Raw genomic sequence first — 230,686 nt, forward strand, 5'->3', positions numbered from 1 at the left:
GGACAAACACAAAAAAGAAGGCTTTCCCCATAGGGAGGAACCGGATCCGTCAACAAGATATTCAGCCCTGGCCTATCGGCGGGCCGAATACTTAGTTATTGTAAAACGTTTTTATTATGTCGGATTCAAACTCAGACTGCCATTTACAATTGTCCGCAGAATTTAAAGCGCTAGAAGGGGTTCCATCAAAATTTTGGTCGCCAATCGAAATAATGGAAAAACATCTACTTCCGCTTTATAAAGAAATGGAAAAAGAAGGTAAAATCCCTAGTCCAGATAATGTTGCAAATCATCTGTCCTTTCTAATTCTGTCATATCGAATTCAGCATATCGACCACTTTGGCTCTCCAAGCGAATTTTACGACTCTCTATCCGATTTATGTCAAAAATAAGAATCTCGTCATTTCGTAAATTTTTGAAAAATATTTCATCTCCAATTTGAGCTAAAGTAAAAACGGTTTTTGTTAATTCTTTTTCAGGCATTATGTTTATTATTTCATACTCTTTATTAAAACCTGTAAACAATGGGAATACCATTGCCCGTTTTTTTGATTTTAGAACCCATAAATTTGTCCCGAAAACATTACGCATTATTTTTTCATTTTCACTCATGAATATATTTTTTAATAAATACTAATTTAAATTGTTGTTTTGATTATAATAATAGGTGTCTTATTGTGTTATGTTTTCTTAGAAGTCTTAATGATTCTAGTAGGATGGTCGTTTATTTTAGAAGACTACATAAGTTATAAAATAGGAAACTCAGTATTTCGAGTAACGTTCCGAGATACTCTTTCAAGAATGTGGCAAGATAGTAAGTACCAACTATTCCTGCTGAGTATTGCCCTATTCTTATTAATCTTATCTCTCTTAATTCACTTTTTATTTCTGGCTTAAATCCACCATTAATATACTTTTCGATACCTTTGGGCAAACATTGAATTTTTTCAATATCTCCATTTTCATCATAGTCCTCCTTTATATACTCTTGATGCGCCATTACATCTAAAATCAATTCCGATTCCCAAGAGTGAAGACCAAAATCATCGCACAATTTTTCTTCTACTTTGTAAAAGTCCACTAAAGCTCCTTCTGAAACCCTATATTTAACACACATCTCAAGTATAGAATCCATAGCTTTTGCCTTGTCTATAGGGTTTATACTTTTTACGGAATATATCTTTTCGGTTTTCTTAAACCAATTTCTAATATTCATTATCAAATTTCTTTTCCACTTGATATTTTACTCCCCCTTGTTTCCATCCTATTTAGGCTAAAATGTTTTACAACAATTGGATATGATCATTGATCATATATCTTTTATAGGCCTAAGATAGTAAATCATCTATTTTCATGAAGGATTTTTCTGCTACATGGGTATAAATTTCCGTTGTCTTGGTAGAGTTATGTCCTAATAGCAGTTGAATGTGCCTTATGTCGGTGCCACTTTCCAAAAGATGTGTGGCGAAGCTATGTCTCAACATATGTGGGGTAACCCTTTTGAAAATACCGGCTCTTTTGGCCGCTGAAACGATAATGCTCAGGACACTCGAACTACTGTATCGATGCCCATTGGCCCCCTCAAAAAGATAGTTTTTCGGTCTGTATTCCAAATAATAACGTCTGAGGTCCTTTAAAGTGGTATCACTCAATATTGTATATCTATCCTTGTTTCCCTTCCCCTGTCCGACCTTTACCATCATTCGATCGCTTATAATATCATCTACTCTTAGGTTTAACAGTTCGTTCCTCCTTAGACCAGAGGAATATAGTAGGGACACAATGCATTTATGTTTAATATTATTGGTATTGGCAATGATTGCTTTTACCTCTTCTTTTGAGATAACTTTGGGTAATACAACTTTTTTTCTGGGACGTTCTATGGTATAAAATCTATTGGGCATACCGAGCACTTTTTCGTAAAAAAATTTAATACTGTTCAGGGCCTGGTTTACGTAAGAGTCTGACTTGCCTTCTTGGATGAGCTTTTGCAGATATGATCTAACTTCAAATTCATTTATGGTTAAAGGACTTATATCCGAATAAAAGTTGATAAAGGCTTCAAAACAGTTTACATATGCTTTTACTGTATTGTTCGAGTAGCGCATCAGTTCCAGTTTCAAAAGATATTCTTCAGGACAGGGATGATAACCTTTTGCCAAAGTACGCTTTCTGAACCAATCTACATTGAGCGGCCCATTGTCGTTATCCAATTTCTTCTCAAAGAAATAGTTTCCATTGATCCAGGCTTCGCCCCTGAAAACTTCGAAAATAAGTTCCAGGTTACTTTTGTCATTGGCCAGGTAGTACATGTTGAACGTATCGGACCAAGCAATACCCGGTAAGGATTTTAATAGGGCAAGGATAACCTTGTCGTTCGTGAATTGCAGGCCTATTTGCTTTACGCCATCTATCAAAAGATGTTTTAAAGTAATACTTCTTCCCTTGTACATGTTGGATTTTTATGGCAATTTCCCAATAAAAAATAATTTAAACGTATCTTAATCGAATAATGTTCGAATAAGCATTCGTTTAAATTTTAATTCGATGAGAATACAGCAAGAGTGTCTTTATTGTGGCATTAAACTGGTTGGTAGAACGGACAAGAAATTTTGCAATCTACATTGTAAAAGTGCTTATCAATACAAACGGTCCAAACAGGAGCCCGAACGTTTCTATAACAAAGTGGATAATCAACTGAAATTGAACCGTAGGTTGCTTAAGGAGTTTAATAAAGGAGGCAAGGTAACTGTAAGAAGCCGTGTTTTATTGGAATTGGGATTTAACCCTAAATTCTTCACCCATTATTGGAAGAACCAAAAAGGGGAGGTGTATTTCTTTGTGTATGAATACGGTTTCTTGAAAAAGACCGATTATGGAAAAGAGAAATATGTTTTGGTCATCTGGCAGGATTATATGGAAAGACCGGGACCGGGACATTGATTTAAACTTTTCCAATTCATGGGAACAACTACTCTAAAAGGTAGGAAACATATATTTTTTCAATTCCTTTTTTATCTATGTAAAAAGCTAATGTTGTTCATAGTTTTCTAGGCATAAAAAAAAAGAGCTTCAATCTCTTGAAGCCCTTGTCATTGCTTGTAGCGAGAGGGGGGCACGATCCCCCGACCTCCGGGTTATGAACTTTGACAAACCTGTATTGATATGGTTCTATATGGCTTATAATCAGTAGTTTATTGATGAGTTTTGAAATTATGAAATGTTGTAAAACCAAGTAAAAACATCAAATGTTGTACCTATGTTGTACCTAGATTTTGTATCTTGAAGTATCGAACTTCAAAATAATGGCAACAATACAGGCAGTTTTAAGGAGGAAACCAAACAAAGCGGGATTATTCCCTATCGCGATTCGTGTAACCATAGATAGAAAATCATCATTCTTGTTTACTGGACAATATATTGACGAGAAATTCTGGGATAGTAAATTCGACAGAGTAAGAAAATCACATCCGAACTCAAGCCGTTTAAATAAGTTGGTTGCAAAGAAACTATCAGAAGCAAATGACAGACTTATTGATAGTGATGGGGAAGGTAACGACCAATCTGCCAAGAAGATAAAAAATAAAATACTTGGTAAGTCCAAGGTAGATTTTTTTCTAGCCAGTGAATTATTTCTTGGGAACATACTAAGACGTAAAAAATTCGATCAACATTACAATCAAGAAAAGAGATTGAATATATTCAAAGATTTTTTGGGGCGCAAGGAGTTGCCGTTTATCGATTTGGATGTTAGTTTGTTAAGGCGGTTTGAAGCCTATCTACTTTATGAGCGAAAGGTAGCTCCAAGAACAGCTATTAATTATCTTATGCTAATTAGAACAGTTTATAATTTGGCACGAAAGGAATATCATGTGGACGATAGCAACTATCCATTTGGGAAAGGAAAAATTCAGATAAAATTCCCTGAAAGTGAGAAAATCGGATTGAATAAGGAAGAGATCATATTGCTTGAAACAGCAAGAGACTTGACAGTGGCTCAACAAAATACAGTTAATACGTGGCTAACAAGTTTTTATTTTGCGGGTATAAGGGTCGGTGATATTTTGAAATTGAAATGCTCGGATTTTAAAGATGATAGGCTTTATTATCGGATGGGGAAAAACCAAAAAATAGTTTCCCTAGCAGTGCCTGAGAAGGCAAAAAGATTACTATACCTGTATACGTCGGTTCAACAGCATAAAAATGATTTAGTTTTTCCTTATTTAAAAGGTACTAATTTAAATGACCAAAAGCAAGTGGTAACTCGGGTAAAGACGATAACTAGAAACTTAAATAGGCGATTGGAAATGGTAGCCGAAAAACTTGGTATTGAAAAGAAACTCAGTATGCACATTGCACGGCACAGCTTCGGTAATATTTCAGGCAATAAAATTCCAATTCAAATGCTTCAGAAATTATATCGGCATTCTTCTATTACAACCACCGTCAATTATCAGTCAAATTTCATGCACAAAGAAACGGATGATGCTTTAGAGAAGGTTCTAAACTTTGATTGAGATATTACCGTTTGACCATTCGATTGAAACTTAAACCTAATTAATTGGTAAAGAATGGACATAAGTCGTATATTATAGGATTAAAAATCACGAAGATGACCATACATTTAACTTTTAATATTTAATCCGATGCAGGTGGTATGTCTACAAGAAGAAGCTTTTTATGCTTTATTTGATAAGGTGGTAGAGCATTTGGAATCTAAACGCAGAGATAAGCCGGCTAAATGGATTGATGGTGAAGAAGCAATGTTATTGCTAAATATAAAATCTACAACCACTTTGCAGAAATTAAGGGATGAAGGAAAGATTAGATTTTCTCAACCGCAAAGGAAAATAATTCTCTATGATCGGGATTCAATTAACGAATATATTGAAAGGTATGCTCGTGAAACTTTTTAATTATGGAAGAAAATCTAAAAGTTGATAAGGATTACATAGAAGCATTCAATCTTGGCTATGAACTGGCTAAAGAATTGAAGTTAAGGACTCCAATGTTTAAAAACATTGAATCGGGTAATAGTCGCATGCAAGCTATGCAAACAGGAATGGAAGAATATAGTAAGGAAATTACGATAAATAAAAATCTTTCTTTAGATGGTAGCAAAATTATTCCCAAGAAACATAAAAATGGAGATAAAGAAAATGGGAATGAACTATCCATTTAAGTGGTATTGTAAAATGTTAGTCCATTAAAAGACACTATCCTGTTAACTGTGTAAGTTGAACAAACTAAGGTTTGACTTTTATTTAAAGTCTGACCTTTTTTTCATATATCCTAAGGAACTAATTTAAAATAATGCCCCAATTCCTGATGGGCAATGACCATTTCTTGGTCGCCTCCCTTGTTGCCAAATATACGGATTTCATTACCGTATCATCGGTAGGGAATTAAAGTTTGTTCTTGGTGTACTTTCTGATTTTTCCATTGAGGTTCTCTATAATATTGGTGGTATTGATAATCTTACGGATCTCCAAGCGAAACTCGAAGAATACGGTGAGTTCCTGCCAGTTGTCCCTCCAACTTTTTATTGCGTAGGAATTCAATAATCCATTAATTAGGACATCATGCCAGTGAACGAAAACAAGATTTAAAAGTTTAAATAAAGGATAATTTCTCTCTTCATTAAAATAAAGGTTAATCTCCTTTCTTATGCTTGTGAGGTTTTAGTGATGGCGTATTTTTAGGAGTCTCTTTATTATCTCGTTGACGCCTGTCTGGTTTTCCTGTTGAATCCGCAATTCTTTTTGGTCCTGGTTTAATTCCCATAATCTTCTATTTTATTAAATTTATATTCTGTAAGTTCACTAATTATTACCAAATATCACTCTAGAATGTCGCAAAATTTATTAACAATTAAGGGGTTTATGAAATAACTCCCGACCCACACTTATTTGTTTAATTTTAGAAAGAATATTTAGGAATAGATAAGTTCAATAAAAGGATCAATGAAAAACACCTTTCTCATACTATTTCTTTTGTATTTCTTAACGGGATGCAAAGAACAGAAATTAAGTCATAAAGAAACTGTCAGTAGATATTACAATGCTTTTGATTCAGGTGATTACAATGAAATAAAAGCTACAATAAATGATAGTGTTACAATGATTTCTGGAGATTACGTGATACCTTATAACCATGACAGTTTTTATGATTTTTTTAAATGGGATTCCATATTTAAACCATCCTATAAAATCGTTGAATTAGACGAAAAGAACAATGATATTATTGTGACTATTGCCCAAGATAATGTTCGCAATGAGTTTTTAAAGAACAATCCTTTGGTTTTTAAGGTCAAAGTATCTTTTACTTTAGAGAAAATTTCAAAGCTTGAGGAATTAGAATACATTGATGTAAATTGGGAAGTTTGGAACCAAGAGAAAGACTCGCTAGTTAGTTGGATAAAGAATAATCATCATGATTTAGATGGATTGGTAGAAGATATGACAAAGAAAGGTTCTAAAGATTATTTGAAGGCTATTGAACTATACGCTTCAAACAAATATAATTTACAATAAAGTTCAAATAAAGGATTTCATGAAATACCCATATCAGTTTTTAATATTGTTTTTATTTTTTGGTTTTTTTTGTTATTCTCAATACCGCATCAATGATGATGAATTAAGAGACTATTTCAGCGCTATTTTGTATTTATCTGACGAAGCTACAGAGACTATACAAATTAACGGGGAACAATATGAGGTCTTATATCGCAAACCATGGACCGAAAAAATCATTGAAAAAAAGGTTCCTTCGTTAGGGACAGGTTTTTTTCTAATCAGAGGTATCGATATTTATTTGGTTACCGCAGAACATGTTGCCAGGTTCTTAAAAGGTACAAGTAAAATTAAATATTTAGGTACTGATGGACAAAAAAAGGAAATCACAATTCAGGCACTAACAACAGTTAAGCATGATTTAAAAAAATTGAATTGGGTTAGACACCCTACCGCTGACATAGCTATTTTACATTTAGGAATATATGATAATGTAGTTAAAGATATAGCTATGTTTAATCACGAATATTTAGAAGAGTCTATTAAAGCACCAAATCGTTTTAATGACCTAACTATTATGGGTTATCCTTTAGGTTTAGGCGTTACTCCCTTATCAATCAGTCCAATTACTCGCAATACTCGTAGTGCAAGTGATATTGTATATTTTGATCGATTTGATAACAGTGTTCTTAATCCATTCATTATCACCGACGATCCAAGTATTGGGGGTTTTAGTGGTGGTCCCGTATTAGAAATTCATAAAACTGAAAAACCAATGAATATTCAAGGCGAGAAGGTAGGAATTGCTCCAAAAGTGATAGGTTTAGTTCACGGAAATTTGGCCTCAAATACCCCGGGGAATTTCGCCGCCATAGTACCTGCATATCAGATAGTTGAAACATTAGAATTGGCTCCAAAATTTAGTGGAAAATATACTTTTTATTATCCAAATGGCGGATTATGGTCAGAACGTATTTATAAGGATGGACTTCCTTGGACCGTATTATCGAATTATAATTCGAAAGGAAAAACTCAAGATAAAGGTACATTACATGAGGGTGAAGGATATCTTTATGCTTGGAATGAAAAGGGAACATTTGCAGAAGTAATTAGTTGTAGTAAAGGAAAATGCTCAGGAGGTTCTTATATGTATCGGAACGTTGATTTTTCAAAACAATTAAAACCTAAGTCTAATTAAACGATAAAAAATGATGAAGTTCATTGCCAGATTTAAAGCCGAATATCCGGGAATCGATGCCATCCAACATTCTTGCTTTACATGGCAACAAGATGGAGAAATTCCTGATAAAACAATAAGTACAAACCAAATTGCTCATACAACGGCTATTCATTTTTTCAGAATGTATGATGAAAATGTTGACCCAGATAAAATAATTGTACTTATAGACAAAATTGAGAAGTTCAAATAAACGAAAATTGGAATGATAATAATAAAAGTCAGACTGAATTAAAAACATGTTTATCACGCAGCCAAAAATATTTATTAGCAGTACCATTGCGGATTTGCCCAATGAGCGTTCCGCTGCCTTAAAAGCTGTTGAAAAAGTTGGTGGGTTTCCCTTAATGTCGGAATTTACAATGGAAGCTCAAAGCGCGGATTCCCTAACAGCATGTTTAAATAAAGTAAAAGAATCAGATATATATATTCTTATTTTAGGTGGTAGATATGGTTGGCAACCAGAAGAAAAGGAATCGATTACTGAGTTGGAATATCAAACCGCCCTTGCCGAGAAAAAGCCAATATTGGTCTTTAATACTACATACGCTAAAGAGCAATTACAAAAGAACTTTGAAGCAAAAGTAGAATCAGCATATTTTAGAAAAACCGTTCGGGATGCCTTTGAATTACAGGTTGAGATTGAAAAGTCATTGAAAAGAGAGATTGAAGAAAAGCAAAATGAATTTTTCAACAATACCGAACCAGTTTATTCTAATCTAGTAAAAATCAGCTTCCCCAAGCATGTATATAGAGCGGAATTGAAAATTGATAAGAATGCCATAAAGGCTGAAATGGAGGAGCGAGGCCTTAAGCTAAAATATCGTCCTGGACTTTTTGATTACGTTATTTCCGCATTAAGACTAAAAGATATAAGATTTCCTCATGATTGGATACTATGGGGGGATTCAATTCTTACTTTTCATGACCTACAAGACCCTTCCTTGCCATTAACAGAAATAATTGATTTAGGTACAGCGGAAAGATTCACATGCGAAGAGATTTATAATAATTCAAAAGATGATTTATCAACCTTTAAATTTCTTCTTAAAAAATGTTTGGAATCCAAACTTCACAAGTTAAAAATCAAATGGATCAGGGAAGAGGGACTTTTCGCTTTTATACCGACCCAAAAAGACGATTTGGAAAGATGGATTGATCGATCTGCAGAATGGGTAAAAGGATCAAAGAAGGCAACCAGAAAAGTTGTAGATATTAAAATGAATCTTAAAAATAAAGAAGAGATTTTCAATATGCGATGTAATGCATTTAGAACGCGATTTGAACTTTTTGATAAAGAATGGTTTCTTTCGATTAAACCTGAATGGGTATTTCTATGGCCAGATTTAAAGGTATCTGCTTTGGGCTTTAAGAATATTCAATGGCTAAAGAAAACCGAAAGAAATATGCATGTGTTCAATCATTTCAATTTTATATTGAGGTACCTACAACCATCGATAACAGAACCATTGTTTGATGAATATAGGGATTACCCTTATCTAAAGATTGGACGGATAGAAAAGTTCGATTTTGCCCCAATAGTACCTGACATGACTTGGGTTAAATTGGAATCAGCAGCAAGCGAAAAGAAACTAAAGGATAACTTGGGCAACGTAGATTTATTTGATATATGAAGGCTGACTATCTAAATGAGCCATACCTGTATTTTGGAGAAGGCAAAAGTATATGCCCAAGAGAAGGCATTGCAGGTCTTAAAGTTTACGATACCGTACAAGCTGCTAGAAAGGACCAATTACTTATCGGAATTGTGGGAATAGAGGAAGATGTAGAAAATTTAAAGGAGTGGTTAAAGCGATTTGAAAGTTTTATTCCAGCAAGTCCAAAAGGGAAGCAACCTGGGTTATTCAAATCATTTCCGGGCTTTAATCAAGATCAAGGGTTTTGTGCAAAATTTATTTATGACACAAATGTTGAAAGAATATTGTCACCCAACGAAATAACCAAAGTTCTTGATGCTGATTATCATGAAGACCAAGTGCTTAATGCGGTCGACTTAGTTTCTGAACATGTAAAATTCTTGTCCGATATAAAAAACTGCGATGTTATAATTTGTATTGTTCCGAAGGCGTTTGAAGGAAAAATTGTAAATGAAAATAAGGATGACCAACCAGTAGAGGAAAATGCCGAAGACGAAGAAGGTGTTGAGATGGAATTGAATTTCAGAAGGGCTTTAAAAGCAAGAACAATGCAGTATAATACTCCAATTCAATTAATTAGGGAATATGTATTGCATGATGACAACAAGTCTCAAGATGCAGCTACCAAAGCATGGAATTTTTGTACAGCTCTTTATTACAAGGGTTTGCAAACCATCCCTTGGAAATTGGAAGTGGATGAAAACCGACCTAACGTATGTTTTGTTGGTATAGGTTTTTATCGCAGTAGAGACCGTGAGACAGTCCAAACAAGTCTTGCGCAGATTTTCAATGAAAACGGTAAAGGAGTAATTTTAAGAGGAACACCAGTAATTGAAGACAAAGAAGATAGGAAACCCCATTTAACCTTTGAACAATCTTATTCCCTTTTAAAGGATGCTTTGTCAAAATATAAATTTGCTACGGGTACAATTCCAGCCCGTTTAGTACTTCATAAAACATCCAAATACTATGAAGACGAAGTAGATGGCTTTGAAAAAACAATGAATGAAATGGGAATTACTGAGTTCGATATCGTAACCGTGATGGAAACTGACCTGAGATTTTTCAGGAACAACTTATATCCTCCGGTCAGAGGATCTTTATTTACACTTACTGAGGAAAGATATGTTCTTTACACAAGGGGTTCGGTTCATCAATATCAAACCTACCCAGGCATGTATATACCTGCTCCGTTGGAAATAAGAATAGTAAAACGAGCTTCATCTGCAAAAACTGTTTGCAGGGAGATTCTTGGTCTTACAAAAATGAACTGGAATAATACTCAATTCGATAATAAGTATCCAATAACTATCGCATGTGCTAGAAAAGTTGGAGAAATAATGAAGTATTTGGGAGAAAATGAAATTCCGAAAGAATCTTATGCCTTCTATATGTGATTAAATAATTGAAAAGTTCAAAAAAAGGATAAAAAGATGCCAAAAAAACGATCAGAACATGTCATTTATGATTACAAAATGGAAATAGGGCCATTGCAACTTCAATTGATGTTTGGCTCAACTTGGAAAGAGGACATTGATATTGCCATAAATTCAATTTTCTGTGACTGTGGTACCTATCACAAGAATTTGATAAATATAAAAGTTATATAAATAATCTTAATGTTATAATTCTAAAGGGATGATGCAGTTCGTGTATAACCATTGCTGCACGCTATATCGAAACAGGGGAACGAAAGGGTATCGAGAAAATCGCTGGTAAAATTAGACATATAAACAAATTGTAAAACCAAAATAAAGGATGAAAAAAGAAGAAATAGAAAAAATTAATCCTATACTTAAGGAAACGTTTCAACCGTTGTTTGGAAAAGGGTTTATCACCAAAGAAGAATATGATGAAATTATTGCTTCTGAGATATCTAGTCCAGATACTTACTTGGTTAACTTATTCGGACAATCTAGAACAAACGAGATCGAAAAAGCAATGAAATTGGATTATTTAAAGTTTAAATAAAGGATTGAATTCTGAATATTTCGGGTATATACTGAGAATTAAAATGGTAATTTAAATATAGTCCCTAGTAATAACCGCCACTAGCACTGAACATACTGTTGACAACTTTACTGATACTTAAATCGAATTTTTTTTTTTTTTGACGCCAGTTTTCCAATATTTTTATAGCTTATCAAAACTAACCTATGATAGACAATATCAGGCGTTTATTCGAGCAAATGGATGCCCCTACCAGGGAAGTAGCATTGGCCTGCCTTAAGAAAGAGTTCAATGTCAAACACGGGAAATTGGTCAAGAACGAATGGATTATCGGTGGTAAAATTCCCGAAGCCTTCCAAGAAAGAACCGTGAAATTGTTTCAGAACCTAATAATGAAACAGGCAATTCTAATAGATAGATAAATTTCTCTAAGACCTTTAATCGATTTTAGATCATGGATGCCATTTTTCTTCCAAGCCTCATATTTTTAAATAAACCCCAATATTATTATCTTACTGAAAAGTTCCAATAAAGGATGAAAATTTTTCTTCTAAGTCCGATGAATAAATTTTGGATACCTTGAAAAAAGAACAATGTCCGTTGGAACTAATGAAGTCTTTTTGGACGTTTCCAAAAAGGCAAGCTGTATATTATCTTGTTGCCACGGTAGGGAGAAGGCCAGAATTGAAGATATGTACCCCAAATATTTTACAGAGTTCCTGTGGATTTTACTTTGATCAACTAGGGTTGTGACTTTAAATCGATTCAGGATTATTTGGGAGCATTCATCCATAAGCATACCAGTCAATAAACCAAGGTGGCCGGTTGAAGGTAATAAAAAACACTAGGATTGAAAGCTAGAACAATCGTGATGCCATCCAAAACCATGTAATGAAAAAGGAAATAATCACTTACTATGAATTTTTGGAAGCCCTATCCACCATAAGAAGATTCAAGAAACAAGTTCCTCTCCTTTATAAGGAAATGGAAGAGGAGGTCAACTTGATATCCAAATTTGTTAACGTTGACAAGAACACCAAGATTTGCCAATTGCCATTGTCCACCCGGGCATTGAACGTATTGAAAGCAATGGACCATATCGATATATGGGAAGGAACGACCCAGGACTTGGCCAAGCTCTCGATGAAGAAACTTTTGGGCACCAAGAATGCAGGAAGAAGAACTGTCGACGAGATAAAGGAACTATGTCTGTTCGCCAATCTCCAAATGAAGCCGTAGTAAAAAGAACCCGAATTAGCCATTTAATGGGCTAATTATTGGGAGTTATTAGAAGTTATTAACGCCTAAATAAATGTAAAATATTGATTTACAGTATTTTATGTATATTTTCGACTTAAATATACTATTTGTGATACTTTCAAACATTGTATCTTAGCTGTAGCTAGTAACAGAGCTATCTGGCTTGAAACACAAAAGATCGGAATTGAGGTCCGATCTTTTGATTATTAATGCTCCACAAAACAGTTGAGATATGGAATTTGCATTTCTGTATTTACTACTTTTCTATATGATTCTACGAGAATTGAGATAAGTAGTTAAACTTTAGAAGCCCTGTTTTATGACGGGGCTTTTTTTGTTCCGTACAAATGTAAATATAAATCTTCTTTTGTAGAAACTATATATAAATTTAGGAATTTCTCCCAATAACTGTTCTATTCATTTTGCAAGGGTATCGAACCCTCTCAAAACGATTCGGTTATTTCTTGTTTAATATGGCAGGTTCCAGCCTAAAAATTCATTTTTCATACTTATGCCGCAATTTAATCAAGCCGCATTTGCCCTGTCCATGTAGTATTTGAAAAAATGGGGTATCCCTCCTGTCGGGGGAGCCCACCACAATTTTTTAAAATCTCCACATGGACTTATCCGCACCGCTGCGCTCCTGTTGATTTTTTTCGCCGCATAATCTTAAAAACATACTATTATGAAAGACATTCGAATCGCAACCTTTAAAGATTTCGTTGGAGAGTTAACGGCCATTTACAGGAGAACAGAACTACCCACTTTTCAAATAACCTCTTCGAGTTCCGTGAGAGAGTTCATTTATCCATATTTTGACACTGTAATGGACGATCACGAAGAAGTGAAGGTCATACATTTGAACCGTAAAAATCAGGTGGTGAATATACACCATCTAACATCTGGCACCGATAACGGTTGTCTCATTTCGACAAAGGATGTACTGCGACAGGCAATCCTGATCAAAACAAGCTCCCTGATACTGGTCCACAACCATCCATCTGGTAATCTGAAACCTTCAGAAGCAGATAAACAGATCTCCAACAAATTGAGGGAAGCTTCAAAGTTGGTGGACATATCAACCCTTGACAGCATAATAATTACTAGGGAGGGATATTACTCCTTCGCAGATGAAGGGCTTTTTTAGGCCCTTTGTTTTGCTGTTACAATATTGCTGTAATTGTACGCTTTTGAGTACATTTGTAATAAATTCAAAAATTTATACCAGTATGGATTATAAGTTTGTACCCCTAAGAAATTGGTTATTGGAACGGGAAGCTCTCTCTATTAGGAAGTTGGAGGACAACTGTGAAATGCCCAGGGATACCCTACGCCATTTCCTGAATGAAAGAAGGAACTTTCCTGAAAAGCATTATGAATCTTTATTGAAAGAGTTGGTAAAGTATGGGTTTCATCGGGATTAAATCCTCTACTTAAGAATTTAAAGAAACAAAACCCTAAAGCCAGAGCCATGAGGCCACGCAGGGCAACAGGTGTTACACTAAAGGGTTTTTGTAAATTTATGGAAGTTTAATTAAATGAAGGTATAATTAGTGTTTTAATGATTGCCATACCTACGCTCTTAATATTTATCTTTATGCAAAGGTCTAAAACATGTTCTTATGAAATGAGCCATGAAAATTCTTGATATCAACCGAAATCGAAGATTCACGAACTCCAAAATTTAAAATAAAAACTCGTGAGTACATGATTATTGGCGAATTACACCCGCCTGAATGAAGTAGTCGGGCAGGTCTGACCTTTTAAAAACAAAAAAATAAACAGATGAAAATTATTACTAATGTTTTTCTCATTTTTTCTATTTTGATATTTTTTGCATGTAGTAATGATAATGATAATCTTTCAGAATCGGACAAGGCTCAAGCCTTACTGGGCCAATGGGAATATCAATCTATTATGACCGATAGGGCAGTGGATATCAATGGCGACGGCACCTCAAATATAGATTTGTTCAATACACAGGAAATCAAACAATGTATCAAAGATAATTTGACCTTTTTTGCTGAAAGGGGAGAAGGCGAGAAAGGTGTTTATAACATTAACGAGAACGGGCTTGCTTGTGATGGAAATCAAGCTTTTACTACAATAGAAACCGACACCTATCAACTCGTAAACAATAATCGTATCGTTTTTGAAACACGAAATGAAATGAAGATAATGGAGTTTACCAAAAATAAACTTGTGGTAGAGACCCAGGATAATCTTGGCGGCACCGATGTTTTGGTAACCATTATTCTCAAAAAAAGTTAATTCCTAAAATGGTTCTTATGTTACCTTTTCCTTTAGACTCTTATTATTGACCCCCTTACGGTATTACTCCATTGTCCATTGCTGTCCTGTACCCTAACCTCATAATCTTGGTCTAGATACTTAAGTCTATTCTCTCTGGGTTCTTCCTCTAGTTCAAAATAGCGTTCAACACCCGATCCTCTGGCGTCATTGTAATTGAATAACATTGTATCCCATCTTCTATCATCTATGTTGTAAATACGAACCTCCACTTGTTGTAAAGTGGCACCATTATAGGCTTCGGAACAATTTGCAGCAAAACAGGTATATATCCGAACCACGTAGTCACAGCCATTAAGACCACCACATCGTATATTATGCTTCTCTCCCTTGACAGCTGCAGTCGGCTTTTTAAGCATTAAAATCGATTCACTGGTGGTCTGTGATATGCCAGTTGAATTTTCGACACGAAAATTAATAGTAAAACTCTCGTCGATTTGTGGATAAAACTGCATCGCCACAGAACCGTACTCCAGGGGAATAACCTCACCTTCCCTATATATCTTTCCCCGATGGTTTATATAACCCCCATTCATATCGGCAAATTCAAATGTCATTTGGTAAATGACAGATGTATCGTGTCCAGATGTGGCATTCGTGACCACATTTAATAGGAAGGGTTGATTTTCATATTTATCTTGGGACGGCTGGCCGACGGTAAAATCGAAAAATTCTTCATACTTTTCAAAATTAATATTGACATCTGCTGTTTTTTCAACTTCTGAAGTTGACCGGACCGTAAATTCAATATTATGGTTGGATTCAGAAATGCCAGTATAACTTCCCTGGAAAGAGCCAACAGGAACGTTAAAACTTTCACCTGCCGCATAAGTATTGCCTTGATATTCAAAGCTACCGTTGCTGCTTCCCGATGAAAAATACATCACATAGCTATCACCTCCAATGCCCAATTCACTGATATTGAAATTAATATCAACAGTCTCTCCTGTATATACCTGTGATTGTGTCGCGTTTGCATTAAAATTATAATTCTTTGGTGTTACGTCGATGGATATAGTAACCGTTTTTTCAAGACCGGTATCGTTTTGAACATAAAAAGTCAAATTGATATTGCTCTCGTCGGTACCTTCCAGGCTCCAGTTGAAATTTCCTTTGGGAATATCATAAATATTTCCTGCACTCACTTCTGTGCCATTTTCATTTCTAATTAGGGCATTTCCGTTTAAGCTATATCTGATATTATATTCTGAAGAACCAATACTTTCCGAAATGTTGAAGTTAAGCGAGGTGATCTCCCCGACTGAAATATCTGTTTTTTGACTTCCACCTGTGAACAGAAAATCCACTTGGTTGTAGTTCACCATAGTATTCGCAGTATGCGTCACATTTGCACTTGACTCTACACTCAGAACTATATCATGCTGACCAGCTTGGGTACCAGTATAGACTACATTATTGTTATTTGGTACAAGTTGAAATTTTTCGCCTGGTCCGTATTCTATTCCGTTTACTCGAAGTGAACTATTTCTGCCGGATGAATAAAAGGCTTCATAAGTATCATTGGTTCCTTCAGGTATTTCATTGATGTCAATAATTATATCTACTGGTAAATTTGCAAACTCGGAAGTCTTTGACGGGGTCATACTCAATGTAAAATCGTTCTGTTTGGTTTCAAGGTCAATATTGACCGGCCCCACTTCCTGACCGTAATTGTCGGTTACAATAAATGAAATTTGGTGCGAACCTAAACTTTCTGGATAATAAAAAAGTGAAAAGTTACCAAGTTCCACTGGATAGCCTGTTGAGTTCTGTAGGGTGTTGCCATTTATCCCGGTCAGCCTTCCGTTGCCCTCCACAATTTCATAGGAAATATTGTAATCTATATTCTCTGTGTTGCCATTGGATTTAATATTAAAATTGAGTTGAGTACGCTCATTTAAAAAAACTGAATTGCTTTCCGAATTACCGGAAAAAGTAAATGGGATGTTCGCCACCTCGATTTCAACGCTGTCCTGTTTTATCTGTCCATTGGAATCCCTCACATCAAAGAATATTGTCCGTTTTCCCAGTTCAGTACTCGTAAAAGTGAAATTGTAGGAATTGGGAATTATAGGCCTATATTTACCTGGATCCATTACACCACCGTTCTGGTCGCGCACGGTACCTGCACCTTCGCTAGTAGTTGAAAAGGAATGGGTAATTTCATATGCTACGTCAGATTCTTCGTCTTGGGTCCTCAGATCTATGGCGACGGCCAAATTAGTATTCAATTCCACTTGGGTCGATGCAGCAGTGGCATTAATTGTAAAGCCGAGGTTAAGTACAGTAAGAAGAAGAACCTCGGTCAAGGTAGCACCATCAGGAGCTTTGGCCGTAACGATTAATTTATGTTCGCCCAAGGTATCTGGAAGGTATCCCATCTCTGAAATTCCTTTTGGTAAGTTAAATGGCTTTCCAGCGTCAAAGGCTTCTTCTTTCAAATAGAGTTTCCCGGTTCCATTTTCTATCTGATACGTTATTTCAAATTCCCCTTTATTATCGGGGTTTTCGGTTTCCTTATCCCTAAGTAGTGTAACGTTCACAGGATTCTTGGAATTGATGATAAAATCGTTGACCCCTTTGTTTAGCAAAAAGCTAAAACTGGCGTATTTGGCATAGTGCAATAGTTCCAATTTTTTCTCCCTGGCATTTGAATCCCAAGCAATGAAGTTAATTTTATGCATGCCAGTATCGATGGCTACATAATTATATGACCACTGCTTGTCTACAATGTTCAGCGTATCATTCTCAAGGATAGTATCGCCTAACATGTTCATGAAGTATCCTTTGCCATTCAAAGTCGTAAATCGCGCATAATAATGAACAGTACTTATTTCTTTTTCAGGAACAATTGAAAATAAAGTTTTGGCACTTTCAAAAACGAAACTGGTTTCAGGCTGTTCAATGGAGAAATCAAAATCAAAATCATCCAAAATTATATCCTCAAAATCCTTGCTACAAGCAATGATAAGCACTGATATTAAGGCGACAAGCCCCAGCACTACTTTAGTTACTCTTTTGTAGTTTTTCATCTTCAATGAGTTTAGAACAGAAAATAGCGAAGACCGATTCCGACATAAGGATAAAAATTTCCTATATCGCTATTGACGTGATAGTATTCGTTGGCCTTTAGTAAAAAGGAGAAATCATTGCTGAGGGTAATTTCCCCTTCCAGGCCCAAATAGGCTCCATATATAAATTGACTTTTAGCATCTATGATCGCTCCGTTCTCAAGCAAGTTGCTACCATTGTTAATGACCTCGTATCCGATAATTGCCCCACCACCAAAATTGAGGGCATACCGTTTAAAATTTTTCTGTTCCCAAATCTTGATAAAGTATCCGGGCTGTACAGTGAAAATATTATAAGGAATATCAAACGAACCTTTATCCTCTGCAATGGCGGCGAATATGCTTAATTGCACATAACGCTCTCTGTTTATGTGGTAATTGAACGTGGCCATTATACCATAGCCATCCTCCGCGTAACCCCCGCTTATTCCGACCGATGAGGCATAATTGCCGCTTTGCGTGTATGCCGTTGTCGTAATGAAAAGTGCCAAAACGGCTATAGAGTTCCTCATTTTTAAAAGTTTATGGGATTATTGATAATTTCATGGCCAATGCGCAATGAAAGATTGCGGTTGCCGGACTCCTCGTCCAATTCCACCAGAACCTCTTTTTTCTCATCCAAGGCAAACTTTTTAAATACCACAACAAAATGGTTCTCGCTTTTTCCTGCGATGGTTTTAGGTTGTTTGTAGACGAAAACCGGTTTGAGCTGCATTTTTTGGTTACTACTGCTATTTTTATAGTTGGTTGCAATTTGATGCTTTATAAAATTGATATCCATATCAAGGCCTTCCTTGTTTTCTATCCTATATTGAAAATAAAGCTCGTCCTCGTTATAGTAGACACCTTTTAGCCATAGGAAAACATTGTCCAATCTAGAAAAATACCGACTGATTTTAGGCTTGTCGAATTGCATATAATAACATCGAAGGCGATAATATTCCATGGGGTCGGATAGGTACAACTCCTTGGTAGCACTATCTTTTGAATTACCAGCAACTATTTTGTCGGAGTTTTTAATATGGGAAATTGTGTCCATTTTCTCCATTTCATTGTTAAGCTTCTCAGGTGTTGCTATCTTCCGCTGATTTTCATTCCTTTTTTCAATTGGTTTTCCCTCAATGTTGGCAACGGCCATTTCTTGAGTGATGTACCATGTCGTTTTTTCCGGAACCGCAACTAGTTCCAATACAAAATCGTAAACGTTTCCAGTATCAGTAATGACCAAATAGTTGGTTACATTTTCTTTTTCGATGGCGAGTTCATCGTAATAGAGTTTTATTATTCGGCCACTAAATTTGCCGCCTTCCGGTTTTGGTAAGTCCACAATAAAACCGAAATCGTTGCCGATACTACTTTCGGAAATGTTTTCAGGAAAAATAAGAATGGTCTTGAAGTCCTTTGATATTTGCAAGGTATCGCTAGAGGCTTGGCCAACCAACGCACACCCTGAAAATAGGACCGATATGAGCAATAGTCCCTTCATCATCACTATATTTTTTTTGGTTTTAGAATTACACGGTCTCCATTTACCAAAAGTATCTTGTCTTTCTGTTTGTATTTTTTCTTTTGGAAAAAATTGCCAAAGGAGCGTACCAGGTTTTGTGCCAATGGAATTTCTACTGTTTCGCCGACAGCCTCCGATAATTCGTTTACACTTTGTTGTTGAATATCGGCTGTGAATTCCTGCAACAATTGACCAGCTCGCTCATTGTGCAGTCCGACCATGCCATCTTCCTGATCAATTGCGGTCAATTCCATTGCTAAATTGTCAATATTGGTTATTTCCAATAAAACCCTTGATCCTTTCACGTTGGCTGTTGCGTATACAAATGTATTCCTAGGGAATCGCCTACCCTTGTAATAGATATCATCCTTTAAGATCAGGGTAACACGGTTACCCGGTAAAATAAACTGGTCACGATAAATTGCAGCATCGAATGCTATTGCATTTGTCTTTGAGTCGGTGGATGGTTCTGTATATGGAGCGGAATAATCCTGACTACGGGCAAGCCTTTGATCCCTTGCTTGCATCAATAGATTTCTGTATTCCAGTTTTTTTTGTGCATCCGTGGTTTTGGAAGTGTACTCGGGAATAATTGTTTCGGGATATGAAGTGTCCTTGAAACTCCTATTGCTACTGTTTTCCTTTTCATCCAAAGAAAAGTTATTGAGTTCCTCTAAAATACGTTCTAAGGAATCATTCTCATTCTTGGTTTCTAAAATGCTCTTGAAGAGTCCTTTTGACCTCAATTGATCTAGAGAATCTTGCTGTAACTTTTTGTAAATATCGTTAGGTTTCGTAGCATCTAGTTGTTTGTTATGGTCCGGCAAATTATTGTTGTACGCATCGTCATTGTTACTTTTTTGCTTGTCCTTGCCCATAGTACTGATACTGGTCATTACAAAGAATACTGCCAGAAGAACTATAATAGGGGCAAAGAAAGCGAACAGTCTATGCCGTTTTATCCAAAGATTGAATTGGTCAATTTTGCGATTCATAGGTTCGTAATTACAAATCTTGGTTGTTTAAAACGTCGAACTTTATAATCTTAAGTCCGTTCAAATTATTTGGAGTTGAGTTGGTCTCTACCAAGTACCCTTTGGTTATCATATTCCGATATTCCACATTGCCACTCTTTAAAATCCTTTGTTTTCCAACGAATCGAAATGGAAATGGATATTCGGAGTAATCCACGAAAATTGAATCCTTTTCTATCTCTATCGAATAGCCACTTTTGGCGATATCTTCGTAATAGTTTTGATCGATCAAACGATTGTACAGCCTTTGTACCGAATGATCGGCCATATACAGCGCCTTATCTTCGATATTTCTCTTGATATGGCGTAAATCGGGTTCCAACGCAAAAAACAATTCATGGAAATTGGCAATATGGCCTTCACATAAAATATCTATTGCCCGCTTGTAGTCCTTTATCCTGACGGCAGCCAGCTTCTGGCCGTTATCGAGCAGATAAAAATTGTTTTTGGCGCTCTCGTTCGTCTTGTAGGTATAAAAGATATTGAGGATAGTGGTTACGAACGTGAGAATTAAAGATACATATAGCACTTTATTACTCCTACTACCAATCTTGCTTAAATCGTTGAAAATCTTATAATTACCGTCCATCTGTTTTTTTGATATCGTTTAAAGTCAATTTTTATCGTTAAACCGCTTATTGTATTAAGGTTCTTACTCCCTTTGTAGCTCCTCCCGTGTTGGCATCAACTGTCGTTTGTGCTACTTTTTTCACATAGTGTTTTGCCTGATCCTTCAAATGGCCAGCACTAACGCTCATTCCCTGGACGATGAAGTTGGATAATATTGGGGCCTTTAGATAAACAAAAACGTTCATCAACATCAATAAACCACAGGTGAGCACTAAACCTAAGTTCGCATCTCTTTCTGATAGTAGTGAGTCTATGAGCTTATCCAACACGTGCAACATGAAGTTATCGATAAGGTGAAGCATGGGTATCCATAGGCAGACACTCATGAATTTTTGTAGCCATGCCTTCCACATGCCTGAAAATACAGGGATGAAGGATAACCCTATATTTAATGGCCCAAATATTATCAACACGAACAAATAGACTACGGACATTGCTTTTATTCCCACGAAAACAACGGCGGAAATAACGGATGCAATGGCAGTAACACCGGAAGTGAAAGCCCCGAGAACAAGTACTTGTATAGCCTCCGGATCTCCTTGTAGAAGTACCCAGGAAACACCAAAATCTACCATAGCTGTTGTCTGGGCCACCAAAATTTTAATATGGAGGACGTCCCATGAAATATCATTAGCCTTTAGGGACATTCCAATTCCTTGGTAGAATTCAAGAATGGCTCTTGTGAGGGCCCGATAATTAAAAAGGACAAAGGCCAATGGCATCCATTTGAGATGTTCGAAAATATCAGCTCGCTTATCCTTATTGAGAAACACTAGAATGGCAAAAACCGAGATACCAATACATGCGAAAACCTGACCGATTTCTATCATCGGGTCTACAATTTCGTAGGCATCCAAAATATATTGATCAAAAAGTTCATTGACCGATTCCCGTATTCCTTTGTCAGTGATGTTCATACCATGATTAGTTTTTATTCATATTGATCAGTGTGCGGCGAGATTCTCGGAGGGAATTGATTTGTGATAGTTTATGATTGTAAACAATTAGGTTGTCCAAAATGGTTTCCAGTTTGAGGTTAATGGCTTCGACCTTCTTTAGCCGTTCCTCGGGCAAAATGATGGCTTTGGTATTTATAATTTCATTGCATTGTTGAAATAGATTTTTAGTCTCCAAAAGAGCATTGGTGGCATAACCAATAAATTCATCGATTTCCTTTCGCTCCAAATATTCCAATTCTTGGACTGTCTGTTTGGAAGTTCTATATGCTTCGAGAATCTTAGTTTTTAGTTCTATGGCCAAGCTCACATCGGTCGATCCGGTCACATATTTGGGTGCCTGTTTCTTAGCTTCTAGCTCTTCCTTCAGAATTTCTCTGGATTTAGAGGTTTCATTATTGTTTTTCTCCATTAGATTAATCAACTGAGACAAGTTTTTGTTTACAGCTTTTAGCTCTATGTTGATATTCATTAGTTGGCTGTTGACCATCCCGATGCTAGTGTTGGTGGCAACATCTGTTACTGGAATCTGGGAAAAAAGCGCCAGGTGCAGCAATAGGCTCAGAATTACTGGAGTTAGTTTCATTTTTTTTTTGGTTTTATGGAGTATTGTCAAAGGCATATGCCTTAGCCGTCAACTCCCAATTTTTATGATTTTTAGTGTATAGTTGTTTGATCTTGGCACTTTCGGTGGGGTTGGTTTCATAAATACACTTTTCTTCCAAAGACGTTTCCACGCCATACACCTTTACCTTGTCCATCCAACAAAATGCAACCTCACGGAATTTCCTGTCTTTTGGTAGGTCTTTGTTGAGAGAAAGAATGAGTTGTTTCTGTTTTTCACCCAATCCCATTAAGGACTGTATTTTATCAAAGGATCGGGCAAAGTCGCGCATATCCAAAAACACTTTTATATGCGAATTGACCACAATAGCATTTTTGATGATTTCAGAGGATATAAAATCATCAACTTTTTGGGAAATGAAGATTGGCTGGCCGCCCAACTTTCTGGCCATTCTGGACTGGTTGTTAAAGTAGTGTACAAGTTCCGGTCTTACTAGAGCCTTCCAGGCTTCGTCGACGGCCAGTATTTTATTAATGGATAATTTTGTAGGGTCGTGCATCTTCTTGTTGAATATTTGCATAATCATCAAGGCGGTAATAGGAAATAGCAGTTCGTTATCAATCAATTTGCCCAATTTGAAATAAACAATCTTTTCATCACTTAGGCTGGAAATCCGATCGTCCAATTTGTTCAGTAAGCTTCCCCTAGTGCCATTGGCATAGTATTTTTCCAAAAGGAACATGAACACATCAGGATCGAACTTTTCCTTTGGGACTTTTTTAGTTTTAATATAGATTGCAATGTGGATTTTCCAGTATTCAAAAAAGGTATCGAACTTATAATTTTTGTCTCCATTTTTCCACATCCATTCGTAATAGTCGGTAATCAAAAATTCCAAAACGGTATTTGTTATTTCTGATCCGCCTATATTCCCATCCTGACCAGTAATCAATTTTAGAAGGGTTACAAGGTAGACTAGCTTTCCTTGAGCTAAAGTTTTGCCCTTGACGTCACTTTCAAGAGAATCATATTTGTCCAATAAAAAGGGGTTGAATGTAAACGGCTTTTCATCATCGTGCTGCAACGTTACACCGCCAAATACTTCAGTAAGTCTATCGTATGAGTTGCCATCTTCCATAATTATGGCCTCCGCGCCCTGTCTTAGTTCGGAAGCAAAATAATGATTAGCCAAATAAGACTTGCCACCACCTGATCCCGAGGCAATCAACATGCCCCGATTGAAGATCCAATCTTTTTTTTCCGGTTCCCTGTACACAGATACTGAAAGGGGTTGACCAGATATTCGGTCAACCAACCGCAATCCATCAACAGCCCTGGTTGCATCTTTATAACCACCTTCAAAATAGAGTAGGGCAGTGGCCATATCACTGGGCATGGGCATGTACATATCGGAAGATATCCCGATTGCGTTTCCGGCTACACCTGCAAAGAAAAGGTTCTTACGGTCTATGGTGTTGTGTTTGGCATTTATCCTTAGTTTTTTGAAAGCGCCTGTAATGGAGTTTTCCATTTGCTTGGGCTGATTCCCTACTTCATCAAAACCAAAAACATTGAGATGGTAAAAAACAGATTCCTTATGATTTTCCAAAATTTCTTTGGTATAATCATAAATCTGGTCCGCATAGATGGCATTGCTGTCATCTTTTTTGCCATTACCGAACCGTAGAAAGCTTTTGGCTTTTTTTCTTAAGCTTGTGAGGACTTTTTCTTGATTTGGAATATAGATATATTGGTTAATAATGTGCTCATGGGGAACTTTGAAACCTAAAGAAAAAAGATTGCCTATAGGAAACCGGTTTTCTCGGGTAGTGAACTTTCCATAAAATTCGTAGGTACCGATATGGTCCTTATTAAACTGGTCCAAGTTTTCAAGGGTAAAAAACTGTCCTTGTTTATTTCCCACATGTATGGTGTTGTTGTCAAAATCTACATCCACCAGATTTGTGTTATTTTCCTTAAGGCCAAAATATTTGGCGTAAAGTCCATTTTGGGAAAATAAGTCGTTGTATTCAAGAATATGCGATGCTATGAGTCCAGTGGAATTGATCAGATTGTTCACGTTCTGTACCTGAGCTTCAAAATCTGCTAGCAAACTACTATTGACGAATTCATCGGGAACGGTTTGGGTCAGATAGAAATCCCGGTTTTTCTCTAAAAAGGAGTTCGCCCGTTTGGAATTGTATTTGATATAGTTTTCTGGAACAACACTGATATATAAATAGTGCGTTCCAACTAAATAGGGACGACCTTGAAAATGTTTTTCGTTTGCCCTTTCCATCATATCGCCCTGCAGTCTTTCTGATATGGGCGTATAGTTTTCCTGGAGGAAGAAATCTTGCCTATGCAAGAGTCTATTTGGGCCTAAAATATTTATGATGTTCAAGAAAAGTTCTTGAAGGGTACCATAGTCTTTGGCGTCCAATGTGAACACTTCGGGTAGAATAAGCTGTAATGGAATTGTTAAACATCCCCTTTCTTTTGATATTAATGCCTGCCGTTCATATCCGTATATAGGGAATGCATCCCAAAGAGCTACCTGTTTTCCCATAACAATAGATTTTTATAGTCATTGCCTATTTTGATGGAATCAGGTTTGGAAGCATCTGCAAGTTTTTTGACAAAGCCATTGGCACCATAGGTCCTGGAGTAAAATAGCAAGATCATGAATACGACGACAATTGCTATACTAGTAATTAGCATGGCAAGCAACATAGAAATAAAGGTGGATAGAATAAGACCAGTTATAATGGCTGCTGTACCAAGGTATATACAGTAATAAATGTATTTTGCATTGAGACCTTTGTAATAGACATCTTTTTGCAGCCCTTTCTTTATAGGAATGTGGCAGTTTTCCATAATACGGGGAATTTAGATGTTAGCTATTTCCTCACCTATGGCGATCAGAGCAAAAAAAATGGCGATACCAATAATAATCTTGCCCAATTTATTGGCCAGGTCCGTCTGCTGATCTCGAATATAGAGATAGGTCAAACCGGTTATGGCAATGGCCACACCAGCAATAACCTTAATAATATCGACAATTTCCCTTGAGAGGTTTTTCGAATCGTTCTTGAAATCCTGTGCTTCCTGAAGCAGTTGATCGAATTGACCATAGGAGCACACGGTTATGGATAACAGAATTAAAAATAGAAGAAATGTTTCAATTTTCGGATTCTGGCGGTATTTCATTGGCCGTATCCTTGTTGCGGATGACTTTGAGTTTTTCATGCTTTTTGCGAGTTATGGAATTTGAATCATCTTCAAATGAACCCTCTCTAAAAGCTTCCAAAAGTTTAGAAGTGTCTTCTACTTCGTTTATCTGGTCGAGTACAGCGTTTAAATCGGTCTTATCATTATCTGATTTATATACAAATTTATCATTTAAACGCAAATAATCTAATTTTTTTGAATGTTTTTTTGTCTTTGTGCTTTTTTTTGATAATAGCACCCACATGATATACCCGTACCAAACAAGGGCAAGACCGAACAATATGTACCAGTAACTGCTCAAATTTCAGTTTTATTTTTGCTCAATGAGCGTAATTAATTTGTCATAATTTCTATTCGTAAAATCCAGCAAAACCTTTCGAATCAAATCGTTCCTTGAGGTCTTGACACCCATTTTATAGGAGATACCCATTGCCAGTTTTTCGTATTTCATTGCACAATCGCTGTTGATGGTCATAAAAAAGGTTTCTTTTTTATTTTTCAATTTATCGGTTTGCAATAACACATCCAACTGTTTTCCGATATTATGGTTATTTTCAAAAGGACTCCCTTCCTTCAGTTTACTATTTTTCTCCAACTTGTTGATAGCATCCTCCTTTCTAACGTTGAGGGAAGTGGTTTGTTGTTTTAGGCCCATACGATCTATTTTGAGCTGTTCTAGCGTGCTTGATGTCTCCTGGTTTTTATTTGCCATTTGCTCGAGCAGATCAAGTGTGGTGATTTTTTTCTGTTTTCCCATTGAAATCTAGTTTATAAATTTGATAACTTTTCTAATTCTTCGAGGAATTTTTTAATATCCATATCCCCTTCTTCCTTATTTTCTGGAATAGGGTAGAGGGTATTCCTGTATTGTTCCTTGTATATAGTCCTGTCCTTGACCACACTTCGCATTATGGGGATGCCGGCTTCTTCGAACTGTTGGCGGAGCAGTGAAAACTTGTTTTTCCTTACCAATTTATATTTGTTGAAAAATAAGTTGACACTTTTGAGTACCCGCTCCTCATTGTCCAGAAAGTTGTTTTTTAAGGTAAAATAGAAATTGGAGGTGCTGTCTATTTCCAATTCGTCGTGGGTAAATGGGATGAAAATATGTTCCACATATAACAGGCCCTTGACCATTTCTACGTTGAGACTCCCAGGGAGGTCCAGAATAATATAATCCATTAGACCGTAATATTTCATAATTGTGTCTTGGATAGATCCAACGCTTACCCGTTCGATGGTGTAAGGCTCCAATTCCTTAATTTCTGAAGCATCCAAAAAACTAAGTTCACGCTGTCTCTTTTTATAGATCGAATACTGTGGATTGTCCCCATCCAGGAGCACTACCTTTTTACCTTTGGCATAATGAAGGTTGGAGGCCAGGATAAGGTTTAAAGTGGTTTTTCCGATACCACCTTTTTCACCTACGATACTAATAATTTTTGTTTCCATAATCTAGATATTAATTTTGATATATACATATATTATTGAGCGGTTATAAGTATATATTGGAATATGAATATATATTAATAGAGATATATTGACATATAAACATATTTGAATATGCACCTATATTTATATTTAAATATATGTATATAATTAATTAATAATCAGGTTTTTACAATAAATAATTTAATGTAGGATCATATAAAACCATATCAAAACAGAGAGGTACAGTGGGAGGTTCCATATGGTTTTATGCATTGGTTTTTGCTGAGGGTTTTTGAACTTTTTACTAATCATGTAGAGGATATTATTACCACTTTTTACGCCTGGATAGAGTTTTGGTTTTTCTTTCATCACCTCAATATGGTTTATTAGTGAAACTCAATTTTGAGAAGTCAGTAAGACGCAATGAAAATTGAAAGTTGAACTAATCCCGCCATTTTCGGCGGGATCTAAGTTCAATGCCTTGACCCTGGGGTCGAGTCCTATTATGGGATTCAGGGCAAGCCCTAAGGTTTAATACCTTTTTATTAAGTTTTTGAAGGGACGGGAATTAATAAAATGCTGGTTTTTGTATATTTCCAAATCCCTCCGGAAGTCGAGCAACCCTTCCACTACAACCCTCCCCATGCGGACACGCTTCGCCGGTCCACTCGAGAAGTCTTTCCGTTCCTGTTTTCCTCGACACCCTCGGGACCGCACAAAAGTACAAGCGCCAAAAAAAGTCGTTTGACCTTTTTTCGCCCAACCCACAAAAAAAGTTGTATTTCGATGATTCTCCTCATTTCCAATACATCAAATAAGACCATATAATTCTTATGCCTGTACCCATTAATATCCATATGGTTTGATATGTATTTGAAGTGTAAAATACTGATTATTAAATTGTTGTAATCAATCTTATTCTGCTATATTTATCCGTGTAGACGGATAGCAAGTTATGTTTTAAGCATCTTAAAACGCCTACTTCTTACGAAGTGAAAAACGATAAAATCGATTCAAAAAATGGTTAGTAACAGAGGCGGGAGAAAACATTTGGGGGACAGGAAGCGAGAGCATGCCATAACGCTTAGGTTCAATCGCACGGAACTGGAAAAGGTAAAGGCCATCCTGCAATCCTATAATCTTGATTTTCGGAAACGGGGAACCGTCGGGCCTTTCCTAAGAAAGCTTATCCTAAACAGGGAAACCATAAAAGAGAAACGAGTTCCAGATGAAATATCGAACCTCAGTTACCAATTGAACAAAATAGGCACCAACATCAACCAACTCGTCAAGGTGGCCAACTACAAGAGTATGCGAAGCCCAAATGCTAGTCTAGAGAGGGAGATGCAAAAGGTCGGCGAACTGATGATAGAACTTATAGAAACGATCAACAACGGAAATTAAAATGATAGCAAGGATACTTTATCGGAATAATGTGCAGGGGATTATGAATTATGTATTGGGCAAGGCGGATAGCATTATACTGGGCTTCCAGAACACCTATTCGGAAACCGATACCAACACAGCATTTTTCGGTAGGGTCCTTTGCTATCTCGGCAATCGGCACGATTCTGAAAGACGATTTGTACATGCGACTATCAATCTTCCCCGAGGCGAACATTTGGAAGACATGGCCTTTTTTGAGCTGTCCAAAGCGTATATGGAGCACATGGGTTATGAAGAACAGCCCTATATGGTGGTACGCCACCACGATACTAAGCACGAGCATGTCCATATCGTCTCGACCACCATCAAGGAAGATTGTCTGCAGATAAATCTTTCCAATGATTTTAAAAGGAATGTAGCCACCCAAAAATACCTTGAAAAACAGTTCGGCCTTTCCCCGTCTCCTGATAAACGACAGGACAGGGAGCTACCAATTTATGGGACCCCCCAATTTAAGAATCAGGACATTAACGGGGTTAGGTTCTATATACAGGACATTACAAACAACATTCTACAGAAGTACAAGGTGCGAAGCTTTAAAGAATTGTCCGAAATATTGAGACCGCACCATATCCATTTAAGGACGGTAGACCACAATGGCAGGGATGGCGTATCTTTTGGGGTCGATGTAGAAAATGGCTACAGCTCAAGATTTATCAACGGCTCTACCGTACATCCTCAATTAAGCGGACCAAAACTGCAAAAGGTTTTTGAGCGGAACGTAAGTTCCAAGCTATTACCTATGGTCAAAAAGCGTTTGGAAAAGCAAATACTGACGACATATAAATTGTTCAAGAACATTCACATGGAAGACCTGCCGGATGTATTTAAATCCTATCAGAATCTGGATTGTGAATTGCTTTACGGAAGGAAAGGCCAACTAAGTGACATTATTATCTATGATAAATCAGGATTTATATGTAGAACTTCGGAAATAAGTTCGAAGATAAATTTTGCAAACCATCCACAGCTAAACAGTTCCGAGAATGGGCAAACCAGCATAGATGTCGATAGCAACCAGTTTGTTCTGGAATTACAAAAACTTATAAAAAACGCCTTTTACAAGGCCTATTTCGATGCCAATAAACGCGATATGCTGTTATCGGAATTTGTATCGCTCAAAAGTTTTAAGGAGGTGCTTCCCTTTTTGGCGAGTTCGGAACGATATGCATTTCTAAACCATTACATATCCGAAAATAATGGTAGTAACTTGTTGATTTCAGTACAAAAGGAATTGGACAGCATGCGCGATATGTTGGGTATAACGGAATCAAAGAAAGAACTCAAAATACTGGAAAATAGGGTTTCGATTATAAAAAAGGTTTTGGAAGCCAATGTATTCGATATTTCGGGGAGTAAAAGTACCTTATTTTATTTGTTACAAGGTTTGGGCCTCAAATATAGTAATAGCGCTATATCCTATATCAACTCTGATGTCCATTCGGTTAAGATGTTCCTGGACAATTATTATATACCAAATGAGAATGAAGCCTACATATCCTTTGGTTGTATCAATCAAAATGAAAGGGTATTGGAAATGTTAATGGAAGAAAAAGGAGCTAGGGCTGCCGATTTAAACGCTACCGCTTTTTTCCTTCCCATGCTACTGCCCCAACTATATAGCTCAATAACTCTGGATTATGGAAAGTGGTTTGAAGAACATAGCTTGAAGGCATATCTCCATAAAACGGAACGTCTCCATTTGTCATATGAAAAATCCGCAATCGATTATATAAAACTGTTCAACGCCAAGGGATTTAATTTTAAGCAAATAGGGAATGATATTTGCGTCTCCTCTATTTATTCAAAACATGGGGTCAGTATTCCGTTAGCATTAAAAACCCAGGCATATCTTAAATCGATCAAGAGTTTGGATCAAGTGTTGAGCGAGCAATCCAAAACAATATCCAACATATTGGACGAGGGTAGGGCAGAGCTCAAAAACTTATGGCTTTCCTATTTGATAGAAAAAGAATTATACGGTAAAGCTGCTTTTATGATGGTCTTCGATAAATTACGTCCAAATTTGGATAAGGACGTTATGGAATACCATTTAGAAAAAGGATTGAGGGAACAGCTACTTCAAGTATCCAAACGAAAGTTAAATGCACAACAGACAACTATTTTGCGTAGGAGTGCCTTTGTCTTCAGTACGTTTTTAGGAAATAGACCATATAAGGATGAAGAAGTATTTAATGGATTTAAGGACGAGCTTACAGATTATTCCAAACGTAAAGGAATTTACCTTTATTGATTAGTCAATTTAAATCATAATATAGGAAATTAATTGCGCAAGATTAGATTAATTAGTGTTGTGTACAAGAGTAGGTTTTACCTCTAATATCCAAACAAAGGTAATTTTTTGTTATATTTACCCTCGTTAATAAAACGCAAGTAATTATTACCCTCATTCAAAATGGCAGCATTTAATAGAAATACACCCTATAATAATTTACCGTTATTACCACCAAAGACGGCATTGGAAACCACCAAAGTCTTGCGAAAGACCATTGATGCCAGTAGGGCATTGGCACAGCTAAACGGTATGCTCACCAATTTACCAAACCCTACGCTGTTTTTGGATACCATACATCTACAAGAAGCAAAAGCGAGTTCAGAAATAGAGAACATTATTACCACCAATGATGATCTGTATAAATCTATAGTGGCGGATAAAAAGTTTGATAATCCTGCAACAAAAGAAGTGATAAGCTATAAAGAAGCCCTTTGGAATGGACTGCGCGATATAGAAAAACGCCCTTTTATAAGTACAAATTTGTGCATTGAAATTGTTCAAAGTATTAAAAAGAATACTGCTGGCATTAGAACAACGCCAGGAACTGCTTTAAAAAATCCAAAAGGTGAAACTATCTACACGCCACCTATAGGTGAAAATGTGATAAGAGAGAAATTGGCAAATCTAGAAACCTTTATTAATGGTGAAGATGCTATGGACCCATTAATAAAAATGGCATTAATGCATTATCAATTTGAAGCAATTCACCCCTTTAACGATGGTAATGGAAGAACAGGACGTATTTTATTGTTACTCTACTTAAAACTTGAAAAATTGTTGGATACACCTGCTATTTACTTAAGTGAGTATATTATAAAAAATAAGGCGGACTATTATAACAAATTACGTGAGGTTACCGAAAATAATGCATGGGAATCGTGGATAATATATATGCTCGATATGGTAGAATATACTGCTAAAAAGGGATTACAGCGTTTAAAGGACGTAACCGATTTAATGCAAATAATGACCACTGAGATTAAGGAAACCTTGCCAAAAGTATATACTAAAGAGCTTGTGGAAATATTATTTAGATTGCCATATACTAAAAGACAATTTTTAATCGATGCCAAATTAGGAACACCCAAAACTGTTGGCAATTATCTAATAGCCTTAGAGGAAGCTGGGTTTTTAATATCTGAAAAAGTAGGCAAAGAGAAATTATATCTCAACCATAGATTAATGGCTGTTTTAGAAGCATCATAAGTGACTATTATCGGTTAAAGAAAAGTATAGTTAAAATTTATTTGCTTTAATGAAACACTATGTTTTGAAGATTTGTTGCCTACAAGGAAACATCCACACTCGGTATTGGGAGATCTTGCACATAATGGGTTCATAGACACAAATGAAAATAGCCCAGATTCTTTACTTTCAACTGCTAGTTAACTTGGGAGGAGGTCATTAGCTATGTTTTCATAAATTCTTGCTAAGAAACTTGATTAAATTTATGCCTTTTTGTTTTTCAAGTTACATGGAAAAAATTGGATTTCTAAAAAAAAGCAATTCAACGGATATTACTGTACTTTACCGATTAAGCAAATATAAAAACTAATATTGGCTAACTTAGGAGGTTTATAGCAAACTTTTGGTTGTAGTATTCCCCCCTCTTTACACCAATGTAATTTCATATAATTAATAGGATTTATAGTAAACAAAGAATGTATTTATATGCCTTCTAGTTAACTTTTAGACTAGTTATATCATATGATAGTTTAGACGTACGTTATGCCAGCATTTAAAAAAAACCTATGAATTGGACAAATTGTTTTAGTAATAAAAGATTTGGAGTTGATGTTGAAACACGAGGTCCAAGAACTGAATATGAAAGAGACTATGATAGATTAATATTTTCATCTGCATTTCGCAGACTTCAAAACAAAACGCAAGTTTTCCCACTTCCCAGACACGTTTTCGTTCATAACCGATTAACCCATTCTCTGGAAGTAGCTAGCGTTGGAAAATCTTTAGGAAAAATAGTTGGAACAGAACTTTATCAAATCAAAGAAATTAAAGAAAATGATGACGCTAGAAAGTTTTATCGAAATCATTTAAAAAATGTTATCGCTGCTGCCTGTTTAGCTCATGATATGGGAAATCCTGCATTTGGACATTCAGGAGAAGATGCAATTTCAAAATATTTCATAGACAGAGAAAATGACGAAAAATTCCGCAAGCGATTTACAAAAGAACAATGGCAGGATTTAATAAATTTTGAAGGTAATGCCAATGCTCTAAGACTCTTAACTAAACAATTAAAACATCGATTACAAGGTGCATACAGACTCACTTATTCCACTCTTGTTAGTATTTTAAAATATCCATGTGAATCACTTGCTGTTGATGATACCAAAGGTAAACATAGAAGTAAATTTGGGTTCTTCGACGATGACAGAGACACGTTTGTACTTATAGCAAAAGAAACTAATCTAATAAAAGAGCAAGACCAACCATTAGTTTATGCTAGACATCCATTCGTATATCTCGTAGAAGCAGCAGATGATATCTGTTACAATATTATTGATTTTGAAGATGCCCATCGTCTAGGAATTTTAACGACAAAAGAGGTGAAAAAACAATTTCTAAAAATCATTAAACTTAATGAAGAGGAAGATTTTGCACATGTAAAAAATACTCTTAAAGAATTAGAAAATGACACTAACGAACAAATTGCATATTTACGAGCTAAAAGCATAAATACCCTGATTTTACAAGCATCCCAAGTCTTTATTGAAAAGAAAGACCTTATAATCAAGGGCAAATACAAAAACTCACTCATCAAAGACATAATCAAAGCAAGACCAATTTTGAAAGAAATTGAAGAAATTTCTGTTAAGAAATTATATAATCATTATTCAGTTGTGAAAATTGAGCTTGCTGGCTTTAATATAATGTCAGGACTTATAGAAGATTTTGTAGAGGCTTTATTAATACCAAAAAAAGCTAGAAAGAAAAGACATAAAAAAGTACTAAGCTTAATTCCAGTCCAATATACATTTGAAGAAACTGATAGTGAATACGCCAAAATAATGTGTGTTTTAGATTTTATGTCTGGAATGACGGATTTATTTGCCCTTCAATTATACAAAAACATCAAGGGAATTGAGATACCAGAAATATAAAACGTGGTATAATAACGACTATAACAAATAGGGTGTTAAGTCCTGAATAGATGCGCTTCATCGTGTTTGCAATATCCGCCCAAACTTTTTGGGTTAAGCAAGTAAAAAAAGAAAAATAATTAAAAAGGAAAAATATCACAATGAGAATACATCCAATTTTTTCTAAAAAATATATATTATGGTGGTTCATATTGGCTGCGGTTATTTCCTTAAAAATTACGCTATTAGGATTTAAGCCTAATAGTATTTCGACAATGGAGGCATATGAAAATAGTGGTATGTTAACATGGATTTTTGGAACCTTACTATCTGGTATAGTTTTTTCTACACCAATTTACTTGCTTTACCGAGTGTTTTTTAAAAAATGGGATAACAAAGTGTTTATGATTTTAATCTCATTGTTTGTCGGTCTTTTGTTAATTTTTGTTTTATAAATAATTATGTTAGAGCTGACTAAAGAAAACAGAAATATGATTGGTGTAATTATGGGAATTAGTTACACTCTTTATTTTAATTGGAGAATTGGTGAATATCAATTAATAGAAACTTTTGCTTATTCATTACCTTTTTTAGTTGTTTCTGCCATAATTGGATTGGGAATTTCAAAAATCAGAAAGGATAATAATTATGGGATTTATTTTGCTCTTATCACTTTAATATTTCTAGTTTATAAAATTTAAAAACTAAAAACATTTGAATATCCCTTATAAAAAAAGGGAAGTAATTAATGAAACTAAAGAATAACCATTAAAATAGCGGTCACTTATAACCTTAAAAATCAGTGCGTTGAAATCCGCTTATTTTGATAAGCAAGACATTAATTAACAATAATCGACAATGGCCAAACCGCGTAAAAAATTAAGGAATGAACAATAAGACTGGATATATTATTGGATTCGTTAGTGCTGCGATTTATACTTTTGTTATGCACGGAACGGATTTTACATTAATCAATTTTATAGCTTCTATAATTGGTGCACTATTAGTTCCAATTATTATTGCAATTCCCATTAACCTTTTATCAAAATCGAAAAATCTAGGTAAAATCTTTGGAATAACTTGCATAGTAGTTCACATACTAGCTGGAGTAGGTAATATTTCAAATTAAATGAATAAAAAGGTGAAATTATTAGTTTTAGGTGTAATTTTCATTGGCTTGTTTTTTCTAATAAAAAGCAGAAAGGTTTCAAAATCTGTTTTTGACCTAATGGTCCTAACCGAACAAGTAGAGGTTTTAGAAGCTTGCAAAAACAGATACGAGGCTAGACAAAAAGATAAGTCTATAAGCTTTGAAGATATTTCATACAATGATAAGTTGTTTTACAATTATCACATTGCCAAAAATGGTGAGGATATATGTTCAGACCATGAAAAACTTAAAAAAATGCTCACTAAATATTACAAGGATTACTATAGAAAGGAATGGAAATTCATATATTAAATAGACTTTTCTAATGCAAAAATGGACAATTCAATATGCAATCGTATACCTACTATTTATTAGCCAATTACCAGCGCAGATTCAAAAAGTAGGCATTAAACATTTTTTAGATAATACAATTTCACATAGAGACTATAACATTTCTATCTTAGAGAATACCATCAAAAATAGCCATGAAAAAAGCTTGTTACTAAATAAGGCGGTAAGATTTAAAATGTACATTGATGCCCAAGAATATGCCTCAAATATCTATTCAAAAAATTGCAATAGTAATTCAAGTCAGATTGGAATTACAAACCATTTAATTAACAATACCTTTTACCAAGGAATTGAAAATGCAAATTTTTTATTCAAAATTGCAGAAGCAACAGAACCACATTTTTCGGAAAAATACGCAGATATATTTGATCAACAAATAAACAAAATCAGCTCGTTGTTAAGATTTACAGACCAAGATTGTAGAACAGCATTAAACGAATTAGTCTTGCGTAAAGATGGAATATTCTATGATGACAATCTAGGAGACAATGTGTTATCATTTAATTACATTGCCAACCCGGTTGACGAGTTACTTGACGGCCATTATCAAGAATTTTCTTCTTTAGACAGCTCTAATGATAAATTTTTTATAACTCTTAAAATACCAAGTAGTTGGGGGGTAAATGATAAAAACAGCTTTAATTATAACTCAACTATGGGGATTTTTCAGCCGTATGAAAAATTTCTAAATGGTCTGGTTACTGTATCAATTTTTGAACACTCAATGGTAGCACGAGAAGATATGATATCACAAGGCATAACGGACAATGATATAGTTGATGAAATTTATTCCAATACAGACTTATTGACGTCTACTATATTAACTTTAACAAAAGATATAGCCAACCAGAAAGACGTGATGGCTACTGTCTACAACAATGGAAACAAAAAGCTTCTTTTTTATAATTCAAAAAATAATTTAAGTAAAATTACAGATAATGAGCTTTTTGACAAACAACAATTCCAGTCATGGAATGTTATTACTTTTCATAACGGTCAAATAATTAAAATAGACTTTTCCGCATACAACGAAATAGGGGAAATAAATTCATTTGATTATTATTCAAAGGTGTTTTTTAAAATAATTTCTTCCATTAAATTTAAGGACATCAATGAAAACATATTGTATTTAACAGATGAGCAAGGAATGAAATATATTAATGCCGATTTTAATGGGCTGGAATATAAATTTTTATTGGATACAGGTGCTTCTAGTGTTGTAATCAATAGACAAATACTAGAGGAACTTCTAACCAATGGAAGTACTAATAAAAAGAATATGATTGGTACATCCCGGGTTGAAATCGCGGATGGAACAGTTATAATTTGTGAAGACTGGTTAATTCCAGAAATTAAAGTTGGCGACAGATTTATTAGGGATGTAATTGTGAAAGTAATTGATTCACAAAACAGTCTGCCACTTTTCGGCATGGACGGTCTTAGCAAACTGAACGTGCAGCGATTAAATTTGAACGTCAATGAAATCATTTTAAAGCCTGAATAAATATGGTAGTGGTCGGAATAAGCCGAAAGCAAACCTCAAAGAGATATAAGCATAATTATCAAATACAAATTGAATGAAAGGTCTGAAGTTTAGAATCATCATAAAAACCCCAATACCAATAAAACATTTATTTTTTAGAACTAAATAGATACCTTTAATTTTAAATCCAAAACCAAGCATATCATTTTTTTCATGGCTAAAAATACAGTAAAGGCAGATATCGATTTTGAAAAGGAACTTTGGGACGCCGCAAACGAATTAAGAGGGGCCGTATCGGAGAATAACTATAAAAACTACATTCTACCATTAGTCTTTCTAAAACACCTTAGTGAGCGATACCAGATGGTGTATGAAGAACTAACCAAGGAACTGAAAGATCCAAAGTCCGATTACTACACCACCGACCAAGAGGAGATTAATTACGTCCTGGAAGACCAAGATGAGTATCGCTCAAGAAATACTTTTAAAATTCCAAAAAAAGCATCCTGGCAGTATCTTAAGGACAACGCAGAGCAAGATGCTATAAAAGTGATTGTGGATGATGCTTTTGACGTTATCCAAGAGCTGTTAACAGCTTACAATCCACAACTAAATAACCTTTTGCCACGTCTATTTGTGCGGAGCGAATTATCTCCCAAACAAACAGGGGGTATAATAAACTTGTTGTCACATCCTAAGTTTTCTGAAAAAGAGAACCCTGAAAGTGATATTTTGGGTCGTATCTATGAGTACTATATTGGACGATTTGCCATGGCTGAGGGTTCGGGTGCCGGGCAATTCTTTACTCCTGGCAGTATCGTTAGGCTTTTAGTAGAATTATTAGAGCCATACAAAGGCCGAATTTTTGATCCTGCATGCGGTAGTGGGGGTATGTTTGTACAGAGTTTAAAGTTCATTAAAGAACATGGTGGCGATAAGACGGACATTTCCATATATGGTCAGGAAATGACCGCCCAAACTCTGCGATTGTGCTTAATGAACCTTCTTCTACGCGACTTATCTTTTGACATAAAACTGGGCAACTCCCTTTTGGATGATAAATTCCCTGATTTAAAGGCCGACTTTATCCTTGCCAATCCTCCCTTTAATGTCAGTAACTGGCACCCTGAAGATTTACCAGATGGAGACCCTCGTCTTTTTGGCCCTAAAGAAGAATTCACCACTGATGGTTCTGCGAATTATATGTGGATGCAAACCTTTTGGCATCATTTATCGGATTCTGGTACTGCTGGAATTGTAATGGCTAATGGGGCAATGACCTCCAACAGCAAAGGCGAGAAAAATGTACGCCAATATATGGTAGACAATAGTATGATTGATTGTATTGTAAGAATGCCTGATAAGTTGTTCTTAACAACAGGCATTCCTGCATGTCTTTTTATTCTAAGTAAAAACCGTGATGGTAAAGATGGTGAGCACAGGGCACGAAGCAATGAAATATTGTTTTTGGATGCGGCAAAAATGGGAACCATGGCTAGTCGGAAACTTCGAGTGTTTTCTGATGAAGATGTAAGCCTAATTGCGGACACATACCACAATTGGCGCAGTACAGGAAAAACCTATGAAGATATTGATGGTTTTTGTAAAGCTACCAAATTGGAAGAAGTGCAAAAACAAGATTATAAATTGACACCAGGTATTTATGTGGGTACTGAAGCGGAAGATGATGATGGCATACCCTTTGAAGAAAAATTGGAGACCTTAAAGGGGCAACTTGTTGTACAGTTTGAAAAGGGGGAGGATTTAAAAAGGAGGATAATGAAAAATTTTGATTGGCTTTAACTCTATAAAATGACAGATTACGACTTTTCCACATTGAACTATTCAGATTTTGAAAAACTGGTCTGCGATTTATTGAACTGTCAGTATAGCAATAGTAAAAATGAGGCTTATTTCAGAAGCTTTAAAATAGGAAAGGACAAGGGTATAGATTTACTACATTCTACGACAAGTAGAGGTTACGATGCTGTTGTACAAGTAAAGCACTATGTCAAATCACCTATATCAAATTTATTTTATGATTTAGAGAACAAAGAAAAAACAAAGGTTGATGAACTTAAGCCCAACCACTATATTTTTGTTACATCACTCCCTCTTAACCCCAATGAAAAAGAAAAAATAAAGGAAATCTTCAATCCTCATATTAAAGAACTTGGGGATATCTTTGGTAGAAATGATTTAAACGACATATTAAGATTAAATCCCAGTGTTGAACAAAATCACTATAAATTATGGTTTTCAAGCACTATAGTATTAACAAAGATTCTGAACTACAAATATGAAGGTAGGAGAAATGAATTTACGGAAGATATACTAAAAAGGAAACTTAGGCTTTTTGTGGTAACTAAAGATTATTTTCTAGCTAAAGATACTTTGGAAAAAAACAAATATCTTATAATCTCTGGTAACCCAGGTGTAGGCAAAACAACATTGTCTGATATATTAATTTATGATTATATCAAAGAAGATTATGAACTGAACATTGTTTATGATAGTATAAAAGAAATTGAAGAAACTTTAAAAAATGATGAATCCAAACAAGTTTTTTATTTTGATGATTTCCTTGGGCATACTCAAGCAGAAATTAATAAAGCTAAATCAACAGATTCTATTCTTATTCGATTGTTAACTAGGATACAAAAACACTCCAATAAATATATAATATTAAACACAAGAAAATTTATATTAAGTCCTTATTTGGAAGAATCTGAAAGACTAAGAAATTTTAATCCATTAAAGGCGGAAACGCAAATAGAGTTGTACTCTTACTCTTATGGTATAAAAAGAAGAATCTTGGACAACCATATTTTGGAGTCGAATTTAAAAGAGGAACTCAAACAAGTATTAATAGGATTGGCCCCATTTATCTGTCAACATATAAATTTCACTCCTAGGATTATTGAATTTTTCACAGGATCCAAAGTAGAAAAATTTAGCCCAGGTAATTTCGAGAGTTTTATATTATCCAACTTAAAAAATCCTAAAGAAATTTGGAGCCATGCGTATACAAAACAAATAACTGATTTCGATAGATTTTTACTAAATACCCTTTATTCCTTAAATGATTGGGTGTCGTGTAAGGATTTAGAATTGGCCTATCACAGCAGATTGGATTATGAAGTGGCAGCAAATAATTACATGAAGCCACTCGACTCTTTTTTCACAAGTCTGAGAAATTTAAACAACGGATTTCTAAATATTGACTCAAATGTCGACAAGAATATTAGTTTAATCAACCCATCTCTAAGGGACTTTCTTGATTATTATCTCGTGGAGAATGTGCTAGAGAAAGAGAGGATTTTAAAATCAGCTCTTTACATAGAACAATGGTTTTTTTTCTATAAGCCATTTGAAGATTCCAAGAAAGTAATTACAGAAAACTTAAAGCAATGTTTTAGTAAGAACATAGATAATTTAGATTCTTTAAGAATTGACAATAAGGTATGTTCAACTGAAAAGGTATTTGAGGATAATATCTTTAGCAAATTAATTTTTCACTATTATTTTATGGATGGCAGCGAGGTCAATAAGACTGTTGCATTGTTAGAGGAAATTAATGATTGGTCATTCTTAGAGAACAATATATTCAATATATATTTAATGCAGAAGTTTATGACCAGAGCATCTAATATTAAAAAAATCAATAATCTTATTAATTCTTTAGACCATAATTTTTTTATGATCCTATTGAATAACCAAAATTCGATATGTGAACTGAAAGAAACTTATAATTTAATTCATAAACATTACGGGTTTAATTTTTTTGAAACATTTCGAAACTTGGCCCAAGATGTTAACAGCCAAGACAGTTACAATGAATTAAAAAATAGTGTAATTTCAATCTTTAACGAAGAAAAGGAGAGTGCATATAATCATTTAAAAGAAATTAATACGGAGAGGGATAATCATATAGAATACTTTCAAAATCTAGAGATTTCAAGAGACTTCATTGCTGATAATTTGTTCCCTGATTTAGAATTGAACTTTAACCTTTTAACAAGCATTGATTGGAATGATTATGCAGATAAAAATTTAATGGAAATAAAAGCTACCGATGCAAAAAATGATACTAATGATGATATTGAAAAATTCATAGAACAACAATATGAGTGGCACTATGAAGAAGATGATTATTATCTAGATTATGTGCACGAATTAAATATTGGCTCTAGTGAAAATGTTATTAATGATTATTTTACAGAAGACAATGAAGAACTACCATTTTAAGGAAACACAATCGCTGCCACACAATTGGAAATCATATAAGCTTTCGGAATTAACAAGCGTCATAACAAAGGGAACCACTCCATCGACCTATGGATTTGATTTTTTAGCTTCCGGTATTAATTACATTCGAGCTCAAAGTTTAAATTATAGTGGTTCAATTGATGAAGAATCTTTTTCTTATATTTCTCAAGAAGCACATGATAGACTTAAGCGGTCACAATTGAAGAAAAATGACATATTATTTTCTATGGCCGGTGCATATTTGGGTATGGTTGGAATGATTAAGGAATCACACTGTCCCGCAAATACAAATCAAGCCGTAGGAATAATTAGAATTTCCGTTGATTTTGTAGATGTCAAATTTGTTGAATATACTCTTAGAAATCCGAGTACGGTAGAATTTGTCAATTCTCAATCCGGACAATCTGCTCAACCGAACATAAACTTGGCAGAAATAGGTAATTTATCATTTAAATTTCCCCCTCTACAAGAACAAAAAGCCATCGCCTCCATCTTATCTGCACTTGACGATAAAATAGAAAACAACCTGGCCATGAACAAAACCTTGGAAGATATGGCTATGGCCCTATACAAGCATTGGTTTGTGGATTTTGGACCTTTTGCAGATGGCGAGTTTGTAGATTCCGAATTAGGGATGATTCCCAAAGGTTGGGAGGTAAAACAGCTAAAAGAAATTCTTGAAATAAAATATGGGAAAGACCATAAAAAGTTAGAAGAGGGTACAATTCCAGTCTATGGAACAGGAGGTATAATGCGATATGTAAACCAATCATTGTATGATCAAGAATCTATACTAATCCCTCGAAAAGGTTCATTGAATAACCTTTATTACTTGAATAGAAAATTCTGGACAGTAGACACTCTTTTTTATTCAAAAATTAAATTAACAGGGTTTGGCAAATATGCATTTCATTTCCTAAAAACATTGGATCTTGCTTCTATGGATGTGGGGTCCGCTATACCTAGTTTAACCACACAACTATTAAATAGAATTAATGTAGTAATACCTCCAAATCATGAAGTATTAAAATATGATAAAATTGTTACAATATGGTTTAATATGATACAATCAAATATTGAAGAAAACCAAACCCTAACTGAAATCCGAGATACGATGCTATCTAAACTAATCAGCGGAGAAGTACGTTTAAAAGAGTTTAAAGAAACCTTAGCAAACGCATTATGACCAACTTTACTGAAACTGCCGTTCAAAATGCTACCTTATCCTGGCTAAAAGAATTAGGTTATACCCATAAAATAGGCAACAGCCTAAATAGGAATCTTAAAAAGGTGGTTTTGGAAGACGAGCTTCGTAATTTCTTGGAACGTACATATAAAGACGTGCCTGTTACAGCCATTAACGAAGCGATGGCAAGCTTTACCCAACACCAAGGGATGGATACGGATAATCGTAATCGGGATTTTCACCGTAAATGTACCCAAGGCATTTCCATAAGTTGGAAAGATGCCCAGGGCAAAGAAAATGCCAAACACATTTACCCCATAGATTATAAAAATGCAGTAAACAATAGTTTTATATGTGCAGATGAAGTTACCGTTATAGGTAAAAATACCCGTCGTACAGATGTACTTATTTTTATTAACGGTTTGCCTTTGGTAGTGTTCGAGTTTAAAAATTTGTTTGACCATAATGTGGGTGTGGATAATGCCTACGGCCAAATACAACATTATAAGAAAGATATTCCGCAGTTATTTGATTACAATGCCATAACGGTAGTTTCGGATGGTTTGGAAGCTTTGCATGGCATGTATAGTTCGTCCATAAAATGGTTTGCTCCATGGAAAAGCCTGGATGGGGAGGAAACAAAACAAAATGATGATCTACAGTTAGAAACCTTAATTAAGGGACTGTTTCCTAAAGAAACACTGTTGAACTATATCCAAAACTTTATTTTCCACGAAGACCATAATGGTAAGATTATTAAAAAGGGTGCCAAGTATCACCAATATTGGGGCATTACCAAAGCAGTTTCCTCCACCATAGAAAATATAAAACCCAAAGGTGATGGTAGGTTAGGGGTTATATGGCATACCCAAGGTTCGGGAAAAAGTATTTCCATGGCCATTCTTACTGGAATTTTACGCCAACTACCAGAATTAAAAAACCCTGCCATTGTAATACAAGTAGATCGTAATGATCTGGACCAACAGCTATATGAGAATTTTGTACTATGTAAAGATTTGGTTGGCGATGTACAACATGCCAATACTACGGACGAATTAAGAAGTTTACTAATTACAGATGGTGGGGGTGTTATTTTTACCACCATAGAGAAGTTCCGCTTAAAAGAGGTAGAAGACGGTAAAGAAAAAACACATCCCGTACTCTCAGAACGCTATAACCTGATCGTTATGGCTGATGAAGCCCACCGTACCCAATACGGCTTTAAGGATGGCGGTTTCGCACAAAACATCCGCAAGGCAGTTCCCAATGCATCGTTTATAGGTTTTACGGGCACCCCGGTTGATGGTAAGGATGCTGATACGGAGCAAGTTTTTGGAAAAACGATACACACCTATGACATAAAACAAGCCGTAGAGGATGGTGCCACAGTACCCATTTATTACGAACCCAAAATGGTACCGCTCAATATCAAGGCAAAATACACCCAGGAATTGGAAGAAGTAGCTGAAGGTGAGGAAGACGCTTCCAATTCGGTATGGGCAGCTATTGAAGATGCCGCTGGCGCAGAAGATAGGGTACAACGTGTTGCCAAGGATATTTTAACTCATTTTAAAGCCCGTATAGAGACATTGGACGGCAAAGCTATGATAGTCTGTATGAGCCGCCGTAATTGCGTAAAAATGTATGATGCACTTATAAAGCTGGACAATTGTCCGGAGATAGCGGTTATCATGACTACCAACATTGGAAAGGACCCTGAATCCTGGAATCCCCATGTTCGTACCAAAGACAATATGGAAGCCGTTAAAAAGCGTTTCCGCACTCCAGAAGACCCATTAAAAATGGTTATCGTAAGGGATATGTGGCTTACTGGTTTTGATGCCCCTTGTGCGCATACCATGTACGTAGATAAAATAATGAAAGGCCATAACCTTATGCAGGCCATTGCAAGGGTAAACCGCGTCTTTCAGGACAAACCCAATGGCCTAGTAGTAGATTTTATAGGCATATCCGGCTATTTGGCAGAAGCCACAAAAAAATATACTGGGAGTGGGGGAGCAGGCAAGCCTACCATAGATTTAGATGCAGCGGTAGCAGTCTGTTTGGAACAGTTTGTTACCACAAAAGGACTAGTTGGAGATTTTGATCAGGCACAAATAGAAGCCATGCCGGAAACTGAATTGATACAATGGACCAATAAAACATTAAATAGCTTATTACAGTCAGATGTCATCACCGATGCTTTTCTAAAAGAAGAACGTAAACTAACAGAATTAATGGCCATGACCAATTCCGACCCCAAAATATGGGAGATCCAGGAAGAAGTTGCCATTATCCAAAAGTTTCGGGTGTTGATCCGAAAAATAAAATCACCACCAGGAGCCCAACGGGAAAAGAACGATCGTATCAAGGATTTAATTAGCAAGAGTCTAGCCTCACAAGAAATTGTAGACTTGGCCAAAATGTACAATCTGGATAAAATTGATATTTCCATAATAGACGATCGCTTTCAAGCAATTGTTAAGGAAAAAGGAGGAGAGAACATAAAGATAGAATTGCTGCGGAGGATTATCAATGATGAACTCAAAGTACGGATGGTAAAAAACATTCGTAAAATGACAAATCTTAGGGATGAGTTGGAAAAGGTATTAGGCAAGTACCATAAAAACAGCATGGATTCCATAGCAGCCATTAAGCACTTGTTGGACATTGCCCAGGAATTTCAGCAAGATGATGTCAGGACAAAACAATTAGGCCTTACAGAGGACGAATTGGCTTTTTATGATTTGCTGTCCGCCAACGAAAAATTATTGAATGTAAAGGGCCCTATTCAAGACCTGGTACATTCCGTAGTTGCATCAGTAAAGAAAAATCTACAACTGGATTGGACCAAGAAAGAAGACGCCAGGGCAGCAATACGCCTGGCGGTAAAAAAAGAGTTGCGAGGCAAGATACCTTTCTCCGAATTGGATAATCTTTTAAAGGAAGTTGTTGAACAGGCTGAAGGTCAATATAAAGATTGGCCGTTGATGGGGTAGTAAAATTAAAATAACAATTATAAATTATCTGTTGGCAATGAGACTATATATAACTCTTTGAAAGGAGTTGATAACTAAATTAGACCTATGATAGTCAAGCACAATATAATCTTTTTGGATACGAACATATTTGAAAGTGAAAACTTCACCGAAGGCAAAAAATTAAATCAATTATTACAACTAACTAAAGAAAATGGAATACAAATAAAAATAGTTGACATAGCATACCAAGAATGTCTAAAACGCATTGATGTTAATTTAATTAAAGCAAAGTCTACTTTCAAAAAGGCTAGTGCTTTACTAAATAATGAAGGCAGGGTGCTTAGGCAATTAATTCAGTATAAAAGTCACTACAACATACCTTCTAAAATTGATATAGAAGCAGATTTTCAGGCGTTAAAAAATCTATTTGATAACTTCTTAAAGGAAAATAGCATTGAAATAGTGCCGTCAGATATTGCTAACCATGAGGAGATTTTCAGTTTATATTTCGAAAAGAAAATACCTTTTGGGGAAAATCAAAAAAAGGATCAATTCCCTGATGCATTTATTTTAAATACCATTGAGCATTGGTGTAGACTAAACGGTATGGGCGCGTACCTAATTTCATCCGATAATGATATAGTTAATTTCAATTCTGGACGTTTTGAAATTGTAGCCGGTATTGTTAATATGCTGAATTTATTAGTCGAAGCGAGCGAGCTATACGATGCTGTGTATGAAATTTTAACAGATAAAATAGACATTGCTATTAAGGACTTAAAGAAATCAATTAATAACTATTCTGATGACTTTTCAATTTTATTATATAATAGATTGCTAACAGACCCTGATTATCTGGAGCTGGAGTACGATCCAGGTGAAATTTTGAAGGTAGAATTTCCTTCTTTATTAATTACCTCTCTTGAAAATAATCTAATACGTTTGGATTTAAAAGCATTTGTTGATATCCGGTTACCATTGACGTATAATGATTTGTCAATGGCCACATATGATAGGGAAGATGATAGGTATTGGAATGTTTTCCATGTAGAAGAGAATAGTATTTATCGCCTTGACCTATCATTTTCTGCTGATTTTGAATATGAAATAAAAGATAAGGAAGTCTTAAATTTTAGTTTAACTTCAATCGATGATTATAGCTTGTATGGATATGAAAAAATTGAAGAAAGTATACAAACACGTTCTGAATTTGCGGACTGATTAAATTAATTCCATTAATTTTTTAATGAAGCCTTTAATTTTCACTGTCACCTAATCTGTCACCCGCAAAAACAAAGCCCCGTAAACATCGATCTACAGGGCTTTTCAGCGTAGTGGTTATAGTAGGAAGGGTAACACTCCCCCGCACAATTGACCAATACATTTTTAAATCTTCTTCTTAAACTCTGTCAGCGCATTAACGATGGCAGATTCCAACTCCTTGTATTCCTCTTGAACATCGGTCTGGTAGACTATATTCTCCCCAATATTGTCCTTAGGAATAAACTCGTTGTCCTCTGTAAGAATCCATGCTGGATTATACCCTAGCGAGTAATAGTATAAAACCAATTTTATGGTGGTCAAGGATATGGCCCCGCGTTCTACATTGACCAAGGTATTATAGTCCATATCAAAACGTTCGGTTATCGATTTAATGGAAAACTCGCTGGAACGTTTATTGCCAGTATCCTTATCTATCAGCTCTTCGCGAATCATCCTTAAACGTTCGCTGATGTATGCGAAATCCTCGGTGGAGGCTCTCATCATCTCGTCAATATCTTTCATGTTTTTAATTTTAAATATAGATTATTCCTTGTACATTTCTATAGGATAGCTAGACAATAAGGTTTCCAAACTTTCCAAAGAATCAGTAAATACGTCTGTTTGGTTAACCGCCGAAACTTTCTCAAAAGTAGGTGATTCATATTGCCTACGAAAGGCATCTGCCAACTCCCTACTGGATTTACTGCGGTATTTCTTCATAAAATCTTTTGCAATGACCTCGTCCTTTTCCAAGGATGCGGCTATTTTATCGCCAATTTTGTGTTCGTCAAAAATAGCCAACTTTGGTTTATTTCCAGTACAATGAACGTATTCCCGTTCAACAAGCTCATTGATATCATTGATCACCTTCAGAAAATTAGCGTCCAGAATCCTATCTATTTCCTGGTCTATGTACATTCTATCTACCAATGAAGTAATATAAGGCTCTATATATGCCGTAGAACCGGAATCATCCTTTGTCAATTCCTCCAACTTTTGTAGATGGTCGAACAATTTTAGCTCATAGGCCAAAGGAACGAACTGCATCTGTTTTATATAATTTTCGTATTGATCTGCTGCAAACTTCTTAATGTAAGTCGTATAAAATTCCAAATAATTGGTTTGTCCAAAGTCAAGATTTCGCACAACATGAAAAAAGTCAAGGCTTTGTATAAGTCTCATCTTGGACTCCACCAATTCCTGATGATTTTCACTTTTAAATCTGGTATGCACAGGCATTTCGTATCTCCCTTGAATTTTTTTTGATTCCATATTGGGCTTAAGCAATCCAAAACACAATTTTTGTTCAATAGGGTTTTCAAAGGTGTCGGCTACAATGCCCCCGAAATGGCCTGTAGACATACTGGTAATCTTGCTTTTTGGCAACAATTCCGAAAGGATAGTACTGAAATTGACCGTGGTATCGTTATTGGATATTGCCCTGTTTTTTTTTCCTTGGTGGATGCGTCCAAATATCTCGCTGATCCTACGGGCTGTTTCCCCTTTTGCAGCTCCGCTGAACACATTGGAGCAGTTGTCAAAGATGACCTCTGCCAGTTCCCTGCCATAATCGGCTATCAATTGTGTAATGCTCTGTATGCCCAATACCGTGGCGACATAATGAGACCTTCCTGTATCTATTATCTTGCGCAGTCCCATAATGAAAACGGTTGGGAGTTCATCTAGGATCAGACCCAACGGCCTACAGCCAGGTTTATTTACCACTTGCAAAACTTTATTAATGTAGAGTCCTATTGGAGCGGCATAGATTTCAGAACGGTCGGGATTATTCTGAATACAGACTATCTTAGGTTTTTGTGGATTATTTATGTCCAATCGAAAATCGTTACCGGTCATAATATAATAGATTTCCTTGCTTGCCAGCATGGAAAGGGATATTTGGGCACTTGCGGTCTGACCGGCCAATTGCTGGCCCGCTTGCCTCTCCATGGCATCCTTGAAAGGGATCATCAGACTGCGGACTTCTACTTCCCTCATCATAATTTCCAACAAGTATTCAATGTTTATTGTAGATAACGTTATGACATGGGGCAAAGTGCAGATATTCTCACCCGTCTCCTCGGATTTTTTCTTCAAGTACCAGATCAGTCCCGAAACAAAACTAATGGCACTTTTTGAAAAGAAATCACTGCGCTTTATCCAATCTTTGTTCAGATTTTTCATGATGATTGTAGCAGCATCTGCGGCATCGGTCTGGTTGCGCATTAAATATGGGTCGATAGGGTTACAGCGATGCGATTTTTCTATATTGTCAAAACTCAAGGTATAAAACTCGGGTAGTTTGGATTTTTCCTGGACATCGTATGTGCGCTCCTTTTTTCTTCGCCAATAGTTGTAGGCAACCTTACTAAGCGTATCGAACTTAAAATCATAAATCAATAGCGTAAAGTTTTTTTCAATCATTTGCTCTATAATCTCTTCAATCAATGCAAAAGATTTTCCACTGCCTGGTGTGCCTATGACCAACAAGGCCCGAAATAGATTCACGAAATTTATCCACCCTTTTCGCAGTTGCCCTTGGTAATGGTATTCATAGGGAATGTTTACGGAATACTCTGTATCTATGCGTTCTTCCATCTGCTGAAATGTTTCGTTCCGATCGTTAAAAGGGTCATCCTCGGCATCATTGACAAAGTCCATCACCTGGAAAAGATGTACCGAACCAGAAACAGAAAACAGGAAACCGATATTATATAAAATCAAAGAGTACCAGAGCAAACTGATTTGGGAAGGTTTAAAATATCCTGTTATAAATAACAGTACACAGCCAATTCCAAAATACGTTAGGCCGGTCAAAAATGATTTGCCCTCTTTTTTTCTGGGATTATATAGCATTACCGAACCTAAAATGAACATCAATAACATTGTTCTTCCGGGTAAGGGCTCTTGCAAAGGCTTAAATCGAATAAGGAAATCATGTATGATTTGTGAAAGTTGTGAATCACATTCCAGATATTGCACGATCGGGTAATAGGAAATAAAGCCTATAATAGCAAAAAAGGTTACCGAAAGTAGCATGGCCGAGAATGCCAGATTCTTGTCGTTCATTATGAAATTGAGTGGTTATAATTTACTTAGCATAGATTGCCCTTTAATTCTTCTATTATGGAGCTCATGAGAATCATTCTATCGAGTTTTGTAAGTTATTGTTATTCTTTATTTCCCCTTTCATTTTTTCAGGAGTAAGGGGAGCATTTTTCTTTAAATGCGCCCTGATTTCCGAAAAGGGAATGGTATAGCTAAATTTCAATCCAAAATCGCATTCCACACTTTGGTTGTTTATGGCCTTTATGATGCCATGATTAGGACCGCCCTCAGGCCCTTTGGTTGTTTTCAATTCAATTTGATCCCCTATGCCCATAAAATCAGCGCTAACAGTCTCCATTTTGATATATTTGGCCTTCTTGGAGTCCCTAAGGTCATCATTCCAATCCTTGCCTTTTGATTTATGGATAGTTGCCTTAAACGGTAGATAAAGTTCGTTAATGGTCTCTAACAGGCTTTTGAAGAGATTTTTTTCTCCGTCGATCTGAATGGTATTAAAAACTTCTAGTAAGGAAAATTCCAATATAATCCTGTCCGTAGATCTTACCCATTTGATCGAATTCGACATAAGTTTATCCCATCCTAGAAGGGACGTTAATTTTTCCTCCAGCAAGGTGATATGATTGGTCAAATGATCCCCGACTTCTGAGGTGTTGTTAATGGTTAGGCTTACATTTCCGTGGCTATATGAACTTTCCATATATACATTGGGATTAAAACGGTTGATAAGGCTAGTAAATAACTTTAAGTCAAACTCGAAACCTTTGATATCATTGTCCATAATGGATACTAAAGACACAATAGTTGTTTTTAGGTAAGGTTCGGTTAACTGACCGAAGAACTCTATTTTTTTTTGATAGACATTGCCACTAAAGGATACATAAAAATTATCAGGACCACCATGTAGTTCGTGGTAGGAGAGGAGGTCTATACCACTTTCCCCGACTACAATTTTGGAAGGATTCTTGACGGGGTTGGAATAAAATAGGAAATGATCTTTTTGGTTCAGTACCAAGCGAAACTTTTTAATTTTATTATCCCTACTGCTTATATATGTTTTGTTGTAGAGGATATAATTTTGGGGATGGCCTTCCAAATCGTACTTTGGGAAAGCAATATTGGATATTTTATTGCCCTTATCCCGTATGGAATAGGCATTGAGCAGTCGCCCCTTAAATAATGGATCGTTAATTGTGGTCTTTGATATACAACGCTGCTGCCTTAGATAATTGGAGTTCCGCAATGGAACGATTTTGAAATTTTCCTCCAAGGATTTCCTTACGGCCTTGAAACTTCGAACTTCCATAGGTATATTTTCCATATAATCAAGCCCATTCACGATTTCGAGACCGGCCTGAACGGCCTTGTAAAAATTAGCGTTCCGCTTCATCAAGTACATAAAGAAAAACCCTTTGTCCTGGGAATCATTTCGGTTAAAATAGGTTACTGGTTTCCTGGCCATTTGCAGTACAATACGATCTTTGTCGTTCTTGAATTCCATAGAACCTGCACTTTTCTTTATCAATTTGTACCCATTTTGATGTAGGTGCATCGGAAAATTAGCCTCAGAATTGATTTTTGAAATCAATCTTTTATAATATTCAGGGTCATCTATGTAATTAGGACTTTGCATAGGAAGGATGTAAAATGGCCGACATGCTTGGAGTGTCGGCCATTTGCTTGAATTAGTATAAACTGAGTTACATGCTTATGGCGTTTTCAGGCTGTTTCTTTTTTTTTTCGCCGTCAATGGTTTTGTTCTCCTTGGCCTCTTTATCCAAAAAATTAGTTTTGTCCAAATTTTTGTAAAGAAAACGTTGGTTTTTAGCATTCCATCGAACCATATAGGTCAAAGGTCCTTTTTGTGTCTTTCGAATGGTGATCTTCACTTCTTCCCCTTTGTTCAAATTGTCTGCCTGTTGTTTGGTCAATATTTGGCCCAGAACATACATATTTGCAGACACAGCCGATTTTGTACGGATATCGTTCAGTTTTGGCTCGTAATAGGCCAGTTTTTGGAAGGTATCGCCGTTCAAGGATGTTCCTGTGAACTGAACGGTCTTGCCTTCTTGTACCATGGCATGGTATTCATCCTTGGTAAATTGATATTGAAAGGCATTGGCATCTTCAAGTTTAACCTGTTCCTTGCGTTTGATCTGTACATCCAATCGGGATCCGTAAGTGGAGTTATATAGCATTTGGACCATCTTGACCGTTTCCTTTAATTTGCCATCATTGATGTATGTTGTTTCGATCAACTGCTCCCTACCTTCTAGAATCGACTCTTGAATGTTGGGTTCCAACTTCTCAAAACTTATGTAAGCGCCTTCCAAACGTCTTTTTACATCGGCCTCGGCAAATTGTTGATCCTTGTTTTTTTGGACTTCCACATTTCTGCTGTCCTTCAACATTTCAAAGGATGGATTATTACCGGCTTTTATTTTGAAGGTTTTATCGTCCATAGATATCGCTTCAGCCTTTTGCCAAACTTGATTGACATTAACGAATACTTTTTGAATCGTGTTTTCTACTTGATTTTCCATTTTTGAGTGATTTTTAATTGTTACGGAATTTGAATTTGTTACTTTTGAATAACTTTCGAATCAGGAGTGATTTGTGAGTTACGGAATTTGAAGGAAAGAGGGCGGGAGCGCCCTTTTTCCATTTTATAGGGCAATCCTATATTCTTTCAATTGTACCTCCTTCCTTTCATTAACTTGATTTTGAGAATTTTCCCATTCAGTATACCAATTGTCAGACTTTGGCTTTAGAATATCTATCGTCTTGTTCAGATAGTTTTTGTAATACGACCAGACCAATAATTTAATGGCGTTGGATTCAATGGGTAAACGGACTTTAATGTCTTCATTATCCTTGGAAACCAGAATACTGTATTTGTTCAGCCTGTTTTGGTCGATGATTTTGTTGAAATTCAAAAAGCTTTGGGCCAAGTCTTGGTTAAAGCGTCTGGTATGGTCGTAAAAGCGGGAGAAGGATTTTTCCTTTCCCATGGGGAAGCGTAATAGCATATCCCTATCGGTCAAGGTCAAATTAAAATCGGAATCCTTTGTATATGATATAAAATGGAGATCCCGCAAATAGCCCTCTATTTTTTTATTTCCCGTGAAGCTTAAAAAGAGTTTGTCCACTTTCGTTAGCCTTTGTATCTGGAAAAGTATATCGGTCGTCTGGGAATTTATCGCTCCCAATGCCATGTATACTACATTTTTTAATTGGAATTTTTTATGGAATGCCAAAGCTTCCTTAGGATCTTTAAAAAGAAAAAGGCCCTCTATTCTCTTTGGAATATTGGAGTACCAAAGGGAGTGTTTTATAGCTGACTCTTTATAAGGAACTACTTCTTTGTCCGTATCTAGGAAATATCCGCAGACCTCGTTCTGCAGATTGAACAATGGAAATAGCGGACCACCTTCATGATTTTGGAAAACACGCCCCGAAAAGGGAATAGAGCTTTCCACACCATGATATAGGTCTTTGGTAGTATCTTGGAGTGGTGACCTGTAAGATAGAAAGTGATTATAATCCTTTGGTACTATTTTTAGAGTGGATTCCGGGTTATTGGATATTAGAAGGGTTATGGTTTCCAATACTTTGTTATATAGGCTATCTACCTTATCCCATATCAGTTCCTTGCCGATTCCTTCAACTTTTGATACATGCTCAGTAATTAGGTCGGAGGCGGATAGTTTTTCCTGTGGCCGTTGCACCTTATAATAAAAATATCCTTTTTCGGTATTTATGATCACATAGTGCTCACCACCGTTCTTATGTATAAGGTGGGTATTTTCGGATTGCACAACTCGGTACCCCAAATGTTCAAAGAGATTTGGAAGGTGTATTAGGTGGTCTTCTATAAGCCAGTTGTTCATCTTATTCTAAAAATTTGTTTATTTGTATATAAATAGTAATTTTGTTTATAAATACAAATATATGATTTTTTTTGAATCTACAATTTTTTGGAGGAAAAAAGTGGGTGTCACCAAACCAAAGTCAGCTAAAACCTTTGGAAAAAAAGAATTCGCCTATTTTCTTTTTTTAATCATTATGTGCCTGTCCTTTATAATATGGTACGGCTTTGGTATTTCAACTCAACGACTTGAGGATACCACGGTCACAATGGACCTTTATGAAGAACGGCTTAAAATGAATTTAGAATCAACGTTAACGGATTCGCACCTTGTAGAAAGGGAACGTAATAAGTTGCTAATGGCAATTGAAGAACGAATAGTTGCATTTTTATACCAAATTCCTGATTTTTCCTATATCGGTTCTTTAGAGACATACCTAAAATACCGACCTCAGTTGCTAGAGCAATTTCCATCTGCAGTTCCGTTGGAGAAAGGCAACTATTCCGTTACAAGCAACTATGGCATTCGTGTTCATCCAATTTCAGATAAAGAGAAAAAACATTATGGAATCGATTTGGCCACCGCGCGTGGAAAATATGTTTATTCAGCGGCATCAGGTACTATCCTGAATATCTTATTTTCCAAAAAAGGCTATGGTACACATATTATCATTAAACATCGCTTTGGTTTTGAAACATTGTATGGACACCTGAACAAGGTGCTTGTCCGAAAGGGGCAAACAGTAAAACAGCACGAAATGATTGGCGCGGTGGGTAGAACAGGAAGTTCCACAGGATACCATCTACACTATGAGATACTGAAGAATGGGAACAAAATAGATCCAATACTTTCATTCAATCTAAAGAAGAATATTTATAGCCATTTAATTAAATCAAACACCATCAAAGATGGAGTGGAGTAAAAGAAAGTGGTGGATTCAATATTCTAAAATTAAGTATAGTTATACACCTAAAAAAAAGTATTAAGGGGTCTACTCTTAAAATCTTATTTTTTGAATATAAAATAACAGATGTTAGAATCAGATATTACCTAGTGCCCAACTGGTTTTTTTGTAGATAGGGGAAAAACGACTGGATAGCTTCTAAGCAATTTTGAAAGGAGTGGCAAAGGGATTGATGTATGCCAAAAGTGATTTTATATACCACTGTTTATAATTTAAATAGGATATCTATGTTGACTGTTGCCAGCATCAGGAGCTCGATCCAAAAATATAAAATAACTAATTTTGGTTAGGGCTTAACCTAATTATTAGATTTCATCTCTATAATAAGTATTTTCATAAATATCTATAACATGAACACGAGAGCTTCTTAAAGCTATCGTGTTGGGAATCTAAATACCTTGAATAATCTTTAAACATTATAAAGTGCATCAGCCAATTCGGTTTTTTTGTTTCGGCTCAATGGTACCTGTGTTCCAGCTACTTGAACAATTTTACTGTTAAATTTTTCAATTTTTTCCAAATTCACGATATAGGATTTGTGTATCCTTAGGAATTTATCCCCTGGCAACTGTTTTTCAAAAGATTTCATAGTAGAAAGTATAACGATATTACCTTCATTGGTCACCAATTTAACATAATCACCAAGAGCTTCGATCCATTTAATATCGTTTAGTACTACCTTGCGTTTTTTTAGGTTACTTTTCACGAAGATATATTCTTCTTCTTCATTTGACTTATGAATCTGCTCGTATTTGGCCACAGCTCTTTTTACAGAGGCATCAAAACGGGATAAAGATATAGGTTTGTATAGGTAATCCGTTATGTCATAATCAAAAGCCTTAAGGGCATAATCAGGATTGCCTGTAATCAAAATTACCTGTGGAGGGTTGTCCAAGGATTCCAAAAGATCGAAACCACTGATGATCGGCATTTCTACATCTAGGAAAATAAGGTCGATGTCATTATTTTTTATACCGCTTTTTGCTTCAATGGCATTGCTGAACTCGGCTACCATAGCCAGGTTTGGATGATTGTTCACTAATCTTGCTACGGCGATTCGCTGCATAGAGGAATCGTCTACAATTATACATCTTAATTTCATGATAGGTATATTCGGGGTTTAAATCACGGCCAATTTACTTAAATAGCCATTTCAGCCCGTCAAAATGATGTGAACGGCACCTAAAATGTTGCGTAGATGCAGGTAGTGATTGTTTAGGAGTTTGGTCGAGTCCATTTATGATTAATTAATGCCCTTCATAACCTAAATTTGTGACTGTTCTTCAATTGCAATCCATAACCTCTTATTGGAGAGGTGACTTGTTAAGAACATATTGATTTCTTTGAATATGCTTTTTCCCTGTTAACTATTTTTATTATTAGATTTTAAAAATCTTGAACATTTTTGCTATTCTATTTGAAAAATAGTAGAATGGAACTGCAATTTTCAAATACCGTAGATGTCAGAAATAACCTATTTTCACATTACAACTTTGAATTTGTCACCATCTTAATGGTAATAGTGGACGACCGGGGAAGGAAATTGAATAGACTGGTAATTGCCAGATAATTACGTTCGTTTTGTAACTATGATAAATCAAGTAGCAATTACACCGAACTAGGTATTTAAAGGTTGTTAAAAATGGATGACTAAAACACCGGATAAAGAATAAAAAGAACAAAGTTCTGTTAGACGCACCTCATTTATGAAGCTTTCTTGTTACAGCGAGAATATGGACCTTTTGAACGTTTACCAGTTAGAATATATAATTAATTGATAATTCTTTCTCATATTTACAACTATTAAATTTCTCAAAAATGGAATTGAAAGTTTGCATTATAGATGACGACTTAGTGTCGCAATTCGCGTCAAGATATTGCATAGAACAATCAATTTCTAATTGCAGGACTATAGTTTGTGATACTGCGGAAGAAGTTTTGAACATGTTTGCCCCTCCTGTAATTGATAAAGAGGATGTGCCGGATTTAATATTTCTAGATTTGGTCATGAACGGCATGGACGGTTGGGAATTTCTTGATACAATAAAGATTGGCAGCAATGTTTTACAAAAAACGGACATCTATATTCTATCCGCCTTTTCAAATTCGAAAGACCGGACAAGGGCTAAGGAGCACCCCATGATAAAAGGGCATTTTGACAAACCACTTTCCAAAAGCATTATGGAAAAGATTCTTCATTCAAAAAAGTAATAAACGAATCGTTTTTCAAAACTGTACATTTGAGAATTGCAAGATCGTTATGCTCTTACATAGCAGTGTTCTTTCAATTCATTTCATCCAAAGTTTATTGTAATTTCATAGGCTTCCCTGAAAATGCATAAAATGCAGATATGAATTCGTTGAAGTGCCATAATTCTTGATGAATATTTATTTTTCTTCATTAAACCGTATTTATTGACATCTTGTAGAAAAAGAAAGTTCAAGGTAAATTACTGCGATACCTTTGCATCCAAACCCCTAAACAATTTAGTATGGAAACAATTTTACTTTTTAAAGAAATATATCTCAATGGATTTAAGCAGCTGGGAAGTTGGCTAGTAAAAAGCTATTTCAAAGCTTTTTCATGGTTCAGTTTTGCTATGTTCATAGTAGTCCTATATGCATTTGGGTACAGATTAATTACTGGATTCTCTTTTTGAATGATTTAATAGAATTAAGAATTACAAGATTTGATCCTTCCGTCTCTTTTCGGAAGGATTTTTTTATAAGTCGAATAATGGGGTCTTTTTTAATTAGGTGAAAAAATTATTTCTTCTTTTTCTAGTTTCCAAGATTAGTCGCTATACTGAGTATTTTAGGGGTGCAAAAAACCGTTTTTTTTTAGGGAACTATTTTTTCAATGTCAACAATCTGTAGTCGAAGTACCCCAATTACTACCTATTACTGCGGTCACTTTAAATATCCTTCCAGAGATATTTATAACAATAATATATTAAGCTCCACTAAGAGATAATCTTAAAGTTCTTCAATTTGGTCATACCGTGCAATCATGGAGACGAATATCGGCCTAAATAAAGATCCACCCTTGGGGACAGGTTTCTTCTAATATAATTTTCAGACCAATATTTACTTTTCCACCATTGCTTAAAACACGGTTACATTTAAGCTTAAGCCTTATGCTGGCTATAGAAACTTTTTGTACGCCAATCTGCAATTTTCCTATTTATTAGGTAATGGATTCAAATTATGGTGCTTTAGTAAAACCGGTATTTTTCCTATAATTCCAGCTTTGGAGCCTGTGGCATCAGAAAAAAATAAAAAATAAATCCAAACATAAAGGAGTCGATTTTGAGCATCTATTTTACGACACTGACCTTCATCCAGCATAATTTGGCATCATCCAAACATTTTCTGAACATAATAATCCCGACGATAAACTGAGGGTAGAACCAATTAACCATAAAAATGAGAGATAAAAGTGTAGTGCTAGGTATTTTGGAAGAGAATTTATGATTACGAAAGCAAAAACCTAAATGTTGTACCTATGTTGTACCTAACAAAAAATCCAGGAGCTTAAACTCCTGGATTACTTGATTTTACTGGTAGCGAGAGGGGGGCACGATCCCCCGACCTCCGGGTTATGAATCCGACGCTCTAACCAACTGAGCTACCTCGCCATGCCCTTTTTAGCGGCTGCAAATATAAAGTTTATTTTCTGTCCTATCCAAATTAGAGAGGTAAAAAATATTATCCCTGTTTTATTTTTTAATCCTTTATAAATATATATATTGTCCGCCATAAACACTATTCAGAATGAGCGATAAAATTAAATATGAAGTTGAATTTGTAATTCAATCCTCTCCACAACTATTATATCAATATATATCTACCCCATCAGGACTGTCCGAATGGTTCGCGGATAACGTAAATTCCAGAGGTGAAATGTTCAATTTTATTTGGGATGGCTCCGAAGAGCAGGCCAAATTGCTAAAGCGTAAGAGCGATGAGTTTGTAAAATTTACCTGGATGGCGGAAGAAGATGATAGTTTTTTTGAAATGCGTATCATCGTGGATGAAATAACCAAGGATGTGTCCCTGTTTATAACGGATTTTGCCTACGAGGATGAAGTGGACGAGTCTAAAATGCTATGGGAGAACCAAGTATCCAGTTTAAAACAGGTATTGGGTTCCGCCTAACCCGTTAATGGAATATAATGTATCTTTGGCCTTGATTTTTTCAAGGCTTTTTTTATGGTAAATTATAACGGAAACCTACTTTCCAAAAACTCATCTTACCTGAATCACGAAAATAGGGGACTGCGCTATGGCGATGCCCTGTTCGAGTCCATTAGGGTAGTCAACGGAAAAATATTCTTTTGGGAAGACCATTATCTTAGGCTTATGGCCTCTATGAGGATTTTGAGAATGGAAATCCCGATGGCCTTTACCATGGAGTTTCTGGAGGAACAGTTATTGGCCTGTTTGGAGGCCAACGGCCTATTGGAAGGTCCTGCACGGATACGGTTTACCGTATTTAGAAATAATGGCGGATTATACCTGCCACAAACCAATGATGTATCTTACATCATTGAAGCCAAGCTGTTGGATTCCCCCTTCTTTACCCTTAACAATGCGGCCTATGAGGTAGAACTTTTTAAGGATTTTTACGTTAATCCGGATATGCTTTCTACCTTAAAGACGAATAATAAGGTGATCAACGTGGTGGGCAGTATTTTTGCTTCCGAAAACGGTTATCAAAATTGTCTGTTGCTGAACACTGAAAAAAGGGTGGTGGAGGCCCTAAATGGCAACCTTTTTTTGGTAAAGGACGGATATATTAAAACTCCGTCCCTAAAGGACGGTTGCTTGAACGGTATTGTTCGAAAGAAGCTGATCGCTATATTGGGTTCTTTGGAGAAGTACCGTTTTGAAGAAGCCCCTATTTCTCCCTTTGAGCTGCAGAAAGCGGATGAACTGTTCATAACCAATGCGATCTCAGGGATCCAACCCATTACAAAATATAGGAAAAAGGAGTACAATACTTCTGTAGCGGCCGATTTATTGGGCAAGCTTAATGCTGCTGCACGGCTGCACTGAATATCCGGTTAATTTAGGTTGGGGTTTTCCGGGGCATTGGACCATATGAGGTAATTCCCGCCCAGTTCCATCATTTTTTCTTTCCAAAAAGCGTTGGCAGATTTTTGGATAATGGCACTTTCGTACACATTTTTTACCACGACCCATGATTTTGAACTTAATTCCTTATCCAATTGTAGGGAGGACCAACCGGAATAGCCCAAAAAGAAACGGATGTCGTTTTCAGAAATGACTTTATTATTGATCAGGTCCACAATAGATCCAAAATCTCCGCCCCAATAGATTCCGTCCGAAATTTCAATGCTATTCTCTATTAGGTCCGGAACCTTGTGGATAAAATAAAGGTTGTCCTGTTCTACCGGACCCCCGTTGTACACCTGAAAGGGGATGTCTATTTCGGTAACCAGATCATTGATACTATAGTCCAACGGCTTGTTCAGAATAAAGCCAACGGACCCCTCATGGTTGTGTTCCGCTAACAGGACTATAGACCTGTTAAAGGAAACATCACCAGTAAGAGTGGGTTCGGCAATAAGGAGCTTGCCTTTTTTTGGCTTTTCAGCGACCATATTATTTGTTCTAGTTTCCCTAAAATAAAACAATTCCGTTAATCTAAAAAGCCTTTTCTACAAAAAAAGCACTTCCTGATAGAGAAGTGCTTTCCATGTATAATAAAATTATGATTAGTTTACTGCACCGCTCAAATCGGCACCTGCCTTAAACTTCACTACATTTTTTGCTGCAATTTGGATAGTCTTTCCAGTTGATGGATTTCTACCTTCTCTTGCATTTCTTTTAGATACAGACCATGATCCGAAACCTACTAGAGATACTCTACCACCTTTTTTTAGAGAACCTTCAACGTTTCCTAAGAAAGATTCCAATGCCTTTTTAGCTGCTGCTTTAGTAATGCCAGCATCAGCTGCCATTGCATCGATTAATTCTGTTTTGTTCATAATTTCGATAAATTAAGTGTTATTAATTATAATTAAATACTTCAACAAATTTATACGGATTTGCCATTAACGCAAGTAAAATAGGGGGAAATCCGCATTTTTGTTGATAACTTGAAACGTTTGTTGATAAAGTAGGGTTTTTTTTACGTTTTCCCATACCCCCAATGAATATAGGGGTTTACCGAACATAGGCGTTTTTGGCTAATTTTAAACCGTTCAACACCTCTTTGGTGGTCATTTTTCTTTTCCCGGGAAGTTGAATTTCCAAGATATTGATAAAACCACCCTTTACGGCCACTTTCAGTTCGTTTTTGGTGGCAGCGATGGTCCCTGTCTTTAGTTGGTGCGGTTCCGGATCCATTTTGGCCGAGTATATCTTTAAGAACAGCTCTTCCTGTTCATTATGCATGGTGGTCCAGGCGGTGGGGTAGGGGCTTAATCCCCTAATAAAATTGTAGATGGTGGTAATATCCTGGTTCCAATCAATTGCACAGGTCTCCCTGTGAAGTTTGTGCGCCTCTTTTAAAGGCCCGTTCTGTTGCTGTTCGGAAGCTTTTATTGCTTTGTTTTCCAATTGATGTACGGTTTCCAACACCAGGTCCGCCCCCAAATGCATCAGCCTATCGTGCAGGGTGCCTGCGGTATCCTCTTCCGAGATATGGGTTTTTCTTTGAAGTAATATGGCACCGGTATCAATCTTATCATCAATAAAGAAAGTGCTTACTCCTGTTTCCTTCTCACCGTTTATAATGGCCCAATTAATAGGGGCCGCACCCCGATACTGGGGCAGGAGGGAAGCATGAAGGTTAAAAGTGCCCAACTTTGGCATTTGCCACACCACTTTGGGCAACATTCTAAATGCCACCACTATTTGAAGCTCTGGTAACAAACCTTCCAATTCCTGGATAAAATTGGGATCCTTTAAGTTGGTGGGCTGCATTAATTTTAAACCCTTTCCCATGGCATATATCTTCACGGCCGATTCATGCAATTTTCTTCCACGGCCTGCAGGCTTGTCCGGTGCGGTAATTACCCCAACAACATTACAATTACTTTTTACTAGCTTGTCCAAAATGGCCACCGCAAAATCCGGGGTACCCATAAATACTATTCTTGGTTTGCTCATCTTTCGATTATTTCGTACTGGTTAATGGAATTCACGCTTATTTTCCGCTCTTCCAACAATCTTTGTAAGGCCAAAATAATGGAACTTTCCCTATAGGTCAATAATTTTATCAGACCTCTGGAACTTTCTTTTTGTACCCTCAAAATTTGTAATATGTCCTGCTCTATTATTTTTAGAATGTCATTGTCAAAAGGAATCTTTTGAAGGCATACATCGCATTTCCCACAGTTGTCCCTGACCGTTTCGCCAAAGTAGTTTAGGATTTGCCGATTTCTACAAAGCTTGGAATCCTTGATGTAGGTCAACATACTTTCTACATTGTCCCTTTTTACCTTTTGAATCTGTTTTATTTTTTTAGCGAAGATATTGATGGTTCGTTCGTCCTCCCTAGGCACTAAAAAAGTAATTTCAAGATCGCTGTGCTGGGCATGGTATTCAATTATTTCATCTTTTTCCAATTTCGTAAGTACCGCTATTACCTCCTTTTCGTTTTTATTGGCTTTTTTTGCAATCAATAGGGTGTTGATTTTGGTGTCAAAATCAAAAACTCCCCCGTAGGTTCTTAGAATAGTCTGCACTATAGTTGCCGATGGCCCATTTTTTTCCAAGTAATCAAAGATTTGATGCTTGGAAGCTATCATACGGATAGTTGTTCTTTGGGAGAAGGCTTCCGTTAGTGATATCACGGAGTTTTGATCCAACAACCTTAAACCGTTATACGTTAATGTAGTATTTAGCCTATAGGTTTCGCAAAAGGCATTGAAGGGCAATTGAAAGGTTTCGCCGCTACCCTCACCAAAGGGAATCTGAAAATAGTTGGCCAATTTTCGGTACAATAATTTAAGGAAGTCAACATCGGGCAGGACCCCTAAAAACTGCTTGCGTACCTGGGCCTCGTCCGTAGGGTTCGTAATTAAAACAGCATTTGCTGGTTTCCCGTTCCTTCCGGCCCTTCCGGCCTCCTGAAAGTAGTTTTCCATACTGTCCGGAATTTGGTAATGTACCACAAGGCCAACATCCGGCTTATCTATCCCCATTCCAAAAGCATTGGTGGCCACCATGATCTTTATTTTGTTTTCCAACCATTGCTTCAATCTCGTATCCTTGTCCTTTTTGGAAATACCGCCGTGAAAAAAAGTGGCCGTATGCCCTTGTTGGGACAAGTAGTTGGCCAGTTCCATGGTCATTTTTCTACTGCGTACATATACTATGCTGCTCGTATTGGTCCGGGAGCATAGTTCTTTAAGACGGAATTTCTTGTCCTCTTCCCAGCAAACCCTAAAGGTAATATTGTTCCTTGAAAAGGAATCCTTTACCACCAATGGCCGTTCCAAATGTAAATTTTCGCAAATATCCCTTACTACCATGTCCGTTGCAGTAGCGGTCAGTGCTATAACAGGTACATTTGGTGCCAATTCCTTCAGGATATGGCATTCCAAGTAGGCAGGTCTAAAATCGTTGCCCCATTGACTAATACAATGGGCTTCGTCTATGGCAATAAGGTTAACGTTCATTTGCCGTATGCGTTCCTGCACCAATTCCTGTTGCAGTCTTTCCGGGGATAGGTATAGGAATTTATATTTTCCGTAAAGGCAATTGTCCAAGAGGTCGTTCATTTCATCGAACGGAATGCCCCCGGTAAGGGCAATGGCCCTTATGCCCAGTCTCTTTAAGGTGTCCACCTGGTTTCTGATCAGGGCTATTAAGGGAGATACTACAATACAAATCCCCTCACGGGCCAAAGCGGGGACCTGATAGCACAAGGATTTGCCACCTCCGGTAGGGAGCAACGCCAAAACATCCCGGCCACCCAATACCGCATCAATAATGTCTTCCTGAGAATTTTTAAAATCCGGAAAACCCCAAAATTTTTCCAATATATCCTTAGGGTGCCGATACACTATAGCTTTTTTAATGTATTGAGTATAAAGGTAACCCTTCCTGCAACGGTTTCCTTGGGAACATCTATAATTTTATATCCATATTTAGTGTAGGCCCTTTCCAAAAAGGTATGTATGCGCTCCGCCTCCTCAAAGTTTTCATAGCGCTCATTGTCGGACTCGTGTATTTCTTTCCATGGTGGCAGTAAGAATACGTGGTCGTATCTGTAATTATTACAGCTCTCTATAAAATGGTCGCCATATGCCTGTCCAAAACAATCCATATAGGCCGTTACGTCCGGAATACCGCGATCATAAAAAACAATGGGATTGTTCATCCCGTTGGCATCTTGGAATTGTCGGATCCTTCCCTGGATAATTTTTTCACTAAATAATAAAGGATCGGAAACGAACAACTGCGGAATTCCTTGTTGCCTAGCTTCAAGGGTAATCTCACGGGATATTTCACCAAAGCAAAAGTAGCCCTCCCTCTCAATTTTTTCTATGATTGATGTCTTTCCTGTACTGGGTCCCCCTGTGATAACAATTCTTTCTAATTTCAATTAGCGGCAATTAAAGTTCTGCAATTATATATATCAATTGAAGTTTAGTACATGACAAAAAATAGTTTTTCGTCATCGCGAGGTACGAAGCGATCTGTTGCCCATTGGGCAGATTGCTTCACTTTGTTCGCAATGACGGCCCGTCATTGTGAGCGCAGCGTGGCAGTCTGTCCATTCAAATGAACAGATTATTTCCTCGTTCCTCTTACCGTTGACACATTTTTTTATACTCTAATCGGTTTTTGTCATGTACTGTTAAATTGGAGTTGCAAAGTAATGAAATAGCCCTAAGATTAAAAAATTGACAATGATACTTTATATATTTGCAAAAACATTGGCATGGATCAGGATAAATCGGAGGAATTTTACAGTAGGTTAAAGGACCAATTGGCGGAAAGCAGCCAATGGCCATCCAATTATCTGTATAAGTTTATAGTGCCCACGGACACTGAAAAGATAAAGCAGATTCAGGATATTTTTGACAATACGGGCGCGGTAATCGAATCCAAACAATCCAAAAATGCAAAATATACCAGTTTGAGCATTACCGTGAACCTTAAGAATCCGGATGAAGTAATACGAAAATATAAGGAAGTAGGGCAGGTAAAAGGGGTAATATCTCTTTAAAATAGTATATGTAGCATAATTTTGTTAATTTGCAGTCGTTATTAGAGCACTTCCTTAATGAACTCATCTTGACTTTTTTGATTGAAGTGAAAATTAACTATTTTGAGTTTGATTGAGGGCATTTTTGAGTTGCATAGCAGGGCTACGGAATGAAAACCTGCCTGCCGGCAGGCAGGAATGGAGAAAAGCAGGCTCAAAAGAGCAATTCCTGCCCGGATCGGGCGGGTTTTAACCAATTGGAAAAAGTCAAGATAATTTCTAAATATAAATAGCAATAAATATTTTAATTTGAATTTAGTAGAAAACTTAGAATACAATACTGAGCGTCCAAAGCTCATTATACCCGAGTATGGACGCCATTTCCAGAAAATGGTGGACCATGCCATATCCATTGAGGACGATGCGGAACGCAACCGAGTGGCCCAGGCCATTATAAGCGTTATGGGCAATATTCAACCCCATTTGAGGGACGTACCGGATTTCCAACATAAATTATGGGACCAATTGTTTATCATGTCCGATTTTAAATTGAACGTGGACTCCCCATTTCCCATTACGTCCAAAGAGACCCTACAAAAACGTCCGGATCCATTGGAGTATCCCCAGAATTTTCCAAAATATAGGTTTTATGGCAACAACATAAAACGTATGATCGATGTGGCCATAAAGTGGGAGAAAGGCGATATGCGGGACGGATTGGAGTATGCCATAGCCAACCACATGAAAAAATGTTATCTAAATTGGAACAAGGACACGGTGGACGACAAGGCTATTTTTAAGCATCTTTACGAGTTGAGCGACGGAGCAATAGATCTGGCCAAAGAGGGGGAAAACTTGACGGAAAGTGGACAGTTCCTTAAAAATCGTGTGGCAAAAACGCCTAGGGTGGGCTCTACTAAAAAAACGCAAAGAAATCAAACCCGTGGTAAAAAGCGGTATTAATCTTCTCAAACTTTAATGGGAACATTTAAAATAGAAGGCGGTCATCAATTACATGGTGAAATTACACCGCAAGGTGCCAAGAACGAAGCATTACAAATACTCTGTGCCGTATTGCTTACCTCGGAAAAAGTGTCCATCACCAACATCCCCGACATTGTTGATGTAAACAAACTAATCTCCCTGTTGGAGGATTTGGGGGTCAAGATCCAAAAGAAGGGTCAAGGTTCATATACCTTTATGGCAGATGACGTTAATTTGGACTACCTGCAATCGGCCCAATTTAAAGAGGACGGTAGGGGCCTTAGGGGGTCCATTATGCTCGTAGGGCCATTGTTGGCACGTTTTGGCAAGGGATATATTCCCAAACCCGGCGGTGATAAAATAGGACGTAGGCGATTGGATACCCACTTTGAAGGGTTTATAAAATTAGGGGCCAAATTTAGATATAACAAAGAAGAACACTTTTACGGGGTCGAAGCCAAAAAATTGAAGGGTAGCTATATGCTCTTGGACGAGGCTTCGGTAACAGGAACGGCAAACATTGTGATGGCCGCTGTATTGGCAGAAGGTAAAACTACCATATACAATGCGGCCTGTGAACCTTATCTACAGCAATTGTGCAAAATGCTGAATCGGATGGGAGCCAAAATTACCGGTATAGGCTCCAATTTATTGGAAATTGAAGGGGTTGATATCCTAGGGGGTACAGATCACAGAATGCTACCGGATATGATAGAGATCGGTAGTTGGATCGGTCTGGCCGCCATGACGAGGAGCCATTTGACCATTAAAGATGTTAGTTGGGACGATTTGGGCCAAATCCCTACTGTTTTTAGAAAGTTGGGGATACAGTTGGAGCGTAAGGGAGACGATATTGTTATTCCGGAGCAGAAAGATGGCTATGAGATCCAAAATTATATAGATGGTTCTATTTTGACCGTTGCCGATGCACCATGGCCAGGACTTACGCCAGATTTGTTGAGCATTCTCCTGGTGATGGCCACCCAGGCCAAAGGAGAGGTACTGATCCATCAAAAGATGTTCGAAAGCCGTTTGTTCTTCGTAGATAAATTAATAGATATGGGGGCCAAGATCATTCTATGCGATCCACATAGGGCCACGGTTATAGGGCATAATTTTAAATCCAGTCTAAAGGCTACCACTATGGTGTCCCCGGACATTAGGGCTGGTGTTTCCTTGCTCATAGCCGCTTTGTCCGCCAAGGGTACCTCTACCATTCATAACATTGAACAAATAGATAGGGGCTACGAAAATATAGATACTAGATTGCGGGCCATTGGTGCCAAGATCACCAGGGTGTAATCATAAACATCACTTTTTTAAACAAGGACTTTCTGTTGGAAGGTCCTTGTTTAATTATATCCACTTTTTGTTCCAATTGGCCCCGACCCAAAAGACCATTCGGATTAAGAGGCCTTTGAAATAGGCCTATCAACCAATAACGCCACTTATTTTCTCGCCAATGCTTAAAAGATCGCCCACTTCTTCCTTGGTAAAATCATAAGGAACAGGTTTGGCAATTCCCAAGGTACCGTATAATTTCCCATTTAACATCATGGGAACCGCAATGGAGCCTTCAACTTTAGTTTCTTTGGCAGCAGGGCGCGCCACACCGGAATCATCGGTTTGTAGATTGCACATTTCTACAGGCTCACGGCGTTCGGCCGCTATTCCAGCCATTCCCTTACCAACGGGAATCTCTGAAAGCTTGGGTATTAGAAAGGGAGGGATGCCCTGATGGGCCCGGACCTTTAACAATCCCGATTTTTCATCTAAAAAATGTATGGTACCGGTAGTACAGTCAAATGTAGAAATTACTGTGGAAAGGACTTCCTGCCAATTAGTGGTCTCATTTTTAAGAAGGCCGTCTATTACAGTGTCCCGCTGTGCATTGTCCTTGTGCATATTCTTTAATTTTCATTCGTTATTATCCAAATTTACGAAATCCGGTTAAACTATTACTGCGGTTGTTTAATCTAAAAATTTTCCAATGTGCTGCTTCCAGCTGCTTCATTCGTGCTTGGCGTTATTTACCTCTATCCAATAGCCTTCCGGATCGGTGAGGTATATCTGCCTTACCCCATCCGAACGTAAGGTAACCGCTCCCTTTTTGCCGGGCCAATCCTCATATTCAACGTTGTTGTCTTCCAAATGCCCAATAAAGGCCTCCAAGTTGGGTGTTGATAAACAAAGGTGCATGGACTTATGTTTTTTCATGACCACCGTATCCTTGTAGATCAAATGTAGCTGGGTATTGCCCTGTACCTCAAACCAACGGAATCCGGGGGCCTTGTCCGGATGCGGAATTTCCTTCAGCCTTAGGATATTGGAGTAGAAATCTGCTGTGGTATCCAGCTTGTTTACGATCAAGGAAGAATGGTCTATCTGGAAATCAAAATCTTGGGCATGGATTTCCATGAAAAAAATACAGGGGAGCAAAAATAGTAGTCTGCGCATTCGGTGGTGGTTTTAATGATAGATAAGTTATACCGCCTTATAGGCCTAAGGTAAAATATTAGAGTTCGGAAAGGTACTTAAAAATGGACCAATTATTAAATTTCCAAGGAATTTGGGGCGAATTTTAAGGTTTAGTACATGACAAAAATTGTCTTAACAAGGTTTCTTGGAAAATCCGTTTTACCCCAAGCCCTAAAGGGAGCCTGATTTTCCTCGAGTTCTCCCTTTAGGGTCGGGGTCAAAAATCGGGGAAAATCTTACGGAATTGAATTTTGTCATATACTCAGTTTTTAAAGAATTCATATTTTTTTTGATGAGAACCCTCCTTTTCTAAATTTTCCTCCAGCCCACCAACACAGCGCTATGGGGAATTTTAAAGATCAAATAACGAAGACCGTTACGTTTGGGAATTGTATAGTTTTCTTTTTCTGACCACAATAACACAGAGGGCCAATTGGAGGACAACTGCAATAGCATTGGTAAGCCATAGGGCTACGGTATTAAAACGGATTCCGTAAAAGCACCAGAACAGATAAATAAACACCCAGCCAAAAATAAAACCGTTGGAAAGACTGCTGGGCCCCCTATAACGGTATTCCTTATAGACTTGTATGGCAATAACCAGACAGGCACTTAGTCCGGCTGCGATGCCTATACTTTCAAAAATGTTTTCCGGGATACTGTGTATGATGTTCATGCAATATGGGCTTATGGTTTTATGTATTGATTTTTATTGTTCACTTCTGTATTTTAACATGATGTCCCTGAACAGTTCGCTGGTAGCAGGGGGCGTATAGCTAATGGCATTGGCACCAGCCTCTATAGTTCTAAGAATGTCCTCCTCTATATGGCCTCCTGTGGCCAATATTGCGATCTCGTTGTCAATATCCCTTATTCGTCTCACAATGTCCGCAGTTTTACCGGCTCCAGAAACATTAAAAATATCTACCCCAGCGGCTATTCTCCCCTTTATATCATCTTTTTCGGAAACGATGGTGATGGTTACCGGAATATCAATTTTTTGCTTTAATCGAGCTATAAGTGCATTGGGAGTGGGCTTGTTCAAAACAACGCCTAGGGCCCCTTGAAACTCTGCATGCATAGCCAGTTCCAAAGACCTCTTACCTGTGGTGATGCCGCCCCCTACACCACAAAAAATAGGCTTGTCCGCTGCCAAAATCAAGGCATGGCTAATTGAGGGCTGGGGCGTAAAGGGGTAGACGGCAATAATGGCATTGGCATTGGTATTCCTAATAATAGCAACGTCCGTACTGAAAAGGAACGATTTTAACAATTGTCCAAATACCCGTATTCCGGAACAAGTGTTGATGACTTCCGGCACCTCCACGATATTTTTTCTTAAATTACTGCCAAAAGAAGGCACCTTTGTCATGGTGTATTAAAATTAGGTAGAAATTGCAATGGCAAGAAAGAGGACCATCATCACTTTGTGTTATCCATTTTAAAGATAGTATATTTTTTAATCGTTGTATACATATGTATTAAAGATATAGTTCTCCATGTTGTCAAGAGGCTGTCCATGTCTTTAACTTTTGGGGTTCAAATAAACTACCTCGGGGCAATCCCGATAGCTATCGGGATACAAGGCATTGAAAGGAAATTCAAGTTTAATTTCGACGCTCGCCTGAACGGAACGGGCAGGCCCGTCCGAACGATACGGGAGGGCAAGCCTCGGAGTACATGCCTGCGGCAGGCAGGTTTAAATCTCGATTATCGAGTAAAACGATAGGGCACCGGACGGACATTTCATAATCTGCGATTTCAATTGTTCGGTAGTGGCCATTTCCGGCTTTATCCAAGGTTTTTCTTTTGGATGGTACACTTCGGGCAAGGTCTTTACACATACGCCGGCGTGGATGCATTTTGTAGGTTTCCACACTACTGTAATCTCGCCATTGGTATATTCCTTTGAATTTTCTTTCTGTTCCATAGCTATGCAATATTAATTCCTTTTAAAACCAATTTTTTCCAATCAGGGTGTCTTTTTATATAGGAAGCTACAAATGGACACATGGGAATCAAGGTCAGTTCCTTCCTTTCTATATCTTCCAAAACATCTTTCACCAGGGCGGAAGCCACTCCTTGCCCTTCCAGTTCTTTGGGAACCTCAGTATGGGTAAGGTAAATTTTATCTTTGGCCCTTATGTATTCAATTTTGGCGATTACGCCATCAATATGATACTCGTATTGTTTTCCTTCGGTATTATCTATCAATTCATGTTTCATAGTTATCGTTATTTTATCCGGTTTAAGGTAATACACAAGTGTTATGTTAAGGATGTTATGTCATTAAATTTAGGTCTCTCCCGATAGCTATCGGGATCCGCTCGACCAGACAATCTATCGTCACTTCAAACATTCCAAGAAGTCATTTCACGGTTAACTTAACACTAGTAGCCCTTTATTCTTCCAAATAGCCAAATTTACCCAAATTGTAATCCCTGATGGCTTGGGCTATTTCTTCACGGGTATTCATTACAAATGGTCCTTGGGCGGCAATGGGTTCGTTTAGGGGCTCTCCACTTAAAATAAGAACAATTGCCTTTTTAGAGGCCTCTACACTAAAATGTTCCCCTTCATTTTCGAAGAGTACAAAATGATTTTCAGCTACGGTCTGCGTTCCGTTCACCTTTATTTCCCCTGCAACAACCAATAAGGCGGTATTATATGTGGCCGGAAAATTAAATCCTGCTTTGCCCCCTTCTTCAAGTCGGGCATTGAACATGTTAACGGGAGAAAATGTGGAGGCCGCACCAGTAACATTTTCATAATTCCCTGCTATGACTTCTACCACTCCTTTACCATCTTCCAACAGATATTTATTGATCTGCGAATTGGTTATTCCCTGATATTTGGGGGCGGACATTTTGTATTTGGCAGGAAGGTTTACCCATAATTGTACCATTTGAAAATAGCCCCCTTCCTTACTAAATTGCTCTTCGTGGTATTCCTTATGGAGAATTCCGGAGGCCGCGGTCATCCACTGTACATCCCCAACCCCGATTACACCGCTATTACCGGAACTATCGTGATGGGCCACTTTTCCCTGATAGGCTATGGTAACCGTTTCAAAACCTCTGTGAGGGTGTACACTCACTCCCCTTGGCCTATCGGTGGGAGGAAAATAAAATGGGGAATTATAGTCCATAAGGATAAAGGGATCCATTCTCTCCATATCCAACCTATATCCGCTCGGGATAAAATTATGTACCCTAAATCCGTCCCCCACATAGTGCGGCTCCCTAGGTGCTACCACTATTTCTATATTCTTTGTCTTCATCAATATCTATTTAATTATTATATCCCAATATTACAAGGGATTAGGGTCCTGTACATTGATGTATGATAAGAAAGACGCCCTAATTGGGCTTAAAGTTTTTATGGGCCAATTCTTTACGTACCCTGCTAAGACTTTCCGGGGTAATGCCCAAATAGGAAGCAATCATCCATTGCGGCACCCGTAGGGTTAGATCAGGGTATAATTTAATAAAATTCATGTATCTCCTCTCCGCACTTGCGCTCAATAAAAGATTAATTCGTTTTTGCTGATGTCGGATATGGTTCTGAAGTGCTATTTGATTATAGTTCCTAAAGGAGGAACTTATTTCACTTGCTTCATTTATGAAGTCCGAACTTATCAAAACTACCTGGGTATCCTCTATGGCATCGATGAACAGATCCGAAGGCTCATTAAAAAAGGCACTGCTCCGATCGGAAACGATCCAATTTTCAGAACCAAACTGAATGATATGCTCCTTACCGGCATCATCCACAGTATAGGACCTTAAGAGGCCATTTTCAACAAAGAAGGAATGTTTACAAATTTCTCCCGAACGCAAGAGTATTTCGCCCTTTTCAATACTTCTGAACGTTACTTTTTTAATTAGGAGTTGAAATTCAGGTTCCGCTATGTTCGACTTGGCCTTTAGATATTTAGTGAAATTTTGCATATAACTATTTAATGGGAATGTTTGTTTTTATTTTCTTTGGGTTCAAGGATCATACTATTATATTATTTTAATAAATAAATTGGCATCCTTAAGTTTATCTACACTCTTAATGGAGTTTAGAAAAGCGATAACGGATTTATTGTTCGGTTTGGTTTTGTTTTGTTTTCTGGCATCCCTTGTACATTGGCGTTATATAAATTTACTAAAAAAGAACTTAGTAGATGACAAAATTCAATTTACCAAGGTTCCCTACAATTTTTCGGCCGATTGGAAAAGTTTGAATCGCTTCGATAAGCAGTCTCCGGTCAAGCTCAAACCTACGGGTAGTTTAACGTGTCTCTTGAGCCGCTCCTACGTTGCAAAAATCCTTACTTAGCAACGGCTATGCTCGTTTTTTGCGCCTTGGCCCAACTCAAGATCCATCATTCCTTACCCGTCATTTATACATTAACTGGACACTAGTGGGGACAATACTACCGGCCCACTTTCAGATTAGGCTTTTAATACGTAATTTAGCGTAAACAATCTAAACACTTATCAACATGAAAAAAATGACACTTTTAGTATGTATGATGGCCCTATCTTTTGGGGTACGGTCACAGATCGCGACACCGGCGGCGAGTCCGTCCTCTACCTTGATCCAAAAAGTTGGATTGACGGACGTAACCGTTGAGTATTCCAGGCCTTCCATGCGTGGAAGAACTATTTTTGGGGATTTGGTACCTTATGGCAAATTGTGGAGGACAGGGGCCAACGCCAGGACAAAAGTAACCTTTAGTGATAATGTAATGATAGGGGATCAAGAACTTAAAGCTGGTTCCTATGCTATTTTTACGAAGCCTGGTGCTACTTCCTGGGAGGTTATCTTTTATACCGAAGCCGATGGAGGAGGAACACCTGCTACTTGGGACGAAAGCAAAGTTGCTGCCAAAACCACTGCCCAGGTCTATAAGATGGAAATGCCCGTAGAGACCTTTACCATGACCATTGATGACCTTTCGGACAACGCCGCTACCTTGGGCATGCTGTGGTCCGATATCTATGTGGGAGTGAAGTTTGATGTTCCTACAGACGCCGCGGTCACTAGTTCCATAGAAAAGGTAATGAAAGGTCCGGATGCCAATGATTATTTTGCAGCTGCCGTGTATTACATGAATTCTGGCAAAGATATCAATAAGGCCAAGGAATGGATGGACAAGTCCATGGGTATGACCAAAGAACCTGCTTTTTGGCAGTTAAGACAACAATCTTTGATCTATGCCAAAGCAGGCGATAAAAAGCAGGCCATTGAAACTGCAAAAAAATCATTGGCCGCTGCCGAAGCCGCAGGCAATGAGGACTATGTTAAGATGAACAAGGACTCCTTGAAAGAGTGGGGGAGCATGTAGTATATTTGCATACAATATTTAAAAAGCTCACCGAAAAGTGAGCTTTTTTTATAAGTTTTGTAACAGTACATGACAAAAAACGACATGGAAAAAGATTCATGATTACAAGGAATGTAATAATGGTCGCAAAACTTTAATACCTTTGAAAAATGTAATCAATATCTGCTGGCTGCTTCCAATATCCTCAGCGACGTATTGCTCAAAACATTTTGTTTTTTTATTTCCTGCAACGCTGTAATATCATTACGGTACAATGCCAATACCAACTCGCCCATCAAGTTGATATTGATATTTGAAATTCGATTAATGGAAGATTCCAATTCCTCGGTCTTTCCTAATTTTTTAAGGGACATAAGTTCAATCAGGTCATTGGGAGATACCATCCTTTGCCTGTTTTTATTTTGATAGGCTAAAATACCCGTCAATAATGGTTCACTTTTATTGGAATCTTTAAGGAATTCATAATTTACCGCAAGTAGGTAATCCTGTAGTCTTTCATCTACATGGTAAGGTTTTCCAACCCCCAAGTTTTCTGGCCATTCTTTTGACGATTCCAAAAGCGATATGGCCCTATTGTAATTCCTGGCCTTCATAAGTTCCAATGCCAATAAAATATGGGCCTCGGTATATATTTTTTTACTTTCCGAGGCATGCTCAAAAGGTAAAATCGATATATTTTTTAACACTTCAATGCTTTTTCCATACTCCCCGTTCAAGAGTGAGGATTTCGCATAAATTAACCCGATGTTGGCATTGTTGGGATATTTGGAGAACGACTTTTCAGCCATTTTATAAGCCTGTTCAATTTTATCATTGTCTAAATAAAATTGGACTATTTCTTCCCTAAGTTTCCAATCGGTACCGTTTAGCTGAAGTGCTTTTAAATAATCCTTTTCATTGGTTTCAAAATCTTCATTTTCGAACATTCTTGCCCTAAAACGATAAAAGATGTCGGAATCGGGTTCATTTCCACAATCCTTTAAAAATTGTAACCCTAAAGCTTTTTGTCCTACGGCAATATAATTTTGAGCTAAATAATATTTTAATTTCCAATGTGCATTTTGGGACACGGCCCACTCCAAAACTTCAATGGTTTCCTGCCTATAGGGAAAAACAAAATCTACAGGGGCTGCGATGGCCATATTTAAATATTCATCACTAGGCCCTGTAGCCATATCCTTGGTTAAATATGCTGCCCAGAGAGGTATTTTGGCATTGGTGGTTTCAGACAATTTTAGAATCTCTATGGCCTCAGAAACCAATCCCATGCCCTGGTAATAAATGGCCAGTTCCAGAATGGATTCATCCGGGAATTCATTACTGATTTCCTTGGGCAGGGCAGGGGGGGTGAGTCCCGATAAAAATAGGGATTCCATTAAAGCAAAATGGTTTAGGGGATCTATTTTTATGAGTACTGCATAGGCTTCATTAAAGTCATTGGACCTGTTGTTTTTCCTATGCAACAATAATTTAATTTTACGTGCATTTAGGTTGTAGGTATTGAAATCCAGAGCTTTATTGGCATATAGGCCCGCTTTTTCCAAATGCTGTAAAGAGAAATAAATTTCGGCCATTTGGGCATAGGATACGGATCTGTACGTAATGCTTCTGGCCGCCCAGCCCAAAGATTCCAGAGCATTTACAGTATCGTTTAGGGAACGGTATATAATTCCGCCCAAGTAATTGGCTTCCGCATTATAGGTATCCAATTTTAAAACCCTATTTACATATTCCAATGCCTTTTCATAATCGGTTTTTCTATATTCCAATACGGCCAACTTCAATAGGCCATCCTGATGCGAGGGATCAATATCCATCAATTCATTTAATTTTTTGGAGGCAAGTTCATAGTCCCTATACTTTAATGCCTCCCAACCTTCATGGTATAACTGTTGGCTTTTGGAGACCTTTACCGCTTCATCAACAATAAAGGGGCGTTTTATGAGGGTACTTTCTCCGTTGGAGGTATAAAATAATTTTTTATCGCCTAATTGCACCGTTATTTCCCCAGATTCCTCCAATGGCAGCTCTTTGGAATAAACTCCCATAGGCTTTAAGCTTATTTTCTCAACATAAACTTCCTTGCCATTGATGGATACCCTTAAATTATCCTTTAGGCTTTGCAGGGCATTGATACCGATGTAAAGCCCTTTATCCGATTTCTTAACGTTTAGGACAGCGTATTCCGTTGCATCAACCATACCGCCAATTTCCTTGAAAGGAAACCAAATTTCGTTCCAACGGTCCATGACATAAGGTTCAAAATTGGCTTGGGAAATAGGATTGGTCTCTCCTGGAGAATATTGGTTTAACAAGCGCCCTGCCTGAAATTCCATGTACTGTCCATCGGTATCCGTAAGTAAATCCTCCCAAATACCTCCGGACCTCGCCATGGACCATAACCAGAGTTTCTGTCCCGGCATTTCTTCATAAGGTGCCCAATGGCCAAAACCAAACTTTTTATTATGGTAATAACCGCCAAAAAAGTCTTTATAATCGCCTACGACGTGTTCGGAAATATCGGTATCGAAATTATTGTTTTTATACCAGGAGAGATCCCTGCCTTCTGCATCTATGGGCCAAGGTTTGGCTTTTCCTCCATGTTCCAAAAATTGATTACCAGGGTATATGAACTCCAAATCCTCAGAAACCACGGCCGCAGCGGTCATCCAATTGTAATAGGATTGATCTATGGGGGAACCATTGTACCAGGAGGCATTGGTCTCAAAGTAAGCTTTGCCCTTTCCAAGCTTTATTTCTACCCTCCAATCGGTACGTGAAGGCAGATCCGAGTTGCCCACTACACAGCTTACACTACCGTCTGTATTTGTGTTTAGTACGTAGTCCACAGGTGTTGCCGTGGACGGATGATGGCCAATGATGCCAAAATTGAATTCAATTCCCCCCGAAGTCCATGGCCCGCGCATTGAAATGTTTCTAAACTTGACCACTTCATTTTTATATAGAAATTCTTCGCCCGTACTTTTCTCGATAGCGCCCCAAACTTTCCCGCCAATTTCGGGAAGGACAAAGACTTTGATGAACTCGTTTTCCAAAGTTACTACCTTCCAATTTTTCTTCTTGGGGGTATGCTCATAATTTTCAAATTTGAAATAGGGGAAAATTTTGGCATTGTCCGTTAGTATGGGTACGGGATTGGGATTACTGAAACCATAGGTGTCCAAGGACATTATTTCTTCCTTTATGGTCACAGATGGCGATTGTGCCATGCTTCCGAGACATAATCCCAATGCTATTATTAAACTGATATTTTTTGCGTTCACTTTTCCTGTTATTGGGTGGATCTAATTTTATACGTGGCAATGTTATTGTTATTTCTAACGAACAGTATCATTTCAGTCTTATCCGCTAGGACTATTTTGGTAATATCCCTTATTTCCCCGTCAATATTTAGACCACTTTCCAATATGGAAGTAGGTTTAAAATTCCCCTTGCCATCTCCCAATAAGAGACTGCCCTTATTGGCATCGTATCTGCCAAATTTTACCCGGGTACCAAAAAAATTGCCCCCTAAGATAAGATCCATATTTCCATCATGGTTAACATCTGAGGCAAAGCTGCCGTAAATAGGGGAGAATTGTATTTCGGTTGGTAATGGAACAAGCCTGAATTTTCCTTTTCCCAGATTTTCCATATAGCTACTACTAAAATTTTTAGCTTTTAGGATAGTGGCTTCCTTTAAAGCTTCCGGACTGAAAATATCCGTAATCTTTGCCGAAGCATAGTCGGAATAGTTTATATATTTCGCCTTAAGTACACTCAATTGCCCTACCAGATCGTCTTTTGAAAAAACTGGAAATTCCTCTCCCATATCATAGGAACACAATATGGGGTCTAGAGAGCCATTGTTATCAAAATCCTTGGTATATAGCGTAACGGGTTCGGCAATGGAGGTTTTTAATTGTGAATTTCTACCAAAATTTCCAACAATATAATCCGTATCACCATCATTATCAAAATCTCCTTGTTCTATACTGTTCCACCACCCTTCGGAATCATTCAGGCCAGTATTGTCATAAACTTCCACAAGTTTACCACCTACATTTTTAAATGTTCTAATTTTCATCCATTCACCTACTAGAATTAGATCTTTACCATTGTCGTTATCAAAATCGGTCCATAGAGCATCGGTAACCATCCCCGGATATTCAAGATCTGGGTTTACAGTAAATGTGATATCCGTAAAAGTGCCTTTTCCATTGTTCTGTAAAATATAACTTCTTGGCGCAGTGGGATATTTACCGGGTACCGATCGGCCTCCAACAAAAAGGTCCAAATCCCCATCCCCGTCCATATCGGCAGCTTGGACACAGGATCCGCTCAAAATCATTTCTGGTAAGGCCTTGGTACTTTTAGAGAAGTTGCCCCGCCCATCGTTAATATATAATCTATCTTGTAATTCCATGGAATCTTCGTTAAAATCATTCCCTCCACTTACCACATAGAGATCCATGTCCTTATCGTTGTCCGCATCAAAGAAAAGGCATCCAATATCTTCCGATCCCTTATCCGTTTCAAATATTTTTTGATTCACGGATACAAAGCTCCCGGATGTTGTTTGCAGGAACATTTTGCCTTCACTGCCTTTGGCCCCTCCAATAAAGAGATCTTCCAAACCATCTTTATTTATATCGGCCGTAGCTATTTTTGGTCCTTGGGTAGACAATTTGTGCGGGAGCAATTGTTCCCGTTTAAAATCGTTATAATCATTTTCCAAATGGAAATAGGGGATAAGACTGTCCAAAGTGATATCGGAAAAATAGGTGTTTCCAATTACCAAATCGGGGGTGTTCTTCATGATATTCGCATCCTTTTGGTGTAGGGTAATGGTCTGATTTGTATTCACATCCATCATAACTTGGACTTTACCATCCGGCCATATAATTTTTAGACTATCTACAGTGGTTGCTTTCCCAAGTCCAAAAATCAGATTAAAATCCACCGAGGATTGAAATCCCCTAGTGGGCATCAGTTCTTGCATGAATACATTTTCGCCGCTGTTCAGGATGACTTTGGAGCCAATACCAAAGGTGTTATTGCCTTCACCTTTAAAGTTGATTTTTAGGTAGTTGTTGGTAGTGTGCAATTCACTATTGTTTCTGTACACAAAGGGATATTCATCTATATTGTTGACTACAAGATCCAAATCCCCGTCATTGTCCAAATCGGCATATACCGCTCCGTTGGACAGTGATTTCTGATTCAGCCCCCATTCCTCGTTCACCTTGGAGAAAGTAAGGTCCCCATTATTGTGATAGGTGTAATTTTCCTCAATGGTCGCGGGCATATTCTCCAAAAGATCGGTAATGGCGGTTTCAACACCAGTTTTGTTCTGGGTAATTCTTTCCTGCACGGCATAGTTCATAAAATCCATATTGGTGTAATCCCGTTTTACCCCATTGGTAATAAACAGATCTTTAAATCCATCATTGTCCAGATCCATAAAAAGGGAGGCCCAACTCCAGTCGGTATTGGATACCCCTGAAAATTGCCCAATTTCGGAAAAGGATTGTCCTTGATTGTTTAAATGCATCATGTTCCTCATGGACTGGTAATAAAATCCGGATTTCTCCAAAAAGCTATTCTTGTCGTAGTTGTCCGGTCCGGAGACCATCTTTATGCGGTAATTATTTTCTGGAAGCATGTCCAAGGTCATGATTTCAGGATAACCATCATTATTGATATCCGCTACATCCGAACCCATTGAAAAATGGGAAGTATGGCCAATATACTTTTCAAGACTTTCGGTAAAGGTCCCATCCTGGTTATTGAGATATAAATAATCCTGTTCCTTAAAATCATTGGATATATAAATATCGGGCCAATGGTCGTTATTCACATCCGATACCGCAATGCCAAGTCCAAAACCCAACACATTGGATACAAGTCCTGCATCATCGCTTACATTTACAAATTTTCCGTTATCGTTTCTATAAAGTCGGTCTTCATAAGCAGGGTTTCTTTGTTTTTTTAAATTGTTGGAAATTTGTCTAAAACTGGAATATTCCTGTGAGGAATGATTTACTACATAAAGGTCCAGGTCTCCGTCCCTATCATAATCAAAAAATGCCCCTTGCGTGGAATAGCCAGCGTCATCAATCCCATACTCGGCCGCTTTTTCTGTAAATGTGAGATCGCCATTGTTGATAAAAAGTAAATTCTTTCTTTTAAAGTCGTCCTTGGCCGCTGATCTGCATATGTAAATATCCAAATACCCGTCCCCATTAACATCGGCCATGGTAGTTCCCGTATTCCACAAGCCTTCGGCAAATACGCCTGCCTTTTGGGCAATTTCCTCGAACTTAAAGTTACCTTTATTTATGTATAACCTACTTCCAACCATGCTCCCGGTAAAATAAAGGTCGGTAAGGCCATCATTATTGATATCGCCTGCACTTACCCCTCCTCCATTATATATATAACCATAGGTTAAAATATTAAATTCATCGGTTTCCTTTAAGATAGGTTTAAAAGTGATTCCAGTTTTATTGCTGGGCATCAGGGAGAACATTTTATTATGATCTACTTGTTGGCAGGAGAGGAATAGGGCAGCTGTGAAAAGAAGGTATATTTTGATATAGGTTTTTTTCATAATAGTTGGAAATTTGGTAATAAAAGCGATAAATTTTTGTAATCAAAGTCTGATTGAAATTACCGTTTATAGTAAAGTAAGTTAGTTAATTTTGACGGACAGCACAATATAAATTAATGGGAATGAATACTTTGTCTAGTTGTATGGATAGGAAGATATCGTTGTTTTATAAAAAAAGCCTGTGATCTTAAAATCACAGGCTTTCTCCTGTTTCTATAAAATTAGGATATTAAAAATTTGGTCCGCCGGTATCCCACCATAATCGGGTACCGATTTCATCTGGTCCTCCAAGTTTGGCCGTAGCATCGGCCACTCCAACAGCATTACCTTCCCTTTCGGCCTGTACAAAGGGCATTCTTCTTAAAATTTCCCCTGGAGGTATTACACCCCAATCCGCATTGCTGCTATTCTGGTACACCGGAGGTAATTTTGGATAGCCCGTTCTTCTGTGGTCCATCCATGATTCCATTTCATTGGTATAGGCCGCGATCCATTTTTGTGTGATAATTTTCTCCAATTTTATCTCGTTACTTGCCCCTTCGTCCCAGGCAACCGTTGTGGTTATTTGGTTAACAAAGTCGTTGACAGCACCTGTTGCAATGGGGTCATTGTAGTCTATTGGTAAGCTGGTATTGTCCGCTAAATAAGCATCCACACCACCTGCGCCCCACAACTCAAAGGAAGCTCTAACTCCTGCCTCATAGTTGGCCTGTGCATCTCCGGCACCGGTCCATCCCCGTAATGCCGCCTCAGCCTTCAAGAAGAAAACCTCATCCGCACTCATGACCTTTCTATCGGTAACTTTTGCAGGATCGTTAAAATCTTCATTTATATTGGAAAAGGATAATCGGTCATCCTTGGCCACTATTTCCGCTCCGTTTCGGATACCTTTATACGGCCAATCCGGGTGGTCCGTAACCAGTGTCATATCACTTACGGGCTCAAAATAACTTGCTATTCGGTTGTCTTTATATCCAATTAGAATAGATTCCATTGTAGCACTCATTCTGGTATCTCCCCACTCCCATGCAATTACTGCAGGATGGAATTTTGCACCGTAGTTTGAAATCCTGAAATTCTGATCATTGCTTTCTATAAGGCCAACAGGGTCTGCCAAGGCCTTTTCTCCTTGTAACTTTGCCAAGGCAGGATCAACCTTTGATAAGCGCATGGCCAATTGCAATCGTAAGGAATTGGCATACCTTGCCCATGCGGCTACATCTCCTCCATAACTGGCATCAAATTTGGTCAATCCCACGTAATCCGTGTTGGCACTGAAAACTCCAATAATCCTATCCAGATCACTGAAAAACGCATTGTAAAGGGTTTCTTCACTGTCGTACAATACGTCGCCTGTTGTACCGTAATTGGTGTAAATAATAGGTCCCTGATATAAGGTTACGCGAGACATTGAAATAATTCTGATAAGATTGGCCCATTCTACAAACATATCATAGCCACCTTCTTGCGCTACTTCTATAACTTGTTTCGCTGGTGCCATTACACTACCGTATTCCCTACCCCAATATCCGTTCCAACGAATGTAATAGGTAGTGTTATTTATGCCACCAACAAATGGGGTTGGTGTAGCCAAATGCTGGGAATAGGTAACATTGGTCAAATTGTGATCTATTTGGTTACCAAAAATCTGGCCCAGCATTGAAGGGTAAAAGGAACCCACATGATTAAAATCCTGCTGTAAGGATTCTCCCGTAATCTGGTAGGGATTCGTATTGGTTTCCTCAAAGTTGTCGGTACATCCGCCGAGGGCAAAGACCGCTGAAATTATAAATAAGAACTTTTTCATATTATTTTTTTTAAAAAGTTAGCTTAAGATTGAACCCATAAGTTCCTGTGGAGGGTAGATTAAAGTTGTCCAAACCTTGTGCTTGTTGATTGGTACTCATAGCCAATTCAGGATCGAAAGGGGCTTCCTTATGGAAAAAGAAAAGGTTATTGCCAATAAACGATATAGAGGCCGCTGATATAGGAAGTCCCAATTTGGAAACATCAAAATCATAACCCAATGAAAGTTGGGCCATTCTTATATTGGTCCGGTCATATACATAGGCTTCACCAACTCCGTTCCTATCTCCTAAAGCCCTATACCATGTTTCTGGGTCCACCGAGGTAATGGGCGTTCCAGAAGTTTGGTCTACCCCATTGACCGCTACACTGCCGGCATCACGGGCATCCGCTGTTCTTAGGGAAACCCCGGCTCCGTCTAGCATGGACTCTGTCTGACTGAATACCTTTCCTCCAAATTTAGCATTGATCAACATTCCGAAATTAAAACGTTTAAAGGATATATTGTTGTTCCATCCTAGGCTGAACTTGGGATCCAGGTTACCTATTTTTTCAAAAGTTGCGGTTCTTAAGGGCCTACCTGCATCAAACAAGATGCGCCCTTGGTCATCCCTTAAAAATTTAAGCACATACAAGTCGTTAAAGGCACCACCCTCTACCAATTTTGATTGATATCCTTCTGAGGAACCAAGATTTATTTCCTTTTCGTCATTTGGACCAATGTCCACAATTTTATTGACGTTTCTGGCCAGGTTGAATGCCGTGGTCCATTGAAGGTCTTCCCCTCTAATAGGAGTGCCACTAAGGGTAAGTTCAATACCTTTATTGGTAATTTCTCCTGCATTGATATATTCCGTCGTATATCCACCTTCACCAGATACCGTGGGTACATCGATAAACTGATCTGTACTGGAAATGCTATAATAGGTAAAATCAAATCCCAATCTATTATCGAAGAACCTCCAATCCGCACCAAACTCCGTACTGGTTATGATTTCGGGTTTGGCATCAAAAAATGGCTTTACCGTATTTCTTACAACACCGCCACTTGCGTTGATAGAGTTTTGTGGATTTATTCTGTTGAAAGGCACTTCATTGCCCACTTGTGTATAGGAAGCCCTAAACTTACCAAAACTTATTGCTTCCGGCATAGTAAACATTTCACTTACTATGGCCGTAACGCCCACTGAAGGATAAAAATAGGAATCGTTACCGGTCAATGCCAGGGTAGAGGCCCAGTCGTTTCTACCGGACAGATCTAGGAAAAGCATCTCCTTATAACCTAATTGTGCATTTAAAAAGGCTCCTTGTTTAATTACTTCACCATTTGTGATCGATCTTACCTGTACATTGGTAGGAAGGTTTTGAAAGTTGAATTCGTTGGCGTAGAGCAAGCCTACAGTGCCGGTACCTACTTCTACACCAATACCATATTTGGTCTTTTGGTGACTGGCACCCAAAACAGCGTTCAAACTAAAATTGTCGCCTAAATTGGTATCATAGGTCAATATGGCATCGGTATAAGCCAATTCGTCATCATATTTCCTATAATCCCAAGCTCCATTAGGGTGCACATTGGTAGAGTTGGAAGTAGCTGCGTGTTGCTGCTCGAACTGCTTGATGGCATAATCATAGTTTCCCCTGACCTGGAATTTAAGATTATCCATAATATCATAGGAAATGTTCAAGCTTCCAATAACCCTTTTGGAGTCATCCCTTCTGGGTTCACGATTAATGATCCAATAGGGATTGGATTGGTGGTGATCCGAAACAAACCAATTTTGAACCATCATGTTACGATCGGTATTGAATATTTCAAAGTTATTTTTGAAATCGTAGAAATCGCGCTGTCTTGGAAACATATAGAGTCCCGTTAGCGGGTTTAGGTAGTACCCTGCAGGAAGCCTATTTTTTGTTTTTTCGGAAGATAGAATAACGTTCGAGGTTACAGTAACCTTATCGTTAAACATTTTTGTGGATTGCTTAAAAGTAAAATTGTGCTTGGTATAGTCATTATCCGGAGTAATTCCAGAGGCACTTATATTACCATAAGAAAAATAGGCCTGAGTCTTGTCATTTCCCCCACTTACTGTAACGGAATTATTAAAGTTATGGCCAGTCTGAAAGAAATTTTCGACATACTCATCGTTGTAATCGCCAGGGGTGGTTGACCAGCTTTCCTTGGCATTGCCATTGGCCCCGTACTTGTACTGAAGGTCTGGGAGATCCAAATAATGTTCGAAGGTATATCCAGAATTCACGCTAACGGTCGTTTTACCGGCCGTACCCTGTTTGGTCGTTATTACAACGACCCCGTTCGCTCCTTGGCTACCATAAAGTACGGCAGCGTTAGAGCCTCTAAGGATACTGATACTTTCAATATCGTCAGGGTTAATGGCAGAAAGTCCGTCCCCTGCATCCGTTCCGCCCCACATACCAGGCTGTCCTCCCCTGTTGTTGGCCATTGGAATACCGTCAATCACAAATAAAGGTGAGCTGTCCCCACTTAATGATTTATTTCCCCGTAAAACTATCCTAGTGGAACCACCTGCCCCCGAAGAGCTCTTTTTGATTTCAACACCGGCAGCCTTACCCGAAATACTGTTCATAAAATTGGGATCCCTGGTTTTTACAAGTTCATCGGCCCTCACGGTTTGCTGTGCATAGGTCAATGTTTTTTCTTCCCTCTTAATACCCAAAGCCGTTACAACAACTTCCCCCAATTGTTCAGCATCCTCTTGAAGGGATACATTAATGGTGTTGGATGCACCTACGGTAACGGATTGTGTCTTCATTCCAAGAAATGAAAATACCAACACATTTCCGCTTTCGGCTTCAATGGAATAATTTCCATCAAAATCGGTTTGGGATCCAGTCGTGGTTCCCTGTACAAGTACGTTTACACCTGGTAGAGGGGAACCGTCCGTAGCATCGGTGACCGTACCAGTCACCGTTTTGCTTTGTGCCAGTAACGGATAGGCTCCGAACACCAGTACAAAAAATAATAGCAATTTTTTGACCATAATAAAGTTGTTTGAGTTAATAAAAAGTTGTTTGTTAATATTAAGTTAATAGTGAAATTAAACTTTTTTTTTAATAAAACAAATAGTATAGCCAAAAATGTGTTCGAACACATTAAATAAAACCTTAATATTTTTAAGGTCGATGCTATGATGTATGCTTTTTTGCTACCTAATTAAAGATAATAATGTACGTTTTCTGTGGTTATTATATCTATGGGGAGGAATTCCTGGGGGGGGAAGGGCTTGCCGAAAAGAAAATGTTCAGCCAAATGGCTTACACTGAGATAGGCTTGCCTTTTGGGCTTCTGATGAATTAAAAAGTTAATTTTACCTTCCCGTAAAAATGTAATATTTTCTGCTAAAAGGTCATAACCAATAATTATCGCATCCTTCTTATTGAGCTCTAGGAGAGCCTCCACCAGCATATGCGCCTTTGAATTGGTAACAAAAAAGGCGGAAATTTTTGGATTGTTTTCAAGAAATTGGGAAACATCGGTGGCAAAGCCTTTTTTCTCTGTTGAATTAAATTTCTTTGATGTTATGGTAAGCTTACTGTCCGGTCTTGCCATAAAATAATCCTTGAACCCACTTTCTTTAACCTTCATGTGGGGTTCCCTGTTGATATGGATAATCGCAATATGGTCATTTCTATCAATTAATTTATCCATTAAGCTAGCGGCCACCCTACCACTTTGGTTTAGGTCCTGTCCTATAAATAGATGCCTGTCCATGGAATCCAATAGATTGTTGATGATGGCCGACATAATATGATGCTCACAACAACTTTTTAAAAGCGCTTGGGATTCCTTTCTATAAATGGGTGCCGTTAAAAGGGCATCCGGTTTTGAGGCTACAATTTTTTGGGATTGTTCCGAAAAGGATATTCTATTGTTCGGATTATAAAAATGCTTGGTAACAAGTATTCCAAAAGAAGCAAACTCATTAGCGGCCTCAATAACTCCTTCATTTACGGGAATCCAATAGGGATCCAGCTTTGGGTCGGGAAGCAAGGCGTCTATTCTATAGATTTTATTTCTTTTAAGGTTCCTGGCAATGGGATTGGGCCTATAGTCTATTTCCTTAAGTACTTTGTCTACCTTTTCAAATGCAATTTTGGAAACCTTGCCGCGATTGTGCAGGACCCTGTCTACTGTTCCTTTGGAAACACCTGCCATTTGGGCAATGTCCTTTATGGTATATTTTTCCTTAATCATTGGTAGTAAAAGATATGGGAACAGAATATTTTTGGCATATAAAGCAAATATTAACAGTTTGCTAACCTTAAATATAGAAATAATCCTTATAAATTATCTAAAATTTTCGTTGTCACGATTATTTTATGAATAGATCAACTATGGAACATTGTTTATTGGTCTCAGGTGGAAGCCGGTCATTGTCCATAGATACTCCATAGATAGTCCATAGTTAGTCCATAGTTAGTCCATGAATGGGCCGTATATGAAAATAGGCTAGGTCCACCCCTTTTTGGCGCGCTAAAATAGCTCCGTTTCAAGGCACTTTTTACCTTTCTTGGACAGCAAAATACCCTCCGGGAACCCTTGCGGAAAACGAAGCCAAAATGCAGTGTCTTTATTAAGCTATTTTTTACATAGGAATATTTGCGTAAACACAACAATTGTTACTGATCCTGGATATCTTGCAGGCCGGTTGTGTATTGATACCATTAAAAATGAAGAAAATTATTATGTCTTTATGGGCGGATTTTTAAGTAATCTATCAAAACCTTCCAATAGGGTCGCCAATAATATTATCAAACAACATCCGAAGGCATTTAACCATAAATAGGACATCCACTCATAACTCCAACCAATAATAACGATACACTGTGTGATTAAGGCGGCAACAAAAACGGCATTTCCCTTTATGAATTTAAAAAAGAAGGCGATCAAAAAGATACCCAGAACGTTCCCATAAAAGATAGACCCTATAATATTAACCAATTGTATGAGGTTGTCAAAAAGGTTGGCTACACATGCAATTGCAATGGCTATAGCCCCCCACATTAGGGTAAACCATTTTGAGGCCTTTACATAATGCTCCTGTGTAAATTCCCCTTTTTTATTACGTTTATACAAATCCAGGGACGTAACCGTGCCCAGCGCATTTAATTCGGAAGCGGTAGAGGACATGGCAGCCGAAAGGATCACGGCCAATAAAAGACCAATTAATCCTTTGGGCAGGAAATTTAAAATAAAATGAATAAATACATAATCCTTATCATTGGTCTCAACACTGTCATTGGCCAAAGAAATTAGTGCTTGGGCGGCCATTCTATTTTCCTTATCCTTCTTGTTTATGTTTACAATATGTTGTTTGGCATCTTCAATGGCACTGTATTCCTTAAGATCAAGGGCACCGGAAAATTTATTTTGGGCCATTCTTTTTTCGCTCTCCAAAACCAAATGTTCCTCTTCCAATAACTTATAATCCTCCGAATAGGAAGATTCCATTATGGCATTGGTAGCGGCCGGATTGAAGTTTAAGGGAGAATGGTTGAACTGAAAAAAAATAAAAACCATTATACCCACCAATAATATAAAGAACTGCATGGGTATCTTTAGCAATCCATTAAAAATGAGTCCAAGCTGACTTTCCCTTACCGTTTTGCCGGAAAGATATCTTTGTACCTGACTTTGGTCCGTTCCAAAATAGGCCAATGCAAGAAAAAGTCCACCTGTTATTCCACTCCAAAAGGTATATCTACTAGTGGTATTGACACTAAAGTCTAAAATATTCAATTTATCGCTGGCCCCGGCAATCTTCAATGCCTTGCTAAAAGTAATGTCCTCAGGTAAATATCCAAGTATAAAAAAGAAGGCGATGAACATCCCTGTCATTATAATAAACATCTGTTGTTTATGGGTAACGCTTACCGCTCTGGTACCTCCAGAAACGGTGTAAATTATTACAAGAATGCCTATTAAAATATTTAAGGTTCTTAAATCCCATCCCAACACTGCCGAAAGAATGATGGAAGGGGCAAATATGGTAATACCGGCGGCAAGGCCCCGTTGAATTAAAAATAATAATGCCGCCAAGGTCCTTGTTTTTAGGTCAAAACGATTTTCTAAAAATTCATAGGCGGTATATACATTGAGCCGATGATAAATGGGAACAAAAACAATACATATGATAATCATGGCCAAAGGCAGGCCAAAATAAAACTGAACAAACCCCATTCCATCATGAAAGGCTTGTCCGGGAGTGGATAGGAATGTTATGGCACTGGCCTGTGTTGCCATAACCGAGAGACCAATGGTCCACCACTTGGCATCGTGACCGCCCAGGACATAGTCCGTTACATTTTTACTTCCCTTTGTTCTCCAGACACCATATCCAACAATGAAAACAAGGGTTCCGACAAGTATGATCCAATCTATTGCAGCCATTTTATCGGTTTCCGGTCATTATTAAATAAAAAATTATAATATAGATAATATTGAGCGCTATCACCAGCGTATATTCTTTTTTCCAATCAAATTTATCAAACATAGTGATTTCTTGTTTAGGACTCATTTAAACTTTTACCAAGTTACAAGTTAAAACCTTGCCTTTAATTATCGGGACTAGTTTCTATATACCTTGGGTATCCATGTTACAAATTCTTTATTTTTGCCTATTGTGCATTGCTTATGTCCATTGCTTATTGCAGGCAGGCTCAATCTCCTTCAATACACACCCCTAACCTCCCGCAAAAAAGCGGGACAGGCACTCTCAAGAGGGGAGTTTTCCATCAGGGCCTACCGTAAATAACTATTTATTGTTCATTGTCCATTGTTTACCGCTGTTTCATGGAAAGCATATTGGCAAAAAGTCTGTAGGCCCCTGTTACACCCGCTGGCAATTCCCTGAAAAAACTTAGGCCCGTATAAATATAGTTCCCCTTCCCGTAAGCTGCAACTATTAAACTACCGGACAAGGCCTGTTCCCCCTCATCGTTCATAGCGAGGATAGGCGTAAATTCCTTGGACCATTGATCCGGAAAATACAGACCCCGTTCCTGTACCCAGCCATTAAAATCGTTTTGGGTTATTTTATTGGGATAGTTGACCAACTCGTGCGTTTTGTCCAATATGCTTACCTGGGAGGTTTCATCCGTGACCCTGTCACGTGAAATGGATAGGGGGTAGGGGGCAAGGTTGGCCATTTCCAATCCATTTCTGCCGGCAGTGTTATACTGCACAATGAGGTTGCCTCCATCCTTTACATAATCCAATAAATAGCGTTGCTTAAATTTTAGTTCTTCCACTACGTTATACGCTCTTATACCCACAACAATGGCATCAAAATGGGTCAGGGAACCGGCCTGTATGGATGTAGGGTCTATTTTTTGGACCTTATATCCTATTTGTTTCAGACTTTCGGCTATTTCATCGCCGGCCCCGTCTATATATCCTATATTTTCCCCATTCTTATGAATATCCAGACGGACCACTTTGGTTTCCGAAGGCATAAGCACCGATTGTTTGGGAATATGGTCATAGGAAATTTCTATCAACTCCTTGGTTATTTCCTTGCCATTCACTTTGATGGTCGCCGAGATAAAATTTTCATCTTCTTTAGTGGGGGGCCTAAGGAGAAAATGTAAAATTCGCTGGTCCCCATTTTTTGCTATTTCAAAAGGTTTGATTTCTTGATCCACTTTCCAGCCTTTTCCATAATGCAGTTGTATTTCGCCCTTTACATTGTCCTTATGGGCTTTTATAATGAGCGGAATTTCCTGGGGTTCGGAATTGGCAAAAATAATTATCTTGTCCTTAAAGCTTGCCGTTGCCTCGGGTAATATCTCAAAAGGTTGATATATTTCCCCTTTTTCCGGTTTGGAATACTTATAGACAATCGGTTTTTTAATGTTTATGGTAAATCCGTTGAATTCCAATTCAAAATTTACTTCAAAGGCATGGGGAGTTTCCGGTTTACCAATTAAATTTTGGTCCCTAACATCATACATTCCGGTAGTGCCTTTATTGTTCAGCCAATAGGGACTGGTGTAAGCTGTATTATTTGGGACATTTAGAGGTATTTGGAACAATTCCTTCCTATTTTCTTCCAGGACAATCTCTTTGATTATAGGATTATCCGTACCCGTGGAAACAGTTGCAAGTTTAATATCGGCACGACTTCTATTCAACACTTCAATATCTATGGGGATACTACTGCCGGGGTAGGTATGGGGCGCTGTTGCGGAAGCCTCCAGATAAAGTCCACAGACCGATTGGATAATAGCTTCCAATTCCTTTTTCTTGATATTCTTCCAATGTCCGTCCCGTAACTTCAAAATGGCCTTATACGCTTCTATAAGTTGTGGTAGGTGTTTTGACGGTTCTTCAAAGTCAAAATTCTTTTCAATTGCATATAAGATCTTACCAACGGCTTCCCCACCTTCAATGCGCGACCAAGTGGTATTTATTCCATCAAAAATATCCGATTCATTATTGGGGAGATCGCCCTTTAAAAGTTCTATATATTCGTTTTCACTGCCCCTGGTTGCCATTCTTCCAAAACCTTGGCACAAGTGCTGGCTACTGGCAAGGGAGGCTATTTCGTTATTGGATACGCCCTTTAAAGGGTAATAGACTCCCACATCCAGAGCGATCATTTTGGATTTATCCGCTTTTTGAAATTGGTCCTCGCTGCCGTAAAACCACCAGGAAGTATTAAAAAATAGCCGTTTTGGTTGCCAAACGTCCGTGCTTTTTAGTTGGTCCGGATACACATTGGGATCGTTGGCCAAATCGAAAGCCTCATAGCTGAGCATGGCCGAAGAGGTATGATGCCCATGTGTGGAACCTGGAGATCTATGATCGAATCTGTTGATGACCACATCCGGTCTAAAATTGCGTATGATCCAGATAACATCACTTAGCACCGCCTCTTTGTTCCAGATTTTAAGGGTCTCATTAGGGTGCTTGGAGTAGCCAAAATCATTCGCCCTTGTAAAAAACTGTTCTCCGCCATCTATACGCCTGGCAGCCAATAATTCCTGTGTACGCAAAACCCCCAACAATTCCCTAAGTTCGGAACCTATTAAATTTTGGCCTCCATCTCCACGGGTCAATGACAAGTAGGCCGTTTTTGCCTTCACTTCATTGGATAGATAGGAAATAAGCCGCGTATTTTCATCATCGGGGTGAGCGGCAATATAGAGGGCGGAACCCAAAAAATTTAATTTTTGAATGGAATGGAATAGGTCCGAAGAAGTATTTTTTTTAGGTGCTTGAGCCTTGATAAGCTGGCAGGAGAACAGTATCCCAAAAAAGAATACCCAAGTAAGGCGCATAATTGATAGTTTTAGTTGGTTCCCAAATATAGAAATATATAATCCGAAGCCGTAATTTTTACAACTACTTTAACAGCTTATAAAACTTCACTGCTTTCCATGGAGTCTTCATAGGTTTGTGCCATAGCAATTGCTTTCTGAAGCATCATATTGTTGGGGTAGGTAATCAATTCTCCATTACTCCTTCTAAGATGGACATGAAATGCCCTGATATCCTCAATAAGATATGCTTCATTTGGCAATTCCATTTCCTTATCCATTATTTTAATCTTATCCCCTATTTTAAACGGAAATGAGAAAAATAGGATAACCCCGGCGGTAACATTGCTCAATATGGACCATTGCGCAAAAAGGGCCACCCCAATAACCGCAAAAACGGAGGAGAAGACAAGACCAATATCCTTCATTTCTACCCCCCAGATCAGTATAAGCGCAACTATTCCAAAAGCCGTGAGTCCAACAGTGGAATATTTTACGATCAACCGGGTACGAACTTCATTGATATCGCTTATTTTACCTACTTTTTGTATTGCCTTGGTACCTAAATACTTCAATATTAAAAGTACCAACAAGCATATTCCGGTACCCAATAATTCCTTTTTGTACTCCAAAAAAAATGTTTCCATAAAATTACAATCCTAAACTGTCCCGCAAAAATACATCACTATTTTTGTTTTCCTGCCAATAGGCCCTTTTTAATGTTTTTATTTTCGTTGCCTTGGTAGTGAGGGTTTGGGCATTGGGCCCAAACCCGTTATTATAGGTTTCGGACCAATTTTCTATGGTATAAGGGAAGGTGGCACTAAAGCTTATCGCCAGGGTTCTATCCAATTCCGGATAGGTGACTTTGTAAGTGGCCATATTTGCTTCCGTTTTTATTTCCGTCCGGGCTTCATAGGCTTTTAGCGGTTTATGTGCCAAGCGTATATATTCCAAAGAGGGGATCATTGTAATGTTGCCCACTGGGAGATTGTTTGGATCGATCCTTATTTTGTTCCATATTTCGTTTTCCAAATGCGTTTTGTCCAAAGTGATGGTTTGGTCTCCTTCGGCCTCAAAATAGGAAAAGGAGCTTACCTCAAATTTATCCCTGTTGTTCAATTGGGTAAATACCTGACCGCACCATTCCTGAACGGAAGCGGTTAATTTAATGGCATGTTGATTGTCCGATACGGGATAAAAACTACTGTTCATTATGGAATAGGGATAGATTCCGGTCAGGAATTTTTTGGTACTGTTCAGCTTTAGTACGGAAATATTGTCTGGATTCGAATTATCGGCCTTCACCTGTTTGTCCGCCAAAAAAGGTTCGGTAACGTATATTAAAACCGCAGTTCCACTTCGAAGTTCCCCGTAACGGGCCTGTTCCAATTTAAAGGATGAAATTTCAGCCTTTCCCGAATACCAATAATTCTTGAACACATCCGACAACTGATTTTTTTCAGGTTTGGCCCTGGACATATTTATTTCATTGCCCTTATGGGAAATGTTTTCGGCTTCCCCAGCATTTTCCTTACAGGCACTAAAAAGGACCAGGAACAATAGGAGGGGTACAAAAATGAAAGCAAATAGACGTTGCATAGAAATTAAATTTCCTAAAATTATTCAAAAAATACTAACCCACCATGGTCATTAACGTTTTGTAGACCAATTGGGTAGGCAATCCTACCACGTTGGTGTAGGAACCTTGGATCTCCTCAATTCCAATAAGTCCTATCCAATCCTGAATGCCATAGCCGCCAGCCTTGTCGAACGGATTAAAGTTCCGGATATAATATTCCATTTCCCCAAGGGTCAACTCTTTAAATTTTACCTTTGTACAGTGATTTACAATTTGCTGACGGTCCGTGGTTGTAAAGCACACTGATGTAATTACTTCATGCCAATCGTTGGAAAGTGTTCCAAGCATGGAAAGGGCCTCTTCAGAATCGGCAGGTTTAGCCAAAGATATATTGTTATGCCAAACCACTGTATCCGAAGTAATAAGGATATCCTTGGCTCCCAGCTCTTTGCTATATCCTGCAGCCTTTAATTTTGCCAGGTAATCGGAAATTTCAGCGCCCTTTAAATAATCTGGATACACTTCGTCTGCATGTATGGGGTGTACTTTAAAATCCAGTTCCATTTCCCTAAAGAACTGTTGTCGTCTAGGAGATGCAGAGGCAAGTATAATCTGATATTCCTTTAATTTGTTATAGGACATTGTTTTAATCGTTCACAGCTTTGAAATTTTCGGCCCAATGCCCCCTCACTTTCAAAACTTGTTCAATAACATCCCTTACACATCCATCACCTCCATGCTTATGGGAGATATATTTGGATATGGCCTTTACTTCTGGGACGGCATTTTGCGGGCAACAGGGAATGCCCGCCAATCCCATCGGGGGAATATCGGGGATGTCATCGCCCATATAAAGAACATGCTGTGGATTAATATTGTAAATATCCAAATATTCGTCAAACGGATCTATTTTATGATGTGCCCCCATGTGTATATCGGTAACCCCCAACCCCCTTAAGCGCAAACGCACGCCTTCGTTGGTGCTACCGGAAATGATGCAGATATTGTACCCTTGTTGAATGGCCACCTTTACAGCATAGCCGTCTTGGACGCTCATAGTCCTCAGCATTTCCCCATCGGAGGTGATCATAATTTTGCCGTCTGTGAATACCCCGTCCACATCAAATACAAAAGTGGTGATGTCTTGAAGCAGTTCTTTATAACTTTTGTCCATATTTTTCTCCTATCAATTGACTAAACAAGCTGTAAATATCCTGATAATTTTTATTTTTTAACTGCTTTAAATGGCTTTCCATAGTTTTGACATCGTTTCTTTTGGCAGGTCCGGTCTGTGCATCGAAGGGTGGCAAATAATCCAATTTGTTCACGGTTTCCTTGATTAAAGGGGTCAATAGGGAAAAAGGTAAATTATGTTCAGTGCAAATATCCTGGCCGATAGTAAAAAGAAAATTGGTGAAATTGTTCACGAATACGGCCGCCAAGTGAAGCGATTTCCGCTGATCGCTTGTAATCTCGTGTACCTTCAAACTAATAAGGCCTGCCAATTTTTTTAAAAGTTCCAAATCATTTTTATCTTCTGCCTCTATACAGACCGGCACCTCCTTAAAATTGATCGTTTTGCCTTCACTAAAAGTCTGTAGCGGATAAAAGACCCCTCTTTTATTTAGACCTCCAAGGGATTTTAAAGGAACACTTCCCGAGGTATGCACCACTAGCCCATTCTTATCCTTCAGGAACGTCGCCACGCTGGCAATGGCGTCATCGCTAACGGCAATGATATAGATATCCGCGTCGGCAATTTTTGTAAAATCCGTCTCCGTAACCACCCTATCCTTAAAATGGGCGAGCTGATCCACATTCCGACCAATAACTTGTAGCACCCTTATTTCATTTACCCCCAAAAAGACATTGAACAAATGTTTGGCAAGGTTGCCGGTTCCCAATAAAACCAATGATATCATGTTCAAAAGTAAATATTAAATCAAAAAGATAGGCCAGGAAGAAAAGTTTTTTAAATCTATCCCGTTTAAATTTAAAAGAAAATAAATTGTACCAATTGATGATTCCTAATTTTTAAGTGAAGGATTTACTCAATTAACAAAAGATTTAATATTTAAACCCTTATAAAAATGTATTTTTGCATGATTTAAATCAAACCTTTCCTACCAAAATGATTGAACTCCTCAAGAAATTTTTCTTTTCCACTCGCTTAATGGCCGTTTTATTTATTGTATTTGCCACAGCTATGGCCTTTGGAACCTTTATAGAGAGCTGGTACAGTACGGAAACCGCAAGAATCTGGATTTACAATGCCACCTGGTTCGAGGCCATCATGGTGTTTTTTGTTATCAATTTTACTGGTAATATCTCCCGATATAAGTTATTGAGAAAGGAAAAATGGGCAGTACTGGTGTTACATCTCTCCTGGATTTTGATCATCCTTGGGGCATTTGTTACCAGGTACATCAGTTTTGAAGGGATGATGCCCATTAGGGAAGGGAATACGGAAAATGTGTTTTATTCCGATAAGACCTACCTGACCGTTTATGTGGATGGGGAGATAGACAACGAACCCAAACGGAAGATTTTGGAAGACGATATATTGGTTACTTCGGAAGCCATCAAATCCAATTTACCATGGAATTCCGATTTTAACGGACAACCGTTTACCATCTCCTATGCCGGCTTTATTGAAGGCGCCAAGGAAGGGTTGATCGAAGATGCCGATGGCAGGGAATATTTAAAAATTGTAGAGGCGGGCGACGGACAACGGCATGAGCATTATTTGGAAAGTGGCAAGGTCAGTAGCATACACAATGTGCTGTTTTCTTTGAACAAGATGACGGAAGGGGCCATAAATATTATGGAATCGGAGGGAGGGTATCAAATAAAATCGCCTTTCGAAGGACAGTTTATGAGAATGGCAGATCAGTTCCAAGGAGAATTGTTGAAAGATAGTCTACAAACCCTGCAATTGAGATCCCTGTACACTACTGCAGGCATGCAATTCGTAATTCCCGAACCCATTATTAAAGGTTCCTATGGCGTTATTACCATTCCTGAGAACGAAAAAACAGAGAATGACCTGGATGCCCTGATAGTAGATATTGATTGCAACGGTGAAACGGTGCGCAAAAAACTATTGGGAGCGAAGGGGGTAGCCAATTTTTCAGGGGAATTTGAGATTGGAGGTTTGACCTTTAACCTTTCTTACGGATCCAAGGTCTATACCCTGCCTTTTGGAATTAAACTGAACGATTTTATAGCTGAAAAACATCCCGGAACCGAGAACAGCTACGCGTCGTTTATGAGCAAGGTGACCATTGAGGACGACCGTCCCTTTGATTACGACATTTATATGAACCATATTTTGGACCACAAGGGGTATCGGTTTTTTCAAGCCAGTTTCCATCCGGATGAAAAAGGTACCGTACTGTCCGTAAACCATGACTTTTGGGGGACATGGATAACTTATATTGGCTATTTCCTTTTGTATACAGGGCTTATGGGCATTATGTTCTATGGCAAGACCAGATTTAAAAGCTTAGGGGCCTCCTTGGAAAAATTAAAAAAGAAGCAGGCCAAAATAGCGATGATCCTACTCTTGATTGTAGGACCAAGTGCCATGGCACAAACCGATGGGGCTGTTACAGACCATGCCCACAGCAATATGCCGACACCCCAACAGATAGATTCCCTTTTGCATGCTATAACCCCGTCCAAGGAACATGCTGCCAAGTTTGGGAAGTTGGTGGTCCAGGATGCCGGAGGGCGTATGAAACCCATAAATACCTTTTCGTCGGAACTATTGAGGAAATTGAGCCTAAAGGATAAGTATACCGATTTCAATTCGGATCAAGTGTTCCTCTCCATGATGTTAAATCCGGCTGCCTGGTACAATGCTGAATTTATTGCCTTGGACAAAAAAGGTCAAAATGATAGTATTAGAAAGATCATAGGCCTGGAACACGGAAAGGAGTTTGCCAAGGCCACCGATTTCTTTGATGAAAAAGGGCAATACAAATTGGCCCCTTACCTACAAGAAGCCTATGCTACCAATACCCCCAACCAATTTCAAAAGGACTTTAAGGGTTTGGACGAACGTTTGGTACTTTTGAACAGGGCGTTGGGCGGTGAAATAATAAAGATATTTCCCTTGTTGAACGACGAAAACAATAAATGGATTTCGGCCGTGGAATATAGGGGAGGGCAATTCCAAGTGTCCGATTCCCTATATGCCAATTTCATAAAAAATGCCGTACCCTTCTATTTAATGAGCCTTGAAAAGGCTGTTAAGAACGGTGATTATACGGAAGCCGATAAATTGTTGGCCGCCTTTAAAAAGAACCAGGAAAACCACGGTAGTGAAGTATTGCCATCGGAAAACAAAATTAAAGCGGAAGTTTTTTATAATAAGATAGATCTATACAATAAACTCTATAGATATTACGCCTTGGTAGGTTTATTGATGTTTGCCCTCCTTGTATTTCAGATTATTAGGGACAGGAAAGCCCTTAGATTTAGTATAGCTGGTCTTAAGATATTAATTTATGCATTTTTTATACTGCATACGCTCGGACTGGTAATGCGATGGTATATTTCCGGGCATGCGCCATGGAGCGATGCCTATGAAAGTATACTATATGTTTCCTGGGCCACTTTGGGGATGGGCCTACTGTTCAGTAAAAAAAGTAATATGACGGTGGCGGCAGCTACTTTTGTCACCGCTATGTTGTTGTGGATAGCCCACCAGAGTTGGGTAGATCCCTCCATAGCCAATCTGGTACCCGTGTTGGATAGTTATTGGTTAATGATCCACGTTGCAGTAATTGTGGGCAGTTATGGTCCGCTCACCGTGGGAATGATCTTGGGGGTGGTATGCTTGCTGTTGATCATAATGACGAATAAGGATAATAAGGAAAGAATGGAGCTGAACATTAAGGAGCTTACCATTATCAATGAACTGTCCCTAACGGTTGGTTTGGTCATGTTGACCATTGGTAATTTCCTGGGAGGCCAATGGGCCAATGAAAGTTGGGGCCGTTATTGGGGATGGGACCCTAAGGAAACCTGGGCCTTGATTTCCATAATGATCTATGCCTTTGTGATCCATACAAGATTGATCCCTGGTTTGCGCGGAAGATGGTTGTTCAATTTGTTGAGTGTCGTTGCCTTTGGAAGCATTATGATGACCTATTTTGGGGTCAATTTTTATCTGGTAGGATTGCACAGTTATGCCAGTGGCGCACAGGTTATAACCCCTACTTTTATTTATTATACTGTTTTTGGGGTAGTGGTATTGGGTGCTGTAAGCTATTGGAAAAATAAAAAATACTACCTAGGATAGTTTTGTATTTATAAAAAATTAATGCAAATTTGTGCCATTATGAAGTAAAGGAATTATGTATTTAATAGATGTCTGTCCAATCATGTAAGGAATCCTATTTTGGATTTCATGATCTTGATTGCACTTATTTTATTTGTCCAACATAATTCCATACCCATGCAAAATCACGACAAGCTTAGCTTCCCTAAATTATATAGGCATTTTATCACGGCGATTACCGGCAAAGAATCCGAATTTACTACAGGAAGTATTCGCAAGGCCATTTTTCTGTTATCCATTCCAATGATATTGGAAATGTTGATGGAGTCAATTTTTGCTCTGGTAGACATTGCCTATGTTTCCAGAGTGAGCGTTAATGCCGTAGCTACCATCGGACTTACGGAATCGGTAATTACATTGATATATGCGGTGTCCATAGGTTTGAGTATGGCAGCAACAGCGGTAGTTGCGAGAAGAATTGGCGAAAAAAATCTTAAAGGCGCCAGGGAAGCTGCCGTGCAGGCCATTATTTTGGGGATAACCATAGCCATTATTACTGGAAGCATCGGAGCTTTTTATGCCGAGGAAATTTTGGAATTAATGGGCGGCAGCCCTGAGCTTATAGAAGAAGGGCAGGGGTATACCCGATTAATGCTCGGGGGTAATATTACTATTTTACTTTTGTTCCTGATCAATGCCATTTTTAGGGGAGCCGGCGATGCCTCTATGGCCATGTGGACTTTGGTACTTTCCAACGGATTGAATATTTTGTTGGATCCGATATTTATTTTTGGATGGGGACCAATTCCCGAATACGGGGTAATGGGCGCTGCCATTGCAACCAATATTGGTAGGGGTACCGCAGTTTTGTTCCAGATAGCGATCTTGTTCTTTGGGTGGAGCAAGATCAAGATCGGTATTGCCGACCTTGTTTTTCGCCTTAAGGTAATGATAGGCCTAATAAAGGTTTCCTTAGGGGGAATAGCCCAATTTTTGATAGGAACCTCTAGTTGGATCTTTTTGATGCGAATTATGTCCGAATTTGGCAGTGAGGTACTTGCAGGGTACACCATAGCCATAAGGGTGATGATGTTTTCCCTTATGCCTTCCTGGGGAATGAGCAATGCCGCGGCCACACTGGTAGGCCAAAATTTGGGTGCCAAGCAAGCGGATAGGGCCGAAATGTCCGTCTGGAAAACAGGAAAGTACAATGCCTATTTTATGTTTTTCATTTCTGTGCTGTACCTATGCTTTGCCAAAGAGATCATTATGCTCTTTAGTACCGCCCCAAGTGTGGTTGAAAACGGGACATTATGTTTGCAGGTAATTGCCGCAGGATATGTTTTTTATGCCTATGGCATGGTACTGACCCAAGCCTTTAACGGCGCGGGGGATACAAAAACTCCCACCAAGATCAACTTTTTGGTCTTTTGGGCATTTCAGTTGCCATTTGCCTACCTAATGGCCATTATCCTTGATTATGGCCCCGTTGGCGTTTTTATAGCCATTGCCGTAGCCGAGATTATATTAACCTTGGTAACTCTTGTCTTGTTTAAAAAAGGAAAGTGGAAAGAAATCCAGGTATAACCATTTTTTCTTAGCGCATGAGGAAATTGAATTGCATAAGATTTTCCTCAATTTTTGACCCCGACCCTAAAGGGAGAAATCGAGGAAAATCAGGCTCCCCTGCCTACCGGACAGGCAGGCTTTAGGGCTTGGGGTAAAACGGATTTTCAGAGAAACCACGTTAAGACCATTTTTGTAATGTACTAAACCATTTTTTGTAATTTTACAGCTTTTAATATAATACCATGAAACCCGAAAAAAAAGGTACCAATACCATCTGTACGCATTTTGGACAGCTGGAGGACAAGGAATTTAAGGGAGCCATTTCCCCATTGTATATGGGGACGGCCTATGCATTTGAGGACATCGATGTTAAGCGCTACCCAAGATATTTCAACACTCCCAATCAGGTAGCCTTGGCCAAAAAGATAGCGGCCTTGGAACATGCGCAAGCGGGCTTGATTTTTGGTAGCGGGATGGCCGCTATCAGCACTTCTTTACTGGCCTTCTTAAAGGCGGGAGACCATGTAGTTGTACAAAAGATAATCTATGGCGGAACCTATAATCTTGTGGTGGAAGAGTTTGAAAAGTTTGGGATATCCTACTCTTTTGCCGATGGATTTCGAGCGGAGGATTTTGAGGCCAAAATTCAAAAAAACACCAAAGTTATTTATATTGAAACACCATCAAACCCCTTATTGAACATAACCGATTTACAGGCGGTTGCCGATATTTCCAAAAAGCATGACCTGGTATCCATGATCGACAATACTTTTGCCAGTCCCATAAATCAAAATCCTATTGATTTTGGAATAGATGTGGTTATACACAGTGCTACTAAATATATGGGCGGACATTCCGATATTTGTGCAGGGGCAGTGGCCTCCACGGAAGCACATATAAAAAGGATCTGTAATCTGGCCAAAAATTTTGGGGGCAGTCTTAGCGATTATACGGTTTGGTTATTGGAAAGGAGCATTAAAACAATGGGAATCCGGGTAAGGGCACAAAATGCCAATGCCCAGGTCATGGCCGAATACCTTTATAAACATAAAGATATAGCTGCCGTATACTATCCCGGCCTGCCCTCACACCCGGACCACGACATTGCCAAAAGACAGATGAAGGGCTTCGGGGGCATGCTGTCCTTTGAATTGAAGGCCGATTTTAATGCTTCCAAATTTCAAAAGGCATTAAAATTAATAAAACCGGCCATGAGCTTGGCGGGAGTGGAAAGTACGGTACTTTCCCCTACATTGACCTCACATTCCCTTTTGAGTGCAGATGAACGAAAGCGTCAGGGAATTGCGGATGGATTGATACGTTTTTCAGTTGGCATTGAAGAAATTGAGGATTTAATCGGGGATATTGAACAAGCTTTGGAAACCCTAAGAAAATAAAGTGAACACCTCGGGATAACTAATCCGCCCTTACCGGTACGGACGGGTTCACCTCTCCTTGGGAGAGCCCGCCCGGGTCGTTCGGACGGGCCTGCCTTTGCCGGCAGGCAGGGCCAGAAATGCCTTTCGGGCAGTTCTGGGTGAGGTAAAAGTAGAAACATAAACACATGAAATTAGACATACTAGTATTTGGTGCGCATCCAGATGATGCCGAATTGGGGGCAGGGGCTACAATAGCAAAAGAAGTGGCCAATGGTAAAAAAGTAGGTATTGTAGATTTGACCCGTGGGGAACTGGGTACCCGAGGCTCGGCTGAAATCAGGGATAGGGAAGCTGCAGCCGCTGCCGTTATTCTGGGGGTAGCTGTCCGCGAGAATCTGGAATTTGCCGATGGGTTTTTTACCAACGACCGGGAGCATCAATTGGAAGTTATAAAAATGATCAGGAAATACAGACCGGAAACGGTACTGTGCAATGCCATTGAAGATCGGCATATAGATCATGCCAAGGGGAGCAAACTGGTAAGCGATGCCTGTTTTTTGAGTGGACTAATAAAGATCGATACAAAGATTGATGGGGAGGAACATTGGCAAGAGGCTTGGAGACCAAAATTGGTACATCATTACATTCAATGGAAAAATATTGAACCCGATTTTGTAGTGGATGTATCGGAATTTATAGAGGTAAAGGTGAATGCCATTATGGCCTATAGTTCTCAATTTTATGACCCAAAGAGCATAGAACCGGAAACGCCTATCAGTAGCAAAAATTTTATAGATAGTGTTGTTTATAGGTCAAGGGATCTGGGCAGGATGGTTGGCATAGCCTATGGGGAAGGATTTACCACCGAGAGGTTCGTTGCCGTTCAGGGCCTTGACAGCCTTATTTAGTTGGATTTTTTCTAAGCCGATTTTTGGAATTTTTTTCCCTTGGGAACGGTAAAATAGAAGGTAGACCCTTCATTTATTTCACTCTTGACCCATAAGCTGCCACCATTTTTTATGACCATTTCACTACAGAGGGATAGGCCAAGGCCTGTTCCCTTTTCATTATTGGTTCCATAGGTTGTAATATTGGTATTTTTTGATAGTATTTGCTCCTGAACGTATTCGTCCATACCAATCCCATTGTCCTTTACAAATACTTCCAAATAATCAAGTCTATCAATATATCCTATGATAATATGCCCGTGATTGGGGGTGAATTTCAGGGCATTGCTCAAAAGATTTCTAATTACAATATCCATTTGATTTTCATCGGACCATATGATGGCCTTATTGACTATTAAATTGTCCATTGTAATCATTTTGGTAAATGCTAGTTCACTGAGCAAATTAATATTGTTTTCTATAAGGGTGTTCAGATCAACATTGGTAGGGTTGGTGGTAGCTTCCCTCATTTGTGATTGGCCCCAGGTAAGCAAGTTGTTCAAGGTAAAGGAAATACTATTTACATCGTTCTTTAACTTGGGAATGAACGACTTGAATTCCGATTCCTTAATATCACCACTGTTCAACAATTTTAATAGTCCCTCTAAAGCACCAATAGGGCCCCGTAGATCATGGGCAATAATGGAAAAAAGCTTGTTTTTGGTATTATTCGTTTCCCACAACTCGGCCTCCCTTTGCTCCAGATCCTGCTTTTGACTTTCCAGTTCCTTGTTCAACTTTTTTAATATTTTTTGTCCCCTAACCACCAAAAATGCTATTGCGCCCATAATTATAACTACTATTATGGCTAAATAGATATAGAGACGCTGTTTGGCCAAGGCCTTTTCATTTTTCAATACCAATGCTTCCTGTTGGTTCTTATGACTGATCTCAGTTTTCAACATCGTCATACTCATTTTGTTCTCATCCCTGGACAGGGTATCCGATATTTGCCTAAAAATTTCATGGTATTTAAGAGCCTCGGCGTAATTCTCCTGATTTTTATATAGTTTGTAGAGGGTATTGGAACATTTTTTCATCCCCTCCATGGACTTGATGGAGGTGGATATTTCATAGGCCATCATGGCATAAGTATGGGAAATACTGTCCTTCTTGAGGCCTAGGTTGGCTTCGGCCATCCCGTTGTACAAATCAATTATCCCTCTATCGTCCTGAAGATTTTCATGTTGTTCCGAACTTTTATCGTACCAAAATAATGCCCTGGTATACTGCTGTTGTTTTAGGTAAATCTTACCCTTTACCTCATAAGCAAAAGCCAGCCAATCCCACTCTTCCGCTTGCTCAAATATTTTGATGCTACGGTTTATTTTAAAAAGGGCATTTTGGAAATCCCCGGTTTCGGCATAAATGGAAGCCACATTGCTCATGGTCTGTGCCGAGTTTATATCATCTTCAATTGTGGCGTTTATTTTTTCCACCTTGTTATAAAAATCCAAGGCCTGAACATAATCCTTTTGGGCTGCATACAGATCGGCCACATTTTCATATAGGATGGACTCCATCTTTATGTTGCCATGGAGCTTTGCCAATTTAATATTCTCCAAATAACCGATCAAAGCTTTTGAATAATTGCCGTTATAAACATTTTCTACTGCCAATTCATTACCAATCCTCAAGGTTAGATCATGGTTATTTTCCTTTTTGGCATTGACCAGTGCCATTTCATAATTCTCTATGGCAAAGGAATGTTCCCCTTTATCGGAATAATAAGTTCCCAGTTGATATAAGGCCTCACTTACTCCCTTGTTAAAATTAATCTTGCTACTGAATTTTTGGGCTTCCCTGGATAGCAACAGGAGACTATCGGGGTTCAAGAATCTAAGCTTTGCCCCAAGATCGATTAATAATCCAATATATACAGTGTCCTTATGGACCTGTTTGCTGCGTTCTCTTAAAGTTGTTATTTTGCCCCTTAATTCTCCAATGGTGGTTTCCTGAGCGGAATTGACCCCATAAAAGAACAAGAGTATACAGAACACGGTTAATTTTAGTTTAATTTCCCGTGAGCCTACATATAATAATTTAAAAGACATTTATATTAATTTATCTAATCTGTGGATAAAAATATCCTTCCTTTAAAAAATAGACCAATTTATGTTGTGAAAGTGGTTTTTTTGTGTGTTTCGTCAACAATAATGAGTATTTGGTCGATAAACTGCATAGAAAATTATCGTATAATTCGCTAAATGAGTCTTTTATGGGATAATATAAAATAAGTGAAATTTATTTTGTGCTATAGAACTAAAGATTTATCTTTGCCACCGCTTACAAATGGTGGTTGTAGCTCAGCTGGTTAGAGCGCTGGATTGTGGTTCCAGAGGTCGCCGGTTCGAACCCGGTCTTCCACCCAGAAATACAACCCTGTCAAAAATGATGGGGTTTTTTTGTGCGCAGTATTCACAAACAATCTTAATAAAAAGGGATCAGGAACAATTACTGTGTTTGTGCAAATATTCCTATGGAAAAAATAGCTTCATAAAGACACTGCTTTTTGGCTTCGTTTTCCGCAAGGGATCCCGGAGCGTATTATGCCGTCCATGAAAGGTAAAAAGGAACTTTAAGCGGAGCTATTTTAGCGCGCCAAAAAGGGGTGGATCCAGCCTATTTGCATATACGGCCTATCTATGGACTATCTATGGAGTATCTATGGACTATCTATGGAGTTGACCCGTCCTTAAAATAGCTATATGACTTTGAACACGAACTTTGGGATAGTTTATCCTATCTTTTTCTAATTCACACACAACTTTTGGGATTGATCCATAAAAAGTGATCACGATCAATTGTTATGTTTCTGCGACGCCTGGAGTTAGTCAATAAAGGAAGAATGGATTTATTTACCTCTTGTCTAGGAACAGTACGAAGTTGCAAACTTCGTTCAGCTTGGGGTTGCGAAATCCGCACATCTCAGGGAGCTAACAATAATACCTTGGATTTGCTATATTTACTGTGTAAATGGGTATTAAAAATCATTAAATAGGAATGTTTTTTACTAATGGAAATCAATATTATGTCGTTTAGATTATCGCTGCTTTTTTTCGTTTTAACCAATTGCCTATCTTCCCAGGAGAATAGCGTTGAATGGGAACCCGGCCATATTTTTAAAATTGAGGATTTTCTGGGCTCAAAAACTGCCATAAATGAGGATATAGAAAAGGTCTTTGTGCAATCTGGGGTTATGCTGGATTTTGCCTTTCAAATGTCCAATGTTGAATTCATGTTCACAAAAAACTTCAACTCTAAAGTAGGTTGTACGTTTCAAAAGGATGCGGCAGTTATAATGGCCCCGGATAGTACAACGGCCCAAAGGCTAATTTCCCTTGTTGAGTTCGATTTTGATCTCTCAGAGCTTTACGCCAGAAAGATTAGGAAGGAACTTTACGAGAACAAAAAGACTTTTTCCGATGCAACTTTTTTTCAACCCTATTTTGACAAAATGATAAAGGAACGGAATGAAATCAGTTCCAGGGTCTATTCAGAAACAGATTTTGGAAATAAAGAAGCGGTCTTGGAAAGGGAACATGAAGTTGTAAAAAAGGAACTTAATCAATTTTCCTATTTCTGTAAGGAGTGCAAGCCCGACAAAAACAAGGATAAATCTAATTGATCAATTACAACAGCCGCTCTTAATTAATATATTTGGTATATATTTTAAAAATCAAAAATTGTTGTTTAAGTTTATTGACCTATTTCAATATTGTAATTCAAATAAACCCTGTTTCCTGCAGGGTCAATAATAAATACTCACAGATTTCGTTTTTACCTTCAGATGCAAATATTCATAATAATATAAAACATTTTATGTACCGTAATTTAATTTCTTTGATGGTTCGATGGTGGCCAAATTTAAGAATCCAATTTCTTGTAGGAACACTAATACTGCTCAACTCAGGTTGTAGTTATGATTTTGAAGTTGATTCATTTTATGAGGTTCCAGAGCCAGAAAATCAAGCAAGTATTGAAGTCGAAAATTTTCTAGACGGTATCGTTTTAACAACTTCAGGTGTTTTTGTATATAAGTTTGAAGGAAACGGGGTCCATGATTTTTGGGAAGTCATTTTTTATATTGATGATAAACCTTATTATTCAAAAAAAGCTTATTGGGCCCAATTTCCCGTAAACATTGAAGACTTAAGTGAAGGTCAGCATATTCTTAAACTAGAATACACTTTCTCTTCCAATTCGGGTAGTTTGGGTGATTTTTTTGGCGATGAGAGCCTAACGAATATAAGGGAGTACAATTTTATCGTAGACCAAAATTAAATTCTAACTAAGAACCAACTCTGTCATAATACTATCAATCAAAAAAATCTATGAAACAATATATTTTTCTGTTTTTATTTCTTTCTATATTTTTCGAAGGAGCTGCACAAAAGGATAATTTTTTTGTTGAAATGAATTATAATGATTTTTCTCATAAATCACTCAATAATTACTTAGTGGATTATTTAAAAAATTTGGAAATTCCTTATGGCACGATAACTGATGATTTCCCCGGCAATTATGGGTTTACCATTGGGTATAACTCAAATCCATTAAAAACAGCTTTTTTCTTTGGTTATAATAATACTGGAGGAAAGGCCAATTATACAGATCGCACTGGGTCACGAAGCCTTACTATACCCATAAAAGGCTATACATTTGGTTTATCATATCAAGTTCCGTTATTTAATAAGAATTTGAATAGTCCGTTTCATGTAGGGATTAGAGGCTTAGGTACCTACACACAAGTAGATCCAACACTTCGTAAAGAATATTACGGTAGTGAGACCCTATTAACGCCTTCTTTTTATTCTTATAATTTTGGTGTTGGAGTTGGCTTTATTTATGAGTTACCTATAGCATTTTTTAAATTGAGGGCTTCCGTTGGTTATGACCAATATATGGGAAGAAGATTAAAATATAATCAAAGTGATGACAGCAATATCCTATTTTCAAATGGTGAACCAGTACGTGTTCAATGGTCAGGTTTTAGATCTGGATTGGGAATTGCTATTCCGCTGTAATGATCCTACCTTAAATAGAACATTCTTAAATATATAAAAGCCACGAGAAATGAATCAATATATTGCTAAGAATGACTGCAATTATAGCACTTCACTTAAAAGATATTATACTAACTTATATAGTTCCAAATATTTTTATATTTCACCAGTTGGGTATAGGCATGTAATATAATGGGGTGTTTTTGTAAAGCAATATCCTCCTTTAAAATTTTGAAGGCATGGTATCTGGCCAGTTTTAAAATATCATTGTCTTTTATAATATCCGCTATTTTTAGATGAAGCACACCGCTTTGTTGGGTACCCATTAAATCGCCCGGTCCACGTAGCTTAAGATCAACTTCCGCAATCTGAAAGCCGTCATTGGTGCCTACCATAGTTTCCAACCTGGTCTTTGAATCGGAAGACAGTTTATGTCCCGTCATTAGAATACAAAAACTTTGTTCGGCTCCGCGACCAACCCTGCCCCGTAATTGGTGGAGTTGCGACAGGCCAAAGCGTTCCGCACTTTCTATTATCATTACAGAGGCATTGGGCACATTAACCCCTACCTCAATAACGGTTGTGGCTACCATAATTTGCGTCTCACCTTTTACAAAACGTTCCATTTCATAGTCCTTGTCCGCAGGCTTCATTTTACCGTGTACAATGGATATTTGATAATCCGGCAGTGGAAAATCCCTGGTAATACTCTCATAACCATCCATCAGGTCCTTATAGTCCAAAGCCTCTGATTCCTGGATTAAGGGATAAACTACATATACCTGTCGTCCTTTCTTAATCTCGTCCCTTATAAATTGAAATACTTTTAAGCGGTTGGAATCGTATCGGTGTACCGTTTTTATTGGTTTTCTTCCGGGAGGTAGTTCATCAATTGTGGAAATGTCCAAATCACCGTATAAACTCATGGCCAAGGTCCTAGGAATAGGGGTAGCGGTCATTACCAAAACATGGGGGGGAATATCATTCTTATGCCATAACCTGGCCCGTTGTGCCACACCAAACCTATGTTGTTCGTCAACAATTGCCAGGCCTAGATTTTTATAGGTCACCTTATCCTCCAGAAGGGCATGGGTGCCAATTAAAATATGAAGCTCCCCATTTTCCAATTGCTCGTGGATTATTTTACGGGCCGATTTTTTTACAGATCCTGTAAGAAGGGCAATGTTCACCCCAATGTCTCCGAGAAGTTCCTTGACTCCCATAAAGTGTTGATTGGCCAGAATTTCCGTTGGGGCCATAAGACAGGCTTGGTAGCCATTGTCTATAGCGAGCAGCATGGTCATAAGTGCCACAATTGTTTTTCCAGATCCTACATCCCCTTGCAATAATCTGTTCATTTGCGCATTGCTGCCCAAATCGGCCCTAATTTCCTTGATTACCCTTTTCTGGGCATTGGTCAATTTAAATGGTAGGTGATGCTCATAAAAGGTTTTGAAAAGCGTCCCCACTTTATCAAAATTATATCCTTTTATTTTTTGCTTGTGCAGTAGATTTTTAGAAATCAGCTGTAGTTGTATATAAAATAATTCCTCAAATTTAAGCCGAAATTGTGCCTTCGCCAACAATTCCTGATTTTTTGGAAAGTGGATATTAAAAAGTGCCTCCCCTTTGCTGATCAAGCCCAATTCTGCAATCAGGCTAGGGGATAAGGTCTCTTTGAATCTTCCTTTGGTCTCCAGAAATAATTGCTGGATGAGTTTGTTGGTCACCTTATTGGTTAGGCCCTTGTTGGCCAATTTCTCGGTGGAAGGATAGACGGGTTGCATATACATTTTTAACCCCTTTTCATGGTCTTCCCACAATTCCATTTCAGGATGTGGCATTGAAAAAGCCCCATTGAACCAATTGATCTTTCCGAAAATAACATATGAAATATTTAACTTTAGGTTTTCCCTGATCCATTTTTGGCCGCGAAACCAGACCAGCTCCATTTCTCCGGTATCATCTATAAATTTGGCTACCAATCGTTTTCCTTTTTTTTGTTCAACCGTTTTAATGTTGACAATCTTCCCAATAATTTGAACCTCCGAACTGGTTCGCTGCAATTGGCCAATTTTATAATATTGGGTCTTATCAATATAGCGATGGGGAAAAAGATTGATCAGATCCTGATAGGTATGTATTCCAAGTTCCGATTGTAAGGTCCCGGCACGATTGGGACCAACGCCTTTTAGGTAGGCAATAGGCGTTTGTAGTACATTGGAGTTCATTTGGGTATACTTGCTTAAGGGAAGCCCTACTTAGATGGATAGCAAAATAAGTTGGAACGACCGGTCTATATGATACTATTTTTGATAGGACTAAAATAGCTGTTCCCTTAAACAACTGCAAGTGTGGGTTTATTATTATTGGCTCTAGGTAGAAGAAGTAAACTATTCACCATCGTTAATATTGAATTTCCTAAAAGTGTTGAAAAGGGTACGACCGGTACTCCAGAAGCATTATTACGGGACATTATAGTTTTACAAATAAAAAGAACCTAGAGTTTTCTTATTTTAGGCAAAATTTTTAATTCATGGTTGGTACTGTCACCTTTACAGATTGGATACTGGCCCTGCATAAAGAATTGTAGTTCCTGTACCATAATTTTTAACAAGGCAATATCCAGGCCTTATATTTGAAGTATGAAGTATTCCTTAATTGCAATTCTTTTTTTAATAACCAATTCCCTAACTGCCCAGCTTCAGGACAAGGTCGATTTTATTCACGGAAAAGTGAATATCAAAATAGATCCGACGGACGAATCCATTGCCGGATCCGTAACCTACCAATTTAAGGTCCTACAAAAAGTGGATACCGTTTTTCTAGATGCCCAAAATATAAATATAATTGGGATCAAACTCAATAATAAAAAAGCCAGAACCAGTTATAGCGGCAAAAAAATCATTCTCCATAAGCACTTTAAAGCCAATAAAACCTATACTTTGGACATCGCCTATTCTGCCAGTCCCAAACAGACCGTTTACTTTTTGGGTTGGAAGGACGACGTACCGGGCAACGAGCAGGTCTGGACACAGGGCCAGGGGAAATACACTAGTCACTGGCTTCCCAGTTTTGATGATATGACCGAGAAGGTAGAGTTTGATATGGATATCAGCTTTGATAGAACCTATCAGGTTATAGCCAATGGTAACCTGGTTGCGACCAAAGAATTGGAAGGATTAAAAAAATGGAGCTTCAATATGGACCAACCCATGAGCAGCTATTTATTGGCCTTTGCCATTGGGGATTACCATAGGAAAGAAGTTGAATCCAGTACGGGAATTCCGATAAGCCTTTATTTCTATCCAAGTGATAGTACCAAAGTGGAACCTACCTATAGGTATACCACCACAATCTTCAACTTTCTGGAAAAGGAAATAGGAATTCCATATGCATGGCAAAATTACAAGCAGATACCTGTGAGGGACTTTTTATACGCGGGTATGGAAAATACCGGAACCACTATTTTTTCAGACAGTTATATAATAGATTCCACTGCATTTAAGGACAGGAACTATGTAAATGTAAATGCCCATGAGATGGCACATCAATGGTTTGGCAATTTGGTTACTGAAGTGGATGGCAGCAGTCACTGGCTTCATGAAGGATTCGCAACCTATTATGCCCTGTTGGCGGAAAAAGAAATTTTTGGAAAAGAATATTACTATTGGAAATTGTACGAAACAGCGATCCAATTAAGGGAACTTACCGAGAAGGGTATGGGGGAGGCCCTCATTGATCCAAAAGCGGGCAGTCTTACATTTTACGAAAAAGGGGCATGGGCCTTGCATATATTAAGAAGCCAAATAGGGGAGACGAACTTTAGGCTCGGGATTAAACGGTATTTAAAAAAGTACGGGTTTAAAAACGTAACCATAGATAACTTCATGGAGGAAATAAAGGGAGATACCGATAATGAATTGGACACTTTTCGAAATAGATGGCTTGTAGATAAAGATTTCCCTTTTGAGGAAGCCAAAAAAATCCTTATTCGTGAATCCGAGGATTTAAAAATTTTTTTTGAACTCCAGAAAAAAATAATGACCAGTAATATGGGCAACGATTCCATCATTAAAAGCTATTGGCAAAACATCGATTCCGATAGGTTAAAGGCCAAAATTATTAAAACCTATCATAAATCGCTTTCCCAAGAATTTATTGGGAAAGTCATAGGGAATGAAAATGTGCTGGTCCGGCAGGCATTGGCCACCACCTTAGGACAGTTACCTTTGGATCTGAAATCTGAAAACGAATCCCTTTTGGATGATGGGAGTTATATTACCAAAGAGGAAATGCTATACAAGCTTTGGACAAATTACCCAAGCAATAGGGAAAAATACCTTAATAAGACCAAAGGTATCATTGGATTTTCCAATAGGAACATTCGCTTACTGTGGCTAAGCTTGGCCTTGCTTACCAAGGATTATGAACCCAATAACACCAATAATTATTATATGGAGCTAAGTGGCTATACATCCCCAAAATACCCCTATGAGGTTCGGCAAGGGGCATTTCAATTTTTGCAGCAGCTGATCGGTTTGTCGGACAATAATCTGTTGGATCTTGTAGGGGCAACCCAGCATCATTCCTGGCAGTTTAGAAAATATGCCCGCTCGTTGTTGGACCAACTTATGGAAAAAAAGGAATATAGGGAAAGAATAGATGGGTTGCGCGCAAAATTTAACATGGAGGAATTGCGTTATATTACTAATAAACTGATTTTGGAATGAGAGCAATGGTAATTTCCGGTGGTGGTAGCAAGGGTGCATTTGCCGGTGGAGTGGCCCAATACCTGATGCAGGAACTGAAGTACAATTATAATTTGTTTTTAGGTACATCTACCGGCAGTCTCTTGATCTCCCATTTAGCCCTACAAAAAATTGAAAAGATAAGACAGGTGTATACCTCGGTGAATCAGGACAATATTTTTAGCAATTGTCCCTTTGTGATTAAAAAGAAATATGGCATAGAGACCATAGGGGTGCATCATATAAATGTGATGAAAAATTTTTTAACGGGTAGCAAGACCTTTGGTGAAAGTCATAATTTACTTCAGTTGATAAGGGATACGATTTCCATAGAGGAATTTGAGCATTTAAAAAATGGACCCTTGGATATAGTGGTCACGGTTTCCAATTTATCATTGAATCAGGTGGAATATAAATCCATCAATGATTGTACTTATGAGGAATTTTGTGAATGGGTATGGGTTTCCTGCAATTACACCCCATTTATGACCTTGGCAAAGAAAAATGGTTGTGAATATGCCGATGGTGGATTGGGCAGTATGGTCCCTATTGAAGAAGCCATTAGAAGGGGGGCCACGGTAGTGGATGCCATAATTTTGCAGACAGAGATTACACAATTAAATAGGATGCCCTCCAAGAATGTGTTTTCATTGCTTACCAATATGTTTTCCTTTATGCTGGACAGGATAGAACAACAAAATATTAGGATAGGCAAGTTTGTAGCCAATCATAATGATGCCATCATCAACTTCTATTATACCCCAACCGTACTCACTACCAACTCCCTTATATTTGAAAAGGAAAAAATGACGGTTTGGTGGGAAAGCGGATTTAATTTTGCCAAGTATAAAAACGCTGAAACCAACCCCATAGAATCCGGTACTGTATGAAAGCATTGGTAATTAGTGGAGGAGGTAGTAAAGGGGCATTTGCAGGCGGAGTGGCCCAATACCTTATTGAAATTGAAAAAAGGGAATATGATATTTTGGTTGGCACTTCTACTGGGAGTCTTCTAATTCCCCAATTGGCCTTGAACCAATTGGACAAATTACATGATATATATACCAATGTTGGCCAAAGTTCTATTTTTAGCCTTAATCCGTTTGTAGTTCGAAAAAAGGGGGATAGGGAATATGTCACCATAAATTTTCTAACCACTTTTCTTCAGTTTATAAAGAGCAAACGTACTTTTGGGGAGAGCAAAGCCTTGAGACGGACCATTAAAAAAAATTTTAGTGAAGCGGAATTCCAAAGAATAAAAAAAAGCAGTAAGGAGGTGGTCGTAACGGTTTCAAATCTTTCCAAAAACAGGATCGAGTATAAGTCCATTAAGGATTTTTCCTATGATGAATTTTGTGATTGGATCTGGATTTCGTGCAATTACATTCCTTTCATGTCTTTGGTAAAACGGGACGGATTTGAATATGGCGACGGCGGACTGGGATGTGTAGTTCCTATTAGGGAAGCGATTAGGAGAGGGGCCACGGAGATCGATGCCATTATCCTAGAGTCTGAAAATATGGAGCACAACAAGGTTTTGGGCAAAAACCCTTTTTCACTAATGTTAAGTATTTATGGTTTTGTTTTGGACCAGATAGAATATCACGATATTTCTGAAGGGGTATTGGCGGCAAAACACAATGGGGTGCAATTAAATTTATATTACACCCCCACCAAACTGACCGAAAACTCTTTGATTTTCAATAAGAAGCTTATGTCGCTTTGGTGGCAACAGGGTTATAGCTACGCAGAGGATAAATTTTCTAGTGTAGGGAGCAATAATTAGTTACCAAAGCTCACCAATTTCCTTCTTAACATAGGATAGAGCGGTTGCCGAAGGAGAACTTTTTTCCATGGTTTCATTTAGAATATCCTCACGGAGTTTGTCCGCCGTATCCGATTCGCTCATGCCAGCCTTCCTTATCATTTGGATAGTGGCACTTTTTGCCGCCTTAATTATATTCCAACATTCATCCGTCATATAAATTTGTTGGGACAGGTTATGTTCAAATTCATTTTCGATACTTTTGATCAGCAAATTTTCATAATCGTTCTTATTGGTACTTTTTGGTCCTACCCTTACCACCAAACTGGGAATTGCAATTCGCTCCAAGAACAGGGCCATTCTTTCATATGCTTGTAATCTAATGGGCAAAGTGTTTTTTTGACTGTCCTTATGGAGTAGGTAGCGTCTTCTTCCTTCTTCGTTTCTGGTGTGTAGCCTAAAAAAATAGAAGGCAACCACTCCGGTTACCACTGCGGGCAACAAATATGCAAATAGTTGAAAAATTTCGTCTCCTGTCATTTTGTATCGGTATTTTTTGGTTTGTTGGTTAATTAACGGCGTATTCCCTTAAAAATTATCATATATTATATTTTTTTGCCTTCCGTAGCCAAATTTGGTTTCATTCGGACCTGACCGTAAAAAAAGCGCTAAAAAGCGCTTTAAACATGCAGAATATTATTTAATCCGATTTGTAAAATGGCTTCTCTAAGCGTTTTGGAAAGGAATAAATTTCTTCGAACTTTGAACTTTCTTCCAGCCAACTGCTCATTGGTAATTGTTCATTGGTAATTGTTCATTGATAATTGTTCATTGATAATTGTTCATTGTTCACTGCCAGCTTATTTCATACTCTCCTTGACCAATTTGAAAAACTCATAAAATCTTGGTTGTACAATGATCTCGGTGGCCGTTTCTATACTGTAAAGTCCCAATTCCGATTTCCCCGTGGCAACGATACGCTTGGGCTCTATTTGGTATTTACTTTCCAAGATACGGGCTATAGCGGCAGCTTGCTGCGTTCCAATCTCCCAATTGTTCAATTTATTGTCCTTGGATTCCACCAAGTTGCTGTTGCTCACAATTTGAATATCCATGGTGGGGTTGGCCTTTAAAATGTTGCCAATTTTGGCGATAATGGACTCCGCTTTGTCCTGTACTTTAAAGTTTTTGGAGTTTTCCCCAAAGATATAACTGTTGTCCATAACCACCGCTACCGCACCATTGCTAACGGTTATCTTGGGCTCACTTCCCAATGTTTGTTTAAATTGGGTAAAAACTGCCAAGGTTATAGAGTCGTGACTGCTAAGGGCATCATTGATCACCCTTAATTGAGCTTCTTTTTGAACAAGGCTTTCCAAGGTACTGTTTATGTGATCGGACCTCTTATTGGAAGCTTCCGTAAAACTGTTCAGGTTTTTCAATAGGTTGGCATTGGTCTCTTTCAGTTCGTTTACCTGTCCTTCGTAAGACTCTACTTTGGCCGCAGCTATTCTTTCTTCCCGCTTAGATTCCGACAGCGCTGTCTCAGCCTCCCTCAACTTGGATCTTAGGCCATCTACTTCCAGTATAAGATCTTTTTTGCTCTGTGCCTGTGAAAAGGTAATGGACATTAATAAAAATAAAATAGTAAAAATTTGTTTCATTTGTTAAAATTTATTTGTTTTTTGAATGTTTTGGCAATGATAATTGGTTGATTAATTGACAAATTATGCTTTTATATAGAAAATGTAAATTTAAGATTATATTTAATTAAGGCCCTATCTTATTTTTCATATACTCCCTGCCTCCCAAATAAGGGCAATTATAAAATTCTTGTGTATTGCAGAAAGGTACCACGGTCTTATTATAGCCATAGGTAGAGGAGAGCGACCTGTTCAATTCATTGTCGTCCACATTTACCTGAATATCATCCATAGTAAACTGACATGGATGTTCATAGCCGGCGGCATGTGTAATTTCCAAGAATTCCTTTCTAAAGGTTTTGAAATACTGGGACAATCTATCGGATTTCAAAGGTACATTTATTCCGGCCTGTAACCATTTACTTTGGGTGGCTATTCCAGTCGGACATCTATTGGTATGGCATATTTGGGCCTGGATACAGCCAATGCTCATCATAGCTTCCCTGGCTACGTTTATACAATCTACACCCATGGCGAATGCCATTGCGGCTTTGGCCGGGAAACCCAATTTCCCACTTCCAATGAATACTATTCTGTGGGTTAGGTCATATTTTTTAAACAATTTATAAAGACTGGAAAATCCGTATACCCATGGCAGGGATACATGATCGGCGAAACTTGGAGGAGCGGCTCCGGTTCCTCCCTCGCCACCGTCAACGGTAATAAAGTCTGGTCCCTTTCCCGTTACCAACATTAATTTGGCCAATTCCTCCCATTGATCCAATTTGCCAATGGCCCCTTTTATACCTACGGGAAGGCCAGTTTGTTCCGCAATATCCTCAATAAACTGCAGTAGTTCCGAGACGGAACTAAAAGCGGTATGGGTAGATGGAGACAATACATCCTTGCCCATAACAACACCTCTTATCCCACTTATTTCGGGGGTTATCTTGGCCGCCGGCAATACACCTCCCATTCCTGGTTTTGCTCCCTGTGAAATTTTAATTTCAATAGCTTTGATACAGGGGTTGTCCAAAACCAGTTGTTTCATTTTATCCATGGAAAAATTCCCATCTTCACTTCGTACCCCAAAATAACCTGTTCCAAAGTGAAATACAACATCCCCCCCTTGCTTATGATAGGGGGAAAGTCCACCCTCACCCGTATTCTGATAGGCCCCGGATTTTCTTGCCCCATTGTTCATGGCATTTACCGCCGTAGCGGACAAGGATCCAAAACTCATGGCAGAGACGTTTATTACGGAGGCAGGCCTATAAGGATTTTTACGTTTATTGTAAGATCCAATGACCTTGGCGCAGGGCAAAAAACAGGGATCGGTTAAATTGGGATGGTCCCCAGGAAGCCGATATGCCATCATTTGGTTCTTGACAAAAATATGTTGATGGGCATAGATGTCCCTATCCGTTCCAAAACCTTCATAATTATTTTCTTTCTTGGCCGAAGCATAGATCCATCCCCTTTCAATGCGGTTGAACGGAAGTTCTTCCCGATTGTTGGCAACGAAATACTGTCTCATTTCCGGACCAATACTCTCCAACCAATACCTTAAATGTCCAACAATGGGAAAGTTATGCGAAATAGTGTGTCCTTTTTGTACAAAAATATCCCTAATGGCCACCAACATTAAAAATATTAATGCCCATGCCCACCACGGTAGACTGGCCAAGGTGTTTAACATTGAATCCATATTCTAAGTGAAATTTTAAAGATAGCTTTAGTTATTTTTAGGAATTAGGCAATTCAATAAGTATGTATTCCAAATTACGGTCTAGACCATAATGATTTGGACATCCCCTTTGGTTTGCCATAGTTTTAGTGGTTAAGGAAGTCCAAACTCATTTCGGTCAGTGCCTTTGCTCCAAGAATCATACCATTTTCGTCTATGCTGAAGTCGGGCGTATGATGTGGAAAGGACGATGTATTTCCAGGGGCCATTCCTCCCAGGAAAAAGAAGAACCCAGGTACCTCATTTTGAAAATAGGAGAAATCCTCACCACCGGTAACGGCTTTCTGTATTTGCACATTGTCCTTCCCGGCAACCCTTTTTAAGGTAGGCAACATTTTATTTACAAGATCGGGATTGTTAAATGTAATGTCCGTATTGCTTTTTATTTCAATGGTGGCCTTGCCTCCATATGCCTTGGCAATATCCGGCACTAATTCTTTCATTCTCTCGGTAATCTGTTTTTGCATGTTGTAGTCCAAGGTTCTTATGGTGCCTATCATTTCCGCACTTTCCGGGATAATATTAAAACGGACACCACTGGTAATTTTGCCCACACTTATCACCGCTGCTTCGTTGGTCAGATCCACCTCCCTACTTATTATTGTTTGTAGGCCATCTATGATCTTGGCACTAATAAGAATGGGGTCTATCCCTTTCCATGGTTGGGAACCATGGGTCTGTTTCCCTTCAACCTGAATAACGAACCGTTGCACGGCCGCCATTAGTCCTTCGGATTTATACCTTATTACACCAACAGGGGTGCCGGAGTTAATATGAAGTCCGAAAATAGCATCCACATCTGGATTTTTTAGAACCCCTTCCTTCACCATCAGCAGCGCTCCGCCTTCTTCTCCGGGTGGAGGGCCTTCTTCGGCCGGTTGAAAAATAAATTTAACAGTCCCTTTAATTTTATCCCTGTTTTTGGATAGAATTTCCGCAACCCCCATTAGGATCGCTATATGGGTATCGTGACCACAGGCGTGCATAACACCCACCTCTTGCCCCATAAATTTGGAGGTTACGGTAGATTTAAACGGTAGCTCGTTTCTTTCCGTAACCGGTAAGGCATCCATATCTGCCCTTAAAGCAATTACTTTACCATTTTTATTACCATTTAATATCCCTACCACCCCGGTTTTGGCAATTCCCGTTTGAACCTCTATTCCCAAGGATTTTAAATGGTCAGCTATTTTCTCGGCCGTCTTGAACTCCCTATTGGACAATTCCGGATTTTGGTGAAAATCCCTCCTCCAATCCAATAATTTAGGTTCGATATCCTTATATTCCTTTTCAAAATTATATTTCTGGGCGACAGAGTTTACACACCATACAAACATTGGGAGAATTAAATATAACTTCATACCATTCAATATGATTTAAAATTTTAAATACCTAAACAATTACTGAAAATAATTCTTATTAATTTTACTGCCGACCACCATTTAAAAAGCGTTGCCCTTAGTAAAATTGGATTCACAGGATAAATATATTCAAATTAGTACTATTTACCCGACCGGTTTATCACAAATCTTAAAGTTGATTTTTTGATAAGGCTATTTATGGTTAAATTCACCGATTGTAACGAGCATAATTTCAACATACGTTTTGGAGAACTATATCAACGAATTAAATGAAGCCCAAAAGGCCCCGGTTTTGCATAAGGACGGGCCATTAATGGTGATTGCAGGGGCCGGTTCTGGTAAGACGAGGGTTTTGACTTACCGGATTGCTTATTTAATGAGCAAGGGAGTGGATTCCTTTAATATTTTGGCCCTGACCTTTACCAATAAGGCAGCAAGGGAAATGAAGAAGCGTATTTCCGATATTGTGGGTAGTTCCGAAGCCAAGAACCTATGGATGGGTACTTTCCATTCTGTTTTTGCAAAGCTCCTAAGGTTCGATGGGGATAAATTGGGATACCCTTCCAATTTTACCATATATGATACCCAGGATTCGCAACGTCTACTAGCCGCTATTATAAAGGAAATGGGCCTGGATAAGGATATTTATAAATACAAGCAGGTACAAAATAGAATATCTTCCTATAAAAATAGCCTAATTACAGTAAAGGCATATTATAATAATCCGGATCTGGTAGAGGCAGATGCCATGGCCAAGCGTCCTAGAATGGGCGAAATCTATCAGAACTATGTAGATCGTTGCTTCAAGGCAGGTGCCATGGATTTTGACGACCTACTGTTAAGGACAAACGAGCTGTTAACAAGATTTCCCGAGGTATTGGCCAAGTATCAGGATAGGTTTAGGTACATTCTCGTAGACGAGTACCAGGATACCAACCATTCCCAATATTTGATCGTTAAGGCCCTTTCGGACAGGTTCCAGAATATCTGTGTGGTAGGGGACGATGCACAGAGTATATATTCCTTTAGGGGGGCAAATATTAGTAATATCCTAAATTTTCAAAAGGATTATGACAATGTGGGCATGTACCGGTTGGAACAAAATTATAGGTCCACAAAAAATATCGTGAACGCCGCAAATTCCATCATTTCCAAAAATAAGAATCAACTGGAAAAGGTGGTTTGGACCTCCAACGATGAAGGCCCCCTAATAAAGGTGCACCGCAGCCCTACGGATGCGGAGGAAGGTAGATTTGTGGCCGGATCCATTTTTGAGAATAAAATGCAAAGCCAATTATCCAATGGCCATTTTGCTGTTTTGTATAGGACCAACTCCCAATCCAGGGCCATAGAGGATGCGCTTAGAAAACGGGATATCCCCTATAGGATTTATGGTGGACTCTCCTTTTATCAGCGAAAGGAAATCAAGGATGTATTGTCCTATTTAAGATTGGTGATCAATCCAAAGGATGAGGAGGCCCTTAAGCGTATTATCAATTTTCCGGCACGTGGTATTGGACAAAGTACTTTGGATAAGCTTACCGTTGCCGCAAATCACTATAATCGCTCTATTTTTGAGGTTATGGACAATCTTGAAAGGATAGATTTAAAGATCAATGGAGGAACCAAAAGAAAATTGGGAGACTTTGTTGCCATGATCAAGAGCTTTCAAATTATGAACGAAGGTGCGGATGCCTTTACCCTAGCGGAACATGTTGCCAAAAAAACCGGAGTTTTGCTGGAATTCAAAAAAGATGGCACTCCTGAGGGTATTGGGAAGATGGAAAATATTGAGGAGTTGTTGAACGGAATCAAGGATTTTGTGGAAGGGCAAAAGGAACTGGCCGATGCCAAAGGGGACATAGGGGAGTTTTTGGAGGATGTGGCCCTGGCCACCGATTTGGATAAGGATACCGGGGATGATGACAGAGTGGCCTTAATGACGATTCATTTGGCGAAGGGACTGGAATTTCCGCATGTTTATATTGTTGGGATGGAAGAAGATCTTTTCCCCTCTGCCATGAGTATGAATACCAGGAGCGAATTGGAAGAGGAAAGACGCTTATTTTATGTAGCCCTGACAAGGGCGGAGAAGCAGGCCTATTTAACCTATACGCAGAATAGATATCGCTGGGGCAAATTGGTAGATGCGGAGCCCAGTAGGTTTATTGAGGAAATTGACGAAAAATTTGTTGAAAACCTTACCCCCGTCCAGAGATCTAGATACACCCCCTTGATCGATGTTGATATTTTTGGTGATGTGGACAGATCCAAATTAAGACAGAACAAGCCTTTGCAAGGAACACCCCCAAGTGGTGTTAGACCCAATGAAAATCAGTTGAGAAAACTCCGTAAACTAAAACCCGAACTTGGCACTCCCGTTGGAAACACCAATTCGGTAGATCTCAATTTATCGGAAGGTTCCCTAGTGAACCATACTAGATTTGGTAGGGGACAAGTGCTAAAAATTGAAGGGGTGGGCAACGACAGGAAAGCTGAGATTAAATTTGATAAGGGAGATATTAAAAAATTGTTGCTCAGGTTCGCCAAGTTGGAGGTACTCTGATTCCTATGGGTCTGGATGAAAACTACTTTTATGGGTTGGATTACAAATAATCCGCGGTAATTACTCCACGACGATAACGTTCTTGTCCTTCAATGCACAACCCTAGGTGAAATCGGATCTTTCGAACGGGTAGGCAATTACAAAGAGCATTCCTAAAAGAGGGATGATACCAACATATACTTAAATCATTATTTCTTATATTGATAGCGTTTATTTTGAACCCATACTATGTCAGAATTTATTAAAATATATCCTGAAAATCCCAATCCTAAGGAAATTAAGAAGGTTGTGGATGTGCTGCGCAAGGGGGGACTGATTATTTATCCAACCGACACAGTGTATGGCCTTGGGTGCGACATAACCAATACCAGGGCCTTGGAAAAAATAGCGCGGATAAAAGGGGTAAAACTGGCCAAGGCCAATTGGTCGTTCATTTGTGCCGACCTAAGTAATCTGTCGGATTATGTAAAACAAATTGATACCTCTACCTTTAAAATCCTTAAACGGGCCTTACCAGGACCTTATACCTTTATTCTTCCCGGGAACAACAACCTGCCCAAAGAATTTAAAAAGAAGAAAACAGTGGGTATTCGTATTCCCGATAATGCCATTGCCAGGACTTTGGTCCAGGCTTTGGGCAATCCTATAGTTTCTACCTCCATTCGCGATGAGGATGAGCTACTGGAGTATACAACCGATCCGGAATTGATATATGAAAAATGGAAAAACCTGGTCGATATAGTTATTGATGGCGGTTATGGGGACAATATGGCCTCTACGGTAATAGATCTCTCCGAAGATGAACCTGTAGTGGTCAGGGAAGGAAAGGGGAGTTTGGATATATTTTAAGAGGTTTTTTGATATGTGTATCAAAAAAAAAGCGACCCATATAAGGTCGCTTTTAAATTTCATATGTTATTCTTAGTTGATCTTAGGATCTTTCATCCCTTCTTCGATCATGCTGTAGAATTGATCAATTTTTGGAAGCACAACAATACGTGTTCTTCTATTCTTAGCCTTGTCCGTTGGTGATACAGGAATATATTCCCCTCTTCCCGCTGCGGTCATACGCTTGGGATCCACACCATAATCATTTTGTAAAATACGTACCACTGAAGTTGCACGCTTCACACTTAAATCCCAGTTGTCATATAATACCCCACTGTTGTATGGATCGGTATCGGTATGCCCTTCCACCATAAATTCGAAATCCGGTTTGTTGTTGACTACCTGTGCCACCTTTCCTAAAATTTCCTTCGCTCTATTGGTAACATTGAAACTACCGCTTCTAAATAAAAGCTTGTCGGAAATAGAAACAAAAACTACTCCTTTTTCTACACTAATTTCGATATCCTCGTCATCCAAGTTTCCTAGAACACCTTTTAAACTTTGTACCAAGGCCAAATTTACAGAATCCCTTCTAGTAATGGCATCGTTAAGTTTTCTTATAGTCAGATCCTTTTCCTTTAAACTTTCCAAGGATTTTTCCAAGTTATCGGCACCTTTACTTGTAAGGGTGGTAAGGTTGCCCATATTGTTTATCAAGTCTTGATTGTTGGCCTTAAGGAAGGCATTCTGATCTTCCAAAGTCTGCATTTTGGAAGTTGTGGCAGCCTTATCCTCTAAACAGGAGTTTAATTTAACTGTCGCGGAATTTAACAAATCCTGTGCTTCTTTCGCTTTGGCTTCCATATCCGCATATTTTTTCTGGGATACACAGGAAGACAATAAAAGGGTAATACCTAAACAGCCTAAAATGATTTTTCTCATAGTTATGATAATAGAATTAATAATTTACAATTTAATAGGTTCTTTATGTTGTTGGCAAAATTATATAAAACGCAATATTTTGCGAGACCAATTTAGTTAATCTTTTACTAAATTGTTAAAAATTTTTACATGATTTACATAATAAGCCCAAACAATAGATTTTACGGCGTAATAATTAACTGTAAAATAGGTCTTTTCGCGCTTTTTGTATATGGTCCAAAAATTTTTGTAAAAACTTAAATGGGCTTGTATTATTGCCCAAGCATGTCTAAACCTGCCTTTAAAAATAAAATTCAGCCCTGCAAGTCCATCCAAAGCCAGTCTTGAAAGCACTCTTGGGAATATTTTTTGCGCAGGAAGGTTTTTAACAAGGGAATAGAGGGAATTTCTGAAGTTAAGAAAGGTTTTTTTCGGATTCATACTATTTAAGGTGGATCCGCCCAGATGATATACCTCGGATTCCCCTACATAAAAAACTTGGTAGCCCTTATTTTTTGCCCTCCAACATAAGTCTATTTCTTCTTGATGCGCAAAATAATCCTCGTCAAATCCGTTTAGTTCCCGGAATACCTCCTTTTTAATGAACATACATGCTCCTGTAGCCCAGAAAATTTCCTCCACGTCATTATATTGGCCCTTATCGATTTCCAATTCATTAAAAATTCGCCCCCTACAAAATGGATAACCATATTTATCGATAAAGCCTCCTGCGGCACCGGCATATTCAAAATGGGTCTTATTTTTATAATCCAATATTTTGGGTTGGACAATCGATGCTGAGGGATTGTCCGTAAATTCCTTTATTATTGGGTCCATCCAACCCTTGCTTACCTCCACATCAGAGTTTAAAAGGCAATATATATCGGCATCTATGTAAGGTAGGGCATCATTATAACCCTTGGCATAACCGCCATTGTACGAATTTTGGACGATACCTATTTCCGGGTATCTCTTTTTAAGGAAGGAGATAGAACCGTCCGTAGAGGCGTTATCGGCAACATAAATATCGGCCTGCCCAGAAAATTCCATTACCGAAGGAAGAAACTTTTCCAAAAGCGCCTCTCCGTTCCAATTAAGTATGACCACCGCTATTTTTAACATTTTCTATAGCACCCAAAACAACAGGTGTTTATTATCTAGTTAAAGGTTTAAACTTTGTAATTTCATTGCTCCCGATAGCTATCGGGATTAGTTTCCAAAAATTTTATTAGTCCAAAGTAGGCAAAAGGCAATGAAATCCAATTTTTTTTGCCAACTGTAAACTGCTACTGCCTACTTATCCTCCAGTCCTTGCAAAGGAATTCAAATAATTCGGCAATGTAAAAAAATATTTCATAAATGACTATGGATATTATGATGGGAAATATCCAAATTCTCCATATACTCTATAGGTTGGTCCAATACCTTTTCCGTTCCTTAACCCGGTCCATAAACCGGAATATCCGTAAGAAAATGGTACTCCTTCCTCTCGAAATCCATGCTGCAAAAATAATGGTCGAAGCCGTTGGTGACCATCAAATACTTGGCCTTGAGCAAAAGGTTGTAACGGGCAATCTGATCAAAAACAATCTGGTCTATTTTGATTTCGGGCGATTTACATTCAACCAGAATTTCAATACTCCCGTTTGGATTGAAGACGACCACATCGTACCTTTTTTTTAAATTGTTGATTAGCAGTTGTTTTTCAACATTGATATGTCCCTTGGGATAATTTTTGTCCGAAATTAGATGCTGCACTACGTGCTGCCTTACCCATTCTTCCGGTTGTAGGACCACAAATTTTTTGCGTATAACATCAAAAATATAGATTTTATTTTCCCTACTTTTGAATCGAAAGGGATAGGAAGGATAGTTTAATGGCTGCATACTGCAAAGTTGATGATTTATTTTAAATGGATGAGGTAAAACAAATTGTAAGCAATATAAAAAAAGGAAATATAGCACCTATATATTTCCTAACAGGTGAAGAACCGTACTATATTGATAAGATAGCGGAGTATATTGAAAAGAATGCGCTGACGGAGGAGGAACGAGGATTTAATCAAGTAATTCTTTACGGTAAGGAAACCAATATTGAGGACATCGTGGGCAATGCCAAGAGATATCCCATGATGGCAGAACGGCAAGTGGTCATTGTAAAGGAAGCACAACATTTATCCCGTACCATTGAAAACCTTGTTCCCTATGCCGACCGGCCCCAACCATCCACAATACTTGTATTATGCTATAAATACAATAAGCTGGACAAGCGTAAGAAGCTATATAAATCCATTAATAAATCGGGAGTAATATTTGAGGGCAAAAAGCTGTATGAAAACCAGGTAGGGGATTGGATTAAAAAATCCCTGCATTCCCGTGGCTACGATATCACTTTCAAGGCGGCCAATCTTTTGGTAGAGTTCCTCGGTACCGACTTGGGAAAGATCGATAAGGAACTTGAGAAATTGTGTTTGGTAGTCCCAAAAGGAGTTGAAATAAATCCGGAAGCCATTGAATCCAATATTGGGATCAGTAAGGATTACAATAATTTTGAGCTTAAAAAAGCCATAGGGGAGAGGGACATTGAAAAAGCGACTAGAATTATCAATTATTTCGCCCAGAATCCAAAGGACAATCCGTTCGTTTTGACGATAACCCTTTTATACTCCTTTTTTATACAGTTGCTTTCGTATCACGGTTTAAAGGACCACTCTCCAAAGAGTGTTTCAACCGCCCTGGGCATAAGGCCATTTTTTGTTACCGAAATCCAGACCGCAGCAAGAAATTACCCCATGAGAAGGGTCAGCGAAATTATTTCCGCTTTAAGGGAATTGGATGTTAAGGGCAAAGGTGTTGGATCTAACATTTCCCAGACAGATCTGTTAAAAGAATTGTTGATCAAAATATTCTAAAATCATTCTTGTCCGAAGGGACCTAAAACTCCATAACTACTTTCTATCCAAGCTATATTTTCCAGGACCCAACATAAGCACGGAGATAAAGGCTGTCAAAAATAAAACTGCCTTTTCCTTTACTGGGAAAGGATCGGCACCATGGACGATCAATGCAGCTACCAACATGGTTATAATAGTAGGAACGGTTGCCCAACGCGTTTTAAAGCCAACAATAACTAGAATTGGACAAATAAACTCCCCTATAACGGCAAGAAAGAGGGAAGGGGTGGCGCCAATTCCAATGGGATCCCCAAACTCAAAATTACCTCCAAGAAGGTTTTGAAGTTTAGGCAGTCCGTGTGTCAGTATTAAAATGGAGGAAGATATCCTTAGAAATAGTAAGCCTAGGTCTTTCATTTGGGGGAATGGATTTAAAAAAATTAATAGATTTAAAGCCGCTAAAAGTAAACATTAGTTTTTAAAAACAAAAGAAATTATGACCGTCAATTTTTTAGAATCCTTGGTAATGACCTTAAGACTATCTTAATTTGGGAAAATCCAAAGGATTTGATTCGTGCATTATGGCATATACCTTTTCAAATATATCCTCGGCGTTGGGTTTGGAAAAGTAGTCCCCATCCGTGGCATAGGCCGGTCTGTGTGCCTTTGCGGTAAGGGTCTGGGGCGCACTGTCCAAATAGGTGTATGCTCCCTGTTTTTCAATAATTTCATGTATTAAATAGGAAGAGCAGCCTCCAGGTACATCTTCGTCTATCACCAACAACCTATTGGTTTTCTTGATGCTCTTAAGTACGTCCTGGCGTCTATCGAACGGCAATAGGCTCTGGGCATCTACAACTTCGGCATCGATTCCCACTTCTTTAAGTTCTTCAGCTGCCTGCAGCACTATTCTTAAGGTTGAACCATAGGATAGCAAGGTAATATCCGACCCTGCCCTGACCACTTCAACAATTCCGATAGGTGTACAAATATCCCCAAGGTTATTTGGTTTGGGTTCCTTTAGGCGGTACCCGTTTAAACTCTCTATCAACAGGGCCGGCTCGTTTCCTTTCATAAGAGTGTTGTAAAAGCCGGCTGCCTTGGTCATATTCCTAGGTACTAATATGTACATTCCACGCAATAAATGAATCAATCCACCCATTTGCGAACCTGAATGCCATATTCCTTCCAAACGATGGCCACGGGTCCTAACAATAAGTGGAGCTCTCTGTTTCCCTACTGTTCTATAAAGCAGGGAGGCCAAATCATCGGTCAACGTAAAAAGCGCATAAAATATATAATCCAAGTATTGAATTTCGGCTATTGGGCGCAATCCTCTAAGTGCCATCCCTATTCCCTGTCCAATGATACTGGCCTCCCTAATTCCTACATCGGCAACCCGAAGTTCCCCATATTTTTTTTGCAAACCTTCCAAACCTTGGTTTACATCTCCTATAGCGCCACTGTCCTCCCCAAAAATCAAGGCCTGGGAATATCTTTCAAAAAGGGAGTCAAAATTGTCCCTAAGTATTATTCTTCCATCTACTTTTTCGGGATCGGCATTATAGGTAGGAAGCACTTCGGGAACATTCAGCGCATTATTGCTTTGTTCGTTATACAGGTAAGAACTGAAATTGTTCTGGGATTCCTCAAGAAAATTCTTGGTCCAAGTAGCCAAAAGTTCTTTTTCCCTACTGTTTTCACCTAACAGATAGCGCATTGCTTTTCTAGCTTTGGAAGCCATATCCTTTTTTATAGGTTCTTCAATGGCTATAAGGTCATTTTTTAATTTATTGATAAAAATTTTGTTGGTACTGGAGTTGGCGGCATTTTCCAATAGGCTCACCAATACTTTTTTCCGTTCCTTATGAGGTGCTAAAAACTCTTCCCAGGCCTCTTTGCAAGCACTCCTAACCTGTTTTTTAATATTTTTTTCAAGGGTTTTTAACTCTTCTTCCGTGGAAATTCTATTTTCCAATATCCATTCCCTGTATCGTTTATTACAATCATTTTCCCTCTCCCATAGCAGACGTTCCTCACTTTTATAACGCTCATGGGACCCGGAGGTGGAATGTCCCTGAGGTTGTGTTAGTTCGGTAATGTGTATAATTACGGGAACGTGTTCGTCCCTGGCAATATCCGAGGCATTCTCATAGGCGTGGATCAAGGCGGTATAATCCCAGCCCTTCACTTTTAATATCTCATAGCCGGCATTGTCCCTGTCCCGTTGGAAACCTATTAAAATTTTTGATATATCCTCCTTGGTGGTCTGGTGTTTTGCATGAACGGAAATACCATAATTATCATCCCAAATGCTGATGACCATGGGTACTTGTAATACCCCGGCCGCATTAATGGTTTCAAAAAAAACACCTTCACTGGTGCTGGCATTGCCAATGGTTCCCCAAGCCACTTCATTGCCATTGTCCGAGAATTTGGCGCTGTTTTTTACTTTTAGGTTTCTATATATTTTGGATGCCTGCGCCAAACCCAATAATCTTGGCATCTGCCCCGCCGTACAGGAAATATCGGCGCTACTGTTCTTTTGTTTGGTGAGGTCTCTCCAGCTGCCGTCATCATTTAGGCTATAGGTGGTGAAGTGACCTCCCATTTGCCTTCCGGCACTCATGGTTTCTTTGGTTATATCGGTTGTGGCATATAGTCCATGGAAAAACTCCTTGGGGGAAAGTAGACCCAAGGCCATCATAAAGGTCTGATCCCTGTAATAGCCACTTCTAAAATCCCCATCCCTGAAAGATCTGGCCATGGCCAATTGCGGAAGTTCCTTACCATCCCCAAAAATTCCGAACTTGGCCTTTCCCGTCAGGACTTCCCTTCTGCCCAATAGGCTACATTCCCTGCTAGTTACCGCAATTTCATAATCCTTCAATATTTGTAATTGAAAATCGTCGAATGAAATATCGTTGCTTGCTTCGGAATCTATATTCATTAGGTTGTTGATGGTTTATCACAAAAATATCAAATCAATATGGTTTTTGCAACCTATAAAAGTGGATAAAAATTAATAATTCTTTAAAATAAATTGAAGTGAAATTTTATATCTTGAGAATATCGTAAAAATAAGTTCGATATTTAAGAATATATTAAAGGATTAAAACCATTTCCTAGTAAATAGCCCGGTTAAGGTCCTAGGGCTAAAGGTGATGACAAATCTAATTTTTTGATTGTATTGCGGTTGGGAAACCTCCCAACCCTTGTTCGAGTACAACGGTAAATAAAGTTCAAAATAATCTGTCAGCAAATTTAGTCGAATCCCGGAGTCGTATACAAAACGTTCTTTGGTACCTTTGTTTTTAATAAAACCCATATCCCCGTAAAGTTCTATCCAACGCCAAAGATTTACACTGGTATTAATGGTGGCCATCCAATCGTTTGCATAGGGGTTTTCCAATTTGGATTTAAAACCGCCCTCGGCCACTATAATCTGTTGGCTATAAATGCCAGAGCCTTCCGATCTTCCCAAATAATCATAATCGAACAGGTAGTCCGTGGGCCTATCCAGGGCAAAACTGAAAAAATTGGTACTTCCGGCCGTTTCATTCCTAAGAAACTTGCCCGCGAATAAGCGTACATTAAACTGCCTATTGTTCTCAAATAATTTTCGGTATTCCAATTCATACGCAAGCTTGGTAAATTTATCGGAATACTGCGCATCCAAGGACCAGGATAGGTAATTGATTATATTATTGGTAGTATTATAATATTTTGCGTTGAACACATTATAATCGGGGTCCGATTCCAGTCCCAAATCCTGTAGATTTGGATCTATGTCCCTAAATACGTTAACAGACCTTAATATCAAGGCTTCCCTTTTGTTAAGTAAAAGATTGTTCGGCCTCCATCCGTAACTAATGGAAGGACTCAACGTACTATAGCGGGAATTTTCCTGGAAATGCGAAGTAGAACCCCTTAGGGAATAGTTGGTAACATATAATCCGCTTTTACCGTGGTATTTGCGGAAATTAAAACTTCCGTAACCAACAAAGGTCTTTTCGTTAGGGGCATAGGAAGGGGCCAGATCAAACACGAACGGCCTCTCCAATAGGGTTTTGTTATGCAATCGCATGCCCGGTGATAGTCCGTCATATTTATTGAACCCAAGGACCGGAACGTAAAAGACCTGATTGTAGTAGGGATCCTCGGCATCTTTAAAAAACTGAAACTTAAGTTTTTTATTACTGGAGAAGAAGCCGTTCAGGGACTTCCAGTTATCCCGTTGGTTAAATTCCGGAATGGTCTGATCATAATTTAAAACCAATCTATCTTCCCCCATTTTTGGGATCGTGAAGGCCTGTTCATCGGTAATATCGGTAAACCAATAATTGGATACTACGGTGTCATTTTTTATCCCAAAAAGTGAAATAGGGACATTGGTACCTTGTTTGTTCTTTAAGGTGACCACCAACGAATCTTCCGTTTTTTCCACTTTTTTTATTTTAAAATCGATTTTTTTGGTAGTGGAGACATATTCGTCAAAAAACCAATTAATATCCTTGTCCGAGTTTTCTACGACAATAAATTTAAAATCTGCCGCCGTGGATGGTTTTAATCTGTAATTGATATAAAATTCCTTTACACTGCGGTCTATGTGTTCCTTGCCAGTATAATCTGCCAAATAGGCCAATCCCAGTCCTGCCTTGTACCTGTTGGCTATTTTTTGATTGAATTTTATAAGCGAATCGTTGGGCGTAGTAAGCGACTGGTCAATATTTTTTCTGGCCGACAGCATGTGGAGCAAAGGATATTGTTCATTAAAATTCAATTTGGCCAAATGAAAATTTCTCACGCCCCAAATTCGGGATAATTTACCCAACAGTTTTTGGTCTGGATAGTATTCCTGCACAAAACCTATCATTAGATAGTTCAGAATGGCATCGCTCACCCATTTTTCATTTCGTGGATCCAAAAACATAGTTTCCCTTATAAAGCTATTGAGGGCAGTTTTTAAAAATTTCATTTCAAACTGAAACTGTGGTTCATAGGGCCTAATAAATCTTGGAAGTTGGTTAATTCCATATAAGGGGTCCTTGTTATAGTCCAATTCGGAGACCAGTAAATGCTTATGTGGAAAATCGCCCAAATTCTCATAAATATACTTTGTTACCCGATTGATGGATATTCCTGAGGATATTTCATCGTACTTCGAAGACTGTAGGTCGGTCAAAATGGTAATATTCGGGGTTATGTGCTTTACAAATTGTTTGGATGGCCTTATGATTATTTCTCCATTCTTTTGATCAATCCCTTGAAAAAATATATGTTGAACATTGCCTTCCCGTTTTTTACCCAATTCATGAAAATTGGATACTGCATATAAATTTTCGGGTACAATAAGTTCTATGGAGGTATTGGCCATATCGGTATAAAGATCTTCCAAATTCTTATTGGAATATAAGTGCCATTCCCCATCATAAACGGCAGGGGTAAAGTACCAATCCTTTAAATAATACCCTCCCTTATTATCATATCCGTAGGTAGTAAATTTATCCGATGGCAATTTAACCTTATAGGTTGCAAATACCTTGGTAGATTCCTCTGGTGGCAGGGGATGGTTTAGGGTAATTTTAATAATGTCATTTTCAGGGCCATACTCCCAGTCCAACCCCTGGTAATTATGGTCAACGGTACTGGTAATTTTGGTATATCCCCTTTCATCATCCTTGGCAAGGTGCAATCCCTTTTTAAATTCTTCCGAGAATCTTTTTGCCAAAGCGGTGTTCTTGTTGGCATAGGCATTGGCCCAATTATTAAAGTAAACAAATTGCAGGGTGTCCTTGGAACTATTCTTGTAAATAATTTCCTGTTGAATGTTGAAGGTCTTGTTTTCTACATCCAAGGTGGCGGAGAGTTTATTGGAATGTTGGGCTATGGAAAAACCATTGATGGATAAAATTAACAGCAATAAAATGGGTTTTCGAATGTATTCCAACTTTTTCAAATATTTAGTGATTAGAAATTAGGGCTCAATGTATTTCCTTTGTAAAAGGAATCTATGATTTCCACCACTTCCTTTTCGGTGTCCACTATTTGTATTAAATCCAGATCCTTAGGGCTAATATTCCCCATTTTTAACATAACATCCTTTACCCAATCCATTAGACCGTTCCAAAATTCCGAGCCCACCAAAATAATAGGGAATTTTTCAATTTTGTTGGTTTGGATCAGTGTAATTGCTTCGAAAAGTTCATCCAAGGTACCAAAACCGCCGGGCATGACCACAAAGCCTTGGGAATATTTAACGAACATCACCTTACGGACAAAGAAATAATCAAAATCCAAACTCTTATCCCCATCAATATAGGGATTGTCATGTTGTTCAAAAGGTAGATCAATGTTCAGTCCAACGGAGGTACCCCCTGCCAAATGTGCCCCTCTATTCCCCGCCTCCATTATTCCCGGCCCTCCACCGGTAATTATTCCATAACCGGCTTCGGAAATACTCTGGGCCACACGGACCGCCAATTCATAGTATGGATCCCCTGGTTTTGTACGCGCAGAACCAAATACAGAAACACATGGGCCGATGGCGCTCATTTTTTCAAATCCGTTGACAAACTCGCCCATAATCTTGAATAGGGCCCAGGAATCGTTTGTCTTAATTTCGTTCCATCCTTTGTGATGCTGTTCTTTTCTCATGTTATTATCCAAAATCAATTTATACTATCGTTTTCATTAACTAATAATGCCGTTTTGAAGAAAATAGTATCATTTAATATAGAACTTATTCAAACTTTCCCCAATTGGCTAAAACCCGCCTGACCAAGAACGGGCAGGAATCGCTCTTTTTTGCCCATTTTTCACTTTTCCTGCCTGCCTGTCAGCAGGTTGTTGTTCCGTAGCCCTGCTATGCAACTCAAAAAGAACTGCAATTAAACAAAAAAAATCTGATTCCTGCCCGTACCGGATCGGGCGGGTTCGCTTCGATCAGAAAAGTTTAAAGGAGTTCAGAAAGTTAATTTTGTAGCTCCAATTCCTTTCTCAAAAATTTTGAGGTGTAGCTCTTTTTATCAAGGGCCACTTCTTCCGGAGTACCTTCAGCAACTAACATGCCACCATTGCGACCTCCTTCGTAACCAATATCGATGATATGGTCTACCATTTTTATAACATCCATATTGTGTTCAATGACCAGAACGGTATTTCCCTTGTTTACAAGCTTGTTTAGCACCTGCATCAGTACCCTGACATCCTCAAAGTGTAGTCCGGTCGTTGGTTCGTCCAAAATATAAAAGGTATTCCCCGTGTCCCTTTTGGATAGTTCCGTTGCCAACTTGATGCGTTGTGCTTCTCCTCCCGATAAGGTGGTAGATTGCTGTCCCAAGGAAATGTACCCCAATCCCACATCCTGTATGGTCTTTAATTTTCGATAGATCTTGGGGATATTCCCAAAAAATTCAACAGACTCGTTAATGGTCATTTCCAATACGTCGGCTATGGATTTGCCCTTATATCTTATCTCCAAGGTTTCCCTGTTAAAACGTTTCCCGTTACACGTCTCACAATCCACATACACATCGGGAAGGAAGTTCATTTCGATAACCCTTAGACCTCCTCCTTGACAAGTCTCACATCGTCCCCCGGCAACATTAAAACTAAAACGTCCAGGCTTGTACCCTCTAATGGAGGCTTCCTGGGTCATTGCAAAAAGCGACCTAATTTCGCTGAATACACCGGTGTAGGTAGCCGGATTGGATCGGGGCGTTCTTCCAATAGGGGACTGGTTAATATCTATTACCTTGTCCAAATGTTCCAGGCCCTTGATTTCCTTGTAGGGCATAGGGACCTTTACCCCATTAAAATAATGGGCATTTAAAATTGGGTATAGGGTTTCGTTGATGAGGGTAGATTTTCCACTGCCGGAAACCCCTGTAACTCCTATCATTTTTCCCAAAGGGAAACGTACCGAAACATTTTTAAGATTATTTCCGGAACACCCTGATAATTCCAAGATATATCCATTTCCTTCCCTCCGCTTTTTTGGAACTACTATTTTTAATTTTCCGGAGATATAATCTGCCGTTAGGGTATTATGGTTTTTTAGATCTGAAGGTTTCCCTTCGGAAATTATTTCCCCACCATGTTTTCCTGCTTTTGGTCCAATGTCTATTACATGGTCCGCACGTTCTATCATATCGCGGTCATGTTCTACCACAATGACCGAATTACCAAGGTCTCTGAGCGATTCCAAAGACTTTATTAAACGCTCGTTATCCCTTTGGTGCAAACCAATACTGGGTTCGTCCAAAATATAAAGAACACCGACCAATTGCGACCCAATTTGGGTGGCCAACCTAATACGCTGTGCCTCGCCACCTGAGAGCGATTTACTACTTCTGTTCAAGGAGAGGTAATCCAGGCCAACATCCAAGAGAAATTGGACCCTTGTTTTGATTTCCTTTATTATTTCCTCGGCAATTTTTAATTGATTGCCCTCCAATTTTTTCTCCAGACCCTTAAAGAAATCGGCCAATTCTGCAATATCTAAATTGGACAGATCGGCAATATTTTTGTTGTCTATTTTAAAATTCAGGGACTCTTTTTTTAACCTGCTGCCATCACAGGTGGGACATTTAATTTTGTCCATGTATTCCTTGGCCCAACGTTTAATAGTAGTGGAGTTGGCCTCGTTGAACTGACTTTTTATAAAATTGGAGATGCCTTCGTAATCTATTTTGTAGATGCGCTTTACCCCCAATGTTTTCGATTCTACCTCAAAACTTTCCTTACCCCCATATAGCAGTACTTGAATGGCCTCTTCGGGTACTTTGAAAATTGGGGAAGTAAGTTCAAAGTTATATCGTTGCGCAATGGTCTCTATCTGTTTAAAGGCCCAGGAATTTTTATATTCGCCCAGGGGTGCAATACCACCTCCTTTTATGGATAGGCTTTTGTTAGGGAAAATTTTGTTTTCATTTACCTCATAAATATGGCCAAGGCCATTGCAATCGGGACACATACCCTTTGGCGAATTAAAGGAAAAGGTATTGGGTTCGGGCGAAGGGTATGAAATTCCAGTAGTGGGACACATTAGGTCCCTACTGAAATATCGCGGCACTTCGGCTCCTTCCTCCAAGATCATCAATACATTGTCACCACTGTACATGGCCGTATTGATTGTTTCCGAAATACGTTTGTCCAGTTCGGCACTTTCTTCAATCTTGAGTCGGTCAATAACGATTTCAATATCATGGGTCTTATAGCGGTCAACTTTCATGCCTTTTACAATGTCCCTGATTTCCCCGTCTACCCTTACCTTGACGAAACCTTGTTTGGCAATCTGTTCGAACAGTTCCCTATAGTGGCCTTTTCTGGATTTTATGATAGGGGCCAGTATATTTATTTTCTTGCCCTTATAGGAAGTTATGATCAATTCCATTATCTGTGCATCATCATAGCTTACCATCTTTTCTCCTGTACGGTAACTATAGGCATCGCCTGCCCTTGCAAACAAAAGCCTCAGGAAGTCATAGATTTCGGTAATGGTACCTACGGTGGACCTTGGGGATTTTGAAGTGGTCTTCTGCTCTATGGCAATTACTGGTGAAAGTCCATCTATCTTGTCCACATCCGGCCGCTCCAATCCGCCCAAAAACTGTCGGGCATAGGCCGAAAAAGTCTCGATATAGCGTCTTTGGCCTTCGGCATAAATGGTATCAAAGGCCAGGGATGATTTGCCGCTTCCCGAAAGTCCGGTAATGACCACCAGCTTTTCACGGGGTATGGTAACATCTATATTCTTAAGGTTATGCACTCTAGCGCCTTTAACCTCAATATTCTCTTCGTAATGGATCATTTTCATAGCAGTCTGCGAAGTTACGACTTTGACTTCTAAAAATGAAGTAGGTAGTATTTAGTTTTTTGTAGATTAAATACATAGCTATAAATTAGCGTTCTTAATTTAAAATATTTTGAAATGCAGCTTTTAGGAATAGGTTCACGAATTGATCATAGCGAATTCGGAAAAGGGGTCGTTACCAATGTTACGTCCAAACATTATTGGGTTACTTTTATGGACAATGGTTTGGAAACCATAGATTTGGATTCTGATTTTGAAGTTATAGAAGCTGTGGAGGACGAGGTGGATACCATAAGTTTTTCTGAAGTGGAACAATCGCTGATCTCTATATTGAAGCGCTGGAGCGATGCCAGTTCCATTACGCCGATTGCCGACAAATGGAAGGGCGGGAATATAATTTTAAAACCTGGGGATGCCAATTTATCCGAGAAGGAAATCCCAATGGATACCTTTTTTCATAAAATAGTCATGATCAGGGACCGGATTAGGGTCATGGAGCAGAAAATAAACAGCAGTAATAATTTGGATGATCAGGAAAAAGTGGACCTGCAACAGTATATAACCCGGATTTATGGAAGCCTAACCACATTTAACGTGCTTTTTAAAAATCAAAGCGATAATTTTGTGGGGGAGAAAACCAGATAATGCAACAGGAGTGGGCAGTTACAGTTTTCAGTAGGCAGTGGCAGCTGGCAGGAAGAAGGTTCAGTGCCCTCGAGTCGAGAAGTCATTTCACGGTTAACTTAACACTGGTTGGAGGTACCTAAATAAAGGCCAATAAATAGAGAAAGCCGATCCCTTTTCAACTCAACACTGATTATACGGCCTTCTTTTCATTTACCATTGCCATTCGGTGTTGTACGGAATATGGTGAATGTGGGTGCAACTTATTATTTATCAGTTGTTTTATATTAGTGTGGGCAATGTTGCCGGTACCATCATAAGCCGATAATTCCAAGGAAATAATTTCTACGGTATAACGATTGTAATAAATGGCATACTTCCTTTTCCGATCGTAGACCATAAATTCCTGACCATAAAATTTAGACCTAAAATATTTGGAAATAAGAGGCAGTACATCGAAATCGGGGGAAACATTGGAAAAAAAGATCTGGTCTTGTGATATTTCAAAATTCGCAATGGCCTCTATTCTATGTTTTTCACGGGCCACCATTCTGGAGTGTTGCTGAATTTTTAAAACAATTTCCGATATTCCATCAATAGGGTTTTCATCGGGATTGGCATACATAGAGCGGATGTACTGGTAAAGAAGAAGCTCAATGCCTTTGGTCTCACTCAAAAAGGCAAAATAAATGGACTTAATGGCCGCATTGTTTTTGTTCTGTATGCTGTTCCAAACCCGCCTGGCCTTGGCCATCTCGGTAAAAATAGTTATCGCCTCAGAAAACAGCCCCTTTTGAAGCTCTCTGTTTTTTTGGATATCCGCTACCGGGATCCTCTCCTCAAAAATTTTGAAAACCGTAGTTAAAAAACCATTAAAACTGCCGTCGTAAATTAAAATTTTGGGATTTTCCATAATCATTCAAATAAACTGAGTTGTACACTTGATTCCTTTTTTAAACGCCTTCTTTTCGTTTTTAACAAATGACCTTTGGCCAGGCCATTCCCGTTCTTTGGATTAACCGAGACAAAGTGACTGTCCTCCATCCCGGAAAACGCCAGACTACTTAATTTTTGATGCAGATCTTCCAAAGTCATTTTTTTGGTATTTGTAATTATTCCAAATATATGGATAAATTCCTAATTATGGAAATATTCCAGTATTTTTTTTGGATATATTCCAAAAACCGTATATTTGGAGCTAATCTATATGGACAAAGGGCCATACTTATATGGACAATATGAAATTAAAACCTGTACTATGAACGAGGATATGGAAATTGTGACCAAGCGTTTTACCGATTTACGACGGGATTTGGGATATACCCAATCAGATTTTGCCCACTTGCTCGGAATTTCAAATACCACGGCGGACATTGAAAGGGGCCGTACCAAATTATCGGGAAAGGTGGTGGCCGAATTGCTAAAACAATTTAAAATAAACCCACTTTGGCTATTTGGCGAAAGTTCACAAAAATATTTATCGGTCACCAATATCAGTGTTATTCCCAAAGTGGTTACGGTAAATTCATCCGAAAACGAGAATATGGTATTGGTGAACGCAAAAGCTGCGGCAGGATACCCCCAGAACATTCAGGACACCAGTTGGTACAAACAACTTCCCGCCTTTGATATTCCCTTGCCAGAGTTCAGAAATGCCACTTATAGGGGTTTCCAAATTGAAGGGGACAGTATGCTGCCCAATCTGAAGCCAGGGGAATGGGTTTTGGCCAGGGCCATGGAAGGACTAAAGGATATTAACTCCAATAAAATTTACGTGGTGGTATTACAGGACGCAATTTTGGTAAAGAAAATTGAAAAATCTCCCGATCCGGCCATAATTTCCTTAATTTCCATAAATGAAAACTATCCTCCATACAGCGTTAACACAGAAGACCTACAAGAACTTTGGCAGGTTAGCAGCAAAATAACCTTTGGTGTGGACGCAACTTCCGAAAAAGGATTGCTAAGGCAACTGCAGGAATCCATGGATGAACTAAAAAATCAATTGAAGAAGGTCAATAATTAATAAAGCCTTATTTTTGGTCCAGGATCATTAAAATGGGTATGCCAATTTTTAGAAAGCTGTTTTCTGTATTAAGAAATTCTGGAATTTTATGATCACTGCTTGCATCGCTTAGGATAGGTAAAGATCCATCTTGTAGTTTCTTTCGTAAAATAGGATAAGCCCTTTTTCCGAACTGTTTTTCTTACAGGTCTTTTATTAGGTAAAATGTGCAATTTCTTCGATGAAATACAAAACAGTTTTCAATTTACAGCTTTCACAACAAGATCTTGGCGTTACACAACAAAATTCTAAATTTCATATTATAAGCACCTATTTTTGAAATGATAAAGAATCCCAAATCTTATCATTACATATAAAAAAAGGCTGTGCAATTAAATTGTATTGCCTTTTTTATTTTTAAATCTTACTAACAACATAAAAAAGCGTAGGATAAGATATTGATTAACATGTCCATAAATTACATAGAAACTGTTTGAATTTTGTTTTTGGAATATTTTATAGTGTATTTCTGCCTGCCGGCAGGCAGGTTTTCGTAAGGCGAGGGTATTTTAAGGTACATAGCCATAGCTACGGACCGAAAAATAGCTGAAGCATGGTAGGACCGAACGTTAAGAAAACAGCTGGTAGCTGTTTTTAGTGATGGGGCCAGCTGGCGCAAGGGCACTAAAAGAACCAAAGGATAAAACTTAAACAGCTTCTTAATTTGATTTGTGCCGTTTTCGGACAAGGAACGGCAATTATAATTAGGATATACGGGGTACAACAATAACCCTGCTTTGGCGTTTGTAGTTATGAGATCCAATACCAAAGGGCTTATATATTATTAAAAAGACCAAAAAATTATTAGAACATATAGATAACAATTAAACAATGGTGAAGTCTTTTAATAAAATGTTCGTTTCATTAATGATTTTTTCATTGTGTTTAAGGTATTCGGCTGCCCAAGATCCTTCCGCCAAACCCGACTATTTTCAGGAGTTCCAAAATAAGAAAGGGGCCCATGAAAGATTCGATTATTTCTTTAGTATTCCCAATCGCTATCTCGAAGATTCGGCCTATGACTGGCAGGCAGCGGTAAATGTGTATCACAACAACTCCCAAAAAATAAAGGATTCCATGAGCATTACCAAGTATGAGCTTATGCAATCCCAGCTTTATTATGATATAGGCGATTTTAGCAAAAGTGTGGCCATAGCAAACCAACTGCACAAGAAAATTGAAAATTTGGACCTGCCATCCAAAAATATACTGCTGGATCTAATTGACAATAATTATGCAAAATTGGGGTTGTACGATCGGCAATTTGAAATTAGGAATGAGAAAAAGAACCTAGGCTTAACGGATAAGGTTATTTTCTATGATATCTACTCCAACCTCGGACTTCATAGAAAGGCCATGGACGACTATATTAAGGACAAGTTGAAGACCATACGGGAGGATGACTATTTTGGCCAGGCAGAATACCAGAGCAATGTTGGAAACTATCTTCTTTTGGATATGTCCATTCCCACCGCTTTAACTTATTATAAGAAGGCAAAAGGCTTTATAGATGTATACTTGAACGATATTAGTAAGGAGAAAACAGAGCAGGAAATAAGCAGCGGCAATTTGTTGAAGGCCAGTATTGAAGGGAATATTGGTAAATGCCATGCGCTGCTCAAGGAATACGATATTGCCATCCCGTATTTGGAAAATTCCATTAATTTGATCAATGAGTACAACAAGGGCAAATTCTCGTCGGAAAAGGTGGAAAGCACTTTGGAACTGGCAGACTGCTATTTGCAAAAAGAAGATTATGTAAAGGCCAAGGAGTATCTTTTAAATGGGCTGGATCCTGTGAAAATAGAAAATATCCTTAGAAGCAACAGATTATTGGCGGCATATTATGACCGTATAGGCGATTATAAAAATTCGGTCGACTATTTAAAAAGAAACGTACGCATCAGGGATTCTTTAAACAGAAATGAATCCTCCATGAAAAAGCAGCAGTTGGCCGCTGTGGCCGGACAGGAAATAGAGTACTCCAAAAAAATGATGGAGCAGCAAAAAAAAGACCTGGAGCAATCCCGGAGCGATTTACAGGCCAAGGAGGAAAGGATAAACATTGTTTTTATATCTTTGATATTTACGTTGTTGGGATTTGCGGGATTGGTCTTTGCCTATTTGAAAAGTATAAAGAACCAGCGACTCATTGCAGATCAAAAGCGTATAATCGAGGCTTCATTGGTAGAAAAGGATTCGCTTTTAAAGGAAATTCACCATAGGGTTAAAAACAACCTTCAGATGGTTTCCAGCCTGCTTAGCCTACAAACAAAAAATACCCGTAGCAAAGCAGCTATCGAAGCTTTGGAAGAAGGTAAGAGCAGGGTAAAGGCGATGGCACTTATCCATCAAAAATTATATCAGAACGATGATCTCTCCGTAATAGAAATGCAGGGATATATAGAAAGCCTTATCAACAGTGTACAATCGGTCTACAAAAAAGGGGGGCACAATATAAATATAACCATTGATGCAGAAGGCGTTGAGTTGGATATTGATAGGGCAATTCCCTTCGGACTTATTTTAAATGAATTGGTTTCCAATTCATTTAAATATGCCTTTCCCGAAGATGACGAAAATGGAAAAATTTATATTCATTTGAGGAAAAATGGGGGGCAGGGCTATTTTGAGTATACGGATAATGGCATCGGACTGCCCGAGGATACGGATGACAGGGCCAATTCCTCCATGGGCATAAGGTTAATGAATCGTTTGGTTAACCAGCTTCAATCTTCTTTAAATATTGATAAAACATCGGAAGGAGTTCGTTTTTGGTTCAATTTTAAATAAATTTGAACAAAAACAGTCCGACCCATGCAAATTACTTATCTAGGCCATTCCTCCTTACTAATTGTAACGGCAGGAAAAAAACTATTGGTAGACCCATTTATTTCAGGAAATGAAAAGGCCAATGGCAAAATAGACATTAATGATTTAAATCCCGATTATATCCTGGTTACCCACGCCCATCAGGACCACACCTTGGATGTAGAGGAAATTGGAAAAAGGAACAATTCCACCGTGGTGAGCAATTTTGAAATTGCCACCTATTATGAAAATAAAGGGCTAAAAGCCCATCCCATGAACCATGGAGGAAATTGGAAGTTCAATTTCGGCAGCCTAAAATATGTAAATGCCATTCATACCTCTTCTTTTCCTGATGGGACTTATGGCGGCCAGCCTGGGGGATTTATTCTATCTTCCGAAGGGAAACAAATTTATATAGCGGGAGACACCGCCCTGACCATGGATATGAAGCTTATTCCGATGTCCTTTAAACTGGATCTTGCCGTATTGCCCATTGGCGATAACTTTACTATGGGAATCGATGAGGCCATCACAGCATCCAATTTTATAGAGTGCAACAAAATAATGGGCTGTCATTATGATACTTTTGGTTATATAAAAATCGATCATACAGAAGCCGTGCAAAAATTTTTCAAAGCTGAAAAGGAATTAAGGCTACTGGAAATAGGGGAGTCCATAATGGTATAACCCAATTGTATTTCATGAAAGCGACCTACAAAAAATACATTCTGGAATTCAAACGCCCCAGTGGTACTTCCAGGGGTGTTCTGACCCATAAAGAAACCTACTTTATGATTTTGGAACATGATAAAAAATTAGGAATTGGGGAATGTAGTATTTTAAGGGGCTTAAGTGTTGATGATGTTCCAGATTATGAGGAAACGCTCAAATGGACCTGTAAGAACATTAGTTTGGGTAAAGACCGGCTTTGGGAGATTTTGATGCCGTATCCAAGTATTCAATTTGGGGTGGAACAAGCCTTTTTATCCCTAAATTCCAAAGATCCCTTTTTACTTTATCCTTCAGAATTCACCCAAAACAAAAGCTCCATAGCAATTAATGGTCTTATTTGGATGGGAGATGAACATTTTATGCATCAACAGATCCAACAAAAATTAAGGGAAGGTTTCAAATGTTTAAAATTAAAAATTGGTGCCATCGATTTTGAGAAGGAGATATCCCTTTTAAAATCTATTCGAAACAAGTACAATGAAAAAGAGATTGAACTAAGGGTCGATGCCAATGGGGCATTCCTTCCTTCCGAGGCCATGCATAAATTGGAACGCCTTTCCTCTTTTGGCCTACACTCCATAGAGCAGCCTATAAAGGCGGGCCAAGTCAATGAAATGGGGGAGTTGTGCTTTAATGCTCCCGTGCCCATAGCTTTGGACGAGGAATTGATAGGGATTTCCGATGTAACGGAAAAGGAAATACTTCTACAAATCATAAGGCCACAGTATATCATTCTCAAGCCAAGTTTGGTCGGAGGGGTTAGGGGAAGTATGGAATGGATCGGAATTGCGGAGAAATTAAATATAAAATGGTGGGTCACCAGTGCCCTGGAAAGCAATATCGGGCTCAATGCCATAGCACAATGGACCTATACCTTGAATAACCCTTTGCCGCAGGGATTGGGTACCGGGGGATTGTACACCAATAATTTTGAATGCCCTTTAAGGGTGAAAAATGGAACGATATCCTATGAACACAGTGGAAATTGGGAAAATAATTTAATAGAGCATATATGTATATAGAACAGGGATATAAAGGAAATCATGAATCTTGGCGATACCTTGTAGGAGTATTGGTCATATTTATTGGCTGGCAACTTTTGGGGTCTATCCCACTACTTGGGGTCCTAATAATTAAATCCTTTGGAGGGGAAACCTTTCCCTCGGATGTTGCCGGTATGTCCAAATTGGTAGGCAGCAATCTATTTCTCTTCCTAATGCTCATTTCTTTTGTATTCGGACTTCTGGCCACCTTTCTTACCGTTAAATTCGTACATAGGCAAAGTATAGTTTCACTTACCACTAGCAGAAAGAAAATTGATTGGAAAAGGGTATTCTTTGCTTTTGGCCTTTGGGGTTTTATTACAATATTGATTACGGGTTTGGACATCTACCTAAGCCCGGAGGATTATGTCTTCAATTTTAAACTGTTGCCCTTTGTTATCTTGAGCCTTATTTCGGTTTTATTGATTCCGCTTCAAACCAGTTTTGAAGAGTATTTTATGCGCGGATATCTAATGCAGGGCATAGGGTTGATGTCGGGCAAAAGATGGGTTCCCTTGGTTATTACCTCTATGATTTTTGGATTGTTGCACCTTTTTAATCCTGAGGTTGATAAATTGGGATATGGAATTATGGTCTATTATATCGGAACTGGATTTTTTCTGGGAATATTAGCGCTGATGGATGAAGGATTGGAATTGGCCATTGGTTTTCATGCGGCTAATAATCTGTTGACCGCTCTTCTGGTAACCGCGGATTGGACCGCATTCCAGACCGAATCCCTCTATCGGGATATATCCGAACCGGAATTGGGCTGGGATGTTTTTGTCCCGGTTTTGGTGATCTATCCCATCCTTTTATATGTATTTTCAAAAAAATACGGATGGACGAATTGGAGGGAGCGCCTTATGGGCGATGTGCGGACTGCTGAAACGGTAATTATAGGGGAAGCAAATGATTCCGACCTTTAGACATATACATCCCAAATTCAAATTTAACGGAATCCATTATAATTTTGGGGATTTACAGGAATTGGCATATAGTCTGGTAAAGGAAGGAATGGATTTTGAAAAGGCCATTGGAAATTTCCTTTTGGATTGGCTGGACGATTTCGATAACCTTGAAGTCCGTACCTCCGGATCTACCGGTACCCCAAAAGTAATTACCTTGAAGAAGGAATATATGGTCAGTTCCGCCCTGGCTACCGGATCCTTCTTTAAAATGGGACCCGGAACAAAAGCCCTTCAATGTCTTTCCGCCGATTATATTGCGGGTAAAATGATGTTGGTCCGGGCCTTGGCCCTAGGCTGGGAATTGGACACTGTAGAACCCTCTTCCAATCCTTTGCAGTGTATATCCAAATGTTACGACTTCGCGGCCATGGTACCCATGCAGGTACAAGGTTCAATATCCCACTTAAATTATATAAGCACTTTAATAATTGGGGGTGCAGCTCTTTCCCCTGAACTGAAATCGGATCTGGGCAAGGTGGAGACCCAACTTTTTGAAACCTATGGAATGACGGAGACCATAACCCATATTGCCGTAAAGGAAATTGCCAAGGATACTGAAGATGGGAATTTCAAGGCCCTTCCAGAAGTTTTTCTTTCCAGGGACCATAGGGATTGCCTAGTGATCGAGGCACCAAAAGTTTCAGACACCATTATAGTGACCAATGATTTGGTAAACCTTATATCGCCCACCGAGTTCCAGTGGTTGGGCAGGTATGACAATGTTATTAATTCTGGGGGGGTAAAACTGATCCCCGAACAATTGGAATCTAAGATGTCCGTCCTGATAAAATCTAGATTTTTTGTAGCGGGTATCCCTGATGCCTTTTTGGGCCAAAAATTGGTATTGGTGGTAGAGGGAAATATGGATAGGAACCAATTGTCCCAAGAAATCAAATCCCTGAACACCATTTCCAAGTTTGAAATTCCCAAAGAAATATTTAGCGTTCCCAAGTTTGAGGAGACCGGTAGTGGAAAGGTAAATAGACCGGAAACATTGGCACTACTAAATTTGCTATAGTTTATTTGAATGGGGTATTACTACATTCAATAATTTCCAAATCCCCAAATTGACACATTTCCAAATCCCCAAATCCCCAAATCCCCAAATCCCCAAATTGACACATTAACAAATTGCTACATTAGTACATTGATACATTGGTTAATTAGTATATTGTCAAACCTGTACCACCCCCATATTAAAGGGTCTTTCAATAGGGGCATGGTTGGCCGCCTCAATACCCATGGAGATCCACTTGCGAGTGTCCAAAGGGTCTATTACCGCGTCCGTCCATAAACGGGAGGCCGCATAATAGGGCGATATCTGCTTGTCATACCCCTGCTTTATTTTATTAAAAAGTTCGTTCTCCTGGGCCTCGGTTATTTTTTCGCCCTTCTTTTTTAGCGATGCCGTTTCTATCTGAAGCAATACTTTGGCCGCGGAATTTCCGCTCATTACCGCCAATTCGGCACTGGGCCAGGCCACGATCAACCTTGGGTCGTAGGCCTTGCCACACATGGCATAATTTCCCGCTCCGTAACTATTTCCTATAACAACGGTAAATTTTGGCACTACGGAATTACTCACCGCATTCACCATTTTGGCCCCGTCCTTAATTATTCCCCCATGTTCACTTTTACTGCCTACCATAAACCCGGTAACGTCCTGTAAAAATACTAAGGGAATTTTCTTTTGGTTGCAATTGGCAATAAAACGGGTAGCCTTATCGGCTGAATCGGAATAAATGACCCCGCCAAATTGCATTTCCCCATTTTTGGTCTTGACCACCTTGCGCTGGTTGGCAACGATACCTACGGCCCACCCATCTATACGGGCATATCCGGTAAGTATGGTTTTACCGTAAGCTTCCTTGTACTGTTCAAAATCGGAATTATCTACCAGCCTATTTATTATTTCCAGCATATCGTATTGTTCGGTCCTCGATTTTGGAATAATACCATAGATGTCATCTTCCCTTTCCTTGGGTTTTACAGCAGGGATCCTGTTGTATCCCGCCTTCTCATAGTCGCCTATTTTGCCCATAATGTTCCTTATGGTATCCAAAGCGTGCTTGTCGTCCTTCGCCTTGTAATCCGTTACCCCGCTAATTTCACAATGGGTAGTGGCACCACCCAAGGTTTCATTGTCGATAACCTCCCCGATCGCTGCCTTTACCAAATAGCTGCCGGCCAAAAAAATACTCCCCGTTTTGTCCACTATCAAGGCCTCATCGCTCATAATGGGAAGATAGGCCCCGCCGGCCACACAACTGCCCATTACAGCTGAAATTTGGGTAATTCCCATACTGCTCATTACAGCATTGTTCCTGAATATTCTTCCAAAGTGTTCCTTATCGGGAAATATTTCATCCTGCATGGGAAGATATACCCCGGCACTATCCACCAAGTAAATAATGGGCAAGCGATTTTCAATGGAAATTTCTTGGGCCCTTAAGTTCTTTTTTGCCGTGATAGGGAACCAAGCCCCCGCTTTCACAGTGGCATCATTGGCCACAACAATACACTGTTTTCCCTGTACATAGCCCATTTTTACAATAACGCCCCCAGACGGACACCCACCATGCTCCTCGTACATGCCATCGCCAACAAAGGCCCCGATTTCAATGACTTCCCTGCCCTTGTCCAATAGTTGATCAATACGCTCCCTGGCACTTAATTTCCCCTTCAAATGTTGTTTTTCCAACTTGATTTTTCCACCACCGAGTTTTACTGTGGCCAGTTTGTTTCTTAAAGTTGATAATAGTAATTTATTGTGGTCTTCGTTCTTGTTGAAGTTGATATCCATGTTGAGATGTCTTTCTTTTGCGCAATAAAGATAAGGAGTTATATTTATTAACTTTTACTAAATGATATGCTAAATGGGCGAAAAAGTAAGGTGGGGAATTATCGGGTTGGGCAACATTGCCCGTAATTTTGTTAAGGACCTGGCTCTGGTGGGCGAGGCTCAAATATATGGAGCAGCCTCAAGAAATTTGGCCAAGGCCAAGGAGTTTGTACTAGAACACAATATTTCAAATGCCTTTGGGAGCTACAGGGAACTTTTGGAGTGCAAGGAAGTGGATGTCGTATATATTGCCACGCCCCACATATTTCATTGCGAGCTATCCATTATGGCCATGGAGCACGGTAAACATGTGCTGTGTGAAAAGCCCATGGGCATAAATAGGGAAGAGGTTAAAAAAATAATCGCGGCAGCCCAAAAAAACAAGGTTTTTTTAATGGAAGCCCTATGGAGCCGTTTCAATCCATCCATCATGAAGGTAAAGCAATTGATAGAAGACGGGGAAATAGGTCCATTGGCCTATCTACATGCGGATTTTGCATTTTATGCCCTGGATAGGGACCTTAAAGGACGGGTATTAAACCCTGAACTGGCCGGAGGCTCTTTATTGGATATCGGTATTTACCCCATTTTTCTTGCTTATTTACTTCTCGGAAAACCGGACCGGATTTTGTCTACCTCCAACTTTCAGGACAATGGTACCGAGGTACAGACTTCAATGATCTTTAAATACGTCAGGGCACAGGCCATACTATATTCAGGATTTACCAGTAGATCGGAAATGAAGGCTGAAATTTCAGGGGAAAGTGGAAGTATATACTTGCCAACAAGATGGCACGAGGCGCAGGGATATATCCTTGAGAGAAATGGGGAAAAAGAGGAATTCAGCTTACCGACTACCGGCAGAGGATATTTTTACGAAATAAATGAGGTTCACCATTGTCTGAAACTAGGGCAGTTGGAAAGCAATATCTGGAGCCATAACAACAGTCTGGATTTAATAAGCTTAATAGACAGTGTGAGAAGTCAAAATGAAATCGTATTTCCTTTTGAGGAATAACTTGTGTTAAACTCCAGGGGAGGCCTTGGATTCCTTTTATGAACCAACCCAAGGGTCGGGGTATAGAACCAGAAAGCCCGCCAAAAAGGTGGGATTCGTTCGACTTTCGTATTTCAAGGAGTGTACGGCTTTTGAAATACGGGTCTCAGGAATAAAGTTTTTTTGCAAGGGGACAATTTCTTGTAAAATTTCCGATATTTGAAGCGCTACAAACCAAACCAGTTAAAAAATGGGAATGAATAAGAATACAGTACTTGCATGGGCAACCTTTATTATGATAATCGTAGGTCTTGCGCTTATAGCGCTGGGTGCTTTTAGATATGATGATGTAGCAGGATGGGGATTTGCTTCCGTGGGAATAGGTTTCTTCGCAATTGCATGGGTTTTTAACGCCTTAAAGGGAAGGGTATAGAACAATTCTTGGCAGCATAATTGTGCTGCGCCAAAGAATCCATAATTGGAAATTGAAAACACCTTACTTCAAACTAAAATAAACGAGTTAAATAACAAATACTAATATGTCGGACGATACGAAAGTCATTTTCTCCATGTCCGGGGTTACCAAAACGTACAAAACTGCCAATACCCCGGTATTAAAAAATATTTATTTAAGCTTCTTTTACGGAGCCAAAATAGGAATTCTGGGTCTTAATGGTTCTGGGAAATCCACCCTTCTCAAAATCATTGCAGGGGTGGACAAAAACTTTCAGGGCGATGTAGTTTTTTCTCCAGGATATAAGGTGGGATATCTGGAGCAGGAACCCCAACTGGACGAAAATAAGACCGTTTTGGAAATAGTCAAGGAAGGGGTGGCGGATACGGTGGCCATCTTGGATGAATACAATAAGATAAATGATATGTTCGGGCTTCCCGAAGTATATGAGGATGCGGATAGAATGCAAAAACTCATGGACAAGCAGGCCGAACTTCAGGATAAAATTGATGCCACCAATGCCTGGGAACTGGACAACAAATTGGAAGTTGCCATGGACGCCTTGCGCACCCCGGACCCCGATAAGAAAATAGGGATACTTTCCGGAGGGGAAAAAAGACGCGTGGCATTGTGCAGATTGTTGTTGCAGGAACCTGAAATTTTATTGTTGGATGAGCCGACCAACCATCTGGATGCGGAATCCGTTCATTGGTTGGAGCATCATTTGGCCGAATATAAGGGAACCGTTATTGCGGTTACCCACGATAGGTATTTCTTGGATAATGTGGCCGGATGGATCTTAGAGCTGGATAGGGGGGAAGGCATTCCTTGGAAAGGAAACTACTCCAGTTGGTTGGATCAAAAATCCAAGCGCATGGCCCAAGAGAGCAAAACAGCTTCCAAAAGACAGAAAATATTGGAACGCGAGCTGGATTGGGTAAGGCAGGGAGCAAAGGGGAGACAGACCAAGCAAAAGGCCCGTTTACAGAACTATGACAAGTTGATGAGCCAGGACCAAAAGCAATTGGACGAAAAACTAGAGATCTATATCCCCAACGGACCTCGATTGGGGACCAATGTAATAGAAGCCAAGGGCGTAAGTAAGGCCTATGGGGATAAATTGCTTTATGAGGACTTGAATTTTAAATTGCCACAAGCGGGCATTGTAGGTATTATTGGTCCCAACGGTGCTGGTAAAACCACCATTTTCCGTATGATTATGGGTGAGGAACAACCTGATAAAGGGGAGTTTGTAGTAGGTGAAACGGCAAAAATTGCCTATGTAGACCAGAGTCATTCCAATATAGATCCCAATAAGACCATATGGCAGAATTTTAGTGACGAGCAGGAATTGATAATGATGGGGGGCAGGCAGGTAAATTCCAGGGCCTACTTAAGCAGGTTCAATTTTTCGGGAAGCGAGCAGAACAAAAAAGTAGATATGCTTTCCGGAGGGGAGCGCAACCGTTTGCATTTGGCGATGACCCTAAAGGAGGAGGGCAACGTGCTGCTTTTGGACGAGCCGACCAATGATTTGGACGTTAATACCTTGAGAGCATTGGAAGAAGGTCTGGAAAATTTTGCAGGATGTGCTGTGGTCATTTCCCACGACAGATGGTTTTTGGACAGGATCTGTACGCATATTCTATCTTTTGAAGGGGATTCCCAAGTCTATTTCTTTGAAGGATCATTCTCTGAATACGAAGAAAACAAGAAGAAACGTTTGGGCGGGGATCTAATACCCAAGCGACTAAAATATAAGAAGTTGATACGGTAAGCTTACTGTTTTAATATTAATAAGGAAAGGTAGCCATTCCACCCAGAGGCAGTGAAGACGGAATGGATTGTAAGTGCGGGCAAGGGATTGTAAGCGCGAGCGTGGACGCCTGTCTGACGGCGAGGCAGGCCTGCCTTAGTCGGCAGACAGGCTTGCGCTAGCGGTGATTGTAAGCACGAGCGTAGACGCTCGCGCTAGAGAAAGTGTTTTTTTGATTAATCAGGGCCTCAAAATCCGACAATACCTTAATAATCTTCCTTGGGATACCAATCCAATTGCACTACCTCGATAGCGGGATTCCTATAGTTTACCAAGGTTTTAAATTCGGCCACATCCCCAACTTCGGGCTTTCCTCTGTAATGATAGGGATAAACCTGTTTGGGCTTAAATTCCAGCACGGCATCCGCAGCACTTTCAACCGTCATGGTATATGGCAGGTTCATACAGACAAAGGCCTTATCTATATTTTGTAAGGCGCGCATTTCAGGAATATCCTCGGTATCGCCTGAAAAGTAAATTCTCTGATCATTTTTACTGAGCACATAACCATTTCCCCTTCCTTTGGTATGAAAATCTTTGGCTTTCTCCCTAAGGTTGTACATAGGTATGGCCTCAATGGAAATACCATAGCGCTCTTTGGTATCCCCATTGTTCAGAATATCCAACTGCGGAGTAAACTCCGAAGGTATTTTGTCTGCCACAGCTTGTGGAACAATTATTTTGGTTTTTTGGGTTTCCAAGGCCTGTAGGGTTTCCAGGCTAAAGTGATCCCCATGGATGTCGGTGATCAAAATCAGGTCCGGTTCCGCAACGGCCGCAAAAGCCTCCTTTCCTCCCACGGGATCTATATAGATAATGGTTCCATCCCAATCCAAAACCGCTGTGGCGTGCTCTATGGGAGTAATTTCAATACTGGAAATCGTATTTTCAGTGTTGGGACCAAGGGCCTTTGCGCTCTCAGGGCCGGACTTGGTTTTTTCCTTGCAGCCCATGGTCACTAGGCCCATACATAAGGCTGCTGTAATAAGGTAGTTTGAACAGTGCATAATTATCGTTTTTTAAATCATTAATAATTTCGTTTTATCATTACTACTGTTATGTTAAGGATGTTTTGTCATTGAATTCAGGTCTCGACTCCGCTCGACCAGACAATCTATCGTCACTTCGAGCGGAGTCGAGAAGTCATTTCACGGTTAACTTAACACTACTATCACAGAAGAGATTTCACTTTCCATTTCAATGGTTATAAACCATACTTTCCATACATAAATGTACACAGGCTAAACTTTAAAATATTTCCATCCCTACCGGATTAAGGTTCGTAAACCTTGTTTCCTGCCAGAATTTAATAGGAACCATACTTCGGGACATCATGATAAAACACTACTTCCCTAAAGTTAAGGCAAACATTTTGTAATCTTAGGCCGTAATTTTATTATTTTTAACAAAAAAAATCTAAAATCCAAACCGGATCGTATATAAGAGTGTTACAAACAAATAAATTTAAGGTAAAATAAATAATTATAATTATGACTGAAACAAAAAGTAATAATGGATTGAAAGTTATTGCAGGCTTATTAGGTGTAATTTTACTTGGGGTAATCATATACACGGTAAGTTTATATCAGGATAAACAAAAGAACACTGCATTACTTACTAAAGAGAAAGAATTGGTCGTTGAAGATCTGACCAGTTTAAAGTCCGAGTATGACAAGGCCATCTTGGAAAGCAACGCTACCAATGAGGAATTGGTTTCTGCCAGGGACAACATTGCAAAATACATTGATTCCGTTAAGACAATGAAGACCGATATTGCCAGTCTTTATCGCTACAGAAAACAAGTAGGTATCCTGACCAAGGAAAGGGAGCAGTTGTTAAGAAAAGTGGATTCCCTAACCAGATCCAATACTTTCTTGGCAATGCAAAGGGACAGTACTTATGTTGAATTGGAAAAACAGACCGTTTTCAACGATTCCTTGGTAGTGCAAAATACACAATTGGCAGATGCTGTGGAAAAAGGATCGGCTCTGAATTTATCCAAATTTTCCGTTGATGCCGTTAAGGAAAGAACAAGTGGTAAATTGGTTTCTACCGCTAGGGCCAAGGCTACAGATAAATTAAAAGTTTGTTTTACCGTTGCGGACAACGTAATTGCCCAAGCTGGTGACCGACAGTTCTTAATTGAGGTTTTGGATCCACAAGGAAATGTATTGGGAGAAAGTTTCTCTAAAACAAATGATTCTGGAGCATCGGTAACGTACAGTAAAGGAACCGATTTCTACTATGAGAACCGATCTTTGGACGTATGTGATTTCATCGACAAGCCGGCAAGTGAATTCCAAAAAGGGAACTATATGGTAAATGTTTACGACAACAATCTAAAGTTGTTGGGAACTTCCAAATTTCAGTTAAAGTAAGGAACACTATCCATTTAACTAAAAAGGCCAATCTTTCGGGATTGGCCTTTTATTTTTAGTGTTACTGGTCATTTTTAACTTAAGTTACCTACCATATCCTCAGGTTTTACCCACTCGTCGTAATCCTCGGCGGTAACATATCCTAAATTGATGGCCTCTTCCTTTAAGGTGGTACCATTCTTATGGGCCGTATTGGCTATTTCCGCGGCCTTGTAATATCCAATTTTAGTGTTCAGGGCCGTAACCAACATTAATGAATTGTTCAGAAGCTGCCTAATAACATCGTGATTGGGTACTATTCCGATGGCACAATTCTCATCGAAACTGATACAGGCATCCCCTATTAATTCGGCAGATTGTAATATGTTCGCTGCCATCATGGGTTTAAATACATTTAGTTCATAATGGCCTTGGGTTCCACCGACACTTATGGCAACATCGTTCCCCATCACTTGTGCACAGACCATTGTCAATGCCTCGCATTGGGTAGGGTTCACCTTTCCGGGCATAATGGAACTCCCAGGTTCGTTCGCGGGAATAATAATTTCACCTATCCCCGATCTGGGTCCTGAAGCCATCATCCTGATGTCATTGGCTATTTTATTTAGGCTTACCGCCAATTGTTTTAGGGCGCCATGTGTTTCCACTATGGCATCATGGGAAGCCAGGGCCTCAAACTTGTTTTCAGCAGTTTTGAACGGTAGTCCCGTAAAACGGGCTATATATTGTGAAACCAATACATCATAGCCTTTTGGGGCATTTAGACCGGTGCCTACGGCAGTACCGCCAAGCGCCAATTCGCTCAAATGATCTAAGGTGTTGTCCAAGGCTTTTAGTCCGTGATCCAGTTGGGAAACATAACCGGAAATTTCCTGTCCCAGGGTGAGGGGAGTAGCATCCATTAAATGGGTCCTTCCTATTTTTACCACCTTGGCAAATTCCTTGGCTTTTTTATCCAAGGTATTCCTAAGTTGCCTAACTCCGGGTAGGGTAACTTCCACAATCTTTTTATAGGCTGCAATATGCATCCCCGTAGGAAAGGTATCATTGGAAGACTGGGATTTGTTAACATCATCATTGGGCTGGATGGTTTTCTCACCTTCCCCTATTTTTTTTCCGGCCAACTCATGGGCCCTATTGGCAATAACCTCGTTAACGTTCATGTTGCTTTGGGTACCGGACCCGGTCTGCCATATCACTAAGGGAAATTGGTCATCGTGTTTACCCTCTAAAATTTCATCACATACCTGGGCAATACGATCCCTTTTTTCTTCGGAAAGTACACCCAATTCATGGTTGGCGTAGGCCGCCGCTTTTTTTAAATAGGCAAATCCATAAACCACATCCAAGGGCATCGATGCCGCAGGACCAATTTTAAAATTATTTCTAGAGCGTTCGGTCTGGGCTCCCCAATATTTGTTGGACGGCACTTTAACCTCGCCCATGGTATCCTTTTCTATCCGGTATTCCATAATTTAAATGGTGTTTATTGATAATTACAAATTTATACTTATCTCGTTAGCTATTAAAATTTACAAATAAGTAAGGAAGGCATGTTCCCTTTTATAAAAATTTTGATTTTAACGCTGGATCTGGAACCATACAGGCCTCTTTTTTACCGTACCATTTATATCGATTATCGGCAATGTAGTTGTACACCCAGTTCCTAATTTTTTCGGGGATCCAATGGAACACCCCCGCCAACTTCCAGATCCCGCCAAAAGATTGGGCAATTTTAAGGGCAGCGGTAGATTTGGTGTAATAGGCCACACCCTGTTCTATGAGAATTATGGAATCGATCTGGGAGGCATCTATCCCGCGCTCCTTCATTAATTTCTCCCCGATAGCGCTTTGCAGGGCAGCAAACTTAAAAACATTGTTTTTATCGTGTTCAATAACATATTGCACAGCACTATTGCAAAGGTTGCAAACGCCGTCAAAGAGAATTATTTTATTATTTTCAATCATTTTTGTAGTGGTCCAACCACGTATTATATTTTTCTTTCAACCAATTCCAGTTGGTCTACCGCAACATTGGTGGTAAAAATACCATAGTTTACAATAGCCTTGTTCTTTTCCAAACTATCTATACTGCCCACGGCCTTTCCGTCTGTTAAGCGTACACGATCCCCTATTTTAAATATGGGTCGTGGCTTATTTTTTTCCTTTACTTCTGCCTTCTTTTTCTCTACTTTTTTCTTTTCGCGGATTACCTCCACCTTTTTTATCACTTCCTGTTCCACTTTGGCCTTCCTTTCCTTTTGTGCCTCTACCTCTTTTACCGATTGTTTTTTGCGCTTGCTATTTTCTGTTTCCACAATACGTATCAATTCGGAAACCAAATTCCGTTTCTTTTTATCCTGAAAATATTTTTCGGCAGCCGTATTTACCTTATTCCCCAAATAGATCATCCGTTGGTTATGATCGTACAGTTCTTGATAGTTTTCCAATTTGGATTTGATCTTGGAATTAAGGTCTTCCAGTTTTTGGGCCTCCGTCCTGGCCTTGGATTCCTCCTCCTGTAACCTGGAACCCGTTTTTTCCATTTTACTGCGCTCCTTTTGAAGTTTGGCAATGGTGGCATCAAAACGGACCTTGCCGTGTTCTATTTTCTTTTTCGCCTTGTTGATGAGGCTATAGGGAATACCATTCTTCTGGGCCACTTCAAATGTAAAGGAACTACCGGCCTGTCCCAGTACCAATTGGTAGGTTGGTTCCAGCGATTTTCCATCGAAGAGCATATTGGCATTCGTAACATGCGGCAATTCGTTGGCCAACAATTTAAGATTGGCGTAATGGGTGGTAATAACTCCGTAGGCACCCCTTTCGTAGAAAACTTCCAAAAAAGTCTCGGCAAGGGCACCGCCCAGTTCAGGATCGCTTCCCGTTCCAAATTCATCGATCAGAAACAAGGTCCTGTCGTTGCATTTCCGCAAGAAGTAATTCATATTCTTTAAGCGATAACTATAGGTGCTGAGATGGTTTTCTATGGATTGGTTGTCGCCTATATCTGTCAGGACATTATCGAACAAACAAACTTTGGATCGCTCATGAACCGGGATCAATAAACCACTCTGCAACATCACCTGCAACAGACCAATGGTTTTTAGGGTAATACTTTTCCCCCCTGCATTGGGTCCGGAAATCACTATAATTCTGTTTTCGGGATGCAGGGCAATGGTTTGAGGGTATGTTCTTTCCTTTTTGTACTTATTGCTCAAAAACAGCAAAGGATGGTAGGCATCCCTAAGGTAAAGCTCCCTTTGGTCACTAATTTCCGGCAACACGGCATCCATTTCCAGGGCATATTTGGCCTTGGAGGCCGTAATGTCCATATGGACCAAAAAATCTTGATAAGCATATAACTCAGGGGCAAAGGGGCGTATGCGGTTGGTAAGATCGTTCAATATTTTTTGTATCTCTTCGCGTTCCTCAAATTCCAAGTTGCCAAGTTCCCTACTGTACCTAAGGGTGGCCTCCGGCTCAATGTAGACAATGCTTCCTGTTTTGGAGGTTCCCATTACGGCGCCCTTTACTTTTTTTCGATACATACTCTTTACGGCAAGTACACGTCTATTATCTACAACGGATTCCCTTATTTCATCCAAAAGCTCCGAGGCATGATAGGTATTCAGCGCCGTGGCAAAACTCTGATTTATTTTGCCCTTCACCACAACCATTTGGGAACGGATATTTTGAAGGTTGGTGGAGGCATTATCCCTTATTTCCCCAAATTTATCAATGACAGCCTCTATATTTCGGGGAATTTCCAAGTTTAGGGCAATGCCATCGGAAACAACGTATAGAAGGGGATAGTACTCCTTAAATTTTATAAAGAATTTGATATGGGTGGCCACAGTAGTACAAATGGAACCTATTTTCTTGAACCCTCCCACTTCCAATGTGGTATTCTCTATTTTAAGGAGTTTCAACTCCTGATTAATGGTGTCAAAGTTATGATTCGGAATCCTATTGTCGTTGGAGTAGGAGGCCAGATACTCGGAAGTTTGTCCCAAAACGGCCAATAACTCGGTTTTATCCGTTATTGGTTCCAAATTGGCAACTTGTTCCTTTCCGAGTTCTGTGGTACATCGGGCGGCCAATTGTAATAGGACGGTATTAAATTCGAGATCTTGAAGCGTTTTTGAACTTATTTTATTCATTTATTCAATTTTCCTTTCCATAAGGATATATAGCCTTCAAAGGTAAGGAATAGGTGCAATATGGGAAGACTGTAATTACATGTATTTGTTGCCTTGGCCCAACTCTTTTATGTCCATAGACCTGTCCCAACCCGGGTAAAACAGTAAAATATTGATTTCTGGAACAATATTTCCAGTGCAGTAGGTGTTTTATAGCTAGGTAATTACCAAAGTTATTGAATAATAACCACTAAAACCATTGGGATGAAAAACTATAAACTGTTACTCGGATATATCGGCATAGGCATTTTATTAATGTCCTGTAGTGCCACCAATAATTTAACGATGGGAGCCACGGAACCGGCCATAGTGCATCTTCCCAAAGAGATACAAAGAATAGGTATTATTAACAGAAGTCTGCCTTCCGAAGTTAATAGGACAATTGACAAAATAGACCAAATATTATCGGCTGAAGGACTTGATTTGGACAGAAAGGGGGCCGAAGTTGCCATTAATGCCCTATCGGATGAACTGGCGGGCACGGGAAGGTTTGAGGAAATACTTATTTTGGATAAGGAAACGGAAATAAGAAAAGGACTGGATGTCTTTCCGGCAAGCCTGTCCTGGGAAGTGATAGAGGAAATTTGTGCCGCCAACGGAGTTGATGCCATTTTTTCCTTGGCATTTTATGATACGGACACTCAGGTTTCCTATAAACCATCCGTAATGCAACTACCCAACAATTTAGGAGTCAAAGTGTCGGTCCCGGCCCATGAAGTGACCCTGAACACCCTTGTAAAAAATGGGTGGCGGATCTATAATCCACGTAACAGGCAAATAGTGGACGAATTTATGTATACAGATCAGTTGGTATCTTCCGGAAAAGGTATTAATCCCGTAAAGGCAATTGAAGCCATAGCCCGTAGGAACGAGGCTGTTGAAACATTGAGCATGAATATGGGATTTGCATATGGTTCCAGACTTTCCCCGTACAGGCACAGGATATCCAGGGACTACTTTGTACGCGGAACGGACAATTTCGTGGTGGCCAAAAGAAGGGCGCAGACCGGGGATTGGCAAGGTGCTGCCCAACTTTGGGAAAAAGAGTTGGACAATTCCAAACCCAAAATTGCAGGACGGGCCTGTTACAATATGGCGATAATAAATGAGATCAACGGGGATCTGAATACCGCCATGGATTGGGCATCGAAGTCTTATGCGGATTATGACAATAAGGAAGCCCTTCTATATTTGAACATTCTTAAATACCGATTATCGCAGAACGAGGTCTTGGAACAACAGGCGTCCCGATAAGGTTATTTGCCTTGACTCAGTTTCCGTTAGGGTCCAATCAACGTATATTACACCTAGGTTTGGTCATGGCTTTTATATACCTTAAAAAGACTGCATGGTAACCAACCTTTTATAGACCCCGTCTTTTTCCATGAGTTCAGTATGGGAACCTTGTTCCACAATCTCACCTTTCTGCAAAACCACGATCGTATTGGCATTTTGTATGGTGGACAGTCGGTGCGCAATTACAATAGAGGTCCTATTCCGCATCATCTTTTCCAGGGCATCCTGTACCAATCGTTCGCTTTCCGTATCCAGTGCAGAGGTAGCCTCGTCCAAAATCATAATGGGCGGATTTTTTAACACGGCCCTTGCTATGGACAACCGCTGCTTTTGTCCCCCACTTAATTTATTTCCGCTATCCCCGATATTCGTATCATACCCATGTGGCAGTCCACTAATAAAATCGTGGGCATTGGCTATTTTGGCAGCTTCCATTATTTCCTCCTCCGTGGCACCCTCTTTGCCCAATCCAATATTATTTTTAACGGTATCGTTGAACAAAATGGAATCTTGGGTAACCAGTCCCATTAGATTACGGAGCGATTTTTTAGAAAAATCCCGAATATCAACGCCATCAATTTTTATTTCCCCCCCATTTACATCATAAAAGCGGGTCATTAAGTTGGCTATGGTACTTTTTCCGCTTCCCGATTGGCCTACCAGGGCTACGGTTTGGCCTTTGGGAACCTTTAGATTAAAATTTTTCAACACATATTCATCCTCATACTTAAAGGAAACATTGTTAATGTCTATTCCTCCATCAAATGTAGTTTTAACAACAGCATCCTTCTTTTCAACAATTGGATTTTCGGTTTCCAAAATTTCCAATACCCGTTCTGCTGCCGAATTCCCTTTCTTTACTCCAAAGGAGGCCTTACTAATGGCCTTTGCAGGCGTTAGTATGTTGTAGGCAAGCCCCATATAGGCAATAAAAGAGGAGGCATCCAGGGTTTTATCTATCAAGACCATTTTTCCGCCAAACCATAACAATACCCCAATGACCAATATCCCCAAAAATTCCCCTGTTGGGGAAGCAAGATTCTGTCTGTTCAACAGCTTATTGGAAAAATGGAAAAACCTACTGGTGGAGGTAGTAAATGTTTTATAGAACCTGGATTCGGAATTAAATGCTTTTATCACCCTAAGGCCGCCCAAGGTTTCTTCTACTATTGATAGAAATTCCCCTTGTTCCCTTTGTACCCGATCCGATTTCTTTTTAAGTGATTTTCCAATCCTTGAAATGATCATACCCGCGATGGGGATAAAAATAAAGACGAACAGGGTCAATTTTGTGCTTATCCCGAACATGATCAAAATAGTAAAAATGATGGTAAGCGGTTCCCTGACGATCAGTTCTAATATGGATAGGAAGGAATGTTGAATTTCCAAAACGTCCGAAGTAATACGGGCAATAACATCGCCCTTGCGTTTCTCCGAATAATAGGAGATGGGCAAGTCCACTATTTTGGCGTACATTTTGTTCCTAATATCCTTTAGTACCCCGTTTCTCAGAAAGGTAATAAAATACATGGCCAGGTAGTTGAAGAAATTCTTCAAAAGGAAAAGAATCAAGACCAATCCAATGACCAGGACCAGTCCTTTCATTTCATCATCCCCGGAATAGGCATTAACCCTATAATTAATATAGTCCTGCAAATAATCCTTTAACTGTCCCATGCCTTCATAGACCGGCTCCACCAAAATCTTCTTTTCCGGTTTAAAAAGTACGTCCAACATGGGGATTAGGGCCGCAAAGGAAAGGGCACTGAAAAGGGCATATAGAATATTGAAAAAAATGTTTAAAAAACCGTATTTACGGTAGGGTTTCGCAAAGCGAAGAATCTTTTTAAAATATTCCATTAACCTATATTCAGTTCTTTAAGGATTCTTTCAATTTTGGCATCGAGTTCGGCATCCACTTTTTTGTAGTCCGCCGCCTTGTCCAGTTTGGTGTTAATGCTAAAATAAAATTTGATCTTAGGTTCCGTACCGCTTGGCCTGGCCGCCATTTTGGTACCATCTTCGGTAATGTAGATCAGGACGTTGGATTTTGGAATATCTATAGGGGTCACTTTGCCCGTCAATACATTTTTAGAGGTCGCCGTATTGTAATCTTCCACAATTACTACTTTGGAACCATCGATAGTATCCACAGGATTATCCTTAAAATCGATCATCATCTGCTTAATTTCCTCCGCTCCGGACATTCCCTTTTTGGTCAGGGAAATTAATTTTTCCTTAAAGAACCCATAGTCCACATAGCAATCTATCAGATCCTTGTAGAACGAACTGCCATTGGCCTTGGCATTGGCACCAATTTCACAGGCCAGGAGGGTAGCGGTCACCGCATCCTTGTCCCTTACAAAATCGCCTACCATAAAACCAAAGCTCTCCTCGCCACCGCCAATGAAAGGCTGCTCAGGGAAATCCTTGATCATTTTGGCGATCCATTTAAAGCCGGTAAGGGCGGTCTTACATTCTACTCCATAGCCTTTGGCCAAGGCGTCCATCATAGGTGTGGAAACAATGGTGGAAGCGATAAATTCCTTGCCGGTGATTCCTTTTTTCTTCCTTTGGTCCAACAAAAACTTGGTCATCATAATCATGGCCTGATTGCCGTTCAGGATTTCCATTTCCCCTTCCAAATTACGCACGGCCACTCCTAGTCGGTCGCTATCCGGATCGGTGCCGATTACCATATCCGCTCCAATTTCCTCGGCCTTTTTAATGGCCATGGACAGGGCTTCCGGTTCCTCTGGGTTTGGGGAGACTACAGTGGGAAAATTACCATCAGGTTTGGCCTGTTCCTCAATAACGGTCACATTTTTATAACCGGCCCTTTGGAGTACTTCGGGGATAACGGTAATGGAGGTTCCGTGAAGGGAAGTAAATACAATTTTAAAATCGTCCTTGCCCTTGGCATTGAAGTTCCCATTTTTAACGGAAGCTTCCATAAAGGCATCATCCACCTTTTTATCTATCAATTCTATTAGGCTTTCATCTGCATTAAATTTGATTTCTTCAAAGGAAAGGCTATTTATTTCATCCACTATGGCCCCGTCCTGGGGGGGTACTATCTGTCCACCATCGCTCCAATATACTTTATAGCCATTGTATTCCGGTGGGTTGTGCGAAGCCGTTAAAACGATACCTGCGTGGCAGTTCAGGTATTTTACGGCGAAAGATAGTTCGGGGGTGGTGCGCAGTTCCGAAAAAAGGTATACTTTAATACCATTGGCGGCAAAAACTTGGGCAACGGTCCTGGCCAAGGTATCGCTATTATGCCTACAGTCATAGGCAATGACTACCTTCACTTGTTCCTTACTATATACTTGATTTAAGTAGTTACTAAGGCCTTGGGTACTTTTTCCCAAGGTATATTTATTTATTCTATTGGTACCGGCACCCATAATGCCGCGCATCCCTCCGGTTCCAAATTCGAGATCCTTGTAAAAGCGGTCCTTTAGCTCTTCGGTATTGCCTTCTATCAACTTTTGAATCTCGCTCCTGGTCTTATCATCGAAAAAATCGGTCAACCAATTTTTGGCATTTTTCAGTATGGCTTCCATAGTCGTTTGGTATTATATGTTCTTAAAAATACAAAGAATATTCATTTATTGTTCGGAGAGATTTATTTCTTCAGTGATATTGTAACGGGTTTCGTTCTTGCGGGATCTTACCATTATTTCCCCTAAAAAACCTGCGAGGAAAAGCTGCGTCCCTATCACCATAGCTATCAGTGCAATATAAAATTGTGGTCGCTGCGTTATGAGTCGCCCAAAAGGATTGATGAAGATCTTATCGATACCCAGATATAGGGCAAAACCAAAACCAATAGTAAACATAAGGACTCCCAGAGCACCAAAAAGGTGCATGGGCCGTTTTCCAAATTTGGAAACGAACCAGATGGTGATCAGATCCAAAAAACCATTGATAAAGCGATCCATACCAAATTTGGTCTTCCCATATTTCCGGGCCTGGTGCTGTACTACCTTTTCGTCTATTTTATGAAATCCGGCACTTTTGGCGAGAACGGGAATATACCGGTGCATTTCCCCGGAGACTTCAATGGTTTTTACGACCTCTTTCTTATAGGCTTTCAGACCGCAATTAAAATCGTGCAGGCGCACGCCGGAAGTCTTACGGGCAGCCCAATTAAACAATTTGGAAGGAAGGTTTTTACTGAGGATGGAATCGTATCTTTTTTTTTTCCAACCGGAAATAAGATCGAACCCTTCCTCTGCGATCATTCGGTACAATTCCGGAATTTCCTCCGGATTATCCTGAAGGTCTGCATCCATAGTAATTACCACATCGCCATGCGCGGCCTTAAATCCGGCATGTAGGGCCTGCGATTTCCCAAAATTCTTTAAGAAACGGATTCCCTTAACATTGGGATTGGAAGCCCCCAATTTGGTAATTATGTCCCAAGAACCATCGGTACTTCCGTCATCTATAAAAAGTATTTCATATAAAAAATGATTGGATTGCATTACGCGTACAATCCAATCATGCAGTTCTTTCAACGATTCTTCTTCGTTAAGTAAGGGAATTATTATGGATATATTCATTCGGTACTAATGGAAAATCTTTTCAAAAGTACAAATTACTGAATAGTTTCTTTCCTTTTTAAAATTAATGCTGGAATAAGTGATAACAAAAGGCTTGCCACTATACTATAAATTAGCCCAAAGACAATTTGCATGGAAGGTGTAGAGAATTTTTTACCCATTTCCATTTGGGCATCAATTTGCTCAGGGGTCATTTTAGTGGTTTCCATGAGTAGTCCTCTTTGATATTCCATAGCTTTGTCCATCATTTCAGGATCTATAAGTCCGGCCATGATCTGATTGAACAAAATTCCAATGATTCCACCTATTAGGCCAATACCCACGCCAACCTTTAAACCTTCCCCAAAGGTCATTAAACCGTTATTGTCCCTTTTGAATTGCATCATGCCTATAACGATCACCGCAAGCATTATTAAAAGACTAACTCCCAGTACCATCATTCCGCCTTGGTAATGCATATCCAACGAATAAAGCATTAGAGCAAATACAACGCTCAAGGCACCTAGGATAAGTCCATAGGTTAAAGCGTATTTTCCTGTTTTTGGTTTGGTTTCTTCCATGTTGATTAAATTTTGAATAGTTATTAGGATTAGTGTTAAAGTCATTAAATTTGTTACGTTTAAAGATAGGCAATTTTTATTTTTCTTTTTTGGGATTTAAAGTTGTTCTTTTCAGAAAAATATTTAAATTTGCACCTCGAAATTAAGCAGGAACAAAACATGAAAAAAGATATACATCCAGGGAATTATAGATTGGTAGCCTTTAAGGACATGTCCAATGAAGAGGTATTCATCACTAAATCCACAGCCGATACCAAAGAAACTTTAGATGTTGATGGGGTTGAATATCCATTGGTCAAATTGGAAATTTCCAGAACTTCACATCCATTCTATACCGGTAAGGCCAAATTTTTGGATACCGCAGGACGTATCGATAAATTCAAGAACAAATACGATAAGTTCAAAAAATAATATTTTCTTTACAAAAGAGTTATTAAGTCACGCAGAAGCGTGACTTTTTTTGTTATAATTTAGTATAGTACATGACAAAATTCCATTTCGAAAGATTTTCCTTAATTTTCAACCCCAACCCTAAAGGGTAAAATCAAGGAAAATCAGGCTCCCCTGCCTACCGGACAGGCAGGCTTTAGGGTTTGGGGCAATACGGATTTTCCGAAAAATATTGTTAAAACTATTTTTGTCATGTACTTAAGATAATTTAGTTGTATGAACTATATTCTTTTTGACGGTACGGTTAGAAGGGCATTGTTGCCGTTCACATTTACCAGACCTGTTGCAGATATTAGGATCGGTGTTCTCACCATTAGGGAAAAGTGGGAAAATTATCTGGGGAGCACAATTACCACCATAACCGAGGATTATCTTTCCGAAAGATTTCCTATGGTGGAAATGGACGAAAATGTGCTTATTAATGCTTCCTTTTTGCCCAATCCGGACTTGGTTGGGATAGTGGCCCAATTAAATGAAAAAGAGGCGGTGTTTTATGGCGGGGAGGTAATCGCCTTTTTTGCCAAGGAAACCCAGGAAGAAGTTGATTTTTCCACCTACGCCCATATTGAATACGAAGGTCCCGTACTGCGAATTGAAAATACTTGGGATATCTTTTCAAAAAATGGGGAGGCCATGCAGGCAGATTTCGAGCTGTTGACCAAGGGCAGAAAAAGTGCCCCCATTTCCAAGACCAATAGTGTGGTACACCCGGAAAATATATTTTTGGAAGAAGGTGCCAGTGTGGAATACAGTATATTAAATGCTTCCGAAGGCCCCATTTACTTGGGCAAAAACTCCGAAGTATGGGAAGGCAACCTTATTCGGGGAGGTTTCGCCCTTTGCGAAAAGGCAGTGGTGAAAATGGGCGCCAGAATCTATGGCCCTACCACTGTAGGCCCCTATAGTAAAGTTTGTGGCGAAATTTCCAATTCTGTACTTATAGGATATTCCAGTAAGGGGCATGAAGGCTATCTGGGCAATTCGGTGCTGGGGGAATGGTGCAATATTGGTGCCGATTCCAATAATTCGAACTTAAAAAATAATTATGCAAAGGTGCGCCTATGGAATTATGATACCGAAAAATTTGAACAGACCGGACTACAGTTTTGCGGGCTAATGATGGGCGATCATAGCAAAACGGCCATAAATACCATGTTCAATACCGGAACGGTAATTGGTGTAAACTGTAATATTTATGTCCCCGGATTCCCCAGGAATTTTGTTCCCAGTTTTAGTTGGGGAGGGGCTTCCGGTTTCACTACATACCAGCCCCAAAAGGCCTATGAAGCTGCAAAGGTCATGATGGCACGTAGGGGGGTGGAATTCAATGAAATGGATGCCAGGATTTTGGACCACGTTTTTGAGGAAACCAAAAGGTGGCGCAAAGATTAAAAAAATCAAAAATTTTTTTATTTTGCCTCACCCGGAACTGCTGAAAAGGCAGTCCCGACCTCTCCCAAGGAGAGGTAAACCGGTCCATACCGGCACGGACGGACCCTGACCAAGGGGGTCGGAGAATCTATAGATTGTCTCTCTTCATAATAAATTGACCAAACCTTAGGCAATTTTATAGGGATTCCTATTTATTGGTATATTTGCAAACGTTTGGGATCAATGTATTAAAAACCGAATTGGATTCGGTCCAAGAAGAACCATGATGAAGAAAAAAGTCGCTTTCTATACCCTGGGCTGCAAGCTCAATTTTTCCGAAACCTCGACCATAGCCAGGAACTTGATAGAGGAAGGCTTTGAGCGTGTTGATTTTTCCGAAAATGCGGATATGTATGTCATCAATACCTGTTCCGTTACGGAAAATGCGGATAAGCGATTTAAATCCATCGTAAAGCAAGCACAAAAGAGCAATCCCAACGCCTTTGTTGCGGCCATAGGGTGCTATGCACAGCTTAAACCCGAAGAATTGGCAGCGGTGGACGGTGTTGATCTGGTCTTGGGAGCCACGGAAAAGTTTAAGATCGCGGATTATGTAAATGATCTTTCCAAAAACGATTTTGGACAGGTACATTCCTGCGAAATAGAGGAGGCCGACTTTTATGTGGGCAGTTATGCCATAGGGGACCGTACCAGGGCATTTCTAAAGGTACAGGATGGCTGCGATTACAAATGCACCTATTGTACGATTCCTTTGGCCAGGGGGATTTCGAGAAGTGATACCCTTCAGAATGTTCTTAATAATGCCGCTGAAATCTCATCTAAGGGCATCAAGGAAATTGTACTTACAGGGGTTAATATAGGTGATTATGGTAAGGGGGAATTTGGCAATAAAAAGCATGAACATACCTTTTTGGATCTGGTAAAGGCCTTGGATAGGGTAGAGGGCATACACCGCCTGCGAATTTCCTCCATTGAACCCAATTTGTTGAAAAATGAAACCATAGATTTTGTGGCGCAGAGCAATTCCTTTGTACCCCATTTCCACATTCCCCTACAAAGCGGTAGCGATGCCATTTTAAAATTGATGAGCAGAAGATATTTGACCCATTTATATGTAGATAGGGTTAAAAAAATAAAGGAAGTGATGCCGGATGCCTGTATTGGGGTCGATGTCATAGTTGGATTTCCAGGGGAAACCGAAGCACATTTTTTGGAGACCTATAATTTCCTAAATGAACTCGATATTTCCTATTTGCATGTATTTACCTACTCTGAAAGGGATAATACCAAGGCAACGGAATTGTCCGGGGTAATCCCTAAAAAAGTAAGGAATAAAAGAAGTAAAATGTTGAGGGGACTTTCCGTTAAAAAAAGAAGGGCGTTCTATGAGGGGCAATTGGGCACGACCAGAACCGTTTTGTACGAAGCCGAAAACAAGGAGGGATACATACATGGCTTTACCGAGAATTATATAAAGATAAAAACACCGTGGAACCCTAGCTTGGTAAATACCTTGCACGAAATTCAACTTACGGAAATTGATGATGATGGAATGGTAAGGGGTATTGAGGTGGGCAGTATGGTAACTGTCTAGATATACTAAAAGCTACTAAATATAGGGTCCAAAGGGATAAAATAAAAAAGCCTCCCATTTACGGGAGGCTTTTTATATCGTTATATTCTTATCCCTACCGGAAGCATTTCCTTGTATTGCCGGTTTTTCCTTAAAAAACCTGCAATTTGGGGACTGGTAGGTACAACCCGTAAATTTTGTTCTTGGATATGGCTCAGGACACTTTTAATGAATTCCTCTTTAAAACCTTCCTTTGTTATTTCCTCGGGAATCACAAGCTTTGTTAAAAAAACTTTGCGCTCTTGGGAAGAGTATTCAATTTTGGCCAAGTGGCCGTCAACCCTGGCTTCAAATTGTCTCAAGAAGCCATTGTCCTTAATTTCTACTTCATTCATATAGTTTGATTTTAAATAATGACTAATTTTGGATCATAACGTTCTCAAATTACAATCTAGGCTTGTAAACTAAATAAACGCATAAGCAGGGACGAAAAAGCCAAGAAAACAAAGTTAGTGAAAAATTCGTTATTATCCTATTTATGATTGAAAACCGGACGGTCCAAAATAAAAAACATGTTTATTTCATGCCCGGCATGGCGGCCAATCCCACTATATTTGACAAATTGGAACTGCCTACGGCCATTTTTGAGAAGCATTTTTTGGATTGGTCGGTTCCCGATAAGGATATGAGCCTGGAGGATTATGCCCTGAAAATGTCCCACCAAATTAAACATGAGGATGCAGTTCTGATAGGGGTGTCCTTCGGCGGTATTTTGGTACAGGAGATGGCCAAGCACATTAAGGTGGAAAAGGTCATTATTATTTCGAGCGTCAAAAGTAATTCGGAACTGCCCAAAAGAATGATTTTTGCCAAGTATACCAAAGTGCACAAATTATTGCCTACCGGTCTGGTGAACAATATGGAGCTTTTGGCCAAATATGCCTTTGGCGAAACCATCCCCAAACGCCTGGCCCTTTACGAGCAGTACTTGTCCGTCCGGGATAAGTATTATTTGGATTGGTCCATAGATGCAATAGTGAACTGGAAACAGACAAAATGCGCCGATAATATTGTTCATATTCATGGTGATAAGGATCCGGTCTTTCCCATAGCCTATATAAAAGATTGTATTAGGGTCAAAAATGGGACACATACCATGATTATTCATCGCGCAAAATGGTTTAATGAGCACTTGCCTACAATTATTTTGCAATAAGGCAGTTGTATATAGAAACTGTTTAAATTCTATCCTTTGGTTCTTTTAGGCGCCTTTCAATGATTAAGCTATTTTACGGTCCGTAGCTTTGGTTATGTTCCCAAGAGCAATCGGGATTAAAATACCTTAGCCTGACGAAAAATATACTTTAAAATGTTCCAAAAGCAAAATATAAACAGTTTCTTAATATCTTTGAGGTAGAAACGGATAAATGATCCTGACCTCCGAGGAGGAAATGTTACTACTAAATGTAGTAAGACGTATACTATAATTTTAATATTTAAAAAATTGAACAGATGAAGGTTATAAAGAACATTTTAATGATTTTGGGAGTTTTTTTTGTTGGAAGCACCTTAATATTTGCTGTACAAAACCAGTATAGGGAAACTTCCGTGGCGGTTGTGGAACCTGAGGCCAAAGCAATTGATAGTGACGAACCGGGCTATCGGATTACGGCCATTGAGATTCCGGACGATTTAAACTTTGCAGGGGAGCCGGTTCCTTTTGACGATCCGGAAATTATGGAACGGGTAGACCGTGAGTTTTTGGTGAACACCTATTGGCAGTCCAATGCCCTTTTACTTATGAAAAGGGCCCATAAATTCTTCCCCATTATAGAACCTATCTTGGCGAAAAATGGAATTCCGGACGACTTTAAATACTTGGCCTTGGCGGAAAGCGGGCTTCAAAATGTGGTTTCACCGGCCGGTGCCACGGGCTTTTGGCAGATTATGAGTGCCACGGGAAAAGAATACGGCCTGGAAATCAACAGCAATGTGGATGAAAGGTACCATGTTGAAAAATCGACTGAAGTGGCCTGTAAATACCTAAAAAAGTCCAAGGAGAAATTTGGAAGTTGGACCTTGGCCGCAGCTGCATACAATGCGGGGGCAGGAGGCATCCAAAAGTATATGGGAATACAAAAAGCCGATGGCTATTATGACCTTCTTTTAGGGGAAGAAACAGGTCGCTATGTATTCCGTATATTGGCCATTAAGGAAATATTATCCAATCCCGAAAAATACGGCTTCCATATTGAAAAGGAAGATATGTATACCGCCGTCCCCACCTTTAATGTTGAAATTGAAGAGCCAGTGGACAATTTTGCCGATTTTGCGGCACTCTATGAAATCAACTATAAAATATTAAAGCGACATAACCCTTGGTTGAGGGAACCCCATTTAAACAATGCTTCCAAAAAGAAGTATACTATAGAAATTCCAAACAAAGGTTACTATAAGATCTCCAAGTAATGGGTGCTTACCTAAAGGATAATATTTGGCCCGTACTTTTAGGTATTAATTATTTGTTGGTCATTTTTTTTTCGGTTTTGATCGTTCTTAAGAACAAGAATCCGGTCAAGACGCTATCCTACATTTTCGTTTTGGCAACATTGCCCTTTATAGGGCTGCTCGTCTATTATTTTTTTGGACAGGATTACAGAAAGGACAAGATTTTTGAAAAAAAATACGTCGGGGACAATGACCAACTAAAAAAATGGCGCAATAGCTTTAATCTCGACCGTTCCGAAAGGGACGATTTAAAGGAATTTTTGGGAGAAGGTATTTATAAGATCTACCAATTAATGCGGAATAACGAAAGGGCCTTGCTTACCTTTGATAACGAGGTGGACATCCTTATAAATGGAGAGGAAAAGTTTAAATATTTAAGGAAAGATCTTCAAAATGCCAAACACCACATACACTTGGAGTATTTTGTGCTGTTCGATAAAGGTCTGGGCAGTGAAATTATTGACATTTTATGCAAAAAGGCTAGGGAAGGAGTAAATGTAAAACTTATCTATGATGATGTTGGCAGTGATATCTCGAAAGTTTTCAAAAAGAAGCTTACAGATAGCGGAGTAAAACATTTTCCGTTCATGCCCGTTATGTTCTCCAACTCTACCAGCAAACTTAACTACAGGGACCACAGAAAGATTGTGGTAATAGATGGTGATATTGGGTATGTAGGGGGTATAAATCTAGATCAGAAATACGACAACACCTTTGATAATGAAAGATACTGGAGGGATACCCATTTGCGTATCAAGGGAGGTGCCGTAGGTGCCCTCCAATCCTCTTTTGTCCTAAGCTGGAATTTTGCTGCCAAGGATAGTATGGAGATTGAGGAAATTCTACTCCCCAAACAAAAATCCGCTACCCAAAAACCCGTAGCGGTACAAATTGCGGCAAGTGGTCCCGACAGTGATTGGGCCAATATTATGGAAGCCATGTTTTGCGCCATTAATTCGGCACATAAAAGTATCCTGATCACTACTCCGTATTTTATACCCAATTCGTCCATTCTTACGGCCTTGACCACCGCTGCAAGAAGTGGGGTAGAGATAAAGATCATAATACCCTACGAATCCGATTCGGTGGTAGCGCAGTATGCCACCGACTCCTATATTGATGAATGTCTAAATTCCGGCATCTCCCTTTATCGTTATAGAAAAGGGTTTATTCATGCCAAGACTTTGGTAATAGATGATATGTTCTCCAGTATTGGAACGGCCAATATGGATTATCGGAGTTTCTCCATGAATTTCGAAATAAATGCCTTGATCTACAATAAGGAGTTCAATCAACAAATGCGGAGCCAATTCCATTTGGACCTGCAGGAATGCGAAGAGGTTACCTTGGAACGCTGGGAAAACAGAAACTTGATTAGAAGGCTAAAAGAGTCTTTTAGCCGACTTTTCGCTCCCCTGCTTTAGAAGTTGGCAATGAGGGCAGGACATCAAGACCGATAATCGAGGAATTAATCGAGTGTTAAATTAACCGTAAATGACTTCCCAGTTCCGTTACAATTGAGATCTTTATTGGAATGAACCCTGCAGCGGTAGTCACTTCGACAGAGTCCCTTTTCGGGACGACGAGAAGTCACACATACTGGCTGGGAGTTATATGTGTGATTTAGCTCATGTATATTTATTTCAGGGGTATTCGTGAACCTTCGGTTTAGCTTCGCTGAACCTTCGGTTTCTCATATGCATTCGAAATGACGATCTGGAAATTTTCAATTAATAACAGTCTTTAACTATCTCTCTACTTGTATCATATTTGTTATGTATCTCAAAATCAAATTTTTGAAATAATGTCATTTTATCCGCTTGAATAATAAAATATCTTGGGTCTCGAAGTAATGATAGATTGTCCGGTCAAACGGAGTCTGGATCGCAATTCAATGACAGAACATACTTATATATAACACTAGATTTTTTTCAATTGCTGCTGCATCATCTTGATCTGTTCCGCAAGCATATTTTGTTTGTCCAGCTTTTTCGCTTCGTTCAATAGTGTGGTAGCTTCCCTTTTTCTGCGTTTTTGCATGGCAATACCGGCAAGGCTCAATTTGGCCATTGCCACATCATAATCCATATTTAGACCAAATTTCAAGGCCTTTTTAAAGTATTTTTCGGCCTGGGTAAGGTTGGTCTGGGAAAATATGATTCCATTCAAATAATTATAATACCCATTTTGCTTTGTGGTAAGGGCGGCATCCGGGTTTTTAATTTTATCCAGCCATTTTTTTGTACCCGCCAAATCCTGTTTACGCATTTTAAGAAATGCCAATAAAATAATCTCATTCCTAAAATATAGAAATACAAAAATGGAGGAAAGGAAGATCAATGCAATCCCATTGCCTATATTCCCTTCTACAAATTGATATACCGCATAGGCTATAATAAGTCCGGCTATAACTAGTTTTAAATTTTTATTGAACATATTGTTATTTAATTAATTGGTACGTTATTTTAGATGTAATAGTGGTCGGTATTTCTTGTCCGCCCATTTGCGTCATGGTAGATACCCCGGTAGATATCCCCTCTATCAGCATGTATGTAACAAATCCGGTATCGGTATCCGCCGTTATGGTAGTGGTTTGGGTACCCTTCAGTTTCATAATGGTATTGGCATCCTCTACATCCATTAACACTGCAGCCTTTCCGTTAATAGTTGCCTTACCGTCCACGATACTTTTAAGGGTCCATTCATTGGTCGTCTTCAATTTGCCATTATAGACATTTTCCCATTTATCGTTTACGCTGACCTTTCTATCTGGATAAATGTAGGTCAATTGTTTATAGCTATTGGACAATGCTACTGATCCAAACTCATTTTCCAAGGATTTTTTCATCATATTGATAGAGAATTCATCTTCCAGACCAGAGGCCCTGGCCATTTTGGAAACCAGACTATCACCTCCCTGAACCTTTAATATGTTCCCGGTCCTTGCCAAAACCATTTTCACCGGATTGTTCAGTATGGTGTTGAACACTTTGGACTGCACGTCGTTTTCATTCACCTCCTTGGCCCTGACATTCATTAATTCCCCTTGGATACTAGAGGTCATTTTTAGGTTTAGATCCTTAAACGTCAAAGCTACTTCATATCCATTTTCCAATTCTCCAAGCACTTTAAACTCCAATACACCATCAATGTGATTCGTAATTTCATGGGCTGCACCGTCCAATTCCTGGGTTATGATCTGCTCGGCATCCTGCTTGATTTTAAAAATAGCTCCCTTTTTTAAATGATATTGCAAGGTGGTTTGTGCATAAACACCCATATTGTATAGGATGCAGACCATTAAAAAAATAAAGCGTTTCATGTTAAATTGTCATTCTGATTAAGCCGATGCAAAAGTAGTAAAATCCTGTGGGCCTAATAGGGGACAATCCTAAAAAAATATTTTTTTAATTAGATTTGCCAATGCAAAAACTCTTTGTATATTTGCAGCCGGATTTTGCTGTCGGTGAGGCAAAATTAAAGGATAGACAAAAACGAAATTTAAGCATACTATAAAAATACGCTACGATGAGCAAAAGAACATTTCAACCATCCAAAAGAAAGAGAAAAAACAAACATGGTTTTAGGGAACGTATGGCTACTGCCAATGGTAGAAAAGTACTTGCTAGAAGAAGAGCTAAAGGAAGAAAGAAATTATCCGTATCCTCGGAGCTGAAGCACAAAAAATAATGATAGAATTGTTTTTTAGAAATAACAAAGGTGTTACTTTTTCCGAAGTAGCACCTTTTTTTTGTCCAATACCCTTTTTTATATAATAAACAACTAGTAAAATGCCCAAAAGAAAAGATTTAAACTCTATTTTAATTATTGGTTCGGGACCCATCGTTATTGGTCAAGCGTGTGAATTTGATTATTCAGGTACACAGGCGTTGAGATCTTTAAGGGAAGATGGTATAGAAACGATCCTCATTAACAGTAACCCCGCCACCATAATGACCGACCCAACAATGGCCGATCATGTCTATTTAAAACCATTGACCACAAAATCCATCAGGGAAATTTTGGAAAAGCATCCCAATATAGATGCGGTCTTACCTACCATGGGGGGGCAAACGGCATTAAATCTTTGTATTGAAGCGGATACCAAAGGAATTTGGGAAGATTACGGAGTAAAGATCATAGGTGTGGATATAGACGCCATCAACATTACGGAAGACAGGGAAAAATTCCGTGAGCTGATGCTTAAAATTGGTATTGGTATGGCCCCTCAGGCAACTGCTACCTCCTTTCTAAAAGGGAAGGAAATTGCCCAGGAATTTGGATTTCCCTTGGTGATCAGGGCCTCCTATACCCTTGGGGGTGCCGGTGCTTCCATAGTCTACAAACCGGAGGATTTTGATGAACTGTTAAGTCTGGGATTGGAAGTTTCCCCAATACATGAGGTCATGATAGATAAGGCCTTAATGGGATGGAAGGAATATGAACTGGAATTGTTAAGGGATAAAAATGACAATGTGGTCATTATTTGTACCATAGAGAATATGGACCCCATGGGGATCCACACTGGAGACTCCATTACGGTGGCACCGGCCATGACGCTGTCCGACACCACCTTCCAGCGAATGAGGGATATGGCCATAAAGATGATGCGCAGTATCGGGGATTTCGCAGGAGGCTGTAACGTTCAGTTCGCCGTAAGTCCTGATGAAAAGGAAGACATCATTGCCATAGAGATCAACCCCCGGGTTTCCCGATCCTCGGCATTGGCATCAAAGGCCACCGGGTATCCCATAGCCAAGATTGCCGCCAAACTGGCCATAGGATATAATTTAAATGAGCTGAGCAATCAGATTACAAAATCTACCTCGGCCTTATTTGAGCCTACTTTGGATTATGTAATCGTAAAAATACCGCGCTGGAATTTTGATAAATTTGAAGGTTCGGACAGAACCCTGGGCCTACAGATGAAATCGGTGGGAGAGGTAATGGGCATTGGCCGATCCTTTCAGGAAGCTCTTCACAAAGCCACCCAGTCTTTGGAAATTAAGAGGAACGGACTTGGAGCGGATGGTAAGGGATATACCAATTATGACGAGATTATCAGCAAGCTCACCATCCCCAGTTGGGACCGTGTCTTTGTCATATATGACGCCATTCAATTAGGGATTCCTCTAAGCAGGATCCATGAAATCACTAAAATAGACATGTGGTTCTTAAAACAATACGAAGAACTGTATCAATTGGAAAAGGAAATTTCCAACTTCAGTATTGAATCCCTTTCCAAGGACCTGCTTTTGGAGGCCAAGCAAAAAGGGTTTGCCGACAGGCAGATTGCCCATATGCTGGAGTGTTATGAGAGCGAGGTATACAATAAGCGTGTTGCCCTTAATATTAATAGGGTCTACAAACTGGTAGATACCTGTGCGGCCGAGTTCAAGGCCATGACCCCTTATTATTATTCTACCTTTGAGGCAGAAATAGAAACCCCGGACGGTAAGAAATATGTGGAGAACGATAGTATTGTAAGCGATAGGAAAAAAATTGTGGTACTTGGCTCCGGGCCTAACCGGATCGGACAGGGTATAGAATTTGATTACTGCTGTGTACATGGGGTATTGGCGGCTTCGGAATGTGGTTATGAGACCATAATGATCAACTGTAATCCGGAAACGGTTTCCACGGATTTCGATATTTCTGACAAACTGTATTTTGAACCCGTATTCTGGGAACATATCTATGATATTATCAGGCATGAAAAACCAGAAGGGGTCATTGTTCAGCTAGGCGGCCAAACTGCTCTAAAGTTGGCGGAAAAACTGGATAAATACGGAATTAAAATAATAGGTACCAGTTTCAAGGCATTGGATCTGGCAGAGGACAGGGGAAGTTTTTCCAATTTATTGGCCGAAAACAATATACCTTTCCCACAATTCGGTGTGGCCGAAACTGCCGATGAAGCCTTGGCCCTGTCGGATGAGTTGGACTTTCCTTTGCTGGTAAGGCCATCCTATGTTTTGGGAGGACAAGGAATGAAGATTGTGATCAACAAGGAAGAATTGGAAGAGCATGTTGTAGACCTTCTGAGAAAAATACCTAACAACAAGCTGCTGTTGGACCATTATTTGGATGGTGCCATAGAGGCAGAGGCCGATGCTATATGTGATGGGGAAGAGGTTTACATCATCGGAATTATGGAGCATATTGAGCCCTGTGGTATCCATTCAGGGGATTCCAATGCCACCTTGCCACCGTTTAATTTGGGGGAATTTGTAATGCAGCAAATAAAGGACCATACCAAGAAGATCGCCTTGGCCCTGAATACTGTGGGACTCATCAATATTCAGTTCGCCATCAAGGATGATGTTGTTTATATCATAGAGGCCAACCCTAGGGCCTCCAGAACGGTACCATTTATTGCCAAGGCCTACAAAGAGCCTTATGTAAACTATGCCACCAAGGTAATGCTGGGAGAGAAAAAGGTAAAGGACTTTAATTTTAATCCGCAATTGGAGGGCTATGCCATAAAGCAACCGGTATTTTCCTTTAATAAATTCCCTAATGTAAATAAGAATTTGGGGCCTGAAATGAAAAGTACCGGAGAGAGCATTTTGTTTATAGATAGTCTTAAGGACGATGAATTCTACAACCTGTATTCCAGGCGTAAGATGTACTTGAGCAAGTAAATCCAGATTTATGGACAATGGAAGTAATCCACTCCCAAGGAAATAACAAACTCCTTTTTCTATTCACATAGAAAAAGGAGTTTTCTTTTTTATATAGAATAGTTTACTCGGTGGCACTATTGTACGCTTTTGTACCTCCCACAACAGGTAAGGTCAAAGTAGTTGCATCCAGATCTACCGATAATTCCGTTCCTGGATCGGGCAAAAGGGTAAATTCCCTATCACTTGAGAAAACCATAAGTGCAATTTGTTGGCCTTTGGGTATAATCTGATCGTCCGGCATCAGGTCAAATGTTAAATGGTAGAACTGTCCCGGCACCAAAGGCTCACTATGCGTAAGTGAACTATGGTTCTGTGGATCTGCCCAACCCCGGGTTATTATATTATCCGTTATTTTTGCATTCTTACCATCGTTCCAAGGCAAGGAAACCAACCAAACCGATAGATTGGCGGCGGCCTTGTTGCTCGCTACGGAAATACTGATTTTAGGGGTTCCGGATAGGTGAATATCCTCCGTCAGGGTTGGTGTAATATAAAGTAGACGATGATCGGTAAACTCGGCCTTGGCTAAAGTTTCTCCAGAAAACGAAAAGTTATCCACGAGGGTTTCCGTACCTTGACGGTCTTGCTTTTCGGTACTTAACCTGCCTTTCGTAGGTGCCCCTCCTTGAAGATATAGCGTTACCGGGGCTGCTTCCGGATTTGGATAATCCTTATAGGGGGTAGGATGCTCCTTGTCGGCATTCTCCCTAACTATCCAGGCTTTGGCATCTTCTTCCACAGCATTTTCAATACCGTGCAGATAACGGGTGAACCACTTGTTCATCATTGTTAACGGCGGTTCCCCTCCATGCCCGTTCTGGTGATAATAAATTTGGGAGGGCAGACCTTTGTCCTTGGCGGCCTTATATATTCTGTAGCTATGCTCCGGCATTACGTTCCAATCATTAAATCCGTGTGCCATTAATAAGGCGGCCTTCATAGGTCCCATATCATTTAAATAATCCCGGCCGGCCCAAAAAGCGTTGTAATCCCCGGTGATCCTATCCATCCCATTTTTCATTTCGGTATCCCTAACGACCCTATTGCTATAGGCACGTTTGGACTCGTCCCCGCTATGTATAAAATCGTAAAGTACATCTATATCCTCGCCCAAATAGCCACCTGGAGAGCGTACTAGGCCATTGGACCTATAGTAGTGGTAATAGGAAGTATTTGGAGCGATCGGAATTATGGCTTCCAAGCCCTTGACCCCTGTGGTAGCCGCCGCCAAAGGAATCGTACCATTATAGGAGGTCCCCGTCATTCCCACTTTTCCGGTAGACCAATAGGCCTTTACCTTTTCTTTTCCATAGGGTTCCGTATAGCCTTTGGCCCTACCACATAACCAATCTATTACCGCTTTTGGCGCCAAGGACTCATTGTCCCCACCTACGGTAGGCGACCCTTGGGATAGCCCTGTACCCGGGGAGGAAGAGTGTACTACAATATAGCCACGGGGAACCCATGTTTGAATATGTGATTTGGAAATAATAGGTCTTTCCCCGGTCCTTACCACCTCGGGATGCAAACGTTCTTTGGCACTTGCCCCCAATTCGTGCCGTACATCCCAAAACATCTCCTTTAAGTTGGAAGCCACCCCTGCAAAGTAGGGACTACTTATGTATATGACCGGCAATTTAAGTCCTTCTGTTTCCGTTTGCCCTGGCCGGGTTACCGATACGTGCATCCTATCCTTCATTCCATCCCCATCGGTATCAAATTCTGTCTCCACCCAAAGGTCATGGGTTATCCATTTGGATTGGTCACTAAAACCGGGTACGACCTGGGCCTCTCCGTCCTTAAAAATTGGAACGGATTTTATTTCCAATGATGTGTCACTTTTTTGGGCGTTGATTAAAGTTAGCGCTCCAAATAAAAATGTAAATACATATGCAATTTTGTTCCTGATCATCATGGATGTTATATTAATAAATAGTATTTGGATTCTTATTATTTGAGAGGTTACATCTTTCATTCCAAACGCAATCAATAGCCATATTATGGAGCGAATATAACCAAAATAAGTTGTACAGGGTATCCAATATATTAGCCGATCCATGTCATTAGTGAATTTGCCAACTGCGTAGTGCTTACTGCCAACATTATGGTAGACCATTAAAGTTGCTCTTTTGTCTCTCAATTCTTTGTCCTGATCATTTTAAAAGAGAACCATCCCAAAACTATAATGATAAGGCCCATTATTCCCCATAACCATGCCTTGTTTTTAAAAATAGGTGAATTTCCCGATAATGGTTTCTTCACTTCGTGTTCCCATCCTACTTTTAAAGGGGCAAGGGTAGTGGGAATATTTTCGGAAAACTGTGCAATATCATAGTCGGGCAATGAAGCACGATCATTCCCATAAACAAGATAATAGGTGGCCTCTGTGGTAAATCGGGCAACCAAATCGTGCAAAAAGCCCTTTACTTCAATGCTTGGGTAGCTTAGTGGTTGATTATCCCCATTGTGGACGGTAATTTTCATTTTCTGTACAATAGTGCTGGGAAAATCAAAATTATTTTCTTCCAAAGAACTCAATGTTCCGGAGAACAAAGTGGTATAATTATATTTCCAGCCCTTATCGGTCATGACACTATCGTTTATATGGGATATGGTAATTGGCCTATAATAATCATATTGTTCACGGACCCCAAGGGTAATAGAACCAATTGGCACCGGTTTGCCCAGATCCAGAGTAATTTCGGTTGTTCTTTCCGCAGTATTTCCATCTACCTTGACTACTTTAACAGGATAGTTTTTATATTCCCCATCCATGATTTCATTGTTAAAAATTTGGGCCGATATTAAGTTTGGTTTTTTATCACTTTTAACCAAAAGCCTAAAGTAGCGATACTTGGAACTTGGGAGCCCAATGGTCTTAAATTCATAATCCGTCAGTTCATTTTTAATGGATAAAATTCGGTAGTCGTTCACTAAAGTAAACCATTGCTTTTGTTGCTGGCTGCCTTCCACCTCCACTTTCCAATCGAAATTCTTCTCCTTAAATTCCAATTTTATCTGGTCTATGGCCACTTCTGTCGGCATTTCAAAGGTGTAATAATAGCCATTGGGATTGTGCGATACATTCACTATATTGAAAGTAAGTGACCTAGTATTTACCTTTTCGGATTTGATGCGGAGTAAATAAGGAACTTCAATGGTATCATTGGTATTGGTGAAACCAAATATTCTAAGATCCGCTAAATTGCCCGAGACCTTTCCAAAAATGGAATCGGGTAGGGGTAGCCTGTGCCATTGGTGATCCACCTCCGTAATCAATCTCTTGTACCGATATTGATCCATTTGCCCATAGGAAAGTAGACCGGACATCAGGATTATAAAAATGAGATATTTATTCCCCTTCTTCATTGAATATAATGTGTTTGTATTTATTGTACAAAAAGGAAATGATCAACAATAATACACCCAAGGAAACAAAAACAATCGTTTTTGCCAGTGTATCCAAATGGGATATATCATACAGGAAAAGTTTTATTAGAGTAGCTCCAAACAGGGCAAAGGCCATGATACGAAGGTGTTTTTTGTTTTTCCATATACCCAATACGATTAATAGAAGTGCATAAATGCCCCATAGAATGCTAAGTCCCAACTTATAGGACTGGACAAATTGAAGGATATCCATCCAATTGATCAACTCACTGCTGAAAATCCAGAGTAGAGAAATGTATAACAGCAGATCATAGCCAATGTTAAAACGCAGCTTCAGAAACTCCTGCCTTTTATAACAATAAATGGTAAATAACGAAATCCCAACAAAAATATAGGAGATATATCTCATTATAATATTCCAGGAACCAATAGCATAATAGTCATTGTTGTTACGGTTCAAATAACTTTCCCTGAGTTCGCTAAGCCCGTAAAGGCCGATACATAAAAAGAAAACAAGAACAAGGCCATGGATCACTATATTGATAAGGCCCAGTTGGTGGCTTCTTATTTTTTTAATATTGATGTACGCAAGTACGGACAGAAATAGCAAGGTGTAGTTAATGATCCAAATATTCCTTAAAGTTCTTAAATCGTAGTTCCAGAGGTAATTGGGATACTCTTGACCCTCTGGAGAAATAACAAGTGCCGAATCCAAATACAATTGATCCCAATACGTGCTGATCTCCATCCTAAGGGCAAAATATAGTATCAATACCAAAATTACGGGAATGGACCTGGATATTAGTTTTAAGTATGGGGTTCTGGTTACCTGGAGTTGCGAATCACCTTGTTTTACATCTATCCAATACATAAACCCAAAAGCGCAGATAATGAATAGCGAGATAAGGAAATTGATGTTCAGCAAGGGTGTAATCCTTGTTGCACTGTCCGCTGGATCGTAAACATCATAAACCCATGACCAATCTTCAAAAATACTACATACGGTCAATAACATTAGGGGGTAGGAAAGCTTTTCATAAATGGTCACCTGCTTGGATCGTCCTAGCCAAAACAGTAAGGTGGCCTCCGTGGCCCATAAAAGGGTTACCCAATTTCCGTTCAATTGAACCGGGACGGCAATTGTAATAAAAACCAGGACCAGGCCGATGATAAAATAAAACAAATTTAGGTCGGCCAATTTTTGACGATAAATTAAAAATCCCACCACAAAATGAATTAGGGCATTTATAAGGGTGTATAACCCTAAAAGCTGTTTTCCTACCTCATGTTGATTTAGAATGCTGTATCCCAAACCAAAAAAAATCATTGAATTAAACAATAGGAGGAGTACATCCGTGATTACAAATTTTTCCTTTTGCAGCAGTTTATATCCCAGAAAGGCCATATAGAATATGAGAAAAAACAGGCTCAGAAAAGTCCAGGCCGTTCTATAATGCTGTTCCGTTTCGTACTTGGATAGGAACCAAACAAAAAATACCAACCAAGTTAACCCAAAAGAGGAATAGTAAAGTGGTTTCCAATATTTTTTGAACGCGATGATAAGGATACCTGTATTAATAATTACCATATAGCTAAAAAGCACTGTTACTTCATCCGAACCTTCACTCAATAAAAATGGAATGGCATAAGCACCCACCAGTCCAATAAGGGCAATCACCTGTCTGTTGTAATTAATGGAGGCAATTACGGTAAAAACAGTAAACACTACCATAAGGGCAAAGGCCATTCCCTGAGGAAAAAGATTATAGAAACTATAGGCGGCAAAGGTTATAAAATAGAAAATGGCCATGGCGCCACTTACTAAAACAGCACTGTAGTTTTCATATTTTTGTTTTAGCCGTATACCAAATCCCAAAAGCCCCACACCCGTCAAATAACCTAAAATTATTCTGGTAAGGGGACTGATCAGATCGTGTTCTATGGAATATTTGGCCCCTATGGCCACCCCGATGACCGTAATGACAATTCCAATTTTATTAATCAGGTTCTCACCGATAAATTTTTCGGTACCCAGTTTTAATCCCGTTGTTCTTTTTGGTACGGGAAGTTCTTTTTCTATTGGGGCAATGTTTTGTCGGGAGGGCATTACCGGGTCTTGGAAGACCCTTTCAGTGGAATCCTTGGCCTGTTCGGTGTCTGCCACGGCATTGGCTTCTGGAAGGTCCATGCCATCATTGGCCGTCCGCAGGAGATCGATGTCCCTACGAAGGGCATTTATTTCCATGGAAAACTCGTCCTGTCTCTGCAACAACTGCTGTAGCCTTTCCGAGAGTGCATTTATTTGGTCCTGGGAATCTATCATGTTAGGTTGGATAAGGTATTGAATGGAATGGTAATATCCTTGGCTGGACTCAATGAATATATCAACTCCATGGATTATTGGATAGAAACGCCATTTTCAACAATGTATTTTAACAAAGTGGACAACAATTTACAAAAACCTTAAACTTGATCGACTTTAAATATTGATCCATCATAATGGCTAGATCTTATTGATCGATCGCTTTTTCGATTATAGGCCATATATTGTTGGCAATGATCTTTTGCCCATCAGCTGTGGGGTGTATCCCATCGGACTGGTTTAGCTCGGGATTTCCAGCCACATCCTCTAAAAGAAATGGAATAAGCCCAATATTGTTCTTTTTGGCAAGATCGGGAAATATATCCCTGAATTCGCGGGTGTACTCCTGACCCATATTGGGAGGAATTTGCATTCCGGCCAGAATAATAATGGCATTGGGACTTTTTTGTTGTACCACCTCTATAATTTCCTGTAAGTTGCTACGGGTCTCTTCCAAGGGGATGCCACGTAATCCATCATTGGCGCCAAGTTCCAGGACAAAAACGGCCAAATCCGAATTCAGTACCCATCCAAGCCTATTTTTTCCACTGGCCGTAGTTTCCCCGCTCAAACCTGCATTCACCACTTTATAGGACAGTTGCAGGGAATCTACCTTTTCCTGGATCAAAGCGGGAAAGGCCTCATTGGGGTCTAGGCCCATGCCTGCGGTAAGACTATTTCCAAAGAATAAAATCACTTTCTTTTCACTCTTGGCTTCAAGCCTGCTTTCACTGGCATTTTCCTTTTTTTCTATGGTATCAGCTTTCTTGGTAGCCATATTTCCACAGGAACAGAAAAAAACGAATAATAAATAATAAAATCTTAACAAGGTTCGCATGGGATATTGGATTAAAATCAAAATCATTTCTGTATTTTGCCTTCTTAGGAAAACTATGAAACAGAAATCATAATGGCAAAGATATTAAACGTAACCAATTTAGGGAAAATCTATACCAATGGCTCTAAAAAACTTACGGTATTACAGGATATTACCTTTAAGGTAGAGGAAGGGGAAACTTTTTCTATTGTAGGCCCTTCCGGGAGTGGTAAGACTACATTACTTGGGATATGTGCGGGCCTAGACCGTCCGGATTCGGGTACGGTCACCCTATGTGGTACGGAATTGGGCGGGTTGAACGAAGATGAGCGGGCCATATTACGGAATAGGAATATAGGTTTTGTGTTTCAGGATTTTCAATTGCTACCAACACTTACCGCCTTGGAGAACGTGGCCGTTCCCTTGGAATTGAGAGGGGATAAAAACGCCTTAAAGATCGGAATGGAGCTATTGGACAAGGTAGGGCTGCAAAATCGCTTCCACCATTATCCATCACAACTCTCGGGAGGGGAACAACAGCGAGTTGCCCTGGCGAGGGCATTTTCCAACAAGCCTTCCATATTGTTTGCCGATGAGCCTACCGGGAACTTGGATGCAGAAACTGGGGAAAAGGTGGAACAGTTACTTTTTCAACTTAATGCAGAAGCAGGTACTACCCTGATTATAGTGACCCACGATTTGGAACTGGCTGCCAAGACCCAAAACATATTGAGGTTAAAGGGTGGAAAGATAATTGCCAATAACGAAACCGTAGTATCGTGAACGGACATAACAGTAATTCAAAGTCCGGTTTCCAGTGGCTTCTAAAAATGGCATGGCGTGATGGAAAAGCGAGTAAAAGAAAACTATTTCTTTTTATGGCCTCCATTATTTTAGGGATTGCAGCGGTAGTGTCCATCCAGTCCTTTGGTGATAATCTTAAAAAAAATATCGCCCTACAGTCCAAATCCTTGATGGGGGCCGATTTCATAATCGATAGTAGAAATCCTCCCAATGAAAAGGTTTTGGAAATATTGGATTCCCTCGGCGGGGCCGATGCCAAAGAGATCAACTTTCCTTCCATGGCCGCTTTCCCAAAAACCGGAGCTTCCAAGTTGGTGCAGGTACGTGGAATTGAAGGTGGATTTCCTTTCTACGGTACATTGGAAACAGTGCCGATAACGGCAGCGGAAAATTACCAGCAAGATGGTGGGGCATTGGTAGATGCAACGGTTATGCTGCAATATAACCTCCAGGCCGGAGATAGTATTAAAATTGGGGAGCTCACCTTTCCTATTGCCGGGTCCTTACAATCGATACCCGGAAGCTCGGGACTTTTTAGTTCCGTAGCACCTCCAGTGGTGATTCCCTATAGGTTTATTGATAAAACCGGGTTGATACAGAAGGGCAGTAGGTTGGATTATGAATTTTATTTTGTTCAACCGGATACGGATCTGGAATCGTTTGAAAAGAAATTGGATCCCATCATGGATGCCCAAGGTGCCGACCTGGACACCCATACTTCTACAAGTGCCAATTTGGGCAGGAGATATGGCAATTTTGGAAAGTTCCTTAATCTGGTCGCTTTTATTGCCCTCCTTCTTGGCTGTATTGGAATTGCCAGTGCCATTAATATTTATATAAAGGAAAAGTTGAGATCGGTAGCCGTTCTAAAATGTCTGGGGGCCACCAAAAAACAAACTTTTTTAATTTACCTGCTACAAATTGCAGGGCTCGGATTATTAGGAGGAGCAATAGGTACTGTATTGGGTATACTCCTACAGCAAATATTTCCATTACTTCTGGGGGATCTTTTGCCTGTGGATATACAATTGTCCTTGGCACCAAAGGCAATGGCCATGGGACTTTTATTGGGTCTTTTCATGTCCGTGCTTTTCGCCCTTTACCCATTAATGGGTACCCTGTACGTTTCACCACTTCAGGCCTTAAGGGTACAGGAAGTGGATAGATCCCGGTCTAGGCGTGGACTTGTTTTGGTGGCTTCCGCAATATTGGCCTTTATATTTCTTTTTTCCTATTGGCTATTAAAGGATTGGAAATATTCCTTGTCCTTTGTTGCCGGCATTGTTGTTACCTTTGCCATAATGGCCGGCCTGTCCTCCTTGACTATGAAGGCCATAAAAAAATACTTTCCCACTAGCTGGGGTTTTACCGCCAGGCACAGTCTATCAAATCTTTTTAGGCCGCAGAACCAAACCTTGACCCTGGTATTGGCCATTGGGATAGGCACTTTTCTGATCAGTACCCTATATTTTACCAAGGACTTTTTATTGGCAAAATCATTTATGGGGACGGATGAAAATAGTCCCAATATTATTCTTTTGGATATACAAACGGAACAAAAGGAAGCTGTAGCCAATACTATACGGCGCAATGGTCATAAGGTATTGACGGATATTCCTATAGTTACCATGAGGGTAAATAGTATAGCGGGGAAGTCTACGAACGATATTAGAAAGGATACCACTTCCACTATTAATTCGTGGGTGTTGAACCATGAATTTAGGGTAACCTATAGGGATAGCCTTATCGCCTCCGAAAAATTGGAATCCGGGAAATGGGTACACAAAGCAATTTCCAAGGATGAAGTACCTATTTCGGTGAGCGACAACTTTGCAAGGGATGCCAAGGTAGCGGTAGGGGACAGGCTTAGCTTTAATGTACAGGGGGTAATTATGAATACCATTGTAGCCAGTATAAGAACTGTAGACTGGGGCAGGATGCAACTAAATTTTTCCATTGTATTTCCCGTGGGTATTTTGGAAGAGGCTCCGCAATTTACAGTACTTACCACCAATGTACCCGATGTAAATGCATCGGCCAGGTTACAGAAGGAATTGGTCCGGGCATTTCCCAATGTGTCCATTCTGGATATAAGGCAAATCCAAGTGGTCATAGAGGGCTTGCTGAACAAGATTTCATGGATCATTAATTTTATGGCGTTTTTTAGTATCCTTACGGGAATAATTGTGCTAATGGGTGCGGTAAGGACCAGTAAATATCAACGTATACGTGAAAGTGTGCTGCTAAGGACCATTGGTGCCAGAAGTAAACAAATCCTAAAAATAGTGGCCTTGGAGTACCTTTATTTGGGTATTCTGGGAGGTTTGTCCGGAATTTTATTATCCTTGGTGAGTAGTCAGTTACTGGCATTTTTCCTTTTTGAAACTGCTTTTGTTCCTTCCTTATTTCCCTTTTTGGTACTGTTTCCAGGAATTACTGTATTGGTATTGTTGATAGGTCTATCCAATAGTAGAAGTGTTATTAAAAGTCCGCCATTGGAAGTATTGAGGAAAGAAGCCAGGTAGTGAACCTTCAATTATTTTCACTTATGTAGATATAGGGTTTTTGCTTTGTGGAGATCCGTTTTTGATTGATGTCCTAGCTTCAAAAAATATTCTAATTGCCATTTTTGGGTAGATAGGGCCGTTTTGTTGGTAGGTTGGGACCAAGGGGGATAAACCCTAAAACCCCGTTTCCCTTCTTTTTGGGAATGGGATACGATCCCTTTTTCCAATAGGACGGCTTTTGGAAATATAAACTGTCCTTTATTTGATTCCTCTTGAACATTTATAACGAATAAATCCACCTTGTCAGACTCCTCATAAGGAGTGGTTTCACCATTTGAATCCCTTTTCCACAAGCTTACGAATTGTCCAATTTTTTTTGGAGTGATTTTGGCCTTTCTTGCCACAACGTACAGCGCATTCAATTGGAATGTGCAAGCTTCATATTCCTTAGCTTCCCTATCCTGCACATAGTTTGATACTATTAGGCCGCAAGGCGAATAGACTTCCTCAATAATAGGAGTTAAACAGATATTTATTGTCATCTATATTTTGATAATTTGCTATGGTATATGACAAAATTTAATTCCATAGGATTTTCCTTAATTTTTTACCCCGACCCTAAAAGGAGAAATCAAGGAAAATCAGGCTCCCCTGCCTACCGGACAGGCAGGCTATAGGGTTTGGGGTAAAACGGATTTTCCGAGAAACCTTGTTAAAAACGATTTTTATCATATACTGCACATAGTTTGCCTTAAAGTGCAACCCCTTTGGCAAACACTTTTAAATGTTAAATATTGTTTTCTGCCAACCTGATCCTTTCCGTTTCCCAACCATGGTCCACATATTCCCAGGAAAAATCATTTCCGTTTATCTTAACAGTAACAAAACCTTCCTTGGTATTGTGCCTTCTTCCTTTCCATCCGTTACCTGCAATGGAGCCCCCTGTTAAAAAATGGAACCGGTCGTTGATGAATCCGTATTCCTTCCAATGGATATGGCCCTGTAGAACCAGTTTTAAATTATGGCCTTCCAATATATCAAATACATCGGAGGCATTATTGACCGTTCTAGTGCCCTCGCTTCCATTCAATTGGGAATAGGTACATATCATGGGGATATGGGTGGTAATGATAATGGGGGTACTTTTTTCTACCTTGGCAATGTCGGCCTTTAGCCATTCCAACTGTTTTTCATGAAAAACGCCCTGATACCTTTTGTTTTCGGTTACGTCCAAGGAATTTAAAGTGATAAAATGCCAGCCCTTATGATCAAAGGAATAGTAGGTATCCCCAAAATGTCGCTCCCACATACCGTATTTATAATCGGGATGATCCTCAGATTCCGGACTTTCTTCATAGATGGCAAACAGGTCGTGATTGCCTATACAGTTATAGACCGGCATATTGAAGCCCTTGCACATATTTTTATAGAGTAGGAACAATGATTCACTTTGGTCATAATTGCCACGCATGCAATCATATACCAGGTCGCCTCCCGTAATGACAAAATCCGGGTTTAATGTATTAACCTTATCTATGGCCATTTGAAACCCTTTGGGCGCATTCATTTCCGGTTTAATATGTATATCCGTTAGAAACGCAAACTCAAAAGAGTCTTCATTGTCTTCAGTTGCTTTGCTTTCATTGGAATTTTGACAGGAAATCTGTGTAAATGGGATGGCCATCGCTGCAAAACCGGATTGAAGCAAAAACCTTCGTCTACCACTTATATTATTCTTTTTCTCCTCCATGCTTTACTTTTTATTCAATGAACTCATTAAAACTTTTTCAACTCATCTTGGTTAATAATCCAAATCTCCGAAACTTGGGACCCCCGTTCCCCCTCGCCACAACTCCATTCCAGTTCCAGTATTCCATCCTTTAAGGCTTGGCCAGGAACCTGAAACTCGTAGATGGGCCGGTCTCCGGTAGTGATATAGTCGTGCACCATTATCTGCTCTGCCATCATTTTGATTTTTGAACGAAAACGCCCTGTATAACCTACTCTGATTAAATAGGAGCCATTGGGATCCAAATTAGGATACACCATTTTTAAAGGTTCATCATATAAGGCAGTAACCTGGCTCATCCAGGATAGGGGAGTAGTGTGGCCGTCAAAGCCTACGGCCGTTATCTCATGTACCCATTCCTCACCGCTTAGACCCACCCCAAAACTTACCCTTGGGGATCTTAATCCCCCCGGGTCTTCTTCATAGCTATAATTGGATACCACCCTGTTCCAACTTCCCGTTGTTCCAAAATTGTCATAATATCCACCCGGACCGGGGTTGTTCCGTTCCAATAAACTGGTTATTCCTTCCAATTTATCAATATCGTTTCCATCTTTTCCTATAATGGAAAGCTGGTCCAAAAGCCATAGGCCATCGTTTAAGGGTACATCAATATTATCTATAAAATTACCACGGCCACCTGCGGCAAAATGTTTTTCCAACGTTAATTGTGCGCCTATACTTTCAAACAGATCATCGGCCAAGGAATAGCATCTATTTTTCCATTCGGGCATAACAGGCTGCAACTTCGCCCTATTTAAAACTGCTTCGGCTTCCTCCATTGCTTTTATCGGCCCCAAAGATTTGGCATCGGATAAAATTTCCCTGGCCTTCTGTTCCAATTCGGTCTCATAAATCAATCTTCTATATTGATACGCATCGAAATAGGCTCTTATGAGCCCCATTTGAAAACGAAAATTACTTAAAACCTCCTTAGATGCATTCACTTCCAGGTCCTGCCACTGCTGCAAGGTTATAATGACCCCATCGTTGGTAAGCAACGGACCTTGAAGGTTTGTTTCCAGGGCCATTAAACCTTGGGAAACGGACTCCGTATATTGGGGGCCGATAAAGTAGCGTGCATAATCCCGTAAGGTTTCCATAACGGGTGTTTCCGGGTCCCAATCCTGATCGCTCCATATTATTTTGTTCACATCGTCATTGGTGCCTTCCGAATAGCTGATACTGCCCTGTGCATATTGGTCAAAGACATTATGGATAATTTTCTGGTCGTTGGGCCTAGGGTTAATGCACTCCCTTCCCAAGGTAATGGCATAGGCCAGATCCCAATATGGTATGGGATATTGACTGCTTAGGCTATGGGTTATATCCGGGTACCTTCTTATTGGTATTCCTGGATTTAGTTGCTCCCTTATTTCTTTGATGGGCGTTTTTATCCATGGACCAAATACGACTCCCCCAAACCAGGGGTACTCCTTGTTAACATGTCCGTAAAAGGCATCGAACCAAGCTTTAGTAGGTCTAAAAACCTGGGGGGAGACCCATATTTTGGCCTTGGGGTGGTATTCATGCAATACCTCCGCTTCCTTGGCAAGCCATTTGAACAGATCGTCCGGCTCCAGATCCCCGGGATCACCGCCTGGAACAAATAGGGCATCCAATCTCGGTAAGGCATTGAATACTTTACGGCGTTCATCGATTTCCACTTGAAGTGAATCCGGATGGCTGTAGTCCGATCCCATATTGGGATACCACATCCAAACATCCATGCCATAGCGGTCACAGATTTTGGATTGTTCGGCAATCATTTCAATAGCTGAAAGCTTCATATGGACATTGGTGAAATCATCGTCGGTACGGGGAGGTAATATCTCAATGCTGTTGGCGCCAAAAATAGCCAGATCACGTATATAATCATCAAATTGCTCCACAGAAAAAGCATCATAGGAATTGGTCTTTGGTCGGTAGCCCAATTGATGGCCCCGTATTGGAAAGGCCGGACTGGATGCAATGCTAAAGTCTGAAGGCAGTAAAATTTGGCCTTGCGACATTTCCAATTTTCTCAAAAGTTTTCCAATCCCATAGAGAACGCCCCTGGAATCGTGACCTACCACCAAAACCAGATTGTCAGCAGGCCGAACGACTATTTTATATCCCTCAGTATTCGTTGCCGGCATAGCACCAAGAAGATCTTGATATTCCGTTGGAAATTTATTTAAACTCCCTTCAAGTCCGATAACTATTGCATTTTGCGGTTGCTTGGGAAATTTGATCTCGCGGCTTATCAGAATTTCACTCCTCTTTTCTATTTCTTCTTGAAGTATTGAAATGGCGTTCTGGACAAGGGGATCTTTCTTCTCCAAACAGATAATTTTAGCTTTCCCCAAATCCATCATTTGTCCAAAAAGGACTGAGGGAACAATGTAAATAAGCAAGATTGGAATCCAGCATTGTTTAAAATTTTTGTTCATATAAAACATTTTAATTCCCTCATTATTAAATTTTTAATTGTTTCGGTATACAAGTAGTTAGATGGCCAATTCTTTGCCTTCGGATAAATTTTGGCCATCTCCTATGGCACCTTTAATAATATTGATATCCTCGTAGAGTTTCTGGCTAAAAAGTCTCAAATCTGAACTATGCAATACAATATTGGCCCCTTCCTTTATCCATTTTATCTGATAATTTGGATGGGCCGGAAAATGTATTCCGGCAGCAATACCTTTGCTTCTTGCCTTTTTTATGATTTTCCTTACCACACTTTCAAAATCAGGATGGCCGTATTCTTCGGGTAAACCCATATTTATGGAAAGATCATGTGGCCCTATTACAATACCATCCAATCCCGGAACATCCAAAAGTTCTTCCAAACGCTCCACAGCTATGGTACTTTCTATGTTTATTAAACATAAACTTCCCTCATTGAACTGTTCCAAATAGGTTTTCAGTTTTGCCGATAATACTTCTTCACCATTAAGTACTTTTTGCAGTCGATGTCCTTTCAATGGCCTATACTTAGTGGCTCCCACCATTTGTTGTACCTGCTCCCTGTCTTCTATATAAGGGGCAAGTACTCCAACGGCTCCGGCGTCCTTGGCCATACACGCAGCATAAGGGTCGGGGCTGGGAATTCGGACAATTGGGGACAATCCGTAGGCACTATATATCTGGCATAAAAAAGTGAGTTCCGTCCTGTCCATAGGAATATGTTCCGTGTCCAAAAAAACAAAATCCAATCCGCTGCCCTTAACTACCTTGGACCAAATAGGTGAGGTAGATAAAATACATGTCCCATAGATATTTTGGTTATTGCTTAATTTTTTTTTAAGGTTCATCGGTTTTGGCAATTAATTAAAGGTTATTTAGAATGGAGATCGTACTATTTATTCACCACATTAATCGGGATGCCCTTTAAAAAGGCATTCAAATTTTCAAGGGCGGTGTCCAACAATCTCTTTCTGGATTCTTTTGGGGCCCATGCTATGTGTGGGGTCATGATACAGTTTTTGGCCGTTAACAATGGATTACCCCTTTCAATAGGCTCTTTAGAGACCACGTCCAGGGCCGCACCGGCCAATTTTCCATTGTCCAAGGCCTCTTTTAAATCCTGTTCAACAATTAACTGTCCACGAGAGGTATTAATGATCATGGTGCCGTCCTTCATTTTGGAAATACTGTTGGCGTTAATGATGCCTTCGGTATCCGGGGTAAGGGGACAATGCAAACTTATTACATCCGATTTAGTGATGAGTTCGTCCATATCGACCTGTTTGCAAATATCGCTCTCCAATTCGGGTCTATACCTACTCCCTGAAGTCAGGATAGTCATACCAAATGCCTGGGCCAATTTGGCGGTAGCTTGCCCAATTCTCCCAAAACCGATAATGCCCATGGTTTTGCCATCCAATTCGATAAGGGGGTAGTTCCAAAAACAAAAATCCTGGTTATTGGACCATTCCCCCAACTTAACGGCGCGATTATGCTCCCCTACATGATGGCACATTTCCAGAAGGAGGGCCATGGTCATCTGTGCCACCGCCATGGTTCCGTAGCTGGGTACATTGGTAACTACGATTCCAAGTGATTTAGCGGCATCCACATCCACTATGTTATAACCAGTGGCCAAAACCCCAATATATTTTAGGGAAGGAACTTTGTCCAAAACTTCTTTGGGAAGGGGGGTCTTGTTGGTGAAAATTATTTCGGCATTTCCTATGGCCACAATAATTTTATCGTTTTCATGCTCCGTTCGGTCATAGACCGTGGTTTCCCCAATATTTCCCAATGTTTCCCAACTAAGATCGCCAGGGTTTAAAGTGTATCCGTCCAAAACAACAATTTTCATTTTTAACCTTATTTTTTTACTTATTAGTGGGTTTGTATAATCTTATAAAGACCACATCTTGGCCTCGCTTCAAGTTAATAATAACTATTAAATTTAGTATAACTATTACAGATTCAACACAATCAATATATTAATCTTATTAATTAAATAAACGTATTTAAATTTCTGTTTAATAGATAAATAATTATTTACAATAAAAACATAATAATAAAACAATTTTGGTTTAAGAAATGAACTTATAATAGATGTCAAAAAGGTTTCATTACAAATATAACCTATGTCTTAGTTCATTTGTTCCCTAAATTTTATCCAATTCAGATTATATATTGACTCCCTCAACTATACAATATGTGGCTTTTAAGATTACACTTGTTATGGTAACAATCAGCTCTTGAGCCCATACGCTTTAAACATATAGAATGTCTATTGGATATAATATAGTCAAAAGATGCTTTTTTAATATTAATAGTATTACAATTGTTAATAGATAGTTAAACTATTATATAGTGACAGTAATACTATTATATTTGGAAATATTTTAAAGTTTTAGTTATGGAGCGGTTATTGAAAACGATAAAGATTGGAATTAACGAAAAGTTATATTTAAAAGATCCCGAATCTTCAGAATTGGGGAAGCGTATCTTGGAGCATAGTATAATTCTTATATATGAAATTGGTTTTGAAAATTTTACATTCCGAAAATTGGGGACCCAAATAGGCTCCAATGAAAGTTCTATTTACCGCTACTTCGAAAACAAGCATAAACTATTGCTTTATCTGTCTTCATGGTACTGGGGCTGGTTGGAATATAAATTGGTTTTTGCTACCAATGCCATTACCGATCCTACGGAAAAACTAAAAAGGACAATTGAAATATTTACTGGAAAAACAGAGGTGGATTCTTCATTCTCGCACATTAATGAGGTGTTGCTGAATAAGATCGTTGTTAATGAGTATTCAAAATCCTATTTGACCAAAGAAGTACAGCAAGAGAACAAAGATGGATATTTTGAAATATATAAAAGACTAATACAGCGTATAAGTCAAATGATCAAACAAGTGAATGCAGATTATAATTATCCATCCAGTTTGGCAAGTACTATTTTGGAAGGATCCTTTCATCAGTATTTCCTTCAGGAACACTTTCCTACGCTCACGGACTGCAACGATAACAATACGCCAATGGAATACTTTAATGATCTTGTTTTTAAATCCCTAAAATAAATTATGCCTAAAAATGTTTTAACGGCCTGGCAACGGTTAATGGGCCTGCTAAAGTTGGACAGAAAAGATGTATTGCAAACTTTCTATTATGCCATTTTCGCTGGTTTGGTAAATCTTTCTTTGCCTTTGGGAATTCAGGCTATCATAAATTTGTTGCAAGGGGCACAAATTAGCACTTCATGGATTATATTGGTGGTATTGGTTACCGGGGGGGTAGCTTTTGGGGGTGTACTGCAACTAATGCAGATAAGGATTATTGAAAACTTGCAGCAGAAAATTTTTACACGCTCTTCCTTTGAGTTTACTTATCGTTTTCCAAAAATAAAAATGGACGATTTAAGGGATTATTATCCTCCTGAATTGGCCAATCGTTTTTTTGACACCCTTAATGTGCAAAAGGGCTTGGCCAAGATGTTGATAGATTTTCCAGGAGCTTTTTTACAAATAGTTTTTGGTCTAATTCTACTATCGTTCTATCATCCTTTTTTTATCATATACGGCATTCTTTTGATAGTCCTAATATATATTGTTTTCAAGTTTACGGTTCAAAAAGGGATGGAAACCAGTTTGAATGAATCCAAAAGCAAATACAAAGTGGCCCATTGGATTCAAGAGGTGGCTCGCTCCATTACCAGCTTTAAAATATCTGGGAAAACAAGTTTAGCCCTAATCAAAAATGACAGGTTGGTAGATAACTATCTGGTGGACAGGGAGAGTCATTTTAGAATTTTGGTCATTCAATTTATTCATATGATCGGCTTTAAGGTATTGGTCACTGCCGGACTTTTATTGATCGGGGGATTTTTAGTGCTTAACCAGCAAATAAATATAGGGCAATTTGTGGCTGCTGAAATTATTATCTTATTGGTCATAAATTCCGTTGAGAAATTGATTCGCGGTCTGGATACGTTTTATGATCTTTTGACTTCCTTGGAAAAATTGGGACAGGTAGTAGATATGGATCTGGAAGATCAACAGGGAGAAAAACCTCTGCCCGAAGACGGATCCATAAGTGTTGAACTAAGCGGTATTTCATTTATTGCCCCGGGAAGCAACAAGAAGATTCTAGAGGATATCAATCTTAAAATAGCACCAAAGGACAGCATCCTTATTTTAGGTGCCAATGGTTCAGGAAAGACAACCCTATTGCGATTAATTTCAGGAGTAATCCAACCTAATTTGGGAAACATTTTTGTAAACGATATTTCTCTATATGGCATGAATTTGAACCATTATCGTTCCTTTATTGGCCAATCTTTAACCGAAGAAAGTCCGTTTGAGGGTACTATTCTGGAAAACATAACCATGGGGGATAAAAATATTTCCCAAAAAGACCTGTATTGGGCATTGGAAAATGTTGGGTTGCTCCAATTCATTAAAGATCAACCACAAGGGTTGAACACAACCTTATTTCCAGAGGGAAAACAAATTCCCTATACCGTATCAAAGAAAATAATTCTGGCCCGAAGTATTGTTAAAAAACCAAAAATATTGATTTTTAAGGACCCCCTTAATCAATTTGATGAAATTGAGGCCCTAAGAATCATGAACTTTTTGCTGGACAACCATAATCCTTGGGCATTGATAGTGGTGAGCCAAGACCCAAAATGGATAAACCGATGCAAAAGAATTGTAACCTTGGATCAAGGTAAAATAGTTTCCCAAACCTAATACCCTATGCTGAATATTTCCCAAAATAAATTGAATGAAAAAGTAGATCTCTCAGGATTTAATTCCTTTAAAAGAGTTCTTCACGTTAGGCATTATAAACATTTTAATCGGTTTTTATTGGCATCTGCGATTTTTGTAGGTATCGTACTTTTTTTACCATGGACACAGAATGTCAGGGGCAATGGATTTTTAACTACGCTGCACTTGGATCAAAGACCTCAGACTATACAGTCGCCCATACCCGGTAGAATTGAAAAATGGTTTGTAAAGGAAGGCGACTTTGTGGAAAAAGGGGATACCATATTATACATTTCGGAAATTAAGAATGAATACTTCGATCCAAATTTAGTATCCAGGACCGGACAACAAATTACCGCCAAGACAAAGGCTGTTTCCTCTTACGAAGGAAAGGTTAAGGCCTTAAACTCCCAAATTAAGGCACTGGATAAGGAACGGATCTTTAAATTAACACAAGCCAAGAACAAATTGATGCAGGCCGGATTAAAGGTTCAGAGCGATAGTATAGATTTGGAAGCGGCAAAAACCAATCTTAATATTGCCAAAATACAATATGAACGTATTGAACAGTTGGCGAAGGAGGGATTAAAGGCTATCACCGATGTTGAGGAAAAGAAACTTAAATTACAGGAATCCCAGGCCAAATTAATTTCTCAGAAAAATAAACTGCTTACTGCGAGAAATGAAATAATCAATGCCGAAGTGGAAATCAACAGAATTGAAGCGGAATATACGGATAAGATCTCCAAAGCCCAGAGCGATATGTTTACGGCACAGTCGGATCAATATGATTCCGAAGCCCAGGTTTCAAAATTGGAAAATGAGTATACCAATTACGAAATGCGCAGTAATCTCTATTATGTAAGAGCTGTGCAAAGTGGTTATATAAACAAGGCTATACAAGGGGGGTTGGGGGAGACCATCAAGGAAGGCGATCGTTTGGTAGGGATTATGCCGGGCAAATATGATATGGCCGTAGAAACTTATGTTGCTCCCTTGGATCTACCCTTGATCCATGTAGGTGAAAAATTTAGGATACAGTTTGATGGCTGGCCGGCTATAGTTTTTAGTGGTTGGCCCAATGTTTCCTATGGTACCTATGGAGGAACCGTAGTGGCCATAGAGACCTTTATCAGTGAAAATGGTAAATACCGTGTTTTATTGGCACCCGACCCAAGTGATCATCCTTGGCCAAAGGATATTCGTGTAGGATCTGGCGCCAATACCATTGCCCTGCTAGAGGATGTCCCAATTTGGTATGAATTATGGAGACAGTTGAATGGCTTTCCGCCCAATTATTACCAACCTATTAATGCTACATCAAAAGAAGTAAAATGATAAACAAACTGTTCTTGTTTTTATTTTTATTTACAACACCATTTACTCGGGCCCAGCAGTTGGACACGGTGGTACTTAATTTTAAGGAATATTTGGGGTATATAAAAAAGTATCATCCCATTGCAAAACAAGCGGAACTTAAAATTGGGGAGGCTCAGGCCAATTTAATGAAATCAAGGGGTGGATTTGATCCTAAAATAGAAGTAGACTACCACCTTAAGGAATTTAAAGGAACCGAGTATTACCAAAGATTCAATGCTACTTTTAAAGTTCCAACCTGGTATGGGATAGAATTTAAGGCCAATTTTGAACAAAATGATGGGGCCTATTTAAATCCATCGGAAAATTTACCCGAGGACGGATTATATAGTGCCGGTGTTTCCTTTTCGCTTGGGCAGGGACTATGGATAAATGATAGAATGGCAACCCTTAAAAGTGCAAAAATTTTTAGGGAACAGAATAGAGCGGAAAGGGATATTTTGGTGAACGAGGTTTTGTACAATGCTTCCTTGGCATATTTTGATTGGTTGCAATCCTTTAGGGAAAAGGATATTTATGAAAGATTTTTAGCGAATGCCAAGGAACGCTACAAGGGAGTACGGCAGAATGCCATAGCAGGGGTTGTTCCTTCTATCGATACCCTTGAAGCCAAGATCATTGTACAGGACCGGGCCCTGAATTTGGAACAGGCCAAGATAATTTTGTCCAACAAGTCCTTGCTGCTCGCTACTTTTTTATGGACCAACAACAATATTCCAATAGAGTTACAACCCAATGTAATTCCTGATATTCACATGGAAAGGGATATTGATGTAACCCTAGAAATTTTAGGAAAACCCTTGGACAGTATTGTCATTGAAGATCACCCAAAACTTAAAGCATTGAATTATAAAATAGAAAGTTTAAAAATAGACAGACGTTTAAAAAGCAACAAATTGTTGCCTACAATTGATTTGGAATACAATTTCTTAACGGAAAATCCGGATTATTTCAATTCATTTGGCAATCAACAATACAAAGGTGGAGTTAACTTTCAATTGCCCTTGTTTATGCGAAAAGAACGCGGCAATCTTAGGTTAACGGACTTTAAATTACAGGATGCCCAATTGGAAGCTACCAATACTAGTGTGCGGATAAAAAACAATATACTGGCCATCTACATGGAACTGGATTCCTTTTACCGGCAACAGGATCTTATAGAAAACATGGTACAGGACTACCGCTTATTGTTTTTTGCGGAAGAAAGAAAGTTTAGTTTTGGGGAAAGTTCATTGTTTCTCATTAATTCTAGGGAAAGTAAACTCCTGGAAGCGGAATTGAAAAAAAACATAATTCAAAATAAATTCAGTATTACCAAGGCTAAGCTATTTAAAAGTTTGGCCATTAATCCTGTGGATTTGTAGCCACCTAACAATTAGTTGGACCATTATATTAAATTCTTGCCTAATATTACCATATGGGTTCAATGGCAAATCGTTGCATGATTGAACAAAATGTGTCATTTGAATATTTAGGTGGTTTTTAGTTCACTTATTGAATAGAATAAAGGAACTATTGACACAAAAAGGAAAGATATTTTCATTGAAAATGGTCTATTTCGTATAGACTTTGCTTTTGATACTATTGAATGGATTTAGAAGTTTGAATGAATAAAAATTTTTGACCTCTTAAACTGAATTCAAATTTATTCAAAAGCAATGGAGAATTATGGAGAGTAGAATATTTTTTTTTAGTCCGTTTTTACGATATTAGTCGAATATTCAAGATACTATAATCAATACAATGATACAATCTTTATAAAAGCCATGAAAAAGCTGGTCATATACATTTTTTTGGTAGTGTTGCCGTTGTATGTCAATGGCCAGTCCTTTCATTACAGGACCTTGGAGAATATATATTACTACGATTCCCAAACGGCAGATGGGACCCTATATATGAAAGAAAAAAATCTCTTGGACATCTATTATCCGGAAGCGGATCGCAAAGTCCCGGTGGTCATTTGGTTTCACGGAGGAGGATTGACTGCCGGTCAGAAGGAAATTCCAGCGGCTTTGAAGGATAACGGTTTTTGTGTGGTCGGGGTAGGCTATAGGCTATCTCCAAAGGTAAAGGGTGCCACCTGCATTGCCGATGCCGCTGCTGCCATTGCTTGGGTATATAAGAATATTGATCGTTATAATGGCGATCCCGATCAGCTATTTGTCTCGGGACATTCTGCTGGTGGATATTTGGCATTAATGGCCGTAATGGACAAAAGCTGGCTAGCGAAATATAATTTGGATTCCGATCTTATAGCAGGCCTGGTGCCCTTTAGTGGCCATACCATTACCCATTTTACCATAAGACAGGAACAAGACATACCTGGGGAACAACCTATTATCGATAAGCTGGCACCCCTATATCATGTTAGAAAAAATGCCCCGCCCACCTTATTGATTACCGGGGATAGGGAAAAGGAAATGTTGGGCCGCTATGAGGAGAATGCCTATTTCTATAGAATGATGAAAGTTTCAGGCCATCAGGACATTAGCTTGTACGAAATGGATGGTTATGGACATAATATGACCGGACCGGCCTTTCCCTTATTGATCGATTTTATAAAATCCAAAACGAATATTGACTAGAATGACTTTAAGTTTTAAGAAATGGATATCATTTTTCACTTTCCAATATCTTGTAAACCGTCCCCTGGTATCTATTAAAAAAAATAAACTGGAGCCAATCCACATACAATGAAAATAGTAATAGCCCCTGACTCTTTTAAGGAATGTTTATCGGCACGGGAAGTTTCCCGCAGCATTGCCATCGGAATACGAAAGATGGCACCGATGGCGGAAATCATCGAAATTCCGATATCGGATGGCGGGGAAGGAGTTCTGGATACCCTTTTGGGCGGGTCTGGGGGCAAAAGGATTACGGTTTCCGTTATGGACCCCCTTATGCGGCCCATAATGTCCGAATATGGTATTTTAGAGGATAAAAAAACGGCCGTTATCGAGATGGCCAGAGCCTCTGGACTGGAACTGCTAAAAGAATCCGAAAAGGATCCTTTAATAACAACAAGCTTTGGTACAGGACAGTTGATCAAGGATGCCTTGAATAAAGGCTGTAATAAGATTATTATCGGTATAGGAGGAAGCGCCACCAATGATGGGGGAGCCGGAATGGCCAGGGCACTGGGAGCCAAATTTCTGGACAAAAGGGGCGAAGAAATCCCTGAGGGAGGTGGCAGTTTAGATCGATTGAACACCATAGATCTGACTTTTTTTGACAAGAGAATTCATAATTGCGAGCTAATCGTTGCCTGCGATGTATCCAATCCCCTTACCGGTGCAAATGGTGCCTCTATGGTTTACGGAGGACAAAAAGGGGGAAGTAAGGGAGACTTGAAAATTTTGGACAACAACCTTGCCCATTATGCCAATTGCATCGAGTCTCTATTGGGAATCGATATCGACCAGGTACCTGGATCCGGAGCGGCCGGAGGTAGCGGTGCGGGATTAATGGCTTTTTTAAAGGGAAAATTGGTAAATGGGATCGAATTAATCCTGCAGACCCTTAAAATTGAAGAACATATAAAAGGGGCCCACCTGGTATTTACCGGCGAAGGAAAAATAGATGAACAGACCCTACACGGCAAAACTATTTCAGGGATTGCCGCCATGGCAAAAAAACATGAAGTGCCGGTAATCGTGATTACTGGAAAAATAGGGGAGGGAATTGAGGAAATATATAAAATGGGCGTTCATGCCGTATTTTCCATAGTAAACCAACCTATGGAGTTACAGGAGGCTATGGATAAAGCTCCTGAGTTGATTCAGGACTGTGCCAAAAATATTATGTCCACCATTATGTGCTTTGACAAGGGTTAGATAAGCGGAATAAAAGGAAAGTAAAAAAAGTTGAACAAAAACGATTAAATCAAAAAATAATAGGAATTATGCCAAATCGATGGACAGGTAAGGGGAACCCTTACACAAAACAAGAAGTTAGGGACAGGCTGCAGGCAGTGGTGGACCAAAAAAAGGCCATTATAGCTGCCGGCGCGGGCACGGGCATCAGCGCGAAATTCATAGAGAAGGGGGGCGCGGACCTGATCATCATCTACAATTCGGGGAGGTTCCGGATGTCGGGCCACGGCTCCACGGCGGGGATGATGGCCTATGGGGACGCCAACGCGGTGGCCATGGAGATCGGGGAGTTCGAGGTGCTGCCCGTAGTGGAGGAAATTCCCGTAATATGCGGGGTGCACGGGAGCGACCCGAGAAGAAGGATGTGGCACTTTCTGGGAAAGGTGAAGGACATGGGCTTCTCGGGGGTCAATAATTTCCCGACACATTCCATTATCGACGGGCATTTCAGAAGGGTGCTGGAGGAAACGGGAATGAGCTTCCAAAAGGAGGTGGACATGGTGGAACTGGCCACCAAAATGGACCTGTTCTCCATCGTATATGTAGGAAAACCGGAGGAGGCCGTACAGATGGCGGGTGTGGGGGCCGATGCCGTCATCGCCCATGTGGGGACCACGGTGGGGGGATCCATAGGGGTCACCAGCGCCACCGCCAGTATGGACGATGCCCTGGAGCGCACGCAGAAGATCGTGGATGCCGTGAAGAGGGCGAACCCCGATACCTTCCTTCTTGCCCACGGGGGGCCGATCAACACCCCGGCGGACGTGAAGTACGTACTGGAGCACTGCAAGGGACTGCACGGCTTTGTGGGGGCGTCCTCTTTGGAGCGGATGGGAGTGGAACGGTCGTTGACCGATCTGACCAGGGAATTCAAGGCCCTGACCCTATAGTCCGCCTATGGAAAAGAATTGGAAATTCGTCAGGGAAAAAGACCAGGTGTTCGAAACGGCCTTCGGGCGGGACCATTACTGGCACTACCGCCCGGATACCATGGAAGGGGCCGGTTCCTATATGGTAAGGGTGGCGGTGCCCGAGGGCGGGGGCCACAACTTCCACGTGCACCCGGAAATGCACGAGATCCTCTATGTGCTCAGGGGCACTGCCGAACAGTGGATAGAGGACGAGATGCAGCTGTTGGGCCCGGGCGACTCCGTTTATATAGGCGCGGGTGTGGCCCACGGCACCTTTAACGCCGGGGAGGGGGAACTGGAATTTTTGGCCATCCTGTCCCCGCCGGAAGGGTGGGGAGCGGGTACTGTAGATGTAAGTGAAAACGAACCCTATTCGGGATACCGGCCACGGATCTGATGGCAAAAAAAATAAAACGGAAGCGCCCCGGCCTGGCCGGGGCAATCCATAACATAAAAACCGAAAACGAAATTGAAACCATTAAAAATGAAGAATACCACCGCTTACCTTTCAGTCCTATTATGCGCAACGATGGCACTGTCCGGTTGTTCCGGGGAAAAGGCGCCGCCGCCGCCCCTGACCTATACGGGAGTGGACCCCAGGGTCCAGGATCCGTTGAGCCCCGAGGACAGCCAAAGGCACATCCAGCTCCCGGAGGGCTTCAGGGCGGAGCTATACGCCGCCGAGCCCGATATCATCAACCCCATCGCCTTCACCTGGGACGAGAGGGGCAGGCTGTGGGTAGTGCAGTCCAAGGACTATCCCCACGGACTGGCCAACGATGTGGGCGGCGATAGGATCACCATCTGCGAGGACACCGATGGGGACGGCAGGGCCGATAAGTTCACCGATTTTGCCACGGACCAGAACCTGACCACGGGGATCGTCCTGGCAAAGGGCGGCGCCATTGTGGCCCAGGCCCCGAATATGGTCTTTCTGGAGGATACCGACGGGGACGACAGGATGGACGGAAGGACCGTCCTGTTCGATGGCTTCGGGACCTTTGACACCCATGCCGGTCCTTCCAACCTGCGCTACGGGGTGGACAACATGATCTGGGGCTCGGTGGGCTATTCGGGCTTCGGGAACCGGTTCGGGGGGGGACCGGTAGAGTTCAAGATGGGCGTCTACAGGTTTTCCAGGGACGGCTCCTATTTTGAGCCCGTGGGCCAGTTCAACAACAATACCTGGGGCCTCGGCTTCAACGAGAACTTCGAAGTGTTCGGGTCCACGGCCAACAACAACCACTGCTGTTATGTGGGGATCCCATTAAAACATTACGGTTATCTGGACAAACTGCCTTCCTGGGCGGTCAATGCCGATTTTATCCAGGGGCACTACGAAATAAGTCCCGTGGATACCGTTCCATTGCAGCAGGTGGACGTAAGGGGCGGCTATACCGCGGCCTCCGGGGCCAATTTCTATACGGCGGGGAACTATCCGGAGGAATACCGGAACCAGATGTACGTGAGCGAGCCTACGGGCCACCTGGTGCACATTGCGAAGATCGTCAGGGACGGGGCGGGCTACAAGGAGGTGGACGGCGGCAATATCTTTGCCAGTACCGATGCCTGGACGGCCCCCGTATTCGCGGAGACCGGTCCGGACGGGAACCTGTGGGTGGCGGACTGGTACAACCCGGTGATCCAGCACAACCCGGACAAGCGGGGGATGGACAACCAGATCTGGAACGCGGACAAGGGCGAGGGCAACGCCCATATAAACAAGCTGCGCGACTATGGCCACGGCAGGATATACGTCATCGTCCATGAGGACGGCGACGGCCCGGACATTACTTCCCTGGACCCCGAAGACGACGGGGCGCTATTGGAGGCGCTGCAGAGCGACAATATGTTCTGGCGGACCACGGCGCAACGGTTGATAGTGGAGAACAGGAAGGTGTCCCTGGTCCCGGACCTCATAGAACTGGCCGGGAACAATGATAACATTGGCGAGAGCGGCCCCAATGCCGGGGCCCTGCACGCCCTGTGGACCTTAAAGGGACTGGGGGCCCTTAACGGTAGCAATGCCGCTGCAAGCGGGGTGGTGGAAAAAGCACTGGCCAATGGTTCCTATGCCGTAAAAAGGGCCGCACTGGCCCTGTTGCCGGCCACTGTGGAAAGCAGTGAAATCCTGGCCTCGTCCGGCCTTGTAAGCAGTCCGGACCTACAGGTCAGGCTGGCGGCACTGCTCCGGGCGGGGGAACTGCCGGAATCGAACGCCCTGTACACGGAGATAGAAAAAATTGCCCGGGACGGTTCCAGTATTTCCGATAAATGGATCAATGCCGCCATTAAAATTTATTTCAGGGAATCCAACTCCGAGGCGGTGGACCCTGCCTCGGTGGAAATGGTCGTCCCCTCGGCCGGGGAAAAGAAATCCATATGGAAGTATACTACCAACAAGCCGGCGGACAACTGGACGAAGTCGGGCTTCGACGATTCGTCATGGAAAGAGGGGGCGGCCAAGTTCGGGGGCGACGGCATCAATGGCGCCAACACCCCATGGGGCAGTCCCGATATCTGGATGCGCAAGGAAGTGTCCATTACGGACGAAATTATCGAACCGGTGCTGAAGATCGCCCATGACGACGACTATGAAGTTTACGTCAACGGACAGCTCCTGATCGCGGAAGCGGGCTCCACCGAGGACTATAAGTACATAAAGCTGGATAGTGAAAAGGGACAATTGTTCAAAAAGGGAAAGAACCTTATCGCGGTGCACTGTACCAATACCGGGGGGGACCAGTTCATCGATCTGGGCATAGGCAAGGTCGGGAAGATCAGGGCCGATGTCACCTTTGTGCTCAATACCGTGGATCAGGAAATGGCCTTCGATAAAAGGACGCTCCATGCCACCGCCGGACAGACCGTGGAGATCGTCCTGAACAATAGGGACCAGATGTCCCATAATCTCGTGGTGGTCCAGCCCGGCAGCCTGGAGACCTTCGGGGCCATGGTGGACGGGTTCCTGAAAAATCCGGAAGCCGAGAAAATGGGCTATGTACCCAAATCGAGGTACGTACTGGGCGCTACCGATATGTTGGCACCGGGCGTTACGGGGTCCGTAATTTTTAAACTTCCGGACACCCCGGGCACCTACCCCTTTGTGTGCACCTTTCCCGGGCACTGGCGCATGATGCAAGGGGTCATTGTGGTAACGGCCCCCGGGGCATGACGAAAGGGGGCACGGCCTAAAGACCTACAAAACCATATTGAGGAACAGTGCGGACTGGGTTGCCAAGAAATAGAACTCATTTTTTTAGCCAATTGAGAAAAGTTTAAATCACTTCAATATTAGATTTTATATACAATCTTAAAAAAGAACCCTTATTTTTACGCAAAACCTTATTTAGTTCCGTATAATGGATTTAACCATAGAAAATATAGTTTTAGTCGGTTCAATACTACTTTTTATAAGTATCATTGTTGGTAAGACTTCCTATAAATTTGGGGTGCCGACCCTATTGCTCTTTTTGGCCATAGGGATGTTGGCCGGTTCCGAAGGCATTGGAGGAATCCAATTCAACGACCCTAAAATAGCCCAATTCATCGGTATCGTATCCCTTAATTTTATTTTGTTCTCGGGAGGGCTAGATACCAACTGGGGCACAGTTAAGCCCATTATTAGGGAAGGGCTGGTTTTGTCTACCTTGGGCGTATTATTGACCGCCGTTTCACTTGGCGCCTTTGTTTGGTTGATTACCGACTTCACGGTTTACGAAAGTATGCTGCTGGGTTCCATTGTATCCTCTACGGACGCGGCTGCCGTCTTTTCCATTTTACGATCCAAAAGTTTGGCCTTAAAAACCAATCTAAGACCTACCTTGGAATTGGAAAGCGGTAGTAACGATCCTATGGCCTATGTCCTTACCCTTGCTTTTTTGACCCTGGTTATCCACCAGGACCAAAGCATATATTCCATTATACCTTTATTTTTGCAACAAATGATTTTGGGCGGAGCGGCAGGTTTCGGTTTTGGAAAACTGAGCAAATATATAATCAACAACATTAAACTCGACTTTGAAGGTCTCTATCCCGTATTGGTCATTGCGCTAATGTTCATTACATTTTCTGCAACCGACTTTGTTGGTGGCAATGGATTTCTAGCCATTTATATATGTGCCGTATACCTTGGCAATCAAGATTTAATACACAAGAAGACCATTCTAAAAATGTTCGATGGCTTGGCTTGGTTAATGCAGATCGTACTTTTCCTAACCTTGGGACTGTTGGTTTTTCCTTCCCAAATTGTTCCGTATATAGGGATAGGCCTACTTATTTCCTTATTTCTCATTATTGTGGCCAGACCAATAAGTGTATTTCTTAGTTTGATTTTTTTCAAAATGCGGATGAAAAGGAGATTTTACATTTCATGGGTCGGTTTGCGGGGAGCAGTTCCCATCGTATTTGCCACTTACCCTCTTTTGGCGGGAATTGACAAGGCCAATATGATTTTCAATATTGTTTTTTTTATCTCGGTAACCTCTATACTGATTCAAGGAACTACCCTCTCTCTAGTGGCTAATTGGTTAGGTGTGGCCATTCCTGAAAAGGCAAAAAAGTTATCGCCAACAGATTTGCTGTTTTCTGAAGATCCCAAGACCATAATGAGAGAGATTCCAATAGGTTCGGAATCCTTTGCCACCGATAAAAAAATAGTGGAACTGGGCTTTCCTAAGAATGCGATAATTGCAATGATCAAAAGAGGCAATAAATATATTACCCCTAGTGGTTCAACAAAAATTGAAATTGATGACACCTTGATAGTCCTCGCGGATAGATTGGAAATAATAGACGAAGTCTATAAAACGCTTAAGATAGAAAAAGAAGATCAAAAAATATCTCCAATATAATCGTAACCACAATTGTTCCTGCCATCCCGTAACTTCTCCTTTTTTTGGCAATTTTTTTTAATATAGGTCAATTTAATTTGTATATTAACTCCTGATAAATATTCAGAACCCATATTGTGCATCCATTTCAACTCAAATTTTGAAAGTTTTTACTTGGCTGTGTTATGAAATTGTATGGTCAATATAAAATATTCGTTATCAATGGTCAGCCCATTAAAACTGGACATGATATGTATTAGATTTACCTAGGGAAATAGAATTTTCCAAAAGGGTACTATTAAAAATAATTTTCTGGCAGTTGGATATTAATAATACTGAAGCTCATGCTTTGCAAAGAAAATATATCTGAAAAATTATTGGTCATTGAACTTTCCAAAGGCAATGAGAAAGCGTTTAAAAGCCTATATGATAAGTACAGGCCAGATATATATGCATATAGTTATAGTTTGCTAAAATCATCGGCCAATGCCAAGGAAATAGTTCAGGAGGTGTTTTTAAAGGTTTGGCTCAACAGGAATACGCTTAATCCTGATCTGTCCTTTAAGTCCTTTGTTTTTACTATTGCTAGAAATCTTTCCTTCAATTTTTTAAAAAAGGCGGCCTGCGATAAAAAGCTTAGGGATGAAATTTTCATTAAACCAAAGGATTCCTACAACCCTGTTGAAAATCAAATTTTGGAGGCCGAATACGAACAAATGCGTAGAATGGCCATTGACAGGCTATCCCCAAAAAGAAAACTAATTTTTACCATGTCCCGCGAGGAGGATAAAAGCTATGAAGAAATTAGCTCGGAACTTCATATATCCTTAAGTACCGTTAAAAATCATATGAGCAAGTCCTTGGATTCTTTAAGGACCTATTTGGAAATCAATGGTAATTTTACCTTGTTGTTTATTTTTTTTATTGGCCTCGGTTGGAGTTAAAACCCCGTCTTAACAAAGTGGGGCAGACCGGCAAAGGCCGGTATGTGTTTTTAGCAAGCTATCGGTATGGAGAAACCTGCGCCGCTTGGACCCATATTTACTTCGGGAATAATAAGTTTCAAGATTTTTTTATTAAAAAAAGGAAAGTGACTAGTACTTTTCTTTTTGTGGATTGTATACTATGTATTAGATACCCTTGTTGACCTATACATGATCCATAATAAAGAAATAAAAGCTTTACTTCAAAAATTTGCACTGAACCAATGCAATGCGGAAGAATTGGATAGATTGATCCTCTATTTCAAAAATGCCGAAGATCCATCGGATATGCCGGATTTGGAGAAACTGACAACCCAATTGGAGTTGTTGGAAAAAATGGATAACGAATCTTCGGACAAGATATTCCAGCAAATTATAGCCATCGGCAACGATCAAAAAAAATCTATTGGTAATTCCTCTTCTAAGATAAAACCGGTTTTACGATATACAGCTGTAATAGCAATGGTAATGGGACTTGCCACGCTTTTTTATTTTTTTAATTCCCAATACGTTCCCAATAAGAGTGTAGTTGTTGATTCGCCAAACCAAAATAGGGAAGCTTCGGAAGTGGTGACATTACAACTTCAGAATGGAGAAATTGAGGTCATTGCAGAAGATGGAACCTCTGAGGTAATGAATAATAATGGTGATATTGTAGGTAGACAAAAAGGAAATCAGCTTTCATATACGGCAAAAAAGCCTTCCGATGAATTGATCTACAATACCCTGAAGGTACCATTTGGCAAGAATTTTGAGCTTGTGCTATCCGATGGCTCCAAAGTACATTTAAATGCCGGAACCTCTTTGAGATATCCAGTACAGTTTATCCCCGGCAAGGATCGTCAAGTATTTTTAACAGGGGAAGCATTTTTTGATGTCGCCGAAGACCAAAATAATCCCTTTATCATTAATTCCGGGGATTTAAACATTAGGGTCTTGGGAACCAAATTCAATGTTTCGGCCTATGAAGAGGACGAGTTGACCGAAGTGGTTTTGGTTGAGGGTTCTGTTGGACTTTACAACAAAAATGAGGAATTTCAAAAAGACGGTTTTTTATTGGCTCCTGGAAATAAAGGAAGCTTTGACAAAGATAGGAATACTTTGGATTCAGAAAAGGTAATTACCTCGTTATACACTTCATGGATAAGTGGAGAATTGGTTTTTAGAAATATGACCTTTGAGAATATCCTAAAGAAAATGGAACGTCACTACAATGTTTCCATAATAAACAATAACCTGGACATAAATCAGGAAAAGTTCAATGCAAGTTTTAGGAATGCGCCCATTGAAAAGGTCATGGAATATTTTAGGTCCATCTATAATCTGGATTTCGCCATAAATGGAAAAGAAATAACAATTCATTAAACTTAATAATCAATGCCTATGATATAAAAAGGACCAACTAAAAATTCAAAATCAGAACATTGGATTTCACCTTTTTAAATTAAAATTTAAAACAAAAAATCCGGGAAATGTTGCCGCATTCCCCGAATTATTATGGTGTGATCTTAAATAAAAAACCACATTTAAACACTATAAAAGTATGAAAAAACTTCTTATACTAAAAAGAAGGTCTGGTTCATTTAGTCAACTTTCACTTAAGATGAAACTGAGCACTATTATTATTCTTGCTACTTTTTTTTCCCTACATGCCAATACAACGTATTCGCAGCGTACGAAGATTACCTTGAACTTGGATAATGTTTCGGTAAAATCGGTACTAGACCAGATCGAGAGCAATACAGACTTTAGATTTGTATATAAACTAAAGGATGTTGATTTAACAAGGAAAGTCAATGTCAACGCCCAGAACAAATTGGTAACCTCCGTAATCAAGAACATATTTAAATATACCGGAACATCCTTCTATGTTATTGATCAGCAAATATTTCTTGTAAAAGAGAAGGCCCAAGGAGCGGGGGATCTGGGCAACCAAGATGTAGGAGATGATTTTCAGCAGGCTGAAATTATAGGAACAGTGGCCGATCAGGATGGTACGCCCTTGCCAGGGGCCAGTATTGTAGAAAAAGGTACGACCAATGGGACACAATCCGACTTTGATGGTAATTTCGTTATTTCGGTAACCGATGCCAATGCGGTCCTAGTGGTCTCCTATATTGGATTTTCTACCAAGGAAATTGCCCTTGACGGAAAAACCGATCTTGCCATTGTACTACAGGAAAGCAGTGATAGTCTGGATGAAGTAGTGGTTACCGCATTGGGGATCAGTCGGGAAAAAAAGGGATTGGGCTATGCCGTTCAAGAAATTCAAGGCGGAGATCTAAACGAGGCACGGGAATCCAACTTTGTAAACTCGCTTTCAGGTAAGGTTGCCGGTGTTAATATTTCATCGGCTGGAGGTGTTGGTTCTTCTTCAAGAATTATTATTAGAGGGGAGAGTTCCCTTAATTTTGGAGGTAACCAACCCTTATATGTTATTGATGGGGTTCCTACCGGAAATGCTGGAACAAGTAATTCCACCAGTGCGGATTATGGTAGTAGCTCTGCCGAAGTCAATCCAGCAGATATAGAATCGGTCACCGTGCTAAAGGGAGCAGCTGCTTCGGCCCTATATGGGTCAAGAGCCTCGAACGGTGTAATTGTAATCACCACAAAATCGGGTAAAAACAATACTGGACTAGGGGTAAGTGTAACCACCGGGACCACCCTGGAGAGCTTGCTGCGTTTTCCTAAATTTCAAAATGATTTTGGACAAGGTCTGAACGGCATGTACGAAGGTTCCAATTTTGGTGCCAGTTTCTCTATTTACCCGGATGGTATTCGCGATGGCTACGATGAAAGTTGGGGACCCCGACTTAATGTAGGTACCTTGGAAAGACAGTTTCAATCCCCAACCCTGGGCGGAATGCGCGGTAGTGATGTGGCCAATCCCAATAGGGGAGAGGTCATTCCAACCCCATGGATCGCCTATCCCAATAATATGAGGGACTTCTTTAAAACTGGAAACACCTACTTTAATAACGTGGCGCTCTCTGGAGGTAATGATAAAGGTAATTTTAGGCTCTCGTACACCAGTCTGGATCAGAACGGAACTATTCCCAATAACGATTTAAAACGAAATACCATTGCCCTTAAGGGAGGGTTCAACTTTACGGATAAATTTAGGGCGGACGCCACGGTAAGTTATGTTAACACTACAAGTGCCAACCGTCCCGAAACAGGATATGATCGTAACACCATCATGTATTTCATGAACTGGTCCGTAAGGAATATGGACATTAATGCCCTGAGGGATTATTGGCAAAGAGGTTTTGAGGGAACAAAGCAGTTCCAATACAACTATGGGGAAAACCATAACAATCCCTTCTTTTACCAATATGAAAATACCAAAGGTCAGGACAAACACCGCCTCTTCGGCAATGTAAACCTGAATTATGATTTTACGGACCACCTTTCCTTAATGTTGCGTGCCGGTACCGATGTGTTCAATGATTTTAGGCCCCAACAATGGGCCGTTAGCACCGTAGGTATCGAAAACGGAAGATATCAAGAGGTTTCACAGTTTTATGAGGAACGTAATTATGATTTTCTTTTGGCCTATAAGAATAGTCTGGGCAAGGATTTCAATTACAATGTTTCCATTGGGGGCAACCAATTGAAGGTGGAAGGAAGGAGTAGTCTAACCCAGGCACCGGAACTATTGGTACCGGGTGTATATACCATTGCCAACAGTGCAGCGGATATAGTTGCCAGCTCCTCCAGCTATCAAAAGGCCGTGAACAGTTTATATGCGTTTGCCTATTTGGATTATTTGGGTACCTATTATTTAGATATTACTGCTAGGAACGATTGGTCCAGTACCCTACCGGCATCGAACAACTCCTACTTTTATCCATCCCTTTCTTTTAGTGCATTATTGAACAATACCTTTAAAATGCCCGATTGGGTAACATTGGCAAAATTAAGGTTAGGTGCCGCCCAGGTGGGCAGCGATACCGGTCCCTATAATCTTATAGACACTTTCGGTTTTCAGCAGCCATGGGGCGCCAATTATGCTTTGGTAAGCGGAAACAGCCTTAAGAACAATAACCTTAAGCCCGAGAATGTAACTACTTATGAAGTAGGTACCGATTTAAGATTTTTTAATAATCGTTTGGGGTTGGACCTGACCTATTATGATACCCGTTCCAAAAATCAGATCATTGGCATTCCATTGGCAGCTTCTACCAGTTACAATTCAAGGGTCATCAACGCAGGGGAGATACAGAACAAGGGTTTTGAGGTGATGTTGAACGCTACCCCGATTCAAATTGGCGACGTATTTAAGTGGGATCTCACCCTCAACTGGTCCAAAAATGAAGGAAAGGTAATTGAACTGGCCGATGGGATAACTTCCATAACACAAAGTGCACCAGGAGAAGATGCCTCCATACAGGCCAGGGTCGGTGAAAAAATGGGTGCCATCTGGGGCCCTGGATATGAAAGGGTTGAAAGTGGTCCCATGGCAGGCGAAATTATCATTGGTACTGATGGCCGTGCGCAAATTACCAGTGAGGATATCTACCTTGGAAACTTCAATCCGGATTGGATTGGCAGTGTAACCAATTCATTTACCTATAAAAACATAAGTCTTTCGGTATTGTTGGATGTGCGCTACGGAGGAGAATTTATTTCCAGATTCTATAACAAGGGGGTTGGCGCTGGCCAGCTCATAGAAAGTGGGGAAGGTAGAAGTGCAAGACCGGTGGGCCAAGAATACGATGACCCGTATTATATTCCGGGTGCCGCGCTGGTAGGGGAAGCATATGTGCCCAATTCTACCAGTACGGATGGTACTTATAGCCAAGGAGTGTACGGGACCGATGTGAGAAGTTTTTACAAAGGCCAATTGGACCACATTAGCGAGGCCCAATTATTTGATGCCACTTATGTTAAGTTAAGGGAACTTAGACTTGGATTTGCCTTTCCCGACAATGCCTTTGGAGGCATTATAAAAGATGTTAGACTTTCACTTGTGGGCAGAAACCTATTTCTATGGACCCCAAAAAGTAATATACATTTTGACCCTGAAGTAGCGGTTGCAACATCCGGTGGTGGATTAATTCCTGGATTTGAGAACATGAGCCTTCCGTCCACAAAAAGCATAGGTGTTAACCTAAGCTTGAAATTTTAATCTTAATAAGGATAATGATGAAAAATAAATTTTCTAAAATAATATTGGGAATAAGTGCGATGTTCGTAATGTATTCCTGTACCAAAGATTTTGAGGAAATCAATACCAATCCCAATGCGGCCGATCGCTTGAACAATCCCGGGCTGTTATTGCCAGGAATAATTAGGACCACTGCCAATAGAAGTTGGGACAACTCATTTGATAGGTTTGCCGTAGTGGCCGATCAAGTTGCCAATCAATTTGCCAGTACATATGGAAATTGGACAAGGGCCGAGGCGGACCGTTTCTTTTGGAGCAATTACGACCAAATTAAGGACTTGGATAAATTGATCGCGGCCGCTGAACAGGACGGTTTGGACAACTATAAAGGTATAGCCTTGATATTAAGGGCTTGGATTTTTCAGGGTATTACGGATAATTTTGGACCTATCCCCTATACAGAGGCAGGAAAGGCCCAGGATGCCGTTAACTTTCCCAAGTATGACTCCCAAGAAACCGTATATGCAGGAATATTGGCAGAACTGGAAATGGCCAATGAACTGTTAAGTACTTCCAAAGAAACGGTTATCGGGGATATTCTGTACAATGGTGATGTTACGGGCTGGAAAAAATTTGCCAACGGACTGCGACTGCGTATTTTAATGCGGCAATCCGACAGAAAGGACCCATCCGCCGATATGCAAAGTATAGTAGGCAACCCCAGTGCCTTTCCATTGTTTACTTCAGATACGGATCAGGCCGCACTCCAATATTTAACGGATTTGGGCAATGAGCATCCGGCTTTTAGGGGCAATATAAGTGATTGGGTCTCTTCTTCCAGAATTTCCAATACCATGGCTACGATCCTGCAAGATCTGAATGATCCGCGTTTGCCGGTATTTGCCATGCCCACCCCTGCATCTGCAAATACGGGGTCGCCCGAATACGGTGGAGTACCCAACAGCATCAATGATGTTGAACAGTGGAACGGGGGGTCCCAAAATCATTCCGCCATCGGGCTCTTATGGGCCCCCAGACAATTTGCTCCAGACCTGGCGTCGGAGAATGCGGCACAGAGTATCCTAATGTCCTATTCGGAGTTACAGTTTATTCTGGCAGAAGCAAGGGAAAAAGGATTTATAAGTACCGGGAATGCCGAAACTTATTATCTTAACGGCATCAGGAATCAATTTGACTATTATTCCTCCCGTATCCCCGATTCCTTTACACTGCCAACCCCCGCTCAGGTCATAGCACCTTCCAGTTACTATACCCAAGAGGGTGTGGCCTATACCGGTACCCAGGACGAAAAGTTATATAAAATTCATATACAAAAATGGCTTGCCTTATTTCTCAATGGGGGAGAGGCCTGGTCTCATTGGCGAAGAACCGGTGTGCCAACAATTACCCCGGCGCCCAATAGTATTGGTTACATTCCTGTACGGGCCCTATATCCTGCTGATGAACAGCGTTTGAACGAAGAAAACTATCAGTCGGCCATTGGCCTATTGGGCGGCCCAGATGAGCATACCACCCATGTTTGGTGGGATGTTGACTAATTTTAAAACAATAATTACAACCTTAAAAAACAAATTATGAAAAATATAGAATTCAAGTATAGCTCCTTTGTCTCCGGACTCCTTATTTTATTTACATTTTTACTGTCCTGTGATGATAATAATCTTGAAGATGACATGGATATAACCAATCCATATGTAATTAGCTATAACCCTATTTCAGGAGTAGATGGTGTTGCCCTTAACAGTAATCTAGTGATTACGTTCGACGACATTGTTTACAAGGGCCAAGGTAAAATTACCATTACCACGGACGTAGAAGATGCCAAACAGGTCTTTGACGTTAATGATGCCAACATAACCTTGAGCAATGTGAACAGGGTGATGACCATAAACCCACAGGACTTTTTATCGGGGAGAAATTATCAAGTTGTTTTGGATAAAGGCATTGTTGTGGATAGTGTTGGAAACCGATATTTTGGAATGCCGGATAATGAGGCATGGACTTTTAAGACAGGCGGAAATGCGGGAGATCTGGTAGCTCCGGAACTCGTATCCATGGATCCTATGGATGATGAGGCGGAGGCGTCTGTTTTTGCCATTGAATTGACCTTTAACGAACCGGTCAAGACTGCTGTTGGTAGTTTTATAATTTATGATGCGGATACCGACACTGCCGTCCATACCATAAATGCAGAGGGTGAGGGCGTATCCATAAATGAAGAAGTTATAAAGGTAAGTTATCCGGCTCCTTTGGCATTTGGAAAAGGGTACTACGTTCAATTTGAGTCAGGGGTAGTTAAGGATATAGCGGGGAATTCATTTACAGGGATAACCGATAATAGTTCCTATAACTTTACCACAGTAACTGGCAGCGGTACAGAGTTGGCGGTCCATATTCCTTTTGATACCGACCTTTCCGATATCAGTGGAAATAAATTTGATGCCGTACTGGGTCCTACTGCCACTGCCGAGGTTACATTCGAAAGTGATGCTACTAGGGGCCAAGTAGCCAGGTTTAATGCAGGTGCCTATGCACAATTGCCCGTACACCCATTATTAAGGTCGGTTTCAGCTGCGAATAACTTCAGCGTGAACCTTTGGTTAAAATTGGCTGGTACCGATTCCGACCCGGCAATTATAGGTAATAAAGATTGGGGCAGTGGTGGAAATTTAGGCTGGTTGTTATGTACGGACGATGGTCATGAGTATGCGCCAGGAAATGGGACTGAACATGGTTGGATCGTAAATATCGCCAGCGAAAATAGAATGGATTGGAGGGCCGCAGAAATGAATCCTCAGGCTCCGGCATTGTCAGATGATGTATGGCATATGGCCACAATAGTATTTGATAGGGTAAATGGGGAACTATCCGTCTATATCGATGGTGTTGAATTTAGCAATACTACCATACCCACCTCATTTGATTTGAATACCGTAGCAGGCCCCTTATATGATGTGGCCAATGATTATCCTATCACGATATGGGAGGATGGTACCGGTGCCTATAATGCGGGTGATGACAGAAGGGCGGCGATGACCGGCCTCGTGGATGATCTAAGAATATATAACAAGGCTCTTTCAGCTGGTGAGATTACAGCACTTTTAAATGAATAATATTACATATAGTTCAGTAGTTTAGTTAGTTTGTTCACTTTTATTTATCGAAGCGCCCGGTCCTAGATCGGGCGCTTCACATTTACTCGATAATCGAGTAAACCTATTTCTTTTTGCCCATCAACGGATTGGGATAATTATCGGATTGGTCTTCCACGGTTTCATCCAGACATACAAAATCTTTTTCCAAAAGTAAGTGGAGTTCCATGTCTTTGCCGATGGAAATGGAATGTTGAAAACCAACAAGCTCACTATTGGCCCATTCCTTTTTATTCTGCTCCGGTAGATACATGGTTATAGTGCCATTTTTAAAATCGGCCTCCAGATGGGAAATATTTTCCCTGCTCCGCAGTACATACTTAAAAATTTGGTCCTTGAACCCTGTTTGCTCCTCATAAAATCCCACTTTACAAAAAGCTTCTACTTCTGTTTTGGTTAATCTATAGCGTATCGAGTTTCCCTTTATCCTTATTTTCATGTGTTTATATTTATTGCCTACCTGTTCGGCAGACAAGTTTTTCAATGGTCACACCAGCCCGACAAAGTCATTCCCGCCCGTGCCGGTACGGATGGATTTGATGTTTAAAATAATCATTTAACTGTGTGTATTATGATTATTTTAAACATGTCGGTTTCATCTATTTAAAGTTTATAATTTATAGTGACCCTAGTACCCTTACCTGGCAGGGAATTAATAAAAAGGCGTCCATTGATATAGTTTATCCGCTCTTTCATAAAAAAAAGTCCCATTCCACCTTCACTTGCATTTTTGGGCGCTTTTTCCGATATAGAACCGTCAAAGCCTTTGCCATCGTCGTCTATGACTACACTTAGGGTATTATCATTAAAATTAATGGATACCAAGATATAGTTGGCTTCGGCATACTTAATGGCATTATTCACCGCTTCCTGAACCACCCTATAAATATTGGTCTCTGCCAAGGAATTGAAACGAATATTCTCCTTGGTCTTATTTTCAAAGAGTATATTTTTACCGGTAAGCTTGGAGAGTTCAAGGGTCATTTTTAGCAGTGCCGGAAATATTCCATGATCACTTAGCTCCGGAGGGGTCAAATTAAAGGTGGCGGTACGTACTCCTTTTATCAAATCGCTGGCAAGACCTTTAATGAATTCTATTTTCTCGGCAGCTTTTTCCATATTGCCCAGATTGATCGATTCTATATTAAACTTCAAAGCGGTCAACATTTGTCCTATACCATCGTGGATATCTTTGGCAATTCTTTTACGTTCCTCCTCCTGGCCCTCAACGATCTGAATGGCCTGTAGCTGCTTTTGCCTCATGGTTTCTTCATAATTGGCCTGGGTTAACTGTGCTACTTTTATTTCGGTGCGCTTACGTTCGGTTATGTCGGAGCATAATATTAGAATGGACTGTTGGGCACTTGATTGATGTATTGGTATAATGGACATATCCAACCAGAGCGACTCCCCTTGGGCCGTCTTGATCTTTATCTCCTCTGTCCTGATATTTTTTCTATTGCTTTTTAATACTTCCGCCAGGTATTGTTGTTGCCCCTCGTCCGTTGTTAAAATTTCGTATAATGGTATATTTACATTTTGATCGTTACGCCCTAAAAGTTCATTGAACTTTTTACTTATAAAAACAACATTTCCATCTTTTCCGATACTTGCAAAAAGGGCGGCATTATCTATCACAAAATTAAGTTCCTGTAGTTCCTGTAGTGATTTTTCCTTTTCTTGGAAAAGTTTTTTGATCTCTTTGGTGTTTTCGTCCGATTTATGCTGTGCTACAATTAAATTCTTGATAGTGTTTCTAATTTGCAGGGAAAGAGGTTTGAAGATGAAGAATATCTCCAGAAGCAATATAAGGAGCGATATTGCCAATAAAAGGTATTCCTTAAACTTTAAATTCTGTAAATGTGATTTACTTAGGGCATCATACTTATTGACGATGGTGTCCATTGTCTTCAAAAAAGCACCTTCATTTTTCAAAAGAATATCAACGTACAACGGGTCGGGAATCGATTTTCCTGTTTCCTTATAATCCGTTATTATATTTTCCACTGCACCTACCATGGCATCGTAATAAGGGTTTATATCCTTAAAAAGGGCTTGGACTTCCTCATTCTCGATCTTTGAGATACCCAAGTACAGATCACCATGTTGAAGGGCTTGATGGGATGCCTTCCAAACATTTAAGGTTTCCCTCAATTCATTAAATGTTTGGGTTCTCTCCCCTGGACCGGGCATTTCCTTTAAAAGTAATACCTCCTTGGTCAATTTTTGACTAAAGGCCCTTTGTCTTCCCGCAACGTTGATTACTTTTGAATCGTCCAGTTGGGAATTTAAATGATGCTGAATCAATATTTGGGCAACAATAATACTCAATGCAATAGTAGCCAATGCAAATAGATACCAATTTCGGATCCTTTGAAAGGTGGTAGTATCCAGGGGTGCAAGATGTTTGTCGTTGTTCATTTCCCAATTGGTATTGCCCAAAAATTAGGCATTAGGCCTTGAGCGCTTTGCCTATCAACTCTAGGGAATTCTTGGACAAAGGTAGTCTTAAAGCGGCTTCATGTCCTTTTTTGGACATCTTTCTCCATGTTTTTTGCAGGATATCAATTAATTTATCCTCGGGGTATTTATGGGAAAAGGGCTCAAAATAGAATTCCAAAAAAACTAGACAAATTACATCTTCCAATGTCTGTGTTTCCGTATTTTTTTTAAGCTGTTTCTTTTCCAATAAAAAGGCAACCTTAGTTATCATTTCCTCATCATAGCCCACTTCCCTTAGAATATCGCCCGCTTTCCCGGCATGAAATTTTTTAAGGTCCTGCCTCCATTTTAAATAGCCCGCCCTGTTCATGTCGTAGGATTCCCTAGGAATTTCCCACCTACGGATGTGTTGGCATCTAGCCGTAAGCTGCAAGGATTCCGGAGCTTCAGGATCAAAGGTTTGCAATTTCTCGGTCATTCTCATGGCGTACAACAATTCCTTGGGATATTCCTTTCCCTGCCAAACTTCTACATTGGGGTCCTTGGCATTTGCCTCGTCAAATAGGCGGAAGGCATTTTTTAATTTTTCCGGGGCCATAATTCGCTTAGGTTTTTTTCAAAGCTATTCAGAAAAACCAATATAAACAAAGTCGCCCTCTATTTTAACCGGATAAGTAGCTATACGGCCCAAATCCCCATTGAGGTGCTTTCCTGTTTTTAAGGAAAAGGAGTTCTTGTGCAGCGGACAGGCTACCTTGGGTTCTCCTTGTTCTTCCCCTATTATTCCTCTGGAGAGTACCATTTCCATTTTATGGGGACATAGATTCTGGCAGGCATACCATTTCCCTTCCCTGGTAAAATTAAAAACTGCAATTTGCATTTCCTTATATTTTACACAGGCACCGCCGTTTTTTGGAAATTTTGTTACAGGGGCCGCCTTAAACCAAAAAACCACTTTTTCAGGTTGCACTGCCTCGTAAGTGTTCAAAATTGAAATCATCTGTATATATTTTTAAGGTCGTAATGCTGTTCGATCTGTTATCGAAGATATTTTGATTTGGTTGGAGCGGTTTGCTCCCAACATAATCGTTAAACCCATGCCTTGGGCATTTTTTGTTCCCTTAAGGAAACAAATTCTATGTTGTCATCGGTTTCTTCGGCATTCACAAAATGGGTATATCTTGCCCTTATTTCAGGATTTTCAACCGCCTCTTTCCATTCACATTTGTAGGTGTCCACCAAATATTGCATTTCCCTATCCAACTGATCTGCAATACCTAGACAATCCTGTATTACAACCTCCTTCACATAATCTATACCGCCCTCAAGTTTATCCAACCAGGCGGCTGTCCGGGTCAGGGGAGGAGCGGTTTGTATATAGTACATTAAAAATCGGTCTACATATTTGGTGGCCGTTATCCGGTCTACCTTTTCTGCCAGCAATTGTGCATGCTGTGGATTGGCCCCGCCATTTCCGCATATATAAACATTCCATCCCCCTTCTACGGCTATAAAACCAAAATCCTTATTTCTGGCCTCTGCACATTCCCTGATACATCCGGAAACCCCGCCCTTTATTTTATGTGGCGAACGTATCCCTTTATAACGGTTCTCGATATCGATGGCAAAAGTTACGCTTTCATCCATTCCATACCTGCACCATGTAGAACCTACACAACTTTTGACGGTTCGCAGCGATTTACCGTAGGCCTGCCCCGTTTCAAAACCTTCTGCTATCAATTCCTCCCATATAAGAGGTAGTTCGTACAATTGTGCCCCGAACATATCTATACGCTGACCGCCTGTAATTTTGGTGTACAGATCGTATTTCTGTGCTATTCTCCCAATGGCCAAAAGCTGTTTCGGGGTAATTTCACCGGCCGCAACCCTGGGAACTACCGAATAGGTACCGTTCCTTTGGATATTGGCCAAATACCTATCGTTGGTATCCTGAATGGTAGCCTGCTTATTGGCGGTCTCATTGTAGATACTGGCAAAAATGGAGGCCACTGCAGGTTTACAGACCTCACACCCATGTCCTTTTCCAATTTCGTCCAACAGGGAGTCGTAGTCCTCGAATTTTTTAAGCTTTACAATATCGTACAGTTCCTGTCTGGAATAATCGAAATGTTCGCAAACGGACTCCTTGACCATTTTCCCGAGGGATTTAAGTGTTTCCTTTACCAAATCGTCTACCATCGGCTTGCATCCGCCACAACCAGTGGTTGCCTTGGTGGCTTTGGAAATAGCCTTTACGCTTTCGTTACCATCTTCTTTTACGGAGCAGCATATTTGCCCTTTGGTAACCGCTTCACAGGAACAAACCACGGCCGTATCCGGTAGATCCATGGCACTGCCAAAGGACACATCCTCTCCACCGCGACTGCCTAAAATAAGATTTTCAGGGTTTTTGGGCAAGGGCATTTCATTGAGATACATCTGCAAGAGCATGTTATAATCCTTTGCATCCCCCACTAAGATCCCCCCCAGAAGCCTTTTACCATCATGGCTTACATTAATTCTTTTATAAAGACTCTCCGTTTTGTTCTCAAAAATAATGGAGTGCCCTTTTTCGGCCGGCATAAAGGGGGTTCCAAAACTAGCTACATCCACGCCTATGAGCTTAAGTTTGGTAGACATATCTATTTCTGCTGCCATCACGGTCTCCTCCCTCCCTATAATTTGATCCACGGCTACCCCTGCCATTTCATATCCAGGGGCGACCAGACCATAGATCATTTGGTTGTACAGGGCAATTTCACCGATAGCGAAGATATTGGGGTCCGAAGTTCTCATTGTATTATCCACCATTATGCCTCCTCTAGTGCCTATTTTAAGGCCACAGCTCTTCCCTAGTTCATCCCTGGGCCTTATTCCTGCAGAAATGACCAACATGTCCACATTTAATATATCGTCCTCCCCAAATTCCATCCCTATTACATGGCCGTTGCCCAAAATTTGATTTGTTGCCTTACTCAAATGGATATGGATTCCCATAGATTCCAATTTCACCTGAAGCACCTTGCTGCTACGGGTATCCAACTGTCTTGGCATTAATTTAGGTGCAAATTCTACCACGTGCGGCTCCATTCCCATATCCATAACCGCCTTGGCCGCCTCAAGACCTAATAATCCCCCTCCCAATATGGCCGCTTTTGGTCTTTTGACGGTCTTCCTTATTTTGTCCGCATAGGCCAAAATATCTTCTAGATCCGCTATGGTCCTATATACAAATACTCCGTCCTTTTCCACTCCATTCATCTGTGGCACAAACGGACTGGAGCCGGTGGCCAATACCAGGTAATCATAATTATAGGTCCTTTCGCTAAGCGTGGTGATCGTTTTGGAATTTCTATGAATGTCCGTTACCCTTTCATTGGTATGGAGTTCAATATTATTTTCTTGGTACCATTCCCGGGGAGCCATGGATAACCGTTCCGCATCTCCATTTTCGAAAAAACCACTTAAATGTACCCTGTCATAGGCCACTCTAGACTCCTCCCCGAAAACAACCAATTTAAAGAAATCTTGGCCTACATTGGATACAAATTTCTCACAGAATTTGTACCCTACCATTCCATTTCCAACAACAATTACGGTCTTCATACGCACACAATTAAATATTACGGAACAATATTACGTATTATTACGTAATATTGATATAAAATAATGAAAATAAATACGTAGTTTTATTGCGAAATTATTAATTCAATCCGCTAAAAATTTGTAAATCATAGGTAAGTACAGCGACCCAAAAGTAAATTTAACCGGTAAGGCCCAAAAAAAGACTTTATTGACATCAGAGGATACAGAACTTTGGAAGATGCCGGACTAATCCCAATTGTGGCCTGCCAAGTACGGATTTTCCTAATGATTAAAATACATATAACGCACAATAACAACTACTTAGTAAGAAATAAAGAGGTTTCCGTTCTTTTTTGAAGAAAAATTTCTTCAGACACTCCAACTACAAAACCAACATTTTAAATATATCAAAAAGAATACTATTGAAATTGGAATTCCATAATAGCAAGTACACTATTTTTTCACCTTCATAAAAACAGTATCAATTTTTAAGGTTACGTAAATTATTTAAGTATTAATACTTAATAATACGTATTTTTGAAATCATTAATCAAAATAAAGAACTTAAAAACAACTGTATTATGAAAGAATTTATCTCCGCCAAAGCTACGAAACTAGAACTTTTAAACTTCAAAAGCGTTCCCATACGTACCTTCTGGATAACCTCCATAGCCTTTTTCATATGTTTCTTTGCCTGGTTCGGGATAGTTCCTTTTATGCCGGACGTGGTCAAAGATCTGGGATTGACCCCTGCACAAAAGTGGAACTCCATTATATTGGCGGTTTCCGGAACTGTATTTGCCCGATTATTAATAGGAAAGTTATGTGATAAATACGGCCCTAGATTATGCTATACCTATTTATTGATACTTGGATCCATACCTGTAATACTGCTAGGATTGGTACAAACTCCACTTCAATTTCTTATATGTAGATTGTTTATCGGCTTTATAGGAGCTTCTTTTGTAATTACACAATTCCATACTTCCATAATGTTTGCTCCCAATATAGTGGGCACGGCAAATGCCACTTCGGCTGGTTGGGGCAATCTTGGTGGCGGAGCCAACCGCTTGGGTATGCCATTGATCGCAGCAGGAGTGGTTGGTTTTGGAATTGCCGATGAGGTAGCTTGGAGATATTCTATGGTAATTGCAGGGGTTATATGTTTCTCTATGGGATTAATATATTACTTCTTTACCAAGGATACCCCTGAAGGTAATTTTAAAGAACTGAAGTTGGCAGGCAAAATGCCCAACTTAAAGAAAGATGAAGTATCCTTCTTGAGTACATTAAAGGATTACAGGGTCTGGATATTGTTTTTAGTCTATGCGGCCTGCTTTGGAATAGAATTGACGGTGTACGGTACTATGGACGATTATCTTCAGAATAGATTTGGCCTGGATCGCCCTACCGCCGGAAATTTGGTACTATCGTTTGCCCTCATGAATATTTTTGCCAGAACATTAGGCGGCTATTTCGGAGACCTTTTCGGCAAGTTTCGTGGCCTGCGTGGTAGGGTAGTTTTTCTTGCCCTTATCCTGGCTATGGAAGGACTAATGCTTTCTGTCTTTTCCATGACCACTAGTTTGGTATTTGGAATGGTATTTTTAATCGCCTTCAGTCTTACCGTACAAATGGCGGAAGGTGCCACTTTTTCTGTAGTGCCGTTCATTAATAAGAAAGCCATAGGATCTATTTCCGGAATTGTTGGGGCAGGGGGGAACGTAGGGGCCTTTTTGGCCGCCCTGTTATTAAAATCCAAATCGGCCATAGCCGAAAGTGCTGCCATAGCTGCCAACAGCGAATTGGGCGTTGAGGCCGCAAAGGCTGCCCAGACCACAGCTGCCGCTTCAGCGGTTTCCAATGGCTTTTTTGTTATAGGTGGTTTTGTAGTATGTGCAGCCCTTTTGTCCCTCGGCATCAGGTTTGCCACTGCCGAGGAAAAGGCCGCGATGAACGAGACCAAGGCCGAACTTTTGTTGTCCGGGGTAGATAAATAGGGAAAGAAGTTAGTCGATGTACTCCATGCGGGGGGAACGGAATACAGCGCGGCTATTGATTTATACATAAAAATTTTATCGCCCTCATTTTAAAATCAATACAATTTTTAACCAGATGAAAGGAGCATTAATAAATTTTAAAAATTACTTCACAAAATGCAATGTTTAAAATTCCTGCCTAGCCGGCAGGTAGGTTTAATGTGAGAGCGTAGCGGTTACATACGTTCTGAACCTGCCAGACTAACTGTTCAGGCTGGTTTTTTAATTAGTTTATTTCCAAATAATTACAAAGATTTAAACGTATGAAATATCCATTAGCAAAATTTTCAAACCCACCGAGAACGATTGCTTGGATATTACACCTGCCTGCCGGCAAAGGCAGGTCTGACCGATAAAAAACAATAAATATAAACAGATGAAAGGAATATATCTTTTATTCATTATTATGGTCCTCCATGGACCAATTTCCAATGCACAGTTTACATTGGATGGAGAATTTAGACCCCGTACCGAACTGCGCCATGGTTTTGGCAGTCTTATCACTGAGGATGCAGATGCCGGCTTTGGTGTTTCAACCCGTTTGCGCTTAAATGCAGGTTACACTATAGATGCCTATACATTTTTTGTCAGCTTTCAAGATGTAATGGTTTGGGGCGAGAACAGGCAGCTTCTGCCGGATGATGGGAACAATTCATTTGCTGTATTTGAGGCTTGGGCGGATATCAGGCTGGGAAGTGGTTTTTCTACTAAATTGGGGCGACAGACCTTGGATTACGATGACCAACGTATTATGGGCAGTGTTGGCTGGGCACAACAGGCCCGTAATCATGATGCGGCCATTTTTCAATACGCCAAGAAAAAATTTAAATTGGATCTGGGATTGGCCTTTAGTCAGGATTATGACGATCCCAGCGGTTTTCAATCGGTAGGCACTGCCTATGGCACTACCGGGTTCTTTACCTATAAGACCATGCAATACCTATACCTAAAACAAAATTGGAAAAACTTAAGTGGAAGCCTATTGCTGTTGAACAATGGTTTCCAAAATTTTGAAGCGGATGGCACAACGCCCGAAGGTATAAGTAATTTACAAACCTTTGGAACACATTTGGACTATAAAAAAGGATGCTTCGGGACCGCTTTGAACGCTTTTTTTCAAACAGGGGAAAGACAAGGTGCGGTAAAAGTTGAGGGTGCCTATTTGTTGGGGCTGGATTTAAATTATAAGGCCTTTGACAAAGTAACCTTGGGAACGGGAATGGAAATGATAAGTGGCAATGATACCAGCACTGGCGATAAAACAGAAGCCTTTTTCCCCCTGTACGGCACCAATCATAAATTTAATGGATTTATGGATTATTTCTATGTAGGCAATCATGCCAATTCCGTTGGACTTTTTGATGTTCACGTGAGTGCCAACTTCAAGATTGGGGAGAAATCGAGTTTAATGGTCAAGGCACTTAACTTTAGTGGGGATCAAGCTTTGCCCAGTGGGGAAAAATCTTTGGGAACGGAATTGGATCTGGTGTTTTCACAAGCCTTTAATGGCTATTCCCTACAATTGGGCTATTCCCAAATGTTTGCCAATGAAGGTATGTACGAACTAAAAGGAATCACTGAAGATGTCTCGGCAAGTAGCCAAAATTGGGCATGGGCCATGTTGGTCATCAAACCCAAATTTTTGAACACTTCCCAATAGCCAAATTAGCATTTAGACACTATATATAAGGCCTGTGATCAAAATTGCAATATCTATTTTCACCGTATGAATACTTAGTTTTATTTTTATCCTATCTTTGTTCCAAAGAATGAATTATAGTGGATAAAAGTACACGTATTGTATTGGCCGATGACCACTCCTTGGTAAGGGATGGCATAAGGGCATTATTGGAAGAGGATGATACTTATGTGGTGATCGGTGAGGTCTCCAATGGCAAGGAGGCCGTTCAAATGGTACTGGATAAAAAACCCGATCTGTTGATCATTGATATCCGAATGCCAGAGATGAACGGCATAGAGGCCGTCGAGGAACTTAACAAGCATTCGTCTGCAACCAAATGCATCATACTCTCCATGCACGATTCGGAAGAATACATCCTTAAATCGGTAAGTGCCGGAGCTAGTGGTTATCTACTCAAGGACACCGGAAAAACGGAATTCCTAAAGGCAATTACAACTGTGGTCCAAGGAGGTAAATATTTTAGTGGGGACATATCCAATGTTTTGGTAAACAATCTGTTGAGCCAGGGCCAGACCAGACAGGATAACAGATATTCCCCAAAAAACGGAAATAACTCCTTTGGCATTACAAGTAAGGAATTACAAATCCTGGAACTCGTGCTTTCGGGCCTTACCAACAAACAGATTTCTGAAAAACTTCAAAAAAGCAAACGGACCATTGAAACACATCGCTTTAATCTAATGCGAAAAATGGGCGTAAACAATCTTATGGACTTGGCCAAGAAGGCGCAGGAGTTTAATTTGGTATAAGCTTGCTGCTAAATCATTAATATCCAATATACCATAACTTTTATTGTCTTTTCGTCAATATTCTGCCTAACTATTATCAATAAATTACTACGTATTTATACTTAATTTGATAATTTTAGATCCTATTTAATTGGTTTCTTTTAATACAAGGATTTTATGCTGAAAAAGAACGAACATAAAACTATTTGCTCCTACTGTGGGGTTGGCTGTGGCATTGTGGTCCAACAGGACTCCAAGGGCAATATCAGTGTTGAAGGAGATCAGGATTATCCCGTAAACAAAGGTATGCTCTGTTCCAAAGGGAAGAATCTTAACTACGTGGCCCAGGATGTGAGCGACCGGATCCTATATCCGGAAATGAGATGGAGCAGAAACCACCCATTACAAAAGGTCTCTTGGAACACCGCTTTGGACAGGGCCGCTGCCGTATTCAAAAGCATTATTGAGAAACATGGTCCGGATAGTGTAGGGTTCTATGTTTCCGGCCAATGTCTTACAGAAGAATATTATTTGGTAAATAAATTGACCAAAGGTTTTATTGGCACCAATAATATTGATACGAATTCCAGGCTCTGTATGAGTTCTGCCGTGGTAGGTTATAAAAAAATGTTGGGAGAGGATGCTGTGCCCATTTCCTATGACGATATAGAGCTATCGGATTGTTTCCTTATTGCCGGGGCAAATCCTGCATGGTGCCATCCTATACTCTTTAGAAGATTGGAACAGCACAAGGAAAAACATCCCAATGTAAAAATAATAGTGGTCGACCCGAGAAAAACACAGACTTGTGCCATTGCCGATCTTCATCTACAAATATTACCGGGAACGGATGTTATTCTTTTCAATGCCATTGCACGTTGGTTGATAGAAAAGAAAAAAATAGATAGAAATTTTATAAAGAAACATACCGTAAATTTTGATGCCGTTAAAGCGAGTGCCTTTCAAATTTCAATGAAAAAGGCGGCCGAACTTTGTGGAATTCCCTTAGAGGACATCAAGAGGGCGGCAATGTATATAGGCAATGCAAACGCATTTATAAGTATGTGGACCATGGGACTGAACCAAAGTGTCATTGGGGTATCCAAAAATGTGGCTCTAATGAACCTGTCGCTCTTAACCGGACAAATCGGGAAACCCGGTGCCGGACCATTTTCGCTTACCGGTCAGCCCAACGCCATGGGGGGTAGGGAAGTAGGAGGTATGGCCAGTTTACTTGCAGCCCATAGGGAACTGGGCAATCCCAAACACCGTAGGGAAGTATCGGATTTTTGGGGCGGAAAAGATATTAAATCCGAACCAGGTTATACCGCTACAGAGATGTTCAGCGCCTTGGAAAGTGGGAAAATGAAGGCCATTTGGATTATCTGTACCAATCCAATAGTTAGCATGCCCAATGTTCATAAGGCGGAAAAAGCACTAAAAAATGCGAGTTTTGTAGTGGTTCAGGATATTTCCCATAATTCGGAGACGACCAAATTTGCAGACCTACTCTTACCGGCTGCCGGTTGGTTGGAAAAGGAAGGGACCATGACCAATTCGGAAAGACGTATAAGTTATCTTCCCAAAGTGATCGATGCCCCGGGAGAGGCTTTGCCGGACGTTGAAATATTATGGAAGTTTGCCCAAAAAATGGGCTATAATGGCTTTGATTATAAAAATGCAGCTGAGGTATATGACGAACATTGCCTCTTAACAAAAGGTACCGAAATAGATATATCCGGTCTCTCCTATGGGCGACTAAAAAATGAAGGCAGCTTTCAATGGCCTGTACCCCATGCCACACATATGGGCACCCCCAGACTGTTTACGGATCATCAATTCTTTACCAACGATAGGAAATCGCACTTCAATGCCCCCTCCTCACTATACAACAAGTCCGAATTGACCACATCCGAATATCCCTTAATTCTCAATACGGGTAGGGTAAGGGACCAATGGCATACCCGTACCAAAACTGGAAAGGTAAGGCGTTTGCTTACCCATATTCCAGATCCATATTTGGAAATGAACAAAGTGGATGCCTATTTACGAAAATTAAAGGATGGGGATATAGCCGTTGTAAAAAGCAGAAGGGGTACGGTACGGGTGAAGGTGAAGGTGAATTTTGATATACGCGAAAAAGTGGTCTTCCTCCCCATGCATTGGGGCAAAGTGCTCAATAATGATTTTGGAAGGGCCAATAATCTGACCAATGATCTGGTCGATCCCGTATCCAAGGAACCCGATTTTAAGTACTGTGCCGTAGAAGTGGCAAAGTATGTAAAGCCCAAACAGAAGATTGTGATCATCGGGGCCGGGGCCGCCGCCTATAGATTTGTCCAGACCTATAGGAAAAAAAACGAAACGGACCGGCTTCATGTGTTCTCCAAGGAAAAAAACCCTTTCTACAATAGGGTATTGCTCCCGGAATATGTAAGCGAGGAACTCTCATGGGAAGCACTGGAAAAACTGAAAAAAGGGGAACTTGAAAAATTGGATATAACCCTGCATCAGGGATTGGGCGTTACCCAAATAGATAGGGATAACAAGACCGTTACGGACGATAATGGTTTTGAACATACCTATGATATCCTGATAATGGCCACAGGGAGCAGCGCCTTTGTACCCAGTGAGGTGCAAATAAATATGCCCGGTCGTTTTACCATGAGGGAACGTGGGGATGCCGATAAGCTACGTAAATATTTGGAGGGTATTCCCGCAGAAGAGCAACATGTGGTTATTGTGGGTGGTGGACTTTTGGGACTGGAACTGGCCGCAGCACTTAAGAACAAAAATATTAACATCAGTATCATTCAACGTGCCCCAAGATTGATGGAAAGACAACTGGATAGAATTGCCAGTCGGCTATTGGCCGAAGATGTTAGCGACCGGGGAATTAAGGTTTATTTTGATAATGAGGTAAGTACCGTATTTGAGGAAAGGGATGACAAAAATTCCCTATCCATTACCTTAAAAACCGGTAGGACGGTAAAATGCAATGCCATTGTCTATGCCATTGGCACCCGGCCCAATATTGAGTTGGCAAAGCAATCCGACCTTAAAACGGGAAGGGGAGTGGTAGTGGACGAATATTTACAGACCAGCGATCCCAATATTTTTGCACTGGGGGAGATCGCCGAATTTAAAAATGCCCTTTTTGGCATAACCTCGGCCGCAGAGCAACAGGCAGATACGGCCGCAAAATATATTTTGGGAGATTTTAGCAGTATCTACAATGGATCTATCCTCATGAACATTTTAAAGTTCGAAAACCTGGATCTCTGTAGTCTTGGTATGGTGAATGCCCCGCTGGACGACAATAATTATGAGGAAATCATCCTAATGGACGTCAGCAAGAAATACTACAAAAAATGTATCGTAAAGGATGATACCCTAAAAGGTGCCATCCTAATGGGGGATAAAAACGAATTTGCCGAATTTAAAAGGTTGATAGAAGAAGAAATTGAACTATCGGAAAAGAGGAACGAACTGCTTCGGGGACAAACAAATTCCGTGCCCCTAAAGGGAAAATTGGTTTGCTCCTGCAGTCAGGTCGGGGAAGGCAACCTAATAGAAACAATAAACGGAGGATGTGAGGATTTCTCCAAACTGTGTTCGGAAACAGGAGCGGGGCTTGGTTGTGGCAGTTGTAAACCAGAAATACAGGATATTTTACGCAGACAGTTACAATCCGTTGCTTCATAAAAATAAGTGCCATGAATGATGATTTGCACCGAATATTGATAAAAGGAGGGGTAACCTCTCCAGGGGAATTAAAGGATATCATTACCATGTTGGAGGCAGGGGGGCTGAAGGAGGTATTTTTTGGATCCCGCCAAGATCTATTGTTCCCCTTGCAAAATGCCAAGGAGGAACAATTGGAACAAATATCAAAATTCAACACCGACATCGTAAGCGATAGAAGTTATCAAAATATTGTAACTTCCTACGTGTCCGCCGATATCTTTGATATGACCCACTGGCTCAAGGGATCTACTTACCTGTATATTCTGGAGGGTTTTGATTATCAGCCCAAATTAAAAATAAACATCACCGATCCCAAACAGCGCTTGGTCCCTATTTTTAGCGGCAACCTTAATTTTATTGCTTCCGAAAGTGAGGATTATTGGTACCTGAACATTAAACTTCCCCATTGGACCAAATCCGTTTACTACCCTGTGCTGATTTACAGTTGGGACATCCATACCATAGCAAAGGCCATTGAAGAAATATATCGGGACATTTCGGATGTAGAAGAGTTGTTTTTTATTCTCAACAAAAGATTGGATACCAATAACAGAACCATAGAACGGGAGCTGGTGGCTCCCTATATTAAATTTCCTTATTACGAAGGAATGAACAGGATGGGGCTAGATCAATACTGGTTGGGCCTCTACTGGCGAAACAATAAGTACAACCTGGATTTTCTAAAGGAATTATGTGGCTATTGTCTGGACAACAGTATTGGGAAAATATGCATCACCCCTTGGAAGTCGTTTATCATAAAAGGAATTAAAAGCTCCAGCAGGCCCGAACTGGAACGCTTTTTGGGACAAAAAGGAATCAATATTCGCCATTCCCAATTGGAAATGAACTGGCACCTTCCGGTTGATGATATGGAGGCATTGGAATTAAAGAAATTCTTGGTTCTAAGTTTTGACCAGAACGATATCAGCACTTACGGATTAACCTTTGGAATAAGTAATGAAACGGGGAAACGCACCCATTTCTCATCTATTGTAATAGAAAAGAACGCCCCTACCACAATGGTCAGGAATTTTGCCATAAGGCCTACCTATAATGTTTTATATTTTAGAAATTTTGATCCCAATACCCAAGAATATAAAGTGTACGCCCAAGAAGTGGATAAGATGGAATTACCAGGCCTATTAATGGAACTGAGCAAACAATATTTTTATCAATTGGGAAGGGCGGTGCCCAAAAAGGAGGCCCCAAAGAATGCCAATGTCAATATTTTAAAAGAGGTATATCAATGCAGTTCCTGTTTCACCGTTTACGACAAAACCTACGGTGATTCAAAATCAAATATTGCCGTTGGAACCCCATTTATGGATATTAACGAGAATTACTGTTGTCCCGTTTGTTCCGCTCCAAAATCGGGCTTTGAAAAAATTAAACTACAGATATCCTAACGCATCAATAATCCTTATGGCGGGCTAAAACTATAAAGTTGGTTCGCAAACATCGTAAATATGCATAAGGGTCACAACTTTGGCAGCTAAGTCCAAAATTCATACCTCCATTTCACCACAAAAATATGAGGTTTCACAACAAAACCATTCCCTACTTTATTAATGCATATCGATAGCCGCAATATATCCAAGCGTTGACTCGTTATAGGGTCTTTCCTACAAAAGTGGGTCAAATCACTTGGAGTAAAATATAAGGGGCAAAATCATGATAAAATCGACCAAAAAACTACTACTGCCATTTTTATTGATCTGTTTTAATTTCTGGTATGGCACAGCTCAGGTTTCCAACAGCCTGCTGAACACCAA

At 39.7% G+C, this 230,686-nt stretch carries 185 protein-coding genes, 2 tRNA genes and 1 pseudogene (1 of these 188 cut by a window edge); 97 read left to right on the forward strand and 91 right to left on the reverse strand.

Going from position 1 to position 230,686, the window contains the following annotated elements; all coding sequences use genetic code 11:
• Positions 1 to 267 precede the first annotated feature (267 nt).
• The 3 genes from D0S24_RS04055 to xerA form a co-directional block, all read right to left on the reverse strand.
• Positions 268 to 612, reverse strand: coding sequence for a hypothetical protein (locus D0S24_RS04055; RefSeq protein WP_117018604.1), 345 nt, complete (start codon positions 610 to 612; stop codon positions 268 to 270).
• 112 nt (positions 613 to 724) lie between these two features.
• Positions 725 to 1,216 carry a hypothetical protein gene (locus D0S24_RS04060; RefSeq protein WP_117018605.1) on the reverse strand — a complete coding sequence of 164 codons (492 nt, stop codon included), beginning with the start codon at positions 1,214 to 1,216 and terminating at the stop codon, positions 725 to 727.
• Positions 1,217 to 1,328: 112 nt separating this feature from the next.
• Complete coding sequence (xerA, locus tag D0S24_RS04065; protein ID WP_117018606.1) at positions 1,329 to 2,453, reverse strand: site-specific tyrosine recombinase/integron integrase; 1,125 nt, start codon at positions 2,451 to 2,453, stop codon at positions 1,329 to 1,331.
• A gap of 94 nt (positions 2,454 to 2,547) precedes the next feature.
• Here xerA and D0S24_RS04070 point away from each other — a divergent pair, with 94 nt between their 5' ends.
• The 4 genes from D0S24_RS04070 to D0S24_RS04085 all read left to right on the forward strand — a co-directional run bounded on the left by D0S24_RS04070 (position 2,548) and on the right by D0S24_RS04085 (position 5,182).
• Positions 2,548 to 2,943, forward strand: coding sequence for a hypothetical protein (locus D0S24_RS04070; RefSeq protein WP_117018607.1), 396 nt, complete (start codon positions 2,548 to 2,550; stop codon positions 2,941 to 2,943).
• A 362-nt stretch (positions 2,944 to 3,305) separates the two neighbouring features.
• Positions 3,306 to 4,517 carry a site-specific integrase gene (locus D0S24_RS04075; RefSeq protein ID WP_110357191.1) on the forward strand — a complete coding sequence of 404 codons (1,212 nt, stop codon included), beginning with the start codon at positions 3,306 to 3,308 and terminating at the stop codon, positions 4,515 to 4,517.
• Between the two features lie 129 nt (positions 4,518 to 4,646).
• Positions 4,647 to 4,916 (forward strand): helix-turn-helix domain-containing protein, encoded by a 270-nt coding sequence (locus D0S24_RS04080; RefSeq protein WP_103441822.1) that lies wholly within the window; start codon positions 4,647 to 4,649, stop codon positions 4,914 to 4,916.
• 2 nt (positions 4,917 to 4,918) lie between these two features.
• On the forward strand, positions 4,919 to 5,182 hold the full coding sequence (locus D0S24_RS04085; protein WP_103441823.1) for a hypothetical protein: 264 nt from the start codon (positions 4,919 to 4,921) through the stop codon (positions 5,180 to 5,182).
• 118 nt (positions 5,183 to 5,300) lie between these two features.
• Here the strand turns inward: D0S24_RS04085 and D0S24_RS04090 are convergent.
• Positions 5,301 to 5,555, reverse strand: a pseudogene (locus D0S24_RS04090) (transposase); the annotation flags it as partial.
• Between the two features lie 408 nt (positions 5,556 to 5,963).
• On the opposite strand from D0S24_RS04090, the gene D0S24_RS04095 reads away from it, so the two are divergent.
• From D0S24_RS04095 to D0S24_RS04145, 11 genes are all read left to right on the forward strand, one after another.
• Entirely contained in the window at positions 5,964 to 6,533 is a 570-nt protein-coding gene (locus D0S24_RS04095; protein WP_117018608.1) for a hypothetical protein, read from the forward strand.
• A 19-nt stretch (positions 6,534 to 6,552) separates the two neighbouring features.
• A complete protein-coding gene (locus tag D0S24_RS04100; protein WP_147321424.1) occupies positions 6,553 to 7,710 on the forward strand; it encodes a S1C family serine protease in 1,158 nt (385 codons plus the stop codon).
• Between the two features lie 10 nt (positions 7,711 to 7,720).
• A complete protein-coding gene (locus tag D0S24_RS04105; protein WP_117018610.1) occupies positions 7,721 to 7,942 on the forward strand; it encodes a hypothetical protein in 222 nt (73 codons plus the stop codon).
• 46 nt (positions 7,943 to 7,988) lie between these two features.
• Entirely contained in the window at positions 7,989 to 9,383 is a 1,395-nt protein-coding gene (locus D0S24_RS04110) for a DUF4062 domain-containing protein (RefSeq protein WP_117018611.1), read from the forward strand.
• Positions 9,380 to 10,804, forward strand: a complete 1,425-nt coding sequence (locus D0S24_RS04115) for a hypothetical protein (RefSeq protein ID WP_110357186.1) — start codon at positions 9,380 to 9,382, stop codon at positions 10,802 to 10,804. The genes D0S24_RS04110 and D0S24_RS04115 overlap by 4 nt, the downstream gene beginning before the upstream one ends.
• A 361-nt stretch (positions 10,805 to 11,165) precedes the next feature.
• Positions 11,166 to 11,378, forward strand: a complete 213-nt coding sequence (locus D0S24_RS04120; protein ID WP_110357185.1) for a hypothetical protein — start codon at positions 11,166 to 11,168, stop codon at positions 11,376 to 11,378.
• 185 nt (positions 11,379 to 11,563) lie between these two features.
• The gene (locus tag D0S24_RS04125) at positions 11,564 to 11,779 is read left to right on the forward strand and encodes a hypothetical protein (protein WP_117018612.1); all 216 of its coding nucleotides are present in this window, start codon (positions 11,564 to 11,566) and stop codon (positions 11,777 to 11,779) included.
• A 469-nt stretch (positions 11,780 to 12,248) separates the two neighbouring features.
• A complete protein-coding gene (locus tag D0S24_RS04130) occupies positions 12,249 to 12,596 on the forward strand; it encodes a DNA-directed RNA polymerase subunit alpha C-terminal domain-containing protein (protein WP_110357183.1) in 348 nt (115 codons plus the stop codon).
• A gap of 706 nt (positions 12,597 to 13,302) precedes the next feature.
• Positions 13,303 to 13,764, forward strand: a complete 462-nt coding sequence (locus tag D0S24_RS04135) for a RadC family protein (RefSeq protein ID WP_117018613.1) — start codon at positions 13,303 to 13,305, stop codon at positions 13,762 to 13,764.
• Between the two features lie 82 nt (positions 13,765 to 13,846).
• Positions 13,847 to 14,041 (forward strand): hypothetical protein, encoded by a 195-nt coding sequence (locus tag D0S24_RS04140; RefSeq protein ID WP_146216338.1) that lies wholly within the window; start codon positions 13,847 to 13,849, stop codon positions 14,039 to 14,041.
• A gap of 361 nt (positions 14,042 to 14,402) precedes the next feature.
• Entirely contained in the window at positions 14,403 to 14,888 is a 486-nt protein-coding gene (locus D0S24_RS04145; RefSeq protein WP_117018614.1) for a hypothetical protein, read from the forward strand.
• Between the two features lie 32 nt (positions 14,889 to 14,920).
• Here D0S24_RS04145 and D0S24_RS04150 read toward each other — a convergent pair whose 3' ends face one another.
• Genes D0S24_RS04150 through D0S24_RS04205 form a run of 13 tightly spaced genes read right to left on the reverse strand, consistent with a single transcriptional unit; the run spans position 14,921 to position 27,373 of the window.
• Positions 14,921 to 17,959 carry a TraQ conjugal transfer family protein gene (locus tag D0S24_RS04150; RefSeq protein WP_117018615.1) on the reverse strand — a complete coding sequence of 1,013 codons (3,039 nt, stop codon included), beginning with the start codon at positions 17,957 to 17,959 and terminating at the stop codon, positions 14,921 to 14,923.
• Positions 17,960 to 17,970: 11 nt separating this feature from the next.
• The gene (locus tag D0S24_RS04155; protein ID WP_117018616.1) at positions 17,971 to 18,510 is read right to left on the reverse strand and encodes a conjugal transfer protein TraO; all 540 of its coding nucleotides are present in this window, start codon (positions 18,508 to 18,510) and stop codon (positions 17,971 to 17,973) included.
• Positions 18,511 to 18,512: 2 nt separating this feature from the next.
• Positions 18,513 to 19,487: a DUF4138 domain-containing protein gene (locus D0S24_RS04160; protein ID WP_117018617.1), complete on the reverse strand. Its 975-nt coding sequence runs from the start codon at positions 19,485 to 19,487 to the stop codon at positions 18,513 to 18,515.
• A gap of 2 nt (positions 19,488 to 19,489) precedes the next feature.
• Positions 19,490 to 20,500: a conjugative transposon protein TraM gene (gene traM, locus D0S24_RS04165; RefSeq protein ID WP_117018618.1), complete on the reverse strand. Its 1,011-nt coding sequence runs from the start codon at positions 20,498 to 20,500 to the stop codon at positions 19,490 to 19,492.
• A 10-nt stretch (positions 20,501 to 20,510) separates the two neighbouring features.
• Positions 20,511 to 21,128, reverse strand: a complete 618-nt coding sequence (locus D0S24_RS04170) for a hypothetical protein (protein WP_103441834.1) — start codon at positions 21,126 to 21,128, stop codon at positions 20,511 to 20,513.
• Between the two features lie 46 nt (positions 21,129 to 21,174).
• On the reverse strand, positions 21,175 to 22,086 hold the full coding sequence (locus D0S24_RS04175; RefSeq protein WP_117018619.1) for a type IV secretion system protein: 912 nt from the start codon (positions 22,084 to 22,086) through the stop codon (positions 21,175 to 21,177).
• A 7-nt stretch (positions 22,087 to 22,093) separates the two neighbouring features.
• On the reverse strand, positions 22,094 to 22,711 hold the full coding sequence (locus D0S24_RS04180) for a hypothetical protein (RefSeq protein ID WP_147321425.1): 618 nt from the start codon (positions 22,709 to 22,711) through the stop codon (positions 22,094 to 22,096).
• Between the two features lie 13 nt (positions 22,712 to 22,724).
• On the reverse strand, positions 22,725 to 25,259 hold the full coding sequence (locus D0S24_RS04185; protein WP_117018621.1) for a TraG family conjugative transposon ATPase: 2,535 nt from the start codon (positions 25,257 to 25,259) through the stop codon (positions 22,725 to 22,727).
• The gene (locus D0S24_RS04190; RefSeq protein WP_117018622.1) at positions 25,244 to 25,567 is read right to left on the reverse strand and encodes a DUF4133 domain-containing protein; all 324 of its coding nucleotides are present in this window, start codon (positions 25,565 to 25,567) and stop codon (positions 25,244 to 25,246) included. Before D0S24_RS04190 ends, D0S24_RS04185 begins: the two co-directional genes overlap by 16 nt.
• A gap of 12 nt (positions 25,568 to 25,579) precedes the next feature.
• Positions 25,580 to 25,900: a TrbC/VirB2 family protein gene (locus D0S24_RS04195; protein ID WP_181938022.1), complete on the reverse strand. Its 321-nt coding sequence runs from the start codon at positions 25,898 to 25,900 to the stop codon at positions 25,580 to 25,582.
• A complete protein-coding gene (locus D0S24_RS21015) occupies positions 25,872 to 26,222 on the reverse strand; it encodes a hypothetical protein (RefSeq protein ID WP_181938023.1) in 351 nt (116 codons plus the stop codon). The genes D0S24_RS04195 and D0S24_RS21015 overlap by 29 nt, the downstream gene beginning before the upstream one ends.
• A 9-nt stretch (positions 26,223 to 26,231) precedes the next feature.
• Positions 26,232 to 26,678 carry a hypothetical protein gene (locus D0S24_RS04200; protein ID WP_117018624.1) on the reverse strand — a complete coding sequence of 149 codons (447 nt, stop codon included), beginning with the start codon at positions 26,676 to 26,678 and terminating at the stop codon, positions 26,232 to 26,234.
• An 11-nt stretch (positions 26,679 to 26,689) separates the two neighbouring features.
• Entirely contained in the window at positions 26,690 to 27,373 is a 684-nt protein-coding gene (locus D0S24_RS04205) for a ParA family protein (RefSeq protein WP_117018625.1), read from the reverse strand.
• Between the two features lie 999 nt (positions 27,374 to 28,372).
• Between D0S24_RS04205 and mobC the strand changes: the two genes are divergently transcribed.
• The 14 genes from mobC to D0S24_RS04285 all read left to right on the forward strand — a co-directional run bounded on the left by mobC (position 28,373) and on the right by D0S24_RS04285 (position 46,836).
• Entirely contained in the window at positions 28,373 to 28,756 is a 384-nt protein-coding gene (gene mobC, locus D0S24_RS04215) for a plasmid mobilization relaxosome protein MobC (RefSeq protein ID WP_117018627.1), read from the forward strand.
• 1 nt (position 28,757) lies between these two features.
• Positions 28,758 to 31,052, forward strand: a complete 2,295-nt coding sequence (locus D0S24_RS04220; protein ID WP_117018628.1) for a relaxase/mobilization nuclease domain-containing protein — start codon at positions 28,758 to 28,760, stop codon at positions 31,050 to 31,052.
• Between the two features lie 162 nt (positions 31,053 to 31,214).
• Entirely contained in the window at positions 31,215 to 32,300 is a 1,086-nt protein-coding gene (locus D0S24_RS04225; RefSeq protein ID WP_117018629.1) for a Fic family protein, read from the forward strand.
• Between the two features lie 545 nt (positions 32,301 to 32,845).
• A complete protein-coding gene (gene dgt, locus D0S24_RS04230; RefSeq protein ID WP_117018630.1) occupies positions 32,846 to 34,216 on the forward strand; it encodes a dGTP triphosphohydrolase in 1,371 nt (456 codons plus the stop codon).
• Between the two features lie 140 nt (positions 34,217 to 34,356).
• The gene (locus D0S24_RS04235) at positions 34,357 to 34,650 is read left to right on the forward strand and encodes a hypothetical protein (RefSeq protein WP_117018631.1); all 294 of its coding nucleotides are present in this window, start codon (positions 34,357 to 34,359) and stop codon (positions 34,648 to 34,650) included.
• A gap of 6 nt (positions 34,651 to 34,656) precedes the next feature.
• Positions 34,657 to 34,896: a hypothetical protein gene (locus tag D0S24_RS04240; RefSeq protein WP_117018632.1), complete on the forward strand. Its 240-nt coding sequence runs from the start codon at positions 34,657 to 34,659 to the stop codon at positions 34,894 to 34,896.
• Between the two features lie 185 nt (positions 34,897 to 35,081).
• Positions 35,082 to 35,324: a hypothetical protein gene (locus D0S24_RS04245; RefSeq protein ID WP_117018633.1), complete on the forward strand. Its 243-nt coding sequence runs from the start codon at positions 35,082 to 35,084 to the stop codon at positions 35,322 to 35,324.
• The gene (locus D0S24_RS04250) at positions 35,325 to 35,657 is read left to right on the forward strand and encodes a hypothetical protein (RefSeq protein WP_117018634.1); all 333 of its coding nucleotides are present in this window, start codon (positions 35,325 to 35,327) and stop codon (positions 35,655 to 35,657) included. It abuts the gene before it with no gap.
• A gap of 13 nt (positions 35,658 to 35,670) precedes the next feature.
• Positions 35,671 to 37,200 carry a retropepsin-like aspartic protease gene (locus D0S24_RS04255; protein WP_117018635.1) on the forward strand — a complete coding sequence of 510 codons (1,530 nt, stop codon included), beginning with the start codon at positions 35,671 to 35,673 and terminating at the stop codon, positions 37,198 to 37,200.
• A gap of 192 nt (positions 37,201 to 37,392) precedes the next feature.
• Positions 37,393 to 38,982: a class I SAM-dependent DNA methyltransferase gene (locus tag D0S24_RS04265; protein WP_117018637.1), complete on the forward strand. Its 1,590-nt coding sequence runs from the start codon at positions 37,393 to 37,395 to the stop codon at positions 38,980 to 38,982.
• Positions 38,983 to 38,991: 9 nt separating this feature from the next.
• A complete protein-coding gene (locus D0S24_RS04270) occupies positions 38,992 to 41,427 on the forward strand; it encodes a hypothetical protein (RefSeq protein ID WP_117018638.1) in 2,436 nt (811 codons plus the stop codon).
• Complete coding sequence (locus tag D0S24_RS04275; RefSeq protein WP_181938024.1) at positions 41,408 to 42,634, forward strand: restriction endonuclease subunit S; 1,227 nt, start codon at positions 41,408 to 41,410, stop codon at positions 42,632 to 42,634. Before D0S24_RS04270 ends, D0S24_RS04275 begins: the two co-directional genes overlap by 20 nt.
• Positions 42,631 to 45,633, forward strand: coding sequence for a type I restriction endonuclease subunit R (locus D0S24_RS04280; RefSeq protein ID WP_117018640.1), 3,003 nt, complete (start codon positions 42,631 to 42,633; stop codon positions 45,631 to 45,633). Before D0S24_RS04275 ends, D0S24_RS04280 begins: the two co-directional genes overlap by 4 nt.
• A gap of 87 nt (positions 45,634 to 45,720) precedes the next feature.
• Positions 45,721 to 46,836 carry a PIN domain-containing protein gene (locus tag D0S24_RS04285; RefSeq protein ID WP_117018641.1) on the forward strand — a complete coding sequence of 372 codons (1,116 nt, stop codon included), beginning with the start codon at positions 45,721 to 45,723 and terminating at the stop codon, positions 46,834 to 46,836.
• Between the two features lie 165 nt (positions 46,837 to 47,001).
• Here the strand turns inward: D0S24_RS04285 and D0S24_RS04290 are convergent, their stop codons facing one another.
• From D0S24_RS04290 to D0S24_RS04310, 5 genes are all read right to left on the reverse strand, one after another.
• Positions 47,002 to 47,400, reverse strand: coding sequence for a hypothetical protein (locus D0S24_RS04290; protein WP_117018642.1), 399 nt, complete (start codon positions 47,398 to 47,400; stop codon positions 47,002 to 47,004).
• 21 nt (positions 47,401 to 47,421) lie between these two features.
• Complete coding sequence (locus D0S24_RS04295) at positions 47,422 to 49,947, reverse strand: type IV secretory system conjugative DNA transfer family protein (protein ID WP_117018643.1); 2,526 nt, start codon at positions 49,945 to 49,947, stop codon at positions 47,422 to 47,424.
• Positions 49,948 to 50,020: 73 nt separating this feature from the next.
• Complete coding sequence (locus D0S24_RS04300) at positions 50,021 to 51,577, reverse strand: toprim domain-containing protein (RefSeq protein WP_117018644.1); 1,557 nt, start codon at positions 51,575 to 51,577, stop codon at positions 50,021 to 50,023.
• A gap of 67 nt (positions 51,578 to 51,644) precedes the next feature.
• Positions 51,645 to 52,487 (reverse strand): hypothetical protein, encoded by an 843-nt coding sequence (locus D0S24_RS04305; RefSeq protein ID WP_147321427.1) that lies wholly within the window; start codon positions 52,485 to 52,487, stop codon positions 51,645 to 51,647.
• A gap of 123 nt (positions 52,488 to 52,610) precedes the next feature.
• Complete coding sequence (locus tag D0S24_RS04310; RefSeq protein WP_117018646.1) at positions 52,611 to 53,834, reverse strand: hypothetical protein; 1,224 nt, start codon at positions 53,832 to 53,834, stop codon at positions 52,611 to 52,613.
• Between the two features lie 61 nt (positions 53,835 to 53,895).
• On the opposite strand from D0S24_RS04310, the gene D0S24_RS04315 reads away from it, so the two are divergent.
• Complete coding sequence (locus D0S24_RS04315) at positions 53,896 to 54,735, forward strand: M23 family metallopeptidase (RefSeq protein WP_117018647.1); 840 nt, start codon at positions 53,896 to 53,898, stop codon at positions 54,733 to 54,735.
• A 451-nt stretch (positions 54,736 to 55,186) separates the two neighbouring features.
• Here the strand turns inward: D0S24_RS04315 and D0S24_RS04320 are convergent, their stop codons facing one another.
• Positions 55,187 to 55,879, reverse strand: a complete 693-nt coding sequence (locus D0S24_RS04320; protein ID WP_103441855.1) for a LytTR family DNA-binding domain-containing protein — start codon at positions 55,877 to 55,879, stop codon at positions 55,187 to 55,189.
• A 330-nt stretch (positions 55,880 to 56,209) separates the two neighbouring features.
• Between D0S24_RS04320 and D0S24_RS21020 the strand changes: the two genes are divergently transcribed.
• The 3 genes from D0S24_RS21020 to D0S24_RS21410 all read left to right on the forward strand — a co-directional run bounded on the left by D0S24_RS21020 (position 56,210) and on the right by D0S24_RS21410 (position 57,437).
• The gene (locus tag D0S24_RS21020) at positions 56,210 to 56,347 is read left to right on the forward strand and encodes a hypothetical protein (protein WP_181938025.1); all 138 of its coding nucleotides are present in this window, start codon (positions 56,210 to 56,212) and stop codon (positions 56,345 to 56,347) included.
• A 248-nt stretch (positions 56,348 to 56,595) separates the two neighbouring features.
• Positions 56,596 to 56,988, forward strand: coding sequence for a response regulator (locus tag D0S24_RS04325; RefSeq protein ID WP_117018648.1), 393 nt, complete (start codon positions 56,596 to 56,598; stop codon positions 56,986 to 56,988).
• 281 nt (positions 56,989 to 57,269) lie between these two features.
• Entirely contained in the window at positions 57,270 to 57,437 is a 168-nt protein-coding gene (locus D0S24_RS21410) for a DUF6747 family protein (RefSeq protein WP_181422910.1), read from the forward strand.
• Positions 57,438 to 58,338: 901 nt separating this feature from the next.
• On the opposite strand, the gene D0S24_RS04330 is transcribed toward D0S24_RS21410, so the two are convergent.
• Positions 58,339 to 58,415, reverse strand: a tRNA-Met gene (locus D0S24_RS04330).
• 136 nt (positions 58,416 to 58,551) lie between these two features.
• On the opposite strand from D0S24_RS04330, the gene D0S24_RS04335 reads away from it, so the two are divergent.
• The gene (locus D0S24_RS04335; protein WP_117018649.1) at positions 58,552 to 58,935 is read left to right on the forward strand and encodes an START-like domain-containing protein; all 384 of its coding nucleotides are present in this window, start codon (positions 58,552 to 58,554) and stop codon (positions 58,933 to 58,935) included.
• Positions 58,936 to 58,989: 54 nt separating this feature from the next.
• Entirely contained in the window at positions 58,990 to 59,835 is an 846-nt protein-coding gene (locus D0S24_RS04340) for an aminotransferase class IV (RefSeq protein ID WP_117018650.1), read from the forward strand.
• Positions 59,836 to 59,843: 8 nt separating this feature from the next.
• On the opposite strand, the gene D0S24_RS04345 is transcribed toward D0S24_RS04340, so the two are convergent.
• The 5 genes from D0S24_RS04345 to D0S24_RS04365 form a co-directional block, all read right to left on the reverse strand.
• A complete protein-coding gene (locus D0S24_RS04345; RefSeq protein WP_117018651.1) occupies positions 59,844 to 60,404 on the reverse strand; it encodes a YqgE/AlgH family protein in 561 nt (186 codons plus the stop codon).
• Positions 60,405 to 60,518: 114 nt separating this feature from the next.
• The gene (locus D0S24_RS04350) at positions 60,519 to 60,791 is read right to left on the reverse strand and encodes an HU family DNA-binding protein (RefSeq protein ID WP_031443811.1); all 273 of its coding nucleotides are present in this window, start codon (positions 60,789 to 60,791) and stop codon (positions 60,519 to 60,521) included.
• A 178-nt stretch (positions 60,792 to 60,969) separates the two neighbouring features.
• Entirely contained in the window at positions 60,970 to 61,917 is a 948-nt protein-coding gene (gene fmt, locus D0S24_RS04355) for a methionyl-tRNA formyltransferase (protein ID WP_117018652.1), read from the reverse strand.
• Positions 61,914 to 63,818: an ATP-dependent DNA helicase RecQ gene (locus tag D0S24_RS04360; protein WP_117018653.1), complete on the reverse strand. Its 1,905-nt coding sequence runs from the start codon at positions 63,816 to 63,818 to the stop codon at positions 61,914 to 61,916. Before D0S24_RS04360 ends, fmt begins: the two co-directional genes overlap by 4 nt.
• Positions 63,818 to 64,360 (reverse strand): AAA family ATPase, encoded by a 543-nt coding sequence (locus tag D0S24_RS04365; protein ID WP_117018654.1) that lies wholly within the window; start codon positions 64,358 to 64,360, stop codon positions 63,818 to 63,820. The genes D0S24_RS04360 and D0S24_RS04365 overlap by 1 nt, the downstream gene beginning before the upstream one ends.
• Positions 64,361 to 64,699: 339 nt before the next feature.
• Between D0S24_RS04365 and D0S24_RS04370 the strand changes: the two genes are divergently transcribed.
• The 3 genes from D0S24_RS04370 to murA all read left to right on the forward strand — a co-directional run bounded on the left by D0S24_RS04370 (position 64,700) and on the right by murA (position 67,252).
• Entirely contained in the window at positions 64,700 to 64,987 is a 288-nt protein-coding gene (locus D0S24_RS04370; protein WP_117018655.1) for a DUF493 family protein, read from the forward strand.
• A gap of 288 nt (positions 64,988 to 65,275) precedes the next feature.
• A complete protein-coding gene (locus D0S24_RS04375; protein WP_117018656.1) occupies positions 65,276 to 65,929 on the forward strand; it encodes a DUF4290 domain-containing protein in 654 nt (217 codons plus the stop codon).
• Positions 65,930 to 65,944: 15 nt separating this feature from the next.
• Entirely contained in the window at positions 65,945 to 67,252 is a 1,308-nt protein-coding gene (gene murA, locus D0S24_RS04380) for a UDP-N-acetylglucosamine 1-carboxyvinyltransferase (protein WP_117018657.1), read from the forward strand.
• A gap of 129 nt (positions 67,253 to 67,381) precedes the next feature.
• Here murA and D0S24_RS04385 read toward each other — a convergent pair whose 3' ends face one another.
• The 8 genes from D0S24_RS04385 to D0S24_RS04420 form a co-directional block, all read right to left on the reverse strand.
• Positions 67,382 to 67,855: a GAF domain-containing protein gene (locus D0S24_RS04385; protein WP_117018658.1), complete on the reverse strand. Its 474-nt coding sequence runs from the start codon at positions 67,853 to 67,855 to the stop codon at positions 67,382 to 67,384.
• A gap of 105 nt (positions 67,856 to 67,960) precedes the next feature.
• Positions 67,961 to 68,407 (reverse strand): VOC family protein, encoded by a 447-nt coding sequence (locus tag D0S24_RS04390; protein ID WP_117018659.1) that lies wholly within the window; start codon positions 68,405 to 68,407, stop codon positions 67,961 to 67,963.
• Positions 68,408 to 68,804: 397 nt separating this feature from the next.
• Complete coding sequence (locus D0S24_RS04395) at positions 68,805 to 69,104, reverse strand: hypothetical protein (RefSeq protein WP_117018660.1); 300 nt, start codon at positions 69,102 to 69,104, stop codon at positions 68,805 to 68,807.
• Between the two features lie 33 nt (positions 69,105 to 69,137).
• Complete coding sequence (locus D0S24_RS04400) at positions 69,138 to 69,800, reverse strand: hydrolase (RefSeq protein WP_117018661.1); 663 nt, start codon at positions 69,798 to 69,800, stop codon at positions 69,138 to 69,140.
• Positions 69,801 to 70,127: 327 nt separating this feature from the next.
• A complete protein-coding gene (locus tag D0S24_RS04405; protein ID WP_117018662.1) occupies positions 70,128 to 70,358 on the reverse strand; it encodes a (4Fe-4S)-binding protein in 231 nt (76 codons plus the stop codon).
• A 2-nt stretch (positions 70,359 to 70,360) separates the two neighbouring features.
• Entirely contained in the window at positions 70,361 to 70,654 is a 294-nt protein-coding gene (locus tag D0S24_RS04410) for a GNAT family N-acetyltransferase (RefSeq protein ID WP_117018663.1), read from the reverse strand.
• Positions 70,655 to 70,829: 175 nt separating this feature from the next.
• Positions 70,830 to 71,708 carry a pirin family protein gene (locus D0S24_RS04415; RefSeq protein ID WP_117018664.1) on the reverse strand — a complete coding sequence of 293 codons (879 nt, stop codon included), beginning with the start codon at positions 71,706 to 71,708 and terminating at the stop codon, positions 70,830 to 70,832.
• 79 nt (positions 71,709 to 71,787) lie between these two features.
• Positions 71,788 to 72,378, reverse strand: a complete 591-nt coding sequence (locus D0S24_RS04420) for a Crp/Fnr family transcriptional regulator (protein ID WP_117018665.1) — start codon at positions 72,376 to 72,378, stop codon at positions 71,788 to 71,790.
• Between the two features lie 542 nt (positions 72,379 to 72,920).
• On the opposite strand from D0S24_RS04420, the gene D0S24_RS04430 reads away from it, so the two are divergent.
• Positions 72,921 to 73,766, forward strand: a complete 846-nt coding sequence (locus tag D0S24_RS04430) for a DUF2911 domain-containing protein (protein WP_117018667.1) — start codon at positions 72,921 to 72,923, stop codon at positions 73,764 to 73,766.
• A gap of 155 nt (positions 73,767 to 73,921) precedes the next feature.
• On the opposite strand, the gene D0S24_RS04435 is transcribed toward D0S24_RS04430, so the two are convergent.
• The 12 genes from D0S24_RS04435 to D0S24_RS04490 form a co-directional block, all read right to left on the reverse strand.
• Positions 73,922 to 77,050, reverse strand: a complete 3,129-nt coding sequence (locus D0S24_RS04435; protein WP_147321428.1) for a DUF5107 domain-containing protein — start codon at positions 77,048 to 77,050, stop codon at positions 73,922 to 73,924.
• Positions 77,051 to 77,058: 8 nt separating this feature from the next.
• Positions 77,059 to 80,379: a VCBS repeat-containing protein gene (locus D0S24_RS04440; protein WP_117018669.1), complete on the reverse strand. Its 3,321-nt coding sequence runs from the start codon at positions 80,377 to 80,379 to the stop codon at positions 77,059 to 77,061.
• A gap of 229 nt (positions 80,380 to 80,608) precedes the next feature.
• A complete protein-coding gene (locus D0S24_RS04445) occupies positions 80,609 to 82,186 on the reverse strand; it encodes a SusD/RagB family nutrient-binding outer membrane lipoprotein (protein WP_117018670.1) in 1,578 nt (525 codons plus the stop codon).
• Positions 82,187 to 82,196: 10 nt separating this feature from the next.
• Positions 82,197 to 85,208, reverse strand: coding sequence for a SusC/RagA family TonB-linked outer membrane protein (locus D0S24_RS04450; protein WP_117018671.1), 3,012 nt, complete (start codon positions 85,206 to 85,208; stop codon positions 82,197 to 82,199).
• 173 nt (positions 85,209 to 85,381) lie between these two features.
• Positions 85,382 to 86,422, reverse strand: coding sequence for a substrate-binding domain-containing protein (locus D0S24_RS04455; RefSeq protein WP_117018672.1), 1,041 nt, complete (start codon positions 86,420 to 86,422; stop codon positions 85,382 to 85,384).
• Between the two features lie 489 nt (positions 86,423 to 86,911).
• Positions 86,912 to 88,618 carry a sodium:solute symporter gene (locus tag D0S24_RS04460; RefSeq protein ID WP_117018673.1) on the reverse strand — a complete coding sequence of 569 codons (1,707 nt, stop codon included), beginning with the start codon at positions 88,616 to 88,618 and terminating at the stop codon, positions 86,912 to 86,914.
• Positions 88,619 to 89,007: 389 nt separating this feature from the next.
• Positions 89,008 to 91,509 (reverse strand): PIG-L family deacetylase, encoded by a 2,502-nt coding sequence (locus D0S24_RS04465; protein WP_117018674.1) that lies wholly within the window; start codon positions 91,507 to 91,509, stop codon positions 89,008 to 89,010.
• Between the two features lie 77 nt (positions 91,510 to 91,586).
• Positions 91,587 to 92,135 carry a mechanosensitive ion channel domain-containing protein gene (locus tag D0S24_RS04470; RefSeq protein ID WP_117018675.1) on the reverse strand — a complete coding sequence of 183 codons (549 nt, stop codon included), beginning with the start codon at positions 92,133 to 92,135 and terminating at the stop codon, positions 91,587 to 91,589.
• A 4-nt stretch (positions 92,136 to 92,139) separates the two neighbouring features.
• On the reverse strand, positions 92,140 to 93,090 hold the full coding sequence (locus D0S24_RS04475) for a septum formation inhibitor Maf (protein ID WP_117018676.1): 951 nt from the start codon (positions 93,088 to 93,090) through the stop codon (positions 92,140 to 92,142).
• Between the two features lie 34 nt (positions 93,091 to 93,124).
• On the reverse strand, positions 93,125 to 93,712 hold the full coding sequence (locus tag D0S24_RS04480; protein WP_117018677.1) for a Maf family protein: 588 nt from the start codon (positions 93,710 to 93,712) through the stop codon (positions 93,125 to 93,127).
• Between the two features lie 4 nt (positions 93,713 to 93,716).
• Complete coding sequence (locus tag D0S24_RS04485; RefSeq protein WP_117018678.1) at positions 93,717 to 94,244, reverse strand: HAD family hydrolase; 528 nt, start codon at positions 94,242 to 94,244, stop codon at positions 93,717 to 93,719.
• Positions 94,228 to 94,992, reverse strand: coding sequence for a Rossmann-like and DUF2520 domain-containing protein (locus D0S24_RS04490; RefSeq protein ID WP_117018679.1), 765 nt, complete (start codon positions 94,990 to 94,992; stop codon positions 94,228 to 94,230). Before D0S24_RS04490 ends, D0S24_RS04485 begins: the two co-directional genes overlap by 17 nt.
• Positions 94,993 to 95,201: 209 nt before the next feature.
• On the opposite strand from D0S24_RS04490, the gene ccsA reads away from it, so the two are divergent.
• The 5 genes from ccsA to bshB1 all read left to right on the forward strand — a co-directional run bounded on the left by ccsA (position 95,202) and on the right by bshB1 (position 102,213).
• Complete coding sequence (gene ccsA / locus D0S24_RS04495; RefSeq protein ID WP_117018680.1) at positions 95,202 to 98,378, forward strand: cytochrome c biogenesis protein CcsA; 3,177 nt, start codon at positions 95,202 to 95,204, stop codon at positions 98,376 to 98,378.
• Between the two features lie 156 nt (positions 98,379 to 98,534).
• The gene (locus tag D0S24_RS04500) at positions 98,535 to 99,944 is read left to right on the forward strand and encodes an MATE family efflux transporter (RefSeq protein ID WP_117019304.1); all 1,410 of its coding nucleotides are present in this window, start codon (positions 98,535 to 98,537) and stop codon (positions 99,942 to 99,944) included.
• A gap of 54 nt (positions 99,945 to 99,998) precedes the next feature.
• A complete protein-coding gene (locus D0S24_RS21315) occupies positions 99,999 to 100,130 on the forward strand; it encodes a hypothetical protein (protein WP_258922819.1) in 132 nt (43 codons plus the stop codon).
• Between the two features lie 38 nt (positions 100,131 to 100,168).
• The gene (locus tag D0S24_RS04505; RefSeq protein ID WP_117018681.1) at positions 100,169 to 101,323 is read left to right on the forward strand and encodes a PLP-dependent aspartate aminotransferase family protein; all 1,155 of its coding nucleotides are present in this window, start codon (positions 100,169 to 100,171) and stop codon (positions 101,321 to 101,323) included.
• A 167-nt stretch (positions 101,324 to 101,490) separates the two neighbouring features.
• Positions 101,491 to 102,213 (forward strand): bacillithiol biosynthesis deacetylase BshB1, encoded by a 723-nt coding sequence (gene bshB1, locus D0S24_RS04510; RefSeq protein WP_117018682.1) that lies wholly within the window; start codon positions 101,491 to 101,493, stop codon positions 102,211 to 102,213.
• A gap of 11 nt (positions 102,214 to 102,224) precedes the next feature.
• Here bshB1 and D0S24_RS04515 read toward each other — a convergent pair whose 3' ends face one another.
• On the reverse strand, positions 102,225 to 104,306 hold the full coding sequence (locus D0S24_RS04515; protein WP_117018683.1) for a tetratricopeptide repeat protein: 2,082 nt from the start codon (positions 104,304 to 104,306) through the stop codon (positions 102,225 to 102,227).
• 240 nt (positions 104,307 to 104,546) lie between these two features.
• On the opposite strand from D0S24_RS04515, the gene D0S24_RS04520 reads away from it, so the two are divergent.
• From D0S24_RS04520 to D0S24_RS04535, 4 genes are all read left to right on the forward strand, one after another.
• Positions 104,547 to 104,622 (forward strand) — tRNA-His (locus D0S24_RS04520).
• A gap of 661 nt (positions 104,623 to 105,283) precedes the next feature.
• Entirely contained in the window at positions 105,284 to 105,880 is a 597-nt protein-coding gene (locus D0S24_RS04525) for a hypothetical protein (protein ID WP_147321429.1), read from the forward strand.
• Positions 105,881 to 105,912: 32 nt separating this feature from the next.
• A complete protein-coding gene (locus tag D0S24_RS04530; protein WP_147321430.1) occupies positions 105,913 to 106,536 on the forward strand; it encodes a hypothetical protein in 624 nt (207 codons plus the stop codon).
• Positions 106,537 to 106,586: 50 nt separating this feature from the next.
• Complete coding sequence (locus D0S24_RS04535; RefSeq protein ID WP_117018686.1) at positions 106,587 to 107,279, forward strand: hypothetical protein; 693 nt, start codon at positions 106,587 to 106,589, stop codon at positions 107,277 to 107,279.
• Between the two features lie 110 nt (positions 107,280 to 107,389).
• Here the strand turns inward: D0S24_RS04535 and recG are convergent, their stop codons facing one another.
• Entirely contained in the window at positions 107,390 to 109,489 is a 2,100-nt protein-coding gene (recG, locus tag D0S24_RS04540; RefSeq protein ID WP_117018687.1) for an ATP-dependent DNA helicase RecG, read from the reverse strand.
• A 414-nt stretch (positions 109,490 to 109,903) separates the two neighbouring features.
• Here recG and D0S24_RS04545 point away from each other — a divergent pair, with 414 nt between their 5' ends.
• From D0S24_RS04545 to D0S24_RS04555, 3 genes are read left to right on the forward strand one after another with little or no spacing between them, the layout of a single operon-like run.
• Positions 109,904 to 111,991 carry a M1 family metallopeptidase gene (locus tag D0S24_RS04545; protein ID WP_117018688.1) on the forward strand — a complete coding sequence of 696 codons (2,088 nt, stop codon included), beginning with the start codon at positions 109,904 to 109,906 and terminating at the stop codon, positions 111,989 to 111,991.
• Positions 111,988 to 112,899, forward strand: coding sequence for a patatin family protein (locus D0S24_RS04550; protein WP_117018689.1), 912 nt, complete (start codon positions 111,988 to 111,990; stop codon positions 112,897 to 112,899). Before D0S24_RS04545 ends, D0S24_RS04550 begins: the two co-directional genes overlap by 4 nt.
• The gene (locus tag D0S24_RS04555) at positions 112,896 to 113,795 is read left to right on the forward strand and encodes a patatin family protein (RefSeq protein WP_117018690.1); all 900 of its coding nucleotides are present in this window, start codon (positions 112,896 to 112,898) and stop codon (positions 113,793 to 113,795) included. The genes D0S24_RS04550 and D0S24_RS04555 overlap by 4 nt, the downstream gene beginning before the upstream one ends.
• Here the strand turns inward: D0S24_RS04555 and D0S24_RS04560 are convergent, their stop codons facing one another.
• From D0S24_RS04560 to D0S24_RS04575, 4 genes are all read right to left on the reverse strand, one after another.
• A complete protein-coding gene (locus tag D0S24_RS04560; protein WP_117018691.1) occupies positions 113,796 to 114,314 on the reverse strand; it encodes a hypothetical protein in 519 nt (172 codons plus the stop codon).
• 320 nt (positions 114,315 to 114,634) lie between these two features.
• Positions 114,635 to 115,438 (reverse strand): OmpA family protein, encoded by an 804-nt coding sequence (locus D0S24_RS04565; RefSeq protein ID WP_117018692.1) that lies wholly within the window; start codon positions 115,436 to 115,438, stop codon positions 114,635 to 114,637.
• 106 nt (positions 115,439 to 115,544) lie between these two features.
• Positions 115,545 to 117,125, reverse strand: coding sequence for an FMN-binding glutamate synthase family protein (locus D0S24_RS04570; protein WP_117018693.1), 1,581 nt, complete (start codon positions 117,123 to 117,125; stop codon positions 115,545 to 115,547).
• A 125-nt stretch (positions 117,126 to 117,250) separates the two neighbouring features.
• Positions 117,251 to 118,525, reverse strand: coding sequence for an amidohydrolase (locus tag D0S24_RS04575; protein ID WP_117018694.1), 1,275 nt, complete (start codon positions 118,523 to 118,525; stop codon positions 117,251 to 117,253).
• 244 nt (positions 118,526 to 118,769) lie between these two features.
• Here D0S24_RS04575 and D0S24_RS04580 point away from each other — a divergent pair, with 244 nt between their 5' ends.
• Together D0S24_RS04580 and D0S24_RS04585 are read left to right on the forward strand one after the other, a co-directional pair.
• The gene (locus D0S24_RS04580) at positions 118,770 to 121,091 is read left to right on the forward strand and encodes an ATP-dependent helicase (RefSeq protein WP_117018695.1); all 2,322 of its coding nucleotides are present in this window, start codon (positions 118,770 to 118,772) and stop codon (positions 121,089 to 121,091) included.
• Positions 121,092 to 121,319: 228 nt separating this feature from the next.
• Positions 121,320 to 121,940 carry an L-threonylcarbamoyladenylate synthase gene (locus D0S24_RS04585; RefSeq protein WP_117018696.1) on the forward strand — a complete coding sequence of 207 codons (621 nt, stop codon included), beginning with the start codon at positions 121,320 to 121,322 and terminating at the stop codon, positions 121,938 to 121,940.
• Positions 121,941 to 122,012: 72 nt separating this feature from the next.
• Here the strand turns inward: D0S24_RS04585 and D0S24_RS04590 are convergent, their stop codons facing one another.
• The 3 genes from D0S24_RS04590 to D0S24_RS04600 all read right to left on the reverse strand — a co-directional run bounded on the left by D0S24_RS04590 (position 122,013) and on the right by D0S24_RS04600 (position 124,727).
• The gene (locus D0S24_RS04590) at positions 122,013 to 122,861 is read right to left on the reverse strand and encodes an OmpA family protein (RefSeq protein ID WP_117018697.1); all 849 of its coding nucleotides are present in this window, start codon (positions 122,859 to 122,861) and stop codon (positions 122,013 to 122,015) included.
• Positions 122,862 to 122,957: 96 nt separating this feature from the next.
• Positions 122,958 to 123,962, reverse strand: a complete 1,005-nt coding sequence (locus D0S24_RS04595) for a glycosyltransferase family 2 protein (RefSeq protein WP_117018698.1) — start codon at positions 123,960 to 123,962, stop codon at positions 122,958 to 122,960.
• Between the two features lie 315 nt (positions 123,963 to 124,277).
• The gene (locus D0S24_RS04600) at positions 124,278 to 124,727 is read right to left on the reverse strand and encodes a type I restriction enzyme HsdR N-terminal domain-containing protein (RefSeq protein ID WP_117018699.1); all 450 of its coding nucleotides are present in this window, start codon (positions 124,725 to 124,727) and stop codon (positions 124,278 to 124,280) included.
• A 26-nt stretch (positions 124,728 to 124,753) separates the two neighbouring features.
• Here D0S24_RS04600 and holA point away from each other — a divergent pair, with 26 nt between their 5' ends.
• On the forward strand, positions 124,754 to 125,752 hold the full coding sequence (gene holA, locus D0S24_RS04605) for a DNA polymerase III subunit delta (RefSeq protein ID WP_117018700.1): 999 nt from the start codon (positions 124,754 to 124,756) through the stop codon (positions 125,750 to 125,752).
• 36 nt (positions 125,753 to 125,788) lie between these two features.
• On the opposite strand, the gene D0S24_RS04610 is transcribed toward holA, so the two are convergent.
• The 5 genes from D0S24_RS04610 to uvrA all read right to left on the reverse strand — a co-directional run bounded on the left by D0S24_RS04610 (position 125,789) and on the right by uvrA (position 135,548).
• Entirely contained in the window at positions 125,789 to 126,151 is a 363-nt protein-coding gene (locus D0S24_RS04610; protein WP_117018701.1) for a DoxX family protein, read from the reverse strand.
• A gap of 121 nt (positions 126,152 to 126,272) precedes the next feature.
• Positions 126,273 to 128,684 carry a thiamine pyrophosphate-dependent enzyme gene (locus tag D0S24_RS04615; RefSeq protein ID WP_117018702.1) on the reverse strand — a complete coding sequence of 804 codons (2,412 nt, stop codon included), beginning with the start codon at positions 128,682 to 128,684 and terminating at the stop codon, positions 126,273 to 126,275.
• A gap of 162 nt (positions 128,685 to 128,846) precedes the next feature.
• Positions 128,847 to 131,693: a metalloprotease gene (locus tag D0S24_RS04620; RefSeq protein ID WP_251795714.1), complete on the reverse strand. Its 2,847-nt coding sequence runs from the start codon at positions 131,691 to 131,693 to the stop codon at positions 128,847 to 128,849.
• Positions 131,694 to 131,704: 11 nt separating this feature from the next.
• A complete protein-coding gene (locus D0S24_RS04625) occupies positions 131,705 to 132,391 on the reverse strand; it encodes a TIGR00730 family Rossman fold protein (RefSeq protein WP_117018703.1) in 687 nt (228 codons plus the stop codon).
• Between the two features lie 316 nt (positions 132,392 to 132,707).
• Positions 132,708 to 135,548, reverse strand: a complete 2,841-nt coding sequence (uvrA, locus tag D0S24_RS04630; RefSeq protein ID WP_117019306.1) for an excinuclease ABC subunit UvrA — start codon at positions 135,546 to 135,548, stop codon at positions 132,708 to 132,710.
• 120 nt (positions 135,549 to 135,668) lie between these two features.
• Here uvrA and D0S24_RS04635 point away from each other — a divergent pair, with 120 nt between their 5' ends.
• Positions 135,669 to 136,196 (forward strand): hypothetical protein, encoded by a 528-nt coding sequence (locus D0S24_RS04635; RefSeq protein WP_117018704.1) that lies wholly within the window; start codon positions 135,669 to 135,671, stop codon positions 136,194 to 136,196.
• A gap of 172 nt (positions 136,197 to 136,368) precedes the next feature.
• On the opposite strand, the gene D0S24_RS04640 is transcribed toward D0S24_RS04635, so the two are convergent.
• Positions 136,369 to 137,088 (reverse strand): TIGR03915 family putative DNA repair protein, encoded by a 720-nt coding sequence (locus D0S24_RS04640; RefSeq protein ID WP_181938026.1) that lies wholly within the window; start codon positions 137,086 to 137,088, stop codon positions 136,369 to 136,371.
• 2 nt (positions 137,089 to 137,090) lie between these two features.
• Positions 137,091 to 137,270, reverse strand: a complete 180-nt coding sequence (locus D0S24_RS04645; RefSeq protein WP_117018706.1) for a hypothetical protein — start codon at positions 137,268 to 137,270, stop codon at positions 137,091 to 137,093.
• A gap of 163 nt (positions 137,271 to 137,433) precedes the next feature.
• On the opposite strand from D0S24_RS04645, the gene D0S24_RS04650 reads away from it, so the two are divergent.
• The 6 genes from D0S24_RS04650 to D0S24_RS04680 all read left to right on the forward strand — a co-directional run bounded on the left by D0S24_RS04650 (position 137,434) and on the right by D0S24_RS04680 (position 144,815).
• Positions 137,434 to 138,201: a LexA family transcriptional regulator gene (locus D0S24_RS04650; RefSeq protein WP_117019307.1), complete on the forward strand. Its 768-nt coding sequence runs from the start codon at positions 137,434 to 137,436 to the stop codon at positions 138,199 to 138,201.
• An 870-nt stretch (positions 138,202 to 139,071) separates the two neighbouring features.
• The gene (locus D0S24_RS04660) at positions 139,072 to 141,033 is read left to right on the forward strand and encodes a sensor histidine kinase (protein ID WP_117018708.1); all 1,962 of its coding nucleotides are present in this window, start codon (positions 139,072 to 139,074) and stop codon (positions 141,031 to 141,033) included.
• A gap of 24 nt (positions 141,034 to 141,057) precedes the next feature.
• The gene (locus D0S24_RS04665; RefSeq protein WP_117018709.1) at positions 141,058 to 141,738 is read left to right on the forward strand and encodes a metal-dependent hydrolase; all 681 of its coding nucleotides are present in this window, start codon (positions 141,058 to 141,060) and stop codon (positions 141,736 to 141,738) included.
• Positions 141,739 to 141,752: 14 nt separating this feature from the next.
• Complete coding sequence (locus D0S24_RS04670) at positions 141,753 to 142,805, forward strand: o-succinylbenzoate synthase (RefSeq protein WP_117018710.1); 1,053 nt, start codon at positions 141,753 to 141,755, stop codon at positions 142,803 to 142,805.
• Complete coding sequence (locus D0S24_RS04675) at positions 142,796 to 143,755, forward strand: CPBP family intramembrane glutamic endopeptidase (RefSeq protein ID WP_117018711.1); 960 nt, start codon at positions 142,796 to 142,798, stop codon at positions 143,753 to 143,755. The genes D0S24_RS04670 and D0S24_RS04675 overlap by 10 nt, the downstream gene beginning before the upstream one ends.
• Positions 143,739 to 144,815 (forward strand): AMP-binding protein, encoded by a 1,077-nt coding sequence (locus D0S24_RS04680; RefSeq protein WP_117018712.1) that lies wholly within the window; start codon positions 143,739 to 143,741, stop codon positions 144,813 to 144,815. Before D0S24_RS04675 ends, D0S24_RS04680 begins: the two co-directional genes overlap by 17 nt.
• Before the next feature lie 156 nt (positions 144,816 to 144,971).
• On the opposite strand, the gene D0S24_RS04685 is transcribed toward D0S24_RS04680, so the two are convergent.
• Complete coding sequence (locus tag D0S24_RS04685) at positions 144,972 to 146,600, reverse strand: acyl-CoA carboxylase subunit beta (protein ID WP_117018713.1); 1,629 nt, start codon at positions 146,598 to 146,600, stop codon at positions 144,972 to 144,974.
• Positions 146,601 to 146,673: 73 nt separating this feature from the next.
• On the opposite strand from D0S24_RS04685, the gene D0S24_RS04690 reads away from it, so the two are divergent.
• The 3 genes from D0S24_RS04690 to ettA all read left to right on the forward strand — a co-directional run bounded on the left by D0S24_RS04690 (position 146,674) and on the right by ettA (position 149,867).
• Complete coding sequence (locus tag D0S24_RS04690) at positions 146,674 to 147,657, forward strand: Gfo/Idh/MocA family protein (protein ID WP_117018714.1); 984 nt, start codon at positions 146,674 to 146,676, stop codon at positions 147,655 to 147,657.
• Between the two features lie 229 nt (positions 147,658 to 147,886).
• Positions 147,887 to 148,069 (forward strand): CAL67264 family membrane protein, encoded by a 183-nt coding sequence (locus D0S24_RS04695; protein WP_026809274.1) that lies wholly within the window; start codon positions 147,887 to 147,889, stop codon positions 148,067 to 148,069.
• 106 nt (positions 148,070 to 148,175) lie between these two features.
• Positions 148,176 to 149,867 (forward strand): energy-dependent translational throttle protein EttA, encoded by a 1,692-nt coding sequence (gene ettA, locus D0S24_RS04700; RefSeq protein WP_117018715.1) that lies wholly within the window; start codon positions 148,176 to 148,178, stop codon positions 149,865 to 149,867.
• A 245-nt stretch (positions 149,868 to 150,112) separates the two neighbouring features.
• Here the strand turns inward: ettA and D0S24_RS04705 are convergent, their stop codons facing one another.
• On the reverse strand, positions 150,113 to 150,913 hold the full coding sequence (locus D0S24_RS04705; RefSeq protein ID WP_251795716.1) for an MBL fold metallo-hydrolase: 801 nt from the start codon (positions 150,911 to 150,913) through the stop codon (positions 150,113 to 150,115).
• Between the two features lie 483 nt (positions 150,914 to 151,396).
• Here D0S24_RS04705 and D0S24_RS04710 point away from each other — a divergent pair, with 483 nt between their 5' ends.
• Entirely contained in the window at positions 151,397 to 152,284 is an 888-nt protein-coding gene (locus tag D0S24_RS04710) for a hypothetical protein (protein WP_117018717.1), read from the forward strand.
• Between the two features lie 74 nt (positions 152,285 to 152,358).
• Here D0S24_RS04710 and fumC read toward each other — a convergent pair whose 3' ends face one another.
• The 3 genes from fumC to D0S24_RS04725 all read right to left on the reverse strand — a co-directional run bounded on the left by fumC (position 152,359) and on the right by D0S24_RS04725 (position 156,447).
• Complete coding sequence (fumC, locus tag D0S24_RS04715) at positions 152,359 to 153,756, reverse strand: class II fumarate hydratase (protein WP_117018718.1); 1,398 nt, start codon at positions 153,754 to 153,756, stop codon at positions 152,359 to 152,361.
• Positions 153,757 to 153,847: 91 nt separating this feature from the next.
• Positions 153,848 to 154,252, reverse strand: coding sequence for a thiol-disulfide oxidoreductase DCC family protein (locus tag D0S24_RS04720; RefSeq protein ID WP_117018719.1), 405 nt, complete (start codon positions 154,250 to 154,252; stop codon positions 153,848 to 153,850).
• Positions 154,253 to 154,275: 23 nt separating this feature from the next.
• Entirely contained in the window at positions 154,276 to 156,447 is a 2,172-nt protein-coding gene (locus D0S24_RS04725) for an endonuclease MutS2 (RefSeq protein WP_117018720.1), read from the reverse strand.
• 243 nt (positions 156,448 to 156,690) lie between these two features.
• On the opposite strand from D0S24_RS04725, the gene D0S24_RS04730 reads away from it, so the two are divergent.
• Complete coding sequence (locus D0S24_RS04730; protein WP_117018721.1) at positions 156,691 to 157,740, forward strand: DUF6340 family protein; 1,050 nt, start codon at positions 156,691 to 156,693, stop codon at positions 157,738 to 157,740.
• A gap of 81 nt (positions 157,741 to 157,821) precedes the next feature.
• Here the strand turns inward: D0S24_RS04730 and D0S24_RS04735 are convergent, their stop codons facing one another.
• Genes D0S24_RS04735 through D0S24_RS04750 form a run of 4 tightly spaced genes read right to left on the reverse strand, consistent with a single transcriptional unit; the run spans position 157,822 to position 162,913 of the window.
• The gene (locus tag D0S24_RS04735) at positions 157,822 to 159,642 is read right to left on the reverse strand and encodes an ABC transporter ATP-binding protein (protein WP_117018722.1); all 1,821 of its coding nucleotides are present in this window, start codon (positions 159,640 to 159,642) and stop codon (positions 157,822 to 157,824) included.
• Entirely contained in the window at positions 159,642 to 161,351 is a 1,710-nt protein-coding gene (locus D0S24_RS04740; protein ID WP_117018723.1) for a phospho-sugar mutase, read from the reverse strand. The genes D0S24_RS04735 and D0S24_RS04740 overlap by 1 nt, the downstream gene beginning before the upstream one ends.
• Positions 161,352 to 161,396: 45 nt before the next feature.
• On the reverse strand, positions 161,397 to 162,353 hold the full coding sequence (locus tag D0S24_RS04745; RefSeq protein WP_117018724.1) for a glycosyltransferase family 2 protein: 957 nt from the start codon (positions 162,351 to 162,353) through the stop codon (positions 161,397 to 161,399).
• Positions 162,354 to 162,388: 35 nt separating this feature from the next.
• A complete protein-coding gene (locus tag D0S24_RS04750; RefSeq protein ID WP_181938027.1) occupies positions 162,389 to 162,913 on the reverse strand; it encodes a DUF4199 domain-containing protein in 525 nt (174 codons plus the stop codon).
• Between the two features lie 159 nt (positions 162,914 to 163,072).
• Between D0S24_RS04750 and D0S24_RS04755 the strand changes: the two genes are divergently transcribed.
• The 3 genes from D0S24_RS04755 (at position 163,073) to mtaB (ending at position 166,349) form a co-directional block, all read left to right on the forward strand.
• Positions 163,073 to 163,324: a type B 50S ribosomal protein L31 gene (locus tag D0S24_RS04755; RefSeq protein WP_117019308.1), complete on the forward strand. Its 252-nt coding sequence runs from the start codon at positions 163,073 to 163,075 to the stop codon at positions 163,322 to 163,324.
• 255 nt (positions 163,325 to 163,579) lie between these two features.
• Positions 163,580 to 164,755, forward strand: coding sequence for a GlmU family protein (locus tag D0S24_RS04760; RefSeq protein ID WP_117018726.1), 1,176 nt, complete (start codon positions 163,580 to 163,582; stop codon positions 164,753 to 164,755).
• Positions 164,756 to 165,020: 265 nt separating this feature from the next.
• Entirely contained in the window at positions 165,021 to 166,349 is a 1,329-nt protein-coding gene (gene mtaB / locus D0S24_RS04765) for a tRNA (N(6)-L-threonylcarbamoyladenosine(37)-C(2))-methylthiotransferase MtaB (RefSeq protein WP_117018727.1), read from the forward strand.
• An 80-nt stretch (positions 166,350 to 166,429) separates the two neighbouring features.
• On the opposite strand, the gene D0S24_RS04770 is transcribed toward mtaB, so the two are convergent.
• Complete coding sequence (locus D0S24_RS04770; RefSeq protein WP_072861005.1) at positions 166,430 to 166,723, reverse strand: GNAT family N-acetyltransferase; 294 nt, start codon at positions 166,721 to 166,723, stop codon at positions 166,430 to 166,432.
• A 143-nt stretch (positions 166,724 to 166,866) separates the two neighbouring features.
• Between D0S24_RS04770 and D0S24_RS04775 the strand changes: the two genes are divergently transcribed.
• From D0S24_RS04775 to cls, 3 genes are all read left to right on the forward strand, one after another.
• The gene (locus tag D0S24_RS04775) at positions 166,867 to 167,544 is read left to right on the forward strand and encodes an alpha/beta fold hydrolase (RefSeq protein WP_251795717.1); all 678 of its coding nucleotides are present in this window, start codon (positions 166,867 to 166,869) and stop codon (positions 167,542 to 167,544) included.
• A 296-nt stretch (positions 167,545 to 167,840) separates the two neighbouring features.
• Positions 167,841 to 168,797, forward strand: coding sequence for a lytic transglycosylase domain-containing protein (locus D0S24_RS04780; RefSeq protein WP_117018728.1), 957 nt, complete (start codon positions 167,841 to 167,843; stop codon positions 168,795 to 168,797).
• Positions 168,797 to 170,260 carry a cardiolipin synthase gene (gene cls / locus D0S24_RS04785; RefSeq protein ID WP_117018729.1) on the forward strand — a complete coding sequence of 488 codons (1,464 nt, stop codon included), beginning with the start codon at positions 168,797 to 168,799 and terminating at the stop codon, positions 170,258 to 170,260. The genes D0S24_RS04780 and cls overlap by 1 nt, the downstream gene beginning before the upstream one ends.
• Positions 170,261 to 170,756: 496 nt before the next feature.
• Here the strand turns inward: cls and D0S24_RS04790 are convergent, their stop codons facing one another.
• Complete coding sequence (locus D0S24_RS04790; RefSeq protein ID WP_117018730.1) at positions 170,757 to 171,272, reverse strand: DUF2892 domain-containing protein; 516 nt, start codon at positions 171,270 to 171,272, stop codon at positions 170,757 to 170,759.
• Positions 171,273 to 171,276: 4 nt separating this feature from the next.
• Complete coding sequence (locus D0S24_RS04795; protein WP_117018731.1) at positions 171,277 to 172,158, reverse strand: DUF6263 family protein; 882 nt, start codon at positions 172,156 to 172,158, stop codon at positions 171,277 to 171,279.
• Between the two features lie 206 nt (positions 172,159 to 172,364).
• Here D0S24_RS04795 and rpmH point away from each other — a divergent pair, with 206 nt between their 5' ends.
• On the forward strand, positions 172,365 to 172,526 hold the full coding sequence (gene rpmH, locus D0S24_RS04800) for a 50S ribosomal protein L34 (RefSeq protein WP_026809253.1): 162 nt from the start codon (positions 172,365 to 172,367) through the stop codon (positions 172,524 to 172,526).
• Positions 172,527 to 172,627: 101 nt separating this feature from the next.
• Positions 172,628 to 175,480: a carbamoyl-phosphate synthase large subunit gene (gene carB, locus D0S24_RS04805; RefSeq protein ID WP_117018732.1), complete on the forward strand. Its 2,853-nt coding sequence runs from the start codon at positions 172,628 to 172,630 to the stop codon at positions 175,478 to 175,480.
• A 103-nt stretch (positions 175,481 to 175,583) separates the two neighbouring features.
• On the opposite strand, the gene D0S24_RS04810 is transcribed toward carB, so the two are convergent.
• The 4 genes from D0S24_RS04810 to D0S24_RS04825 all read right to left on the reverse strand — a co-directional run bounded on the left by D0S24_RS04810 (position 175,584) and on the right by D0S24_RS04825 (position 182,112).
• Positions 175,584 to 177,437 carry a Xaa-Pro dipeptidyl-peptidase gene (locus D0S24_RS04810; protein WP_117019310.1) on the reverse strand — a complete coding sequence of 618 codons (1,854 nt, stop codon included), beginning with the start codon at positions 177,435 to 177,437 and terminating at the stop codon, positions 175,584 to 175,586.
• 221 nt (positions 177,438 to 177,658) lie between these two features.
• Positions 177,659 to 178,891: a DUF3999 family protein gene (locus D0S24_RS04815; protein ID WP_117018733.1), complete on the reverse strand. Its 1,233-nt coding sequence runs from the start codon at positions 178,889 to 178,891 to the stop codon at positions 177,659 to 177,661.
• On the reverse strand, positions 178,875 to 181,235 hold the full coding sequence (locus D0S24_RS04820) for a DUF2339 domain-containing protein (RefSeq protein ID WP_117018734.1): 2,361 nt from the start codon (positions 181,233 to 181,235) through the stop codon (positions 178,875 to 178,877). The genes D0S24_RS04815 and D0S24_RS04820 overlap by 17 nt, the downstream gene beginning before the upstream one ends.
• A 187-nt stretch (positions 181,236 to 181,422) precedes the next feature.
• The gene (locus tag D0S24_RS04825) at positions 181,423 to 182,112 is read right to left on the reverse strand and encodes an arylesterase (RefSeq protein ID WP_117019311.1); all 690 of its coding nucleotides are present in this window, start codon (positions 182,110 to 182,112) and stop codon (positions 181,423 to 181,425) included.
• Positions 182,113 to 182,184: 72 nt separating this feature from the next.
• Between D0S24_RS04825 and D0S24_RS04830 the strand changes: the two genes are divergently transcribed.
• Positions 182,185 to 182,874, forward strand: coding sequence for an ABC transporter ATP-binding protein (locus tag D0S24_RS04830; RefSeq protein ID WP_117018735.1), 690 nt, complete (start codon positions 182,185 to 182,187; stop codon positions 182,872 to 182,874).
• A gap of 47 nt (positions 182,875 to 182,921) precedes the next feature.
• Positions 182,922 to 185,420 (forward strand): ABC transporter permease, encoded by a 2,499-nt coding sequence (locus D0S24_RS04835; protein ID WP_117019312.1) that lies wholly within the window; start codon positions 182,922 to 182,924, stop codon positions 185,418 to 185,420.
• Positions 185,421 to 185,437: 17 nt separating this feature from the next.
• On the opposite strand, the gene D0S24_RS04840 is transcribed toward D0S24_RS04835, so the two are convergent.
• The 5 genes from D0S24_RS04840 to D0S24_RS04860 form a co-directional block, all read right to left on the reverse strand.
• Positions 185,438 to 185,944 carry a MepB family protein gene (locus D0S24_RS04840; protein ID WP_117018736.1) on the reverse strand — a complete coding sequence of 169 codons (507 nt, stop codon included), beginning with the start codon at positions 185,942 to 185,944 and terminating at the stop codon, positions 185,438 to 185,440.
• 245 nt (positions 185,945 to 186,189) lie between these two features.
• Positions 186,190 to 187,152: a metallophosphoesterase gene (locus tag D0S24_RS04845; protein WP_117018737.1), complete on the reverse strand. Its 963-nt coding sequence runs from the start codon at positions 187,150 to 187,152 to the stop codon at positions 186,190 to 186,192.
• A gap of 26 nt (positions 187,153 to 187,178) precedes the next feature.
• Positions 187,179 to 189,623: a hypothetical protein gene (locus tag D0S24_RS04850; protein ID WP_147321431.1), complete on the reverse strand. Its 2,445-nt coding sequence runs from the start codon at positions 189,621 to 189,623 to the stop codon at positions 187,179 to 187,181.
• Between the two features lie 57 nt (positions 189,624 to 189,680).
• Entirely contained in the window at positions 189,681 to 190,487 is an 807-nt protein-coding gene (locus D0S24_RS04855; protein ID WP_117018739.1) for an HpcH/HpaI aldolase/citrate lyase family protein, read from the reverse strand.
• A 44-nt stretch (positions 190,488 to 190,531) separates the two neighbouring features.
• Positions 190,532 to 191,497: a D-2-hydroxyacid dehydrogenase gene (locus D0S24_RS04860; protein ID WP_117018740.1), complete on the reverse strand. Its 966-nt coding sequence runs from the start codon at positions 191,495 to 191,497 to the stop codon at positions 190,532 to 190,534.
• A gap of 552 nt (positions 191,498 to 192,049) precedes the next feature.
• Between D0S24_RS04860 and D0S24_RS04865 the strand changes: the two genes are divergently transcribed.
• The 15 genes from D0S24_RS04865 (at position 192,050) to D0S24_RS04935 (ending at position 214,632) form a co-directional block, all read left to right on the forward strand.
• Positions 192,050 to 192,721 (forward strand): TetR/AcrR family transcriptional regulator, encoded by a 672-nt coding sequence (locus tag D0S24_RS04865; protein WP_117018741.1) that lies wholly within the window; start codon positions 192,050 to 192,052, stop codon positions 192,719 to 192,721.
• A gap of 3 nt (positions 192,722 to 192,724) precedes the next feature.
• Complete coding sequence (locus tag D0S24_RS04870; RefSeq protein ID WP_117018742.1) at positions 192,725 to 194,392, forward strand: peptidase domain-containing ABC transporter; 1,668 nt, start codon at positions 192,725 to 192,727, stop codon at positions 194,390 to 194,392.
• Between the two features lie 6 nt (positions 194,393 to 194,398).
• Positions 194,399 to 195,748, forward strand: coding sequence for an HlyD family secretion protein (locus D0S24_RS04875; RefSeq protein WP_117018743.1), 1,350 nt, complete (start codon positions 194,399 to 194,401; stop codon positions 195,746 to 195,748).
• Positions 195,745 to 197,151, forward strand: a complete 1,407-nt coding sequence (locus D0S24_RS04880) for a TolC family protein (RefSeq protein WP_117018744.1) — start codon at positions 195,745 to 195,747, stop codon at positions 197,149 to 197,151. Before D0S24_RS04875 ends, D0S24_RS04880 begins: the two co-directional genes overlap by 4 nt.
• 402 nt (positions 197,152 to 197,553) lie before the next feature.
• The gene (locus D0S24_RS04885; protein ID WP_117018745.1) at positions 197,554 to 198,372 is read left to right on the forward strand and encodes an alpha/beta hydrolase; all 819 of its coding nucleotides are present in this window, start codon (positions 197,554 to 197,556) and stop codon (positions 198,370 to 198,372) included.
• Positions 198,373 to 198,480: 108 nt separating this feature from the next.
• Positions 198,481 to 199,620 (forward strand): glycerate kinase, encoded by a 1,140-nt coding sequence (locus D0S24_RS04890; protein ID WP_117018746.1) that lies wholly within the window; start codon positions 198,481 to 198,483, stop codon positions 199,618 to 199,620.
• Positions 199,621 to 199,688: 68 nt separating this feature from the next.
• Positions 199,689 to 200,549: a phosphoenolpyruvate hydrolase family protein gene (locus D0S24_RS04895; protein WP_117018747.1), complete on the forward strand. Its 861-nt coding sequence runs from the start codon at positions 199,689 to 199,691 to the stop codon at positions 200,547 to 200,549.
• A gap of 7 nt (positions 200,550 to 200,556) precedes the next feature.
• Positions 200,557 to 200,967, forward strand: coding sequence for a cupin domain-containing protein (locus D0S24_RS04900; RefSeq protein WP_117018748.1), 411 nt, complete (start codon positions 200,557 to 200,559; stop codon positions 200,965 to 200,967).
• A 132-nt stretch (positions 200,968 to 201,099) separates the two neighbouring features.
• Entirely contained in the window at positions 201,100 to 203,745 is a 2,646-nt protein-coding gene (locus D0S24_RS04905; protein ID WP_251795748.1) for a PVC-type heme-binding CxxCH protein, read from the forward strand.
• Between the two features lie 187 nt (positions 203,746 to 203,932).
• Positions 203,933 to 205,423 (forward strand): potassium/proton antiporter, encoded by a 1,491-nt coding sequence (locus tag D0S24_RS04910; RefSeq protein ID WP_117018750.1) that lies wholly within the window; start codon positions 203,933 to 203,935, stop codon positions 205,421 to 205,423.
• Between the two features lie 323 nt (positions 205,424 to 205,746).
• On the forward strand, positions 205,747 to 206,346 hold the full coding sequence (locus D0S24_RS04915) for an RNA polymerase sigma factor (protein ID WP_117018751.1): 600 nt from the start codon (positions 205,747 to 205,749) through the stop codon (positions 206,344 to 206,346).
• 210 nt (positions 206,347 to 206,556) lie between these two features.
• Complete coding sequence (locus tag D0S24_RS04920) at positions 206,557 to 207,750, forward strand: FecR family protein (protein WP_117018752.1); 1,194 nt, start codon at positions 206,557 to 206,559, stop codon at positions 207,748 to 207,750.
• A gap of 178 nt (positions 207,751 to 207,928) precedes the next feature.
• Positions 207,929 to 211,519: a SusC/RagA family TonB-linked outer membrane protein gene (locus D0S24_RS04925; RefSeq protein WP_117018753.1), complete on the forward strand. Its 3,591-nt coding sequence runs from the start codon at positions 207,929 to 207,931 to the stop codon at positions 211,517 to 211,519.
• 14 nt (positions 211,520 to 211,533) lie between these two features.
• Positions 211,534 to 213,057 (forward strand): SusD/RagB family nutrient-binding outer membrane lipoprotein, encoded by a 1,524-nt coding sequence (locus D0S24_RS04930; protein WP_117018754.1) that lies wholly within the window; start codon positions 211,534 to 211,536, stop codon positions 213,055 to 213,057.
• A gap of 36 nt (positions 213,058 to 213,093) precedes the next feature.
• Entirely contained in the window at positions 213,094 to 214,632 is a 1,539-nt protein-coding gene (locus D0S24_RS04935) for an Ig-like domain-containing protein (RefSeq protein WP_117018755.1), read from the forward strand.
• A gap of 103 nt (positions 214,633 to 214,735) precedes the next feature.
• Here the strand turns inward: D0S24_RS04935 and D0S24_RS04940 are convergent, their stop codons facing one another.
• The 5 genes from D0S24_RS04940 to nirB form a co-directional block, all read right to left on the reverse strand.
• On the reverse strand, positions 214,736 to 215,110 hold the full coding sequence (locus tag D0S24_RS04940) for a DUF7009 family protein (protein WP_117019313.1): 375 nt from the start codon (positions 215,108 to 215,110) through the stop codon (positions 214,736 to 214,738).
• A gap of 164 nt (positions 215,111 to 215,274) precedes the next feature.
• Positions 215,275 to 217,092 carry a type IV pili methyl-accepting chemotaxis transducer N-terminal domain-containing protein gene (locus D0S24_RS04945; RefSeq protein ID WP_117018756.1) on the reverse strand — a complete coding sequence of 606 codons (1,818 nt, stop codon included), beginning with the start codon at positions 217,090 to 217,092 and terminating at the stop codon, positions 215,275 to 215,277.
• 31 nt (positions 217,093 to 217,123) lie between these two features.
• On the reverse strand, positions 217,124 to 217,711 hold the full coding sequence (locus D0S24_RS04950) for a DUF4202 domain-containing protein (RefSeq protein ID WP_117018757.1): 588 nt from the start codon (positions 217,709 to 217,711) through the stop codon (positions 217,124 to 217,126).
• A gap of 24 nt (positions 217,712 to 217,735) precedes the next feature.
• The gene (gene nirD / locus D0S24_RS04955; RefSeq protein ID WP_117018758.1) at positions 217,736 to 218,113 is read right to left on the reverse strand and encodes a nitrite reductase small subunit NirD; all 378 of its coding nucleotides are present in this window, start codon (positions 218,111 to 218,113) and stop codon (positions 217,736 to 217,738) included.
• An 89-nt stretch (positions 218,114 to 218,202) separates the two neighbouring features.
• Complete coding sequence (gene nirB, locus D0S24_RS04960; protein ID WP_117018759.1) at positions 218,203 to 220,719, reverse strand: nitrite reductase large subunit NirB; 2,517 nt, start codon at positions 220,717 to 220,719, stop codon at positions 218,203 to 218,205.
• Between the two features lie 560 nt (positions 220,720 to 221,279).
• Between nirB and D0S24_RS04965 the strand changes: the two genes are divergently transcribed.
• The 6 genes from D0S24_RS04965 to D0S24_RS04990 form a co-directional block, all read left to right on the forward strand.
• Positions 221,280 to 222,698 carry an MFS transporter gene (locus tag D0S24_RS04965; RefSeq protein ID WP_117018760.1) on the forward strand — a complete coding sequence of 473 codons (1,419 nt, stop codon included), beginning with the start codon at positions 221,280 to 221,282 and terminating at the stop codon, positions 222,696 to 222,698.
• Positions 222,699 to 223,113: 415 nt separating this feature from the next.
• The gene (locus D0S24_RS04970) at positions 223,114 to 224,397 is read left to right on the forward strand and encodes an alginate export family protein (protein ID WP_117018761.1); all 1,284 of its coding nucleotides are present in this window, start codon (positions 223,114 to 223,116) and stop codon (positions 224,395 to 224,397) included.
• A gap of 119 nt (positions 224,398 to 224,516) precedes the next feature.
• Positions 224,517 to 225,188 carry a response regulator transcription factor gene (locus tag D0S24_RS04975; RefSeq protein ID WP_117018762.1) on the forward strand — a complete coding sequence of 224 codons (672 nt, stop codon included), beginning with the start codon at positions 224,517 to 224,519 and terminating at the stop codon, positions 225,186 to 225,188.
• A 156-nt stretch (positions 225,189 to 225,344) separates the two neighbouring features.
• Positions 225,345 to 228,872: a nitrate reductase gene (locus tag D0S24_RS04980; RefSeq protein WP_117018763.1), complete on the forward strand. Its 3,528-nt coding sequence runs from the start codon at positions 225,345 to 225,347 to the stop codon at positions 228,870 to 228,872.
• 11 nt (positions 228,873 to 228,883) lie between these two features.
• A complete protein-coding gene (locus D0S24_RS04985; protein WP_117018764.1) occupies positions 228,884 to 230,320 on the forward strand; it encodes a rubredoxin in 1,437 nt (478 codons plus the stop codon).
• 265 nt (positions 230,321 to 230,585) lie between these two features.
• A protein-coding gene (locus D0S24_RS04990) for a gliding motility-associated C-terminal domain-containing protein (protein ID WP_117018765.1) crosses the window boundary here: on the forward strand, positions 230,586 to 230,686 show its 5' portion. It continues 7,423 nt past the right edge of the window; 101 of the gene's 7,524 nt are visible here — the first part of the coding sequence; it begins with the start codon at positions 230,586 to 230,588; its stop codon lies off the right edge, out of view.

This window comes from Arenibacter sp. P308M17, assembly GCF_003426735.1.
GTDB lineage: Bacteria > Bacteroidota > Bacteroidia > Flavobacteriales > Flavobacteriaceae > Arenibacter.

Excerpts from the sequence above, each read along its gene's own strand:
- D0S24_RS04055 (WP_117018604.1), bottom strand. The coding sequence starts at position 612 with ATGAGTGAAAATGAAAAAATAATGCGTAATGTTTTCGGGACAAATTTA.
- D0S24_RS04060 (WP_117018605.1), bottom strand. The coding sequence starts at position 1,216 with ATGAATATTAGAAATTGGTTTAAGAAAACCGAAAAGATATATTCCGTA.
- xerA (WP_117018606.1), bottom strand. The coding sequence starts at position 2,453 with ATGTACAAGGGAAGAAGTATTACTTTAAAACATCTTTTGATAGATGGC.
- D0S24_RS04070 (WP_117018607.1), top strand. The coding sequence starts at position 2,548 with ATGAGAATACAGCAAGAGTGTCTTTATTGTGGCATTAAACTGGTTGGT.
- D0S24_RS04075 (WP_110357191.1), top strand. The coding sequence starts at position 3,306 with ATGGCAACAATACAGGCAGTTTTAAGGAGGAAACCAAACAAAGCGGGA.
- D0S24_RS04080 (WP_103441822.1), top strand. The coding sequence starts at position 4,647 with ATGCAGGTGGTATGTCTACAAGAAGAAGCTTTTTATGCTTTATTTGAT.
- D0S24_RS04085 (WP_103441823.1), top strand. The coding sequence starts at position 4,919 with ATGGAAGAAAATCTAAAAGTTGATAAGGATTACATAGAAGCATTCAAT.
- D0S24_RS04095 (WP_117018608.1), top strand. The coding sequence starts at position 5,964 with ATGAAAAACACCTTTCTCATACTATTTCTTTTGTATTTCTTAACGGGA.
- D0S24_RS04100 (WP_147321424.1), top strand. The coding sequence starts at position 6,553 with ATGAAATACCCATATCAGTTTTTAATATTGTTTTTATTTTTTGGTTTT.
- D0S24_RS04105 (WP_117018610.1), top strand. The coding sequence starts at position 7,721 with ATGATGAAGTTCATTGCCAGATTTAAAGCCGAATATCCGGGAATCGAT.
- D0S24_RS04110 (WP_117018611.1), top strand. The coding sequence starts at position 7,989 with ATGTTTATCACGCAGCCAAAAATATTTATTAGCAGTACCATTGCGGAT.
- D0S24_RS04115 (WP_110357186.1), top strand. The coding sequence starts at position 9,380 with ATGAAGGCTGACTATCTAAATGAGCCATACCTGTATTTTGGAGAAGGC.
- D0S24_RS04120 (WP_110357185.1), top strand. The coding sequence starts at position 11,166 with ATGAAAAAAGAAGAAATAGAAAAAATTAATCCTATACTTAAGGAAACG.
- D0S24_RS04125 (WP_117018612.1), top strand. The coding sequence starts at position 11,564 with ATGATAGACAATATCAGGCGTTTATTCGAGCAAATGGATGCCCCTACC.
- D0S24_RS04130 (WP_110357183.1), top strand. The coding sequence starts at position 12,249 with ATGAAAAAGGAAATAATCACTTACTATGAATTTTTGGAAGCCCTATCC.
- D0S24_RS04135 (WP_117018613.1), top strand. The coding sequence starts at position 13,303 with ATGAAAGACATTCGAATCGCAACCTTTAAAGATTTCGTTGGAGAGTTA.
- D0S24_RS04140 (WP_146216338.1), top strand. The coding sequence starts at position 13,847 with ATGGATTATAAGTTTGTACCCCTAAGAAATTGGTTATTGGAACGGGAA.
- D0S24_RS04145 (WP_117018614.1), top strand. The coding sequence starts at position 14,403 with ATGAAAATTATTACTAATGTTTTTCTCATTTTTTCTATTTTGATATTT.
- D0S24_RS04150 (WP_117018615.1), bottom strand. The coding sequence starts at position 17,959 with ATGAAAAACTACAAAAGAGTAACTAAAGTAGTGCTGGGGCTTGTCGCC.
- D0S24_RS04155 (WP_117018616.1), bottom strand. The coding sequence starts at position 18,510 with ATGAGGAACTCTATAGCCGTTTTGGCACTTTTCATTACGACAACGGCA.
- D0S24_RS04160 (WP_117018617.1), bottom strand. The coding sequence starts at position 19,487 with ATGATGAAGGGACTATTGCTCATATCGGTCCTATTTTCAGGGTGTGCG.
- traM (WP_117018618.1), bottom strand. The coding sequence starts at position 20,500 with ATGAATCGCAAAATTGACCAATTCAATCTTTGGATAAAACGGCATAGA.
- D0S24_RS04170 (WP_103441834.1), bottom strand. The coding sequence starts at position 21,128 with ATGGACGGTAATTATAAGATTTTCAACGATTTAAGCAAGATTGGTAGT.
- D0S24_RS04175 (WP_117018619.1), bottom strand. The coding sequence starts at position 22,086 with ATGAACATCACTGACAAAGGAATACGGGAATCGGTCAATGAACTTTTT.
- D0S24_RS04180 (WP_147321425.1), bottom strand. The coding sequence starts at position 22,711 with ATGAAACTAACTCCAGTAATTCTGAGCCTATTGCTGCACCTGGCGCTT.
- D0S24_RS04185 (WP_117018621.1), bottom strand. The coding sequence starts at position 25,259 with ATGGGAAAACAGGTAGCTCTTTGGGATGCATTCCCTATATACGGATAT.
- D0S24_RS04190 (WP_117018622.1), bottom strand. The coding sequence starts at position 25,567 with ATGGAAAACTGCCACATTCCTATAAAGAAAGGGCTGCAAAAAGATGTC.
- D0S24_RS04195 (WP_181938022.1), bottom strand. The coding sequence starts at position 25,900 with ATGAAATACCGCCAGAATCCGAAAATTGAAACATTTCTTCTATTTTTA.
- D0S24_RS04200 (WP_117018624.1), bottom strand. The coding sequence starts at position 26,678 with ATGGGAAAACAGAAAAAAATCACCACACTTGATCTGCTCGAGCAAATG.
- D0S24_RS04205 (WP_117018625.1), bottom strand. The coding sequence starts at position 27,373 with ATGGAAACAAAAATTATTAGTATCGTAGGTGAAAAAGGTGGTATCGGA.
- mobC (WP_117018627.1), top strand. The coding sequence starts at position 28,373 with ATGGTTAGTAACAGAGGCGGGAGAAAACATTTGGGGGACAGGAAGCGA.
- D0S24_RS04220 (WP_117018628.1), top strand. The coding sequence starts at position 28,758 with ATGATAGCAAGGATACTTTATCGGAATAATGTGCAGGGGATTATGAAT.
- D0S24_RS04225 (WP_117018629.1), top strand. The coding sequence starts at position 31,215 with ATGGCAGCATTTAATAGAAATACACCCTATAATAATTTACCGTTATTA.
- dgt (WP_117018630.1), top strand. The coding sequence starts at position 32,846 with ATGAATTGGACAAATTGTTTTAGTAATAAAAGATTTGGAGTTGATGTT.
- D0S24_RS04235 (WP_117018631.1), top strand. The coding sequence starts at position 34,357 with ATGAGAATACATCCAATTTTTTCTAAAAAATATATATTATGGTGGTTC.
- D0S24_RS04240 (WP_117018632.1), top strand. The coding sequence starts at position 34,657 with ATGTTAGAGCTGACTAAAGAAAACAGAAATATGATTGGTGTAATTATG.
- D0S24_RS04245 (WP_117018633.1), top strand. The coding sequence starts at position 35,082 with ATGAACAATAAGACTGGATATATTATTGGATTCGTTAGTGCTGCGATT.
- D0S24_RS04250 (WP_117018634.1), top strand. The coding sequence starts at position 35,325 with ATGAATAAAAAGGTGAAATTATTAGTTTTAGGTGTAATTTTCATTGGC.
- D0S24_RS04255 (WP_117018635.1), top strand. The coding sequence starts at position 35,671 with ATGCAAAAATGGACAATTCAATATGCAATCGTATACCTACTATTTATT.
- D0S24_RS04265 (WP_117018637.1), top strand. The coding sequence starts at position 37,393 with ATGGCTAAAAATACAGTAAAGGCAGATATCGATTTTGAAAAGGAACTT.
- D0S24_RS04270 (WP_117018638.1), top strand. The coding sequence starts at position 38,992 with ATGACAGATTACGACTTTTCCACATTGAACTATTCAGATTTTGAAAAA.
- D0S24_RS04275 (WP_181938024.1), top strand. The coding sequence starts at position 41,408 with ATGAAGAACTACCATTTTAAGGAAACACAATCGCTGCCACACAATTGG.
- D0S24_RS04280 (WP_117018640.1), top strand. The coding sequence starts at position 42,631 with ATGACCAACTTTACTGAAACTGCCGTTCAAAATGCTACCTTATCCTGG.
- D0S24_RS04285 (WP_117018641.1), top strand. The coding sequence starts at position 45,721 with ATGATAGTCAAGCACAATATAATCTTTTTGGATACGAACATATTTGAA.
- D0S24_RS04290 (WP_117018642.1), bottom strand. The coding sequence starts at position 47,400 with ATGAAAGATATTGACGAGATGATGAGAGCCTCCACCGAGGATTTCGCA.
- D0S24_RS04295 (WP_117018643.1), bottom strand. The coding sequence starts at position 49,947 with ATGAACGACAAGAATCTGGCATTCTCGGCCATGCTACTTTCGGTAACC.
- D0S24_RS04300 (WP_117018644.1), bottom strand. The coding sequence starts at position 51,577 with ATGCAAAGTCCTAATTACATAGATGACCCTGAATATTATAAAAGATTG.
- D0S24_RS04305 (WP_147321427.1), bottom strand. The coding sequence starts at position 52,487 with ATGGAAAATCAAGTAGAAAACACGATTCAAAAAGTATTCGTTAATGTC.
- D0S24_RS04310 (WP_117018646.1), bottom strand. The coding sequence starts at position 53,834 with ATGAACAACTGGCTTATAGAAGACCACCTAATACACCTTCCAAATCTC.
- D0S24_RS04315 (WP_117018647.1), top strand. The coding sequence starts at position 53,896 with ATGATTTTTTTTGAATCTACAATTTTTTGGAGGAAAAAAGTGGGTGTC.
- D0S24_RS04320 (WP_103441855.1), bottom strand. The coding sequence starts at position 55,879 with ATGAAATTAAGATGTATAATTGTAGACGATTCCTCTATGCAGCGAATC.
- D0S24_RS21020 (WP_181938025.1), top strand. The coding sequence starts at position 56,210 with ATGGAACTGCAATTTTCAAATACCGTAGATGTCAGAAATAACCTATTT.
- D0S24_RS04325 (WP_117018648.1), top strand. The coding sequence starts at position 56,596 with ATGGAATTGAAAGTTTGCATTATAGATGACGACTTAGTGTCGCAATTC.
- D0S24_RS21410 (WP_181422910.1), top strand. The coding sequence starts at position 57,270 with ATGGAAACAATTTTACTTTTTAAAGAAATATATCTCAATGGATTTAAG.
- D0S24_RS04335 (WP_117018649.1), top strand. The coding sequence starts at position 58,552 with ATGAGCGATAAAATTAAATATGAAGTTGAATTTGTAATTCAATCCTCT.
- D0S24_RS04340 (WP_117018650.1), top strand. The coding sequence starts at position 58,990 with ATGGTAAATTATAACGGAAACCTACTTTCCAAAAACTCATCTTACCTG.
- D0S24_RS04345 (WP_117018651.1), bottom strand. The coding sequence starts at position 60,404 with ATGGTCGCTGAAAAGCCAAAAAAAGGCAAGCTCCTTATTGCCGAACCC.
- D0S24_RS04350 (WP_031443811.1), bottom strand. The coding sequence starts at position 60,791 with ATGAACAAAACAGAATTAATCGATGCAATGGCAGCTGATGCTGGCATT.
- fmt (WP_117018652.1), bottom strand. The coding sequence starts at position 61,917 with ATGAGCAAACCAAGAATAGTATTTATGGGTACCCCGGATTTTGCGGTG.
- D0S24_RS04370 (WP_117018655.1), top strand. The coding sequence starts at position 64,700 with ATGGATCAGGATAAATCGGAGGAATTTTACAGTAGGTTAAAGGACCAA.
- murA (WP_117018657.1), top strand. The coding sequence starts at position 65,945 with ATGGGAACATTTAAAATAGAAGGCGGTCATCAATTACATGGTGAAATT.
- D0S24_RS04385 (WP_117018658.1), bottom strand. The coding sequence starts at position 67,855 with ATGCACAAGGACAATGCACAGCGGGACACTGTAATAGACGGCCTTCTT.
- D0S24_RS04390 (WP_117018659.1), bottom strand. The coding sequence starts at position 68,407 with ATGCGCAGACTACTATTTTTGCTCCCCTGTATTTTTTTCATGGAAATC.
- D0S24_RS04395 (WP_117018660.1), bottom strand. The coding sequence starts at position 69,104 with ATGAACATCATACACAGTATCCCGGAAAACATTTTTGAAAGTATAGGC.
- D0S24_RS04400 (WP_117018661.1), bottom strand. The coding sequence starts at position 69,800 with ATGACAAAGGTGCCTTCTTTTGGCAGTAATTTAAGAAAAAATATCGTG.
- D0S24_RS04405 (WP_117018662.1), bottom strand. The coding sequence starts at position 70,358 with ATGGAACAGAAAGAAAATTCAAAGGAATATACCAATGGCGAGATTACA.
- D0S24_RS04410 (WP_117018663.1), bottom strand. The coding sequence starts at position 70,654 with ATGAAACATGAATTGATAGATAATACCGAAGGAAAACAATACGAGTAT.
- D0S24_RS04415 (WP_117018664.1), bottom strand. The coding sequence starts at position 71,708 with ATGAAGACAAAGAATATAGAAATAGTGGTAGCACCTAGGGAGCCGCAC.
- D0S24_RS04420 (WP_117018665.1), bottom strand. The coding sequence starts at position 72,378 with ATGCAAAATTTCACTAAATATCTAAAGGCCAAGTCGAACATAGCGGAA.
- D0S24_RS04430 (WP_117018667.1), top strand. The coding sequence starts at position 72,921 with ATGAAAAAAATGACACTTTTAGTATGTATGATGGCCCTATCTTTTGGG.
- D0S24_RS04440 (WP_117018669.1), bottom strand. The coding sequence starts at position 80,379 with ATGAAAAAAACCTATATCAAAATATACCTTCTTTTCACAGCTGCCCTA.
- D0S24_RS04445 (WP_117018670.1), bottom strand. The coding sequence starts at position 82,186 with ATGAAAAAGTTCTTATTTATAATTTCAGCGGTCTTTGCCCTCGGCGGA.
- D0S24_RS04450 (WP_117018671.1), bottom strand. The coding sequence starts at position 85,208 with ATGGTCAAAAAATTGCTATTATTTTTTGTACTGGTGTTCGGAGCCTAT.
- D0S24_RS04455 (WP_117018672.1), bottom strand. The coding sequence starts at position 86,422 with ATGATTAAGGAAAAATATACCATAAAGGACATTGCCCAAATGGCAGGT.
- D0S24_RS04460 (WP_117018673.1), bottom strand. The coding sequence starts at position 88,618 with ATGGCTGCAATAGATTGGATCATACTTGTCGGAACCCTTGTTTTCATT.
- D0S24_RS04465 (WP_117018674.1), bottom strand. The coding sequence starts at position 91,509 with ATGCGCCTTACTTGGGTATTCTTTTTTGGGATACTGTTCTCCTGCCAG.
- D0S24_RS04470 (WP_117018675.1), bottom strand. The coding sequence starts at position 92,135 with ATGGAAACATTTTTTTTGGAGTACAAAAAGGAATTATTGGGTACCGGA.
- D0S24_RS04475 (WP_117018676.1), bottom strand. The coding sequence starts at position 93,090 with ATGCAACGTCTATTTGCTTTCATTTTTGTACCCCTCCTATTGTTCCTG.
- D0S24_RS04480 (WP_117018677.1), bottom strand. The coding sequence starts at position 93,712 with ATGTCCTATAACAAATTAAAGGAATATCAGATTATACTTGCCTCTGCA.
- D0S24_RS04485 (WP_117018678.1), bottom strand. The coding sequence starts at position 94,244 with ATGGACAAAAGTTATAAAGAACTGCTTCAAGACATCACCACTTTTGTA.
- D0S24_RS04490 (WP_117018679.1), bottom strand. The coding sequence starts at position 94,992 with ATGATATCATTGGTTTTATTGGGAACCGGCAACCTTGCCAAACATTTG.
- ccsA (WP_117018680.1), top strand. The coding sequence starts at position 95,202 with ATGATTGAACTCCTCAAGAAATTTTTCTTTTCCACTCGCTTAATGGCC.
- D0S24_RS04500 (WP_117019304.1), top strand. The coding sequence starts at position 98,535 with ATGCAAAATCACGACAAGCTTAGCTTCCCTAAATTATATAGGCATTTT.
- D0S24_RS04505 (WP_117018681.1), top strand. The coding sequence starts at position 100,169 with ATGAAACCCGAAAAAAAAGGTACCAATACCATCTGTACGCATTTTGGA.
- bshB1 (WP_117018682.1), top strand. The coding sequence starts at position 101,491 with ATGAAATTAGACATACTAGTATTTGGTGCGCATCCAGATGATGCCGAA.
- D0S24_RS04515 (WP_117018683.1), bottom strand. The coding sequence starts at position 104,306 with ATGTCTTTTAAATTATTATATGTAGGCTCACGGGAAATTAAACTAAAA.
- D0S24_RS04525 (WP_147321429.1), top strand. The coding sequence starts at position 105,284 with ATGTCGTTTAGATTATCGCTGCTTTTTTTCGTTTTAACCAATTGCCTA.
- D0S24_RS04535 (WP_117018686.1), top strand. The coding sequence starts at position 106,587 with ATGAAACAATATATTTTTCTGTTTTTATTTCTTTCTATATTTTTCGAA.
- recG (WP_117018687.1), bottom strand. The coding sequence starts at position 109,489 with ATGAACTCCAATGTACTACAAACGCCTATTGCCTACCTAAAAGGCGTT.
- D0S24_RS04545 (WP_117018688.1), top strand. The coding sequence starts at position 109,904 with ATGAAGTATTCCTTAATTGCAATTCTTTTTTTAATAACCAATTCCCTA.
- D0S24_RS04550 (WP_117018689.1), top strand. The coding sequence starts at position 111,988 with ATGAGAGCAATGGTAATTTCCGGTGGTGGTAGCAAGGGTGCATTTGCC.
- D0S24_RS04555 (WP_117018690.1), top strand. The coding sequence starts at position 112,896 with ATGAAAGCATTGGTAATTAGTGGAGGAGGTAGTAAAGGGGCATTTGCA.
- D0S24_RS04560 (WP_117018691.1), bottom strand. The coding sequence starts at position 114,314 with ATGACAGGAGACGAAATTTTTCAACTATTTGCATATTTGTTGCCCGCA.
- D0S24_RS04565 (WP_117018692.1), bottom strand. The coding sequence starts at position 115,438 with ATGAAACAAATTTTTACTATTTTATTTTTATTAATGTCCATTACCTTT.
- D0S24_RS04570 (WP_117018693.1), bottom strand. The coding sequence starts at position 117,125 with ATGGATTCAATGTTAAACACCTTGGCCAGTCTACCGTGGTGGGCATGG.
- D0S24_RS04575 (WP_117018694.1), bottom strand. The coding sequence starts at position 118,525 with ATGAAGTTATATTTAATTCTCCCAATGTTTGTATGGTGTGTAAACTCT.
- D0S24_RS04585 (WP_117018696.1), top strand. The coding sequence starts at position 121,320 with ATGTCAGAATTTATTAAAATATATCCTGAAAATCCCAATCCTAAGGAA.
- D0S24_RS04590 (WP_117018697.1), bottom strand. The coding sequence starts at position 122,861 with ATGAGAAAAATCATTTTAGGCTGTTTAGGTATTACCCTTTTATTGTCT.
- D0S24_RS04595 (WP_117018698.1), bottom strand. The coding sequence starts at position 123,962 with ATGTTAAAAATAGCGGTGGTCATACTTAATTGGAACGGAGAGGCGCTT.
- D0S24_RS04600 (WP_117018699.1), bottom strand. The coding sequence starts at position 124,727 with ATGCAGCCATTAAACTATCCTTCCTATCCCTTTCGATTCAAAAGTAGG.
- holA (WP_117018700.1), top strand. The coding sequence starts at position 124,754 with ATGGATGAGGTAAAACAAATTGTAAGCAATATAAAAAAAGGAAATATA.
- D0S24_RS04610 (WP_117018701.1), bottom strand. The coding sequence starts at position 126,151 with ATGAAAGACCTAGGCTTACTATTTCTAAGGATATCTTCCTCCATTTTA.
- D0S24_RS04615 (WP_117018702.1), bottom strand. The coding sequence starts at position 128,684 with ATGAATATAGATTCCGAAGCAAGCAACGATATTTCATTCGACGATTTT.
- D0S24_RS04625 (WP_117018703.1), bottom strand. The coding sequence starts at position 132,391 with ATGAGAAAAGAACAGCATCACAAAGGATGGAACGAAATTAAGACAAAC.
- uvrA (WP_117019306.1), bottom strand. The coding sequence starts at position 135,548 with ATGATCCATTACGAAGAGAATATTGAGGTTAAAGGCGCTAGAGTGCAT.
- D0S24_RS04635 (WP_117018704.1), top strand. The coding sequence starts at position 135,669 with ATGCAGCTTTTAGGAATAGGTTCACGAATTGATCATAGCGAATTCGGA.
- D0S24_RS04640 (WP_181938026.1), bottom strand. The coding sequence starts at position 137,088 with ATGGAAAATCCCAAAATTTTAATTTACGACGGCAGTTTTAATGGTTTT.
- D0S24_RS04645 (WP_117018706.1), bottom strand. The coding sequence starts at position 137,270 with ATGACTTTGGAAGATCTGCATCAAAAATTAAGTAGTCTGGCGTTTTCC.
- D0S24_RS04650 (WP_117019307.1), top strand. The coding sequence starts at position 137,434 with ATGAACGAGGATATGGAAATTGTGACCAAGCGTTTTACCGATTTACGA.
- D0S24_RS04660 (WP_117018708.1), top strand. The coding sequence starts at position 139,072 with ATGGTGAAGTCTTTTAATAAAATGTTCGTTTCATTAATGATTTTTTCA.
- D0S24_RS04665 (WP_117018709.1), top strand. The coding sequence starts at position 141,058 with ATGCAAATTACTTATCTAGGCCATTCCTCCTTACTAATTGTAACGGCA.
- D0S24_RS04670 (WP_117018710.1), top strand. The coding sequence starts at position 141,753 with ATGAAAGCGACCTACAAAAAATACATTCTGGAATTCAAACGCCCCAGT.
- D0S24_RS04675 (WP_117018711.1), top strand. The coding sequence starts at position 142,796 with ATGTATATAGAACAGGGATATAAAGGAAATCATGAATCTTGGCGATAC.
- D0S24_RS04680 (WP_117018712.1), top strand. The coding sequence starts at position 143,739 with ATGATTCCGACCTTTAGACATATACATCCCAAATTCAAATTTAACGGA.
- D0S24_RS04685 (WP_117018713.1), bottom strand. The coding sequence starts at position 146,600 with ATGGATATCAACTTCAACAAGAACGAAGACCACAATAAATTACTATTA.
- D0S24_RS04690 (WP_117018714.1), top strand. The coding sequence starts at position 146,674 with ATGGGCGAAAAAGTAAGGTGGGGAATTATCGGGTTGGGCAACATTGCC.
- D0S24_RS04695 (WP_026809274.1), top strand. The coding sequence starts at position 147,887 with ATGGGAATGAATAAGAATACAGTACTTGCATGGGCAACCTTTATTATG.
- ettA (WP_117018715.1), top strand. The coding sequence starts at position 148,176 with ATGTCGGACGATACGAAAGTCATTTTCTCCATGTCCGGGGTTACCAAA.
- D0S24_RS04705 (WP_251795716.1), bottom strand. The coding sequence starts at position 150,913 with ATGCACTGTTCAAACTACCTTATTACAGCAGCCTTATGTATGGGCCTA.
- D0S24_RS04710 (WP_117018717.1), top strand. The coding sequence starts at position 151,397 with ATGACTGAAACAAAAAGTAATAATGGATTGAAAGTTATTGCAGGCTTA.
- fumC (WP_117018718.1), bottom strand. The coding sequence starts at position 153,756 with ATGGAATACCGGATAGAAAAGGATACCATGGGCGAGGTTAAAGTGCCG.
- D0S24_RS04720 (WP_117018719.1), bottom strand. The coding sequence starts at position 154,252 with ATGATTGAAAATAATAAAATAATTCTCTTTGACGGCGTTTGCAACCTT.
- D0S24_RS04725 (WP_117018720.1), bottom strand. The coding sequence starts at position 156,447 with ATGAATAAAATAAGTTCAAAAACGCTTCAAGATCTCGAATTTAATACC.
- D0S24_RS04730 (WP_117018721.1), top strand. The coding sequence starts at position 156,691 with ATGAAAAACTATAAACTGTTACTCGGATATATCGGCATAGGCATTTTA.
- D0S24_RS04735 (WP_117018722.1), bottom strand. The coding sequence starts at position 159,642 with ATGGAATATTTTAAAAAGATTCTTCGCTTTGCGAAACCCTACCGTAAA.
- D0S24_RS04740 (WP_117018723.1), bottom strand. The coding sequence starts at position 161,351 with ATGGAAGCCATACTGAAAAATGCCAAAAATTGGTTGACCGATTTTTTC.
- D0S24_RS04745 (WP_117018724.1), bottom strand. The coding sequence starts at position 162,353 with ATGAATATATCCATAATAATTCCCTTACTTAACGAAGAAGAATCGTTG.
- D0S24_RS04750 (WP_181938027.1), bottom strand. The coding sequence starts at position 162,913 with ATGGAAGAAACCAAACCAAAAACAGGAAAATACGCTTTAACCTATGGA.
- D0S24_RS04755 (WP_117019308.1), top strand. The coding sequence starts at position 163,073 with ATGAAAAAAGATATACATCCAGGGAATTATAGATTGGTAGCCTTTAAG.
- D0S24_RS04760 (WP_117018726.1), top strand. The coding sequence starts at position 163,580 with ATGAACTATATTCTTTTTGACGGTACGGTTAGAAGGGCATTGTTGCCG.
- mtaB (WP_117018727.1), top strand. The coding sequence starts at position 165,021 with ATGAAGAAAAAAGTCGCTTTCTATACCCTGGGCTGCAAGCTCAATTTT.
- D0S24_RS04770 (WP_072861005.1), bottom strand. The coding sequence starts at position 166,723 with ATGAATGAAGTAGAAATTAAGGACAATGGCTTCTTGAGACAATTTGAA.
- D0S24_RS04775 (WP_251795717.1), top strand. The coding sequence starts at position 166,867 with ATGATTGAAAACCGGACGGTCCAAAATAAAAAACATGTTTATTTCATG.
- D0S24_RS04780 (WP_117018728.1), top strand. The coding sequence starts at position 167,841 with ATGAAGGTTATAAAGAACATTTTAATGATTTTGGGAGTTTTTTTTGTT.
- cls (WP_117018729.1), top strand. The coding sequence starts at position 168,797 with ATGGGTGCTTACCTAAAGGATAATATTTGGCCCGTACTTTTAGGTATT.
- D0S24_RS04790 (WP_117018730.1), bottom strand. The coding sequence starts at position 171,272 with ATGTTCAATAAAAATTTAAAACTAGTTATAGCCGGACTTATTATAGCC.
- D0S24_RS04795 (WP_117018731.1), bottom strand. The coding sequence starts at position 172,158 with ATGAAACGCTTTATTTTTTTAATGGTCTGCATCCTATACAATATGGGT.
- rpmH (WP_026809253.1), top strand. The coding sequence starts at position 172,365 with ATGAGCAAAAGAACATTTCAACCATCCAAAAGAAAGAGAAAAAACAAA.
- carB (WP_117018732.1), top strand. The coding sequence starts at position 172,628 with ATGCCCAAAAGAAAAGATTTAAACTCTATTTTAATTATTGGTTCGGGA.
- D0S24_RS04810 (WP_117019310.1), bottom strand. The coding sequence starts at position 177,437 with ATGATGATCAGGAACAAAATTGCATATGTATTTACATTTTTATTTGGA.
- D0S24_RS04815 (WP_117018733.1), bottom strand. The coding sequence starts at position 178,891 with ATGAAGAAGGGGAATAAATATCTCATTTTTATAATCCTGATGTCCGGT.
- D0S24_RS04820 (WP_117018734.1), bottom strand. The coding sequence starts at position 181,235 with ATGATAGATTCCCAGGACCAAATAAATGCACTCTCGGAAAGGCTACAG.
- D0S24_RS04825 (WP_117019311.1), bottom strand. The coding sequence starts at position 182,112 with ATGCGAACCTTGTTAAGATTTTATTATTTATTATTCGTTTTTTTCTGT.
- D0S24_RS04830 (WP_117018735.1), top strand. The coding sequence starts at position 182,185 with ATGGCAAAGATATTAAACGTAACCAATTTAGGGAAAATCTATACCAAT.
- D0S24_RS04835 (WP_117019312.1), top strand. The coding sequence starts at position 182,922 with ATGGCATGGCGTGATGGAAAAGCGAGTAAAAGAAAACTATTTCTTTTT.
- D0S24_RS04840 (WP_117018736.1), bottom strand. The coding sequence starts at position 185,944 with ATGACAATAAATATCTGTTTAACTCCTATTATTGAGGAAGTCTATTCG.
- D0S24_RS04845 (WP_117018737.1), bottom strand. The coding sequence starts at position 187,152 with ATGGAGGAGAAAAAGAATAATATAAGTGGTAGACGAAGGTTTTTGCTT.
- D0S24_RS04850 (WP_147321431.1), bottom strand. The coding sequence starts at position 189,623 with ATGAACAAAAATTTTAAACAATGCTGGATTCCAATCTTGCTTATTTAC.
- D0S24_RS04855 (WP_117018739.1), bottom strand. The coding sequence starts at position 190,487 with ATGAACCTTAAAAAAAAATTAAGCAATAACCAAAATATCTATGGGACA.
- D0S24_RS04860 (WP_117018740.1), bottom strand. The coding sequence starts at position 191,497 with ATGAAAATTGTTGTTTTGGACGGATACACTTTAAACCCTGGCGATCTT.
- D0S24_RS04865 (WP_117018741.1), top strand. The coding sequence starts at position 192,050 with ATGGAGCGGTTATTGAAAACGATAAAGATTGGAATTAACGAAAAGTTA.
- D0S24_RS04870 (WP_117018742.1), top strand. The coding sequence starts at position 192,725 with ATGCCTAAAAATGTTTTAACGGCCTGGCAACGGTTAATGGGCCTGCTA.
- D0S24_RS04875 (WP_117018743.1), top strand. The coding sequence starts at position 194,399 with ATGCTGAATATTTCCCAAAATAAATTGAATGAAAAAGTAGATCTCTCA.
- D0S24_RS04880 (WP_117018744.1), top strand. The coding sequence starts at position 195,745 with ATGATAAACAAACTGTTCTTGTTTTTATTTTTATTTACAACACCATTT.
- D0S24_RS04885 (WP_117018745.1), top strand. The coding sequence starts at position 197,554 with ATGAAAAAGCTGGTCATATACATTTTTTTGGTAGTGTTGCCGTTGTAT.
- D0S24_RS04890 (WP_117018746.1), top strand. The coding sequence starts at position 198,481 with ATGAAAATAGTAATAGCCCCTGACTCTTTTAAGGAATGTTTATCGGCA.
- D0S24_RS04895 (WP_117018747.1), top strand. The coding sequence starts at position 199,689 with ATGCCAAATCGATGGACAGGTAAGGGGAACCCTTACACAAAACAAGAA.
- D0S24_RS04900 (WP_117018748.1), top strand. The coding sequence starts at position 200,557 with ATGGAAAAGAATTGGAAATTCGTCAGGGAAAAAGACCAGGTGTTCGAA.
- D0S24_RS04905 (WP_251795748.1), top strand. The coding sequence starts at position 201,100 with ATGGCACTGTCCGGTTGTTCCGGGGAAAAGGCGCCGCCGCCGCCCCTG.
- D0S24_RS04910 (WP_117018750.1), top strand. The coding sequence starts at position 203,933 with ATGGATTTAACCATAGAAAATATAGTTTTAGTCGGTTCAATACTACTT.
- D0S24_RS04915 (WP_117018751.1), top strand. The coding sequence starts at position 205,747 with ATGCTTTGCAAAGAAAATATATCTGAAAAATTATTGGTCATTGAACTT.
- D0S24_RS04920 (WP_117018752.1), top strand. The coding sequence starts at position 206,557 with ATGATCCATAATAAAGAAATAAAAGCTTTACTTCAAAAATTTGCACTG.
- D0S24_RS04925 (WP_117018753.1), top strand. The coding sequence starts at position 207,929 with ATGAAAAAACTTCTTATACTAAAAAGAAGGTCTGGTTCATTTAGTCAA.
- D0S24_RS04930 (WP_117018754.1), top strand. The coding sequence starts at position 211,534 with ATGATGAAAAATAAATTTTCTAAAATAATATTGGGAATAAGTGCGATG.
- D0S24_RS04935 (WP_117018755.1), top strand. The coding sequence starts at position 213,094 with ATGAAAAATATAGAATTCAAGTATAGCTCCTTTGTCTCCGGACTCCTT.
- D0S24_RS04940 (WP_117019313.1), bottom strand. The coding sequence starts at position 215,110 with ATGAAAATAAGGATAAAGGGAAACTCGATACGCTATAGATTAACCAAA.
- D0S24_RS04945 (WP_117018756.1), bottom strand. The coding sequence starts at position 217,092 with ATGAACAACGACAAACATCTTGCACCCCTGGATACTACCACCTTTCAA.
- D0S24_RS04950 (WP_117018757.1), bottom strand. The coding sequence starts at position 217,711 with ATGGCCCCGGAAAAATTAAAAAATGCCTTCCGCCTATTTGACGAGGCA.
- nirD (WP_117018758.1), bottom strand. The coding sequence starts at position 218,113 with ATGATTTCAATTTTGAACACTTACGAGGCAGTGCAACCTGAAAAAGTG.
- nirB (WP_117018759.1), bottom strand. The coding sequence starts at position 220,719 with ATGAAGACCGTAATTGTTGTTGGAAATGGAATGGTAGGGTACAAATTC.
- D0S24_RS04965 (WP_117018760.1), top strand. The coding sequence starts at position 221,280 with ATGAAAGAATTTATCTCCGCCAAAGCTACGAAACTAGAACTTTTAAAC.
- D0S24_RS04970 (WP_117018761.1), top strand. The coding sequence starts at position 223,114 with ATGAAAGGAATATATCTTTTATTCATTATTATGGTCCTCCATGGACCA.
- D0S24_RS04980 (WP_117018763.1), top strand. The coding sequence starts at position 225,345 with ATGCTGAAAAAGAACGAACATAAAACTATTTGCTCCTACTGTGGGGTT.
- D0S24_RS04985 (WP_117018764.1), top strand. The coding sequence starts at position 228,884 with ATGAATGATGATTTGCACCGAATATTGATAAAAGGAGGGGTAACCTCT.